At 71.1% G+C, this 230,686-nt stretch carries 198 protein-coding genes, 1 pseudogene and 2 riboswitches (1 of these 201 cut by a window edge); of the genes and pseudogenes, 102 read left to right on the top strand and 97 right to left on the bottom strand.

Going from position 1 to position 230,686, the window contains the following annotated elements; all coding sequences use genetic code 11:
- Positions 1-572, bottom strand: partial view of an MFS transporter gene (locus tag MT347_RS12175; protein WP_243501451.1) — the beginning only. The gene continues 799 nt to the left of window position 1, outside the view; only the first 572 of its 1,371 coding nucleotides appear in the window; the start codon lies at positions 570-572; the stop codon falls past the left edge of the window.
- Between the two features lie 128 nt (positions 573-700).
- On the opposite strand from MT347_RS12175, the gene MT347_RS12170 reads away from it, so the two are divergent.
- From MT347_RS12170 to MT347_RS12150, 5 genes are all read left to right on the top strand, one after another.
- Complete coding sequence (locus tag MT347_RS12170; RefSeq protein WP_243501450.1) at positions 701-2,476, top strand: DEAD/DEAH box helicase; 1,776 nt, start codon at positions 701-703, stop codon at positions 2,474-2,476.
- Between the two features lie 650 nt (positions 2,477-3,126).
- Positions 3,127-5,001, top strand: a complete 1,875-nt coding sequence (dnaK, locus tag MT347_RS12165; RefSeq protein WP_243501449.1) for a molecular chaperone DnaK — start codon at positions 3,127-3,129, stop codon at positions 4,999-5,001.
- Positions 5,002-5,010: 9 nt separating this feature from the next.
- Positions 5,011-5,625 carry a nucleotide exchange factor GrpE gene (locus MT347_RS12160; protein WP_243501448.1) on the top strand — a complete coding sequence of 205 codons (615 nt, stop codon included), beginning with the start codon at positions 5,011-5,013 and terminating at the stop codon, positions 5,623-5,625.
- 11 nt (positions 5,626-5,636) lie between these two features.
- Positions 5,637-6,623: a DnaJ C-terminal domain-containing protein gene (locus MT347_RS12155; RefSeq protein WP_243501447.1), complete on the top strand. Its 987-nt coding sequence runs from the start codon at positions 5,637-5,639 to the stop codon at positions 6,621-6,623.
- A gap of 78 nt (positions 6,624-6,701) precedes the next feature.
- Positions 6,702-7,139 carry a heat shock protein transcriptional repressor HspR gene (locus MT347_RS12150; protein ID WP_243501446.1) on the top strand — a complete coding sequence of 146 codons (438 nt, stop codon included), beginning with the start codon at positions 6,702-6,704 and terminating at the stop codon, positions 7,137-7,139.
- Positions 7,140-7,359: 220 nt separating this feature from the next.
- Here the strand turns inward: MT347_RS12150 and MT347_RS12145 are convergent, their stop codons facing one another.
- The gene (locus MT347_RS12145) at positions 7,360-7,953 is read right to left on the bottom strand and encodes a hypothetical protein (RefSeq protein ID WP_243501445.1); all 594 of its coding nucleotides are present in this window, start codon (positions 7,951-7,953) and stop codon (positions 7,360-7,362) included.
- Positions 7,954-8,113: 160 nt separating this feature from the next.
- On the opposite strand from MT347_RS12145, the gene MT347_RS12140 reads away from it, so the two are divergent.
- The 4 genes from MT347_RS12140 to MT347_RS12125 all read left to right on the top strand — a co-directional run bounded on the left by MT347_RS12140 (position 8,114) and on the right by MT347_RS12125 (position 14,962).
- The gene (locus tag MT347_RS12140; protein WP_243501444.1) at positions 8,114-9,841 is read left to right on the top strand and encodes an ABC transporter ATP-binding protein; all 1,728 of its coding nucleotides are present in this window, start codon (positions 8,114-8,116) and stop codon (positions 9,839-9,841) included.
- Entirely contained in the window at positions 9,838-12,015 is a 2,178-nt protein-coding gene (locus MT347_RS12135) for an ABC transporter ATP-binding protein (protein WP_243501443.1), read from the top strand. Before MT347_RS12140 ends, MT347_RS12135 begins: the two co-directional genes overlap by 4 nt.
- Before the next feature lie 471 nt (positions 12,016-12,486).
- Positions 12,487-13,743, top strand: coding sequence for a glycosyltransferase (locus tag MT347_RS12130; protein ID WP_374206530.1), 1,257 nt, complete (start codon positions 12,487-12,489; stop codon positions 13,741-13,743).
- A gap of 4 nt (positions 13,744-13,747) precedes the next feature.
- Positions 13,748-14,962, top strand: a complete 1,215-nt coding sequence (locus tag MT347_RS12125; protein WP_243501442.1) for a glycosyltransferase — start codon at positions 13,748-13,750, stop codon at positions 14,960-14,962.
- 185 nt (positions 14,963-15,147) lie between these two features.
- On the opposite strand, the gene MT347_RS12120 is transcribed toward MT347_RS12125, so the two are convergent.
- Complete coding sequence (locus MT347_RS12120; RefSeq protein WP_243501441.1) at positions 15,148-15,423, bottom strand: hypothetical protein; 276 nt, start codon at positions 15,421-15,423, stop codon at positions 15,148-15,150.
- 91 nt (positions 15,424-15,514) lie between these two features.
- Between MT347_RS12120 and MT347_RS12115 the strand changes: the two genes are divergently transcribed.
- Positions 15,515-16,519 carry a GlxA family transcriptional regulator gene (locus MT347_RS12115; protein ID WP_243501440.1) on the top strand — a complete coding sequence of 335 codons (1,005 nt, stop codon included), beginning with the start codon at positions 15,515-15,517 and terminating at the stop codon, positions 16,517-16,519.
- 74 nt (positions 16,520-16,593) lie between these two features.
- Here the strand turns inward: MT347_RS12115 and MT347_RS12110 are convergent, their stop codons facing one another.
- Positions 16,594-17,970 carry a DUF2252 domain-containing protein gene (locus MT347_RS12110; protein WP_243501439.1) on the bottom strand — a complete coding sequence of 459 codons (1,377 nt, stop codon included), beginning with the start codon at positions 17,968-17,970 and terminating at the stop codon, positions 16,594-16,596.
- Between the two features lie 135 nt (positions 17,971-18,105).
- On the opposite strand from MT347_RS12110, the gene MT347_RS12105 reads away from it, so the two are divergent.
- Positions 18,106-20,298 carry an ATP-dependent Clp protease ATP-binding subunit gene (locus MT347_RS12105; protein WP_243501438.1) on the top strand — a complete coding sequence of 731 codons (2,193 nt, stop codon included), beginning with the start codon at positions 18,106-18,108 and terminating at the stop codon, positions 20,296-20,298.
- A 356-nt stretch (positions 20,299-20,654) separates the two neighbouring features.
- On the opposite strand, the gene MT347_RS12100 is transcribed toward MT347_RS12105, so the two are convergent.
- Complete coding sequence (locus tag MT347_RS12100; RefSeq protein ID WP_243501437.1) at positions 20,655-21,239, bottom strand: nitroreductase family protein; 585 nt, start codon at positions 21,237-21,239, stop codon at positions 20,655-20,657.
- A gap of 291 nt (positions 21,240-21,530) precedes the next feature.
- Complete coding sequence (locus MT347_RS12095) at positions 21,531-22,892, bottom strand: glucose-6-phosphate dehydrogenase (protein WP_243501436.1); 1,362 nt, start codon at positions 22,890-22,892, stop codon at positions 21,531-21,533.
- A 113-nt stretch (positions 22,893-23,005) separates the two neighbouring features.
- Here MT347_RS12095 and MT347_RS12090 point away from each other — a divergent pair, with 113 nt between their 5' ends.
- The 3 genes from MT347_RS12090 to MT347_RS12080 are packed head-to-tail and all read left to right on the top strand — an operon-like array spanning position 23,006 to position 25,937.
- Positions 23,006-24,787 (top strand): glycoside hydrolase family 15 protein, encoded by a 1,782-nt coding sequence (locus MT347_RS12090; RefSeq protein ID WP_243501435.1) that lies wholly within the window; start codon positions 23,006-23,008, stop codon positions 24,785-24,787.
- Between the two features lie 20 nt (positions 24,788-24,807).
- Positions 24,808-25,542 (top strand): hypothetical protein, encoded by a 735-nt coding sequence (locus tag MT347_RS12085; protein WP_243501434.1) that lies wholly within the window; start codon positions 24,808-24,810, stop codon positions 25,540-25,542.
- A gap of 14 nt (positions 25,543-25,556) precedes the next feature.
- A complete protein-coding gene (locus MT347_RS12080) occupies positions 25,557-25,937 on the top strand; it encodes a VOC family protein (protein WP_243501433.1) in 381 nt (126 codons plus the stop codon).
- A gap of 175 nt (positions 25,938-26,112) precedes the next feature.
- Here the strand turns inward: MT347_RS12080 and MT347_RS12075 are convergent, their stop codons facing one another.
- From MT347_RS12075 to MT347_RS12060, 4 genes are all read right to left on the bottom strand, one after another.
- A complete protein-coding gene (locus MT347_RS12075) occupies positions 26,113-27,231 on the bottom strand; it encodes an ABC transporter permease (protein ID WP_243501432.1) in 1,119 nt (372 codons plus the stop codon).
- On the bottom strand, positions 27,228-28,112 hold the full coding sequence (locus MT347_RS12070; protein WP_243501467.1) for an ABC transporter ATP-binding protein: 885 nt from the start codon (positions 28,110-28,112) through the stop codon (positions 27,228-27,230). Before MT347_RS12070 ends, MT347_RS12075 begins: the two co-directional genes overlap by 4 nt.
- 375 nt (positions 28,113-28,487) lie before the next feature.
- Positions 28,488-29,153, bottom strand: coding sequence for a response regulator transcription factor (locus tag MT347_RS12065; protein WP_243501431.1), 666 nt, complete (start codon positions 29,151-29,153; stop codon positions 28,488-28,490).
- Positions 29,146-30,405 carry a sensor histidine kinase gene (locus tag MT347_RS12060; RefSeq protein WP_243501430.1) on the bottom strand — a complete coding sequence of 420 codons (1,260 nt, stop codon included), beginning with the start codon at positions 30,403-30,405 and terminating at the stop codon, positions 29,146-29,148. The genes MT347_RS12065 and MT347_RS12060 overlap by 8 nt, the downstream gene beginning before the upstream one ends.
- Positions 30,406-30,548: 143 nt before the next feature.
- On the opposite strand from MT347_RS12060, the gene MT347_RS12055 reads away from it, so the two are divergent.
- On the top strand, positions 30,549-31,121 hold the full coding sequence (locus MT347_RS12055) for an NADPH-dependent FMN reductase (RefSeq protein ID WP_243501429.1): 573 nt from the start codon (positions 30,549-30,551) through the stop codon (positions 31,119-31,121).
- 52 nt (positions 31,122-31,173) lie between these two features.
- On the opposite strand, the gene MT347_RS12050 is transcribed toward MT347_RS12055, so the two are convergent.
- From MT347_RS12050 to MT347_RS12040, 3 genes are all read right to left on the bottom strand, one after another.
- Positions 31,174-32,415 (bottom strand): RNA polymerase sigma factor, encoded by a 1,242-nt coding sequence (locus MT347_RS12050; RefSeq protein WP_243501428.1) that lies wholly within the window; start codon positions 32,413-32,415, stop codon positions 31,174-31,176.
- A gap of 11 nt (positions 32,416-32,426) precedes the next feature.
- Positions 32,427-32,852, bottom strand: a complete 426-nt coding sequence (locus MT347_RS12045) for a YciI family protein (RefSeq protein WP_243501427.1) — start codon at positions 32,850-32,852, stop codon at positions 32,427-32,429.
- Between the two features lie 431 nt (positions 32,853-33,283).
- The gene (locus MT347_RS12040) at positions 33,284-34,126 is read right to left on the bottom strand and encodes an exodeoxyribonuclease III (RefSeq protein WP_243501426.1); all 843 of its coding nucleotides are present in this window, start codon (positions 34,124-34,126) and stop codon (positions 33,284-33,286) included.
- A 190-nt stretch (positions 34,127-34,316) separates the two neighbouring features.
- Between MT347_RS12040 and pyrE the strand changes: the two genes are divergently transcribed.
- A complete protein-coding gene (pyrE, locus tag MT347_RS12035; RefSeq protein WP_243501425.1) occupies positions 34,317-34,895 on the top strand; it encodes an orotate phosphoribosyltransferase in 579 nt (192 codons plus the stop codon).
- 280 nt (positions 34,896-35,175) lie between these two features.
- Here pyrE and MT347_RS12030 read toward each other — a convergent pair whose 3' ends face one another.
- The 3 genes from MT347_RS12030 to MT347_RS12020 form a co-directional block, all read right to left on the bottom strand.
- Positions 35,176-35,325 (bottom strand): hypothetical protein, encoded by a 150-nt coding sequence (locus MT347_RS12030; RefSeq protein ID WP_243501424.1) that lies wholly within the window; start codon positions 35,323-35,325, stop codon positions 35,176-35,178.
- 82 nt (positions 35,326-35,407) lie between these two features.
- Positions 35,408-36,238 carry an HAD-IIA family hydrolase gene (locus MT347_RS12025; protein WP_243501423.1) on the bottom strand — a complete coding sequence of 277 codons (831 nt, stop codon included), beginning with the start codon at positions 36,236-36,238 and terminating at the stop codon, positions 35,408-35,410.
- Between the two features lie 139 nt (positions 36,239-36,377).
- Positions 36,378-36,548, bottom strand: coding sequence for a CsbD family protein (locus MT347_RS12020; protein ID WP_243501422.1), 171 nt, complete (start codon positions 36,546-36,548; stop codon positions 36,378-36,380).
- A 191-nt stretch (positions 36,549-36,739) separates the two neighbouring features.
- Here MT347_RS12020 and MT347_RS12015 point away from each other — a divergent pair, with 191 nt between their 5' ends.
- Together MT347_RS12015 and MT347_RS12010 are read left to right on the top strand one after the other, a co-directional pair.
- Positions 36,740-37,687 (top strand): SDR family NAD(P)-dependent oxidoreductase, encoded by a 948-nt coding sequence (locus MT347_RS12015; RefSeq protein WP_243501421.1) that lies wholly within the window; start codon positions 36,740-36,742, stop codon positions 37,685-37,687.
- 42 nt (positions 37,688-37,729) lie between these two features.
- Entirely contained in the window at positions 37,730-40,204 is a 2,475-nt protein-coding gene (locus MT347_RS12010) for an HAD-IC family P-type ATPase (RefSeq protein WP_243501420.1), read from the top strand.
- Here the strand turns inward: MT347_RS12010 and MT347_RS12005 are convergent.
- The 3 genes from MT347_RS12005 to MT347_RS11995 all read right to left on the bottom strand — a co-directional run bounded on the left by MT347_RS12005 (position 40,156) and on the right by MT347_RS11995 (position 42,774).
- The gene (locus MT347_RS12005) at positions 40,156-40,584 is read right to left on the bottom strand and encodes a hypothetical protein (protein WP_243501419.1); all 429 of its coding nucleotides are present in this window, start codon (positions 40,582-40,584) and stop codon (positions 40,156-40,158) included. The two genes, MT347_RS12010 and MT347_RS12005, sit on opposite strands and share 49 nt — an antisense overlap.
- 267 nt (positions 40,585-40,851) lie before the next feature.
- The gene (locus MT347_RS12000; RefSeq protein ID WP_243501418.1) at positions 40,852-41,487 is read right to left on the bottom strand and encodes a metal-dependent transcriptional regulator; all 636 of its coding nucleotides are present in this window, start codon (positions 41,485-41,487) and stop codon (positions 40,852-40,854) included.
- Positions 41,488-41,496: 9 nt separating this feature from the next.
- Positions 41,497-42,774 carry an Nramp family divalent metal transporter gene (locus MT347_RS11995; protein ID WP_243501417.1) on the bottom strand — a complete coding sequence of 426 codons (1,278 nt, stop codon included), beginning with the start codon at positions 42,772-42,774 and terminating at the stop codon, positions 41,497-41,499.
- A gap of 904 nt (positions 42,775-43,678) precedes the next feature.
- Here MT347_RS11995 and MT347_RS11990 point away from each other — a divergent pair.
- Positions 43,679-46,273: a sensor histidine kinase gene (locus tag MT347_RS11990; RefSeq protein ID WP_243501416.1), complete on the top strand. Its 2,595-nt coding sequence runs from the start codon at positions 43,679-43,681 to the stop codon at positions 46,271-46,273.
- A complete protein-coding gene (locus MT347_RS11985) occupies positions 46,273-48,090 on the top strand; it encodes a hypothetical protein (protein ID WP_243501415.1) in 1,818 nt (605 codons plus the stop codon). Before MT347_RS11990 ends, MT347_RS11985 begins: the two co-directional genes overlap by 1 nt.
- Here the strand turns inward: MT347_RS11985 and MT347_RS11980 are convergent.
- Positions 48,074-49,423 (bottom strand): hypothetical protein, encoded by a 1,350-nt coding sequence (locus MT347_RS11980; protein ID WP_243501414.1) that lies wholly within the window; start codon positions 49,421-49,423, stop codon positions 48,074-48,076. The genes MT347_RS11985 and MT347_RS11980 overlap by 17 nt on opposite strands.
- A gap of 619 nt (positions 49,424-50,042) precedes the next feature.
- Here MT347_RS11980 and MT347_RS11975 point away from each other — a divergent pair.
- The gene (locus MT347_RS11975; RefSeq protein ID WP_243501466.1) at positions 50,043-50,663 is read left to right on the top strand and encodes a TrmH family RNA methyltransferase; all 621 of its coding nucleotides are present in this window, start codon (positions 50,043-50,045) and stop codon (positions 50,661-50,663) included.
- A 201-nt stretch (positions 50,664-50,864) separates the two neighbouring features.
- On the opposite strand, the gene MT347_RS11970 is transcribed toward MT347_RS11975, so the two are convergent.
- Positions 50,865-52,193, bottom strand: a complete 1,329-nt coding sequence (locus tag MT347_RS11970; RefSeq protein WP_243501413.1) for an MATE family efflux transporter — start codon at positions 52,191-52,193, stop codon at positions 50,865-50,867.
- A 93-nt stretch (positions 52,194-52,286) separates the two neighbouring features.
- On the opposite strand from MT347_RS11970, the gene MT347_RS11965 reads away from it, so the two are divergent.
- The 12 genes from MT347_RS11965 to MT347_RS11910 all read left to right on the top strand — a co-directional run bounded on the left by MT347_RS11965 (position 52,287) and on the right by MT347_RS11910 (position 64,232).
- Positions 52,287-54,269, top strand: a complete 1,983-nt coding sequence (locus MT347_RS11965) for a M13 family metallopeptidase (RefSeq protein WP_243501412.1) — start codon at positions 52,287-52,289, stop codon at positions 54,267-54,269.
- A 48-nt stretch (positions 54,270-54,317) separates the two neighbouring features.
- Positions 54,318-55,280 carry a class A beta-lactamase-related serine hydrolase gene (locus tag MT347_RS11960; RefSeq protein ID WP_279391281.1) on the top strand — a complete coding sequence of 321 codons (963 nt, stop codon included), beginning with the start codon at positions 54,318-54,320 and terminating at the stop codon, positions 55,278-55,280.
- Positions 55,281-55,427: 147 nt separating this feature from the next.
- Positions 55,428-55,688 carry a hypothetical protein gene (locus MT347_RS11955; RefSeq protein WP_243501410.1) on the top strand — a complete coding sequence of 87 codons (261 nt, stop codon included), beginning with the start codon at positions 55,428-55,430 and terminating at the stop codon, positions 55,686-55,688.
- Positions 55,685-56,107, top strand: a complete 423-nt coding sequence (locus MT347_RS11950) for a monovalent cation/H(+) antiporter subunit G (RefSeq protein ID WP_243501409.1) — start codon at positions 55,685-55,687, stop codon at positions 56,105-56,107. Before MT347_RS11955 ends, MT347_RS11950 begins: the two co-directional genes overlap by 4 nt.
- Entirely contained in the window at positions 56,104-57,066 is a 963-nt protein-coding gene (locus tag MT347_RS18410) for a hydrogenase subunit MbhD domain-containing protein (protein ID WP_243501408.1), read from the top strand. The genes MT347_RS11950 and MT347_RS18410 overlap by 4 nt, the downstream gene beginning before the upstream one ends.
- A complete protein-coding gene (locus MT347_RS11940; RefSeq protein ID WP_243501407.1) occupies positions 57,063-57,377 on the top strand; it encodes an NADH-quinone oxidoreductase subunit K in 315 nt (104 codons plus the stop codon). Before MT347_RS18410 ends, MT347_RS11940 begins: the two co-directional genes overlap by 4 nt.
- A complete protein-coding gene (locus MT347_RS11935; protein WP_243501406.1) occupies positions 57,374-58,825 on the top strand; it encodes a proton-conducting transporter membrane subunit in 1,452 nt (483 codons plus the stop codon). The genes MT347_RS11940 and MT347_RS11935 overlap by 4 nt, the downstream gene beginning before the upstream one ends.
- On the top strand, positions 58,822-60,387 hold the full coding sequence (locus MT347_RS11930) for a proton-conducting transporter membrane subunit (RefSeq protein WP_243501405.1): 1,566 nt from the start codon (positions 58,822-58,824) through the stop codon (positions 60,385-60,387). The genes MT347_RS11935 and MT347_RS11930 overlap by 4 nt, the downstream gene beginning before the upstream one ends.
- Positions 60,384-62,150: a proton-conducting transporter membrane subunit gene (locus tag MT347_RS11925; RefSeq protein WP_243501404.1), complete on the top strand. Its 1,767-nt coding sequence runs from the start codon at positions 60,384-60,386 to the stop codon at positions 62,148-62,150. The genes MT347_RS11930 and MT347_RS11925 overlap by 4 nt, the downstream gene beginning before the upstream one ends.
- A complete protein-coding gene (locus MT347_RS11920; RefSeq protein WP_243501403.1) occupies positions 62,147-62,659 on the top strand; it encodes a Na+/H+ antiporter subunit E in 513 nt (170 codons plus the stop codon). The genes MT347_RS11925 and MT347_RS11920 overlap by 4 nt, the downstream gene beginning before the upstream one ends.
- 386 nt (positions 62,660-63,045) lie before the next feature.
- Complete coding sequence (locus tag MT347_RS11915; protein ID WP_243501402.1) at positions 63,046-63,324, top strand: hypothetical protein; 279 nt, start codon at positions 63,046-63,048, stop codon at positions 63,322-63,324.
- Between the two features lie 14 nt (positions 63,325-63,338).
- Complete coding sequence (locus MT347_RS11910; protein ID WP_243501401.1) at positions 63,339-64,232, top strand: FHA domain-containing protein; 894 nt, start codon at positions 63,339-63,341, stop codon at positions 64,230-64,232.
- A 641-nt stretch (positions 64,233-64,873) separates the two neighbouring features.
- On the opposite strand, the gene purU is transcribed toward MT347_RS11910, so the two are convergent.
- Positions 64,874-65,755 carry a formyltetrahydrofolate deformylase gene (gene purU / locus MT347_RS11905; RefSeq protein ID WP_243501400.1) on the bottom strand — a complete coding sequence of 294 codons (882 nt, stop codon included), beginning with the start codon at positions 65,753-65,755 and terminating at the stop codon, positions 64,874-64,876.
- A 316-nt stretch (positions 65,756-66,071) separates the two neighbouring features.
- Here purU and MT347_RS11900 point away from each other — a divergent pair, with 316 nt between their 5' ends.
- Positions 66,072-67,394: a nitrate/nitrite transporter gene (locus MT347_RS11900; RefSeq protein ID WP_243501399.1), complete on the top strand. Its 1,323-nt coding sequence runs from the start codon at positions 66,072-66,074 to the stop codon at positions 67,392-67,394.
- Between the two features lie 454 nt (positions 67,395-67,848).
- Here the strand turns inward: MT347_RS11900 and MT347_RS11895 are convergent, their stop codons facing one another.
- Complete coding sequence (locus tag MT347_RS11895) at positions 67,849-68,250, bottom strand: MFS transporter permease (RefSeq protein WP_243501398.1); 402 nt, start codon at positions 68,248-68,250, stop codon at positions 67,849-67,851.
- A 170-nt stretch (positions 68,251-68,420) separates the two neighbouring features.
- Between MT347_RS11895 and MT347_RS11890 the strand changes: the two genes are divergently transcribed.
- On the top strand, positions 68,421-69,143 hold the full coding sequence (locus MT347_RS11890) for a GNAT family N-acetyltransferase (RefSeq protein ID WP_243501397.1): 723 nt from the start codon (positions 68,421-68,423) through the stop codon (positions 69,141-69,143).
- Positions 69,144-69,185: 42 nt separating this feature from the next.
- Here MT347_RS11890 and MT347_RS11885 read toward each other — a convergent pair whose 3' ends face one another.
- Complete coding sequence (locus MT347_RS11885; RefSeq protein WP_243501396.1) at positions 69,186-69,395, bottom strand: multidrug transporter; 210 nt, start codon at positions 69,393-69,395, stop codon at positions 69,186-69,188.
- A 5-nt stretch (positions 69,396-69,400) separates the two neighbouring features.
- Positions 69,401-70,213: an SDR family oxidoreductase gene (locus tag MT347_RS11880; RefSeq protein WP_243501395.1), complete on the bottom strand. Its 813-nt coding sequence runs from the start codon at positions 70,211-70,213 to the stop codon at positions 69,401-69,403.
- Positions 70,214-70,405: 192 nt separating this feature from the next.
- Here MT347_RS11880 and menC point away from each other — a divergent pair, with 192 nt between their 5' ends.
- From menC to MT347_RS11860, 4 genes are all read left to right on the top strand, one after another.
- Entirely contained in the window at positions 70,406-71,539 is a 1,134-nt protein-coding gene (gene menC, locus MT347_RS11875; RefSeq protein ID WP_243501394.1) for an o-succinylbenzoate synthase, read from the top strand.
- Positions 71,536-72,252: a hypothetical protein gene (locus tag MT347_RS11870; RefSeq protein ID WP_243501393.1), complete on the top strand. Its 717-nt coding sequence runs from the start codon at positions 71,536-71,538 to the stop codon at positions 72,250-72,252. The genes menC and MT347_RS11870 overlap by 4 nt, the downstream gene beginning before the upstream one ends.
- A gap of 57 nt (positions 72,253-72,309) precedes the next feature.
- Complete coding sequence (locus MT347_RS11865; RefSeq protein WP_243501392.1) at positions 72,310-73,698, top strand: glycine--tRNA ligase; 1,389 nt, start codon at positions 72,310-72,312, stop codon at positions 73,696-73,698.
- A 142-nt stretch (positions 73,699-73,840) separates the two neighbouring features.
- A complete protein-coding gene (locus tag MT347_RS11860; protein WP_243501391.1) occupies positions 73,841-74,920 on the top strand; it encodes an alpha/beta hydrolase in 1,080 nt (359 codons plus the stop codon).
- 19 nt (positions 74,921-74,939) lie between these two features.
- Here MT347_RS11860 and MT347_RS11855 read toward each other — a convergent pair whose 3' ends face one another.
- The 18 genes from MT347_RS11855 to MT347_RS11770 all read right to left on the bottom strand — a co-directional run bounded on the left by MT347_RS11855 (position 74,940) and on the right by MT347_RS11770 (position 94,362).
- Positions 74,940-75,302: a hypothetical protein gene (locus MT347_RS11855; protein WP_243501390.1), complete on the bottom strand. Its 363-nt coding sequence runs from the start codon at positions 75,300-75,302 to the stop codon at positions 74,940-74,942.
- Positions 75,289-79,641: a type VII secretion protein EccCa gene (gene eccCa / locus MT347_RS11850; protein WP_243501389.1), complete on the bottom strand. Its 4,353-nt coding sequence runs from the start codon at positions 79,639-79,641 to the stop codon at positions 75,289-75,291. The genes MT347_RS11855 and eccCa overlap by 14 nt, the downstream gene beginning before the upstream one ends.
- Entirely contained in the window at positions 79,638-80,432 is a 795-nt protein-coding gene (locus MT347_RS11845) for a hypothetical protein (protein WP_243501388.1), read from the bottom strand. The genes eccCa and MT347_RS11845 overlap by 4 nt, the downstream gene beginning before the upstream one ends.
- Positions 80,429-81,778: an EsaB/YukD family protein gene (locus MT347_RS11840; protein WP_243501387.1), complete on the bottom strand. Its 1,350-nt coding sequence runs from the start codon at positions 81,776-81,778 to the stop codon at positions 80,429-80,431. Before MT347_RS11840 ends, MT347_RS11845 begins: the two co-directional genes overlap by 4 nt.
- Positions 81,775-82,032: a hypothetical protein gene (locus MT347_RS11835; RefSeq protein WP_243501386.1), complete on the bottom strand. Its 258-nt coding sequence runs from the start codon at positions 82,030-82,032 to the stop codon at positions 81,775-81,777. The genes MT347_RS11840 and MT347_RS11835 overlap by 4 nt, the downstream gene beginning before the upstream one ends.
- 135 nt (positions 82,033-82,167) lie before the next feature.
- Entirely contained in the window at positions 82,168-83,241 is a 1,074-nt protein-coding gene (locus MT347_RS11830) for a DUF6177 family protein (protein ID WP_243501385.1), read from the bottom strand.
- A complete protein-coding gene (locus MT347_RS11825) occupies positions 83,238-84,008 on the bottom strand; it encodes an FHA domain-containing protein (RefSeq protein WP_243501384.1) in 771 nt (256 codons plus the stop codon). Before MT347_RS11825 ends, MT347_RS11830 begins: the two co-directional genes overlap by 4 nt.
- 103 nt (positions 84,009-84,111) lie before the next feature.
- The gene (locus MT347_RS11820; RefSeq protein WP_243501383.1) at positions 84,112-84,585 is read right to left on the bottom strand and encodes a hypothetical protein; all 474 of its coding nucleotides are present in this window, start codon (positions 84,583-84,585) and stop codon (positions 84,112-84,114) included.
- A 196-nt stretch (positions 84,586-84,781) separates the two neighbouring features.
- On the bottom strand, positions 84,782-85,600 hold the full coding sequence (locus tag MT347_RS11815; protein ID WP_243501382.1) for a hypothetical protein: 819 nt from the start codon (positions 85,598-85,600) through the stop codon (positions 84,782-84,784).
- Between the two features lie 281 nt (positions 85,601-85,881).
- Complete coding sequence (locus MT347_RS11810) at positions 85,882-86,301, bottom strand: hypothetical protein (protein WP_243501381.1); 420 nt, start codon at positions 86,299-86,301, stop codon at positions 85,882-85,884.
- Between the two features lie 669 nt (positions 86,302-86,970).
- Positions 86,971-87,504, bottom strand: a complete 534-nt coding sequence (locus tag MT347_RS11805) for a hypothetical protein (protein ID WP_243501380.1) — start codon at positions 87,502-87,504, stop codon at positions 86,971-86,973.
- A gap of 53 nt (positions 87,505-87,557) precedes the next feature.
- On the bottom strand, positions 87,558-90,221 hold the full coding sequence (locus MT347_RS18190; protein WP_279391280.1) for an ADP-ribosyltransferase: 2,664 nt from the start codon (positions 90,219-90,221) through the stop codon (positions 87,558-87,560).
- The gene (locus tag MT347_RS11795) at positions 90,221-90,565 is read right to left on the bottom strand and encodes a DUF6507 family protein (RefSeq protein WP_243501378.1); all 345 of its coding nucleotides are present in this window, start codon (positions 90,563-90,565) and stop codon (positions 90,221-90,223) included. Before MT347_RS11795 ends, MT347_RS18190 begins: the two co-directional genes overlap by 1 nt.
- Before the next feature lie 103 nt (positions 90,566-90,668).
- Positions 90,669-90,980, bottom strand: a complete 312-nt coding sequence (locus MT347_RS11790; RefSeq protein ID WP_243501376.1) for a pore-forming ESAT-6 family protein — start codon at positions 90,978-90,980, stop codon at positions 90,669-90,671.
- A gap of 20 nt (positions 90,981-91,000) precedes the next feature.
- Positions 91,001-91,333: a hypothetical protein gene (locus tag MT347_RS11785; protein WP_055951834.1), complete on the bottom strand. Its 333-nt coding sequence runs from the start codon at positions 91,331-91,333 to the stop codon at positions 91,001-91,003.
- A 118-nt stretch (positions 91,334-91,451) separates the two neighbouring features.
- Entirely contained in the window at positions 91,452-92,024 is a 573-nt protein-coding gene (locus MT347_RS11780; RefSeq protein ID WP_243501374.1) for an HhH-GPD-type base excision DNA repair protein, read from the bottom strand.
- A gap of 218 nt (positions 92,025-92,242) precedes the next feature.
- Positions 92,243-92,524, bottom strand: coding sequence for a hypothetical protein (locus MT347_RS11775; RefSeq protein ID WP_243501372.1), 282 nt, complete (start codon positions 92,522-92,524; stop codon positions 92,243-92,245).
- A gap of 494 nt (positions 92,525-93,018) precedes the next feature.
- Positions 93,019-94,362 carry a glutamyl-tRNA reductase gene (locus MT347_RS11770; protein ID WP_243501370.1) on the bottom strand — a complete coding sequence of 448 codons (1,344 nt, stop codon included), beginning with the start codon at positions 94,360-94,362 and terminating at the stop codon, positions 93,019-93,021.
- A gap of 100 nt (positions 94,363-94,462) precedes the next feature.
- On the opposite strand from MT347_RS11770, the gene hemE reads away from it, so the two are divergent.
- From hemE to MT347_RS11745, 5 genes are all read left to right on the top strand, one after another.
- Entirely contained in the window at positions 94,463-95,524 is a 1,062-nt protein-coding gene (gene hemE, locus MT347_RS11765; RefSeq protein WP_243501369.1) for a uroporphyrinogen decarboxylase, read from the top strand.
- Entirely contained in the window at positions 95,521-97,020 is a 1,500-nt protein-coding gene (locus MT347_RS11760; RefSeq protein WP_243501368.1) for an NAD(P)/FAD-dependent oxidoreductase, read from the top strand. Before hemE ends, MT347_RS11760 begins: the two co-directional genes overlap by 4 nt.
- Before the next feature lie 112 nt (positions 97,021-97,132).
- Positions 97,133-97,534, top strand: coding sequence for a hypothetical protein (locus MT347_RS11755; protein ID WP_243501367.1), 402 nt, complete (start codon positions 97,133-97,135; stop codon positions 97,532-97,534).
- Positions 97,535-97,539: 5 nt separating this feature from the next.
- Positions 97,540-97,950: a phage holin family protein gene (locus tag MT347_RS11750; RefSeq protein WP_243501366.1), complete on the top strand. Its 411-nt coding sequence runs from the start codon at positions 97,540-97,542 to the stop codon at positions 97,948-97,950.
- Entirely contained in the window at positions 97,940-98,218 is a 279-nt protein-coding gene (locus MT347_RS11745; RefSeq protein ID WP_243501363.1) for a hypothetical protein, read from the top strand. Before MT347_RS11750 ends, MT347_RS11745 begins: the two co-directional genes overlap by 11 nt.
- A 253-nt stretch (positions 98,219-98,471) precedes the next feature.
- Here the strand turns inward: MT347_RS11745 and MT347_RS11740 are convergent, their stop codons facing one another.
- Both MT347_RS11740 and MT347_RS11735 read right to left on the bottom strand, forming a co-directional pair.
- Positions 98,472-101,279: a hypothetical protein gene (locus MT347_RS11740; RefSeq protein ID WP_243501361.1), complete on the bottom strand. Its 2,808-nt coding sequence runs from the start codon at positions 101,277-101,279 to the stop codon at positions 98,472-98,474.
- 150 nt (positions 101,280-101,429) lie between these two features.
- Positions 101,430-102,218 (bottom strand): DUF4239 domain-containing protein, encoded by a 789-nt coding sequence (locus MT347_RS11735; protein ID WP_243501359.1) that lies wholly within the window; start codon positions 102,216-102,218, stop codon positions 101,430-101,432.
- A 139-nt stretch (positions 102,219-102,357) separates the two neighbouring features.
- Here MT347_RS11735 and hemQ point away from each other — a divergent pair, with 139 nt between their 5' ends.
- From hemQ to cofD, 6 genes are all read left to right on the top strand, one after another.
- Positions 102,358-103,029 (top strand): hydrogen peroxide-dependent heme synthase, encoded by a 672-nt coding sequence (gene hemQ / locus MT347_RS11730; protein ID WP_243501357.1) that lies wholly within the window; start codon positions 102,358-102,360, stop codon positions 103,027-103,029.
- On the top strand, positions 103,026-104,024 hold the full coding sequence (gene hemC, locus MT347_RS11725; protein WP_243501355.1) for a hydroxymethylbilane synthase: 999 nt from the start codon (positions 103,026-103,028) through the stop codon (positions 104,022-104,024). Before hemQ ends, hemC begins: the two co-directional genes overlap by 4 nt.
- On the top strand, positions 104,021-104,833 hold the full coding sequence (locus MT347_RS11720; protein WP_243501342.1) for a uroporphyrinogen-III synthase: 813 nt from the start codon (positions 104,021-104,023) through the stop codon (positions 104,831-104,833). The genes hemC and MT347_RS11720 overlap by 4 nt, the downstream gene beginning before the upstream one ends.
- A complete protein-coding gene (gene hemB / locus MT347_RS11715; RefSeq protein ID WP_243501340.1) occupies positions 104,830-105,813 on the top strand; it encodes a porphobilinogen synthase in 984 nt (327 codons plus the stop codon). Before MT347_RS11720 ends, hemB begins: the two co-directional genes overlap by 4 nt.
- A 99-nt stretch (positions 105,814-105,912) precedes the next feature.
- Positions 105,913-107,253, top strand: coding sequence for a glutamate-1-semialdehyde 2,1-aminomutase (gene hemL, locus MT347_RS11710; protein ID WP_243501339.1), 1,341 nt, complete (start codon positions 105,913-105,915; stop codon positions 107,251-107,253).
- A gap of 53 nt (positions 107,254-107,306) precedes the next feature.
- The gene (gene cofD, locus MT347_RS11705; protein WP_243501336.1) at positions 107,307-108,272 is read left to right on the top strand and encodes a 2-phospho-L-lactate transferase; all 966 of its coding nucleotides are present in this window, start codon (positions 107,307-107,309) and stop codon (positions 108,270-108,272) included.
- 104 nt (positions 108,273-108,376) lie between these two features.
- Here cofD and cofC read toward each other — a convergent pair whose 3' ends face one another.
- From cofC to cofG, 4 genes are read right to left on the bottom strand one after another with little or no spacing between them, the layout of a single operon-like run.
- Positions 108,377-109,012 (bottom strand): 2-phospho-L-lactate guanylyltransferase, encoded by a 636-nt coding sequence (gene cofC, locus MT347_RS11700; RefSeq protein WP_243501334.1) that lies wholly within the window; start codon positions 109,010-109,012, stop codon positions 108,377-108,379.
- A 44-nt stretch (positions 109,013-109,056) separates the two neighbouring features.
- Positions 109,057-110,067: a glucose-6-phosphate dehydrogenase (coenzyme-F420) gene (gene fgd, locus MT347_RS11695; RefSeq protein WP_243501332.1), complete on the bottom strand. Its 1,011-nt coding sequence runs from the start codon at positions 110,065-110,067 to the stop codon at positions 109,057-109,059.
- Complete coding sequence (locus MT347_RS11690; protein WP_243501330.1) at positions 110,064-111,584, bottom strand: NAD(P)/FAD-dependent oxidoreductase; 1,521 nt, start codon at positions 111,582-111,584, stop codon at positions 110,064-110,066. The genes fgd and MT347_RS11690 overlap by 4 nt, the downstream gene beginning before the upstream one ends.
- Positions 111,581-114,184, bottom strand: a complete 2,604-nt coding sequence (cofG, locus tag MT347_RS11685) for a 7,8-didemethyl-8-hydroxy-5-deazariboflavin synthase CofG (protein ID WP_243501327.1) — start codon at positions 114,182-114,184, stop codon at positions 111,581-111,583. The genes MT347_RS11690 and cofG overlap by 4 nt, the downstream gene beginning before the upstream one ends.
- A 258-nt stretch (positions 114,185-114,442) precedes the next feature.
- On the opposite strand from cofG, the gene MT347_RS11680 reads away from it, so the two are divergent.
- Positions 114,443-114,841, top strand: coding sequence for a hypothetical protein (locus tag MT347_RS11680; protein WP_243501325.1), 399 nt, complete (start codon positions 114,443-114,445; stop codon positions 114,839-114,841).
- Between the two features lie 169 nt (positions 114,842-115,010).
- On the opposite strand, the gene MT347_RS11675 is transcribed toward MT347_RS11680, so the two are convergent.
- The 3 genes from MT347_RS11675 to MT347_RS11665 form a co-directional block, all read right to left on the bottom strand.
- Entirely contained in the window at positions 115,011-115,829 is an 819-nt protein-coding gene (locus MT347_RS11675) for a TSUP family transporter (RefSeq protein ID WP_243501323.1), read from the bottom strand.
- Positions 115,830-115,984: 155 nt separating this feature from the next.
- On the bottom strand, positions 115,985-116,803 hold the full coding sequence (locus MT347_RS11670) for an ABC transporter permease (protein ID WP_243501321.1): 819 nt from the start codon (positions 116,801-116,803) through the stop codon (positions 115,985-115,987).
- Positions 116,800-118,050 carry an ABC transporter ATP-binding protein gene (locus MT347_RS11665; protein WP_243501319.1) on the bottom strand — a complete coding sequence of 417 codons (1,251 nt, stop codon included), beginning with the start codon at positions 118,048-118,050 and terminating at the stop codon, positions 116,800-116,802. The genes MT347_RS11670 and MT347_RS11665 overlap by 4 nt, the downstream gene beginning before the upstream one ends.
- Before the next feature lie 109 nt (positions 118,051-118,159).
- Here MT347_RS11665 and MT347_RS11660 point away from each other — a divergent pair, with 109 nt between their 5' ends.
- The 5 genes from MT347_RS11660 (at position 118,160) to MT347_RS11640 (ending at position 121,888) form a co-directional block, all read left to right on the top strand.
- A complete protein-coding gene (locus MT347_RS11660) occupies positions 118,160-119,224 on the top strand; it encodes an enoyl-CoA hydratase/isomerase family protein (protein ID WP_243501318.1) in 1,065 nt (354 codons plus the stop codon).
- Between the two features lie 7 nt (positions 119,225-119,231).
- Positions 119,232-120,068: an LssY C-terminal domain-containing protein gene (locus MT347_RS11655; RefSeq protein WP_243501315.1), complete on the top strand. Its 837-nt coding sequence runs from the start codon at positions 119,232-119,234 to the stop codon at positions 120,066-120,068.
- Entirely contained in the window at positions 120,065-120,646 is a 582-nt protein-coding gene (locus MT347_RS11650; protein ID WP_243501314.1) for a hypothetical protein, read from the top strand. The genes MT347_RS11655 and MT347_RS11650 overlap by 4 nt, the downstream gene beginning before the upstream one ends.
- A gap of 93 nt (positions 120,647-120,739) precedes the next feature.
- Entirely contained in the window at positions 120,740-121,666 is a 927-nt protein-coding gene (locus MT347_RS11645) for a DnaJ domain-containing protein (protein WP_243501464.1), read from the top strand.
- A gap of 39 nt (positions 121,667-121,705) precedes the next feature.
- On the top strand, positions 121,706-121,888 hold the full coding sequence (locus tag MT347_RS11640; RefSeq protein ID WP_243501312.1) for a DUF5302 domain-containing protein: 183 nt from the start codon (positions 121,706-121,708) through the stop codon (positions 121,886-121,888).
- Between the two features lie 93 nt (positions 121,889-121,981).
- On the opposite strand, the gene thiD is transcribed toward MT347_RS11640, so the two are convergent.
- From thiD to MT347_RS11600, 8 genes are all read right to left on the bottom strand, one after another.
- On the bottom strand, positions 121,982-123,448 hold the full coding sequence (gene thiD / locus MT347_RS11635) for a bifunctional hydroxymethylpyrimidine kinase/phosphomethylpyrimidine kinase (RefSeq protein WP_243501310.1): 1,467 nt from the start codon (positions 123,446-123,448) through the stop codon (positions 121,982-121,984).
- Positions 123,445-124,089, bottom strand: coding sequence for a thiamine phosphate synthase (thiE, locus tag MT347_RS11630; protein WP_243501308.1), 645 nt, complete (start codon positions 124,087-124,089; stop codon positions 123,445-123,447). The genes thiD and thiE overlap by 4 nt, the downstream gene beginning before the upstream one ends.
- A 3-nt stretch (positions 124,090-124,092) precedes the next feature.
- Positions 124,093-124,938 carry a hydroxyethylthiazole kinase gene (gene thiM, locus MT347_RS11625; protein WP_243501306.1) on the bottom strand — a complete coding sequence of 282 codons (846 nt, stop codon included), beginning with the start codon at positions 124,936-124,938 and terminating at the stop codon, positions 124,093-124,095.
- Positions 124,930-125,021, bottom strand: a riboswitch (TPP riboswitch). Its footprint overlaps the gene before it by 9 nt.
- Before the next feature lie 267 nt (positions 125,022-125,288).
- Positions 125,289-125,954: an SDR family oxidoreductase gene (locus MT347_RS11620; RefSeq protein ID WP_243501304.1), complete on the bottom strand. Its 666-nt coding sequence runs from the start codon at positions 125,952-125,954 to the stop codon at positions 125,289-125,291.
- A 26-nt stretch (positions 125,955-125,980) separates the two neighbouring features.
- Positions 125,981-126,394 carry a GNAT family N-acetyltransferase gene (locus tag MT347_RS11615; protein WP_243501302.1) on the bottom strand — a complete coding sequence of 138 codons (414 nt, stop codon included), beginning with the start codon at positions 126,392-126,394 and terminating at the stop codon, positions 125,981-125,983.
- 110 nt (positions 126,395-126,504) lie between these two features.
- Positions 126,505-127,866 (bottom strand): HNH endonuclease signature motif containing protein, encoded by a 1,362-nt coding sequence (locus MT347_RS11610; protein WP_243501300.1) that lies wholly within the window; start codon positions 127,864-127,866, stop codon positions 126,505-126,507.
- Between the two features lie 387 nt (positions 127,867-128,253).
- Positions 128,254-128,610, bottom strand: a complete 357-nt coding sequence (locus tag MT347_RS11605; protein ID WP_243501298.1) for a GntR family transcriptional regulator — start codon at positions 128,608-128,610, stop codon at positions 128,254-128,256.
- A gap of 2 nt (positions 128,611-128,612) precedes the next feature.
- Complete coding sequence (locus MT347_RS11600; RefSeq protein ID WP_243501296.1) at positions 128,613-130,328, bottom strand: D-alanyl-D-alanine carboxypeptidase family protein; 1,716 nt, start codon at positions 130,326-130,328, stop codon at positions 128,613-128,615.
- Positions 130,329-130,364: 36 nt separating this feature from the next.
- Positions 130,365-130,474, top strand: a riboswitch (TPP riboswitch).
- Here MT347_RS11600 and MT347_RS11595 point away from each other — a divergent pair.
- From MT347_RS11595 to MT347_RS11585, 3 genes are all read left to right on the top strand, one after another.
- A complete protein-coding gene (locus tag MT347_RS11595; protein ID WP_243501294.1) occupies positions 130,468-131,100 on the top strand; it encodes an ECF transporter S component in 633 nt (210 codons plus the stop codon). It overlaps the preceding riboswitch by 7 nt.
- Positions 131,100-132,569, top strand: a complete 1,470-nt coding sequence (locus MT347_RS11590) for an ABC transporter ATP-binding protein (RefSeq protein WP_243501292.1) — start codon at positions 131,100-131,102, stop codon at positions 132,567-132,569. Before MT347_RS11595 ends, MT347_RS11590 begins: the two co-directional genes overlap by 1 nt.
- The gene (locus MT347_RS11585) at positions 132,566-133,351 is read left to right on the top strand and encodes an energy-coupling factor transporter transmembrane protein EcfT (protein ID WP_243501290.1); all 786 of its coding nucleotides are present in this window, start codon (positions 132,566-132,568) and stop codon (positions 133,349-133,351) included. The genes MT347_RS11590 and MT347_RS11585 overlap by 4 nt, the downstream gene beginning before the upstream one ends.
- Positions 133,352-133,520: 169 nt before the next feature.
- On the opposite strand, the gene MT347_RS11580 is transcribed toward MT347_RS11585, so the two are convergent.
- Both MT347_RS11580 and MT347_RS11575 read right to left on the bottom strand, forming a co-directional pair.
- Positions 133,521-134,255: an aminoglycoside 3'-phosphotransferase gene (locus tag MT347_RS11580; RefSeq protein ID WP_243501288.1), complete on the bottom strand. Its 735-nt coding sequence runs from the start codon at positions 134,253-134,255 to the stop codon at positions 133,521-133,523.
- 178 nt (positions 134,256-134,433) lie between these two features.
- A complete protein-coding gene (locus MT347_RS11575; protein WP_243501286.1) occupies positions 134,434-134,928 on the bottom strand; it encodes a GNAT family N-acetyltransferase in 495 nt (164 codons plus the stop codon).
- Between the two features lie 151 nt (positions 134,929-135,079).
- Here MT347_RS11575 and MT347_RS11570 point away from each other — a divergent pair, with 151 nt between their 5' ends.
- Genes MT347_RS11570 through MT347_RS11555 form a run of 4 tightly spaced genes read left to right on the top strand, consistent with a single transcriptional unit; the run spans position 135,080 to position 138,500 of the window.
- Positions 135,080-136,069, top strand: coding sequence for a hypothetical protein (locus MT347_RS11570; protein WP_243501284.1), 990 nt, complete (start codon positions 135,080-135,082; stop codon positions 136,067-136,069).
- A 45-nt stretch (positions 136,070-136,114) separates the two neighbouring features.
- A complete protein-coding gene (locus MT347_RS11565) occupies positions 136,115-136,876 on the top strand; it encodes an SDR family NAD(P)-dependent oxidoreductase (RefSeq protein WP_243501281.1) in 762 nt (253 codons plus the stop codon).
- Entirely contained in the window at positions 136,873-137,649 is a 777-nt protein-coding gene (locus MT347_RS11560) for an enoyl-CoA hydratase/isomerase family protein (protein WP_243501280.1), read from the top strand. The genes MT347_RS11565 and MT347_RS11560 overlap by 4 nt, the downstream gene beginning before the upstream one ends.
- On the top strand, positions 137,646-138,500 hold the full coding sequence (locus MT347_RS11555) for an NAD(P)-dependent oxidoreductase (protein ID WP_243501278.1): 855 nt from the start codon (positions 137,646-137,648) through the stop codon (positions 138,498-138,500). The genes MT347_RS11560 and MT347_RS11555 overlap by 4 nt, the downstream gene beginning before the upstream one ends.
- Positions 138,501-139,295: 795 nt before the next feature.
- Here the strand turns inward: MT347_RS11555 and MT347_RS11550 are convergent.
- From MT347_RS11550 to MT347_RS11525, 6 genes are read right to left on the bottom strand one after another with little or no spacing between them, the layout of a single operon-like run.
- On the bottom strand, positions 139,296-140,285 hold the full coding sequence (locus MT347_RS11550; protein WP_243501275.1) for an ornithine cyclodeaminase family protein: 990 nt from the start codon (positions 140,283-140,285) through the stop codon (positions 139,296-139,298).
- Positions 140,285-141,508, bottom strand: coding sequence for an amidohydrolase family protein (locus MT347_RS11545; RefSeq protein WP_243501273.1), 1,224 nt, complete (start codon positions 141,506-141,508; stop codon positions 140,285-140,287). Before MT347_RS11545 ends, MT347_RS11550 begins: the two co-directional genes overlap by 1 nt.
- The gene (locus MT347_RS11540) at positions 141,505-143,043 is read right to left on the bottom strand and encodes an ABC transporter substrate-binding protein (protein ID WP_243501271.1); all 1,539 of its coding nucleotides are present in this window, start codon (positions 143,041-143,043) and stop codon (positions 141,505-141,507) included. Before MT347_RS11540 ends, MT347_RS11545 begins: the two co-directional genes overlap by 4 nt.
- Entirely contained in the window at positions 143,040-144,728 is a 1,689-nt protein-coding gene (locus MT347_RS11535) for an ABC transporter ATP-binding protein (RefSeq protein ID WP_243501269.1), read from the bottom strand. Before MT347_RS11535 ends, MT347_RS11540 begins: the two co-directional genes overlap by 4 nt.
- Positions 144,725-145,624 (bottom strand): ABC transporter permease, encoded by a 900-nt coding sequence (locus MT347_RS11530; RefSeq protein ID WP_243501267.1) that lies wholly within the window; start codon positions 145,622-145,624, stop codon positions 144,725-144,727. The genes MT347_RS11535 and MT347_RS11530 overlap by 4 nt, the downstream gene beginning before the upstream one ends.
- Positions 145,621-146,538 (bottom strand): ABC transporter permease, encoded by a 918-nt coding sequence (locus MT347_RS11525; RefSeq protein WP_243501265.1) that lies wholly within the window; start codon positions 146,536-146,538, stop codon positions 145,621-145,623. The genes MT347_RS11530 and MT347_RS11525 overlap by 4 nt, the downstream gene beginning before the upstream one ends.
- Positions 146,539-146,725: 187 nt before the next feature.
- Between MT347_RS11525 and MT347_RS18405 the strand changes: the two genes are divergently transcribed.
- Complete coding sequence (locus MT347_RS18405; protein WP_243501263.1) at positions 146,726-147,427, top strand: GntR family transcriptional regulator; 702 nt, start codon at positions 146,726-146,728, stop codon at positions 147,425-147,427.
- A 175-nt stretch (positions 147,428-147,602) separates the two neighbouring features.
- On the opposite strand, the gene MT347_RS11515 is transcribed toward MT347_RS18405, so the two are convergent.
- The 4 genes from MT347_RS11515 to MT347_RS11500 form a co-directional block, all read right to left on the bottom strand.
- On the bottom strand, positions 147,603-148,448 hold the full coding sequence (locus MT347_RS11515; protein ID WP_243501261.1) for an HAD family hydrolase: 846 nt from the start codon (positions 148,446-148,448) through the stop codon (positions 147,603-147,605).
- A gap of 59 nt (positions 148,449-148,507) precedes the next feature.
- A complete protein-coding gene (locus tag MT347_RS11510) occupies positions 148,508-149,923 on the bottom strand; it encodes a glycoside hydrolase family 1 protein (protein WP_243501259.1) in 1,416 nt (471 codons plus the stop codon).
- A 19-nt stretch (positions 149,924-149,942) separates the two neighbouring features.
- Positions 149,943-151,802 carry a beta-glucoside-specific PTS transporter subunit IIABC gene (locus tag MT347_RS11505; RefSeq protein WP_243501257.1) on the bottom strand — a complete coding sequence of 620 codons (1,860 nt, stop codon included), beginning with the start codon at positions 151,800-151,802 and terminating at the stop codon, positions 149,943-149,945.
- Positions 151,803-151,993: 191 nt separating this feature from the next.
- Complete coding sequence (locus tag MT347_RS11500; RefSeq protein WP_243501255.1) at positions 151,994-152,902, bottom strand: PRD domain-containing protein; 909 nt, start codon at positions 152,900-152,902, stop codon at positions 151,994-151,996.
- A gap of 142 nt (positions 152,903-153,044) precedes the next feature.
- Here MT347_RS11500 and rlmN point away from each other — a divergent pair, with 142 nt between their 5' ends.
- From rlmN to MT347_RS11465, 7 genes are all read left to right on the top strand, one after another.
- Positions 153,045-154,400: a 23S rRNA (adenine(2503)-C(2))-methyltransferase RlmN gene (rlmN, locus tag MT347_RS11495; protein ID WP_243501252.1), complete on the top strand. Its 1,356-nt coding sequence runs from the start codon at positions 153,045-153,047 to the stop codon at positions 154,398-154,400.
- A 54-nt stretch (positions 154,401-154,454) separates the two neighbouring features.
- Entirely contained in the window at positions 154,455-155,588 is a 1,134-nt protein-coding gene (locus tag MT347_RS11490) for a DUF4232 domain-containing protein (protein WP_243501250.1), read from the top strand.
- 144 nt (positions 155,589-155,732) lie between these two features.
- Entirely contained in the window at positions 155,733-156,605 is an 873-nt protein-coding gene (locus MT347_RS11485) for an ABC transporter ATP-binding protein (RefSeq protein WP_243501248.1), read from the top strand.
- Positions 156,602-157,405 (top strand): ABC transporter permease, encoded by an 804-nt coding sequence (locus MT347_RS11480; RefSeq protein ID WP_243501246.1) that lies wholly within the window; start codon positions 156,602-156,604, stop codon positions 157,403-157,405. The genes MT347_RS11485 and MT347_RS11480 overlap by 4 nt, the downstream gene beginning before the upstream one ends.
- A gap of 476 nt (positions 157,406-157,881) precedes the next feature.
- The gene (locus MT347_RS11475; RefSeq protein ID WP_243501244.1) at positions 157,882-158,895 is read left to right on the top strand and encodes an aldo/keto reductase family protein; all 1,014 of its coding nucleotides are present in this window, start codon (positions 157,882-157,884) and stop codon (positions 158,893-158,895) included.
- A gap of 978 nt (positions 158,896-159,873) precedes the next feature.
- Complete coding sequence (locus MT347_RS11470; protein WP_243501242.1) at positions 159,874-161,646, top strand: DUF4407 domain-containing protein; 1,773 nt, start codon at positions 159,874-159,876, stop codon at positions 161,644-161,646.
- Complete coding sequence (locus MT347_RS11465; protein WP_243501240.1) at positions 161,646-162,125, top strand: NUDIX domain-containing protein; 480 nt, start codon at positions 161,646-161,648, stop codon at positions 162,123-162,125. Before MT347_RS11470 ends, MT347_RS11465 begins: the two co-directional genes overlap by 1 nt.
- Before the next feature lie 210 nt (positions 162,126-162,335).
- Here MT347_RS11465 and MT347_RS11460 read toward each other — a convergent pair whose 3' ends face one another.
- Positions 162,336-163,310, bottom strand: coding sequence for a zinc-binding dehydrogenase (locus MT347_RS11460; protein ID WP_243501238.1), 975 nt, complete (start codon positions 163,308-163,310; stop codon positions 162,336-162,338).
- A 329-nt stretch (positions 163,311-163,639) separates the two neighbouring features.
- On the opposite strand from MT347_RS11460, the gene MT347_RS11455 reads away from it, so the two are divergent.
- From MT347_RS11455 to MT347_RS11425, 7 genes are all read left to right on the top strand, one after another.
- Positions 163,640-164,224 carry a TetR/AcrR family transcriptional regulator gene (locus MT347_RS11455; RefSeq protein ID WP_243501237.1) on the top strand — a complete coding sequence of 195 codons (585 nt, stop codon included), beginning with the start codon at positions 163,640-163,642 and terminating at the stop codon, positions 164,222-164,224.
- A gap of 165 nt (positions 164,225-164,389) precedes the next feature.
- Positions 164,390-165,019, top strand: a complete 630-nt coding sequence (locus tag MT347_RS11450; protein ID WP_243501235.1) for a GntR family transcriptional regulator — start codon at positions 164,390-164,392, stop codon at positions 165,017-165,019.
- Positions 165,016-166,542 carry an MmgE/PrpD family protein gene (locus tag MT347_RS11445; protein ID WP_243501233.1) on the top strand — a complete coding sequence of 509 codons (1,527 nt, stop codon included), beginning with the start codon at positions 165,016-165,018 and terminating at the stop codon, positions 166,540-166,542. Before MT347_RS11450 ends, MT347_RS11445 begins: the two co-directional genes overlap by 4 nt.
- A 354-nt stretch (positions 166,543-166,896) precedes the next feature.
- Complete coding sequence (gene prpB / locus MT347_RS11440; RefSeq protein WP_191925394.1) at positions 166,897-167,796, top strand: methylisocitrate lyase; 900 nt, start codon at positions 166,897-166,899, stop codon at positions 167,794-167,796.
- Between the two features lie 146 nt (positions 167,797-167,942).
- Positions 167,943-169,127: a bifunctional 2-methylcitrate synthase/citrate synthase gene (locus tag MT347_RS11435; RefSeq protein WP_243501230.1), complete on the top strand. Its 1,185-nt coding sequence runs from the start codon at positions 167,943-167,945 to the stop codon at positions 169,125-169,127.
- A complete protein-coding gene (locus MT347_RS11430; protein ID WP_243501228.1) occupies positions 169,127-170,305 on the top strand; it encodes a thiolase family protein in 1,179 nt (392 codons plus the stop codon). Before MT347_RS11435 ends, MT347_RS11430 begins: the two co-directional genes overlap by 1 nt.
- A gap of 108 nt (positions 170,306-170,413) precedes the next feature.
- Complete coding sequence (locus MT347_RS11425; protein WP_243501226.1) at positions 170,414-171,130, top strand: Type 1 glutamine amidotransferase-like domain-containing protein; 717 nt, start codon at positions 170,414-170,416, stop codon at positions 171,128-171,130.
- 295 nt (positions 171,131-171,425) lie between these two features.
- Here MT347_RS11425 and MT347_RS11420 read toward each other — a convergent pair whose 3' ends face one another.
- Positions 171,426-174,923, bottom strand: a complete 3,498-nt coding sequence (locus tag MT347_RS11420; RefSeq protein WP_243501224.1) for a choice-of-anchor I family protein — start codon at positions 174,921-174,923, stop codon at positions 171,426-171,428.
- A gap of 360 nt (positions 174,924-175,283) precedes the next feature.
- On the opposite strand from MT347_RS11420, the gene MT347_RS11415 reads away from it, so the two are divergent.
- Complete coding sequence (locus tag MT347_RS11415) at positions 175,284-176,462, top strand: acyl-CoA dehydrogenase family protein (RefSeq protein ID WP_243501222.1); 1,179 nt, start codon at positions 175,284-175,286, stop codon at positions 176,460-176,462.
- 208 nt (positions 176,463-176,670) lie between these two features.
- Positions 176,671-177,459, top strand: coding sequence for an enoyl-CoA hydratase-related protein (locus tag MT347_RS11410; protein WP_243501220.1), 789 nt, complete (start codon positions 176,671-176,673; stop codon positions 177,457-177,459).
- A gap of 205 nt (positions 177,460-177,664) precedes the next feature.
- On the opposite strand, the gene MT347_RS11405 is transcribed toward MT347_RS11410, so the two are convergent.
- Complete coding sequence (locus tag MT347_RS11405) at positions 177,665-178,192, bottom strand: MarR family winged helix-turn-helix transcriptional regulator (protein ID WP_243501218.1); 528 nt, start codon at positions 178,190-178,192, stop codon at positions 177,665-177,667.
- Between the two features lie 305 nt (positions 178,193-178,497).
- On the opposite strand from MT347_RS11405, the gene MT347_RS11400 reads away from it, so the two are divergent.
- The 3 genes from MT347_RS11400 to MT347_RS11390 all read left to right on the top strand — a co-directional run bounded on the left by MT347_RS11400 (position 178,498) and on the right by MT347_RS11390 (position 182,429).
- Entirely contained in the window at positions 178,498-179,274 is a 777-nt protein-coding gene (locus tag MT347_RS11400; protein WP_243501216.1) for an electron transfer flavoprotein subunit beta/FixA family protein, read from the top strand.
- Positions 179,274-180,239, top strand: coding sequence for an electron transfer flavoprotein subunit alpha/FixB family protein (locus MT347_RS11395; protein WP_243501214.1), 966 nt, complete (start codon positions 179,274-179,276; stop codon positions 180,237-180,239). The genes MT347_RS11400 and MT347_RS11395 overlap by 1 nt, the downstream gene beginning before the upstream one ends.
- 225 nt (positions 180,240-180,464) lie before the next feature.
- Positions 180,465-182,429, top strand: a complete 1,965-nt coding sequence (locus MT347_RS11390; RefSeq protein ID WP_243501211.1) for a cytochrome b/b6 domain-containing protein — start codon at positions 180,465-180,467, stop codon at positions 182,427-182,429.
- A gap of 421 nt (positions 182,430-182,850) precedes the next feature.
- Here the strand turns inward: MT347_RS11390 and MT347_RS11385 are convergent, their stop codons facing one another.
- Positions 182,851-183,456 (bottom strand): TetR/AcrR family transcriptional regulator C-terminal domain-containing protein, encoded by a 606-nt coding sequence (locus MT347_RS11385; RefSeq protein ID WP_243501210.1) that lies wholly within the window; start codon positions 183,454-183,456, stop codon positions 182,851-182,853.
- A 53-nt stretch (positions 183,457-183,509) separates the two neighbouring features.
- On the opposite strand from MT347_RS11385, the gene MT347_RS11380 reads away from it, so the two are divergent.
- From MT347_RS11380 to MT347_RS11370, 3 genes are read left to right on the top strand one after another with little or no spacing between them, the layout of a single operon-like run.
- The gene (locus tag MT347_RS11380; protein ID WP_243501208.1) at positions 183,510-184,115 is read left to right on the top strand and encodes a biotin transporter BioY; all 606 of its coding nucleotides are present in this window, start codon (positions 183,510-183,512) and stop codon (positions 184,113-184,115) included.
- The gene (locus tag MT347_RS11375) at positions 184,112-184,792 is read left to right on the top strand and encodes an energy-coupling factor ABC transporter ATP-binding protein (protein ID WP_243501206.1); all 681 of its coding nucleotides are present in this window, start codon (positions 184,112-184,114) and stop codon (positions 184,790-184,792) included. Before MT347_RS11380 ends, MT347_RS11375 begins: the two co-directional genes overlap by 4 nt.
- Positions 184,786-185,394, top strand: coding sequence for a CbiQ family ECF transporter T component (locus MT347_RS11370; RefSeq protein WP_243501204.1), 609 nt, complete (start codon positions 184,786-184,788; stop codon positions 185,392-185,394). Before MT347_RS11375 ends, MT347_RS11370 begins: the two co-directional genes overlap by 7 nt.
- 175 nt (positions 185,395-185,569) lie before the next feature.
- On the opposite strand, the gene cofE is transcribed toward MT347_RS11370, so the two are convergent.
- Together cofE and MT347_RS11360 are read right to left on the bottom strand one after the other, a co-directional pair.
- The gene (gene cofE / locus MT347_RS11365; protein ID WP_243501202.1) at positions 185,570-186,322 is read right to left on the bottom strand and encodes a coenzyme F420-0:L-glutamate ligase; all 753 of its coding nucleotides are present in this window, start codon (positions 186,320-186,322) and stop codon (positions 185,570-185,572) included.
- A 1-nt stretch (position 186,323) separates the two neighbouring features.
- Positions 186,324-186,830 (bottom strand): GNAT family N-acetyltransferase, encoded by a 507-nt coding sequence (locus tag MT347_RS11360; RefSeq protein ID WP_243501200.1) that lies wholly within the window; start codon positions 186,828-186,830, stop codon positions 186,324-186,326.
- A 295-nt stretch (positions 186,831-187,125) separates the two neighbouring features.
- On the opposite strand from MT347_RS11360, the gene MT347_RS11355 reads away from it, so the two are divergent.
- Positions 187,126-187,686 (top strand): acyl-CoA thioesterase, encoded by a 561-nt coding sequence (locus MT347_RS11355; RefSeq protein WP_243501198.1) that lies wholly within the window; start codon positions 187,126-187,128, stop codon positions 187,684-187,686.
- Between the two features lie 76 nt (positions 187,687-187,762).
- Here the strand turns inward: MT347_RS11355 and MT347_RS11350 are convergent, their stop codons facing one another.
- The 5 genes from MT347_RS11350 to MT347_RS11330 all read right to left on the bottom strand — a co-directional run bounded on the left by MT347_RS11350 (position 187,763) and on the right by MT347_RS11330 (position 195,061).
- The gene (locus MT347_RS11350; protein WP_243501196.1) at positions 187,763-188,740 is read right to left on the bottom strand and encodes an acetylxylan esterase; all 978 of its coding nucleotides are present in this window, start codon (positions 188,738-188,740) and stop codon (positions 187,763-187,765) included.
- Between the two features lie 133 nt (positions 188,741-188,873).
- Positions 188,874-189,362: a deaminase gene (locus tag MT347_RS11345; protein ID WP_243501194.1), complete on the bottom strand. Its 489-nt coding sequence runs from the start codon at positions 189,360-189,362 to the stop codon at positions 188,874-188,876.
- A gap of 71 nt (positions 189,363-189,433) precedes the next feature.
- A complete protein-coding gene (locus tag MT347_RS11340) occupies positions 189,434-190,054 on the bottom strand; it encodes an FMN-dependent NADH-azoreductase (RefSeq protein WP_243501192.1) in 621 nt (206 codons plus the stop codon).
- 107 nt (positions 190,055-190,161) lie between these two features.
- Positions 190,162-193,647 carry a family 43 glycosylhydrolase gene (locus MT347_RS11335; protein WP_243501191.1) on the bottom strand — a complete coding sequence of 1,162 codons (3,486 nt, stop codon included), beginning with the start codon at positions 193,645-193,647 and terminating at the stop codon, positions 190,162-190,164.
- A 289-nt stretch (positions 193,648-193,936) separates the two neighbouring features.
- Entirely contained in the window at positions 193,937-195,061 is a 1,125-nt protein-coding gene (locus MT347_RS11330) for a S1 family peptidase (RefSeq protein WP_243501190.1), read from the bottom strand.
- Positions 195,062-195,283: 222 nt separating this feature from the next.
- On the opposite strand from MT347_RS11330, the gene MT347_RS11325 reads away from it, so the two are divergent.
- Positions 195,284-199,108, top strand: a complete 3,825-nt coding sequence (locus tag MT347_RS11325; protein ID WP_243501189.1) for a proline dehydrogenase family protein — start codon at positions 195,284-195,286, stop codon at positions 199,106-199,108.
- 240 nt (positions 199,109-199,348) lie between these two features.
- On the opposite strand, the gene MT347_RS11320 is transcribed toward MT347_RS11325, so the two are convergent.
- From MT347_RS11320 to MT347_RS11275, 10 genes are all read right to left on the bottom strand, one after another.
- The gene (locus MT347_RS11320; RefSeq protein WP_243501188.1) at positions 199,349-200,263 is read right to left on the bottom strand and encodes a hypothetical protein; all 915 of its coding nucleotides are present in this window, start codon (positions 200,261-200,263) and stop codon (positions 199,349-199,351) included.
- Positions 200,264-200,493: 230 nt separating this feature from the next.
- Positions 200,494-201,075, bottom strand: a complete 582-nt coding sequence (locus tag MT347_RS11315; protein WP_243501187.1) for an acireductone dioxygenase — start codon at positions 201,073-201,075, stop codon at positions 200,494-200,496.
- Between the two features lie 43 nt (positions 201,076-201,118).
- Complete coding sequence (gene mtnB / locus MT347_RS11310) at positions 201,119-201,751, bottom strand: methylthioribulose 1-phosphate dehydratase (RefSeq protein ID WP_243501186.1); 633 nt, start codon at positions 201,749-201,751, stop codon at positions 201,119-201,121.
- Positions 201,748-202,452 (bottom strand): acireductone synthase, encoded by a 705-nt coding sequence (mtnC, locus tag MT347_RS11305; protein ID WP_243501185.1) that lies wholly within the window; start codon positions 202,450-202,452, stop codon positions 201,748-201,750. Before mtnC ends, mtnB begins: the two co-directional genes overlap by 4 nt.
- A complete protein-coding gene (locus MT347_RS11300) occupies positions 202,449-203,417 on the bottom strand; it encodes an NAD(P)-dependent oxidoreductase (RefSeq protein WP_243501184.1) in 969 nt (322 codons plus the stop codon). The genes mtnC and MT347_RS11300 overlap by 4 nt, the downstream gene beginning before the upstream one ends.
- Positions 203,414-205,114 (bottom strand): FGGY-family carbohydrate kinase, encoded by a 1,701-nt coding sequence (locus tag MT347_RS18400; protein WP_243501183.1) that lies wholly within the window; start codon positions 205,112-205,114, stop codon positions 203,414-203,416. Before MT347_RS18400 ends, MT347_RS11300 begins: the two co-directional genes overlap by 4 nt.
- Positions 205,111-206,151, bottom strand: coding sequence for an ABC transporter permease (locus tag MT347_RS11290; RefSeq protein WP_243501182.1), 1,041 nt, complete (start codon positions 206,149-206,151; stop codon positions 205,111-205,113). Before MT347_RS11290 ends, MT347_RS18400 begins: the two co-directional genes overlap by 4 nt.
- A complete protein-coding gene (locus MT347_RS11285; protein ID WP_243501181.1) occupies positions 206,148-207,149 on the bottom strand; it encodes an ABC transporter permease in 1,002 nt (333 codons plus the stop codon). The genes MT347_RS11290 and MT347_RS11285 overlap by 4 nt, the downstream gene beginning before the upstream one ends.
- On the bottom strand, positions 207,146-208,675 hold the full coding sequence (locus MT347_RS11280) for a sugar ABC transporter ATP-binding protein (protein ID WP_243501180.1): 1,530 nt from the start codon (positions 208,673-208,675) through the stop codon (positions 207,146-207,148). The genes MT347_RS11285 and MT347_RS11280 overlap by 4 nt, the downstream gene beginning before the upstream one ends.
- 38 nt (positions 208,676-208,713) lie before the next feature.
- The gene (locus tag MT347_RS11275; protein ID WP_243501179.1) at positions 208,714-209,727 is read right to left on the bottom strand and encodes a sugar ABC transporter substrate-binding protein; all 1,014 of its coding nucleotides are present in this window, start codon (positions 209,725-209,727) and stop codon (positions 208,714-208,716) included.
- Between the two features lie 202 nt (positions 209,728-209,929).
- On the opposite strand from MT347_RS11275, the gene MT347_RS11270 reads away from it, so the two are divergent.
- The 3 genes from MT347_RS11270 (at position 209,930) to rocD (ending at position 213,337) form a co-directional block, all read left to right on the top strand.
- On the top strand, positions 209,930-210,889 hold the full coding sequence (locus MT347_RS11270; protein WP_243501178.1) for a carbohydrate kinase family protein: 960 nt from the start codon (positions 209,930-209,932) through the stop codon (positions 210,887-210,889).
- Between the two features lie 349 nt (positions 210,890-211,238).
- Positions 211,239-212,123: a dimethylargininase gene (gene ddaH / locus MT347_RS11265; protein WP_243501177.1), complete on the top strand. Its 885-nt coding sequence runs from the start codon at positions 211,239-211,241 to the stop codon at positions 212,121-212,123.
- Positions 212,120-213,337, top strand: a complete 1,218-nt coding sequence (gene rocD, locus MT347_RS11260) for an ornithine--oxo-acid transaminase (RefSeq protein ID WP_243501176.1) — start codon at positions 212,120-212,122, stop codon at positions 213,335-213,337. Before ddaH ends, rocD begins: the two co-directional genes overlap by 4 nt.
- A gap of 80 nt (positions 213,338-213,417) precedes the next feature.
- On the opposite strand, the gene MT347_RS11255 is transcribed toward rocD, so the two are convergent.
- Positions 213,418-214,959, bottom strand: a complete 1,542-nt coding sequence (locus MT347_RS11255; protein ID WP_243501175.1) for a molybdopterin-dependent oxidoreductase — start codon at positions 214,957-214,959, stop codon at positions 213,418-213,420.
- A 194-nt stretch (positions 214,960-215,153) separates the two neighbouring features.
- On the opposite strand from MT347_RS11255, the gene MT347_RS11250 reads away from it, so the two are divergent.
- From MT347_RS11250 to MT347_RS11230, 5 genes are all read left to right on the top strand, one after another.
- Complete coding sequence (locus MT347_RS11250) at positions 215,154-216,320, top strand: alpha/beta fold hydrolase (RefSeq protein ID WP_243501173.1); 1,167 nt, start codon at positions 215,154-215,156, stop codon at positions 216,318-216,320.
- 131 nt (positions 216,321-216,451) lie between these two features.
- Positions 216,452-217,498: an acyl-CoA dehydrogenase gene (locus MT347_RS11245; protein ID WP_243501171.1), complete on the top strand. Its 1,047-nt coding sequence runs from the start codon at positions 216,452-216,454 to the stop codon at positions 217,496-217,498.
- Positions 217,492-218,874: a bifunctional PIG-L family deacetylase/class I SAM-dependent methyltransferase gene (locus tag MT347_RS11240; protein WP_243501168.1), complete on the top strand. Its 1,383-nt coding sequence runs from the start codon at positions 217,492-217,494 to the stop codon at positions 218,872-218,874. Before MT347_RS11245 ends, MT347_RS11240 begins: the two co-directional genes overlap by 7 nt.
- Before the next feature lie 5 nt (positions 218,875-218,879).
- Complete coding sequence (locus MT347_RS11235) at positions 218,880-219,590, top strand: glycosyltransferase family 2 protein (protein WP_243501166.1); 711 nt, start codon at positions 218,880-218,882, stop codon at positions 219,588-219,590.
- Positions 219,591-219,675: 85 nt separating this feature from the next.
- On the top strand, positions 219,676-220,857 hold the full coding sequence (locus MT347_RS11230; RefSeq protein ID WP_243501164.1) for a zinc-dependent alcohol dehydrogenase: 1,182 nt from the start codon (positions 219,676-219,678) through the stop codon (positions 220,855-220,857).
- Positions 220,858-221,078: 221 nt separating this feature from the next.
- Here MT347_RS11230 and MT347_RS11225 read toward each other — a convergent pair whose 3' ends face one another.
- On the bottom strand, positions 221,079-222,302 hold the full coding sequence (locus MT347_RS11225) for a carbamoyl-phosphate synthase large subunit (protein ID WP_243501162.1): 1,224 nt from the start codon (positions 222,300-222,302) through the stop codon (positions 221,079-221,081).
- Positions 222,303-222,408: 106 nt separating this feature from the next.
- Between MT347_RS11225 and MT347_RS11220 the strand changes: the two genes are divergently transcribed.
- The 3 genes from MT347_RS11220 (at position 222,409) to MT347_RS11210 (ending at position 226,097) form a co-directional block, all read left to right on the top strand.
- Positions 222,409-224,187 (top strand): circularly permuted type 2 ATP-grasp protein, encoded by a 1,779-nt coding sequence (locus MT347_RS11220; RefSeq protein ID WP_243501160.1) that lies wholly within the window; start codon positions 222,409-222,411, stop codon positions 224,185-224,187.
- A 67-nt stretch (positions 224,188-224,254) separates the two neighbouring features.
- The gene (locus tag MT347_RS11215) at positions 224,255-225,187 is read left to right on the top strand and encodes an alpha-E domain-containing protein (protein WP_243501158.1); all 933 of its coding nucleotides are present in this window, start codon (positions 224,255-224,257) and stop codon (positions 225,185-225,187) included.
- 64 nt (positions 225,188-225,251) lie between these two features.
- A complete protein-coding gene (locus MT347_RS11210; RefSeq protein ID WP_243501156.1) occupies positions 225,252-226,097 on the top strand; it encodes a transglutaminase family protein in 846 nt (281 codons plus the stop codon).
- A gap of 28 nt (positions 226,098-226,125) precedes the next feature.
- Here the strand turns inward: MT347_RS11210 and MT347_RS11205 are convergent, their stop codons facing one another.
- Positions 226,126-226,743 carry a TetR/AcrR family transcriptional regulator gene (locus tag MT347_RS11205; protein WP_243501154.1) on the bottom strand — a complete coding sequence of 206 codons (618 nt, stop codon included), beginning with the start codon at positions 226,741-226,743 and terminating at the stop codon, positions 226,126-226,128.
- A 72-nt stretch (positions 226,744-226,815) separates the two neighbouring features.
- Between MT347_RS11205 and MT347_RS11200 the strand changes: the two genes are divergently transcribed.
- Positions 226,816-228,288: an MDR family MFS transporter gene (locus MT347_RS11200; RefSeq protein WP_243501152.1), complete on the top strand. Its 1,473-nt coding sequence runs from the start codon at positions 226,816-226,818 to the stop codon at positions 228,286-228,288.
- A gap of 366 nt (positions 228,289-228,654) precedes the next feature.
- Here MT347_RS11200 and MT347_RS11195 read toward each other — a convergent pair whose 3' ends face one another.
- Positions 228,655-229,653: a LacI family DNA-binding transcriptional regulator gene (locus tag MT347_RS11195; protein ID WP_243501150.1), complete on the bottom strand. Its 999-nt coding sequence runs from the start codon at positions 229,651-229,653 to the stop codon at positions 228,655-228,657.
- A gap of 192 nt (positions 229,654-229,845) precedes the next feature.
- Between MT347_RS11195 and MT347_RS11190 the strand changes: the two genes are divergently transcribed.
- On the top strand, positions 229,846-230,208 hold the full coding sequence (locus tag MT347_RS11190; RefSeq protein WP_243501148.1) for an L-rhamnose mutarotase: 363 nt from the start codon (positions 229,846-229,848) through the stop codon (positions 230,206-230,208).
- Positions 230,205-230,686 (top strand): annotated as a pseudogene (locus tag MT347_RS11185) (rhamnose isomerase); the annotation flags it as partial. The gene MT347_RS11190 and the pseudogene MT347_RS11185, both read left to right, overlap by 4 nt.

The raw sequence follows: 230,686 nt of genomic DNA, 5'->3' as shown, positions 1-230,686 counted from the left end.
ACCAGCAGCAGGAGCAGCAGCACGATGCCGCCGACGTATCCCATGCCCCAACCGAAGCCCGAGACGCGGCCGATGTTCTCGCGCGTGGAGACCTGCGTGAGCATGGCGTAGTAGGTGACGCTGGCGAACTCGAAGAACACGTTGCCCACCGCGAGGAGCGTCGCGCCGAGCACGAGGTACTCCGGCGTGCCCTCGACGAACACCATCGCCGCCATCGCGAGGACGACCACCGCGGTGTTCACTCCCAGCCAGAGCTTTCGGCGACCGGTGCCGTCCGAGCGCTGCCCGAGCACCGGGGCGACGAGGGCGACGACGATGCCGGCGACCATCAAAGCCACGCCGACGGCGCTGGCGTTGTCGGCGAGGGCGCGCACGAGTGCGGGGTCGTCGTCGTTGCCGTTCGCGGCCGCCACGACGGCCGGATCCACGAAGAGCGAGCTCGCCAGGTAGGTGCTGAAGACGAAGGTCGTCACGACCGCGTTGAACGCGGCGGAACCCCAGTCCCACAGGGCCCAGGCGACGACCGGTCGGCGAGCGGGTTCGGGGGGCGAAGCGGGCCTGGGGGACGGCATGTCGGTCACGCTAAGACCCTTCGATGAACGCCCGGTGGTGCCCGGGATCTCGCGGCGCCGACATCGGCGGGCGGGTTCAGGTTATCCCCACGCCCGCGCGCAGGCGTGGAGCCGACTACCGTGGAGTCATGGCATCCGAATCCCCCGTCGACTCCGCTGAGGCGGAGACCGCTCCCGCGCAGCTCACCTTCTCCGATCTGGGTCTGGATGCCAACGTGCTCAAGGCCCTCAAGGACGTCGGTTACGAGACCCCCTCGGCCATCCAGGCCGCCACCATCCCCGTGCTGCTGCAGGGTCGCGACGTCGTCGGCCTCGCCCAGACCGGAACCGGCAAGACCGCCGCCTTCGCGCTCCCGGTGCTGTCGCAGATGGAGACCGGCCACAAGAACCCGCAGGCCCTCGTGCTCGCCCCCACGCGCGAGCTCGCCCTGCAGGTGTGCGAGGCGTTCGAGAAGTACGCCGCCCACATCAAGGGCGTCTCGGTGCTGCCCGTCTACGGCGGGCAGGGCTACGGCCAGCAGCTGTCGGCGCTGCGCCGCGGCGTCGACATCGTGGTGGGCACTCCCGGCCGCATCATGGACCACCTCGACAAGGGCACCCTCGACCTGAGCGAGCTCAAGTACCTCGTGCTCGACGAGGCCGACGAGATGCTCAAGATGGGCTTCGCCGAAGACGTCGAGACGATCCTCGCCGACACCCCCAAGACGAAGCAGGTCGCCCTGTTCTCGGCGACCATGCCCGCGCAGATCCGCCGGATCTCCGCTCAGTACCTCAACGATCCCGAAGAGATCACGGTCAAGACCAAGACCGCGACCTCGACGAACATCACCCAGCGCTACCTGATCGTGTCGTACCAGCAGAAGATCGACGCCCTCACGCGCATCCTCGAGGTCGAGAACTTCGAGGGCATGATCGTCTTCACCCGCACCAAGAACGAGACCGAGACGGTCGCCGAGAAGCTCCGTGCCCGCGGTTACACCGCCGCCGCGATCAACGGCGACGTCGCCCAGGTGCAGCGCGAGCGCACGGTCAACCAGCTGAAATCCGGCAAGCTCGACATCCTCGTCGCCACCGACGTCGCGGCCCGTGGTCTCGACGTGGATCGCATCAGCCACGTCGTCAACTACGACCTGCCGATCGACACCGAATCGTACGTGCACCGCATCGGCCGCACGGGTCGCGCCGGCCGCACCGGCGACGCGATCAGCTTCGTCACCCCGCGCGAGCGCCGCATGCTCACCGCGATCGAGAAGGCCACGCGTCAGCCGCTGACCGAGATGTCGCTGCCGAGCGTCGACGACGTCAACGCCACGCGCCTGACCCGCTTCGACGACGCGATCACCGCCGCCCTCGAAGACACCGCCGCGATCGCGACCTTCCGCGACGTGGTGGCGCACTACGTCGAGCACCACGACGTGCCCGAGGGCGACGTGGCCGCGGCCCTCGCCGTGGTCGCCCAGGGCGACACCCCGCTGCTGCTCGAGGCCGAAGCCTTCCGCCAGCAGCGCTTCGACAGCGAGCGTCCCGCGCGCGACGGCGGTTCTCGCGACGGCGGTTCCCGTGACGGAGGTTCGCGCGAAGGGGGCCCGCGTCGAGACAGCTCGGGACGCTTCTCGACCTACCGGATCGCCGTCGGTCGTCGGCAGCGCGTGGAGCCCCGTCAGATCGTCGGCGCCCTCGCCAACGAGGGGGGCTTGCGCCGCAACGACTTCGGTGCGATCCAGATCCGTCAGGACTTCTCTCTCGTCGAGCTTCCCGCCGACCTGTCGAGCGACACGATCGGCCGACTCGCCGACACCCGCATCTCGGGCCAGTTGATCGACCTGCGCCTCGACGGCGGCGGACGCTCCGCCAAGCGCAGCGACCGTCCCCAGCGTCGCGAAAGCGATCGCGACCGCGACTGAGCCGCCTCCCGGCCGTCGCGCCGGGTCCGTGGGATCCATCGACGCCCCCGCCGCCCTTCGGGTCGCGGGGGCGTCGTGCGTTAGGGGGGATCGACGTCGTCTCCGTCGGGATAGGGCGGACTCTGGACGCTGCGCACTCCGCGGACTCCGAGCCTCCGCGCCGAGCGTGAGGCGTGCGGAGGTGTGCGCGTCCGGGTGGGTTCCTCGGGTTTGGGGCGGATTCGGCCGTTCGGGGCGGGTGAATCGCGCCCCGAACGGCCGATCGCGCCCCGAGCCGTGGCATCCGGATGCCGCGACTCGTCGAGTCCGCCCTCCGCCCGAGCGTGAGGCGTGCGGTGCTGCGCGTCCGGGCGGGTTCTTCAGGTTCGGGGCAGGTTCTGTCGTTTGGGGCGGGCGAATCGCGCCCCAAGCGGCGGATCGCGCCCCGACGGGCGGATCGCGCCCCGAGCCGTGGGATCCGGACGCCGGCGGAACCGCACGACGCCGGCTCGCCGACCTGGCACCTCGAAGTTGAGCCAATTCATATCAAGTCGCCTTGACCTCTTCGAGGGGCCGCGATAACCTTGAGTCATCGCGGCTCAACCCGCGCACAGACTTCGCACCAACCCCGAGTCGTGGCATCCGCCCGGCTCACAAGCAAGGAGACACATATGCCCCGTGCAGTGGGAATCGACCTCGGTACGACCAACTCCGTCGTGAGCGTGCTCGAGGGTGGTGAGCCCAAGGTCATCGCCAACGCCGAGGGTTTCCGCACGACCCCCTCGGTCGTCGCGTACACCAAAGACGGCGAGGTGCTCGTCGGCGAGACCGCCAAGCGCCAGGCCGTCACCAACGTCGACCGCACCATCTCCAGCGTCAAGCGCCACATGGGCACGACCTGGTCGTTCGATGTCGACGGCAAGAAGTGGACGCCGCAGGAGATCTCGGCCCGCATCCTGCAGAAGCTCAAGCGCGACGCCGAGGAGTACCTCGGCGACAGCGTGACGGATGCCGTCATCACGGTTCCCGCGTACTTCAACGACGCCGAGCGCCAGGCCACCAAGGAAGCCGGCGAGATCTCCGGTCTGAACGTCCTCCGCATCATCAACGAGCCCACCGCCGCGGCCCTCGCGTACGGCCTCGACAAGGGCAAGGAAGACGAGCTGATCCTGGTCTTCGACCTCGGTGGCGGAACGTTCGACGTCTCGCTGCTCGAAGTGGGTAAGGACGACGACTTCTCCACCATCCAGGTGCGCTCCACCTCGGGTGACAACCGCCTCGGTGGCGACGACTGGGACCAGCGGGTCGTCGATTACCTGATCAAGCAGTTCAAGGACACGACCGGTGTCGACGTCTCGGGCGACAAGATCGCGCTGCAGCGTCTGAAGGAAGCGTCCGAGCAGGCCAAGAAGGAGCTGTCGAGCTCGACCTCGACCTCCATCAACCTTCCCTACCTGTCGCTCACCGACTCGGGCCCCGTGTCGCTCAGCGAGACCCTCACGCGCGCCAAGTTCGAGGACCTCACCAAAGACCTCCTCGACCGCACCCGCAAGCCCTTCTCCGACGTCATCCGCGAGGCCGGCGTCAAGGTCGAGGACATCGCACACGTGGTGCTCGTCGGTGGCTCGACCCGCATGCCCGCGGTCGCCGAGCTCGTCAAGAAAGAGACGGGCAAGGATGCCAACAAGGGCGTGAACCCCGACGAGGTCGTGGCCGTGGGCGCAGCCCTCCAGGCCGGTGTCCTCAAGGGCGAGCGCAAGGACGTCCTGCTCATCGACGTCACCCCCCTGAGCCTCGGTATCGAGACCAAGGGCGGCATCATGACCAAGCTCATCGAGCGCAACACGGCCATCCCGACCAAGCGCAGCGAGACCTTCACCACCGCCGACGACAACCAGCCGTCGGTCGCGATCCAGGTCTTCCAGGGCGAGCGCGAGTTCACCCGCGACAACAAGCCCCTCGGCACCTTCGAGCTCACCGGCATCGCCCCGGCCCCCCGTGGCATCCCGCAGGTGGAGGTCACCTTCGACATCGACGCGAACGGCATCGTCCACGTCTCGGCGAAGGACAAGGGCACCGGCAAGGAGCAGTCGATGACCATCACCGGCGGCTCGTCGCTGCCCAAGGAAGACATCGAGCGCATGGTGCGCGAGGCCGAGGAGAACGCGGCGGACGACAAGAAGCGCCGCGAATCCGCCGAGACCCGCAACCAGGCCGAGACCCTGTCGTACTCGATCGAGAAGCTGATCAAAGAGAACGACGACAAGCTCCCCGCCGAGGTCAAGACCGAGGTGCAGGGCGATGTCGACGCGCTCAAGACGGCGCTCGCCGGCGACGACGACGACGCGGTCAAGACCGCGTTCGACAAGCTCAACGCCAGCCAGGGCAAGCTCGGAGAGGCGATCTACGCCTCCTCGCAGGCCGCGGGCGAGCCCGCCGACCCCAACGTGGGCCAGCCGGGCAACGGCGAGACGCCGAACCCCGAGGAAGACGTGATCGACGCCGAGGTCGTCGACGACGAGCCGACCGACGAGAACAAGAAGTAAGCAGACACCATGGCACACAAGGACGACGAACAGCCCACGGGCTCGGGCGCCGGTCCTGACGAGACGGGGCCGGAGGAGAACACCTCCGGCCCCGCGCCGTCGGGCGAGCAGTCCGAGACGGCCGATGCGGATGCCGACGGTCTGACCATCGACGACATCCTCGGCGCCGAGCAGACGCCCGAGGCCGCGGCAGAGGGGGCATCCTCCGACAAGGAGGCCTCGCTGCTGATCGACCTCAAGCGACTGCAGGCCGAGTACGCCAACTACCGTCGGCGTACCGAAGACCAGCGCGAGCGCGAGATCGAGCGCGCCAAGGGCGAAGCCGTGAAGGGCCTGCTGCCCGTCATGGACGACCTCGACCGTGCCGTCAAGCACGGCGATCTCGTCGAGGGAACGCCCTTCGCCGCGATCGGCGACAAGGTCCGAGCGGTGGCCGAGCGCCTCGGTGTGGTGTCCTACGGCGAGGTCGGCGACGTCTTCGACCCGCAGCAGCACGAGGCGATCTTCCAGGCACCCACCCCGGGCGTGACCGAGACGACGATCCTCGAGGTCGTCGAGGTCGGCTACCGCCTCGGCTCGGTCGAACTGCGACCGGCGAAGGTCGTCGTCGCCGTGCCGGCCTAAGAGGAGGACGAATGGCGAGTCAGGACTGGTTCGACAAGGACTTCTACAAGGTCCTCGGCGTCGACAAGAGCGTCAGCGCGGCCGATCTGAAGAAGACCTACCGCAAGCTCGCGCGGCAGTACCATCCCGACTCGAACCCGGGAGACGCGAAGGCCGAGGCGACCTTCAAGGAGATCAGCGAGGCCTATTCGGTGCTGAACGACCCCGAGCAGCGCGAGGAGTACGACCAGATCCGGGCCATGGGCTCGGGGGCGCGCTTCTCGGCTCCGGGAACGGGGGGCGGCGGCGGCTTCGACGATGTCTTCAGTCGGTTCGGTCAGCAGCGCGGTGGCGGGCAGCCGCAGCCCGGCTTCGAGGACATCTTCTCGATGTTCGACCAGCAGGGTGGCGGCTTCGGCTCGGGCCGCTTCGGTCAGACGACCGGGGGGTTCCGCGGTTTCGGCGGGCCGCAGCGCGGGTCCGATGTCACCGCACGGACGACGATCGACTTCGTGACCGCGGCCAAGGGCGAGACCATCACCCTGCAGGGCGAGGACAACGTGCCCTTCAAGGTGAGGATCCCGGCCGGCGTCTCCGACGGCCAAAAGATCCGCCTGCGTGGCCGGGGCCGGAAGTCGCCGGACGGCGGCGAGAACGGCGACATCGTCGTGACCGTCGCAGTCCGCCCGCATCCGGTCTTCTCGCGCGACGGTCAGAACCTGCGCGTGACGGTCCCCGTGACCTTCACCGAGGCCGCCCTCGGTGCGACGATCGAGGTGCCCACCCTCGGCGGTGATCCGGTGCGGCTGCGCGTCGCCCCCGGCACCCCGTCGGGCCGCGTGCTGCGCGTCAAGGGCCGAGGCATCGAGTCGACCAAGGGGGCGGGCGACCTGCTCGCCGAGGTTCAGGTCGCCGTCCCCGCGCACCTGGATGACGCCGCGCGCGAGGCGCTCGAGCGGTTCCAGGCGCTCCAGCCGAAAGAGAACCCCCGCGCCGACCTCATGGCCAAAGCGCGATAGAACAGCAGCAGTCGGGTTCCCGGCATCCGCACGCGAGGATGCCGGGAACCCACCGCCGACACGACGAAGGGAGAGACCGTGCCCGAGAGGGAGATCGACGAAGATGCACCGATCTTCGCCATCGCCGCCGCGGCGGAGTTGTCGAACATGCACCCGCAGACGCTGCGACAGTACGACCGGCTCGGTCTCGTCGTGCCCGCGCGCACCCAGGGCGGGTCGCGTCGGTACTCGAGCCGTCACGTGCGCCAGTTGCGCGAGGTGGCACGGCTGTCGGGTGAGGGGATGAGCCTGCCCGCCATCGCACGCCTGCTCACCCTCGAGCAGCAGGTGCACGATCTCGCCCGTCGAGTGAACGATCTCGAACGTCAGCTCACGATCGAACGCCAGTCGCGTCCCGGAGCCCGCGTCTTCGCGGCCGGGGCCACCGGGTCGGTCGTGACCCTCCGCCACGGCGCCCGCGTGCGCCGCGCCACCGACATCGTGCTGTGGCGTCCACGCGACATGCACGGCGACTGATCCGTCTCCGGATGCCGGATGCCGGGGTTCCGGTGGCGTCGACAGGTTCAGCACCCTGGGGCGCGGACATCCGCGGCCGCCGCCTCGCCCGGCGCACACGGACAGGTCCCTGAGCTCGTCGAAGGGACCGGATGCCCGTGCGGTCGCCGGCTACGACAGTCTCAGCCACCGCGGGCGGGGAGGTCCCGGGACCGGTCGAAGAGACCGCCCGCCGCCGGGGTCAGGCCGGATCGAGCCGCAGGACCGTCGGCGATTCTCCGACCTGCAGATCGTCGACGACGCGAACCGTCCGCGCCACGGCATCCACGGCCCCGATGATCGTGCCGAAGCGCTCCCGGTCGGAGCAGACCGCCGTCACCGTGACGAAGTGCGAGCCCGTGTCCCACGTGTACGTCGCGAACGGCGGCGTGCGCGGGTCGCTGGGCAGGGGCATCGCCAGCTTCTCGCCGACTCCGAGGAAGGGGTTGGGGAACGACTCCGTGTCGTCGTACTCCATCGGCATCATGGCCCGGGCGGTGCGCGCCTGCGGCGTGGCCTCCTGAAGCTGAGCCATCACGACCAGCAGTTCCGGGTCGCCCTTCCACACCCACACGAGCACGCGGCCCGCGGCACGGCGCATCAGCAGAGGAGCGGCCTGGCTCAGAATCCAGGCGAACGCCCCACCGCCGGGCCGAGCGGCCGCCCCGGTGGCTTGATTCGCCTGGCTCAGCAGCATGCCGATCGCCGCCTTGCGGTGGCGGCGACCTCGGAAACCGAGCGATCCGGTCACGGGCACCCAGCGGTCGGCGGGGGCGTCGGCCTGCAGTCGGGACATGCTCCCAGCCTACGATCCCGGTCCCTGCGGGGCGGATACCGGGGCGGCGTTCGCGACCAGAGAACGCTCCCAGGGCGCAGGGGGTCGCCGGTGTCGGAGGTTGGTGACAGTCTGTAATCCGCGGCCACCGCGACCGCGATCGATCCGTTCTGGAGGCGCCGTGCTCGGCAAGATCCTCATCCGCTACCTCTCCCGGTATCGGTGGCTGCTCCTCGCGCTCCTGGTCTTCCAGTTCGTGGCGGCCATGGCCTCGCTGTACCTCCCTCGCTTGAACGCCGACATCATCGACCAGGGTGTCGCGCGCGGTGACACGGCTTTCATCTGGTCCCAGGGATCGATGATGCTGGGCATCTCGCTCGGCCAGATCGCGGCATCCGTCATAGCGACGTACTTCGCGGCCCGTGCGGCGATGGCTGCCGGTCGCGACATCCGTCGAGACATCTTCGAGAAGGTCAGCGATTTCTCCGAACGCGAGCTGTCGCAGTTCGGGGCCGGATCGCTCATCACCCGCAACACCAACGACGTGCAGCAGGTGCAGATGCTCGCGATGATGGGTGCGACCATGCTCGTCAGTGCTCCGCTGCTGGCGATCGGCGGCATCTTCATGGCCCTGCAGCAAGACGTCGGTCTCAGCTGGCTGATCGCCGTCTCGGTGCCCGCGCTCCTGATCGCCGCGGGCCTCATCATCGCGCGCATGGTGCCTCTCTTCCGCAGCTACCAGTCCAAGCTCGACGGCGTGAACCGCATCATGCGCGAGCAGTTGACGGGTGTCCGCGTGGTGCGCGCGTTCGTCCGCGAGCGCATCGAAGAAGAACGATTCCGCGGCGCCAACACCGACATCATGATCGTCGGGCGCAAGGTCGGCTCGCTCTTCGTGCTGCTCTTCCCCCTCGCGATGCTCGTGCTCAACGTCACCGTCGTCGGCGTGATCTGGTTCGGTGGCATCCAGGTGGATCAGGGCGGCGTGCAGATCGGCACGCTCTTCGCCTTCATGCAGTACGTCGCGCAGATCCTCATGGGTGTGCTCATGGCCAGCTTCATGACGGTGATGATCCCCCGTGCCGCCGTGTCGGCCGAGCGCATCGGCGAGGTGCTCGACAGTCACTCCACCCTCGAACGCCCTGCCAACCCGGTGAGCGTGTTCCCCCAGCGTGGGGCCATCGAGTTCGACGACGTCGCCTTCGCCTACCCGGGCGCCGAGTCGGCCGTGGTGTCGGGCATCAGCTTCGCCGCGCGACCCGGCGAGACCGTCGCGATCGTCGGTTCCACCGGCGCGGGCAAGACCACGCTCATCTCGCTCCTGCCGCGACTCTTCGACGTCACCGCGGGCGCCGTCCGCGTCGGCGGGGTCGACGTGCGCGAAGCCGATCTCGACGCGCTGTGGAAGAGCATCGGGCTCGTCCCGCAGCGGCCCTTCCTCTTCAGCGGCACGGTGGCATCCAACCTCCGCTTCGGGCGGGAGGACGCCACCGACGACGAGCTCTGGCACGCCCTCGAGATCGCGCAGGGCCGTGACTTCGTCGAGGCGATGGAGGGAGGTCTCGGCGCGCGCATCGCCCAGGGCGGCACGAACGTGTCCGGGGGACAGCGTCAGCGCCTCGCCATTGCGCGGGCGATCGTGCATCGACCGGCCGTCCTCGTGTTCGACGACTCCTTCTCCGCGCTCGATCTCAGCACCGACGCGCGGCTCCGACAGGCGCTCTGGCAGGAGTTGCCCGAGGTGACCAAGATCGTCGTCGCGCAGCGCGTATCCACCATCACGGGGGCCGACCGCATCGTCGTCCTCGAAGAAGGACGCCTCGCCGGTGTCGGTACCCATGAAGAGTTGCTCCAGTCCAGCAACACGTATCGCGAGATCGTCGAGTCGCAGTTGGGGGTGGAGGCATGAGCACCACGGACGCACTCACCGAAGAAGAGCGGGCAGAACTCGAGCTCGCCGAGCAGGCCCGGCTGAACTCCGGCGACTGGGACAGCGTGGCGCCCGGCAAGGCCTCGAACTTCGGGCCGAGCTTCCGACGGCTGATCGGGCTGTTGCGGCCATACGCCGCGGCGTTCTCATTCGTCTCGCTTCTCGGTGCGATCGGAGTCGTGCTCGCCGTCCTCGCGCCGCGCGTGCTCGGCGACGCCACCAACATCATCTTCGAGGGCGTGGTCTCGAAAGGATTGGCCGAGCAGTTCCCCGCGGGCACCTCGCAGGCGGACGTCGTCGAAGCTCTCCGTGCGGCCGGCCAGGGAGACATCGCGAACATCGTCGGCGCGATGAACAACTTCTCCGTCGGCGCGGGAGTCGATTTCGACGCCCTGCGCACGGTGGTCGTGGCGGTCCTCGCGATCTACGTCGGGTCCTCTTTCCTGTCGTGGATCCAGGGCTACGTCATCAACGTCATCATGGTGCGCACGATGTGGCGCCTGCGAGAAGACGTCGAGGCGAAGATCAACCGCCTGCCGCTGTCGTACTTCGACAAGGTGCAGCGAGGCGAGCTGATCTCCCGCGTCACGAACGACATCGACAACATCACGCAGACCATGCAGCAGTCGCTCTCGAGCGCGCTGACCTCGGTTCTGACCGTCATCGGTGTGCTCATCATGATGTTCACGATCTCGTGGCAGCTCGCGCTCGTGGCCCTCGTCTCCCTGCCGCTGATGGCTGTGATCTTCGGCGTCATCGGGCCCAAGTCGCAGAAGGCGTTCGGCGAGCAGTGGAAGAAGGTCGGTCGGCTCAACGCCCGCGTCGAGGAGTCGTTCTCGGGTCACGCCCTCGTTAAGGTGTACGGCCGCGAGAAAGACGCCCGCGAACAGTTCGAGGTCGAGAACGAAGAACTCTTCCAGGCCAGCTTCCGGGCCCAGTTCCTCTCCGGCATGATCATGCCCGGCATGATGTTCGTCGGTAACCTCACCTACGTCGGGATCGCCGTGCTCGGCGGACTCATGGTGGCCGGCGGTCAACTGCGGCTCGGCGATGTGCAGGCCTTCATCCAGTACTCGCAGCAGTTCACCCAGCCGCTGTCGCAGCTGGGCGGCATGGCCGCCGTGGTGCAGTCGGGTACCGCCTCGGCCGAACGCGTCTTCGCCCTGCTCGACGCCGACGAGCAGGACCCGGATGCGGCCGATGCTCCCGCCCACGTCGACGGTCGTGGTGTGATCGAGTTCGAGAGCGTCCGTTTCGCCTACACGCCCGAACGTCCGCTCATCACCGACCTGTCGTTCCGCGTCGAGCCCGGCCAGACCGTCGCCATCGTCGGCCCCACCGGTGCGGGAAAGACCACGCTGGTCAACCTGATCATGCGGTTCTACGAGCTCGACGGAGGCCGCATCCTGCTCGACGGGCAGGACATCGCCGACCTCCGCCGCGACGACGTGCGCTCTCGCACGGGCATGGTGCTGCAAGACCCCTGGCTGTTCGCGGGTACGATCCGCGACAACATCCGCTACGGCCGCGAGAGCGCAACCGACGACGAGATCGTCGAGGCCGCCGTCGCCACCCGCGTCGACCAGTTCGTGCACTCGCTCCCCGACGGCTACGACACCGTGCTCGACGAAGACGCTGCCAACGTCTCCGCGGGGGAGAAGCAGCTGATCACCATCGCCCGCGCGTTCGTTGCCCGGCCGTCGGTGCTCATCCTCGACGAGGCGACCTCGTCGGTCGACACGCGGACCGAGCTGCTGCTGCAGCAGGCGATGGCAGCCCTCCGAGAGGGGCGGACGTCGTTCGTCATCGCGCACCGTCTGTCGACGATTCGCGACGCCGACCTCATCCTGGTGATGGAGCACGGCGACATCGTCGAAAAGGGCACGCACGACGAGCTCATCTCCGCCGGTGGCGCGTACTACCGCCTCTACCGTTCGCAGTTCGAGCAGGCGGCGTCCGACCTCGATGCCGTCGAGACAGAGGCCGAGCGTTCGGTCGATCCGCGGCACGCGTCGGCCGCTGACGACTCCGTGGTCGTCTCGGCGATGGCGGCCGCGGCATCCGAGGTCCACGCCCCCGCGGGCACCGACGGTCCGCCGCGGCCCGCCCACGGCTCGCCCCTACCCGACAGCCGGATCGACGGCGAGGGCTAACGCATGCACGGCCGCATCCACTGACGAGCCCGTCCGGCCGTGCGCCGGGCGGGCTTCGTCGCGTCTGGAACAGGTAGGTCCGTCGCGGGGCCGTCGCCGTCGCCGGCGCCTGCACAGGGTCGTCGCCGGAGGGGGGGGGGGGGGGGTCACTGGCGCGGGCGTCGTCGCCGAGGGGGACCTCGTCGCGGCGGGGTGGGCAGTGCTCCGGTTTGGGGCGCCATCCGCTGTTCGGGGCGGAAAGCTCTCGCCCCAGAGAGCGAGACGCGCCCCAAACCAGGGCCCACCACCCCGCCCGTCCCCGCCGGGCGCGCATCTCGCGGCGCCGCACCGTCTCGCCGCTCCGGTGCCGCGCCCGGCGATCCCCTCACCCTGGGGACGCTCGCCGAGGCCGCAAAACCCGCTCGGGTACAGTGGACGGCGCATCACCCGCACCGCGCGACCCGACCGCCGCATAGATAGGCCTCACCCCTCGTGACCACTCCTGCGACGCCCGCCGACCAGTCTGCGCCGGCCGCGTCGACCGAGACCTCCGGCGACTCCGAGGCGGCGAAAGCTCCCGACCGTCCGCTCCGCATTCTCATCGGCGCAGACACCTTCCTGCCGCATGTCAACGGCGCCGCGCGCTTCGCCGAGCGCCTGGCTGCCGGACTCGTCGCCCGCGGCCACGACGTGCACGTCGCGGCTCCGGCCGTCGATCGCCGAGGCGCGGTGTCGGCGGTCGAGACGATCGAGGGGCAGCCGCTCTCGATGCACCGGCTTCCGGCGTACCGCTTCCTGCCGCACGACTGGCTCACCTTCGTGCTGCCGTGGCGGTCGAAGCATTACGCTCGCCTGCTGCTCGACGAGATCAAGCCGGACGTCGTGCACATCCAGTCGCACATCATCATCGGACGTGGACTCGCGCGCGAGGCGCGCAAGCGCGGCATTCCCGTCGTCGCGACCAACCACGTCATGGCCGAGAACATCCTCGACTTCACGACCCTCCCCGATTTCCTCGACCGCATCTTCGTCAAGCTCGCCTGGGCCGATGCCGAGCGCACGTTCAAGATGACGCGCGCAGTCACCACGCCCACCCGCAAGGCGGCCGATTTCCTCGAGTCGACCATCGACATCTCGGGCGTCATCCCGATCTCGTGCGGCATCGATCGCTCGAACTACCGCCCCGACCTCAGCCCTCGGGACGCGCACCGCATCCTCTTCGTCGGCCGGCTCACCACCGAGAAGCACATCGACGTCGTGCTCGCAGCCCTGTCGCAGCTGGACCCCGGCCTCGACGTCACCTTCGACGTCGTCGGCGGCGGCGACCAGCGCGCCAAGCTCGAGGCTCTCGCGCAGCAGTTGGGGGTCGCCTCCCGCGTGACCTTCCACGGACACGCCTCGGAAGACGACCTTCGCACGCTCTACTCGCGCGCCAGCGTGTTCGCCATCGCGTCGATCGCCGAACTGCAGTCGATCGCGACGATGGAGGCCATGGCCTCCGGGCTGCCGATCGTTGCCGCCGACGCCGTCGCCCTGCCGCACCTCGTGCACCACGGCGAGAACGGCTACCTTTTCACGCCCGGCGATGCCGATGAGCTCGCTGCACGGCTGACCGACGTGCTCACCGCCTCGCCAGACGACCGGGCGCGCATGCAACAGGCGTCTTTGGATGCCGTCGCGGTGCACGACATCACCCGTACCCTCGACACCTTCGAGGCGTTGTACCGCGGCCGCCCGCTGCCGGAGTAGACGCGTGCACGTGGTGATGTTCGCCGACCAGCACCTCGAGTCGCTCGGCGGGGCGCAGGTGTCGATGCGTCTGCAGAAGAGATTCCTCGAGCGCGCCGGCCACGTCGTCACCGTCGTGGCTCCGCGCCTGCACCGGCCCGCCGCCCACGACGCCTCGTATCTGGACCTGCCTTCCCTCCCGATCACGGTCGACCGCGAGTACTCGCTCACCTGGCCGGGCGCCCGCACCGATCGATTCCTGGATGCCGAGATGGGGGCGCGTCTGCCCGTCGACGTGGTGCACGTGCAGGCCGATTTCTGGGGCGCGTTCGTCGGTCACCGCTACGCGGAACGCCACCGTCTACCCGTCGTGCACACCATGCACAATCGCGTCGACGTGGGCATCGAAGCCACCGCACCGTTCCCGGGCCTGGTGCTGCGCGCGCTCAATGCCTGGGCGCGGCGCGCGCTGCCGCGCGGGCGCACGGCTTCGGCGGTGGGGAGCGGCACCGCCCCGACCGGCGACGGCTGGGCCTTCCTCCGCCGGCTCGCCGGTCTGTCGCGCGCCGTGACCGCGCCTTCGGGCCACTTCGCCCGGCGTCTCGAAGAGCACGGGGTGGCGCCCTCGGTCGATGTGATCTGGAACGGCATCGACGACGACGCGCTCGATGCCGCCCTCGCGGCCGGGCCCACCAACCGTCGCCCGGGCCGTCCGCGCTTCGTCTGGCTCGGTCGCATGAGCCCCGAGAAGCGTCTGCTGCCCTTCCTCGACGCGGTCGCCGAGTCGGCGATCGACGCCGAGGTCGAGATCATCGGGGGCGGCGGCCAGCTTCGTGCCGCGCAGCGACTCGTCGAGCGCCGGGCGCCCGTGGCATCCGTTACCTTCTCCGGGCGGCTGTCCTACGCCGAGACACTCCGCCGGCTCGCCGACGCCGATGCCGTGGTGCAGACGTCGATCGGTTTCGAGACGCAGGGCATGACGGTGTTCGAGGCCGCCTCGCTCGGCACCCCCGCCGTCATCAGCGACCCCGACATCGGCGCCGAGCTCGGTGCGGGCACCTGGACGGTTCCGGATGCCACGGTCGCGGCGCTCGCGCAGACCCTCCGCCTCGCCGCCGACGACATCACCGCCGGGTCGCCGGTGACGCCCGATGCGAGCGTCGGGGAGCGATTCCGCCAGTCGTCGCGCACGGCGGCGATGGTCGCCGTGTACGAGCGGGCGGTCGCCGCGGGTCGGTGACCCGGTGGGTTTCGCGGCGGCTGGGCCTTGGTCGAGCGGGCGGTCGCCGCGGGTCGGTGACCCGGTGGGTTTCGCGGCGGTCGGGCCTTGGTCGAGCGAGCAGTCGCCGTGGGTCGATGACCCGATGGGTCTCACGCCCGCTCAGCCGGGGTTAGCGGGTGCGCAGCCCGTGGCGTGATGACGAGTCACTCCGTCCCCACGATCCGCAGCGGGGCGGTCGCCGACGAGGCCGACGGCAGGGCGACGTGCAGGGTCGGGCGGGCCGCTTCGACGCCGGGAGCGGCGTGCACAGCCCTCTCGCGCGAGCGGGTCGAGCGGGTCGAGCGGGTCGTGTGGGGCGACGACGACGCGACGCGCGACGGGTCGGTCGGGACGCGCCCGTATCCGTCGGTACGGACGAGCCACACGGTGCCGACGACGCCGGCGAGGGACAGGATGCCGAGAGCGATGAAGTAAGCCATGGCAGAAAAACTATGTCTAGAGGAATCATGCCCGCGAGTGGCATGATGGACGGTGTTCGTCAGATTTCTGCCACACACCGGAGGTACGCTCATGCGCTCTGTCGCCGTCGTCATCCAGCCCGGGTTCGCCCCCTTCGAGTTCGGCCTCGCGTGCGAGGCTTTCGGACTCGATCGCAGCGACGACGGCATCCCCAACTTCGACTTCCGCATCGTCGCCCCCGACCCGGGCGTCGTTCCCTCGAACATCGGCTTCTCGGTCAACGTCGAGTTCGGCCTCGAGGCGGCGGCTGATGTCGACATCCTCGTGCTCGCGCCGATCCCCCGCGCGCAGTGGGGCGCCGTCGACCCGCGCGTGATCGAGTCGGTCCGCGCCGCGCATGCCCGCGGTGCGTGGTTGCTCAGCGTGTGCAGCGGGTCGTTCGTCATCGCGGCATCCGGGGTCCTCGACGGAAAACGCGCAACGACGCACTGGCGGTACGCCGATGTCATGGCGCGCATGTACCCCGCCATCGAGGTCGACCCCGACGTGCTCTACGTGCAGTCCGGCAACATCATCACCAGCGCCGGCACGGCCGCGGGCCTCGACGCCTGCCTGCATCTGCTCCGGCAGGAGCTCGGCTCCGAGCTGGCCAACCGCATCGCGCGGCGCATGGTCGTCGCGCCGCAGCGGGACGGCGGTCAGGCGCAGTTCATCGCCTCACCCATCCCGATCGACGCGTCGCTCTCTCTCGCCCCGGTGACCGAATGGATGCTGCAGAACCTGGATGCCGAGCTGTCGATCGACCGCCTCGCCGCGCGCGCTCACATGTCGCCGCGCACGTTCGCCCGCCGCTTCAAGGCCGACCTGGGAGCGACGCCGGCGGCCTGGCTCGCGCGTCAGCGGCTGCTGCACGCCCAGCGCCTGCTCGAGGAGACCGACCTCGGTCTGGACCGGATCGCCGCCGAGTGCGGGTTCGGCTCAGCCGCGGTGCTGCGCCAGAATTTCGCGCGGACGATGGGACTCACCCCCACCGCGTACCGCGCGCGGTTCTCGTGCGCGGGCTCGGGCGGGATCGCCGAGGCCGATGTCGCGGCAGCGGAGGCCGTCCCGGCCTGAGTGCTGCGAGGGAGGGCTCGTTCCCCGGGCGGGACGAGCCCTCAGCGACGCTCCCGGCGGATAGCGCCCCGACGTCAGGAGTGCGCGGCGACGAAGGCGGCGTGATCGGCGCGGGCGAGGTCGGCGTAGGCGAAGGCCCAGTCGACGAGCGCCTCCGTCAGAACGCGACCCGACCCGACGTATCCCGCGATGTCGGCGGCATCCGGAGACTGCGCGTGGGCGCGGGCCAGGGTGACGGCGCACGCCTGCGCGTAGCGACGGAACGGCTTGTTCGACAGCTCGACCATCTCGATGCCTCCATTCATGTCGTGGAACTGCCGCACGTAGAAGTCGGCGTCGGTGCCGCGCACGTGGCCGAGGAAGGGGTCCGAGACGCCCTGCAGAACGCGCTGCAGGGAGACCACGCGCGCGCCCTCCCCGTCGGCCGTGACGAGGGCGACGAGCGAATCGGGCTGGCGGATGCCGCCGAACTGCTGCAGGACGCTGGGCCCTGCCTGCTTGCCCTGGAGCAGAAGTGCGTGTCCGTCTCCGTCCTGCAGAAGAAGCAGATAGCAGCGGGTGCCGACGCTGCCGACGCCGACGACGCGCCGGGCGATGTCGCTGAGGTCGTACTGTTCCAGCGTCAGGCGCACGTCCACGTTCGCCGAGGTGCGGTAGGCGCCGTCGACCGCGAGGACGCGGGCGGCGACCTCGGCGTCGACCGGCGTCATGGTCGGGGGCCTGTGGGTGAAGACGAGGCGGCCGGAGCCCGCATCGGCGGTCAGTCGTCGAACGGCGCGCGCGCCGGTGCGGCGTTCGGCATCCGCCATCGCACGCTGGAGGACCACGCGCGAGGCCCGGTCGAACGAGTCGATCACCTCGTGCGGGCCGAAGTGTTGGAAGTAGCGCTCGACGGGGTCCTGCTCGACGCGGGATCCGATCGCGCGAACGTACGCGCGCACCGTGGACGCGGCGGCATCCCGGACGACGGCGAGGTCGCGATCGGTCTCCGCCCCGGCGAGGACCACGCTGGTGACGAGGCGCTTGAGGTCCCACTCCCAGGGCGCCCACGCGGCCTCGTCGAAGTCGTTGAGATCGAACACGAGCGTGCGTTGGGGGGAGGCGTAGAAGCCGAAGTTCGCCACGTGCGCATCCCCGCAGGAGGCGACGTGGATGGGGGTCGAGGGGCTGCGGGCCAGGTCGGCCGCTTGAACGGCCGCGGAGCCCCGGTAGAAGGCGAAGGGGGTGGCCGACATCCGTTCGATGCGCAACGGAACGAGTTCGGGGATGCGTGCGGCGTTCTGCGCATCGAGGATGCCGAGCGGGTCGCGGCCCTCAACGGTGAGCAGGCCCAGATCGCTTCGCGGGGTGCGCTTCCGCGCCTCTCGGCCACGGGCGCGGCGTTCAGCGGTGGAAGGCGGCGGGTTCCACGGGATGTCCGGACGCGGCGCGGCGGTCTCAGGGGTGCTCACGCGCTCACCATAGACCTGCCGTTCCTCGGCCGTCGCGAGCTCGCGGCATCCATTGCCCGGCGGTCGCGCGAATGCTAAACTTGAGTCAACGCCGCTCAAGTTTGAGCGAGAGCGAACCCACTTTCAGGAGAACACATGAACGCCACTCAACAGCCGGGGCAGGAGGACGCGCGCAGCGCCCTCGAGCAGTTCGGCATCAACCTCACCGATCGGGCACGCCAGGGCAAGCTCGACCCCGTGATCGGGCGCGACGGAGAGATCCGCCGCGTCAGCCAGGTGCTCACCCGGCGCACCAAGAACAATCCTGTGCTCATCGGCGAACCCGGCGTCGGCAAGACCGCCGTCGTCGAAGGCCTCGCCCAGCGAATCGTCGCGGGCGACGTCGCCGAGAGCCTGAAGAACAAAGAGCTGGTCTCGCTCGACATCTCGGCGCTCGTCGCCGGCGCCATGTACCGCGGTCAGTTCGAGGAGCGCCTCAAGAGCGTCCTCAAAGAGATCACCGAGTCCGACGGCCGGGTCATCACGTTCATCGATGAGCTGCACGTTCTCATGGGCGCGGGCGGAGGCGAGGGTTCGGTCGCAGCCTCCAACATGCTCAAGCCGATGCTCGCCCGCGGCGAGCTGCGTCTCATCGGCGCGACCACGCTCGACGAGTACCGCGAGTTCATCGAGAAGGACGCCGCCCTCGAGCGGCGCTTCCAGCAGGTCTACGTCGGAGAACCCTCGGTGGAGGACACCGTGGCGATCCTCCGCGGCCTGAAGGAGCGGTACGAGGCGCACCACAAGGTCGCGATCGCCGACGCGGCGCTGGTGGCCGCGGCATCCCTCTCCAACCGCTACATCCCCGCGCGTCAGCTGCCCGACAAGGCCATCGACCTGATCGACGAGGCGGCGTCGCGCCTGCGCATGGAGATCGACTCGGCGCCGCTGGAGATCGACGAACTGCGCCGGCACGTTGACCGGCTCAAGCTCGAAGAGCTCGCGCTGAAGAAAGAGAAGGATGTCGCGTCGAAGGAACGGCTGGCGACCCTCCGCGAGACCCTCGCGGCCGAGCAGGCCAAACTCGACGACCTGCAGGCCCGCTGGGAGCGCGAGCGCGCCTCGCTCAACCGCGTCGGCGACCTCAAGACCCGCCTGGATGCCGCACGCGTCGACGCTGAGCGCGCCCAGCGCGAGGGCAACCTGGAGCGCGCATCTCGGCTGCTGTACGCCGAGATCCCGGCGCTCGAGCGCGAGCTCATGGCCGCCGAGCGCGAGGAGCCCGCGGGTGATCGCATGGTCAATGACCAGGTCACCGACGAGGACATCGCCGCGGTCATCGCCGCATGGACGGGCATCCCGGTGGGGCGTCTGCTGCAGGGCGAGACCGAGAAGCTGCTGCACCTCGAGCGCGAGCTCGGCAGGCGCCTGATCGGACAGCGGGATGCCGTGAAGGCGGTGTCCGACGCCGTCCGCCGCTCGCGCGCGGGCATCAGCGATCCGCACCGCCCGGTCGGCTCGTTCCTGTTCCTCGGACCCACGGGTGTCGGCAAGACCGAACTGGCGAAGTCGCTCGCCGACTTCCTCTTCGACGACGAGCACGCCATGGTGCGCATCGACATGTCGGAGTACGGGGAGAAGCACTCCGTCTCGCGCCTCGTCGGTGCCCCTCCCGGCTACATCGGCTACGAGCAGGGCGGTCAGCTCACCGAGGCCGTGCGTCGGCGCCCCTACAGCGTCGTGCTGCTGGATGAGGTCGAGAAGGCGCACCCCGAAGTGTTCGACGTGCTGCTGCAGGTCATGGACGACGGCCGCTTGACCGACGGCCAGGGCCGCACGGTCGACTTCACCAACGTCATCCTGATCCTGACCTCCAACCTCGGCTCGCCGATCCTGATCGATCCGACGATGTCGATGGATGCCAAGCGCGAGCAGGTGCAGGCGCTGGTGCGCCAGGCCTTCAAACCGGAGTTCGTGAACCGTCTCGATGACATCGTGATCTTCCAGGCGCTCAGCCAGGACGACCTCGCCCAGATCGTCGAGCTCTCCGTCGACGCCCTGCACAAGCGCCTTCGCGAGCGCCGGCTGACCCTCGCGGTCACCCCCGACGCCCGCTCGTGGCTGGCCGAGCGGGGCTACGACCCGGTGTACGGGGCGCGGCCCTTGCGGCGACTGATCCAGACCGAGATCCAGAACCGCCTGGCGATGGCCATCCTCGCCGGAACGGTGCGCGACGGTGACGTGGTGCGCGTCGACGTGGCCAGCGATGGCGACTCGCTCATGCTAGAGAGCGCGGGGCCAGCGGCTTCCGGTGACGACGACATCGCCGAGGCGGAGATCGTCGAGTAGCCACGACGAGGAAGGGGGATGCCGCGCGAGGGCGTGGCATCCCCCTCTCCGTGCGCGGTCGACCGCACAGCGCGCGGTGCCGGCCTCTGCGCCCCGAGACCACCCGCTCATAAACGCTCTTCGTACGCAGAAACGCGTTGGCAGAGCGTTTCTGCGCACGAATTGCGTTTATGAGCGGGGCGTCGCCGCGATCGAGCGGCGGGCCGGGCGTTGGCCGAGCGGCGGAGGCGTTGGCCGAGCGGCGGTCCGGGCGCGGGTCGAGCGGATCGGCAGAGCGCCGACACCACGACGAACGCCCGCCGCGCCGGCACCCTGCTGACGGGCCGCGGCGCGACGGGCGTCGTCGCGAACGCGGCTCAGTCGTCGACGAGAAGCGACTCCGCGGCCGTGCGACGTTCGCGGGGAGCGAGCTCGCGCTGACGCAGACCTTCTTCGGCGGCGTCGATGTCGCCGAGCGCGCCGACGGCGATGACCGTGACGGGGGTGAAGCGGGCGTCGATGTCGAAGGCCGCGCGCAGGTCATCGGCGACGAAGCCGCCCATCTGGTGCGTCGCGAGGCCCTCGGCGTGCGCCTGCACGGTGAAGTGGGCGGCGGCCTGACCGCTGTCGTAGAGCGCCCAGGTGCGCGCCTCGCCGTCCTCGGTCTCGGTCTCGGCGAGCACGACGATGAGGGCACCGGCCGCGGGAGCCCAGGCCTGGTTGAAGCCCATGAGGGCGTTGACGACGCCGTCGTGCGTGGCGGTGCCACGGCGGGCGACGATGAAGCGCCACGGCTGGAAGTTCATGCCCGACGGCGCCCAGCGGGCGGCCTCGAGGGCGGAGCGCAGGGCGTCCTCGTCGATGGGTGTTCCGGCGTCGAAGAGGCGGGTGCTCCAGCGCTCGGCGAGCACGTCGAGGATGGGGGCGTCGGTGGGGGCGGTGCGGTCGAGAACGAGAGACATGGGTCCTCCTGAGAACGAAAAGTGAACCGGGACGCCGTTGACCCGACCCATTGAACGCGGGTCGCCCGCAAGATGTTCCCCGTGTGACGCCGTAGGTCGTCCGGCGTGAGGGCGGGGAGTTCGTCCGCCTATCGCCGTCTCGGTGCACAACGGCGGGTGGGTGGGGGGACACGCCGGTGGGGGATGCCGGTGGCTCGACGTGTCGTGTCGCAGGTCCGCCGGTGTGGGTGTGCGCGGCGCGGCTGTCCCCGGTGTCAGCCGGGGGCGCGGGTCAGCGCCGTGGAATCCGCTTCACGCGTTCCAGGATGCCGGTCCGGCCGTGCCCGCCGCGTACTCGTCGAGCGGGACCTCGTTCGTGCGCCACGCGTCGACGACCGGCTGCACGATGCGCCAGCACTGCTCGGCGGCGTCGCCACGGACGGCGAGCATGGCATCGCCGTCGAGGATGCCGGAGAGCACTTCGCCATAGGCCTTCAGCGCGCCCTCGCCGAGGTCGGCGGACAGCGTCACCCGTTCGAGCTCGAGGGGGTCGTCGGCGCCGTTGACGTTGAGGCCGAGGCTCATCGTGTCGGGGCCGAGCGAGAAGACGAGCACCGACGGTTCGCTCTCGCCGACGAAGCCGCCGGGGAGGTGGCGGACCGGCTTGAACGTGACGGTCACGGCGCGGTCAGGGGAACTCAGGGCTTTGCCCGAGCGCAGCGTGATGGGCACTCCCTGCCAGCGTGCGTTGCGCACCTCCACCGTCATCTCGGCGAGCGTCTCGGTGCCGCGCGACGCGTCGACCCCCGGCTCGTCGACGTACGAGGAGAAGTGGCGGTCGCCGACATCGCCCGCGGTGTACCGGGCGCGGCGCGAGTTGCGCACGGGATCGTCGCCGAGCACATGGGTGGCGCGCAGCACCGCTGAGGTGGCGTCGCGCAGATCGAGCTGATTGAGGGATGCCGGCGGCTCCATCGTGACGAACGCCATGACCTGCAGCAGGTGGCTCTGGATCATGTCGACGAGCGCCCCTGCGCCGTCGTAATAGCCGGCGCGGCCCTCGAGGCCGAGCGGTTCGGGGTAGTCGATGAGCACCGAGTCGATGTCGTCGCCCGACCAGACGCTTTCGAGCAGGCGGTTGGCGAAGCGGGCTCCGAGCAGGTTGAGCACGGTCGACCGCCCGAGGAAGTGGTCGATGCGGAACACCTGATCCTCCGGCACCAGCTTCGCCAACTGCTGGTTGAGGCGGTGGGCGCTGGCCTCGTCGGTGCCGAACGGCTTCTCGAGGGCGAGGACTGTGCCCTCGGGGATCGTGACGTCGCTCAGGGCGAGACAGGACTTCTCGGTCACGGCCGGGGGCACGGCGAAGTAGAGCGCCGGTCGGCCCTCGGCGTCGTCGAGGAGCGTCTGCAGATCGGCGGGCTTCGTGATGTCGGCCTGCGAATAGGTGGTCTCGGACACCGCGGTGAAGGCGTCTTCGGCATCCATCGTCTGGAACGCCTTGTGCACCACCTCGCCCCACTGCTCGTCGGTCCAGTCCTCCATGCCGGCACCGTGCAGTCGCACCGAGCGGCCGGGTTCGCGCGTCAACAGCTGGCCGAGGGCCGGCAGGAGCAGTCGAGAGGTGAGGTCGCCTGAAGCGCCCAGGATGATCAGGGTGGTGTCCGCGGCCATGCGGCCACCGTAGCGCTCTCTCCCGACATCGGTGTGACGCTTGCAGCGCGCACACCGGCGCCACTATCGCGATGCTCGGCCACGATGTCGGCGGCCTCTGCCATGATCCGAGGGTGACGACTCCGATCGAGGATTTTGCCGTCCTCAGCAACTGCCGCTCCGCCGCCCTGGTCTCCCGCGACGGCCGCGTCGATTGGCTGTGCTTGCCGCGTTACGACAGCGGGTCGATGTTCGCCGCGCTCCTCGGCGACGAGTCGCATGGCGCATGGTCGCTTCGCCCCGCCGACGGCGAGGCGCGGGCGACCCGGCGCTATGACGGCGACACCTTCGTGCTCGTCACGCGATGGGAGACGGCGACCGGGATCGCCGACGTGTACGACGCGATGCCGATCGACGAGGGCGTCGACGCTGTCGTGCGACGCGTGGTCGGGGTGTCGGGCGAGGTGGACTTCGTCAGCGAGGTGCGCCTGCGCTTCGACTACGCCCGCGCGGTGCCCTGGGTGCGGCAGGTCGGTCACGGCGGCGAGCACGTCATCCTCGCCGTCGCCGGTCCCGATGCCGTGACGATCCGCGGCCCGCGTCTGATCGCGGTCGACACCGCCCACCGCGGCCGGTGGACCACCGTGGCCGGTGAGAGCGTCGATTCGGTGCTGTCGTGGGGTCCGTCGTGGAAGGACGCTCCGGCGGCGTTCGACGTCGAGGCCGCCCTGGAACGCACGCGCGAATGGTGGGCCGCCTGGGCCGACCGCGTGCAGTCGGCCGGCACGCACGCGGCACTGGTCACGCGCTCGCTCATGGTGCTCCGCGCGCTCACGCACTCCGAGACCGGCGGCATCGTGGCGGCGGCGACGACGTCGCTGCCCGAGGCCTTCGGAGGTTCGCGCAACTGGGATTATCGCTACGTGTGGCTCCGTGACGCCGCGCTCACGCTGAGCGCCTACATCGATCACGGCTACCTCGATGCCGCACAGCACTGGCGCACGTGGCTGTTGCGCGCGATCGCCGGCGACCCGGCCGACGTGCAGATCATGTACGGCATCGCGGGCGAACGCGACCTGCCCGAACGTGAGCTCGGCAGCCTGCCGGGATACGGGGGAGCGGCGCCCGTACGCATCGGCAACGGCGCCGTCGATCAGTACCAGGCCGACGTGATCGGCGAGGTGATGGTGGCCCTGGAGGCCGCGCGCAATGCCGGGGTCGAAGAGACGATCTTCTCCTGGTCGCTGCAGCGGGCCCTGCTCGACCAGCTCGCGCACGAGGTCGACAAGCCCGACCTGGGCATCTGGGAGATGCGCGGCGACCCGCACTTCTTCACCCACTCGCGGGCGATGGTGTGGGCGGCGTTCGACCGCGGCATCCGGGCCGTCGAGACCGGCGGGCGCGACGGCGAGGTCGACGCCTGGCGCACGCTGCGCGATCGCGTGCGCGCCGACATCGACGCGCGCGGCGTACACGAGGGCGGGTGGTTCACGCAGCACTTCGACACCGACGAGGTCGACGCGTCGCTGCTCGTGCTGCCCCAGGTGGGTTTCTGCGCCTACGACGATCCGCGCATGCTGGCCACCGTCGCCCGCATGGAAGAAACCCTCATGCCCGACGGCTGGCTGCTGCGCTACCGCACGACCGGGGTCGACGGCCTGACGGGCGACGAGCATCCGTTCCTCGCGTGCTCCTTCTGGCTCGTCGGGCAGTACGCGCACAGCGGTCGACGCAACGAGGCCGTCACCCTGATGAAGAAGCTCACTGCCGTGGCGAACGACCTGGGGCTGCTGTCGGAGGAGTACGACCCCACGGCGGCACGCCAGGCGGGCAACACCCCGCAGGCGCTTTCGCACCTGGCGCTGGTGGCCGCCGCTGATGCCCTGGATGCCACGGCCCCGCGCCACGACGGCTGACCCCGGCCTAGAGTCATCGCATGGACGACGACGTCGAGTTGCGACGCCTGCGCGAACGCGTGTACGGCGCCGGGGGTGCGCCTGCGACGCCCGCGATGCTCGAGCGGCTCGCCGAGCTGGAGGACCGCTCCCGGCCGGCCACGGGCGTCATCGACCGGCTCCCACCCGCCGACCCGACGAAGGCGCCCCGCGAGCCGGACGGCGTCGACGGGCCGGACTCCATCGACGAGCCGGAACGCGTCCACGACCCTGCGGATGCCGCCGCACCCGCCACGCGACCCGTCCTCCGCGGGGTGCTCACCGCGGTCGGAGCGGTCGCCCTCCTCGGCGTGGGATTCGCCGTCGGCTCGGCCGCGACCTCGTCGATGCCCGGCGAACCCGCCGCCACGGCGGATCCCGCGGCGGCGATCTATCCAGAACTCACTTTCCCTCAGACGATCGAGGACGCGATCTCGGCCGACGTCCTCCGCGACAGCGCGATCGACTCCGGCAGCACCCGCTATATCGCCACGGTCAACGACTTCGACATCTACTTCGCCCAGCCCGCCGAGGGCGTCGGCCGCTGCATCGTCACGTTCACCGCGAGCGACGACCGGCCGTGGTCGGCGGGGTGCGCGATCGGCGCGCAGGAGGGAGCGGCGGTCTTCGGCATCGACGACCGACTCACCGTCGCGATCGGCGACCCCCGCGATTCCGAGGTCGACGGCATCCCCATCCGCTTGTCCGAGAGCGTCACGGCCTACGTGGCGCGATGACGAAGGAGAGAATCATGTTCCACCCCGACGGCGCGTACTCCGGTTTCGCGGTCGACGACCTCGACGCCGCCCATCGCTTCTACGCCGAGACCCTGGGGCTCGACGTCGAGGTGCTCGAGGGCTCGGGCTTCCTGACCCTTCACCTCGGCTCGGGTGCCCGCGTGCTCGTCTACGGCAAGCCGCACCATGAGCCCGCGTCCTTCACGGTGCTGAACTTCCCGGTCGCCGACATGGAGGCCGCCGTCGACGACCTCCGCTCCCGCGGCGTGGAGACGAAGATCTACGACGATGACTCCCTGCCCACGGACTCCCGGGGAATCATGCGCGAGGGCGGCCCGCTCATCGCGTGGTTCCGCGATCCGGCCGGCAACGTGCTGGCCGTTCTCGAGGAGTGACGACGGAGGGGATGGATGCCTGTGTGCCCGGCATCCATCCCCTTCAGCACTGAGGTCCCTGAACTTGTCGAGGGGACCGGGCCCCGCGTGTGGAGCGGGTGGCTTCGACGGGCTCAGCCACCGTGGTCGATGGTGCCTGAGCTTGTCGAAGGGACCTGGCCGCTGCGGCTGCGGCTCAGCCCTTCAGCGCCTCCACGAGCTTCACCCGTGCGCCCATGCGCAGCAGGGAGTTGCGGTAGATGCGCGCCGCGAGACCGATCGCGAGCACGCACGACGCCAGCAGAATCAGCAGTGACAGCACCGGCTCCCACCACTGGGCGTCACCGAGGTACATGCGCAGCGGCATCCCGACCGGAGCCGAGAACGGCACGTACGACATGATCGTCAGCACGACGGGGTTGTCGTTGAAGAAGATCACGAGGAAGTACGGCGCCATGATCAGCATCGTGATGGGGGTCGTGGTCGCCCCGATGTCCTCCTGACGTGACACCATGGCTGCGGCCGCGGCGAAGAGCGCCGCCAGCAGGATGAAGCCGAACAGGAAGAAGATCGCGAACCAGGCGATGGGGGCGCCCAGAGCATCGAGCACGCCAGCCTGACCCGTCACCGCCAGGCCGATCACGGCGACGGCCGCGAGCAGCACGATCTGCGCCATCGCGAGGATCGTGTTGCCGAGCACCTTCCCCGCCAGCAGCGCCCGCACCGGGATCGCCGAGATCAGGATCTCGACCACGCGGGTCTGCTTCTCCTCCACCACGCTCTGGGCGATCGTTCCGCCGAAGGTCGACGCGGCGATCAGGAACACCAGGCCGAAGCCGAGGGCGATCAGGTAGCGCAGGGCATCCGCCGCCCCGGCGCCGGGGTCGAGCATCTGCACCGGTGGGGTGTCGCTCAGCATCTGCAGCAGCGTCGAGGGGACGCTGTCCTTCACCACGACGGTGTAGTCGAACGCGGCATCCGAGGATCCCGAGACCAGGGCGGCATCCGCCGTGCCGTCCTCGACGAGGGCGCGGGCGGCGTCGTCGCTATCGGCCACGGTCACCTCGAGTCCGTCGAGACCCGACACGGCGCTCTGCGTCTGCGAGGTGACGGCGACCGGGATGCCGCTGCCCGAGGCGTTGTTCGCGGCGAATCCGCCCCACACCACCGACGCGAGGGCCGCGACGATGAGGATCGCGGTGGAGATGACGAACGCTTTGCTGCGCAGCTTCGAACCGATCTCGCGTTCGGCTACGAGCCAGATGCCCTGCAGTTCGCTGGGCGCGCGGCGGACGGTCGGGGTGACGGTGCTCATTGGATGACCTCCTTGAAGATCTCGGCGAGGGTGGGTCGCTGCGGGGCGAAGCTGGCGACGTCTCCGCGCTCGACCGCACCGCGCAGCACCCGCTGGGCGATGGTGTCGTCGGCGGCGTCGAAGAGGGCGTAGCCGCCGTCGAAGTCGAGCACGGTCACGCCCGGTTCGTCACGCACCCACCCGGCGTCACCGCCCGAGACCAGCTCGTAACGGCGGGTCGCGTGCTGGGCCCGGAGCGCGTCACGGCTGCCGGCGGCGCGGATCGTGCCCCCGGCGATGATGACGAGGTCGTCGCAGAGCCGTTCGACCACGTCGAGCTGATGCGACGAGAAGAGCACGGCCGCGCCGGCCGCCGCCTTCTCCTGCAGAACGCCGGCCACGACGTCGACGGCGAGCGGGTCGAGGCCCGAGAACGGCTCGTCGAGGATCAGCACGTCCGGTTCGTGGACGAGGGATGCCGCGATCTGCGCCCTCTGCTGGTTGCCGAGCGACAGGGTCTCGACGAGGTCGCCGAGGCGCTCGCCGAGTCCGAGCCGCTCGAGCAGAGCGGTGGCCTTGCTGGTCGCCTCGGCCTTGCCGAAGCCGTGGAGACGCGCGAGGTAGGCGATGTGCTCGGCGACCTTCATCTTCGGATAGAGCCCGCGCTCCTCCGGCATGTATCCGAAGCGTCGGCGATCGGCGGTGGTGACGGGCGCGCCGCTCAGCGCGACCGTCCCCGCGTCTTTGCCGAGCACGCCCAGCGCGATGCGCATGGTGGTGGTCTTGCCGGCGCCGTTGCCGCCGACGAAGCCCGTCAGCCGCCCGGGGGCGACGGTGAAGCTCACGTCGTCGAGCACGCGGCGTCCGCCGTAGCTCTTGGTGATGCCGTTCAGATCGAGCACGATGCATCCCTTCTTCTCGATGTCTCCCACGCTAGGGATCCCGATGCCGTGACGCCTCCGCCCGGAGGGGGGTCGTGGCGTCCGCCGAGAGGGGGAGGCCGGGACACGTCGCAGGAGATGTTTCGCTCACTCGGCTGGCTTCGGCTGCCGACCGGTGCCCGGAGTCGGTTTTCCTGCACTGTGTCCGTGGCGGACCGGGACCGCAGCGGCTATCCGCGGAGAGGGACCCGGGCAGGACCTCTGGCGACCCGTCGGGCACACCGCAGGACATCCGCGTGCGGCAGGAGCCCTGCGGCCGACACCGCGCGGGTTCGGCAACGGATCTCCTGCGTTGTGTCCGCACGGGGTCTCGCCGGGTGGGGCGATCGGTCGGCGTCAGGCCAGCCCGTGCCGGTGAGCGAGGACGACGGCCTGCACGCGGTCACGGGCGCCGAGTTTCTGCAGCACGTTCGACACGTGCGTCTTGACGGTCGCCTCGCCGATGAACAGCCGCGCGGCGATCTCGGCATTACTCATCGCCTCGGCCACGAGCGTCAGCACCTCCGACTCGCGCTCGGTGAGCGGCTCCGTCAGAACCAGGGGCGGGGGAGCGGATGCCGGCATCCCGCCATCCTGTGACGCGAAGCGTGCGATCACCCGGCGCGTGACCTCGGGGGCGAGCAGTGCATCGCCCGCGCCGACGATGCGCACGGCCGAGACCAGCTCTTCGGGCCCGGCGTTCTTCAGCAGGAACCCGCTCGCCCCGGCGGCGAGCGCGGCGAACAGGTAGTCGTCGCGGTCGAAGGTCGTCACGATGAGCACGGCGGCATCCGAGGCGGGATCGGCGGTCAGCAGGCGGGTGGCCTCCAGCCCGTCCATACCGGGCATCTGCACGTCCATGCAGATCACGTCGGGGCGCAGCTCGGCCGCGGCGGCGATCGCGTCGATGCCCGAGGCGGCCTCGCCGACGACGTCGATGTCGTCTTCGAGCGACAGGATCGTGCGGAAGCCCGCTCGCATCATCGCGTGGTCGTCGACGATCAGCACGCGCAGCTCAGACATGGGCCACCGCCGCCCGGGTGACGGGCACGCGCACGCGCACGAGGAATCCTCCACGCGCGCGGGGTCCCATCTCGATCGTCCCGCCCGAGACGGCGGCGCGCTCGCGCATGCCGAGCTGCCCCAGCCCCGGGGTCGACGACCCTCGGCGCCCGGTGTTGGACACCTCGAGTTCGACGGCATCCGGATCGAATCTCAGGCGGACGTCGGCGGTCGCATCCGGCCCTGCATGACGGCGGACATTCGTCAGGGCCTCTTGGGCGATGCGGTAGAGATTGACCTGCACGAGGGGCGCCGGATCGTGGGCCGGGATGCCGATGACGTTGAACGTGGTCGGAAGCCCGGCAGCGGAGGCTTCGTCGACCAGGACGCGGATCGAGGCGAGCCCGTGCGTCGTGGGTGCGGTGTCGGGCGCGCTGTCGGAGCCGGGGGTCCGCAGCGTCTCGAGCAGATGCCGGAGTTCGTGCAGCGACGTGCGCGCCGATCCTTCGATGCCGGTGAGCACCTCACGGGCCGATTCGAGGTCGCGGTCGAGCAGCGACCGGGCCACCCCTGCCTGCACGCCCATGAGCGACACGTGATGCGCGACGACGTCGTGCAGCTCGCGCGCGATGCGCACGCGGTCGAGGGCGACGGCCTGGGCCGCGGTCACCTCGCGCTCGGCCTCGAGCTCGGCGGTGCGCTCCTCGAGAGCCGAACGCTCGCGCATCTGCTGGTGCGAGCGGTCGCCGAAGTAGTACGCGCCGCCGAAGAACAACGCGTTCACCCCGATCATCAGCAATTGGTACGCCACGAACGGCGAGAAGGCGCCGGCGCGCGAGAACGCGCCCTCGACCGCGGCGTCGACGGGCTGCGTGGCGTCTTGGAACATCACCACGAACAGCCACGCGAACATTCCCACGATGATCGCGATGCGCACGATCGTGGCGCGCCGCCGGTTCTCTTCCCAGGCGCCGACCGTGTAGAGCGCGATGAACATCGCGATGTTGCCCGCGTACAGCTCGGGGATGCGGAACGTCACCGCGAAGAAGTACGCCACTGACACGATCACCGCCGTCACCGACGGCCAGCGGCGACGGAACGCGAGGGGCACGGCCAGGATCGCGACGTACCCCAGCGCGACGGCGAGGGAGCCCTGTTCGTCGCCGTAGATGCCGGAGACCGACGACAGCACGGCGCTCAGCAGGCCGCCGAGGAACAGCACGAGCGCGAGCACGGCGTCGCCCCGTCTCTGGGTGCGGGTGAGGCGTGGCATCCCCCCACGCTAGAGCGGACGTCCGACACCTGCATCCCCCGTGGGGCGGAGTCAAGAGGGCGGGGAATACAGGTTCGATCGAGATGCTTGCACGTGAATGAACCCGGGCGCCCTCCGCCCCCGTCATCCCAGAGAGGATCACCGTGACCGACTACACGATCGGCTACATCGTCGGCAGCATCTCCAGCACCTCGATCAACCGCCGTCTCGCCAAGGCGCTCGAGAAGGTCGCGCCCGAGGGCGTCACCCTGAAGGAGATCCCGATCAAGGACCTCCCCTTCTACTCGCCCGACTACGACGGGAACTTCCCCGCGGTCGCGACGGAGTTCAAGACGGCGATCGAGGATGCCGACGGCGTCATCATCGTCACCCCCGAGTACAGCCGCTCGATCCCCGGCGTGCTGAAGAACGCGCTCGACTGGTCGGCCCGTCCCTACGGCGAGGCGTCGTTCAACGACAAGCCCACCGCCGTGGTCGGCACCTCGCAGGGTGGCATCGCCACCGCCGCCGGCCAGCAGCACCTCCGCTCGGTTCTCCTGCACTACAACGCCCTGGTCCTCGGTCAGCCCGAGGGCTACATCCAGTCGACCCCCGGCCTCTTCGGGGAGGACGGCACCGTGACCGACGAGGGCACGGCCGATTTCCTCCGCTCGATCATCGAGGCGCTCGTGACGCTGGTCGCGCGCACCGCTCCGGCCGAGGTTCCCGCGGCCTGACGCACCACACGGCGGGGTCGGAGTTCGCTCCGGCCCCGCCGTCGGTCGTCCGTCACCCGCCGGGGGCGTCAGCCTTCCGCCGCAGCAGCGCCGCCTCGCGCTCATTCCGTGTCAGGTCCGCCGCTCGCAACAGCTCCGACCGGGCCTCGCGCGTGCGCCCCAGCCGGCTCAGCAACTCCCCGCGGACGGAGGGGATGAGGTGCGAGCCCTTGAGCGTCCCGGCCGCTGACAGTGCATCGACGAGGGCGAGCCCCTCGAGAGGACCGGATGCCATCGACACGGCGACCGCGCGGTTGAGTTCGACGACGGGACTCGGCGCGACACGTCCGAGTGTCTCGTACAGCAGCACGATGCGTTCCCAGTCCGTCGCCTCGACGCTCGTCGCCTCGGCGTGACACAGCGCGATGGCCGCCTGCAACTGGTAGGGGCCCCGACCCCGCCCGAGGGCATCGGCTCGGTCGAGCAGCGCCGCACCGCGGGCGATCGCCGAGCGGTCCCATCGGCGACGATCCTGGTCGGCGAGGAGCACGGCATCCCCGCCCGCGTCCACGCGCGCGGCGAACCGCGAGGCCTGCAGCTCCATGAGCGCCGAGAGGCCGAGCGCCTCGGTTTCGCGCGGCAGCAGACGGTTCAGCACTCGGCCCAGGCGCACCGCTTCGTGCGCGAGCTCCGTGCGCAAGACGGCATCCCCGGCGCTGGCGGCGTATCCCTCGGTGAAGACGAGGTAGATCACGCTGAGCACCGCGCCGAGGCGTGCCGGCCACTCCGCCGGATCGGGCACCGCGAAGGGCACGTGCGCCGCGGACAGCGCTTTCTTCGCGCGCACGATTCGCTGCTGCATCGTCGGCACGGGCACGAGGAACAACCGGGCGATCGCGTCGGTGTCGAGACCCGCGACCACCTTCAGCGTCAGCGCCACCTGTGCCTCGCGGGCGAGGACCGGATGACACGCTGCGAACACCAGTCGCAGCACGTCGTCGTCGATCGGCTGCCACTCGGCATCCGAGATCTCGTCGAGATCGGCGCCGATCAGCCGGTACTTCTCGCCGAGGTTCTGCCCGCGGCGCCAGCCGTCGATCGCCCGCCGCTTCGCGACCGCCGTCAGCCAGGCGCCGGGGTTGCGGGGCACACCGTCGCGCGGCCACTGCACGAGCGCCTCGGCGACGGCGTCCTGCGCCAGATCCTCGGCGGTTGCGACATCGCCGACCACGCGCGCGAGCGTCGCGACGATACGGGCTCCTTCGATGCGCCAGATCGCCGCGACGCGGCGCGACAGGTCGGGGTCGGTGCTCACCCGCTCGCGGGTCAGCGGGAGGACTGCTCCTCGCGCCAGCCCTCCTCCTTCTGGATGTAATCGTTGTCGGCGAACGCCGCGAAGTCGGTCTCGTCGGTGACGCGACGCACCTCCAACTTGTTGCCGGCGATGAGGGGTGCCCGCCGCGCCCATTCGACGGCCTCGTCGCGCGAAGACACCTCGATGATCCAGAAGCCGTTGAACAACTCGTGCGTCTCGCCGTAGGGGCCGTCGGTGACCACCGGCTCCTCCCCGCCGAACTCGACGACGAAGTTCTTGCTCATGTCTTCGGCCAGACCGTCGCCGGCGACGAGCACTCCGGCGGTGATCATCGATTCGTTGTACGCGCCCATCTCGTTGATGACCTGCTCGAACGGGATCTCCTTGTATGCCGCGTACGCCTCGTCGGTGCCGCGCATGATCAGCATGAACTTCATCGTGAACTCTTCTCGTGGGTGCTCGGTCGAGCGATCGGAGGGGAGCGAATGCCTTCCCCTACTATCGCGTCGAACGGCGCCCGACGGAATCGACAGGGTGCGGGAAAAACTTCCGGATGCCGGGATGTAGAGGCTGCACGTGATGCACGTTCCTCGCAGAATCGCGGGTTTCTCGCAAGATCGGGCGGTGCACCTGCGAGGATCGTGCGCGATTGCGACAATCGCGCCGCGCGGTGGGCGGACAGCATCGGCTGGGTGTGGCGGGTGCGCAGTGCGTGTTCCTCGCAGAATCGCCGGTTTGTCGAAAAATTCGGCGTTGTCTTTGCGAGGATCGCGCGATTGCGGGGCTCGCGCCGGGCGTCGGCTCGACAGCGGCGGCGCAGCGTCACGGATGCCAGGAGCCCGGCATCCGGATGCCACCCACCCGGCGCTCAGCCGAAGATCATCGGCATGTCATCGTCGTCCGCGCCCGGGAGGTCGAGGTCGGCGACGACGGGGACGTGGTCGCTGGGAACCTCGCCCTTGCGTTCGTTGCGGTGGATCTCCGCACCGTGCACGGCATCGGCGAAGGCGGGGGAGCCGAGGATGAAGTCGATGCGCAGGCCCTCGTTGCGGGGGAACCGCAGCTGCTTGTAGTCCCAGTAGGTGTAGCCCGTCGGGATGAGCGGGCGCACGACGTCGGTCAGCCCGGCCGTCTCGAACGCCGCGAAGGCCGCCCGCTCAGGCGGTGAGACGTGGGTCGTGGCGCCCTCGACGACCGTGGGGTCGCCGTTGTCGGCATCCGTCGGGGCGATGTTGAAGTCGCCGGTGAGCGCGAGAGGCAGGTCGGAGTCCTTCGCGAGGCTGTCGACGGCGTACTGGCGGAGCTTGTCGAGCCAGTCGAGCTTGTAGACGTAGTGCGGGTCGTCGAGGCCGCGACCGTTGGGCACGTAGAGGCTCCAGACGCGCACGCCGTTGACGGTCGCCCCGATGGCGCGGGCCTCCTGCGGCAGGTCGGGACCCTCTTTGCCCTTCTCGAACCCGGGCATGCCGGGGAAGCCGATCTCGACGTCCTCGAGCGGCTCGCGGCTGGCGATCGCGACGCCGTTCCACTGGTTCAGGCCGTGCGCGGCGACGTGATAGCCGGCCTCTTCGAAAGCGGCGTACGGGAACTGCTCCGTCTTGCACTTGATCTCCTGCATCGCCAGCACGTCGATGTGCTCGCGCACGCAGAACTCGACGGTGCGGGTGACGCGGGCGCGGATGGAGTTGACGTTCCAGGTGGCCAGGCGCATGGCATCCAGCCTACTTTCGTGTGCCGACATCGCCGCCCGCCGGGGCCGTCCACCGGATGCCGTGCGCACAGCGGCGGATGTCCGGCTCAACACGCCGCACCCCGGTGCCCCGGACGCGGCCGGTCGTCGATCCCCCCGCCGTTGTGCGCGCGGCCGGTGCGGACGTGGGTCGCGCAATAGACTCGACGCCGTGACCGCCGCCGCAACACCCGAGCTCGAAGCCGACCGCCAGGCCCTCATCCGCCTCATCGCCGACGAGGCGGTGTTCCATGGCGACTTCACGCTCTCGAGCGGCAAGAAGGCGACGTACTACGTCGACATGCGCAAGCTCACCCTCGACCACCGCGCCGCGCCCGCCATCGGCCGTCTCGTGCTCGACCTCGTGAAGGACCTCGACGGCGTCGTCGCCGTCGGAGGTCTGACGCTGGGCGCCGACCCGATCGCGAACGCCGTCATGCACGAATCGGTGCACGCCGGGCACCCGCTCGACGCGTTCGTCGTGCGCAAAGAGCCCAAGGATCACGGCCGCGGACGCCAGGTCGAGGGCGCCGATGTCGCGGGCAAGCGCGTCGTCGTCGTCGAAGACACCTCGACCACCGGTCAGTCGGCGCTGAAGGCCGTCGAGGCGCTGCGCCGCGAGGGCGCCGAGGTGGTGGCCGTCGCCGTCATCGTCGACCGCAAGACCGGCGCGCAGGCCGCGATCGAGGCCGAGGGCCTGACGTGGCTGGCATCCATCGACCTCGACGACCTGGGTCTCGCTCCGCAGTAAGAGGTGACGGCACCGCGGGTTCTCTCGGGACCACGCGAATCCGCGTTGTGCGCGGGGCGGAATGTTGGCCGGGGTCCCCGCGAGAACAGGACATTCGTCGGGAGCAGGCCCCTTCGGGGCTGAGCGGTCCTGTTCTGGCGCGATCCCCTGTTCTCGGGTGGCGCACAGCGGGTGGGATGCCGGCCGACGCCACCACCCGCGTCCGGGCGCCGGCGGCACCCGCGTCAGCGATGGCGGCGCGATATCGGAAGCCGCGTGCCGCTCGCGCCGGGTCGAGGACTCAGCGCTCGTCGTCTCCCGGCCCCGGCCCGTCGAACGGGTCGCGGCCCCCGCCGCCGCGCCGGGAACGGCGCCACTGCACGATGAAGGCCACGAGCGTGCCCGCGGTGATGAAGAAGGCCGTGATCAGCCAGAGCGTGCGGTCGTCCATGCCTTCATCCTTGCCGGTGGCGGTCGACGTTCGTCAACCCCGCGCGGGTCGCCGGACGCGGCGTCGTAACGGGAGCGGGGGCTCAGAGGCCCGCTTCGAGGCCCTCCTCGCCGTCGGCGAGTTCGGACTCGACAGGTTCGTCGCGCACGAGTTCGGCGACCGAGCCGAGGATCTCGTCGGGGCGGAAGGGGTAGCGCTCGATCTCGCGCTGATCGCTGATCCCCGTCAGCACGAGCACGGTGTGAAGGCCCGCCTCGATGCCGGCGACGATGTCGGTGTCCATGCGGTCGCCGATCATGCCGGTGTTCTCGCTGTGAGCGCCGATGCGGTTGAGCGCCGAGCGGAACATCATCGGGTTGGGCTTGCCGACGATGTAGGGCTCCTTGCCCGTCGCCTTGGTGATGAGGGCGGCGATCGCGCCGGTGGCGGGAAGCACCCCCTCGGTCGAGGGGCCCGTGGCATCCGGGTTGGTGGCGATGAAACGGGCGCCGCCGCTGATGAAACGGATGGCCTTGGTGATCGCCTCGAAGGAGTAGTTGCGCGTCTCGCCGACGACCACGTAGTCAGGTGTCGTCTCGGTCATGATGAAGCCGGCCTCGTGCAGCGCCGTCGTGAGTCCCGCCTCGCCGATCACGAATGCGGAGCCGCCCGGCATCTGCGACTTCAAGAAGTCGGCCGTGGCCAGAGCGGAGGTCCAGATCGACGACTCCGGAACGACGAGGCCGGAGGCGCGCAACCGCGCACTGAGATCGCGCGGCGTGAAGATCGAATTGTTCGTCAACACGAGGAACGGTGTCCCCTCGGCCCGCCATTGCGCCAGCAGTTCGGATGCCCCCGCGATGGGCGTGTTCTCGTGGACGAGAACGCCGTCCATGTCGGTGAGCCAGCACTCGATGTCGCCACGCGTCCGCATGCGGACAGCCTAGACCCGGGCCCCGACACGACCCGGGAGGATTGTCTTCCCGGCGATAGCGGATCCCTCGCCGCCCGGGAACGAACGAGGGCGGGCCTCGACCCGTGGTCGTGGCCCGCCCGTCCGCTGCGGCGACGTCTTACTTGAAGGTGTCCTTGACGTCCTCGCCGGCCTTCTTGGCATCCGCCTTCGCCTGCTCGGCCTTGCCCTCGGCGACGAGCTTGTCGTTGTCGGTGGCGTTACCGATGGTCTCCTTCGCCTTACCGACGATGTCCTGAGCGGCGTTCTTGATCTTGTCGTCCAGACCCATGATGTGACTCCTTCTCGCGTATCGGCGTCGGCGGCGACTTGATCTCGTCGCGACGGAGCGTGTGCTCGTGAAAGAGACGCGGCGAGGAGCGGATTCGTCACGCAATCGCTCAAGAAAGTTTTCGCCGGGCCGATATGCCGGAACGGGAATGGACCCGTGACGGCGGAGCGCGATCTCGTTAGGGTCGAAGGGTGGCGCGTACCGAGTGGGATCCCCGGAACCTCCCCGATCTGTCGGGACGGTCGTATCTCGTCACCGGAGCGACCCGCGGTCTCGGCTATTTCGCCTGCGAGCAGCTGGCCGCCGCCGGAGCGCACGTCCTGCTCACCGGACGCAATCCGAACCGTCTCGCCGCCGCGAAGGCGGCCGTGAAGCGGTCGTCTCCGGATGCCGCCATCGAGACCCTCCTGCTCGACACCAGCAACCTGGGCTCGGTGCGGGCGGCCGCGGCCACCGCTCGGGCGCGCGGCCGCCTCGACGGCCTGCTGCTCAACGCGGGGGTCGTGCATCCGCCGAAGCAGCGCGAGACGGTCGGCGGTCACGAGTTGGTCTTCGCCACCAACGTGCTCGGCCACTTCGCGCTCGCGGGCGAGTTGCTGAAGCCCCTCGCTGCAACGGGCGGCCGCATGGTGTGGGTGGGCAGCATGTCGACGTCGCTCTGGGCGCACGTGCCGACCGATCCCGAACTGGTCGAGGGCTACACGCCTTGGCGGGCGTACGTGCAGTCGAAGGCGGCGACGACCGCACTCGCCCTCGAGGCCGACAAACGGCTGCGTGCGCACGGCGTGCGGGTCGAGAGTCTCGTCGCGCATCCCGGCTACTCGACGAGCGGCCGCACCCGAGGGGTCCGCGGCGTCAACGAGCCGAGCCGGCTCACGCGGTTCCTCGACAATCTGCAGGCGCCGATCACGCAGTCGAAGGAGCAGGGCGCCTGGCCGCTGGTCCGAGCTCTCCTCGACCCGCACGCCGAGGGCGGCTCGATGTACGGCCCGGCCCTCGTCGCCCGCGGGAACCCCCGCGTCGCGACTCCCGCGCGCCGCACCCGCGGCACCGAGCTGGGAGCGGATCTGTGGCGCGCGTGCGAGACGGCGACCCACGTGCGGTGGCCTTTCGACCGGGCCCGACGCGCGGCATCCTGATCCGCCTCCCACGATGTCGGCGGGCCGCCCTACAGTGATCGCATGGAGCAGGCGACCGCTGAGGATCTCGACGCCGTCCGCGGCCTGAGCGCGGCGGAGGTCGCCGAGCGCGTCGCGGCGGGGCAGACCAACGTCTTCGCCGCCGACACCAGCCGGAGCGCGTGGAACATCGTGCGCGCAAATGTCTTCACCCTGTTCAACGCGATCGTCGGCGCCTGCTTCATCGTGCTGCTGCTGCTCGGGCGGTGGCAGGACGCCCTGTTCGGCGTAGCGGCCCTGTCGAATGCCGTGATCGGCTGCGTCCAGGAGTTCCGGGCGAAAGCCGCCCTCGATCGTCTGGCCCTGCTGAACGCTCCGCGGGCACGGGTGCGCCGCGAGGGCGCTGACGTCGAGATCGCGCCGCCCGACGTCGTGCGCGACGACGTCCTCGTGCTGCGCGCCGGCGACCAGGTACCCGCCGACGCGGTGGTCATCGCGTCGCAGGCGCTGCAGATCGACGAGTCGATGCTGACGGGCGAGTCGGATGCCGTCGACAAGCGGCCCGACGATGAGGCGCTGTCGGGCTCGATCGTGGTCGCCGGAGAAGGCACCGCCCGGGTGGTGCGGGTCGGCGCCGAGTCGTACGCCAACACCTTCGCCGCCGAGGCCAAGCGGTTCCAGCTGGTCTCGAGCGAACTGCGCACCTCGATCGACCGGGTGCTGCGGTGGGTCGGGTGGGGCATTGGGCCGGTCGGTCTTCTCGTCTTGAACGCGCAGATGATGGTCGCGGGCGGGTGGGTGCAGGCGTGGGAGCAGGGCACGTGGTCGCAGGCGGTGGTGAACACCATCGCGTCGCTCACGGCGATGATCCCGCTGGGGCTCGTGCTCATGACCTCGATCGCCTTCGCGGTCGGTGCGGCGCGTCTGGCGGGCAAGAAGGTGCTGGTCAACGAACTCCCCGCGGTCGAGGGTCTCGCGCGCGTCGACGTCATCTGCCTCGACAAGACGGGCACGCTCACCGCCGGTGAGATCCGTTTTGACGCCGCCCTGCCCCTCGAGGAGCGGTCGGGCTGGCAGAAGTCGCTGGCCTGGTACGGAGCAGCACCGGACGCGAATGCGACCGCTCAGTGCCTGCGAGAGCCGTTCCCTGTCGACGAGCCCCTTCTCGCCGCCCGACGTATCCCGTTCTCGTCCGCGCGCAAATGGAGCGCCGTGTCGTTCGCGGCGGGCGCCGACGGCACCTGGGTGCTCGGCGCACCCGAGATGGTCTTCGGCGATGCGGCGGGCGATTCCGAGACCCCGCTCGGTGCCGCCGTGACGCGCCTCGCCTCCTCGGGTCGCCGCACGCTCGTGCTCGCGCACACTCGTACCGCTCTCTCGGACGAGGACGTGGATGCCGAACGGTTCCCGTCCGACGCCGTCGCGGTGGCCGTGCTGACCTTCGTCGAGGCGGTGCGTCCGGACGCCGCCGAGGCGCTGGCGTACTTCCGGGAGCAGGGCGTGGGCGTGCGCGTGATCTCGGGCGACAACCCCCGCACCGTCGCCGCGATCGCCCGTGAGGTCGGACTCGAGGTCGATGAGGGCTACGACGCCCGGCGCCTTCCCGAGGACGACGTCGAGCTCGGGGTGATCCTCGAGGAGCACACCGTCTTCGGTCGCGTCACCCCCGACCAGAAGCGCCGCATGGTCACCGCGCTGCAGGCTCGCGGCCACGTGGTCGCGATGACCGGCGACGGGGTCAACGACGCGCTCGCCATCAAGACGGCCGACATCGGCATCGCCATGAACTCCGGCGCCGCCGCCACGAAGGCGGTAGCCCGACTCGTCCTGCTCGATGGACGTTTCTCGCACCTGCCGTCAGTGGTCGCCGAGGGGAGGCAGGTGATCGCCAACATCGAGCGGGTCTCGATGCTGTTCCTGACCAAGACCGTCTACGCCACGGGCCTGGCGCTGCTGTTCGGCATCTTCGTCATGGAGTTCCCGTTCTTGCCGCGGCAGTTGTCGATCACCGACGGACTGACCATCGGCATCCCCGCCTTCTTCCTCGCGCTGCTGCCGAACACGCAGCGCTATGTGCCGGGCTTCCTGAAGCGCTCGCTGAGTTTCGCGATCCCCGCGGGCATCGTCATCGCGGTCTCGCTCACGCTGTATACGCGCACCGCGATGGACATCGGTCTCGTCACTGCCCAGGTGCGCACGGGGGCCACGATCATCCTCGCCATCGTCGCCATCTGGGTGCTGACGGTGCTGTCCCGGCCGGTGACGCGGGTGAAGGTGCTCGTCATCGGGGCGATGTTCATCGCGCTGACGGCGATCTTCACCGTTCCCGCGCTCGGTCAGTTCTTCCAGCTGCAGGATCCGGGTGCGGACGGCGCCGCGCTCGTCACCTTCGTCGTGGTGCTCGCCGTCGCGGCCATCGAGGTCGTGCGCTTCGCCCACCGGCGTTTCGTGCGGCGATCGCTCGCGGCGGGTCCCCGTCCCCGGACGGCTCAGACGACGGGTGCAGGCGCCGCGGCCGGAACCTCGCGCCGGAAGTAGCGTCGCGCCGACGGCGGGACCCACACGGCGACGATCACGGCGACGGCCGCGACGACTCCGACCACGAGTACCGGGTCGAGTTCGGTGAGCGCGAGCGCGAGGCCCTGCAACGCGGCGATCGTCACGAGATACCCCGTGAGCAGGGCACGAGCGAGACCGCTCCCGCGGGCCAGCGACGAGCCGCCGGCGACCGTGAGCAGACCCAGCAGTATCGTGGCCGCGCCCACCAACGACACGGGGAGCACCAGATCGTCGGTGACGCCGTACCGCGAGAGCAGCACGAGGATGCCGAGGGCGGTGTTGGCGAAGCCCCCGATGTAGACGAGGACGACGGCCGCCGTCACGACGGCGGGGCGGCGGGTCTCGACGGTGGTGGTCATCGCGGTCTCCCCTCGCACCCGGCGGGTGCCGCCGGTGGGGTCAGCGTAGCGGTGCGGCCGCCGCCGCGTTCGCTCGCCGCCGGGAGCTCCTTCCTCCGCGGCGACTCACCTTGCCGCGCCGTGCCCCGGTCGCACGTGCCGGCGTGCGCCGGTCGCACTCACCGGCGTGCGCCGGTCGCACTCGCCGCGGCGTGCGCCGGTCGCACTCGCCGCGCCGTGCCCCGATCGCACTCGCCGCGCCGCGCTCCCGCTGGCGCGAAACCCGCCTCAGCGCGTCAGCCAGACCGAACTGCCCGCCCCGGGGGGCAGTGTCACCTCGACGCCGTCGGCGCGCACGACCTCGTCGGACACCACCTCGAGCTCGTGTCCCACGTCGATCCGGCGCTCGAGCAGGGCGCGCAGCAGTTCGGGATCGCGGTCGCTCACGCGCAGCACGCGTCCGCCGTGGCCGGCCGGCGCCCCGGCGAGCAGCACGAAGGGCTCGCGATGCACGGTGCCGTCGGCATCCGGGATCGCATCGCCGTGGGGATCGAACCGGGGCCGTCCCAGGCGCTCGTCGATGCCCTCGAGCAGACGGTCGCTCAACGCGTGCTCGAGCACCTCGGCCTCGTCGTGCACCTCGTCCCAGGCGTAGTCGAACTCGCGCACGAGCCACGTCTCGATCAGTCGGTGGCGGCGGATGACGCCCGCGGCGCGGCGACCGCCCGCGGCGGTCAGCGAGACGGGCCCGTACGGACGGTGCGTCACGAGCCCCTGCGCCGCGAGCTTCTTGACCATCTCGGTCACGCTCGAGGGGGCGAGGCCCAGCACGCCGGCGAGCTGCGAGGGCGTGATCGGGGTGTCCTGCCACTCGGTGTGGTGGTAGATCGCCTTGAGATAGTCGTCGGACACGGGCGATTCCACGCTGCCAGCCTATCCGCCGGTCAACACCAGCCACAGGAGCACGACGTTGAGCGTGATGAGGAAGACGGATGCCACGACACCGGCGACGGTGGTCGCGACGCGGTTGCGGTAGGCGCCGAGCACCGTGGACCGTGCGGTGAGCACGACGAGGGGGACGAGCGCGAAGGGGATGCCGAACGACAGCACAACCTGACTGAGCACCAGCGCGAGGGTGGGATCCACCCCGAGGGCCAGGATGACGAGCGCCGGCACGAGCGTGACGAGGCGGCGCACCACCAGGGGGACGCGCGCGTGGAGCAGACCGTGCATGATCTCGGCGCCGGCGTAGGCGCCCACCGAGGTCGAGGCCAGCCCGCTCGCGAGCAGCCCGACGGCGAACAGCGTCGCCACGAGGGGGCCCAGTCCGTCGCGCAGGGCTGCGTAGGCGCCCTCGAGGCTGTCGGTGCCGTCGACCCCGGCGAGGTTGGCGGCGGCGAGCAGCAGGATCGCGAGGTTGACGGTGCCGGCGACGGCGAGGGCGATCGTGACGTCCCAGCGCGTGGCGCGCAGCAGGCGCGGGGTCGAGATGCCGCGCGCCCGTTCGAGGCCCTCGGCCGCGGTGGGGGAGGGCGGAGCGAAGCGGTCGCGCGCGAGCGCCGAGTGCGCGTAGATCGCGTGCGGCATGATCGTCGCGCCCAGGATGGACGCCGCCAGCAGCACCGATTCCGTGCCCTCGAAGCGCGGGACGAGGCCACCGACGACGCCGTCGGGGGAGGGCGGAGCGAAGAAGAGGCCGAACGAGAAGCCCACCGCGATGATGACGAGGAGGCCGATGAGGACGGTCTCGAACGCCCGCGCCCCGCGCCGCGTCTGCACGAGGAGCAGGCCCATCGACACGACTCCGGTGATCGCCCCGCCCCACAGGAGCGGGATACCGAAGAGCAGGTGCAGCGCGACGGCGCCGCCGATGACCTCCGCGACGTCGGTGGCCATCGCGACGAGCTCGGCCTGCAGCCAGTACGCGCGCCGCGCCCACGGTCGACGGATGCGGCGGCCCAGCACCTGCGGGAGGCTCTCGCCCGTGACGATGCCGAGTTTGGCCGAGAGGTACTGGATCAGCCAGGCCATGACGTTGCCGAGCACGACGACCCACACCAGCAGGTATCCGAACGCGGCGCCGGCGGTCATGTTGCTCGCGACGTTGCCGGGGTCGAGATACGCGACGCCCGCGACCATCGCCGGGCCGAGGAGCCACATCGCGCGGCCCGGGGCGTGACGGCGGTCCGCGGCATCCGCTGTTTTCGGCATACCGAAAAGCTAGCAAGATTTCGGCGCACCGAAAAGTTTTAATGTGCGTCATCCCGGGGTTCGGGACGGGAGGAGGCTCGGGGAGCGTCGTTCGTCCCACAAGTTGCACCATCTGACCCTTGAATATGACCCAAGGCGAGGGATCTGCAACGTCTGAATTTACCTGAGCCACGTAAATTCGGGGCGGGTAGCCCTTCCGTCAGCGCAAGTCCGATGACCCCTCAGTCGATGGCGGCAACTCGAGTCGAGCATCTTGGAAGAGCCCGGCGTCACGTCCACTCACTCTTCAGATGCAGGTCATACTTATGTCGATGCCCGGGCACCTCGTCGCGATCTTGCACAGCCTTCCCGCCGGTGACGGTTCCCCTTCACGGGCCCGGGTCGACAGCGCACGGCGGGCGCTGGGCTGCGGGTCCAGTTCGATCGTGAACTTGTACCCCAAGGTGCTGGCTGGCGCGAACTTGCTGAACCAGAACGTTGGCGACCCCGGCGTGTGGGCGTCAGGTCGCTCCGCGATCCGCTCTGCCATACTGGCGCCGGGAGCGAGCGATGTCCTGCTGGGTTACGGCTTGCAGCTGCCCAGCGGTGCAGGGCGGCAGCCGTTCCGCGAGCAACTGAGGTGGTTGAGCAGCGAACTCTCTCCGCTTCAGCTGCGACTATGGACTTTCGGCGGACGACCCGCGCACCCGTCGCGATGGCAGAGAGTCAGCCACCGTCACCGACCTGGGGCCACCATAGACGAGGTCGCGCAGACCCTGCTCGTGCAAGCTGTAGCGTCCGACATCGACACGTGGCTCACCTATCGGTCGGCGGTGCCTGGGGCCGGGGCGAGTCGGAGCAGGAACCGCGGTCGTGATAGGAATCACGTGAGGACCTCAGAGCCAGACTGACAGGAGCAGCCACGGTGTCGAACGACTCGCAAACGGCCAGCACGAGCGCTGAACGACAGGCCGTTATGCACTTCGATGTGCACCCGTCGGTACTCTTTAAGTTGGGCGAAGACCTCATCAGTGACGACGCCCAGGCGCTCTCGGAGCTAATAAAGAACTCGTACGATGCCGATGCCCGTGTCGTGCGGGTGACGGTCGACACCGAGAACTGGTACTCCCGCGACACCGGGGAGCTCCTCGAGGATGGCGACGAACCGGGCGCAGTCCTCGGCATGGTGCGGGTCACCGACAACGGCACGGGGATGAATCTGAATGCGATCCGTAGGGGGTGGCTGACGGTGAGCTACAGCGAGAAGCGCATCCTGAAAGCCCGGGGCGGCAAGACCCGCGGCGCCCGCGTTCCTCTCGGCGACAAGGGCTTGGGGCGTCTCGGCGTGCAGCGGTTGGGGCGGGCGGTACTGCTTGAAACGGTACCGGTCGCGCGGTTTGAGGGAGAGCCGGGAGCTTCGACGAAGTTCGGTGAGGCCTTTGGCGACCAGCGTCATCGCGTCATCATCGACTGGACGCGCTTCGACGTCGCAGACAGCCTCGGCTCGGTCAGCCTTCGCGTCGACAGCGAAGTTATTCCCGAGCGGCCAGCGGGCACCACCGTCACAGTCCTCGGCCTGAGCAACCGCGGGTACTGGACGTCGCGAGCAGATCTGGACCTGCAACAGGAGCTGACGAGCATCATCTCGCCCTACGACAGGGCCTCCGATCTGACGGTGTCCGTCACGCTCAACACGCGCAGCCTCGACCTTCGTCAGCAGGCGAAGAAGTTGCTGGACAGCGCGCCGTGGCACATGTCGTTCAACTACGCCGACGGCGTACTGACGGTTGAGAGCGAGCTCAACCACGCCCTGCTCTCAGGGCGCAACCCTAAGGAGAAGCGCGCCTACAAGGAGCTCATTCCACCGGATGGCGGCTACGCGTTCGCTCAATCCATCTTCGACTCCAAGCCCAAGCGAGCGGCTGAGCGAGGGATGGAGATGGGGGATGACCGCTATTTCCTTCGATTCAGACGCGCCATCGCGCTCACTGAGGTCGGCGATGCCTCCGCGGTAGACCCCGGATCCTTCTCGGGGGAAATCAGCACATACTCGTTCGATCTCGCTCGGTCGGTCGAGGACGACGTTGATCCGGCGGAGCTTGATACCCGCCGCTTCGCCAAGGCTCTCAGCGGTATTCGGGTCTTTCGGGACGGGTTTGGCATCCGCCTGGCGAAGGACTGGTTGGATTTGGCGGGACAGCAGACGACGGCTACGTCGTATTACGGCCTGCGCCCGGACAACACCGCCGGGTACGTCAACTTGACCGTTGAGCACAACACGGGACTGGAGGAAACCTCCAGTCGTGAAGCGTTCCGAGACACGCTCGCTTGGCGAAGCTTCTACGCGTTGATGAGGATCGTCGTCTCTGAAGCGCGGCTCTGCATTGAACTGGTCCGCCGCGAATGGAATGACTATCGCCGTGAGGCTCTGGAGGCAACATTCCTTCCCGAGACTGCGACTCCCGCTGAGATCGTCGGGCACATCGATGAACAGCTGCAGCAGGCCCGCCAGACTCGAAACGCAGCCACAGCGGCACGCGAGGGCATGGGCCAGCTGTCGCGAACCGTAGAGCGACTCGTCGCTTCGAGCATGGAGGCCACCAACACAGTCTGGTCGGACCCGGCCCTGCGCAACTCTGTGAATGCTGCGACCAGCGAACTGCAGGCGGCGCAGCAGAAGCTGGAACTGTCGCTTACCGAATCCAATCGAGTGTGGTTGATCCTGCAAGAACTCTCCGGTTCCGCGGCCCTGCTCGAGGACAAGCTCGCCGTCGCCGAACGCCGCATCGCCGACGCGTGGGAATCGGTAGCGCTCGGGCTGAGCGCGGAGCTGCTGGCACATGAGGTGGACAACATCGGCGAGCGGCTCCGCGGTCGCAGCTACCAGATCCTGGACTACCTACGCGCGCAGGAGCCTCGCGATACGCGCACGCTTGGCTTTGCCGACCAGGTCAGAACATCCTCGAACGAGCTGTTGCGACAGTCCGCTCGGCTGAATCCCTCCTTGCGCTTCCGACGCGAACGCAAGACCGTGGGCGCACTCTCGTTGATGCTCGGCCCGGTTCTGGAGTATCACCGCAGTCGCCTCAAGCCGGCAGGGATCGACCTCGACTTGAACGTGGTCAACGACTTCCGGGTCAAGTTCAACGACGGCAAGCTCACCCAGATTGTGGACAACCTTGTGCTGAACGCCGAGTACTGGGTTCGCCGTTCTCTCCAACAGGAGAACATCACCCGCGGACAGATTGCCCTCACTATCGACTCGCCCTGGCTGCTGATCACCGACAACGGTCCCGGCGTGAATCCTTCGGTGCAGGACTCGCTATTCGACGCGTTCGTCACGACCAAGCCCGAACTGGAAGGGCGTGGACTCGGGCTCTTCGTCGTGCGGCAGCTCGTCGAGTCCGAAGGCGGCAGCATCACGTTACGTCGCGACGCTGACGGTCAGCGACCGCGGACTTTCGAACTCGACTTGAGAACAAGCATCACCAGCGGAACTTTGGGGGAAGTGGTCGACTGATGGATGAGGACTCGAAAGCTGCTGCGCAGCGAACGATGCGCGAGCTGCTTGCGGCACTGAAGATCGAGCGAGTCATCAGCATCGACGACTACAACGACGCTCCGCTGTTCTCCGATCCCGTGACCGTGACTACCCAGCTGATGGCTGTAGACGCGCTGCGGGTACCTCTCGTGGATATCTTGCAGAACGTGGATGCGGCATTGGGATTTGAGACCGTCGATGGGGAGAACGCGTTCGCGGTCGCTGACTTCATCACGGACAATTGGTCGTCATTCACGGAGCGAAACAAGTTCGCCCTCACACAGGCCGCCATCACCCAACGCGATGATCTCGACGCCGATGTTCGCGAGGAGGAGACCGCGGATGACGTGCAGGCTCCGGAGCTGCTGCGCGAATTTCTCCGCGATGCAGCCGATCTGAAGCAGTACTCGCTGGCTCAGTGGCGAGCAGGCGCCAATAACGACCTCATCGACCCGACCCCCGTACTGGTGCTCATCGATAAGAACTTCACCCGAGAGGCGGATGCTGGTGGTGGGAAGGATACCGGGGAGCAGCTCCTTGCCGAGGTGTTGCAAACCAGCGGGTCTCATGTCCACGCCGGGTTGCTGACGCGTGAAGCCCTCGATGACGACGGTGAACGGGCCGCGACAGAGCGGCTCCGAAACCTCTACCTGGCGAACGCCAACCGGGTGCTCGCGATTGGTAAGTTCAGATTGAAAGACCCCACCCAGTTCCCCGCCGCAGTTAGAACGCTTCTGCTGGTAAGTGAGATCAGCGAGTACCGCAAGCTCGCGAAGGACGCTCTGACCGCCGCGCATGCGCAAGTCCTCGAGCACTTCGACACCCTCGAGGATCATTCGCTAGTCGGTGCGATAGCGATGGCGCAGAAGGAGGGCGCATTCGAGCTCGAGCACCCGCTCCGCCTCGCCCAACGTCGCTACCACCAACTCATAACTGAGGCCGTCCGATCCCCTGTCGCAGCGGCGCTACTGCCAAAGCTGCGTGAGGGAACTGTCGCCAATTACATCACCGCCGGGAAACCGGGGAAACAGATTCGACAGCTCCAGCACGCCGACACCTTCGAACCGTCCAACCTTTTCAACGATCTCGGGCTTCCCCTCGAGGTGGGAGACATATTCGAGCGGACATGGCTTCCCCAAGGCGTCACTTCCGGTGCTACCACGAAGTCGTCTCTGTTCATCCTTCTCGCCCAGGCCTGCGATCTCTCGCTCCGGCGTAACGGATCGCGGGGATCGGTGGTAGAACTCGTCCTTCACCCCTTCGAACCGCTCGACGAGGCAGACTTCGCGAAGTATCCAAGCAAGAAGAACCTCTACCACGATCTCGGATACCTCAACCAAGATGACGTGCGGTGGGGTGCGAAGTTCACGAACAGCATCGTCGTCCCTGCGCAGGCGCTGGATGCGACGGTTTTCCGAGCGGACGGGACCGCGATCCTGACCCCGGCAACGCCAGATCTTCGTCCCATGGCAGAGGGCTGGGTTACAAGGCAGGCGGTGCTGCTGAAGTGGGCGGACAAAGCCATCAACCAGTTCGCCACGGCTGAAAAGCATCTCGCAGGGGTGTCGAACTCGGAGGAGCATCTCTGCCGGCTGGCGGCTTCCTACGCGCTGGGAAGCATGGAGAAGTCGCGTGGCGTCTCCGTGCGAATTGATTCGACCGCGAGAACGCTGGAGTACGGGTTGAAGCGGGTGGCTCGCGTGCGGTCCGACGTCGCGGTCAACGTTGCGTCTCTGACGATGAGCTACGCGGCTCGGCCCGCGTTCGAAGCCGCAAGCGTCACTGATTCCCCTTAGCCATCACCAGGACATGCTCGGTCGCCATCGTCGCGCCGATGTTGTTGCGCATCGCCATCCGCTTCCGCCCCCGCGGTAGCTGACGGATGATGGTTGTCACCTCGCTGTGGCCCAGCGCCATCAGGAACTCCGCCGTGATCCGCACCAGCGGGAGTTCGAGGCCGCCGACGCGGCGCTGCCCGAGCGTCCAGAAGCTGAAGCCGCCCTCCCGCAGCGGGCGGGTGCTGCGGCGCAGAGCGAGCTCGTAATCGCGGCTGAAGGACAGAACCTTCTTCAGAAGCGCGGGGGTCGCTTCGAGTGTGGCATTGAAGTCCCGGAGCGCCGGTGACGCTGTCTCCAACCGGGCGCGATCCGCAGGGTTGAGCGCGTTCACGAGGGAGCCGCCCAGGCTGACCGTGTCCAGCCGCCCCGTCGAACGGATGAGGTCGGCATCGAAGTCCGCGCCCAGGTCTGCATGGTCGATCCACTGCAGCGGGAGGTAACTGTGCTGGCCGTAGGGAACAGTGGTGTCGTTGTCCCCGTAGGGCGGCGAGGTCATAATGGCGTCCACCCGAACCGGCACATTGACGTCGTCGAGGACGGAGCCGCGGACGATCGAGATCGCTCCAGCCTTGCGGTCTTCTGGTAACGAGTGGATGCGGCGCCAGTGCTCGCCGGCGCGAGCCGCGTTGGAGGCGCCAATCGAGGTAAAGGTTTCGATGGCGTGGGGCTTTCGGGCGGCGAGGTCCTTGGCCGCGTAGACGTGAAGCTTGAACGTCGATGTCCGTGAGTTCGAGACCATGCGGATCGTTTCCGCCAAACAGACCCACAGGAATCGGCGCAGTCGCGCTTCGTTCTCTTTGCAGATCGAAGCGCGTAGGCGGGTCAGCTCCAGAGCGACGTCGGAGTTGAACCACTTGTCCCGGTTCGTGAACTCGTGTAGTTCCTCGTCGCCCGCTGCGCTGGCGCGTGTCACCACCCGGGTGACCGCAGCAGCTGCTTCCTCCTCCGACGGCGGATCCGCCTTCACGCGGCTGAGGAGAGTCGCCATCGGGTTGATGTCCGTGCCGAAGAAAGCGAGACCGCGATAGGCCGACTCAAGCAGGACCGTGCCCGAACCCAGAAACGGGTCGTAGATGCAGGTCGTGTCAGGCGCAACCGCCAACAAGTCATCCAGCAGAGTGCCCTGCAGCTCCGGCACCATCATCGCCGGGTACTGGAAGAAGGCATGACCGCCCTGGCGTCGATTGGTGGCGAAATCCCAGAACCCCGGGTCATCGCGCTCATGGCGTGCGAGGGCGAGTGCGAGCTCCTTGGGCCGTGAGTCCCCGACCTCAGCGGCTGAAGTGTGCACTGATCCTCCTGTCTTCGCTGAATTCTATTGGTTGCGCGGGGTCCGTCTCGGCTTCGACATCCCCGCCGGCGCATCATCCCGGTGCTCTATGCGCGCCCTTCCGTGCCCTGGAGGTCGCGCGGGCGTCGCTAGTCTGGGTCGCGCTGCGGTGACCGACGGGCCCAGCCGCTGCGTATCTCTCGGTTGTACCCCACGGTTCCGAGGCTGGCTATAGGACCGGCACACGCATCCAGAAACTGCCAGAACACCGGTCCCGCACCTGTGAGCCAAGTCAGCAAGATGGCTGTCAGCATCCGTCTTCCCCTCCCGTAATCACCCCCGACCCGTGGGGACTCCCGCCTCCCCGCTCGGCACGCGGCCGGACGGGGCCCGCGAGTCCGGCTCGAGCCCCGGATCGGGGGCGGGCGCCGCCGCGTCCCGGCTCCTGGGTCCAGCTCAGGCCCCCGGTTCGACGGCCCGCGGTCCCCGCCGGCCCGTGAGGGCGTCCCGCCCGCGCGGGTAGCCTGGGGCGGTGACGGATGCCGACAAGACCACGCCGGCGTCCGGCGCCGCGGGCGATGCCGACCCGACGGATGCCGCGAACGAGTCGCCGCGGGCCGCGCGGACGTCGGCGGATCCCGTGGCGGGCGACGAACCACCCGTCGGCGTGACGTACGGGGTCGGGCCGTGGGCGGGTGACGCGCCGGACGACCCGCGCTTCGACCCTGAGCTGCTGGCCAACGGCGACACCCGCAACGTCGTCGACGCCTATCGGTACTGGACGATGGAGGCGATCGTCGCCGACCTCGATGCGAGGCGGCATCCGTTCCACGTCGCCATCGAGAACTGGCAGCACGACCTCAACATCGGCTCGATCGTGCGCAGCGCCAACGCGTTCCTCGCGGCCGAGGTGCACATCGTGGGCAAACGCCGGTGGAACCGCCGCGGCGCGATGGTGACCGACCGCTACCAGCACGTGCGCCACCACGAAGACGTCGCGGCCTTCGCCGCGTGGGCGCGCGAGGCGGGACTGCCCGTGATCGCGGTCGACAACGTCGACGGTTCCGTTCCCGTCGACCGGGCGGAGCTGCCCGAGAGCTGCGTGCTGCTGTTCGGGCAGGAAGGCCCGGGCCTGTCTCCCGAGGCGATCGCCGCCGCGACCGGCGTGATCGAGATCACGCAGTACGGATCGACCCGCTCGATCAACGCCGCCTCGGCGGCGGCCGTCATCATGTACGAGTGGTGCCGCCGCTGGGCGTGAGCCGCGCCGGGTGGCAGGGGCCGGTCCCTTCGACGGGCTCAGGGACCTCGGGCGTGCGCGGGCTCGGGCGGCGGGGGCGCGTAGACGAGGCGACGTCGGGCGCGCGCGGGCTCGGCGACCTCGGGCGTGCGCAGGCTCGGCGACCTCGGGCCTGCGCGGGGTGGGGGCCTCGGGCGTGCGCGGGCTCGGGCGTGCGTGGGTTCAGCCGCCCGCCGTCATCCACGCCTTCCCGCGTACGCGCAGACCGAGCGTGAGCGCCCGCGCGAGCATGTAGACGCCGAAGAACGCCGCGGCCACCCACGCGAGTCCCGCCGCGCCGCCCCCGGCGAAGACCCCGACGAGAACGAGCGCGGGCACGTACGGCACGAGGTTCAGCACGCCCGCGATGGCGAGGTAGCGCGCATCGCCCGCGCCGATCAGCACACCGTCGAGCACGAAGACGAACGCGGCGAGCGGCTGCGCCACAGCGAGCACCAGGAGGGCGGGCTGGATGAGCGCCGCGATCTCGGCATCCCCCGTGAAGACGAGGCCGAGCACCCCCGACGACGCCGCGACGAGACCCCCGACGGCCACGCCGAACCACACCCCCCACGCGCTGGTGCGAGCGAGCACCCGCCCGACCGTGTCGGTGTCGTCGGCGCCGAGCGCGCGTCCGATCAGTGCCTGTGCGGCGATCGCCAGCGCGTCGAGGGCGAAGGCCGCGGTGGAGAAGATGGTGAAGGCGATCTGCCACCCGGCGAGCTCGGCCGATCCGAGCCCGGTGGCGACCGCGACCGTGGCGAGGAAGGCCGCGCGCAGGCTCACGGTGCGCAGGAACAGCCAGCCGCCCGATCGGACGGTGCCGCCGAGTCCCTCGCGCTGCGGGCGGACGGATGCCGAGTGTCGGCGCGCCAAGCGGCGCACGACGAGCACGTACGCGGCGACCATGCCCCACTGCGCGACGACCGTGCCGATGGCGGAGCCCGCGATCCCCCACCCGAACCCGTAGATGAACAGCGCGTTCAGCAGGGCGTTGGCGCCGAAGCCGAGGCCGGCGATCCACAGGGGGGTCACCGTGTTCTGCATGCCCCGCAGCAGGCCGGTCGCCGCGAAGACGACCAGCATCGCGGGGAGACCCCACATCGAGATCGTGAGGTAGGTGCGGGCGTTCTCGGCGACGCCGGGCGCGGCGCCGAAGACATCGATCACCTGGGGCGCGACGATGGATCCGACCGCGGCGAGCACGGCCCCGAGCGCGAGCGCCAGCCACATGCCGTCGATGCCGACCGACACGGCGCGCCCGTGGTCGCCCGCACCGAAGCGACGGGCGACGGCCGGCGTGGTGGCGTACGCCAGGAACACCATCAGCCCGACGATCGTGTGCAGCACCGCCCCGGCGATGCCCAGACCCGCCAAGGGCTCGACGCCGAGGTGCCCGACCATCGCCGCGTCGACGATGAGGAACAGTGGCTCGGCGATGAGCGCCCCGAGCGCGGGAACGGCGAGCCGCAAGATGGAGCGGTTCAGCGTCTCGGGCGGCGGACTCGTCACTCTTCGAGCCTAGGACGCACCCCCGACACCGAGCCGGCCTCACCCGCTGCTCGTTCGGAGCCGGCACAGAGAACGGGCCTTTATCCTGTCTGCATGACCGACATCCCCCGCTCCTCCGGTCTCGCGCTCGACGAGCTCAGCGACGAGATCCGCCCGCAGGACGACCTGTTCCGCCACGTGAACGGCAGCTGGCTGGAGCGCACCGAGATCCCCGACGACAAGGCCCGCTGGGGCTCGTTCCACCTCATCGCCGAACAGGCCGAGGCCGACGTGCGCACGATCGTCCAGGAGTCGCAGAACGCCGAGCCCGGCAGCGAAGCCCGCAAGATCGGCGACCTGTTCGCCAGCTTCATGGATGCCGAGCGCATCGAGGCGCTGGGCCGCGAGCCGCTCGCGGCGCAACTCGACCGCGTCGACGGCGTCGGCGGCATCCCCTCTTTCCTCCGGCTCGTCGGCGAGCTCGAGCGCGACGGGATCAGCGGCCTGCTCACCCTCTTCGTCGAGCCCGATCCGGGCGACCCGACGCGGTACGTGCCCATGATCTACCAGGGCGGCATCTCGCTTCCCGACGAGAGCTACTACCGCCTCGACAACTTCGCCGAGACGCGTGAGGCGTACCGCGGGCACATCGCGCGCATCCTCGAACTCGCCGGCGTCGCCGACACCGCGGCATCCGCCGATCGCGTGTTCGCGCTCGAGACCGAGATCGCCTCGGCGCACTGGTCGCGTGAAAACAGCCGCGACTCGGTCAAGACCTACAACCTGAAGTCGTGGGACGACACCGTCGCGCTCGCCGGCGTCGACCTCGAGCCCTGGCGGGCCGGCGTGGCGCCGGGACACGAGGGCGCGTTCGCCGAGGTCGTCGTGTATCAGCCGAGCTTCGTCGAGTCGCTCGGCGGGCTGCTCGTGCAGGAGCGTCTCGATGACTGGAAGGCATGGCTGCGCTTCAAGATCGTGCACGCGGCAGCGGCTTTCCTCTCCGACGAGTTCGTGGCCGAGAACTTCGCGTTCTACGGCACGCAGCTCACCGGCGTGCCCGTCAACCGGGAGCGGTGGAAGCGCGGCGTGAGCCTGGTGGAGGCGGCCCTGGGCGAGGCGATCGGCAAGGTCTACGTGGAACGCCACTTCAAGCCGACCGCCAAGGATGCCATGGACGGTCTGGTGGCCCACCTGATCGAGGCGTACCGCCATTCGATCCAGAACCTCGAGTGGATGACGGGGGAGACGCGCGAGCGCGCACTCGCCAAGCTCGACACGTTCGTGCCGAAGATCGGCTATCCGGTGCGGTGGAAGGACTACTCCGCCGTCGAGGTCGACGCGACCGATCTCGTCGGCAACGTCCGCCGTGCGCACGTGTGGGAGCACGATCGCCAGCTCGCGAAGGTGGGCCAGCCGATCGACCGCGACGAGTGGTACATGACCCCGCAGACGGTCAACGCGTACTACAACCCGCTCATGAACGAGATCGTGTTCCCTGCGGCGATCCTGCAGTACCCCTTCTTCGACGCCGACCGCGACGCCGCCGCCAATTACGGCGGGATCGGCGCGGTCATCGGTCACGAGATCGGGCACGGGTTCGACGACCAGGGCAGCCGCTTCGATGCCGACGGGTCGCTGCGCGACTGGTGGACGGATGCCGACCGCGCGGCGTTCGAGGAGCGTACGAAGGCCCTCATCGCCCAGTACGAGGAGCTCGTCCCCCGGGGACTCGGTGAGGAACATCACGTCAACGGAGCGCTCACCATCGGTGAGAACATCGGCGACCTGGGCGGCCTCGGCATCGCGATCGCCGCGTACCGGCTGTTCCTCGCCGAGCAGGGTGAAACCGAGGGCGATGGGCCCGTGGTCGACGGGTACACCGGCATCCAGCGGCTGCTGCTCAGCTGGGCGCAGATCTGGCAGCAGAAGGGCCGGGATGCCGAGACCATCCGCCTTCTCACCATCGATCCGCACTCGCCGAACGAGTTCCGGTGCAACCAGATCGTGCGTAACATCGACGCGTTCTACGCGGCCTTCGACGTGACCGAGGGCGATGCCCTCTGGCTCGACGCCGACCAGCGCGTCACCATTTGGTGAGGTCGCGTTTGTTGTCTTCCTGACCCGGAAGGAGCCACGCTCGTGGGCATGCCCCCGGTTCCCGAACCCTCCCTGCCCGATCCCGCGGGCGGGCCGGTGGCGTCGTCGCGACGCGACGCCCCGGCCCTTCGGAGTGCCGGCCGCAAGGGTCCCGCACGCCTGCCGCGCCGCGCGGCTGCGGGCAGGCGCTCGTTCACGGCGACGCTGCGCGCCCTCGACGAGCTCGCCGCGTCGGGGGCCCAGGTCTCGGTGCGCATCGACGACCTCGACGGGGGGTCGCAGGTGCTGGCGGGCGACGACTTCGTCACCCTGCCGGTCGGCGGGGTGGGGGTCGTGCCGCTGCTGATCGAGGTGGCCGCGGCCTTCGAGGAGGGGCGGATCGACCCGCTCGAGATCGTCGACCGCACCACGGTGCAGGGAGCGGCGCACGGCGGCGTGTGGCAGCACCTGAAGGCGCCGGCTCTGCCGCTGATCGACGTCGCGATGCTGGCGGCGTCGTCGGGCGACGCCCTCGCCGTCAACGCGCTGCTGCACCGGGTGGGACTCCACGCCGTGCGGGCGCGGATCGAGCTGCTGGGGCTGCGGCGCACGGCTCTGCTCGACCGCTACCGCGATGACCGGGGACCCGACGACGCCCCGCACCTGGCACTCTCGACCGCGCGCGAGATGGCGCACGTGTTCGCGGGGCTCGTGAACTCGACGGTCGTGTCGCCCGGCGTGAGCGCCCAGGTCGCGGAGTGGCTGAGCCTGAACCACGACCTCTCGCTCGTGGCATCCGCCACCGGCCTCGATCCCTTCGCGCACGAGAACGACCAGCATGGATTGCTGTTCGTGAACAAGACCGGTCGCGCAGCCGGTGTGCGCGCCGAGGCGGGAGTGCTCGGCGGCCCCCGGTCGGGGGTGGCCTACGCGCTGATCGTCAACTTCGACGACCTCACTGTCGCGCACCGTCTCCGCGCGCACGACGCGTTCCGCGTGCTCGGGGTCGAACTCATGGAGTACGTGTACTGACGTCGCGGTCGTCCGGCGGGTGTCCTTCGGGGACGTGGTCGAGCGTTCATACCGTACGGTCGCGACTGCACGCCAGCCGCGGCGGCGATGTCGTACCCCTTCGGTACAGTCCTCGAAACGCAGTCGGCGAGCCGGGGAGGAGCACCGATGGGCGCGATCGACCTCGCTCTCGTCGCGGTGGCGGCGGTCCTCGTGGCCTGCATCGTGGCGGGTCTCTGGCGCGGCGTGCGAGGGCCGACCGCCGAAGACCGCCTCACCGCCTTCGTGCTGCTCGGAACGAGCGGTGCCGCGCTCTTCATCGTGCTGGCGTCGGCACTCGACGTCCCGGCCCTTCGCGACGTCGCCATCACGGTCGTCGCGCTCGCCACGGTCGCGGTGGTCGTCTACACCAGGCGGCAGCCGCGATGATCGACGTGATCGTGTTCGCCCTTCTCGCCGTCGGCACCTTCTTCGTCGTCGTGGGCACGGTCGGGCTTGTCCGCTTCCCCGATCTGCCGACGCGTCTGCACGCGGTGGCGAAGGCCGACAACCTCGGCCTGGGATTCATCGTCGCCGCTCTCATCGTCGACGTGTCCACGCGGCCGGACGACGGCTCGCCCCTCGGCGTCGCCCTCAAACTCGTGCTCATCTGGCTGCTGGCGCTGCTCGGCACAGCCGCCAACTCGCACCTGCTCGCCGGTCACGCGCGGGCGAGGGAGCTCTCGGGAGCGAAGACCCCGCGGGCCCCGAGTCCGACGGTCGCCGACTCGGCGGATGAGGGCCCGGATGCCGGGAGCCCGAGGGCGCGCCCGGAGCGCCGTCGGCACGGGGCCGAGGTCGACGAGTGAGCGGTCTCGACATCCTCGACGTGGTCACCGTCGGGGCGGTGGTGGTGACCGCCCTCGTCGCCGTGCTCGCACCGAAGCGGGCCGCGGGGACCACCGCGTTCCTCGTCTTCGGCATCCTGCTGGCGGTGCTGTGGGGCCGTGTCGACGCACCCGACGTCGCGATCGCCGAAGCGGCACTGGGCGGTGGCATCGCCGGGGCGCTCCTCGTCGACGCCCTCGAGCGCCGCACCCCCGCTCCAGCGGGGAGCGGCGACGGCAGGCGCGCCCTGCTGGGGGTCGCGCTGGGCGGGGCGTCCGCCGTGGCGCTCGTCATCGTCGTGCGACAACTTCCGCGTGTGCCCGCTCCGCTCGCCGCGGACGCGTTCGCGCAGCTCGATCGCACCGGGGTGAGCAACCCGGTCACGGCGGTGCTCTTGAACTACCGCAGCCTCGACACCCTGCTCGAGATCGCCGTGCTGGTCACCGCCGTCATCGCGGTGGGCGCGGTGGCCCGCGAGCGCGTGCGTCCCGTGCGCGAGGCGGAGCCCGTGCGCCGAGCCCTGGCGCTGGTGCTCGTACCGGTGCTGCTCGTCCTGGCGCTGTGGATCCTCGTCGCCGGCTCCCGTCAGCCCGGCGGGGCCTTCCAGGCCGGCGCCCTGGGGGCGGCGGCCCTGGTGATCGCCCACCTCTGCGGCATCCCGTACTCCACCCCGCGGGGGCGCGGGGCTCTGGCCGTCGCGGGCGGGGGCGTACTCGCCTTCGTGCTGCTCGGTGCGTTCGGGCTCGCGGCGACCGGCACGTGGCTCGGTCTCGACCCGTCCTGGGCGGGCGCGGCGATCCTCGCGATCGAGGCCGTGCTCTCGGTGTCGATCGCCGTCGCGCTGGCCGGGATCTTCCTCGCGGCCGGTGCGGTCGACGTCGAGCGCGGCGAGGTGTCGGCGACGCGGGTCGCCTCTGCACGCGAGGGAGCACCCCGATGACCACCCTCCAGCTCTTCCTCGCGGCGGGGGTCGCGATCTTCGCCGTCGGAATCTCCGTCCACCTCCTGGTCCGCGACCTCATACGGCGCATCGTCACGCTGAACGTCGCGTCCGGCGGTGTCATGCTCGTCTTCCTGGCGCTGGCCGACCGTCGCCCCGACGGCGTCGCCCCCGACCCCGTGCCCCAAGCCCTCGTGCTCACCGGGATCGTCGTCATGGCCGCCATCACCGGTCTCGCCCTGGCGTTGGCCCGTCGCATCGAGAAGACGGATGCCGAGAACGAGACGCCCGCGGGGGAGGGAAGCTCGTGAGTGCTCTTCTTCCCCTCGTCGTCCTCGTGCCGTTGGTCGGGGCGATGATCGCGGCCGTCGTCCCCGCTCGCGTCCGTCCGACGCTCATCATCGTCGCCACCGCGGCCGTCGGCGCGGTGATCGTGGCGATCGGTGAGGAGGTGGCATCCACGGGATCGGTGCGCACCGAACTCGCCGGCTGGGCGCCGCCGCTCGGGATCGCGCTGGTGGCCGACGGGCCGTCGGTGGCGATGCTCGCCCTCGGGACGCTCGTCGTGCTCGCGGTCACGATCGTCGGCGCGCTGGATGACCGCCTGATCGGCTCGCCCGCTTTCTGGCCCCTCGTCGGCATCGCTCTCACGGCGGTCAACGGCGTGTTCGTGGCGGGCGACCTGTTCAGCATCTACGTGCTGCTCGAACTGCTCACCCTCGCGGCCGTCGGGCTGGTCGCCCTCGGCGGCCGGAAGGCGACCGCCCCGGCGCTGCGCTACCTCTTCGTCGCGGTGACCGGATCGCTCTTCTACCTGCTCGCGGTCGCCCTCGTGTACGGCCAGACCGGAGCGCTCGACCTCGCAACGGTCGCCCAGCGCATGCCCGACGGGGCCACGGCCGGCGCTGTCATCGCCCTCGTCGCCGTCGGCATGGCCGCCAAGACGGCCCTGTTCCCGCTGCATTCCTGGCTCCCCGTGGCGCACCCCGCCGCACCCGCCGCGGTGAGCGCGCTGCTGTCGGCCCTGGTCATCAAGGCCTCGCTGTTCGTGCTCTGGCGGGTGTTCTCGCAGCTCGGGCCCGCCACGGGTCTCACCCCGGTCCTGGCGACCGCGCTCGCGGCGGCCGGAGCGGCGGCCGTGGTGTGGGGCGGCATCCTGGCGTTGCGACGCGACCGTCTCAAGACCGTCATCGCGTACTCGACCGTCGCGCAGGTCGGCTACCTGGTGCTCATGCTCCCCCTGCTCGGCTCGACCGTCGGGGCCGACGCGGCCTGGAGCGGGGGCATCGTGCTCGCGGTCGCGCACGGGCTCGCCAAAGCGGCGATGTTCCTCGCGGCGGGTTCGCTCGTCATCGCCTACGGCGACGACCGACTCGACGGCCTGCACGGCGCGCTGTCGCGCATGCCGCTGACCGTCGCCACGATCGGGGTCGCGGGCGTGAGCCTGGCCGGCCTCCCCCCGGCGCTCGGCTTCGTGGGCAAGTGGCAGGTGCTGCAGGGCGCGCTCGCCGAGGGCGCCTGGTGGTGGGTCGCCGTGCTCCTGGTGGGGGGCCTGCTCACCTTCGCCTACACCGGGCGCATGATCGCCGCGATGTTCAACATGCCCGGCGAGGACCCGCCGCCGCCGCACGAGACGCCCCGGCGTGGGCTGGCGGCTGTGCCCTTCGCGCTGGCCGCGGTCTCGCTGGTCCTCGGGCTGTTCCCCGGGCCCCTCGTCGACCTGCTGGTCGACACGCTGCCGGCGGGGGGAGGGTCGTGACCGTCATCCCCAGCGCCATCCCCGTGGTCCTCATCCTCACCTCGCTCGTCCCCGCCCTGCTGACCTTCGCGGTACCCGAAGACAAGAGGTGGATCCGCACCACCCTCAACCTCGGCGGGGCGATCGCCAAGGTCGTCCTGGTGGCCGTGCTCATCCCGTTCGTGCTGCAGGGCGAGCAGCTGCGCGCGGAGTTCGCCTGGATTCCCGGCCTACCGATCGTCTTCGTCACCGACGCGTTCTCGTTGTTCTTCGTCGCCCTGTCGGCGGGTCTGTGGCTCGCGACGACCGTCTACGCGATCGGCTACCTCGAGGGCGCACCCAACCGCAGCCGCTTCTTCGGGTTCTTCAGCCTGTGCGTGACCGCGACGACCGGGATCGCCCTCGCCGAGAACCTCGTCACCTTCCTCATCTTCTTCGAACTGCTGACCCTGGTGACCTACCCGCTCGTGGCCCACCGCGGCACGGCCGAGGCTCTGCGCGGTGCGCGCACCTATCTCGGCTACACGCTCGTGGGCGGCGTCGTCCTGCTTCTCGGCGTTGCGTGGCTGACCCTCGAGGTGGGTCCGGTCGAGTTCCAGCCCGGTGGCATCCCGGACGTCGTCGAGTTCGCGCAACGCGACCCGGTCGCCGCCACGATCATCGGAGCACTGCTGCTCACCGGCGTCGGGGTGAAGGCCGCGCTGTTCCCCCTGCACGGGTGGCTGCCGGTGGCGATGGTCGCGCCGGCCCCGGTCAGTGCCCTCCTCCACGCCGTCGCCGTGGTCAAGGCCGGAGCGTTCGGCATCATCCGCATCGTCGAGGACACCTTCGGCCTGCAGACCGCCGCCGACCTGGGCCTGCTCACGGTGCTGGCAGCCGTGGCATCCGTCACCATCGTCTACGGATCGGTGCGCGCACTCGCGCAGGACGACCTGAAGAAACGTCTCGCCTACTCGACCGTGTCGCAGGTGGCCTACATCGCGCTCGGCGCAGCGCTGCTCGCCCCGCTCGCCACCGCCGGCGCCATCGCGCACATGGTCAACCAGGGCTTCATGAAGATCACGCTGTTCTTCTGCGCGGGTCTGTACGCCGAAGAACTGGGGTTGTCGAAGATCAGCCAGCTGGCCGGCGTCGGGCGACGGATGCCGCTGACCACTGCCGCCTTCACCGTCGCCGCGCTCGGCATGATCGGGCTCCCCCCTCTCGCCGGGTTCGTGTCGAAGTGGGCGCTGGGGGTCGGCGGCCTCGAGGCCGACCAGCCGTGGGTGGTCGCCGTGCTGCTGACGAGCACGATGCTGAACGCGGCGTACTTCCTGCCAGTGATCATCGCGATGTGGACCAAGGCCCCCGTGAAGGAGGCGGCAGAGGGTGCGGCGCCCGACATCACCGAGCCGGTCGACGAAGACGAGCTGAGCGGAGAAGGCGCCGGAGGAGAGCGGGTCCGTCGACTCGAGGCGCCCGCCGCACTGCTCCTACCCGCCCTGGCGACCGCGGTGGTCGTGGTGGGGCTCGGGGTCGCGGCCGGGTGGGAGTACTCGCCCTGGTCGATCGCCAAGATCATCGCGGACGGAGCGTGGCCGTGATCTGGATCCCCGCATTCCTCCTCCCGCTCGCCGTGGCCGTGGTGATCGGTGCACTCAGCCGCCTCGGCGGGCTGCGCTCCCACCGGGCACGCGCGTGGGTCGTGCGCCTGTCGTGGCTCGCGGTCGTTCCCGCCGGTGTCGCCGCGCTCGTGGATCCGGGCGGTGTGCACACGGTCGGGTGGATGCTGCTGGGAACGACGATCTCCGTCGACGGCATCGCCCGCCCGCTCGTCATGATGGCCGTGGCGCTGTACGGGCTGGCTCTGTCGTTCGTCGTGCGCGGCAAGAGCGACCGCACGCACGTGCTGACGGCGTTCCTGCTGTTGTGCTTCACCGGCAATGTCGCCGTGTTCATCGCCGCCGACCTGGTGACGTTCTACCTCGCGTTCGCGGCCATGAGCTTCCTCGGCTGGGCGATCGTCGTGCACGACCGCTCCGACGGCGCGCGGCGGGCCGGGGCGATCTACCTCGTGCTCACCGTGCTCGGAGAGTGCGCGGTGCTCGCGGCGTTGATGATCCTCGCGTCCGAGGGGGTGATGAAGGTGGCCGAGGCCCCCGCCGCGGTCGCCGCCTCGCCGTGGCGCGACGCGTTGATCGCCCTGCTGCTCCTCGGTTTCGGCGTGAAGGCGGGCACGGTGCCGCTGCACGTCTGGCTTCCCCTCGCCCACCCCGCGGCCCCCAGCCCCGCGAGCGCCGTGCTGTCGGGTGCGATGCTCAAGGCCGGCATCGTGGGGTGGCTGCGCTTCCTTCCGCTCGGCGAGGGCTCCGAGCCGGCGTGGGGCGGGGTCTTCCTCGCACTCGGACTGGTCGGCGGCCTGCTCGCGGTACCCGTCGGTGTGCTGCACGACAATCCCAAGGTCGTACTCGCCTACAGCAGCATCAGTCAGATGGGATTCCTCACCGCGGTGATCGGGGCCGCCCTTCTCGCTCCGGATCTCGCACCGGCGTGCGTCGCCGCGGTGGTCGTCTACAGCGTGTCGCACGGTCTCGTGAAGGGCGCGCTCTTCCTCGGGGTGCAAGCGTGGGATGCCGAGCGCCTGCCGCGCGTGATCGTGCTGGCCGCGCTCGCCGTGGCATCCCTCGCGCTCGTCGGCGTGCCGTTCACGAGCGGGTTCGTTGCGAAGTACGCCGCGAAGGAGGCGGTGGGCGACGTGCTCGTGCCCGCCCTGCCGGTCGCCGTCGCCGACGTGCTGCCGTGGTTCGGGGTGGGATCGACCCTGCTCCTCGTGCGCTTCTTCGTCGTCCTGCTGCGTCGTCCGCGGCACGTCCACCGCACGGCCGTGACGCGCGATGTGGCCTGGGTGGCCGTGTCGGTGGCGGCGGTGGTACCGGTGGCCCTTCTCGCCCGGGCGTGGGCGCCTCCCGTCTCGATGCCCGACTGGCTCTCGCCCTCGACGATGTGGGGCCAGACCTGGCCGCTGCTGCTCGGCCTCGTGATCGCCGGGGCGGCCGCGGTGATCGCTCGCAGGGCCCCCGGTTCGCGCGTGCTGCACCCGCGCGGCGACGTCGTCCCTCCCGGCGACATCGTGGTGGTCGAGGAGCGTGCGGCGCGCGCGCTCGGTCGCGGCTTGGCGTGGGCGTCAGGTTCCCTCGGCCGCACGCGCGACGCGCTGCTGGCGGCCGCGGGTCGGAGCCCGACCCCTTGGCCCGCCCTGGAACGCGTGCAGGCTTCCGTGGGTACCTGGGTGGGCTCGGGGCTGGTGCTGGTCGTCCTGCTCGCCGCGGCGCTGTGGCTCACCGTCGGTATCGGAGGTGCTCCGTGATCGCCTCGCTGCTCGTACGCCTGTGTGCGGTCGCTCTGCTGTGGCTGGCGGCGACCGAGGCCGCCGCCTCCGCCCTGGTGTACGGCCTGGCGACCGTACCCGTCGTGGTGGCGGTCACCTACGTGCTCCTCCCGAGGCGGCGGACCGCACGCCGCGGGGATCACCGGGGTCTGGCGGGGCGGCGGGTACGCGGCATCCTGATCATCCTGGGGATCGCCGGGTGGGTGCTCTGGCGCTCGGTGGTCGGGGGCGTCGACGTCGCGCGTCGCGCGCTGCACCTCCCGCGCGCCGACATCGATCCGCGCTGGAGCGAGTACGAGACGCGTCTGCGGTCGGGGCCGGCCCGCGTCGCCCTCGCCCTCGTGATGAACCTCATGCCGGGCAGCCTCTCGGCACGCCTGGACGGCGCCCGGCTCGAGGTTCACGTGATCGATCCCTCGCTCGACGTGCACTCCTCGATCGCCGCGCTCGAGGAGCGGCTCGCCCGTGTGGAGGAGGCGTTCGCCTGAGGCGGTCGTTCCGTCCCCGCGCACTCCGTGATCGCCGCGCTCGAGGAGCGACTGGCCCGTGCGGTGATCGCCGCGCTCGAGGAGCGGTTGGCCCGCACCGTGATCGCCGCGCTCGAGGAGCGACTGGCCCGCGTCGTGATCGCCGCGCTCGAGGAGCGGCTCGCCCGTGCGAAGGAGGGGTCGCCGCGCCGGTGGCGAGCACGGTGCGCCGCGGCGAGGCGTTCGTGGAGGCGGGACATCCCGCCATCGTGGCGCGCGGCAGGGGAACCGCCGCACGGGTTTTCGGGGCGGTGGAATGGTGCCCCAACCGGGTCGAGAACGCAATCCCTCGTCAGGGCACCGCCGCACTGGGACGCTGGCAGCCTCGACACGAAAGGTGCGACGCCATGTCCGATTCCTCTTCCCCCACCAGCGACCCGTTCGCGAACGCCGACGGCCCCGAGGGTCACTCGATCACCGACTGGACCGACCTTGGCCGCGAGATGTGGTCGTACCTGACCGGTCGCGGCGCCGCCGTGAACTATTCCTTCGTCGACATGACCGTCGAGGTGCCGCGCGACATCGGCCCCGACGCCCCGCGCGCGACGTGGAAACTGAACGGCACCCTGCGCGTGACCACGAGCGACGACACCGCGGCCGGGTCCGACCCGCACCGCGGCAACTGAGGGACGGCGCCATCATGGTGCGCCTCGACATCGACCTCGCTTTCTCGGAGCACGAGGAGGGGGCGGATGCCGACACCCCGCCCTTCGAGGGCACGATCACGGCCGCAGGATCCGAGGTGCGCATCGTCGTCAGCGACCCCGCCCGGTTGCCGGGCAATGGCCGGCGCACGCTCACCGAGCTGTCCACGGTCGCTGACGCCCTGGCATCCCGAGGCATCTCCGTGAGACTGGAGGGTCCCGATGGGCCGATCCTCCACCTCGGTGACGTGAAGAAGAGCGTTCTGCAGCGGGCGATCACGGGTTCGCGCCATATCCGGCTGGGGTCGGTCGGGGCTGTCGCGCCGCTGTTGACGCGACGCAACAGGGGGCAGGCGCTGACCTTCCCCATCCCGCCGGAGACACCGTTCCCGCTGGTGCCGACGGTCAATCGCACCGTGCGTCGACGCATCACCACCACGCATTACACCCCGGGCTCGGGGCGTCCACGACTCATCTTCGCCGTGGGGGACGCGACCTGGGACGGAGCGCGCCCCCGCGAGTTCGACCTGCTGCCGACCAAGACGGTCATCGGATCCGGCGAAGAAGCCGACCTGAAGCTCCCGGGCCTCGCGCCCGTGCACGCCGAGATCCGGCACGAGGGCGATGACGAGTACGTGCTGTACGGCTTCGACGTGGTCGGCGGCGGTGGGGCACGCGAGCAGGGTCCGGGCCGGGGAGGCGGCGGTCGGATCCTCCGCACCGGCGCCCGTATCGAGCTCGGCGACTGGCGTCTGGCGTTCTTCCGTGCCGAGTTCGCCGATCACGGTCGTCCGTACGGTGGCCGCATCGGCGGCGAGCTCTCACGTCAGCGCCGGCAGCCGCCGCGCGGCGGCGGCGGTCCCCTCAGTCGCGCGAGCGACCCCGACTGACGCGGCGCCGGGCGGGTCGGGTGCGTGGCGCTCGGTCGGCCCGGCGGCCTGCGGTCGGGGTTCTCCGTGGCCGTGGCCGCGACCGTGCGCGTCGTGTGCGCGTTCGTCCGAGATCGCGCGCGTTCGCCGAGACCGCCTCTCGGCGCGTCGCCGCGTGAGACGCGACCATGGACGCCGAGCATCCGTTCGCCGAGGACGCACTCGTTCGCGGTCGATCGCCTGCGGTTTCGGCAAACGCCTGCGGTTTCGGTGCCGGGTGCCGGGCGACGGGTGCCGTTCGCGCCCCTCGGCGCGTCGCCGCGTGAGACGCGACCCTGGGCGCTGAGACCGCATCCGTTCGCCGAGGACGCACTCCTTCGCGGTCGAATGCCTGCGGTTTCGGCAAACGACTGCGGTTTCGGTGCCGGGTGCCGGGTGCCGGGCGACGGGTGCCGTTCGCGCCCCTCGGCGCGTCGCCGCGTGAGACGCGACCCTGGGCGCTGAGACCGCATCCATTCGCCGAAGACGCACTCCTTCGCGGTCGAACGCCTGCGGTTTCGGCAAACGCGTGCGGTTTCGACGCCGGATGCCGGATGCCGGATGCCGGAGGCTGGAGGCCGGACGCCGGCCCAGCGCGCCAGCCGGCCGGGGCGAGGCCGGGGTCAGAAGACGATCGTGTGGTTCCCGTCGCGCAGCACGCGGTCTTCGGCGTGCCACAGCACGGCGCGCGCGAGCACCTGGCGCTCGACGTCGGCGCCGCGGCGGGCGAGCTCGGCGGCCGAGTCGGCGTGGGTCACGCGCACGGTGTCCTGCTCGATGATGGGGCCCTCGTCGAGGTCGCTCGTCACGTAGTGCGAGGTCGCCCCGATGAGCTTCACGCCGCGCTCCTTCGCCTTCTTGTACGGCTCGGCGCCGATGAAGGCCGGCAGGAACGAGTGGTGGATGTTGATGACCGGAACACCGATCTTGTCGAGGAAGTCGGGCGAGAGGATCTGCATGTATCGCGCCAGCACGATGAAGTCGACGTTGCCCACGAGCAGCTCGAGGATGCGGGCCTCGGATGCCGACTTGTCGGGCCCGGGCGTCGACGGCACGTGGAAGAACGGAACGCCGAACGATCGCACGTCGTCGGCCGAAGTGGTGTGGTTCGACACGACCATCGAGATGCTGACGGGCAGATCGCCGCGACGGTGGCGCCACAGCAGGTCGAGGAGGCAGTGGTCCTGCTTCGACGAGAGGATCGCCATGCGCTTCGGCGTCGACAGGTCGGTGAGGTTCCATTCGAGTTCGAAGCCGTCGCCGAGGGTCTTGGCGAGGTCGGCCTCGATCTCGGGGAAGGCGGCCGCCAGGTCGGGACGGTGGAACACCACGCGCTGGAAGTACGCGCCCCCGCGCAGCTGGTCGGAGTACTGGTCGAAGGCGACGACGTTGCCGCCCTGGCGCGCGATCAGGGCCGAGACTGCGGCGATGATGCCGGGGGTGTCCTTGCCATGCACGATGAGGCAGGCGTGATCGGGCTGCAGGTGGGGGCTCGCGGAGACCATCGGACCATTCTGCCGTGCCCGGATGACGCCGCCGACCACGCACCTCACGCGGTGGCCTCCCGCGGCGCGCGGGCGGCGCGAGGGCGCCGCAAGCGTGCAGTGAGGTGCGGGATCGTGGGACTCGCGGCCGTGCGCTCGGTGGGGCGACCTGCGGGGCGCGAAATGTGCACCGGGGCGGTCGGCGCGCGCCCCGCTGCACATTTCCGGCCCCGGCGCCCGACCTCGGCGCCCGACCCCGGCGCCTGCGACTCGTCCGCCGGCGCCGGCGACTCCGCCCCGAGGCCGCTATGTCGGTGGTCCCGTTAGCCTGGAACACGTGACCAGCACCCTCCGCCTCGACCGGCCGGGCTGGCGCACCTGGACGCTGTGGATCGTCGGCGTGCTCGCGTACGTCGTGTCCATCATCAACCGCACGTCGCTCTCGGCCGTCGGTGTGGATGCCGCGGTGCGCTTCGACGCCGACGCCTCGGCCCTGTCGATGTTCGCCGTCATCCAGCTCTTCGTCTACGGCGCGATGCAGATCCCGGTGGGGCTCCTGCTCGACCGGTTCGGGGCGCGGCCGATGATCGCGATCGGCATGCTGCTGATGGCGGCGGGGCAGCTCGTCATGGCCTCCGCGGATGCCGTGGGGATCGGCATCCTGGCCCGTGTGCTGATCGGCGCGGGCGACGCCGCGATCTTCCCCAGCGTGCTGCGCGTGATCGCGACGTGGTTCCCCGCGCAGCGGGCGCCGCTGCTCGTGCAGATGACGGGCATCATCGGCCAGTTCGGTCAGATCATCGCGGTGGTGCCGCTGGCGGCCCTCCTGCACGCGACGAGCTGGAGCGTCGCCTTCGGCAGCGTCGCGGGCCTCGGCGTGCTCTTCGCGGTGCTCACCTACGTCATCATCCGCAACCGTCCGCCCGAGCGCCGCGCCGACCCGGTCGACACGTCGGTCGACACGCAGACCGGCGCGATCCGTGTCGTGCGGTCGGCGCCCGATCTGCGCCAGGGCTTCCGTGAGTCGTGGGCGCACCCGGGCACGCGCCTGGGCTTCTGGTCGCACTTCGCGACGCCCTTCGCGGGGACGGCTTTCATGCTGCTGTGGGGCTTCCCCTTCCTCACCGCGGGTGAGGGGCTGGAGCCGGCGACCGCGTCGCTCGTGATGACCTCGCTCGTGCTGTTCAGCATCCTGAGCGGTCCGGTCATCGGGGCGCTGTCGAGCCGGCATCCGACGCGCCGTTCACGCTGGCTGGTGCTGCCGACGGTCGTCTTCCAGGCGGTCGTCTGGATCGTCGTCATCGCGTGGCCGGGGCCGGCACCGGTGTGGCTGCTGGTCGTGCTGATGTTCGCGTTGTCGACCGGCGGTCCGGCGTCCATGATCGCGTTCGATCACGCCCGCACCTTCACCCCCAGTCATCGCCTCAGCACGGCGACCGGCATCGTCAACGGCGGAGGCTTCCTCGCCGCACTCCTGGCCATCCTCTTCATCGGTATCGCCATGGACGTCCAGGGGGCGGGCATGCCCGACACCTACACGCTGGATGCGTTCCGCCTCGCGTTCCTCACGCAGGTTCCCCTGTGGGTCGTCGGCGGGATCGCCATCGTCATCGAGCGCGGCCGCACCATCCGGCACGTGGGTGGCGCGCTTCCCCGCTGACCTCCGGCGCTGTATCGACCCGGTCGAGGGTGTGCGCGGGTCGGTTCGACAGACCTCCTGCGCCGTTCTGCCGTCGCCGCCCGGCCGTCGGGGCGGGTATCCGGCTTAGCCTCCGAGATTTGCATGAGGTCAGCCGGATGCATGGCTTTCGGGCTTACTTCGTGCGAATCGCTGAGCGTACGGCACGGGATGCCGGATGCGGGATGCCGGATGCCAGACTCCGGCCCCGGACTTCACCTCAGCGATCTGCATGAGGTCAGCCAGTTGACCGGCTTCCGGGCTGACCTCGTGCGAATCGCTGAGCGCGCGGCGCCACACCCCGGACCCCGGCCCCGGCATCCCCGGCCCCCACCTCCGCCGTCTGCACGACGTCGGCGGGCTCGCGCGCCCCTGGGTCAATCGTGCGCGCACAGCCGGGGATGCGGAGTCCGGCACCGGGGGATCGCGCGCGCGGTCAGCCGCCGGTCACCCGCTGCCAGAGGTCCACGACCAGCGGAACGACGTCGGACGCGCGGTCGGCGGAGCCGACGGCCACGGCGATCAGCGGGAACACCGTCACCGCCAAGGCGACGAGGACTGCGATGACCGCGAGTGTCCATGAGATCCACGGGCGTCGGCGCGTGACGGCCAGCAGCAGGGCGCCGGCGACGACCAGCAGGCCGAGGAGGGTCACACCGGTGACGCTGCCGAGGGGGAAGGGGACGAGCCCCGCCGTGCTCGCGGTCGTCGCGGCGAGGAAACTCACGAGCGGCAGATAGAGCGCCAGCGCGATGAGGGCCGCGAGAGCGGCGCCGACGCCGGTAGCGACGTACACGCCACGGGGTCGGCGCGCACGCGAGAAGGACACGCGCCTCACGAGAGCACCCCGGACAACGTCCCGCGGCGGTCGATGAGCCTGGGTGCCATGTCGTCGTCCTCTCCTCGGTGACGCGGTCGTTCGCCTGCACCAGTGAGACGCGCCACGGCGGCGAAACGTCACGGGCGAGAGGCACCTGCAGGAGAAGCCGGCGGTGCGAGACTCGACGCATGAACGCGATCGGCATCCGCACCCTGGACGACGTCGACGGCATCCACCAAGCCGCTCGCGTCCTCGACGAGGTGTGGGGCGAGCGCGGCACGATGCCGGCGAACATCCTGCGGGCCCTCGAGCACGCGGGCAACTACGTCGTCGGCCTCTTCGACGACGAACGGATGATCGGCGCGTCCGCGGCGTTCTTCGGCCCGCCCGCCGAGCGCTCGATGCATTCGCACATCACCGGCATCCTTCCCGGCCACCAGGGTCGCGGTCTCGGCCGTCAGCTGAAGGAGCATCAGCGCGCCTGGGCGCTCGAACGGGGCGTGGGGCACATCACCTGGACGTTCGACCCGCTGGTCGCCCGCAACGCCCACTTCAACCTCGCGGTGCTCGGCGCCCGCGCGACGGAGTACCTCGCGGACCACTACGGTGCGATGGCGGATGCGGTGAACCGCGGTGACGAGTCCGACCGGCTGATGGTGTCGTGGGCGCTCGCGCAGCCGCCCGCACCGAAGCCGACGGATGCCGAGATCATCGCCGTCGTGACCGTGCCGGATGACATCGAGGCTCTCCGCCGCAGCGATCCGACGGCCGCCGCCGACTGGCGCCGGCGCCTGCGCGACGATCTGGGCGGGCACCTGGCATCCGGACACCGCATCGGCGGGTTCGATCGCCGTGACTACGTGATCGTCGAGGCGGCTACGACGGATTCGGCAGCGGCGTCGGCGACGTGAGCCTGATGTACGAGGGCGCCGCATCGGCTCGCCCCTCCGCGGTCACTGCTCGCTGATCGGCACGTCTTTCTCCGCCGCCGGGTCTCCCGGGCCGGGTCCCGGACGCACCGCGGCGTCGTCGCGCACGTCGATGCGCGTGACGCCGTCGTGCTCACTCACGTCGAAGCGCGGGGCCGCGTCTTCTTCGGTCGCCTTCGGGGCACTCGTCAGCTGGTCGTGACGGTTCTCTTCGAAGCTCTTGTCGTCGGTCATCGCGATCACTCCTCGCCGGCCGAACGCCAGGCGTCCGACTCCATGTGCGAGCCCGCCTGCGGGCCCATGTGCAGCATCCCGCCGTCGACGACCCAGCTCGCTCCGGTCACGTACGAGCCCGAGGGCGATGCGAGGAAGCGGATGACGGCGGCGATCTCCTCCGGCTTGCCGGGACGGCCGAGGGGGATGCCGGGGCGATGGATGCGATCGGCATCCTCGGCCGACATGTCGTTGATGGGGGTCGCGATCTCGCCGGGGGCGACCGCGTTCGCGGTGATCCCGTACTGGCCGAGCTCGAGGGCCATGGTCTTGATGAGCCCGCCGACGCCGTGCTTGGCGGCGACGTACGGTGCGGATCCGACGCGCGGCTGGTGCTCGTGCACGCTCGACACGACGATGAGCCGTCCGCCGTTGCCGGCCTTCACCATGCGGCGGGCCGCGGTGTGCAGGGCGAGGAACGCGCCGTCCAGGTTGAGCGAGATGTCGGTGCGCCAGGTGTCGAAGTCGAGGTCGAGGAACGATCCGCCGATACCGCCGCCGGCGTTGTTGACGAACACGTCGAGGCCGCCGAGCTCGTCGGCCATGGCGTTGACGGCATCCGGGACCGCGTCGAAATCGGTCGCGTCGAACTGCGCGACGGTCGCGCGCGACCCGCGGGCGCGCACCTCTTCGGCGACCTTCTCGGCGCCGTCCTTGTCGGAGTGGTAGGTGATCGCGACGTCGAGACCGGCGTCGGCGAGGGCGAGGGCGGTGGCCGCGCCGATCCCTGAGTCGGAGCCGGTGACGATCGCGTGGCGGGGGGTGAAGACGTCGCTCATTGTGCCGACGGTACGCGCGCGGCTTCCCGCCGCCCGCGGCCTTGCCACGGCCCGGCACGGACGTTACGGTCGCGGACCAGACCGGCACAACGCAGGAAAGTCGCCGTCATCCTCGCGACTCGGGCTGCGACCCGGGGTCGAAAGCGCGAAAGTTCCTGCGTTGTGCACGCTCCGCCCCACTACCCTGCCCCCATGCCCCTCACCCGCCCCGCCTCGCCCGTGACCCTGGATGCCGTGGAGCTCCGCGTCCTGCAGATACCCCTCGTGTCGCCTTTCACGACGTCGTTCGGCACAGAGACCGTGCGGGAGGTCATCGTCGTCACGGCGGAGACGTCCGACGGCCGTGGCTGGGGAGAAGTGGTCACGCAGGCGGAGCCGTCGTACTCGAGCGAGTACACGCAGGGCGCGTGGGACGTGCTCACGCGGTTCCTCGCCCCGGCCCTGCTTGATCGCCGCACCGTCGCGCCCGAGGAGGTCAGCGGCATCCTGGACCGGGTCGTCGGGCACCGCATGGCCAAGGCGGGTCTCGAACTCGCGGTCATCGACGCCGCCCTCCGCGCCGACGGCCGAAGCTTCGGGTCCTACCTCGGCGCCGAGAGAACCCGCGTGCCCTCGGGCGTCTCGGTCGGCATCCAGCGCGATCCCGCTGCCCTCGTCGACGCCGTCGGCGGCTACCTCGACGAGGGCTACGTGCGCATCAAGATCAAGATCAAGCCCGGTCGCGACATCGACGACACCGCCGCCGTGCGGGCGGCCTTCGGTGGCATTCCGCTGCAGGTCGACGCGAATTCGGCCTACACGCTCCAGGATGCCGACCTGCTCGCCGAGCTGGATCGCTTCGACCTGCTGCTGATCGAGCAACCCCTGCAGGAAGACGACCTGGTCGATCACGCGACCCTCGCGAAACGCCTGACCACCCCGGTGTGCCTCGACGAGTCGATCGTGTCCGACAAGGCCGCGGCGGATGCCCTGGCATTGGGGTCGGCGGCGATCCTCAACATCAAGGCGGGACGCGTCGGCGGATACCTCGAGGCCGTCGCGATCCACGACCGCGCGGTGGCCGCCGGCATCCCCGTGTGGTGCGGGGGCATGCTCGAGACGGGGATCGGACGCGCCGCCAACGCCGCCCTGGCCGCCCTCCCGGGCTTCACGCTGCCGGGCGACATCTCGGCATCCGCCCGCTTCTACGACCGCGACATCGTCACCGAACCCGCCGTGCTGGAGGACGGACACGTGCGCGTGCCCACCGGTGCGGGGCTGGGCGTCGAGATCGACGAGGCGGCGCTGGAGGCCTTCACCGTGCGCCGCGAGCGGATCACGCGGTGAGACGGACCGGGCGCGACGCCGGCGGACGACACGGCCTCGGCGAGACCGATCGCGACGACGTGCCGTGGGGTCGGCCGGCCGTGGACGGCATCCCGATCCCGCCGTTCGCGGATGGTGCGGCCCACCGCACCTACCTGCGGTCGCTGCAGACGTTCGTGCTGCTGCTCGACGCGGGCGACCCGCAGGCTGCGACCATCGCTCTCGCCGCCGCCCTCGAGGCCGAGCTTCCGCCGGCGGCGACCGAGGCTCCGCGGTTGTCGCCGCTGGCGGTCGGGGTGAGCCTGTCGACGTTCTTTCCGGCGCCCTGGACGCCCGGCGCGCTCGCGCTCGCCCTCGACGGGTCGGGCTATGGCACGCCCGTCCGCAGCCGGGGCGGCTGGTCGTGGGGCAGCGATCCCGACTACACGGCGACGCACCTGCGGCCGGGATGGCGGATCGAGCGCCGGGAGCGCGGGTCGCGCACGCACGCGACGCTGCCGGACGACGGCGACCTGGTGCTGCTGTGGATGGACATGTTCCGAGGCCGCTTCCCGTACCCGATCGCGCACCTGCCCGCCGGCTCCGTGCCCCCACCCGAGGCGCTCGCCGCGGCCGCCCGGGCGACCCTCGCCGCCCACTCCGTCAACGTCTCGATGCCCTACCTGCAGAACTGGCGGAAGGAACGCGACCGGGCGGGAGGGAACGGGCCGGGCGAGGCCGGGCCGCTTCGATAAACTGGATGCCGCGCACTCGCGCACGATCCCCACATCTTTGCGACCATTGGAGCCACCGTGGCCGAACAGTCCCGCCTCGATAAGGTCATCGCCCTCGCCCGCCATCGCGGGTTCGTGTTCCAGGCCGGTGAGATCTACGGCGGTTCGCGCTCGGCGTGGGACTACGGCCCCCTCGGCACGGAGCTGAAAGAGAACATCCGCCGCCAGTGGTGGCAGACGTTCGTGCGCGGTCGCGGCGACATGGTGGGCCTGGACTCCAGCATCATCCTGCCCAAGCGCGTGTGGGAGGCATCGGGCCACGTCGCCACCTTCACCGACCCGCTGGTGGAGTGCCTCAGCTGCCACAAGCGCTTCCGCGCCGACAACCTCATCGAAGACTTCGAGGCCCGCAAGAACCGCAAGGCCGAGAACGGTCTCGCCGACGTGCCGTGCCCCAACTGCGGCACCAAGGGCCAGTACACCGAGCCCAAGTCGTTCTCGGGCCTGGTCAAGACCTACCTCGGCGTCGTCGACGACGAGTCGGGCCTGCACTTCCTGCGCCCCGAGACCGCGCAGGGCATCTTCGTGAACTTCTCGAACGTGCTCACGGCATCCCGTCGCAAGCCCCCGTTCGGCGTCGGCCAGGTCGGCAAGGCGTTCCGCAACGAGATCACGCCCGGAAACTTCATCTTCCGCACGCGCGAGTTCGAGCAGATGGAGATCGAGTACTTCACCCCGCCCGCCGAGGCGAACGAGTGGTTCGAGCACTGGGTCGAGGCGTGCTGGAACTGGTTCATCGAGCTGGGCATCGACGCCGACAACATGAAGCGTTTCGATGTGCCCGAAGACGACCGCGCGCACTACTCCGCCGGCACGATCGACGTCGAGTACCGCTTCGGCTTCCCGGGCAAGGAGTGGGGCGAGCTCATGGGCGTCGCCAACCGCACCGACTACGACCTCAAGAGCCACTCCGAGGCGTCGGGTCAGTCGCTCACGTTCTTCGATCAGGCTTCGGGCGAGAAGTACACGCCCTACGTCATCGAGCCCTCGTTCGGACTGACCCGCGCGATGATGGCGTTCCTCGTCGACGCGTACCGCGAAGAAGAGGTGCCCAACGCCAAGGGCGGCACTGACACCCGCACGGTGCTCAAGCTGGACCCGCGCCTCGCGCCCGTCAAGGTCGCCGTGCTGCCGCTCTCGCGCAACGAGCGGCTGTCACCGCTGGCCCGCGAGGTCGCCGACACCCTGCGCGCGGCCGGCTGGAACATCGACTTCGACGACGCCGGCGCCATCGGCCGTCGCTACCGTCGCCAGGACGAGATCGGCACCCCGTTCTGCGTCACGGTCGACTTCGACTCCCTCGACGACAACGCCGTGACGGTCCGCGACCGCGACACGATGGGCCAGGAGCGCATCGGTCTCGACGCCCTGCACGCCTACCTCGCCGAGCGCCTGCGCGGAGCCTGACGCCCACGCACACGCGACCGGATGCCACGACCTCGGGGTCATGGCATCCGGTCGCCGTCGTTTCCGGCACCGCGCCGAGGACGGGCGGGCGCCGGTGCGTCGCCCGGTCGCGTCCCCTGCCACACTGATGCCGGGGGGAGCCATGAGAGCACGAACGACACCGCAGCCGGCCGCGCAGGATCCGGATGCCGAAGGACCGCCGCCTCGTCGCCGGCGACGCCGCCTGACGTGGGCCCTCGCCCTCGCCGCGGCCGTCGCCCTCGTCGTCGTCGCAGTGTTCTCGTTCACCCCGTGGCCCGCCGCGATGATCGTGCGCGCGGTCTTCGAGAAGAACGGCGCCGAGACGGTCGCCGAGATGCAGCGGCACGTGCCCGACACCCCGGTGCGCGCCGAGCTCGGCGTGCCCTACGGCTCGGGCGGCGACGACACGACCCTCGACCTGTTCACCACGGCCGCCGCGGGGGAGAGTCGCCCCGTCGTCGTCTGGATCCACGGCGGCGCCTGGGTGTCGGGGTCGTCGGCCAACGTCGATCCCTACTTGCGCATCCTCGCCGACAGCGGGTACACCGCGATCGGGTTGAACTACAGTCTCGGCCCCGAGCAGGTCTACCCCACCGCCGTGCGGCAGCTCAACGACGCGCTGGGCTACATCGACGCGAACGCCGACGATCTGGCGGCCGATGCGGACCGCATCGTTCTGGCCGGCGATTCGGCGGGGGCGCAGCTCGCCAGTCAGCTCGCCGCGCTCACCACCAACGCCGACTACGCCGAACTGCTCGACATCACCCCGGCGTTGAGGGCATCGCAGCTGGCCGGGGTGGTGTTGAACTGCGGTATCTACGACGTGCGGTCGATGGACGACCTGAACGGTCTCATCGGGTGGGGCTTCGGGTCATCGCTGTGGGCCTACACGGGGACGAAGGACTGGTCGGTCGAGAGCGCGGGCGCCACCATGTCGACGATCGACTTCGTGGCATCCGGATTTCCCCCGACCTTCATCAGCGGGGGCAACGGCGACGGTCTGACCTGGCTCCAGGGCATCCCGATGGCGCAAAGACTGCGGCAGCTCGACGTCGACGTGACCACGCTGTTCTGGCCCGCCGACCATAAGCCGGCGCTCCCGCACGAGTACCAGTTCCACCTCGACCGGCCCGAGGCGCAGCAGGCCCTGGCCGAGACGTTGACGTTCCTGGCGAAGGTCGCACCGCTGCCGGCGGAGTGAGGTCGGTCGGCGTGCCGATTCAGCCCAGGTGCACCGCGGTGCCGCCGCGGGCGGTGGCGGCCGCGTCGACCAGGCGGAGGCCGATGACGCCCTCGGGCTCCCAGGTGGTGAAGCAGTCGGTCGACCACCGGGCGTCGGCCGGCACCTCGGCGGCGCCGTAGACGCGGGTGAGCTCCGCGGGCGCGGGGACGAGACGCGGGCGCAGCACGGTCAGGACGACCCGGTCGATCATCACGACCTGGGCCGCAGCGCCGTCATCGAGCGGGCGGATCTCCACCGGGGTCGCCGCGAGTTCTTCGGGCGTGAGCACGGCGGAGACGGCCTCGGCCAGCGCCTCGATGTCGATCGGCTCGCGGGTGAACGCGACGCTACTGCGGGGCACGGTTCCTCCTCCGTCGGGTCAGGGGCGGTTCTTCGGCGTCGGGCGTCGCGGGCGGGGTGGCGTTGCCGGGCGCGGTGGCGTCGGGCGGGGTGGCGTTGCCGGGCACGGTGGCGCCGGGCGCGGTGGCGTTGCCGGGCGCGGTGGCGTCGGGCGGGGTGGCGTTGCCGGGCGCGGTGGCGTCGCCGCGCGGGGGCGCGGTGGTCGGCGCGGCGGGGAGCGTGACGTCCTCGACCTCGGGAACGACGGTGCCGGATGCGGCACCCGCCTCGGCGCCCTCTGCGGACCGAGCCGCGGCATCTCCGCCGGCCCCGGCGCCCGTCGTGGTCCCCGCGTCGACCGAGACGCCGGCATCGGTCGCTCCCAGGCCGGTGTCCGCCACAGCGACGGCGGTCGTGGCATCCATCGACGCGATGTCCCGGTCGGCCGGCTGGTCGTCGTGCGCCTCTTCGGCGACGAAGTTCGCCACCTGCACGAGGGTCGGACGGTCGCCGCGGCGGGCGAGTCGGCCGCGGCCGGCGATCATCGGTTCGGCGTAGAGCTTCGGCAGCAGCGCGCCCTCGGAGCGGTCGCCCGACATGATCAGCGCGGTGCCGCCGGTGTCGCGCACCCCCTGTAGCGCGAGGTCGAACATGGCGCGGGACGCGCCGGCAACCGGACGGCTCACCACCACGTTCAGCCGCAGGTCGCGCGCCGGCGCGAGGTACGGCAGCAGCGGGCGCAACGGCTCGGTGCCGCCGGCGGCCAGGATGTCGAAGTCGTCGGCGACGACGAGGATCCGCGGACCCGCGTCACGATCGCTCTGCCGCTTCTCGAGCTCGACGGCGATGGACTCCGCGAGCAGCCGTGCCTGCCGGCCCGACGAGGCGTGCCCGCCGAGATACGCGTCGGGGATCTCGGATGCCAGGTCTCCGCGGGCGTCCATCAGCGCGACGACGAGTTCCTCGGGGGAGTGCCGATCGATCGCGCCCTGCACGATCCCGCGCAGCACCGTCGTCTTGCCGCAGCGGCTGTCACCCAGCACGAGCAGATGCGGGTCGCGCGTGGCGAGGTCGAGGGCGACCGGCTGCATCGTGTCCTGGCGCAGGCCCAGGGGCACGGCATCCGGTTCATCGATCGCGTCGGGGAGGTCGGCGGGGTCCAGCACCTCGGGCAGCAGCCGGATGGGCGCCGCGCCCTGGCCGCCCCAGCGGGCCGCGCTCTCGCGCGCGAGCTGTTCGAGGGCTTCGCCGGTGTCCCCGTCGTCGACCTCTTCGAGCAGCGGCAGCGCGATCTGCGCGAAGAGCTTGGCATCCGTCAGCACGCGGCCCGGCTCGTCGGCGCGCAGGGTGGTCGACAGCTTCCGCGCGATCTGCGAATCGGCGGGGTCGTTGAGCTTGAGCTCGAGGCGCGTGCCGATGAGGCCCTGCAGGTTCATGCGCAGTTCGTTCCAGCGCGACAGGGCGACGACGACGTGGATGCCGAAACTCCCGCCGCGTTCGAGCAGCTGGCCGAGCGGCGCCTCGAGGTCTTCGAAATCCTGGCGAAGGGCCCCGAGACCATCGACGAGCAGCACGACGTCGGCGCTCGGCAGGTCGGGGAGGCGCCCGGCGGCGTGCTGGCGGCGCATGTCGGCGAGAGAGTCGAGACTCCGATCGCGGAACACGCGCTCGCGCGCGGCGAGCATGCCGGTCAGTTCTTCCAGCAGGCGTGTGAGCCGTTCACGGTTGCCGCGGGTGGCGACCCCGCCGACGTGCGGGAAGGGCTCGATGCGCGCGAGACCGCCGCCGGTGAGATCCATGCCGTAGATGCTGACCTGGCGCGGCGAGTGCGTGAACGCCAGCGACGCGGCGAGGGTGCGCAGGAACATGGAGCGGCCCGACTGGGGTGCGCCGGTGATCGAGACGTGTCCGCCCGAGCGCGTGAGATCCAGCATCCACGGCCCCTGCGTCTGCGTCGACGGATCGTCGAGCAGTCCCATCGGCGCACGGAGCGTGCCGGCGCCGTCGGCCTGCGGCAGCACGCCGCCCAGGGTCAGCACGGGGGGCAGCGGCGGGAGCCACACCGGCCGGGTGCGCGCGATACCGCGGGCGAGCTGCGACGTCGCGGCCTGGACGAGCGTGCGGCCGGTCGTCGGGGTCTCGGGCTCGGCGCTGTCGAGCTCCTCCTCGTCGGGCGTCTCGTCGGGTAGGTCGTAAGCGGGCAGAGCCAGGACGGGCGGGGCGTCGTCGTGGCGGGGACCCGAATCGACGGGGTCGGGAACGGCGCCTGAGACGTACCCGGCGCGGAAGCGCGTGTACACCGAGGTGTCGACCTTGAGGTAGCCGAAGCCCGGGATCGCCGGCAGGTGGAACGCGTCGGGGGTGTCGAGCACCACGGCCGACTCCGACTCCGAGAAGGTGCGGAGCCCGATGCGGTACGACAGGTAGGTGTCGAGGCCGCGCAGGCGACCGGCCTCGATGCGCTGGCTGGACAGCAGCAGGTGCACCCCGATCGAGCGGCCGATGCGCCCGATGGTCAGCAGCAGCTCCACGAAGTCGGGCTCGGCGGTGAGCAGCTCGCCGAACTCGTCGATGACGAGGAACAGGTGCGGCAGGGCGGGGAGTTCCGGGCGGTCGCGGCGCATCTGCCGGTAGTGACCGATGGATGCCGCGTTCCCGGCATCCTTCAACAGGCGCTGCCGACGCACGACCTCGCCCTGGATGCTGGCGCGGGCGCGCTCGGTGAGCTGGGGGTCGTCGGCGAGGTTGTCGATGATGCCGGCGACGTGCGGGAGCCGCGCGAACGGGGCGAAGGCCGCACCGCCCTTGTAGTCGACGAGGATCATGCTGAGGTCGTCGGGCGCGTGCGTCAGCGCGAGACCGAGGATGAGCGTACGCAGCAGCTCGCTCTTACCGGAGCCGGTGGCGCCGATGCAGATCCCGTGCGGGCCCATGCCGAGCTGCGCCGATTCCTTCAGGTCGAGCAGCACCGGCGCCCCGCGGTCGTCGACGCCGATCGGCACGCGCAGGAACTCCGCCGCGCTGCGGGTGCGCCAGACGGCCGTGGTGTCGATGGCGTCCACGTCGGAGACGCCGAGGAGTTGCGTCACGTCGGGGGCGAGGGCGGTTCCGGTGTCTTCGGCCGAGGTGCGACGCAGGCGCAGCCCCGCCAGGGGCCGAGCGACGATCTCGAGGGCTGCGGGAGTGAACGCGTCGATCCGGATGCCACCGACGGCGGCTTCGCCCGACCCCGGTGTCTCGATGGTGGCGACGCCGCCCTCGACGGTGACGCGGACGGCGACCGTCGTCGGTTCCTTGAGCCGGTCGTCGACGAGGTGCACGACCGTCACCCCGAGAGCCGCGAGGTCGAGCGCGGCATCGAGGCGGGGAACGGGGGATGCCGCGCGGTCGGCCTCATCGACGAAGATCACCAGGCGGCCGGGCTTCGTGCGCCGACCCGCGCGGCGCGACGCGGCGGCGGTGGCGACGCGGTCGCGCACCTCGTCGCGCAGCAGCGACAGCAGGTCGGGAAGGCTCGGCGCGATGCGGCGCGCGGTGACGGCACCGGTCGGCGGGCTGTCGCCCACGACGTGCGGGAGCAGGTCGAACCCGTGCCAGTCGCCCCGCTCGGCGGACGCGATCGCGGCGGCGACGTGCACGTCGTCGGGGGAGTGGAATGCGGCGATCTGCGCCGCGAGGGCACGGGCGACGCGCAGGGTGTCGCTGCGCGCGCCGACGAGAGAGACCTGTCCGCCGCGCTCGAGGTCGACCGTCGCCGGCATGCCCTGTGAGACCCCGGCCAGGCGCACCATGCGCTCGGCCGACTCGCGCATCACGGGGTCGAAGGGCTGCACGGGGTTCTGCTCGGGCGGCAGTGCGACGTCGACGGCCCGCAGGTCGCCGGTGCCGATGCGTGCGCGCAAGAAGTCGGCATCCCCTGGGCGTCGCTCCCAGCGGCGGGCCGGGTCGGCCGCGATCTCGACGAGCGTGCCGGGAGCGGGATGCAGCGCGAGCGCCCTGCTGCGTTGAGTGTCGGCCGTGCGGCGCACGTCATCGCGCGTCTCCTCGAGGTAGTCGAGGTAGCGCTCGCGCTGCACGCGGCGCTGGCGGGCGGCGTTGCCGCGCTGGGTGAGGGCCATACCGAGACCGCCGACGAGCGCGACCACGAGGATGACGGCGCCGACCACGACCATGATCGGGTTGTTGCGCAGCAGCACGATCATCGTGATCGACGAAAGGCTGCCGACGATCGGCAGCAGCGACTGCAGCGGGAATCCGGTGTTGCCCTCGCCGATCGGCGGCGGCGGAGCGAGGATCACATCGGGAGCGGGCTCGACCGCGTCGCTGATGCGGGCCGGACGGTGAACGATGCGGACGGTCATTCCGACCTCCCCGTCGCTCCCACCACGGCGGCGGCGAGTCGCACGACCGCGAGGTGGGTGGCCGATCGTCGCGCGCGCCCGCCCGCCGCGAGTCCCGCGTCGAACGGGATCGGCACCACCGTGTGATCGGCGCCGGTGGCGAAGGCGCGGGCCACCCCGTCGCCCTCCCGACCGTGGTCGACGAGAGCGAGCACGACCGACGGCGATTCCGGGAGTCCGCGCACCGCCCCGACGACCGAGCGGGCGTGTTCCGCCGCGGCGCGACGGGCGTCGCTCACGAGGCAGACGATGTCGCACAGCGCCGCGCACGCGGCCAGGTCGACGAGCGGATGCCGCGGACCGAAGTCGGTGATCGCGACGTCGAAGAAGCGGGCGATGGGAGCCGCTTCGCCGAGCCACGCGCCCACCGCGTCGTCGGCGTCGCGGGGCCGCAGCGCCACCACACCGTCCTGCTCGGACAGCCCGCTGAGGGCCTCGGCGGTCGTCCGGGCCGCGGCTCGGGTCTCATCGGGCGGTACGGGGGCTGCGGCGAGACGAGCGGCGAGTCCGGTGGCGCCGGTCGACACGTCCACGGCGAGCACCGGCTCGCTGCGCCGCCCTGCGATCGCCCGCGTGAGCTGATGCGCGACGGTGCTGGCGCCGGCGCCCGGGGTCAGCGACACCACGCCGACGCGGCGCGTCGTCGACAGACCGCCGCGGATCGCGGCATCCCACCCCGTCAACCGGATGCGTCCGTTCGCGCCGCTGCCGAACACCGCGGTCGACACCGCGCGCAGATCGAGCACGGTCACGACCCGCCGCCGAACATGCCGAGGAGGTCGGCATAGACGCCCAACGCTCCCACGAGCAGCGGAACCAATGACACCACGGCAAGCGTCTCGACGATGTTGCCGAGCCCCCGCAGCCGTGCCCGAACATGGGGGCGGGGGCGCACCAGCACCATCGTCGCGATGAGGGCCGCCGCGACGACCGCGGCACCGGCGCCGAGCCATCCGAGGCCGCCCGCCAACAGCACCGTCAGACCCGCTGCGGCGATCGCGCCCGCGGCCGCCCACAGCAGCCACCCCTGCCAGCGCAGGGGGAATGCGCGCGTGCGGAGCGCTGCGACGAGGAAGAACGCCGCCGCGAGCAGTTCGGACCAGATCGTGCCGGAGAACGCGAGGACGACGCCGGTGACCCCGAGAACGGATGCCACGGCCCCCACGCTCCACGTGAGCGCGGCGTACGTCTCGTCGATCGCGGCCAAGGCGCGGGGGCGAGCGGGCGGGGCGCCATCGGCGGCGCGTTGGTCGAGATCGGTGAGCCCGGCGACCGACAGCGCGACCCAGGGCAGAGGGCCGGTCGCGAACGCGGCGACGACACCGGCGATGGCCGCGGCGGCCACGGCATCCATCCCGCCGAGGAGCAGTCCCAGCAGCAGCGACGACAGAACGGCGCCCAGGGCTCCGCCGGCGGCGGCGCCGCGACGGCGGTGCGCGACGCCGGCGCCGAGGGTCGCCACGGTGGATGCGGTCGCGACGGCGGCGGCGATGCCCCCGATCGTGGCGGCGTCCGCCGCCAGGCCGTGGGATGCGAGGGCGGCCGCGGTCGCACTGCCAATGGGGAGCGACAGCCCCGCGGCGGCGGCGGAGACGCACGTCGACAGGCGGCGCAGCCCCCCGATGCCCAGGCCCGTGGCGACGGCCGCGAGCACGAGGGTCACCGCGAGCAGCGCGAACGCCGCGAGGGTCAGCGACGACCAGGGTGAGAGCCATCCCGCGACGGCGAAGGCTGCGGCGATCCCGATTCCCCCCGCGACGGCCCGAGCCCGGTCATCCCACCGGTCGGGACGGGCATCGTGCGCATCAGCGGCGGCGTCGGTCACATCGATGACCACGGGCGGAGGCGGTGCGGCGTCCAGGCGTACGAGGCGCACGAGGGTGCCGTCGACGAGATCCAGTTGGTGCGGCGTCAGCGCGATGTCGATCTGCTCGCCGTCGGGCGCGATGACGGCCAGTGGCCGCTCGACGGTACCGGCGGTCTCGCCGAGCAGGTCGAGAAGCCGGGGCAGGGCGGCGCCGACCGGCTCGCCGCTGGGGACGACGACCTCGGCCCGGCGCTCCGAGCCCGCGACGGTCAGACGGGTGTAGATGCTCACGGGGTGACGGCTCCGGTCGGGGTCTGGATCGAGGTGCTCGCTTGCGCGCGCTCGGTGAGCAGCTGAGAGACGAACGACACCCCTACGCACGCGGCGCAGGCGATCGCGGCGACCACGATCGAGCCCATCAGCCGCTTCATGTGGTCGTTGACGGTGCGCCGCTCCCCGATGTGGCCGTAGACGAGGGCGGCGCCCAGGCGCATGCGCTGGATCTTGGCCTGCTCGATGAGGACCGTGTCGCGCTGGTCGGGCATCAGCGGATTCCTTCCTGCGGGAGCAGCTGCGGGCGCACGCGAGGGACGACGTCGAGCATCTCGGGCATCAGCGGATTCCTTCCTGCGGGAGCAGCTGCGAGCGCACGCGAGGGACGACGTCGAGCATCTCGGGCATCAGCGAACTCCTCCGGGCGAGTCGAGCTGCGCGCGCACATGCGGGGCGACGGCGAGCAGATCGGCGAGACGCGCCGGGTCCAGCGTCGCCAGCACGTCGTTCAGCCGGGTCCATCCGCCGCCGTCGACCGAGCCGAGCGGAAGCAGCACGCCGGGAAGCCGGGGGCTGCCCACGATCGTGCCGCCGGCCTCCTCGATCCAGCGCTTCGCGTCGATGCCCAGGGCACGCACGCCCGGCGGGCCGATCAGCAGGGCGAGGGGCTCGGGATGCGGTGCCGCGGTCGCTCGTCGCGCGAGGTCGGGTGCGCCGATCGCGGCGAAAGCGACGCCGATGAGCGGAAGCCCCACCGTCGCCGCGCGCGCGAGCAGTTCGCGCGCCTCGGCGGTCGCCGCCGTTCCCGCCTCGCGCCCGACGCCCGGCACCGCGGCCCACACGCGCGTGGTCTCTTCGAGCCCCTCGCTGGTGCGCGCGGCGTGGATCGTCGCGATGACGGCGCGTTCGCCGCCGCCGACGGCGATCCAGTGGCTGTCGAGCGGGATGCGACGCCGCGACCGCTCGGTGAGGTCATCGCGATCCCAGGGCGCGAGCAGAGGTTCGACGCCGCCCCACGCGGCGGGCTCGGCGTCGGTGAACAGCGCGACCGCCGCCTCGGCGACCCCGCCCAGGCGCAGCGGCCGGGTCACGCGGTGACGCGTCGACACCGTCGCCACCACCTGCAGAGTGGATGCCACCTGCGCACGCAAGAAGAAGGGGTGCACGGTCTCGGGCGTCGGGGCTCCGACGGTGAGCGCGTCGGCGGGAGCATCGAGGCGCACGCCCGTGCGGGCGTCGTAGAAGCCGTCGTCGCGGGTTCGGACGGCCCAATGCCCCTGCACCGCCGACAGCACCTGGGCCAGCGGTTGCGTCATGCGCGAGTGTTCGCCGGAGACGACAAGGGGACGAAGCCCCTGGGTCGCCGTCGTGTGCAGCCAGTCGCTCATCGCGGTGGTCAGGGCGATGATCGGCGCGCGCGTCTCGGTGCCGGCCCAGCCGGGGCCGGCGGCGTCGAGGAGGGGATGGTCGACGGTGGTCATGCGGCATCTCGAACGGTCAGGGTGCGATCGCCGATCTCGAGGACGACACCGGTGGGCACGGGGGTGCGCTGGTGGGGGAGGAGGGGAGTGGAGGAGCCGTCGCCGCGCACGAAGGTGCCGTTGGTCGACCCGAGGTCGGTCACCCATACCTGCCGGCCGTCCCATTCGAGGCGCACGTGCGACTTCGACAGCGTGCGCGACATGTCGGCCCAGCGGTACACCTCGGCGGGCGCGTCGGCCGGGGCGGAGGGGGCGCGCCCCAGGATGAGGGCGGTTTCGAGGGGCAGGCGCTCTCCCGAGTCGAGCATGAGTGTCGGAACCATCCCCCGCCGGGCCCGGCCGGGGGCTGCGGGCGCTGCCTCCGGGAACTCGAACGGCGCGATCGCCGGGGCGAACGGGTCGCGCCCGCGGCGCAGGTCGAACATGGCGAGCTTGCCGGATGCCAGGGCCCACAGCGCCGAGCCGCCCGCGGCGGCGCCGGTCGTGCGACGGACGATGCGGGCGTCGACCGTGGCCGAGCCGAGGGTGCGGCCCGCGCGCCCGAGCAGCCAGACGCTCACGGCGAGCAGGCCGACCGCGACGATGATGAGAAGCCATCCGACGGCAGGCGGGCCCGTCACGACGACGACGACTCCGGCGGCGATGAGGGCGGCCGGCATGACGATGTCGAGCGCCACGGCGCCGGCGATCTTGCCGGCGCGAGCGTGCTCGCTGTTGACGAAGGGGTCGACGTCGGCCAGGTGTGGTGTCTCCTGCATGCTCGTCATCGGTGCCTCCTCGACCTTCCACCCTATGCGGGTCGCTGCGGCGCTGCCGAGACGATGCACCCGTTGCGTGGATAACTCGTCGCGCGGCGGAATCGCGCGATCATCAGCGCGCCTCCTGCTCATCGTCGGCGGAGGCGGGGATGAGCGTTGTCGCGGTCTGACGGTAGCCGTCGAGGGCGTCGAGCGCGACGACGAACGAGACCCCGCCATTGCCGCCGCGGTCGTCGTGCACCTCCGCGCCGGGGAGCGTGATGAGCGTGTTCCACTCCGGGCTGCTGTAGGTGTACAGCACGGCGAGGTATCCGCCGTCGGAACGGGGGAGGGGAGCGTAGGCGCGGACCATGTCGTGGGTCCAGGTCGAGACGAGCGGGATCCAGTGGCCCTCGTAGACCGCCTCGGAGTCAACCTGTTCGGCGCGCAGAATGGCGTCGGATGGCACCTTGCGGTGTCCTACGCCCTCGTGGTCGTAGAGAAACACCTCGGACGGCAATTCGCCCACCTCGATTCGCCGAGTCGGCGCGAACCACCCGGCGGGCGTCAGCACCCACGTCCCGGTGCTGCGGATCATGTCATGCATGTCACTCATCCTGATCTCCGAGCAGGCGGTCGATCTACGCGTCCACATCCACGCGCCGCGCCCCCGTAGACCGCGAGGATCTCTTGCTGACCGTCGTCGACGATTCGCCAGAGTTCGGCGCCGGGATAGTAGCGGGTGATCGACATGTTCCACACTGGGACGACCTCGTAGTCGTGGGGGAAAGGGGCCACTTCGCTCAACGAGGCGCTGCGGTCGACGTGAAGGGAACGTATTCTCGTGCGCGCACCATCTCCTCGAACTCTGCCGCCTCAGCGGCTGTGACCTCTTCGAGGTCGGATTCGAGTGAGAACGCGAAAGAGTTGTGGATCTGCCGCCGAGCGTCGGCTCGCCATTCGCCCACATCCTTGAGGACCTCGTCGACGATCACTCCGTCGATCGTGCGCCGTCTGTAGAGTGCGATCGGGATGGGAGAGGCGCCCTCGCCGCCGTACCGCACGAAGTAGCGGGGGGCGTCCTGGCCAGACTCAATCCCCAACCACCGGAGGCGGAAGAACCAGCGGGAGGCGAGAGCGTCGATCGCAGCGGACGACAGGGTTGGTCGTGAGGCCGCCAGCCGACTCTTGTAAGCGGTGGCCCCTCCGTCGGAGCGGGTGCTGAGATCCGAGATGGTCAGATCGTCGGACGCCGTGATCGCATCGTAGACACGGGCGAGCAGCGGGGTCGCGTCAACCGAATGCCCGGCACCCGCGACAGCCCCGGCCCCGGCCGCGCCGCGTTCCGCGGCCCTCGCTTCGCGATTGTTCGCGTGCCAGGCGGCCACGCTGTTGAGCGAGCGCAGTCGGGAGAGGAGGTTCTCCAGGGCGGGCTCTTCCGACGAGAACTCGCGGCGTCCGACGGGAGTTGCGCGCTCGTCCGTCGCGAAGACGACCCACCCGTCGGGGGTTCGCTGGACTGCGACGACGTCGGTCTCGTTCGTCGCGTTCTCGAAGCAGCGGAATCCGCTCAGCCCCTCGCTCCGGATGGCAGTGAGGATTTCTTCGCGTGTCAGCGTCACTGACGGACGTCCTTGATCCACCCGAGCCCCTCCATCATGTCGGTGCTCTCGTCTGTGCGCCGACGCGCACCTGGGACCACTCCGTGGACGGCTGCTGGACATACGAGGTGAGTTCCACCTGGTCGCCGCGGACATCCGCGGCGAACTCGGTCCCGCCGTGGACCACGCGTGCCGAAGAAACGACTGGACTGGTGCCATTCCTTGACCGGCGACCTGCGAGTAGCCGCGTTCACGGACGAGCTGAGACATTTCGGGGTGCAGGCGCTTCTGCCGAACGGCCTTCATGGGCTCCCCATTGCGTGTCGTGTCGATTCGACGTGCACGTCGTCCACTTCACTCGGTTGCACCAACGTCGACCACCCGTCGTTCTGGTTGCCGTCGAGTCCCGCGGCGAGAGCCTCGTCCGGCGTGGTGCCGGCGTACCAGACCCTGACCATTCCGCGGCGGAGGCCTCTCTTGATTCGCTCGCCCACCGTGACGGGCACACCGTGCCAGGTGCCGGTGACCTCCTGCGTGTAGCGAGCGGAGATCACCCGCCACGGGAGTTCCACCCACTGATCCTGGGGGTCGTCGTTCATCTCGATCGCGTCGGGGAAAGCCTCGCGGGTGGGCGCGTCGTCCGTGAGGAGGCGGACGTCCTCGTCACCACCGGAATGCCGCGAGTAGCGCTTCCCGCGGTACTCGAACTGCGTCTCGCTCACGGGAATTGTCGACGACATCCGTCACCCCACCGGTATTTACGCGCCGGCGCGAAGCACCGCGAAGAGTCGTTCAGTGCCATCATCCAGGATTTCCCCCATCGACCGCCTGCACCCACGTTCCGATGCTGCGGATCATGCGCGCACGTCGCTCATGCTGAGCCACGCGGTTGCGCGGGGACGGCGAGGGCGTGTCCGTCGATCTGGCGAGCATCGGGCGGCGGAGTCATGAGCTGGGCGGTCGCCACCCGAAACGCGCCGCACGATCCAACGCGACGGGACCGAGCGCCCGCGCATGTGCGACAACGTCCAGCAGGACCTCGTCACGGGGGACCGTTTGTTCGGACGCGGGGATCGACTCGCCCAAGACCTGCAGGCTCAGACCCGACACGCTGCGGCGAGGGCCCAGGGGGATGAGGGTGGTCCCTGGAAGGAATGCGACTTCCCCGTCAGCCGGAGCGGCGGACAGAGGTGCCACGTCCCGGCCCGTGGCGCTGAAGATGACGATGGCGCCGCCGGCGAAGTTTCCCGTCGCCAAGCGGATATCCCGGGTGGTGGGGAGGACCGCGTCCAGGGGGATCGGGTCAGTGATCTCTCGCCCGAAACCCCTCCAGCACAGTCCCCTGTACAAGGGGAGCGCCGCGAGGGCCTCAGCCAGTCCCGAAGGAGCGCTCATTGTTCGATCACCATGTTCCTCGACATGCTACTCACGGCATCCTTGACGCTGTCGTCGCCGAGGTCCTCAGCTTGTCCGCCTCGGCGCGCCAGGGATTCTGACGAGGCCGCAAGATGGGGGCCGGGTCGGGAGAGGCTCTGGGCGATGTAACGCAGCCCGGTGAAGAACTCGCCCTCCTCGACGTGCACGATTCGGCGGGGCGCCACAGCCGAGTCCAAGGCTGAAGTCCACGCGCCACCCCACGTTCGGTGTGCCCATTCGCTGAGGACGACGGCGGCTGCGGGGCGCCACAGAATGGTGGAGAGTTGGCCCGCGTCGCTCTGCACCCGCACTTCGGCGATGTCGAGGGTCACATCGATCCCGGTGGCGCCGCCTACGCGGAAGTGAAGGTCCGCGACGGTGCTCACGTCCGTCACGGAGGCGACGAACTGAAGGAACGCGGACGCGGTGCGGGCCCAGCGATCCTTGGCATCGTGGGAGTGGCCGCCCAGCATCTTCTCGATGCCTACGGAGCCACGCGTCCTCGCCACGTGCCGCTCGAGTCGTGCCCACAGTTCCGCTTGATCAGGAACGACAAAACCGTTCACTCTCTTACCTCCCTGAGGTGGATGCGCCAGACGCCGTTCGCGTCTTCGAACTTGCTGAGGACGTCGAAGGTGGTGCTGCGTTGGTAGAGCAGTTCAGCCTCGGTCGCATAACGCGAGAGGGGCGACACCGACGACGGCGTCACGCCGTCGATCGTGAAGACACCCGGCGTCTTGCCCTCGCTCAGAGCCTGGAACGCGAAATCACGCGCAACGAGTGGATCGGTCGTCGTACTCATGAATGACAGATCGCTCCACTGCTGCCCGGTGTGGAACTGGTCGAGGAACTGCGGCGTCATGGTGACGCCGCGGAAGAAGTAGTGCCCAGGGGTCGCCTCGGCCGGGAGGTTCGCGATGCCCTGCGTCAGGTCAGAGATCCTGCTCTCGAGGATGTCCACGTCCGCGGGAGCATCCCCGTAAGCGCGTAAGTAGGGGTTGATCGCGTCGTACCCCTCATCCGTCGTGTACCAGTAGATCGCCTTCGCCTGGTCGGGCGTGAGCGCCGGGTAGGCATCCGAAACAGCGGCCGCCCATTCGTCCATCCGTGAAGGATCGACGGCTCCGGATGACATGCGGAACTCGTCGTTGATGGCTTCGAGCCGGTCGAGGGGGAGTGCGGGAGCATCCGCGCCCGTGTGTGGCGGTGGCGCGTCGAGACCGGTATGCGGCGGTACGCGCTCGCCGACTCGTGCTTCGTCGCCGCCCGGGCCTTCTCCGTGGTCGCCGTGGCCCGCGTCAGTGCCATCGTCTACGCGCCCGACGCCCAGGAGCCCGTCGTCGTCGCGACCCCCGCCCCCGCTTACGCCGCCGGTGTCGGAATGGCCGTATCCTCCACCGGCGCCGGATCCGCTCGCACCACCGTCGCCTGCGTGGCCGCTGCCCGCGCCACTGTCCGTGGACGGCTCGCGCACGACCGTCGACTCGCCCGATCCGCTCGTCTCCGTCCGGACGGGGGCATCCTCGACGATCGAGTTCACCGGACCGGGCACCGCCTCCCCGCGCACCCCGCCGGCCGCGACGAGCTCGGGCTCGCGTACGGGCGCCGTAACACCGGCATCCACTCCGCCGTCGGTGCGCACGGGCGCGTCCGTACGCACGGGCACATCGCCGCCGCGCACGCCGTCGAAAGCGCCGGCGGGCATCTCGATGCGGCCGGAGGGGATCTCAGCGGTCGGCGGGAACTCGTACACGGGCACGCCGTCGTCGATGCGGGCCGTGACGGTCCCCAGATCCACGCCCGCACCGTCGAGTGCGTTGAGCGACGACGTCGCGTCATCGGCGACGAAGGGCATGTCGGGGGTGTTGAGGTGGAAGCCGTCGGTGGCGTTCGACCCGAGGCGTCCGATGAGGCCGTCGAGGCTGTGAAGACCCGCGCCTCCCAGACGCACAGCCCCGTTCATCGCGAGCGCCGCCGGGTCGACGAAGTCGACGACCTTCGCCATCTTCGACACGACGGAGGCCGCGGTCGATGCGGTCTTGACGCCCGCGACCGCGGCGCCGCCGACGGGGATGAGGGCAGTGCCGACGTTGAAAACCGACTCGCCGAGGGCGGTGCCGGGGTCGTCCTGCCATTTGTCCCAGGCGATGAGCGCCTTGCCGGTGTTGATCGCTGCCTCATCGGCCTGCGCCTTGAAATCGCGCACTTCTTGAGGGAGGAATCCGTCCATGCCCATCGACTGCATCAGGGAGTCCGACTGGAAGATGGGCGCGAGGATGCCGGTGTTCGCGGCGCCTGCGAAGAGGAGCATTCCGAGATTGCCCCAGGCCGCCCCGTAGGCGTCGCCGGAGAAGAAATCCCCCGTTTCGGGGTTGTAGCCGAGCACGAGCGTGCCGAGCCCGGTGATCGTGCCCCAGACGCCCCCGACCGCGATGCCCTCCCACAGGAAGTCCTTGAACACGAAGTTCACGGTCGCCTCGCCGCAGCCTTCGGTGCGTTCGACCTCGGCGCCCCAGGGCATCTCGGTGCCCTCGGGGATCTCGGCGATGCCGTAGCCGAGGGAATCGTCCTCGGACTGGGCGGCGCGAAGCGGAGCCGCTCCGTACAGCGCGCGGATGCGGTTCGCGCAGGCGCGCTCGGCCTCCCACAGCTTGACCTGCTGCGCGTTCACAGCCGCCAGCAACTCGTTGTTGCGGTCGACGTGCTCCTGGGACTCGTGCCACTCCTTGGTGACCGTGCGGTACTTGTCGGGCGTGGTGGCCGCTGTCGACGTCGTCGTCGACGATCCCCACGACCCCTGGTAGGTCGGCGCCGCGGTCGCTCCGCCGTAGGGCGACTGTGCCGCCGACCACGCGGGGTTGATCTCGCGCACCTGCACGCCACCCTGGATCGAGTCGACGAAGGCTTTCGCCTCGACGCGCAGCGCGTCGAGTTTGGCCTTGATCGGGCGGACGTCGTTCGCGAACGCGATGAGCGCGGCCGACACCTCGGCGAGGTTGTCACCGGCCTGGGTGGCCTGCGAGCTCACCGGGGCCATGAGCCCGAGCAGGGTGGGAGATTCCGGTGCCTCGTAGACACCGGCCATGCCCTGCCATTTCAGGTTGACGTTCGAGCCGTGCTCCGTCACCTGGCCGGAGAGGGTCCCGATCGTGCGGGCGTTCTCTTCGATGGCGTCCGGCTGGATGTCGCCGCCCGGGATCTTCTCGTAGTCGATGGGACTCGGCATCACATCATCCCGTTCGCAAGAGCGGGCGGATAGACGGTCGCGACGGCGGCCGATTGCGCGGTGGCCGCCATCTCCATGTCGCCGGCGACGTACGCCTCGGTGGCGGAGACGACGCCTTGGGCGGCGGCGCCGATCCGGGTGCTCATGCCCTGGATGCGCGGTCCCTCTTCCTGCTCGAAGTACGCCTGCACCGCCTCGGAGATCGCACCCGACTGCGTGGCCGTCACCGCTCCCTCGAGAGCGGGCGTCAGCGCGTTCAACGCCGTGCCGAGCGCCTCGGCGTCGACATTGACCTCTTGCAGCACGGATACGACACCCGACGGCTGGATACGCCACCCTGTCATCGCCCGATCCCCTTCACTTCTCTGATGTGCGGACGCCCCTCACCCCGGACGTCGCGCTGACGACGCCGGGCGCGCGGACGGCGCCCGGCGTCGTGCGGCTGTGTCAGCCGATCGATTCCACCGCCGCGCGAGCCTTGCCCAGCGCGGTCTGGGCCGATTCGTCGTTGCGCTCGAGTGAGGAACGCAGCGTCTGGATGATGCCGCGCACCTCGGCGGCGGCGTTCTTCCAGCGCAGTTCCTTGGCGCGGTAGTCCTCCGACACCCCGTCGGCGGAGTAGTCGGCCATGGCCGCCTGCACGTCGCGATCGCGCTGATCGATGAGCGACTCCAGCAGGGCGGCGACGCGGTTGAAGTTGTCTTGTGCGTTCTGCGAGGCCGCGATCGAGTAGTCGCGACGGTCTCCTTGGTTCACCATGATTCAGTCCTTTCCGGCGATCAGCGGGCGCCGAAGCGGGCGGCGTCGAACGACGACCCTGCTTCCAGGCCGGTGGTCTGGTCGACCATGGACGACTCGCCCTCCTGGAAGGAGCGATCCATGCTCGAGATGCCGCCGAGCACGCCATCGAGGGCGAGCTTCAGCTCGGACGAGATCGCGTCGGTGCGCGACTTGAACCGGTCGAACGCGGCGCGACCCGCGCCCTGGAACTGCCCTTCGAGCGGCTCGGCCGCCTCGAACAGTTGGCGCACCAGCAGGGACAGCTCATCACTCGACCCCGAGGTTGCCTTCGTCAGCACACCCAGAGTGTCGGAACCCATTGCGAACTTCACGAGCCCACCCTTCGATCGTGAACAACTTGCAGCGAACTCGACGACTCTAACCAGCGCTGCGAGGCGACGAAGCGAATATGAGAGAACTCTCCTTTTTCCCCGCCCTGGGGAGGAGGGCTCAGTCGCCCGCCTTCGCGGCGGCCTTCGCGGCACGCTTGTGTTCGCGCACCTTGGTCAGCGATTCCGGGCTGACGATGTCGGCGACCGAGCGGAACGACCTCTCCTCGCCGTAGGGGGCCGACGCCTCCCGCCAGCCGGCGCCGTCGTAACCGCGCTGCTTGCCGAGCAGGGCCAGGAAGATCTTCGCCTTCTGCTCGCCAAAGCCGGGCAACGCCTTCAGACGCTTCAACACGGTCGCACCGTCGGGGTCGTCACGGGTCCAGATGTTCGCGGCATCCCCGTCCCAATCCTGCTCGACCGCGGCGCACAGGGATTGGACGCGCTTGGCCATGGATCCCGGGAAGCGATGTACCGCGGGTGACTGCGAGAACGCGGCGGCGAAGTCGTCGGGGTCGTCGTGGGCGATGGTGGCGGCATCCATCGATCCGGTGCGCTCCTGGATCTTCAGGGGACCCGCGAACGCCGTCTCCATCGCGACCTGCTGGTCGAGCAGCATCCCGATCAGCAGCGCGAGCGGATTGCTCGACAACAGGTCGTCGGCGGCGGGGTCGTCGGTGATGCGCAGGCTCATGCCCCCATTCTCCCGCCGGGGAGGAGGGCGCGGAAGGCAGTGTCGTGCGCGGGGGTTCTGCAGCGTCAAGACGGCGTCCCGCTGACAGATCGATTGCAGCCTGCGCGCGAGATGTCAGCGGGATGCCGTCTCGACCGCACGCGCGACCGCCGCGGACGCGCAACCGCCGCAGCCGCGGGCGGCGCCTCGCGGGCGTTCCGTCCGGCGCACCCGGGCCGTCAGTCTCGCTGGGCGATCCACTTCTCGGCGAAGGGCACGGCATCCATCGTGGAGAGATCGCGGGTGATCTCGTTGAGCTGGTCGGTGAAGGCGTCGACGTCTCCCGACGGCAGGCGCCTCACCTTCGACCCGTCGATGCGACGGATCACGACCTCGCTCACCGATGGCGCGTTGCTGCCGGCGTCGAGGAGACCGAGCACGAACGTCGCGGCCCAGCGCAGCCCGTTGCGGGCGCGGTCTTCGCCCGCGACGGTGTAGACCTCGGATGCCGGCGTGCTCATGGCATCCATCCTGCCCGAGCTGTGGCCCGGCGCGACTGGTCGATCCCCGATGCTTCGCGGCGAGAAGAGGTGGTGGGGCGGGGTAAGGTCCGCCGCTGGTCACCGGGCCGGCGGCGGTGAGGTGGGGAGGAGATCCGGGGACGGGAGGATGGATGCCGGGGGTGCGGTCCTCCGCTCCCGGGATCTCCTCCGCTCGGCGCGGCGACGGCTGCTCGTCCGCGTGCGCGGTGCACGCGCGACGGGCGGAGATTCGGCAGGGGGAGGATGGATGCCGGGGGTGCGGTCCTCCGCTCCCGGGATCTCCTCCGCTCGGCGCGGCGACGGCTGCTCGTCCGCGTTCGCGGAGCACGCGCGACAGGCGGAGACTCGGCAGGGGGAGGATGAATGCCGGGGGTGCGGTCCTCCGTTCCCGGGATCTTCTCCGCTCGGCGCGGGTGTGAGGCTCCGCCGGATACGCACCCGACGGTGGCGGCCAACCGACGGCCGCTGCGCGGTCAGCCCGCGTCGGCGATGCCGCCCTCGACGCGAGCGCCGGGGGCGAGGGAGGGGTCGGTGACCTCAATGCCGAACAGCGCCGACAGTGCGTCGACGTAGTCGTCGGCGCGGCCGGCCTCGGCGAGCACGTGCGCCCGCGTCGTGGGGGTGTGCAGCAGCACGCCGACGAGGTGGCGGAGGGCCTGCTCGGTCTGTCCGCCCTCGTCGCCGCGGGCACGCACGCGCGCGACCTCGGCGTCGAGCACGCCGAAGACGTGGGCGCGGAGCGCGACGACCGCGGGGGTGATGTTCTTGCGCTCGCCGACCGAGGTGAAGCGGCGGGCGGCGTCGCGCACGAGGTCGCGCGCGGTATCCGTCGCCTGCAGTTCTTCGAGCGGGGCGTGCAGGCGGATGGTCTCGAGGTCGAGCAGGTCGACGCCCCTGACGGTGGCGACGTCGGGGTCGACGTTGCGGGGCAGGCCCAGATCGATCACGAGTCGGCGCGCGGTGTGGTCGACGGGGCAGGTGCCGGTGGAGGTGTCGACGGCCGTCTCGTACGCGCCACGACCGGCGGCGAACGTCGCCGCGCTCAACACGTGGTGCTCGGCGGTGGTGCAGGTGATGACGAGATCGGCGTGCGCGACCGCGGTGGGGAACGTCTCGGCCGACACGGCGCGCAGGCCGTGCTTGAGGGCGAACTTGGTCGCCCGGCCCGACGGGGAGTGCACCGAGATGTCTTCGGCGCCCTGGTCGCGGAGCGCGGCGACCGTGGCGGCGGCGTACGCGCCGGTTCCCACGAGCAGCACGCGCTGCGTCGACCAATCGGCGATGCGGCTGTCGGCGAGTTCGAGGCCGAGGCGCACGAGCGAGCGGCCGGCGCGGCCGATGGCGGTGGAGTTCTTCACTCCGCGCTGCGCCTCGGACGCCCGCTGGAACAGCCGCTCCAGCTCGGCCGAGGTGGTTCCGAGATTGCGCGACTCGGTGAGCGCGCGGCGCACCTGGCCGGCGATCTCGCCCTCGCCGACGACGACGGATTCGAGGCCGGATGCCACCGAGAACAGGTGTTCGGCCACCTCGTTGCCGCCGAGCACGGTGTAGCCGCCCTCGAGCTCGCTGGCGGGGACGCCGGTGGCGGCCTCGATCGCGGCGAGCGTGGCTTCGATGCCGAGGGCGACGGCGGCGGTGACCGGCTCGTCCATGTCGACGTACGCCTCGAAACGGTTGCAGGTCGCGACGACCACCGCGCCCTGCACGCACTCGTCGTGGGCGGCGATCAGCGGGGCGACGGGTGTGCGGGGTGCGCTGAGCCGCTCGAGGAGCTCGAAGGACGCGGTCTTGTGACTCGCGCTGACGCACAACAACACGCCATCATTCTACGCCCGGGTCCGGCGGGGTATTCCTGGCGGCCTCTCGACGTCAAGGCATCCCCTTCGCGTCCCGGGGGTGAATGGGAGGATGGATGCCATGGCCTCCCTCGATGCACCCCTCCTCCGCGCCCTCCGTGGCGACCGCCCCGAGCGGCAGCCGGTGTGGTTCATGCGGCAGGCCGGGCGCTCGTTGCCGGAGTACCGCGAGCTCCGTGTGGGCACGCGCATGCTCGACGCGTGCCTCACCCCCGACCTCGCAGCCGAGATCACTCTGCAGCCGATCCGCCGTCACGACGTGGACGCCGCCATCTTCTTCAGTGACATCGTCGTGCCGCTGCGTCTCGCGGGCGTCGACGTGGTCATCGAGCCCGGACGCGGCCCGGTGTTCGCCGATCCGGTGCGCACCGTCGCCGATGTCGAGCGGATCACGGCGATCGACCCCGCGGATGTGGCCGCGGCGGCCGAGCCGGTGCGCGAGGCGGCCCGGCGGGTGGTCGCGGAGTTGAGCGATTCGGTGCCCCTCATCGGCTTCGCCGGAGCGCCCTTCACCCTGGCCGCGTACCTCGTCGAGGGCGGTCCGTCGAAGGAGCACCTGCGCGCCCGGGGCATGATGCACGCCGATCCCGCGTCGTGGCACCGTCTGGCCGGCTGGCTTGCGAAGGTGTCGCGCGCCTTCCTCGACGCCCAGATCGACGGCGGTGCCCAGGCCGTGCAGCTCTTCGATTCGTGGGCGGGGTCGCTCTCGCCCGCCACGTTCCGTGAGTTCATCGCTCCGCACTCGCACGAGGCGCTCGAGGGTATCGAAGTCCCTCGCATCCACTTCGGCGTCGGAACCGGCGCCTTCCTCGACGACATGCGCCTCAGTGGCCTTGCCGACGCGGTCGGTGTCGACTGGCGGATGCCGCTCGATGAGGCGGCATCCCTCGTGGGGCCCGATGTGACCCTGCAGGGCAACATCGACCCGGCGCTCCTCGGTGCGCCGTGGCCGGTGCTCGAAGCCCATGTCGACGACGTGCTGGCGCGCGGCCGCGCGGCGCGCGCGCACGTGCTGAACCTCGGCCACGGCGTGCCGCCCGACACCGATCCCGAGGTGCTCACGCGCATCGTCGCGCACGCGCACGGGGGGACCCGCGCAGACTCGCACGGAGAAGACGCGTGAACGACGCCCTCGACCGCTTGGTCCAGCACGCGCACGAGACGCGAGTGATCGTGATCGGCGGCGGTGTCTCGGGCCTCGTCGCCGCGCGCGAGTGCGCCAAGGTGGGGCTGCAGGTCACCGTGCTCGAGGCATCCGGCGGGTTCGGCGGCGTTCTTCGCTCGGCCGAGGTGGGCGGGGTGACCCTCGACGTCGGGGCCGAGAGCTACGCGACCCGCGGCGGCGTCGTGCGCGATCTGCTCATCGAGCTCGATCTCGGCGATCAGATCGTGTCGCCGAACCCGGCGGGGGCATGGGTGGCGGGGGTCCCGGGCGTCGGGGCCGCGCCGCTGCCGAAGGGTGGGGTGCTCGGCATCCCCGACAATCCCTTCGCCCCCGACGTGCGGCGCATCATCGGCTGGGCGGGCGCGTGGCGCGCCTACGTCGATCGGGTGCGCCCGCCGCTGACCATCGGGCACGCGCACAGCCTCGGCAGGCTCGTGCGCTCACGCCTGGGCTCTCGGGTGCTCGACCGTCTGGTCGCCCCCGTCACCAGCGGCGTCTACTCCGCGCGCCCCGACGACATCGACGTGGACCTGGCCGCTCCGGGTCTGAACGCCGCACTCACCCGCACCGGTTCGCTGACGGGCGCCGTCGCCGAGCTGCGCGCGCGTCGGTCGGGAGCACGAGCCGCCGACGCGCCGGCCTCCGACGTGCCGGTGCCGGCGGGGAAGGGCCCGGCCCCCGGCGGAGCGGTCGAGGGCATCGCGGGCGGGATGTCGCGCCTCGTCGACGCGCTCGTCGCCGACCTCCGTGAGAACTTCGTCGATCTGCGCACCGGCGTCTCCGCCGAAAGCCTCTCCCACACCGATGGCGTGTGGTCGGTGACGACCTCGGTCGACGACGAGCCGCTCGCCGCGCGAGCCGTCATCGTGGCCCTGCCCGAGGGGCCCGCGCGAGCGCTGCTGGCCCCCGTGGTCCCCGGTCTCGAGATCGCCGACCCGATCGCCCCGATCGTGGAGGTGGTGACCCTGGTGGTGAATGCCCCGGCGCTCGATCTCGCTCCCCGCGGGACCGGGGTGCTCACGGTCCCCGGCAGTCACACCGCCAAGGCCCTCACCCACTCGAGCGCGAAGTGGGACTGGGTGCGGGATGCCACCGAGCCCGGCGTCCACGTGGTGCGGGTGTCTTTCGGTGCGCAGGGCGAAGAGCCGGCCACCGCGGCGCTCGACGACGATGCCGCGGCACGCCTCGCGCTGTCGGAGGCGGCGGCTCTGCTCGGCGTCGAGCTGTCGGCATCCGCTCTCATCGCCGCGCACCGTTCGCGCTACGTGCAGTCGCAGCCCGCCGCGGCGATCGGCCGCGCCGCCGTCACCGCGGCAGCGCGCGGGGCGATCCGAGCCGTCTCGGGTCTCGGCGCCATGGGAGCCTGGATCTCGGGCACCGGGCTGGCGCAGGTGATCCCCGACGCGCGCGACGAAGCGGATCGCGTTCGCAGCGCCGCGCTCTGGCAGAGCTGACGGTCGGCGTGACTCGTCGATGTGGGACGTGCTGTCAAGGGCGGATGCCGGAGACGGCATACATGACTACTGTGAGACTCGACCAGCACTCGATCGAGCGTGAGGAGACCCCATGAGGGGCAAAGCAGCACTCGTCGTCGGACTCGTGGCGGGCTACGTGCTCGGAGCACGCGCCGGCCGCCAGCGTTACGAGCAGATCAAGGAGCAGGCCGAGAAGGTCTGGGAGCAGCCCGCCGTACAGGGACAGGTCGAGAAAGTGAAGGCGCTCGGCGTCTCCGCTCTCAAGTCCGTTCCGGGTGTGGTGTGGAAGGGAGCGAAGTCGGTCACCGGCGCCGCCAGCCAGTCCGGCACCGTCCAGGAGCGCGCCGAGCGCGCGGCCCGCGCCGCGAAGCGGTCGGCATCCGAGGTCGCCGACGTGGTCGAAGATTCCGTCGACGACGCCAAGCAGGCCGAGAAGACGGCCACCGCGCGAGCGAAGGCGGCCAAGAGCGGCTCCGACGCGTCGGGAAGCTGACCCGCATGACCACTCCTCGCGGATTCCGCGACCGCTCGGACGACAGCCTCTTCACGCTGCTCGGCGACATCCCCGAATTGGTGCGCAACCTCGTCATCGCCGAGATCAACGGAGCGAAAGCGTGGGCGCAGCGCACGGCGAAGGATGCCGGGATCGGCGCCGGCTGGTTCGTCGGCGCCCTGATCGTGCTGTTCTGGGCCGTTCCGGTCTTCTTCGCCTTCGTCATCGCGGGGCTGTCTTCGTGGTGGCCCGTCTGGCTGTCCGCCCTCGTCGTCTTCGGTGTGATGGTCGTCATCACCGCGATCCTCGCGCTGCTGGGCTACCTGCGGTTCAAGAAGCTCGCGAACCGGGAGAACCCGGGCAAGGCCATCGCCGAGGACGTCCGCATCGTCAAGGAGGCCCGTGATGAGTATTGATCGTCCCGTTCCCGTGCCCCGCACCGCGGTGCCGCTGGGCATCGCCGACCCGGTCGAGTCAGCCCGCGCCGAATTGAAGGCCGCGCTGGCGGCGATCGAAGTCAAGGCGAACGTGCCGCGTCGCGCGAGTGATGCGGTCGACCGCACGGTCAGCGAAGTGCGCGCCAAGGCTCAGCAGAACCCGTCCGTGGCCGCCGCGGCGGTGGCGGGTGTCGCCGCGCTCGTCGGCCTCGCTGTGTGGGGGATCGTCCGCGCCTACACGCGGTAGGCACCCGCCCACGCGCCAGAAGAGCTTCCCGCGGGGAGGACGCCCTCGCGGGGGCGTCCTCCCCGTTTCTGTGGCGAGGCCCGTCGGATGCCAAGCGGGCGGGGGACTGACCCGGCTCGCGGACGCGGCGGGCCCGAGCCGGCTGGCGGAGGGTCTGACCCGTCTTGCGGCGGATCCGACCCGGCTTGCGGCGGGGCGGGCGCGGGGTGTGCGCGATCCGGCGCAAGTCCGGCCGCCGGTCGTGCGCGGAGGGTTATGCGCTCCGTCTCGACCGTCGAGTCCGGACGAAGACGATCAGAATCGCGCCGAGGGCGAGTAGGGCGATGGTGACTCCGACTCCTCGCCAGGGGTCCACGCCGATCCCGGAGTTCGCCAGGGCCGTCCGATCCGACGCACCGGTCGACCGTGTCGCCGTGTCGTGCGCGGAGGGGCCCGACGCGGACGACCATATGGTGCCGACCGGTCCCGCGCCGACCGGTCCCGCGCCGACCGGTCCCGCGCCGGACGGGTCCGGGACGGCGCCCGGACCGGGGGTGGCTCCCGAACCGCCCGGCGTTCCCACGCCGACGCTGGGGAAGTCGAAGCGATCGTCCACGCGGACGGCGGCGACGGTCGCGCTGCGCACCTCCGTCTCGTTCGCCACCTCGGCAGTGCGGGCGGTGAAGGAGCAGCGGAAGGTGATCCGCCCCGACTCGCCGGCGGTGCCGCCCGTGTTCCATCCCGCCTCCGTCACGAGGGCGAGCAGATCGAGATGCGTACCGAACGGGACCACCTTGGTGAAGGGCTTCCCGGTGCGCGACCACGCTGTCCATGCCACATCGCTGTACTGCATCGCCGAGGACGTGCTCCAGGCGGGGGCGACGCATACAGCGGTTCCACCGGCCGCCCGGTCGACGGTGACGTCGGTAGTGGCGACGGGACCGCTCAGGCTCGGGTTGGGGACGTGCGACGTGATCCACGCTTCCAGGGCGGGCCCGCACCGGGTCTTCGCGCCCCAGGTGGTGAGGGCGCAGTCCGGGACGGGAGCGCTCGGCCAGAGTGTCCGGGTGACGGCGGGGTCCCCTTCGTAATGCTCCCCGTTGGCCGCGTCGATCGCGGCGAGCCAGGAGGGAGCCCCCTGGCTGAACGATTCGCCGCGAGTGGCGTACATCAGGTCGATGATGGTCGCGCATTCCTCGTCGATGTTCGGCTGGCCGCGGCACTCGCGTTTCCTGTCGACCATCACCATGCTGTCGATGTCGGGGTTCACGGGCGTGACGCGGTACGCGTTCTGCACGGACATGGCCCCCTCGATCGAGAGCCGGTTCACCCACCACGACCCCACCGACTCGTGACATACGGCGCCGTCCTGTGTCGCGACGAAGCACTTGACGCTCATCTTCGCGTCGTCCAGCACGCGCGGCGCGAAGTCGACATTCATCCACAGTCGCGAGTGCGGGAACGACAGGCCCGTGCCCCGGGACCACTCCGGTATCGGACTCCGCCACATCGGGAAGTCGTGACTGGCCGCCTCGTTCGGCATCCAGACGGTCGCATCCGACTTCACCGTGAAGGCGTGCGAGGCATCGGTGCCCGCGGGCGCCGGAGCCACGGCATCCTTCATGGTCGTGAGAATGTCCAGCGGGGCGAAGGGGGCCACACCGGAGTTCTGCCATCCGCTCCCCGACCGCCAGCGCATGGCCTCTTCCCGTGTCGTGGTCTGCACTGTCGGGTGCGTCGCGCGGTAGCCGTTGCTCAGGTCGGACCACTGCTGTGATCCCGCGGGGACGAATCCGTCGATCCCGTAGGCCGAGACGGCGCCGGCGGTCGTCGACCAGGTCCCGGTCGTCCACGCCGCCGGGAAGGTCGAGGGATCCCTCGCCCACACCCGGGATGCCACCCCCACCGGCGTTCCGGCCGAGGGGAGGGGATCGTCGGCTGAGGTCCCGGCTGCCCGGGGTGCGGTGGATTGGTAGGACAGGCCGGTCACATCCGTGCCCATGCTCATCACGACGTTCGCGTCGCTGATCGGCACCCCCACCTCGCGCCACTCGGCCGCGAACCCGTTGTAGATGGTCTTCGCCAGCGTCAGGCCGCCGTCGCACGTGGCTCTCGCCATCGCCGGGCCGTTCGTCTTCGCCAGGGCGCACACCCTCGCGGAATCCTCGACGCTGAGGGGGCCGTGGGCGGTGACGTAGTCCCTGCTGACCCGCATAAGGGATGCCTGCTGGTGGAGGTAGGTGCCCTGCGCGACGGCGGTCTGCCAGAACGAGACGAGCTTCTGCAGAGGGTCGTAGTAGTCGCGATCGTCGAGCCACGCGCCGTGAGCGGTCGCCGGCATCCCGCTCAGTGCCGCTGCGGAGGTGTTCCCGATCTTCCAGTCGTTGAGATAAGCCCGTCCGCAGCTCTGGATGATGCCCGCGACGCCGCCGGTCGTACCCATGTCCGAATGCACGCTGCGGAGGGATTCCGCGAAGGCGCTGTGGTCCGGAAGGATGGCCTCGCTCTCGCCCGTCGTGTACGCGATGAAGGAGTTGATCGCGACCTTCAGGTCGTCCTCGCCGGCCGTGCCTAGGCGCACCTCGTCGATCTTGTCGACGACATTCGCGTAGGCGTCGTTCGCGGCAGCCAGCTTGGTCAGGTAGTCGCGCGGTCGGCTGGCCTGCACGGCGCAGGTGCCGGTGAGGACGTCCTGGCCGACCGTGGCGATCTCCGCCTCGATCGTCACGAGCGAATTCTGCACCTGATCGATCTTGTGCTCGATGTCGTCGAGCTGCTTCAGGCGTTCCAGCACGTCGCCGATCGACGGAGCGGACGATCCGCCGAAGATCGCCGAGATCAACGGGGAGGCGATCGAGAGAGCGGTGTTCCACGGTCCGGTCTTGAGGCCGAACAGTCCCTCGGCCCATCCGAGTCCGGTCTGCATGCTCGCGATCCAGCTCTGCGCGTCGTCCTCCCACGCGGCCTGCGCGGGCGCGGGGGCCGCTGCCACGTTCCCGGCGACGATGACCGCGCCCGCGAGGACGGCAGCCGGGTACTTCAGGAAGCGGCGGGATCGTCCGGGGGTGCGCGAGCGGAGCATGGGGCCTCGAATCATTTCGGGTCGTCGCGCGGGGGCGCAGTTCACTGTGGCAGGCGGGGGAGGTCGGCGCCACCGGAACCTGCGCGGGGAGCGACTCGACCGGCCCGGGCAGCCGCCGACACCTCGACACGCTCAGGAGTCCGCTGCGGGTCACGGTTCAGAGACGAACAGGCCCTGCAACAGGTCTTCGAAGTACTCCGGGGTCACGGCGATGGGGCCGGCGTACGCGTGATCGAAGCCGGCGATGGCGTACAGCAGCAGGGCGACGAAGAGCGCCAGCATGCCCGACATCAGCAGGTGCACGCGGAGGTTCCGCACCTCGATCAAGCCGATGAGGATGGCGTTCAACACCGCACCGACGGCCAGCACGATCCACAGCACACTGGGCAGTGCAAGGTGGGTCAGCGCGATGCGCTCCCGGCGGTTCTCCACCAGCATGTGGAACTGGTCGAGCGACTGCTGCACGTACAAGATTTCGGCGGGCGACGTGGGCTGCACGGCGGCGATCGCCTGCTGCATCGCCGTGATGTTGGCATCCGTCTCGGCGGGGATCTGCAGCTGCCGCTGCAACGGCCAGTCCAGATCGATGACGTCGCGCGTGTACAGGGTGATCTGCTGCTGCAGCTGCGTGGACTCCGGCTCCGGCAGGAGGGCTGCGGTGCGGTAGAGAGCGGCGAGCGTCGAGGACTCCTCGAGCACCACCCCGTCGACCTCGGTGAAGTTGCCGTAGGCGGCCGCGGCGATGAGCGCCAGGGTCACGCCGTAGAAGACGCCGTAGGCGCCGACCGCATAGCTGAGCACGCGATCCCATTCCTCGCCCTGCGGCGCGACCCGGAAGACCCACTTGCGCAGGATCAGCAGGATCGCGCACGAACCGCCGACCACGACCGCGATGAAGATCGGCAGGCCCACGGACAGCGGCAGGTCGTAGAGCCACATGGCGCACCCCTTTGCGATGGCATCCCCCGACGCCGTCGTCGCACAGTACCAATGGCCGGTGTCGCCCCGCACCTGTCAGTCGTCCACCGGTGAGTCAACCGGTTTGGCCCGCCGCCGTGGCGAGACGAAACTAGGAGGCATGTCCCACGACAGCTCTCCTTCCGTGTACACGCTGTGGGCGGTCTTCCGCCGCGACCCCGAGAACCCGGTCACCGCGAGCGAGGCGACCGAACTCGCCGACCTGGTCTCGCTCGTCGAGGCCGACGGCGTCACGGTCCGCGGCTTCTACGACGTCAGCGGCCTGCGCGCCGATGCCGACCTCATGGTCTGGCTGCACGGCGAAGACCCGCAGGCTCTCCAGCGCGACCTGCGGCGGCTGCGCCGTACCGAACTGCTGAAGAACCTCCTGCCCACCTGGAACGCCATGGGCGTCCACCGCGACGCGGAGTTCAACCGCTCGCACGTGCCGGGGTTCCTCCGCGGCATCGAGGCGCAGCAGTGGCTGTGCCTCTACCCGTTCGTGCGCAGCTACGAGTGGTACCTGCTGCCCGAGGAGGAGCGGCGCGAGATGCTCATCGAGCACGGCAAGAAGGGCTCGCAGTACCGCGGCGTCATCGCCAACACCGTGGCATCCTTCGCCCTCGGCGACTACGAGTGGCTGCTGCCCATGGAAGCCGACGTGCTCACCGACCTCGTCGACATGATGCGCGACCTGCGATACACCGAAGCCCGCCGGCACGTCCGCGAGGAGGTGCCGTTCTACACCGGCCGTCTCGTCACCCTCGACGAGATCCCCGAGATCCTGCAGTGAGCGCTCCCCTGCGGCTCGGCACGCGTCGGAGCGCCCTCGCGATGACGCAGTCGCAGACGGTCGCCGACGCCGTGGCTGCGGTGTCGGGGCGCGCGGTGGAGCTGGTCCCGATCGTGTCGGAGGGAGACGTCAATCGCGCCTCGCTGTCGCAACTGGGCGGACGCGGGGTGTTCGCGAACGGTCTGCGCGAGGCGCTCGCCGCCGACCGGTGCGACTTCCTGGTGCACTCGTTGAAAGACCTGCCGACCGTGCAGCCCGAGGGCCTGGTGATCGCGGCGACTCCCGCGCGGGAGGACGCCCGCGACGTCGTCGTCACGCGCGACGGCACGCCGCTCGGTTCGCTGGCCCCGGGAGCCCGCGTCGGAACGGGGTCGCCCCGCCGCGTCGCGCAGGCGCTGCGACACAACCCGCGGCTCGACATCCGTGACATCCGCGGCAACGTCGATTCGCGTCTCGCGCGGGTGCGCGACGGAGACCTGGATGCCGTGATCCTGGCCGCCGCGGGCATCTCGCGCCTCGGCGGCGACCTCGGCGGACTCTTCGCCGAAGAGCTGGGGCTGAGCGAGTGGCCGACCGCTCCGGGGCAGGGCTCGCTGGCCGTCGAGACCCGCACCGACATCGACCCCGAGGTGCGCGCCGCCCTCGCCCGGCTCGACGATGAGGACACCCGCGTCGCCGTCACGGCGGAGCGCACGGTGCTCTCGGCACTGGATGCCGGATGCAGCGCCCCGGTGGGCACGCACGCCGCGATCGCCGACGGTGACCTGCGGCTGCGCGCCATCGTTTACGCGCTCGACGGGTCGCACCGGATCGGTATCGATCGAACGGTGCGTCTCGGCACGGGGTATGCTCGGGAACCTGGCAGTGGCAATGGAGCGGATGCTGCCGACGACGGGGGACCCATCACGCGGGCAACGCGTATGGGCCGAGAAGCCGCGCGTCGGCTGCTCGAACGCGGGGCGGCCGACCTGGTACCACGAGAGTCGACCACATGAATGAAGGCCACCGGCATACGCCGAACCCCACGACGGGCAGCGTGCCCAAACCGCTCGCCGGCCGGCGCGTCCTCGTGCCGCGCGGCGGGCCCTGGGGCGACAGTGTCGCTGCGCGCCTGCGACAGGTCGGAGCTGTTCCGGTCATCGCGCCGCTGATCAACTTCGCCCCTACGAACGATCAGGCCACCCTCGATCAGGCCCTCGCAGATCTCGCCGCGGGTGCATTCGACTGGCTCACCCTCACCAGCGCCACCACCGTCGACGTGCTCTACGCCTACAAGGCGGTCATCCCCGCGCAGACGCGGGTCGCCGTCGTGGGTGAGACCACGGCCGCAGCGATGCAGACGGTCGGCTACCGCGTCGACCTCGTGCCCGAGCGCGACAACTCCGCTCAGGGCATGGCCGAGCAGATGATCGACCTCGAATCCGAGCCGCGCACGGTGCTCACCCTGCGCAGCGAGATCGCCAAGCCCGTCCTCACACGCCTGCTCATCGAGGCAGGCCACGATGTGCGCAGCGTGGTGGCGTACCGGACCGTCGGCGTGCCCGCGTCGGAGAAGATCGCGGGCGACGTGCACTCGGGCCGCATCAACGCCATCCTCGTCACCAGCGGCTCGGTCGCCGAACAGGTCGTCGAGCAGTTCCCCGACATCCCGGCCTCCACCGTCATCGCCGCCATCGGACCGCGCACCGCCAAAGACGCCAAGCGCGCCGGGCTCAGTGTCGACGTCGTCGCCGAGCGGCAGACCGTCGACGCGCTCATCGAGGCGGTCGCGCGGTTCCCCGTCCCCACCGAATCGACCCCGTGAGTTTTCCCGAGCACCGCCCGCGGCGTCTGCGTCGCACCCCGGCCGTCCGACGCCTGGCCCGCGAGACGCACCTCGTGCCCTCGCAGCTCGTGCTGCCGATGTTCGTGCGCGAAGGTATCGCCGAGCCGAGCCCCATCGGCTCGATGCCGGGGATCGTGCAGCATTCCCTCGACTCGCTCCGCCGCGCCGTCGCCGAGGCCGCCGAGGAGCGCGTCGGGGGGGTCATGCTGTTCGGTGTGCCCGAGACCCGCGACGCGGTGGGCTCCGGCGCCGACGACCCGAACGGCATCCTGAACCGCGCCACCGAGGCGGTCGTGGCCGAGGTCGGTGACGCGGTGGTCGTGCAGACCGATCTGTGCCTCGACGAGTTCACCGATCACGGGCACTGCGGCGTCCTGCGTGCCGACGGGGCGGTCGACAACGATGCGACCCTCGAGCGCTACACCGCGATGGGTCTCGCGCAGGCGCGCGCGGGCTCGGCAATGCTCGGTCTGTCGGGCATGATGGACGGCCAGGTCGGCGCCGTACGCGAGGCGCTGGATGCCGAGGGCATCACCGACACGCTGATCCTGGCGTATTCGGCGAAGTACGCCGGGGCGTTCTACGGCCCCTTCCGCGAGGCCGTCGACTCGCAGCTGAAGGGTGACCGTCGCTCGTACCAGCTCGATCCCGGCAATGGCCGCGAGGGCGTCCGCGAGGCGTTGCTCGATGTCGAAGAGGGCGCCGACGTGGTCATGGTCAAGCCGGCGTTGCCGTACCTCGACGTGCTCGCCGACGTGAAAGCCTCGGTCGACGTGCCCGTGTGGGCCTACCAGGTGTCGGGGGAGTACGCGATGGTCGAGGCCGCCGCCGCCCACGGCTGGATCGACCGCCGCGGCGCGATCCTCGAAAGCCTGCTCGGGATCCGTCGCGCCGGCGCCGACGCGATCCTGACCTACTGGGCTGTCGAGGCCGCCCGCTGGCTGCGCGCCGAGCTTTAGCCTCTCTCCTCGCGCGAGTCGCCAAGATGTGTCGCTTCGCTGTCCGCGGAAGCGACCGATCTTGGCGACTCGCGCGCGTGCAGTGGGGAAAATAGACATATGACAGACCTCAACGACCAGTGGTTCGCCCGTGCCAAGGACGTTATCCCGGGCGGGGTGAACTCGCCCGTGCGCGCGTACGGCTCCGTGGGCGGAACGCCGCGGTTCGTGCAGTCGGCGTCCGGCGCCCGGATCACGGATGCCGCGGGGCGGGAGTACGTCGACCTCGTCGCGTCATGGGGTCCGGCATTGCTCGGTCACGCGCATCCCGAGGTGGTCGAGGCGGTGCGGGCTGCGGCATCCCGGGGTCTGTCGTTCGGTGCGCCCACGGGGGCCGAGGTGGAGCTGGCCGACCTCATCGCGCATCGCGTGCAGGTGGGTGAGCTGAAGCCCATCGAGAAGGTGCGCCTGGTCTCGACCGGCACCGAGGCCACGATGACGGCCATCCGTCTGGCTCGCGGCGTCACGGGCCGCGACCTGCTCATCAAGTTCGCCGGGCACTACCACGGGCACTCCGACGGGCTGCTGGCCGCCGCCGGCTCCGGCGTCGCCACGCTCGCCCTCCCCGGCTCGGCGGGCGTTCCCGCCCCCATCGCCGCGCAGACGCTCGTGCTGCCCTACAACGACCTCGACGCGGTGCGCGAGGTGTTCGCGGTGCACGGCGAGAACATCGCCGCGATCATCGTAGAGGCGGCCTCGGCCAACATGGGCGTCGTACCGCCGCTGCCCGGCTTCAACGCCGCGCTCGCCGACATCGCGCACGGCCACGGCGCCCTGCTCATCATGGATGAGGTGCTCACCGGCTTCCGCGTGCACTCCGCCGGTTTCTGGGGTTTGCAGGCCTCGCGGGGCGAGACGTACCTGCCCGACATCCTCACCTACGGCAAGGTCGTCGGCGGGGGGATGCCGCTGGCGGCGCTCGCGGGCCGCGCCGAGATCATGGACCACCTCGCGCCGCTCGGCCCGGTGTACCAGGCGGGAACGCTGTCGGGGAACCCGCTGTCGGTCGCCGCGGGCCTGGCGACGCTGCGCTTGGCGACCCCCGAGGTCTACGCGGCCGTGGACGCCGCCGCCACCCGTGTCGCCGATGCGCTCGACGCCGCGCTGACGGCCGAGGGGGTCGTGCACGCCGTTCCGCGCGCGGGGTCGCTCTTCGGTGTCGCCTTCCTGCCCGAAGTACCGCTCGACTACGCCACGGCGCTCACGCAGCAGTCCTACCGCTACGCGTCGTTCTTCCATTCGATGCTGGATGCCGGTGTCTCGCTGCCCCCGAGCGTGTTCGAGGCGTGGTTCCTCACCGCCGCGCACGACGATGCCGCGCTCGAGCACGTTCTCGGCGCGCTGCCGGGCGCCGCCAAGGCCGCGGCGGAGGCGCTGGATCCGACGCTGCTCGCGCAGTAGCGCCGCGACGCGGGCGAAGGCGGGCGAGCCGGGCCGGGTGCGAGACTGGAGGGATGCGTCCTTCTCAGCCCCGTGTCGTCGTGCTCGCCGGTGGAGTCGGGGGAGCGAAGTTCACGCTCGGCGTGCGGGCGGCGCTCCGTCGGGTGGGCGTGCCCGAGGCCACCGTCGTGGTCAACACCGGCGACGATCTCTGGCTCTCGGGCGTGCGGCTGCAGCCCGACGTCGACTCGATCACCTACGCGCTGGCGGGGCAGAACGACACCGTGCGCGGATGGGGTCGCGCGGGCGACACCGAGCGCGTCAACGAGGAGCTACAGGCATGGGGCGCCGGCTGGCCCTGGTTCACCCTGGGCGACCTCGACCTCGGCACCCACCTGGCGCGCACCGGGTGGCTGCGCGAGGGTCTCACCCCCACCCAGGTGCTCGCCCGCATGGCGGACCGGTGGCCGCTCGGCATCCGTCTGTTGCCCATGACCGACACCGAGGTCGACACGCACGTGCTGCTCGAGGACGGGGGGCGCCTGCACTTCCAGGAGTGGTGGACGCGGCACCGCGCGAAGCTCGTCCCGCGCGCGTTCGAGAACCCCGGAATCGCGGATGCCGTGCCGGCTCCGGGAGTGACGGATGCCATCGCGACGGCCGACGTGGTGCTGCTCGCACCGTCGAACCCCGTCGTCTCGATCGGGCCGATTCTCGCGGTTCCCGGAATCCGCGAGGCGTTGCGGGCGACCTCGGCCCGGGTCGTCGGGGTCTCGCCGATCATCGGCGGGCGCGTCGTGCGGGGGATGGCCGATGTGTGCCTGACCGCGATCGGCGTGGAGACGACCGCCGCCGCGGTGGCGCAGCATTACGCGGCGCGGTCAACAGGCGGTGTGTTGGACGCGTGGCTGCTCGCGGAGGAGGACGCGGATGCCGCGCCCGAGGTGGAGGCTGCGGGGATCCGTGCCGTGGTCGCGCCGCTGTGGATGCGCGACGAGGAGACGTCGGCGGCGATCGCGGAGGCGGCGCTCGGCGCCTGAGCGCGCTCGGCCGCACATCCGCGGGATGCTCGCATCTGGGTGGCCGTGATCTGCGAGGAAGCGGCGATTCTGCGGGTATCGCGTGCGGCGGGGGAGCGTCCCGGTCAGGCCGCGGCGGCGGCGAGTACCGCGGACGTCCGCGGGCCGACGCCCAGGGCCACGGCCTCCGACAGCTGCGCGGCGGTATCGACGTCGCGGCGGAGCGTCGAGTCGCGCTCGACGGCGAGGACGGTGCAGCCGAGGAGGCGGTGGCGACCGGCGGAGTCCTCACCGAACGCTGAGACCCACACCGCCCCCGCACGGGCGGTGACGAGGGTCGAGCCGGAGGCCTCGGCATCCGGAACCAGACCCCGCTCGACGGATGCCGCGAGCTCCAGCGCGAGGTCGAGATCGGCGGCGCGCAGGGCGGGGAGGTCGCCGAGCAGCGCGGCGCGCGGAGTGTCCTGGCCGGCCGCAGCGGCGCCCAGTGCGATGGCGGCGTCGAGGCCGCGGGTGTCGCCCTCGGGGATCACGTCGATGTTGCGCGCGCGACGCAGCTCCGCCCGAACACCCGCGTCGTCGGTGACGACGATGACCCGGGCGACAAGGGCGGCCGCGGCGGCCGCGGCGATGGTGTCGAGGGCGATGGCGCGCGCGAGGGCCTCGCGATCGGTCCCGACATCGCTCAAGCGCGACTTGCCCACGGCGGCAGGTTTGACCGGGATGATGATCGTCCATCCGGCAGCGTCAGGGGTGTTCATCGCTTCCATTGTGCGCCGAACCCGCGACATCGCCGGGTGGGCGCTCAGGCGAAGCGCGCGCGCAGGCGGGGCAGGATCTCTTCGCCGTACATGCGGAGGAACTCCTCCTGGTCGTGTCCGGGGTCGTGGAACACGAGGTGGCGGAAGCCCAGATCTACGTAGCGGGCGATGCGCTCGACGTGCTCGTCAGGGTCGGTCGAGACGATGAACCGCGATGCCACCCGCTCGATGGGAAGTTCGGCGGCGAGGCGCTGCATCTCGAGGGGGTCGTGCACGCTCATCTTCTCGTCGGCGCTGAGAGCGAGCGGTGCCCAGAAGCGGGTGTTCTCGAGAGCGGTGTCATGGTCGGGGTGGTACGACACCTTCACCTCCATGAGCGTGTCGACGTCGTCGCGCGTGCGCCCGGCCTTCGACAGGCCGTCGTCGAGCGCGGGGAGGAGCGTGTCGGTATAGAGGGAGGGATCCTTGCCGCTCGTGGTGATGTACCCCTCGGCGATGCGTCCGGCCAAGCGTGTGGCGGCGGGGCCGGAGGCTCCGATGTAGATCGGCACCTTCTGCGCGGGGCGGTCGTAGATGGTGGCATCCTTCACCGAGTAATAGGTGCCCTCGTAGGTGACCCGCTCGCCCGACCACAGCTCGTTGATGATCGTGATCGCCTCTTTGAGACGCTGGAAGCGCTCGGGCGGCTCGGGCCACTCGAGGCCGAGGGTGACCTCGTTGAGGGCCTCGCCGGTGCCGACGCCGAGCACCACCCGACCCGGGTACATCACGCCGAGGGTCGCGAACACCTGCGCAATCACCCCGGGGTGGTACCGGAACGTGGGGGTCAGCACGCTCGTGCCGATGATCACGCGCTCGGTCCGGGCGCCCAGGGCACCGAGCCAGGGGAGGGCGTTGGGGGCGTGCCCGCCGTCGTGCATCCAGGGCTGCAGGTGGTCGGAGAGGAAGACGGAGTCGAAGCCCATCTTTTCTGCCAGCACGCCGAAGTCGAGCAGCTCGTTCGGGCCGAACTGCTCGCTCGAGGCCTTGTATCCGAAACGCAAGGGAACGGTCATCGGTTTCTCCTAGGCATGGGGGTGGAGGGGTGGGGGGCTTCGACGGGCTCAGTCGCCACGGCGGTGGGTGCGGGCTCGAACTCCGACCCGTCCGCGCCCGCCAGTCGCTCGTGGAACGCCCGTACGGTGCCGGGCCACAGCAGGGTCAGTCGTCCTGAGCGGTCGTCGACGTACCAGTTGCGGCACCCGCCGGTCAGCCACGGGGTGGATGCCGCGGCCGCGGCGATCTCGTCGGTGTAGGCCGCCTCGGCCTCGGGCCGCACGCGCAGCACGGGTTCGGGGCGGCGGTCGCGCTCGCAGAGCGCGCGCACGACGTACGCGGACTGCTCCTCGGCCATGAGGACGGCGGAGTTGTGGCCGAGGCTCGCGTTCGGGCCGTTCAGGACGAACAGATTGGGGAAGCCGGCCACCACCGTCGAGCCGAACGACGTCATGCCCCGCGACCAGTGCGCGGCGAGCGTCGCGTCCTCACCGCGGACGAGGTCGGCGTAGGGCTGCTGCGTCGAGGCGAACCCGGTCGCAAGCACGAGGACGTCCGCGTCGTGGATGCGCCCGCTCGCGGCGGTCAGCGTCGAGCCGTCGATCGCGGCCAGAGCCGTGGGCTCGAGGGTCACGGCATCCGAGGCCACAGCCGGATAGAAGGCGTCCGACAGCAGCACGCGCTTGCAGCCGAAGGCGTAGTCGGGGGTGAGGGCTGCGCGCAGCTCCGGATCGGCGACCTGCGCGTGCAGGTGTTCGAGGGCCACGGCTCGAGCGGCGGCGGATGCCGCGGCGTCACCCGAGCGTGAGGCGAAACGCTGCTCGCCCTCGGCGTAGAGGTCGGCGCGCAGTCGGGCGAGTGCGCCCGGGTTCGCGGCGAGGTGCTCTCGGTCGGCGTCGGCGATGTCGCCGCCCCCACGGGGGACGATCCACGCGGGCGTGCGCTGGAACAGCGTCACGTGGGCGCCGCGACGGGCGAGCTCGGGCACGAGCTGCACGGCGCTGGCTCCGGTGCCGACGACCGCGACGCGCTGGCCGGTGAGATCGACGTCGTGGTCCCAGCGCGCGGTGTGGAAGATCGGGCCGTCGAAGGATTCCAGGCCCGGGACGCCGGGGACATGCGGCTCGGTGAGGCGTCCGCACGCCAGCACGAGCGAGCGGGCGACGACGGGCGCAGCCCCCGTGTCGATGCGCCAGACCGCGTCGTCGGCATCCCATTCGGCTCCGAGGAGGGGCGTTCGCAGCCGCAGCCGATCGCCGAGGCCCTCGCGGGCGGCGACGCCGCGGAGGTATGACTGGATCTCGCTGCCCGATGCGAAGGTGCGCGACCAGCCGGCGTTCGGGTGGGCCGCCAGGCTGTACAGGTGCGCGGGCACGTCGCACGCGACGCCCGGGTAGGTGTTGTCGCGCCAGGTGCCCCCGACGTCGTCGGCGCGTTCGAGAACGACGATGTCGTCGCGTCCGGCCCGGCGCAAGGCGCCGGACATGGCGAGTCCGGCGAAGCCGGCACCGACGATCGCAACGTCGATGATCCTCATGCCCGGGGCCCGCCGGCGGACGGGGGGAACCGGGTTCCCCCGCTGGTCACGACGTACGGGGTGGTGACCCGGTAGTCGGTGGTGCGCAGCCGGAACGGTCGCATCAGGCTGCGCGCGATGCGCTCGGCCGCGGCGACCGGAAGCTCCAGGCCCTGCTCGATGCCCGCGTCGGGAAGGACCCGCCCGTCGTACAGGGTGCCGCCGAGGTCGTCGCCGCCCGAGCGCAGCAGCACGCCGGCAGTCTCGCGTCCGACGCGCGTCCACGGGATCTGCACGTGCGAGATGCTGCCCGAGAGCATGAGCCGCGACACGGCGACCATTGCGCGGTGCTCGTCGATCGGCGCCCGACCCGCCACGAGGGGCACGTCGCCGCCGGGGAGGGGGATGGGCACGAACTCGGCGAAGCCGCGGGTGTCGGCCTGGATGTCGCGCAGGCGCCGCACGTGCGCGACGCGCTCCTCGGCGGTCTCGACGTGACCGTAGAACAGCACCGAGGTCGAGCGGAAGCCGGCGCGGTGGGCCGCCGTGATGGCCTCGACCCACCGGTCGACCTCGAGGTCGCCCGGGGCGACGAGGGCGCGCACACGCTCGCTGAGGACCTTCACACCCGTCCCCGGCACGGTGTCGACGCCCGCCTCGCGCATCGCCGCGAGAGCTCCGCCGAGCCCGAGGCCCCCGCGCTCGGCGAGATCGCGGACGTCGAGGGGGCGGTAGGCGTGCACGTGGATGCCGGGAGCCCCGCGCTTCACGGCCCGCACGAGGTCGAGATACCCGACGGGGTCTTCGTCACCGCGGAGCGCACCCTGGATGCAGATCTCGGTGGCGCCGAGCGCTGCGGCATCCGCGGCGATGGCGGTGGCGTCGTCGAGGTCGAACTCGCCCGGGGCGGTGCGGCCTGCGCGGCGGAATCCCGTCGAGGTGAGGTTGCGGTTCTGCACGAGCGTGATCGGCTCGCCGACGGTGTAGCGGCGCGCGTTGTCGGCGACGGCGGTGAGGTCGTCGAGCTCGGAGCCGGTGGCCCGCAGCAGGCGCACCCAGTCGGCGTCGTCGAGGGCGAGGGGGGCGGATGCCGCCTGTTCGGCGAGGCGCCGGACGCCGGGATCGGCGCCGGGTGCCGGGTCCGCTCCTGCGGAGGGGGGTCTCGCGGCGGTGCGCGCCGCGCGGTGAGCGGAGGAGTTTCCGGGAGCGGAGGATGCGGTGGGGGCGTGGGGTCCTCCCGTCGCGGGATCTCCTCCCGCCGCCGGGCTTGCTGCCGCGCCGGAACCCGTTCGCGGGGTGAGAGCTCCTCCGCCCGCGGGGTCTGCTCCCGCGCCGGCCCTCGCGGCAGGTTCTGCGCCCGCCGCGGGACCGCCGGCACCGATCGGTGTCACGTCGGCCGCGAGACCATCGGCATCCGCCAGGGCCCGCAGGGCGGTGTGCAGGGCCGGGTCGATCCACTGGTCGGCATCCCGGACGAACTCGGGATGCGCGGTCAGCCGCTCGCGCAGCACGAACCCGCTGGCGGCCGTGTGGACGGCGAGGTCGTCGATCTGCGGCCAGGGACGCTCCGGATTGACGTGGTCGGCGGTGAGGGGAGACACCCCGCCCCAGTCGTCGGCGCCGGCCTCGATCAGCAGGCTCAGCTCGCGCGGGTCGGACAGATTGGGCGGCACCTGGATACGCATGTCGGGGCCGAACACCAACCGCGCGACGGCGACCGCGGCGAGATAGTCGCGCATGTCGGCATCCGGTACGCCCTGCATGGCAGTGCGGGGCTTCGCGCGGAAGTTCTGCACGATCACCTCCTGCACGTGCCCGTGGCGGTCATCGAGGTCGCGAAGGGCGACGAGCGACTCGGCGCGGTCGCGCACCGTCTCACCGATGCCGACGAGGATGCCGGTGGTGAACGGGATGCCGGCGGCCCCGGCGTCGTCGATCACCTTCAGCCGCAGCGCGGGGTCTTTGTCGGGCGAGCCGAAGTGGACCTGGCCGGGCTCTTCGTACAGTCGCCTCGACGTCGTCTCGAGCATCATTCCCATCGACGGCGAGACCGGGCGGAGCGCGGCGAGCTCGTCGGGGTGCATCACCCCGGGGTTGGCATGTACGAGCATGCCCGTCTCGGCGGTGATGAGCCAGGCGATGAAGGCGACGTACTCGATGGTGGAGGCCCAGCCGTGCGCGTCGAGCCAGGCGCGCGCCTCGGGCCAGCGCTCCTCGGGGCGGTCGCCGAGGGTGAGCAGCGCCTCTTTGCAGCCGAGCGCCTGCCCCTGTCGGACGACGGCGAGCACCTGCTCGGGGTTCATGTACGCGGGCTTGCGCAGCAGGTCGAGCTGGCCGGGGGTGTCGACGAAGACGCAGTAGTGGCAGCGGTCGCGGCACAGGGTCGTGAGCGGCACGAACACCTTGCGCGAGTAGGTGATGACGCGCGGACGATCGGCGCGGGCGAGCCCGTCGTCGCGCAGGGAGGATGCCGCGGGAAGAAGCAGCTCAAGAGGAGCGAGGAGCAGCTCTTCGGTCTCATCGACGTCAGGTCGGTGGCCCGCCGCGACGCGCGACAAGAGGTCGTCGATCAAGGTGCCCCGGGCCGGTGCGACTCGCGGCGCAGCGCTGCCCGTACTCATCGCTCCAGGCTATCCCCCGCCCCCGACATCGGGGCCGGTGTCGGATCGTCCGGGTGTGGCGGCTCAGCCGAGAGCGTCGCGAGACCAGTCGATGTGACGAGCACGGGGCGCTTCGCGGAGATTCTCGCGTTCTCGGGGCGGCCCCTGTTCTCGCGCTTCGCCGTCCGCGGGGGTCGCCGGTGCCTCGCCCACCGTCGCAGACGATCGTTGCGCTCTCGTGAGGTGCGACGCCGGTGAGCACCCGCGCGCGCTGGCAGGATGGATGCCATGGTGACCCTGCTGCTCGATTCGACGCAGCTCGAGGTCGTGCTCTCGCCGACCGAGCGGGCGATGTCCTTCCGGAGATCGAACATCGTCGTCCCGCGTGAGCACATCGAGCGCGTGCAGCTCACCGACGACGCGTGGACGTGGTTGCGCGGCGTCCCCAACCCCGGGATCAACCTGCCCGTCGCCGTCGGCATGGGCACGTGGAAGTCGGCGGGCGGCAACGACTTCGTCGTCATCCGTGGGCGCAAGCCCAGCGTGGTGGTCGACCTCGCCGGGCACGACGAGTTCGAGCGACTCGTGCTCACCACCAAGCACGGCGTTGCGCTGCTCAAGGCGCTGCGGCTCGACGTGGCATCCGAACCCGAGAACGTCGCCGACATCGTCGCCTGACGCGCGCAGGCGGGCGACGGTTGACGCTCCCTGTGTTTCGGGCGGCGGTTTCTCCGTCATTCGCACGGGGTCAGCTCGGATGCCGGGGTGTCGGCTGAGGTGGTGCGAATCGCGGAGGTTGCGACGACGCCCCACCCCGCGGGTCGGCATGCGGTGAGGAGGCCCGCGCTCAGCTCGTGAACTGCACCACGGTGTCCCACGCGAGCTTCACGATCAGGATCGACAGCGTCACGAGGAACACGATCCGCACGAACCCGCTGCCCCGGCGCGTGGCCATGTGCGCTCCGATGAAGCCGCCGGTGATGTTCATCACGGCCATCGCCAGTCCCAGCACCAGCAGGATCTCGCCGTGCACGCCGTACACCGCGAGGGCGGCGAGGTTCGTGGTGAGGTTGGCGATCTTGGCGTTCGCGCTGGCCTGCAGGAAGCCGTAGCCGAGCACGCCGACGATGAGGATCACGAAGAACGACCCCGTGCCCGGACCCAGGATGCCGTCGTAGAACCCGACGAGCAGCCCGATCGCCGCCGCACGCCAGGCGATGGCGGACGTGCGGTCGTGGCGCGGGGTGTGCTCGAGGCCCATTGTGGGCTTGAACAGCGTGTAGAGCGCGACGGCGATCACCGCGACCAGCACGATCGGGGTGAGCACCTCGCGGGGAACGTAGCGCGAGAGGGCCGCGCCGACGGTCGACCCCGCGTAAGCCCCGGCGACGAGGGGGATCAGCAGCACGAGCTGCACGCGGACCCGGCGCAGATAGACCCAGCTGGCCGACAGCGTGCCGAAGAACGACGACAGCTTGTTCGTGCCGAGGATGAACGGCGTCGCCACGTCTTTCGGCACGGCGATGACGAGCGCGGGCAGTTGGATGAGCCCGCCGCCGCCGACGACCGCGTCGACCCAGCCAGCGACCCCCGCGGCCAGGAGCAGCAGGACCAGGGATGCCACCGACACCGGCAGCCACTCCGCGATCACCGGTCCATCGAGCACGGTTGATTCTCACCGCTGGGCGGTGAGCGACCAAATGACGGCCGGCGGGGCGGTCGCGCGCGGCGTGCGGGGGCCCGGACCCTTCGACACGCTCAGGGTCCTCGGCGTGCAGGGGGCCGAGCCTGTCGAAGCCGCCGGTGGGTGGGGCGGGTGGCTCAGTCGATGTCGCGACGCCAGGTCGTCAGCAGCCCGATGACGACGAGCACCACGGCGTACGCGAGCAGGACGAGCCCGCCCGCCCACCACTCCAGGGCGTCACCCCCGGCGCTGCCCATGGCGCCGAAGATCGTCTGTCCGACGAGGGCGTCGCTCGCGGCGCTCGGGAACCACTTCACGACGCCGGCGAAGCCCTCGACCAGGCCTCCGGCGGTGCGCACGATCGGCTCGATGAAGAGCGTGACGGCGAGCACGATCACGATCGCGGCGACCTGGTTGCGCACGACGGTGCCGACGCCGATGCCGACGAGGGCCCAGAGCGCGAAGGCGAGCAGCATCCGTCCGACCAGTTCCCACGTGTCGGCGGAGCCGAGTTCTGTGTCGATGCCGAAGATGCTCAGCACCCCGGCCCCGGCGGCGAGGGAGGCGGCCGACCCCAGGATGCCGTACAGCAGTCCCACCACGATGCCGACGACGAACTTGCCCACGAGTACCACTCCGCGGCGCGGGGTGGCGAGGAACGTCGGCGTCAGCGTCTTGTGGCGGAACTCCGTGGTGACCATCAGCGTGCCCACGAGGAGGGGGAAGACGTAGCCGACGGCCGTCGCCGAGCTGTAGACCAGAGCCGGGATGCCGTCGGTGGAGATCGCCGGACCGGTGGATCCCGTCAGCCGGCCGGAGGCCACCCCGCCGAACACCAGGGCGAGGACGCCGGAAGTGAAGGCGACGTAGGCGATGAGGACGATGCCGAGCACCCACCACCCGGCGGTGGTGAACTGCTTGGTGTACTCGGACCGGGTCGCGGCGACGAGGCTCATCGCGGTGCCTCCGTCTCGTCGGGGGCGGCTGAGGGCACGATGTCGATGACCCCCGTCGAGGCGACGGAGTACGAGGGGCGAAGGCCGTCCTCGGCCGCGGATCCGGCGGGGCGTGCCGACCGGGGCGGGGGTATCACCGCGACCAGGGCCGCGGAGGGACGAGCGTCGTCGCCGAGATCCTTGGATGCCGTCGACTCGGGCCCGACGATCGGCGCGGGTGCGAGAGCCTCGGCATCCGGAACCCGCCCGGCATCCGGAACGGGATCGTGAAGCGCGGCCGGTGCCGCCGCGGGGAGCCCCTCGGGCGTCGCGTCGGACACGGGAGCGGGCACCGCCCCGGCGCTCGCGTGCACGCGCACGCCGCTGACGAGTTCGAGGAAGATGTCCTCCAGGCTCGCGCCGCGGCTCTGCAGGTTCGACAGCGCGATGCCCGCTCCGGCGGCGAGGGCGCCGATCTCGACCGGTTCGTGGTGGCGGATCGTGAAGCCGTTGCGCAGCAGCTGATGGTCGATGCCGCGATCCTCCAGCAGGCGCGAGAGCGCGGCGCGGTCGGGGGAGTCCACGACGGTGGCGTACTCATCGGGATCGGCGAGGTCTTCGATGCCGCCCTGGAACACCAGGCGCCCGCGCGAGATGACCAGCAGCGCGTCGACGGTCTGCTGCACCTCGGCGAGCAGGTGCGAGGAGATGAGCACCGTGCGGCCCTCTTCGGCGAGGTGACGCAGGAGCGAGCGCATCCACCGGATGCCCTCGGGGTCGAGTCCGTTGGACGGCTCGTCGAGGACGAGGACGCCCGGGTCGCCCAGGAGAGCGGTCGCGAGTCCCAGGCGTTGACGCATGCCCAGGGAGAAACCGCCGACGCGCCGTCCCGCGGCGTCGGCGAGGCCCACCAGTCCCAGCACCTCGTCGATGCGGGTGGTCGGCAGCGACGCAGCGCGCGCGTACACCTTGAGGTGGTTCGCGGCCGAGCGACCGGGGTGGAAGCTGGATGCCTCGAGGGCGGCGCCCACTGTCTGCAGCGGCGACGCGAGGTCCGCGTAGCGCTTTCCGCCGATCGTCGCGGTGCCGGAGGTGGGGCGGACGAGCCCGAGCAGCATCCGCAGCGAGGTGGTCTTGCCCGCGCCGTTCGGGCCGAGGAAGCCCGTGACCTGCCCGGGTTCTATGCGGGCGGTCAGGCCGTCGACGGCAGAGATCGCCCCGAATCGCTTGGTGAGGCCGGCCAGTTCAAGCACCTGTCCGTCGGGCATGGGGCCCCTTTCCTTCGGCAGACGTTCCGCCCATCTTCCCCGATCCGGGGCGGAAAACGTATCCGCCCGAAGGCGGAGACGCGCCGGAGGGCGTGTGTAACGTGGCACCGTGCACGCAGAGCGAACCGAGAACGACAGCGTCCTGGTCGGCGGCCGCGGTGGCCTCGGCCACCTGACGCTCAACCGTCCGTCGGCGATCAACGCGCTCGACATCGACATGATCCGCACGTTGCACGTCACCCTCGACCGCTGGGAACGCGATACCGACGTCGACGTCATCCTGCTCGACGGGGCGGGCGATCGTGGATTCTGCGCGGGCGGCGACGTGCGGGCGCTGCACGGGATGGTCGTCGACGGTCGGACCGACGAGATCCACGCCTTCTTCCGCGAGGAGTACGCCCTCGACCACCGCATTGCGACGTCGAAGAAGCCGGTCGTCGCCATCGCCGACGGCGTGTGCATGGGCGGGGGCATCGGCCTGGCGGGTCACGCGGCGATCCGCATCGTGACCGAGCGCTCGCGTCTGGCCATGCCCGAGACGCGCATCGGCTTCACCCCGGACGTGGGCGGATCGTGGCTGCTGGGCCGTGCTCCCGGCCGACTCGGCGAGTACCTCGCCCTGACGGGCGGGACGATGGATGCCGCCGACGCGCTGTACGCCGGCTTCGCCGACCACATGGTTCCGACCGCGCACCTCGAGGCGCTGTACGAGGCGCTGGAGAATCGTGCCGACCCGTCGAGCCCCACCGAGCTGGTGCTGCTGTTCGACGAGACGCCGGAGCCCTCGCGCTTCGAGGACGCCCGGGAATGGATCGACGACGCATTCTCGGCCGTCGACGTTCCCGGCATCCTGGATCGTCTGCGCTCGCGCCCCGAGCCCGAAGCGCAGGAGGCGGCCGAGGTCCTGGCGATTTCGGCACCGACCGCGCTGGCCGTGACGCTCGAAGCGGTCCGGCGGGCGCGCGAGCTGCCGTCGCTCCGGGCCGCGCTCGCGCAGGAGTACGGTCTCGTGCTGTGGTTCGCGTCGACGCAGCCGGACCTCGTCGAGGGCATCCGCGCTCAGGTCGTCGACAAGGACCGCTCGCCCTCCTGGTCGCCGGCGCGCCTGGAGGATCTGCCCGCCGATCGGGTCGCCCAGGCATTCGCCTACGAGCCCACCCCCGCGTTGTGGTGACGAGCACATGACTTCGTCGCGGCGCCGCTGGTCGATCGGTCGAGCCCTCGACGGGTTCTTCTTCGTCTTCGCCGGTGTCGCCGCGATCTGGCTGGCTTACCTCAGCTTCACCCAGTCGTTCTCGCTCGGCTGGGGCGGTGTGCTCATGGCGGTCGCATTCTGGGCGCTGCTGGCCTATCTCGCGCTGCCGCGCCTGCACCGCATCCTCACGGCGATCTACGTTCCCGACTACTTCATGGGACGCACCCGCACCTCCGACGGCCTGCTCGGCGACCCGGTCAATCTCGCGCTGCAGGGTCCTCGCGAGAACATCGAGGCCGTGATGGCGGCGTCGGGGTGGATTCCTGCCGATCCGGTGAGCCTTCGTTCGTCGTGGCGCATCATCGTGTCGACCCTCCGCCGCCGCAGCTACCCGCGCGCCCCCGTGAGCCCGCTGTACCTCTTCGGACGGATGCAGGATCTCGCCTACCAACAGGAGGTGGCAGGTTCTCCCGCCCAGCGTCACCACGTGCGACTGTGGAAGTGTCCCGACGGCTGGCTGCTGCCCGGGGGACGCCGGGTCGATTGGCTCGCCGCGGGCACGTTCGACCGGGCGGTGGGGCTGTCGCTGTTCACCCTCCAGGTAACGCACCGCATCGACGCCGACACCGACATCGAACGCGACCACATCGTCGCCAGCGTCCGGGCGGTGTCCGGCGTCGAGGTCGACGTCATCCGCGACTTCGCCACGGGCTACCACTCGCGAAACGGCGGGGGCGACAGCATCAGCACGGACGGCGACCTGCCGATCATCGACGTGAGCGCGGTGCGTCTTCCCGCACGCACGGGGGTGTCAGCGTCGTGAGCGGAGAGCGGCTTCCCGAGAAGCGCGCGGCGTTCGAGCCGCCCTTGGACCCGACGGCGGCGGATCCGGCGATGCGTCGGCCGGTCTCCATCGTCACCGGAAGCGTGCTCGTGCTGCTGCGCGCGGCGGCGGGGGCGTTGTGGGCGGCAGGTGTGGCGTTCTCCCTCCCGCCGTGGCTGCGCGAGATCGCGGGCGCGGCGAGCGGGAACGCGGACGAGCCGCTCGATCTGAGCGTGTCCGACCTGGGCGTGGGTACGGCGGCCTTTCTCGGCGTGGTCGCCGTCATCTGCGCGGTGCAGGTGGTGTTCGGCATCCGGATCTTCTTCGGGGGCAATCTCGCGCGGGTGCTGGTGATGGTGATCTCGGTGGCGTCGATCAGCGCCAGTTTCGTGGGGTGGTGGGAGTACGGGCAGGTGATCACCGTGCGGACGACCCTGATCACGCTGAGCCTGGACATCCTCGTGCTGCTCGCCCTGTCGAGCCGGGATTCGGCAGCGTACGCCCGGCGGAGGGAAGGGCGGAGGGGGCGCGGGAGACGTCGGCGGAGTCGTCGAGGGGATGCCGCGGGAGCGGCGTGAGAGCACGCGCGCCCGCATGGTCGGGCCGCGCACAGCCGCGGCGGGTTAGCCTGAGAGGCGCCGCGCGCCCGGGCGGCAGAACGGATGACGCACGTGTTCGACAGCCCCATGTCGTCTTCGGCATACGAGGTGCTCCGCGTCGCGGCCGACGTCGACGACGAGGGTCTGCGCCGCGCCTACCGCGTGCGCCTGCGCGAGACGCACCCCGACACCGGCGGCGACGCCGCCCTGTTCGTGCAGGTGCAGCGCGCGTGGGAGCTCGTCGGGACGCCCGATGCCCGCAGCGCCTACGACCGGGGTCGCGGAACGACCACCGGTGAATGGGGCGGCGCGTCACCGGCATCCGCCCCCTCTCGTCCCGCCGACACCCGTCCGCGCGCGCGGGCGTACGGTCAGCCCGGCGGGTGGCGTCGCGAGCGCTACCTCGGGCTGATCCGCGAGTGGGTCGGGCGCGGCGTCGACATCGCCGACCCGTACGATCCCGCGCTGGTGCGCTCGGCGCCGCCGGAGATCCGGCACATCCTCGCCGACGCGCTCGCCGAGGAGGAGACCGCGCGACTCGTGTCCGAGCTCGGCATGGGCTACACGGTGTGGCACGACGTGTTCGCCGACCGCGACGGACGCGACCCCGAGCAGAAGCTGGACCACCTCGTGCTCGGCCCCAGTGGGCTCTACGCCCTGCTCAGCGAGGACTTCGGCGGCCCGGTCGGGGTGCGTCGAGGTGAGATCACGGGACCGAACGTCATCGGCTCGCCCGTGACCGAGCTGGTGTCGCGCGCTCGCGTGATCGCCCGTGCCGCGGGTGTGCGCTTCAGCGGGGCGATGGTCGTGCTGCCCGACGACGACGTGCTCGACGCCGTCACCGAGCTCGGCAAGGTGCGCGGTACCCCCGTCGCGCTGGTCACCCGCAGCGCGCTGACCACGCTGCTGCGTCGCGGCATCCCGGGGGCGCGCGAGGTCGGCGGAACCGAGCTGTTCGACATCCGCACGCGACTGCAGCAGCGGGTGCGGCACGTCTGACGGTTCCCGCGCCGAGGCATCGGTGCTTATGGTGGGGCTATGAGTACCGACGAGACCCCGGATGCCTCGGCATCCGACGACATGAAGCGCAAGTTCAAGGAAGCGCTCGAGAAGAAGAACGGACAGCATCGGTCGGGTCAAGCGCACCTCGACGGAAACTCCGCGGTGCAGGGCACGCACGGAGCCGTCACCAAGCGCGAGTTCCGTCGCAAGAGCGGCTAACCCCCTCCCCCCCTCCCCGCCCCCCGCGTGAGTCGCCAAGATGTGTCGCTACGCCGCGTTCGAAGCGACGAATCGTGGCGACTCGCGCGGGGGTCACGCTCGGCGCAGCGGGGCCTCGAAGAAAGCCAGCTCCAGGGCCATCGAGCGGGTGTAGGCCGCGGCCATCGCGGCGCGGGTGGTGGGGGATGCCGTGACCGCCGCGGCATCCACGATCTTCGACGCCTCGGCCGATGACGCCGCGAACGCCTCATCGCCGTACGCGGTGAGCCAGTCGGCGTACGGATGGTCGGCGGCGAACGTGCCGCGCCACCGGGCCCCGATGTCGGTGTAGAGCACGAAGCAGGGGAGGATCGCGGCCAGCAGCACCGCGTACGAGCCGGTCGTCGATGCCGCGTGCAGATGGTCGGTGTAGGCGAGCGTGGAGCTCGCCGGCGCAAGGCCCGCCGGATCCACGTGCGACTGGTGCAGCGCCGCTTCCTCCTCGAGGCACGACACCGACGCCGCGGCCCAGAAACGCTGTTCGTCGACGGTGGGCGCGAGCGCCGCGGCGCGCGCGAGCACGCGGGCGTACTCGCGCAGGTACAGCAGGTCCTGACCGAGGTACCAGTCGAAGGCGTCCCGGTCGAGATCCCCGGATGCCAGCCCCCGCACGAATGCGCAGGCGTCGACGTCGGCACGGGTCGGTGCGGCGGCGTCCCAGTGCGCGGCGCTCCAGGAGCGGCCCAGCTCGATGTGCGGGCGGAGCTCGTGCAGGTGGTCGATGGGGCCGTTGCCGAGGCCGACGTGCAGGGCCTCGGCGTTCTCGAGCGCGCCGGTGAGCCAGCGCTTCGCGCGGGTCAGCGCTTCGGGCCACGACAGACCGTGCGCGGCGAGGGTCGCCATCGCCGACGAGAGCGAGCAGCCGGTTCCGTGGGTGTGGCGCGTGGCGACGCGGCGGCCGGGCACCGGGTGTACGTCGGCGGCGTCGACGATGGCATCCGGGCTCTGGTCGCCGTCGAGGTGCCCGCCTTTGAGCAGCACGGCGGTGCCGGCGCGCGTGGCGAGGGTGCGGGCCTGCGCGACGGCGTCGTCCCACGTGGTCGCCACGGGTCCGCCCACCAGCACCGCGAGCTCGGGCAGGTTCGGGGTGACCAGGTCGGCGCGGAGGCAGAGGGCGCGCACGGCCTCTTCGGCGTCGGCGTCGAGGAGGCGGTCGCCGCTGGTCGCGATCATCACCGGATCGAGCACGACGATCGCGGGGCGCACCTCGGCGAGCCAGGCATCGACGGTGGTGACGACCTCGGCCGAGCCGAGCATGCCGATCTTCACCGCGTCGATGTCGACGTCGTCGCTGACCGCGCGCAGTTGCGCGTCGAGGAACGCCGTCGGTGGCACGTGCACTTCACGGACGCCGAGGGTGTTCTGCGCCACGAGCGCGGTCACCGCCGCCATGCCGTAGCCGCCGAAGGCCGCGATCGACTTCAGGTCGGCCTGGATTCCCGCGCCGCCGGTGGGGTCGGTGCCGGCGATGCTCAAGACGCGGGGGCTCGCGGGACGACCGTCGACCGTTGCGGCGCTCACGCGACGTCTCCCCACGCGGCGCGCAGGTCTCGGACGACCGGGGCCGGATCGTCGGCGGCACACACCGCCGAGACGACGGCGACGCCCGCCGCGCCCGCCGCCCGCAGACCCGCGACGTCGGTGACGTCGATCCCGCCGATCGCCACGCACGGCAGATCCGTGGATGCCGCGAGCTCCGCGAACCCGTCGATACCGAGCGGGCGCGGATGGTCGGGCTTCGTGGCGGTGGCGCGGATGACGCCCACGCCGAGGTAATCGAGGGTACCCTCCGGCAGAGCCGTGGCTGCCGCGAAGTGGGCCGGGGTGTTCGCGGTCCATCCCACGACGGCGTCGGCGCCGAGCAGGGTCCGCGCGGCGTCGACGGGCAGGTCGCTCTGGCCGAGGTGGATGCCGTCGACCCGGGCGCCGCGGTCGCGTGCCGCGAGCACGATGTCGAGGCGGTCGTCGACGATGAATGCGCATCGCCCCGCGACCACGTCGGCGAGGTCGAGGGTGCGGGCGAAGAGTTCGGCGCCGGTCGCGAGCTTGTCGCGCAGTTGCACGACGGTGACGCCCGCGGCGACGGCCCGATCGACGATGTCGCGCAGGCGATCGAAGGGGACCCGGTGGTCGGTGACGAGGTGGAGGGAGAGGTCGGTCATCGCTTACGCCCCGGCCTCTGCGCCGGACGCGGTCTGCACGTGCACCCGGCCTTCGAGGTCTTCTGGGCGGATGACGGAGAGCTCGTCGAGGAAGGCGACGGCGAATGACCCCGGACCGGCTGATCCGGATGCCGCCCGCTCCGACGCCACGGCCCACACCGCGCTCGCCGCGATCGCCGCCTCGAACGGCTCGGCCACGGCGGCGAAGGCCGCCATCGCGGCGCCGAGTGCGCAGCCGCCGCCGGTGACCTTGGTCAGCAGCGCGCTTCCCCCGGGCACGCGGACCGTGCGCTCGGCATCCACGATGAGGTCCACCTCGCCCGAGACGGCGACGGTGCCGCCGGTGCGCACGGCTAGGGAGCGGGCGGCGTCGAGGGCGTCGTCGGCCGCGTCGGTCGCGTCGACGCCGCGTCCGCCGGCGCCGGCTCCGGCCAGGGCGAGGATCTCCGACGCGTTGCCGCGGATGATCGCCGGGCGCGCCTTGAGGAGCTCGTGGGCCAAGGCCGTGCGTATCGGAAGAGCACCCACGGCCACGGGGTCGAGCACCCAGGGCGTGCCGACGGAGACGGCCTCGCGGGCGGCGTCCCGCTGTTCGGCGGTCGGCGTTCCGAGGTTGACGAGCACGCCGCCGGCGATTCCGGCGAACATTCCCGCCTCGCCCGGGATGTCGCACATCGCCGGGGCGGCGCCGAGGGCGAGAAGCGCGTTCGCGGTGAAGTTGGTCACCACCGCGTTGGTGATGCACTGCGTGAGGGGAGCGGTTTCGCGCAGGCGCGCGAGCGCCGTGGCGGGGTCGGCTTCCCACGCCGGTGCGGGGGTGGACGGAGACGACGACGTGCGAACGACCATTCGCGACATCCCTTCGCTAGTACGAGCTAGATCAGGTTCAACGGGTGTTCTCTCAGCCCTCGTGGGCACCCCGTGTCACTGCGGGTGACGCTAGCACGACCGGCGCGGGCGTCGCGGCGCGTGCGGCGCGGGGAGCGGGCGGCGCGGGGACGGGCGGCAGGGGACGGGCGGCAGGGGACGGGCGGCAGGGGAGCGGGCGGCATGGGGGCGGGCGGCGCGCGCTGTGACTGGTGGTGCGGGGATGCGCAGCGCGCCGGCGGGCGGCGAGAGGGGGCGCGAGCGTCGCGGTGCGTGACACAACGCTGGAGCAATGAGTCGCGGCACCGGGCCGCGCGCGGTTCGGTCGTGCGTCAGAACCGCGCGGAGAAGCCGCCGTCGGTGTGGAGGAGCTGGCCGCTGATCCAGCGGCCCTCGTCGGAGAGCAGGAACGCGGTGATGCCGGCGATGTCGCGGGGTGTGCCGAACCGGCCGAGGGGGTGGTATCCGGCGAGGGCGTCGCGGGTCTCGGCATCCATCCACCCGGTGTCGATCGGGCCGGGATTGACGACGTTCGCCGAGATTCTCCGGGGCCCGAGTTCGCGTGCCGCCGAGATCACGATGCGATCGAGCGCCGCCTTCGACGCACCATATGGGAGGTTCCCGGTGGTGTGGTCGCTCGTGAAGGCGACGATCGCCCCTCCGGTTTTGTCGACCTGCCGGGCGAACGCGGCGATCGTCAGCAGGGTCGATCGGGCGTTGACCGCGACGTGGCGGTCGAAGCTCTCGGCGGTGGTGTCGAGGATGCCGGACTCGACACCGTGGGCGTGGCTGAGCACGAGGGCCTGAAGGGGGCCACGTTCGCTCGATACACGTTCGATGAGCTCTGTCGGCGCCGTGGGGCTGGCGAGGTCGCACGGGTAGTCGCCGGAGTCGAGTTCGCTGGTTACGACGTCCCAGCCGTCTTGTTCGAGGCGGGGGACGATGCCGGCGGCGATGCTGTTCGCGCGTGCGGCGCCGGTGACCAGGACGAGAGGCATGCAACGAGGGTACGGGTGTGTGCGGTTCAGGGGCGGCTGAGGTGCATGAGTCCCTCCGGGTTCGGGAGGATCTCGAATCCGACCTTCTCGTACAGGCCATGCGTATCGACGGTCGACAGGAGCACTCGTTTGAGGTTCAGAGGGCGCAGTACGGCGACGACCGATTCGGTGAGAAGCAGTCCGATCCCGCGGCCGCGTGCGGCGGGGGTGACGTACACGTCGCACACCCACGCGAACGTCGCGTGGTCGGTGACGACACGGGCGTATCCGACGAGCGTTCCGTCGGCATCCACCGCCCCGAAGTTGAGCGACGCGCGGGCGGCCTGATCGACGGTCTCGCGGCTCCGCCCGATCGCCCAGAACGCGTCCTCCGACAGCCATCGGTGCACGACGTCGAAGTCGATCTCGGCGGGGTCCGTGGTCACACGCGGGGATGCCATGTGCTCACCGTAGCGAGCCGTGTGCGGACGACCGATGAGCGCCTCAGCGACGCGGAGCGCGGGCATGGCGTGGCGCGGGCGAGATTGGTGAGGGAATGCGCGGGAAAGAGTCAGAAGGGTGCGGTGCCTTCGTCGGGGTCGGGTGGGGGTGGGTCGTCGGGGAGGAAGCGGGCGGCGGGGGAGTAGGGGAGGGGTTCGTCGGTGTAGGTGCGGCCGGTGGGGCTGGTCCAGTGGAGGACGCCTGCGGGGAGTTGTTTCACTTTCCAGCGGGTGAATTGTTTCTGGGTGTGGTGGCGTTGGCAGAGGTGGGCGAGGTTGGTGACGGTGGTTGTGCCGCCGAGGGCGTGGTCGTGGGTGTGGTCGACTTCGCAGCGGGTGGCGGGGGTGGTGCAGCCAGGCCACCGGCAGTGGCGGTCGCGGGCGCGGAGGAACCGGTCGATCGCGGTGGTGCGGTGGTAGGTGTCGGTGTGCAGGACCGCTCCGGTGACGGGGTGGGTGATGACCCGGTCCCAGGGGAGGGTGGTCGTCTCGGTGAGGGTGCGGGCGGTGTCGGCGTCGAGGGGGCCGTGGCCGACGAGTTCGGCGGGGTCGGTGTTTTCGTTCTCCGGAGCGAGCATGGTCAGCGCGGGGACGATGACCTGGATGCGGGCGCGGATGGTGCCGAGGGTGCCGGGGCCGTCGTCGGTGCGGGTGGGGTCCGCGGTGGGGGCGGCGGTGAGGAGCAGGTCGGTGAGGATGTCGGCGCGGAGGTGGGCGGTGGTGCGTTCGTCGGTGGCCGATTCTGGTGAGGAGCCGCGGGCGTCGATGATCGCTCGACTCTGTTGGGTGAGGCGGTCGTAGATGCCGACGGCGAGGACGGTGGGGAGGGTCGCCACGAGGTCGGACATGCCGTCGACGCCGGGGACGATGCGTACGCAGCGGGTGTCGCGGCCGCGGTGGTGGCGTTCGGTGAGAGTGGTGGGGTGGAGGCGTTCGGCGAGCATCGCCAGGCGGGAGCGTAACCGGCCGGGGCTGAGGCCGTCGGCGGTGGTCACGGCGAGCAGGTCGAACTCCGCGCGCGCCTCGACCGGCAGCGGGGCCCCGATGTCGAGGATCGCCTGCACGTGGGTGCGGGTGATCGCTGCCGCCTCCCATGCGGCGAGGGTGTGGGGGTAGTCGTCGACGAGGGTCATCGCCCGCCCTATCTGGGTCTGCGCGGTGCGGTCGGAGAGGTTCTCGGCGGCGGCGAGTTCGGAGGCGACCTCCCGTAGCGCCAGCTCCGATGCCCGGGCGGTGGTGCGCTGGTCTGCCATCACGTCGAGGGCGAGATGCCCGGCTTCCGCCAGGGCACGGGTGCGCGCGACCTCGGCGGCAGCGAGCGCTGCACCCGCGGAGAGCACGTCCTCGAGCACCGCGGTGAGGGGTCGCGACGGGCGGGGTGGGGCAGGTGGGGGAGGGTCCGGCGGGGGCGCCGGGACCATGTCGATGTGCATGTGTGCATGCTAGCGACGACCTCCGACATCGGACGGGGCGGAGGGGACGTCCGGGGGATGAGTTCACGGCTGCGTCGGCTGGGGAGAAGGGGCGCCCCGCGCGGTGTGAACGGCGAGCGCGATCGAGATGGCATCGGCTCTCGTCAGGCGTTCCGAACTGCGGGCGCCTGTCCGTCGGGCGGCGTTCCGAGGGTCCAGCGCCCTAGGCGAGTTCAGTCGCTGCGCTGTGACGCGTGGCGGCCACGACAACAGGCGACGGTGCCTCGTCGGCGGGATTCGGTGACTCCTGTAGGAGCGGCCGCCTCTGTGTCGGGTGGGCATGGTGGCGTCGACAAGCTCAGCCACCTCGTGCTCGACAGTCCGAGGCGTGCTGCCGCCGATGCGGGCTCAGCCCCCACCCAGCGCGGCCCGCACGAGCGCGACCGCGTCGGCGGGGGTGACGCCCAGCTGTCGGACCGTGTCCGCATACGCCTGAGCCGCCTGCGCCGCGCGCGACGAGGCCGCGTCGCCACCCCGGACGATAGTGCCGGCGCGACCGCGGGTCTCGACGTACCCGGCCTCCTCGAGCTCCTTGTAGGCCCGGGCGACGGTGTTCGCGGCGAGTCCGAGATCGGTCGCCAACGCGCGCACGGGCGGAAGGCGCGTCCCGGCGACGAGCGAGCCGTCATCGATGGCGGCGATGACCTGCGCCCGCACCTGCTCGAACGGCGGCGTGGCCGACGCGGCATCCAGCGAGAAGTCCATGGTCAGTCGTTCAGGCCGAAGAGGTCGAGCGGGTGCGTGAGACGCCACCAGGGGCTGGGCGGTTCGATCTCACCGGCCAGACGCGCGTCGACCGTGTCGGCATCAACCGGACCCGTCGTGGTGAAGGTGCCCACCGTCGAGCCCGGCTCCGTCGCCTCGCCGAGGTCGAAGCTGGCCGAGGTCTTCGCGGCACCGCCGTTCCAGAGCACCACCGTGGCGTCGGCGGCGGTGACGATGTCGATGTCGTCGCTCCACAGTGTCTCGACCTTGCCGATGACGGTGCCCGCGGTCACCGAGGGGGTCGGTTGCAACTCCTGCTCGAGACGTGCGAACAGGTCGCGCGTGGCTTGGTTCCGCGTGTCGGGCCCGGGCTGGCCGAGCACCGCGGCGTACGCGCGGATCGTGGCGTCTCCGACGGTGATGTCTTTGGCGGTCAGCAGGTTCCACGCGTCGAGGGTGCCGGTCTTGATCCCGACGATTCCCGGATCGGCGAGCAGCGCGTTGCCGTTCCTGAACGTGCCCGCGCCGGGCAGCGTCAACTCGGGCGTGCGCACGATCTCAGCGATCACGGGGTTGGCGAGGGCCCGCTCGGCGAGCGCGATCAGAGCGGCCGGAGTGGCGGTGTTGCCCTCCTCGATCCCGGTGGGATTGACGATCGTGATGCCCTGGATGCCCCGCTCGACGAGGTACTGATTGGCGGCGGTCGAGAACTCGGCATCCGTGCCGAAGAGATCGGATGCCAGGCGCTGGGCGTAGTTGTTCGCGGAGGCGATCAGCATGCCCTGGAGCATCTGCAGCTCGGTGAGGCTGCCGTCGACGGGCACGTCGAGCGAGGACTCTCCGCGGGCGCGGTACTGCCAGTAGTCGGCGCTGTCGGCCTGGATGAACGCGTACGACGGTCCCTGCTCGCCGGGCGCGAGGGGCAGCCGGTCGAGCACCACGAGGGCCGTGACGACCTTGGTGATGCTCGCGATCGACTCGGGCGCCGTCGCCGTCGTCGACAGCGTCTCGGCGACGCCGTCTATCGCGATGGCCGCTTCACCCTCGGCCGGCCAGGCGGGCGCTGCGGCGGGGGCCGCGGCGGGCTGGACACCGACCGCGCGGGTGTTCGGCTCGACCGCGTTGAGCGGCCACAGTAGCGTCGCCGCCGCGTACACGCCGAGGATCAGCACGATGAGCACGGGCGGGATCACCGTCGCCGGGCGGAAGATGCGGCGCCGGCGCCCGGCGAGCAGATCCGCGGGGCGCGAGGCGGCGCCCGAGCCGGCAGCGGGAGCGAGACGCCGATCGCCGGCGTCTTCCGGATCGAGCCACGTCAGCGCGCCGATCAAGACGGGAGCGCCGGATGCCACAGGAGCAGGGGATGCCGCGGGGGCACCGGACGCGGCGGGGGCGGCGGATGCCGCGGCAGCAGGGGACGCCGCGCGGACTGCAGATGCCGCGGGGGCGTCGGATGCCGCGGGGTCACCGGATGCCGCGGGGGCTGCGGACGCCGCGATGGCTTGCGGTGCCGTGAGAGCAGGGGATGTCGCGGGAGCAGGGGGCGTCGCGCCTGTGGCGGGAGTCTCGGTCATCGCGCCTGTGGGGGCGGGAGCTGCGGCATCCCTCGTCGACACCGTCGGATCCGATTCATCGGCGCCCGATGCGGCGAAACCGGGGGTCTCCGCGTCTCCGCGGCGGCGCTGGTCGCGTCGCGTCGCCGGGGTCTGCTCGTGCACCCGCCCACGCTACCCCGCGCATCCCCCTATACTCGTCACGTCAACCACGGGAGTCCGGTGAGCCGGGCTGAGAGGAAGCGATCCACGCTTCGACCGTCGAACCTGATCCGGATCATGCCGGCGCAGGGAGGAGCACCTCATGCACACGTCCACGTCTGCGCGCACGGCCCCGGCCGTCGCATCCGCGAGCCGCTTCCAGTGGCGGGTCGTCGACATCGTCGTCGCCGCCGTCCTCGGCGTCGCGATCGGCCTGGTCTTCTGGGGCTGGAACACCGTCGGCGGCCTGTGGTTCGTCGCGATGGACGGTCTGACCCCCGGCCTCGGCGGCCTCGCGGTCGGCATCTGGCTGATCGGCGGCGTCATCGGCGGGCTCGTCATCCGCAAGCCCGGTGCGGCGCTGCTGGTCGAGCTGATCGCGGCCGTCGTCTCCGCTCTGATCGGCAACGTGTGGGGTGTCACCACGATCTTCTCGGGCCTCGCTCAAGGCCTCGGCGCCGAGTTGATCTTCCTCGCCTTCCTCTACCTGCGGTTCACGCTGCCCGTTGCGATGCTCGCGGGCGCCGGCGCCGGTATCGGCGCGTGGGTGCTCGAACTCTTCCTGTCGGCGAACATCGCCAAGACCGTCGAGTTCAACCTCATCTACCTCGGCTCGCTCATCGTGTCGGGTGCCCTGCTCGCGGGCCTCGTCGGCTGGCTGCTGGTGCGCGCCCTCGCCGCGACCGGGGCGCTCAGCCGCTTCGCCGTGGGTCGGGACGCACGCCGCGACGTCTGATGACGGGCCCCGCGCTCGTCGACGTCGAGGGCTGGGGCTGGCGCTACGCCGGCCGCAAGCTCCCCGCCACGCGTGACGTCGACCTGTCGATCGCGCCCGGCGAGCGCGTCCTCCTCCTCGGCGCCTCCGGTGCGGGCAAATCGACCCTGCTCGCGGGCCTCGCCGGGCTCCTCGGGGGCAGCGACGAAGGCGAGCGAACCGGCCGCATCCTGGTGGACGGCCAGGCGCCCGAAGCCCAGCGGGGGCGGATCGGTCTCGTCCTGCAGGACCCCGAGTCGGGGATCGTGCTGTCGAAGGTCGGCGACGATGTCGCCTTCGGCTGCGAGAACCTCGGCGTGCCCGCGGCCGAGATCCCCGCGCGCGTGGCGGAGGCCGTGGCATCCGTGGGTCTGACCGTGCCCCTCGATCGCCCCACGAAGGCGCTGTCGGGCGGCCAGAAGCAGCGTCTCGCCCTCGCCGGCGTGCTCGCGATGCGACCGGGGCTCCTGCTGCTCGACGAACCCACCGCCAACCTCGACCCCGAGGGCGTCGCCGAGGTGCGCGCGGCCGTCGAGCACGTCGTCCGCACCGACGGCACGACCCTCGTGCTGATCGAACACCGCACCGATGTGTGGGTCGATCTCATGACCCGCGTCGTGGTGCTCGCACCGGGAGGCGGCGTACTGGCCGACGGACCGCCCGCGCGCGTGTTCGCCGAGCACGGTGAGACGCTCGCCGCCGCGGGCGTGTGGGTGCCGGGGCGCCCCGTCGACCTGCCGGTTCTCGCTCCCGTCGACACGATGGATGCCGTGCTGTCGGCGCGGGAGTTGTCGATCGGGCGCGAGAAGCGCGCGGTCGTGGCATCCGGGCTCGAGGTCGCCATCCCCCGCGCCGCCGGAACCGTGGTGTCGGGACCCAACGGCGCCGGAAAGTCGACGCTCGCGCTCACTCTGGCGGGACTGCTGCCGGAGCTGGCGGGTGAGGTCGTCGCGGCGTCCGGCCTCGCCGCCCGCGGCATCCGTCGCCCCGCGCGCTGGCGCTCGACGGAGCTGCTGACGCGCATCGGCACGGTGTTCCAGGAGCCCGAGCACCAGTTCCTCGCCCCGACCCTGCGCGACGAGCTCGCCGTGGGTCCGCGGGCTCTCCGGATGCCGGCGGCCCAGGTCGACGCGATCGTCGACGAGCTGCTCCACCGGTTGGATCTGGCATCCCTCGCCCTCGCCAACCCCTTCACCCTGTCGGGCGGGCAGAAGCGGCGGCTGTCGGTGGCGACGGTCCTCGCCGCCTCGCCGGAGGTGATCGTGCTCGACGAACCCACGTTCGGGCAGGACCGCCGCGGGTGGAGCGAGCTCGTCGGCCTGCTGCAGCGTGAGATCGCGCGCGGACGCACGGTCGTCGCCGTCACGCACGACGCCGACGTGGTGCGGCACCTGGGACAGCATCGGATCGAGCTCGGGTCTCCGGCCGTCGCCGGCGGAGGTGCGGCGTGAGCGGCTCGACGTCTGTCCACGCCCGGCCGGTCTGGCTCGACGCGGTGAACCCCGTCGCCAAGGTCGCGGTGGTCATCGTGCTCGCGGTACCGCTGCTGGTGTCGATCGACGCGGTGAGCGCGGCCACGGCCATCGTGCTCGAGCTGCTGTGCGTGCCGCTCACGGGCGTCGCCTTCGGTGTGGTGCTGAAGCGCCTGCTGCCCGTGCTGATCTTCGCGCCCGTCGCCGGGATCAGCATGCTGCTGTACGCCCGCCCGGGCGGGACCGTCTACGGCAGCTTCCTCTTCGCCACGATCAGCGACAACTCGATCTCGCTGTCGGTCGCGGTGCTGCTGCGCGTGGTCGCCCTGGCACTGCCGATTATCCTGCTGTTCGCGCGCACCGACCCCACCGAACTCGCCGACGCGCTCGCGCAGGTGGCGAAGCTGCCGAGCCGCTTCGTGCTCGGCGTGCTGGCCGGCGCCCGCACCGTCGGACTCTTCGTCGACGACTGGCGCACGATGACCCTCGCGCGCCGCGCGCGCGGCCTCGGCGACCGGGGGGCCGTGCGTCGCTTCTTCTCGATGGCGTTCGTGCTGCTGGTGTTCGCCGTGCGCCGTGGCACGAAGCTCGCCACCGCCATGGAAGCCCGCGGTTTCGGCTCGGGCATTCAGCGCACGTGGGCGCGCCCGTCGATGCTGTCGGCTCGGGATGCCGTGGCCGTGGGCGGCGCGGTGCTGCTCATGGCCGTGGCGCTGGGGGCGGCGGTGGTGACGGGGGCGTTCCGCGTGGTCGGGTCGTGAGGCGGGTCGGTTTCGCTGCCGCTCTCGGTTGGGTGTCCAGAAGACCCGGGCGATCTATCGAGACGTTCGGGTGTTCTGGACACTCAGGCACGCTGACGCCCCCACCCGCGCCGCGCGGCAACGAGCGCGCCGCCGCGAGGTCCCGGCATCCGGGCGCGGAGGGCGGCGGCTATGTCGCGTTCCACAGCTCCCGGTAGAAGGCCAGGCGGGTGGCATCCGGGGCCACGCCGTAGGCGTCGACCAGGGCGTCGTGCCATCCGGGGCCGTAGTTCCACTCGGTCGACATCGCCGCGACCGCGATGTCGGCCCACCGATCGGCGACGCCGAGAGCGCCGAGGTCGACGTGCGCGGTCCACTCGCCGTCGTCGCCGATGAGGGTGTTGGGGGCGCAGGCGTCGCCGTGGCACACGACGAGCCGGTCGATCGGCGGTGCGTGGCGACGATCATCGGGAACGCGGATGCCGCGGACGGCGGCGTTCGCGACGCGGTCGGCCACGCTCCACGAGAACGGGCACCGCTCGACCGGCAGCGCGTCGTGCAGGGCGCGCAGGCCGCGTCCGAGCGCGCGCACCGCCCGCGCCGGTTCAGTGACCCAGCGGGGATCGACGGCTGACAGGCCCGCGACGCCGGAGCTCAGGAGCCACTCGTGCGTGGCATCCCGACCCTCGTCGAGCACATCCGGCACCGGTGTGAAGGGCGCAGCCCACCGCAGGCGCTCGGCCTCGGCGCGCATCGACGTCTCGCCGTTTCGCGGCCCCCACTTCACGTACCGGATGCCGTCGGCGTCCGTCGCGCGGAACGTCAGGCCACCGAGGTCGTTCCGCCAGACCGGCTCGAGCGTCGCGCCGCCCGCGAGCGTGCGCACGCGGTCGGGGACGGGCTCGCTCGCGGCGGGAATGCTCACGGTCCGATCATCGCGCACGCGCGACGCGGGGTCACGGGGCACGTTTCAGCGATCATCGATCCGGTCGAGAGTCCAGGACAGCCGGACGAGTGCCCGGGGCTTCCTGGTGTCGTGGGCACTCAAGCGACGCATCCGGCCAGGCGGTCGTGCAGTGGGATCCCCCGCGGACGCCCGCGCCTCAGAACACGTACTCGAAGCACAGCGAGCGCGGCATCGTCTCGATGTACGGCTCGTACACCGGGATCGGGGTGAAGCCGGCGGTGGCGTACAGGTGCAGGGATTCGGGCTGCATCCGACCGCTCTGCAGGATGACACGGGACGCGCCGCCACGGCGTGCGAGGTCGACGACCTCGGCGGTGAGCGCACGGCCGACGCCCCGCCGGCGCGCGGCGGCGAGGACGACGAGACGCTTGAGCTCCCACTCGTCGCCGAGGCGGCGGACGATCACGTGCCCGAGCGGGGTGTCGTCGGCATCCACCGCCAACAGCGTCGCGGCCACCTGCTCGGCGTGCACGGCAAGAGCTGCTTCGCGCTTCGCGGCGACACCGGGGGCGTCGTCGCCATCGGTGTCGCGATAACGCTCGTCGAGATCGGCGTCGAGGATGCCGCGCAGGGCGACCGCGCGCGGATCATCGACCTGCACCCGCTCGATGCGGAACTCCTGCTCGCTCACTCGACGAGCCTACGTGCGGCAGTGATCCACCCGGCGGCGGGTCGAGCGGCCCGCGCCGTGACCGCCCGCCGCGAGAGCCTCCCGTCTCAGGTGCGCCCTCACGTGGTGAGCGCCCCCGGCGGACACGGGGCACAATTGCACGGGGGGTGTCATGGGGCTGTCGCTCGTTCTGTTGGCGATCAGCGTCGCGGTCGCGACGACGGTGCTCTTCGTCGCGCTGCCACGCGTGGGTACCCCCGGATCGATGCTCCTCTTTCTGCGATTCGCCGCGGTGTCGGGCGTGTGCGCCGTCGGTTCGAGCGCGATGTACGTCATTTACGGCGCGGGTGGCGGCCCGCTGAGTCTGGTCATGGGCGACGTGGCGATGGTCCTCTCCCCGGCTCTGATGTTCGTGGCCCTCAGCGTGCTCGACGGTCGAGGGGTCGCGCGGTCGTCGTTCACGGCCGGGGGACTGGCCGCGGCTGTGGCCGTGGTCTCGGCGACGGTGCCGCTCCCGGGGTCGCTCGCCGTCAAGGCGCTCGCCCTGGCGATCGCGTGCGGGGCGACCGCGTGGACGGCCTTCCGCTCGAGCGGGCCGGCTCGCGGCCCGCTTCGCCTCATCGCCTGGACCAACGCGGTGTTCGCGGTCTACTGCGTCGCGCGTGTGGTGACGGGAGCCGTCGCGGGCTGGGAGTCCGCGGTGTACCTCGCCGCCTTCTCGATCGCCCCGGCGACGATGCTCGGGGCGCTGTCCGTGCTCCTCACCGGGGCCGCCGTCCTGCTGACCGGGGCCGCCGTCGTGCGCTTGCGTTTCGGTCGGCGCCGAACCGAGCGTCCGGAACGCCGTCCGGCGGGCACGGCCGTCGTCATCGGCGACTGGGACCTGGCATCCACGGCCTACGGCCCCGAGGGCGTGCGTGCCCTCGTCGCGGAGCTTCGCGCTGCCGCGGCTGACGTCGATCCGGGCGCCGCCGAGGTTCCGCGCGGGGCCGCGCTCTCGGTGCCGAACGCGGAGTCCGTGGTCGGGAATCGGCTCGCGGCGGCCTACGCGTGGCAGCCGGAACAGGTCGCCCTGCTGGTCGACGGCGCCGCCACCGGGCCCGTGCGCACTCATCCCGATCGTCGACGGGGACGACGCCGTCGACCCTCCGCGCGACCCTGAGTCTCGACTAGGGTGGGACTCGGTTTCAGCTTCGAAGGAGAACGCATGGATATCTCGGGAGCCTCCGCCCTCGTGACGGGAGGGGCGTCGGGCCTCGGTCTCGCCTCCGCCCGCCGGCTCGCCGCGGCCGGAGCGCACGTCACCATCGTCGACCTCCCCTCCTCGTCGGGCGCGGTGATCGCCGCGGAGTTCGGCGGCTCGTTCGAGGCCGCCGACGTGACCGATGCCGACCAGATCGCGGCCGCCGCCGCCCGGGCCGCTGAGGCGGGTCCCCTGCGGGTGGTCGTGAACTGCGCCGGCATCGCCCCGCCCGCGAAGGTGCTCGACCGCGACGGTACGCCCTCATCTCTGCAGGATTTCGAGCGGGTGGTGCGTGTCAACCTCATCGGCACGTACAACGTGATCGCGCAGACCTCCGCGGTCATGGCCCAGACCGATCCGACCGAGGGCGGTGATCGCGGCGTCATCGTCAACACCGCCAGCGTCGCGGCCTTCGACGGGCAGATCGGCCAGCCCGCGTACGCGGCGAGCAAAGGCGGCGTGCACGCGATGACGCTGCCGATCGCACGCGAGCTGGCGCGCCACGGCATCCGGGTCGTCACCATCGCCCCCGGCATCATGGAGACGCCGATGCTGAAGGGCCTGCCGCAGGCGGCGCAGGACTCGCTCGGCCAGCAGGTTCCCTATCCCTCTCGCCTCGGCGCTCCCGACGAGTACGCGCGCCTCGTGCTCGCGATCGTCGACAACGGCTACCTCAACGGCGAGACCATACGCCTCGACGGTGCGATCCGGATGGCCCCGAAATGACCGACGGCATCCTGCTCCGCGTGGAGAACGGGCTCGCGCGCGTCACGTTCGACCGCCCCGCCTCGCTCAACGCGATGGACTTCCCGATGGCCGCGCGCTGGCGCTCCCTCGCCCACCAGGTGACCTCGGACTCGTCGGTGGGTGCGGTGATCCTGGATGCCAACGGCCCCGCGTTCTGCGCGGGCGGTGACGTGGTCGCGATGTCGACGGCCGGCTCGTCGGGCCGCGAGGTCACCGAGACGGCTGAGGCGATCCACGATGGCATCCGCACCTTCGCCGAGGCTCCGCTGCCCATGGTCGCCGCCGTCCAGGGTGCGGTCGCGGGTGGAGGGCTCGGCTTGATGCTCACCGCCGACTACATCGTCGCCAGCGACAACGCCCGCTTCGTCAGCCGCTACGCCAACATCGGCCTCACCCCCGACCTCGGCGTCTCCACGCTGCTGCCCGCGGCGATCGGCCAGCGGCGGGCTCTGCAGCTGCTGCTGCAGGATCGGATGCTGTCGGCCGCTGAGGCGCGGGACTGGGGTCTGGTCGCCGAGGTCGTGGCATCCGGGGATCTGTCGGCCCGGGTGGAGGAAATCGCGCGGTTCTGGCTCGACGGGGCCACGGCGGCCTTCGGGCAGGCGACGCGGCTCGTGCGGGTCGGTGCCGGGCGCACGTTCGCCGAGAATCTCGCGGACGAGGCCGCCACGATCGGCGCCGCCTTCGACACCCCCGAGGCGCGGGCGCGGGTCGCCGCGTTCGCCGCCGCCTCCGCGAAAGGACGCTCATGAGCACGTCACCTTCGTCTCGCGCTTCGCTGGCTGGAAAGACCATCCTCATGTCGGGCGGAAGCCGCGGCATCGGCCTCGCGATCGCGCTCCGCGCGGCCCGCGACGGCGCCAACATCGCGATGCTCGCCAAGACCGACACCCCGCATCCGAAGCTCGAGGGCACGGTGCACACCGCCGCCGAGGCGATCCGCGCGGTGGGTGGTCGAGCCCTGCCCATCGTCGGCGACGTGCGCGACGAGGCATCGATCACCGAGGCCGTGTTGCGGACGGTGGGAGAGTTCGGCGGCATCGACATCGTCGTCAACAACGCCAGTGTGATCGATCTGTCGGGCTCGCTGGAGCTCGCGTCGAAGAAGTACGACCTCATGCAGGACGTCAACGTGCGGGGCACCTTCCTGCTCTCCCGGGCGGCCGTGCCGCAGCTTCGCGACGCGGCGAACCCGCACATCCTGTCGCTGTCGCCGCCGCTGAACGTCACGCCTCGTTGGCTCGGCGCGCACACGGGGTACAGCCTCGCGAAGTTCGGCATGACGATGGCTACCCTGGGCCTGGCCGAGGAGTTCGCCTCGGACGGCATCGCGGCGAACACCCTCTGGCCGCGGACGACGATCGCGACTGCGGCGGTGCAGAACGTCATCGGCGGAGACCGGCTCATGCGCGTGTCGCGGACGCCCGAGATCTACGCGGATGCGGCGTACGAGGTGTTGTGCGCTCCCTCGCGCGAGCTGAGCGGACAGACGCTGATCGTCGAGGACGTGCTGCTCGCCGCCGGGGTGACGGACTTCGCGGGCTACGCCGCCGTGCCGGGCACGCCGGATGAGGCGATGTACCCCGACATCTTCCTGGACTGACGCGGCGTTCCGGCCCGTTCGGCGGGCGGCGGGGACCTGCGGTGGGCGTGGGGTCGCGGCGTTCGGCGGTGGGGCGGGGCTGCGGCGTTCGGCGGTGGTGCGGGGGTGGGGCTGAGGCGTCCTGTGCTGGGTCCGGGGTTGTGGCGTCCTGCGTCGGCGCGGGGGCCCGCGGTCGGCATCCGTAAACGCGATTCGTGCGCGTAAACGCTACGTCAGCGCGTTTATCGACACGGATCGCGTCTATCGGCGGAGGGGGCCGCCCGAACGACCAGCCCACGGGCGAGTCCGACGCGCGAGGTGCGCGGTGCCGGTGCCGCGGTGGCAGGTGCCGGCGATGGTTGCACGGCCCTCGGCGGGCGAGGGGTTGCGGGGGCCCGCCGCGTCCATAAACGTGATTCGTGCGCATAAACGCTCCGTCACCGTGTTTCTGCGCACGAATCGCGTCTATCGGCGGAGGGGGCCGCCCGAACGACCAGCCCACGGGCGAGTCCGACGCGCGAGGTGCGCGGTGCCGGTGCCGCGGTGGCAGGTGCCGGCGATGGTTGCACGGCCCTCGGCGGGCGAGGGGTTGCGGGGGCCCGGCGCGTCCATAAACGCGATTCGTGCGCGTAAACGCTCCTTGACCGTGTTTCTGCGCACGAATCGCGTTTATCGAGGAGCGGATGCCGAGCGGGCGGCGCCGCGCAGAGGTGGCGTGCCGGGTCTGGGCGCCGGGGCCGACGACGCCGGAGCCGGGGCCCGACGGTGCCCACGCCGGGGCCCGACGTGGCGCGCGCCGCCGGGCCGACGGGTCGCTCAGGCGCTCAGGTCCACCGTCGTGCCGAGCCCCTGCGCGCGGGCGGCGCGGATGAAGACATCGGCGACGGCGACATCTTGCGCGCCGATCCCGACCGAGTCGAACAGCGTGATCTCCTCCGCGGCCCGCCGGCCGCGTGCACGACCGGCGACGACCTCACCGATCGTGCCGACGATGTCCGCTTCGGAGATCGCCCCCTCGGCGATGGCGCGCAACAGGTCGCCCGACTTCGTGCGCGCCGTCGCCCGATCGTCGACCCAGATCGATGCGCGGGCCATGGCCGCGCCGTCGACTTCCCGCTCGTCGGCGCGCGGACGTGCTCCGACGACGTTGAGGTGCTGCCCCGGCTGCAGCCACGCGCCCTCGATGATGGCCTCCACCGACGGGGTCAGCGTGCACACCACGTCGGCCTCCTCCACCACCTCTCGAGGGGATGCCGCAACGTCGATCGCGGTGGGCCACCCCTCGCGGCGCAGGTCGGCGACGAGCCCCTCGGCGCGCTCGCGAGTGCGTGACCACACCTTGACGCGGTCGAAGGGGCGCACGTCGCGCAGCGCCAGGGCGTGCTCACGGGCCAGTGCGCCGGCGCCGATCAGACCCAGGGTCCGGCTGTCGGGACGGGCCAGCGTTCGGGTAGCCACGGCGCTGGCGGCGGCGGTGCGTACCCGGGTCGGCACCGCGCCGTGCAGCAGCGCGACCGGCGACCCGTCGACGCGATCGACGACGAGGATCATCGAGCGCTGGGTCGGCAGCCGGCGCCCCGCATTGTCGGGCACGTCGGCCAGGAGCTTGACCCCCGCGAGGTCGGACGCCTCGGACACCGCCGACATCAGGATGAAGCGGGTGGAGTCCGCGGGCGTCGACATCGAGGTCGGGCCGGGCTGGTCGGCGCGGCCCTCGGCGATCTCGGCGAACCCCCGGGAGACAGCGTCGGCGATGGCCCCGCGGTCGACGAGACCCTCCAACTGGGGTGTGCTGAGCAGCAGCATCAGGCGCGACTCCCGTCCGTCAGCTCGAGGGCGTCGGCGACGACGGCACCGCGGAAGAGCACGGTGCGGTCGCTCAGGCGGTCCATGACGGCCGCCGTCACGGTGTCGCCGGCGACCAGCACGAGGTCGGCGGGGTCGCCGACTCCGACGCCGGGGCGTTCGGCACCATGAGCCGGCATGGCCGCCCTGCCCATCACCGCGCGACCTCCCACCGTGGCGATCGCCACGCAGTGCTCGATGTCGTCATCACGGCGGAAACCGTTGGTGAACGCCAGCTGCCAGGTGCGGTCGAGCATGTCGGTGTTGCCGTAGGGCGACCAGTAGTCTCGCTGGCCGTCCTGCCCGAGACCCAGTGCGATGCCGTACTCGTCGAGCAGACGCGTGGGCAGCGGCGTCTGCGGCGCCACGGTAGCCATCGAGATGCCGAGGTCGAGGAACTGCTCCAGCAGCGCCCGCAGCTCCGCCTCGGGGAGGCGCCCCAGGCCGTACCCGTGCGAGATCGTGACGCGACCGCGCATGTCGAGGGCGCGGGTGCGCTCGACGATCAACTCGGCGGAGAACTTCGCGAGCTGATCCGGTTCGTGCAGGTGGATGTCGACGGGGGCGCCGTAACGCTCAGCGATGTCGAAGACGGCGTCGAGGTGCCGCACCGGGTCGCGGTCCAGGGCGCACGGGTCGATTCCCCCGACCACATCGGCACCGCGGGCCATCGCCCGATCGAGCACCTCGATCGATCCCGCCTCGCGCAGCAGACCCGCCTGCGGGAACGCGATGATCTCGACCTCGCACCGGTCGAGGTTGGCTTCGCGCGCCGCGAGCACGGCATCTAATCTCTCGAGATCCGCGTCGACGTCGACCTGGGCGTAGGTGCGCACCTGGGTCGTACCGCGCGCGATCGCGCTCTCGAGCGTCGTCGCCACGCGGTGCTCCATGCTCCGCTCGGCGTGGCGCCAGTTGTCGCGATCGTTCAGCATCATCCCCCACACCCCCGGCACACCCGTGTGCGGCCGGAAGGGCAGACCGATGCGCGTCGAGTCGAGGTGCACGTGCACGTCGGCGAACGACGGCAGCAGGATGCGACCCCGGCCCGACACCGTCTCGGCTGACGCGTCGATCGGTTCCGTGCCCGCCGGATGGAAGCCGGTGATCAGGCCGTCCGCGAGGGAGACGTCGGAGAGGGGGCCGCCCCAGGGGCGGACGTCGGTGAGGACGGTGGAGGTCATTCGAAGCTCGTTCCGGTGAAGTCGTACAGTCCGTCGGCGCGCGGGGTCCAGCGCAGTCCGCTGACCGCCGCGAAGTTGTTGAACGGCACGTACAGCGGCACGAAGTATCCCTGCGTGTTGCTGTAGTCCAGCAGCTTCGCGAACACCTCCTGACGCGCGTCGCCCTCGACACCGCGCTGCTCGGCGGCCCAGGCGGCGGTGGCGGGGTCCTGCGCGTAGTTGTTGTTGCCGGCCGTCTCGTAGAAGTCGGTGAGGGGCAGGTCGCCGTCGAGCGTGGAGGGGGCCCAGGTGTTGAGGTAGACGCCCTGCATCTCGCGGCCGCGCACCTTCAGCGTGTGGCTCTGCTGGTCGGCGCCGCGCATGTCGACGGCGATCCCGACGGCCTGCAGGTAGCCCTGGATGCTCTGGGCCACCTCGCTCGAGAGCGGGATGCGACCGTCGGTGGCGTAGTCGAAGGGGATCGGCGTGCCGTCGTAGGCGGCCTCGGCCAGCAGGGCTCGCGCGCCGTCGGGGTCGTAGGCGATGGGCTCGACGGAGTCGGAGAACCCCTCCACCGCGGGCGCGATCATGGCCTTCGCGGGCTCGGCGAGTCCCGACAGCAGCGAGTCGACGATCGCCTGGGTGTCGACGGCCTTGGCGACCGCCTCGCGCACCCGCACGTCCTGCAGGGGACCGGCGGTGGAGTTGACGCCGAGGAAGACGACCCCGTTCGAGGCGGCCGAGAAGGTCTGGGCCGACGGCGCGGCCTGCACCGACGACACCTGCGTCGGGCCGATCTGGGCGACGTCGAGGCTGCCCGAGAGCACGCCGTTCGCGCGCGATTCGGTGGATGACACCGGCTGCAGTGAGATCTCCTCGATGGCCGGGGCCGGACCCCAGTAGTCGTCGTTGCGCTTCAGGTCGTACGACACGCCCGTGGTGATGCTGTCGAAGACGTAGGGCCCCGATCCGATCGGCTCACGGGCGTAGGCGTCGGCCCCCATCTCCTGGTAGGTGTCGGCGGGCACGATCGAGATGAGCGAGGTGTTGCGGGGGAAGGCCGAGAAGGGCTGCTTGAGCGTGAAGCGCACGGTCGCGGCATCCACCGCCTCGACGCTGTCGAGGGAGGAAAGGTAGGCGTAGTTCTCGCCGCTCGGGTCACCGAGGATCGTCTCGTACGTGAAGACCACGTCGTCGGCGTCGATGGCCTCGCCGTTGCTCGCGGTCACCTCGGGGGTGAGCGTGAACTCCCACTGGGTGAGGTCGTCGTTCGCCTTCCAGTCCGTCGCGAGCTTCGGCTCGAGGGTGCCGTCGGCGGCGATCTTCACCAGCTGATCGTGGGTGTGGAAGAAGACCGACAGCACCACCAGCGCTCCGGATCGGATCGGGTCCATGGAGCTCGGGTCGGTGGGGAGGGCCGCGGTCAGGCTCGTGCGGGCGGTGTCACCGGAGCCAGCGGGGGAGTCGAATCCGCCGGCGCATCCGGCGAGGATCACGCTGCCGAGGGTGAGGGCTGCGGCGCCTGCGAGGGCGCGGCGGGCTGTCGAGCGGGTCATGAGAGGGCCTTTCGGGTGGGCGAGTCGGAGAGCGTGGTCGAGGTGGGGAGGGTGGGCGAGAGGGCGGGATCGGGGGAGGCGGAACGGGTGGGCGGGTCGGAGAGGAGGTGCGGGATGGCGTTGAGCAGGGTGCGGGTATACGGATGCCGGGGCTCGGCGAACACGCGCTCGGTCGGGCCCTCCTCGACGATGCGTCCGGACTGCATCACGACGACGCGGTCCGCGATGCCGCGGACGACACCGAGGTCGTGCGAGACGAAGAGGTAGGCGAGCCGTTGCTCGCGCTGCAGCCCGCCCAGCAGATCGAGCACCTGCGCCTGGATCGAGACGTCGAGTGCCGAGACGGGCTCGTCGAGCAGCACGATCGCGGGATCGAGGGCGAGCGCGCGGGCGATACCGACCCGCTGGCGCTGACCGCCAGACAGGCGGGTGGGGAGACGGTCGTCGAACGAGCTGTCGAGGCCGACACCGTCGAGCAGCGTCCGCACGCGCGCCGAGGTGAATGCCCGGCGGATCTTCAGCGGTTCGCCCACGGAGCGGGCGACGCTCATGCGCGGGTCCAGCGCCGACGACGGGTCTTGGAACACCACCTGGGCGCGCGAGCGCAGCTCGGCACTGCGCCCGGCGATGTCGGGCGAGGCGGTGCGCCCCTCGAAGCGGATGGTGCCCGCGCTCGCCGGGGTGAGGCCCAAGATCGCGCGCAGCAGCGACGACTTGCCGCATCCGGACTCTCCGACGACGGCGACCGTCTCGCCGGCGCGGATGCGCAGCGACACGCCGTCGACCGCCCGGGTGCGGCGGCCACGCCGACCGGGGTACTCCACGACGAGGTCGGTCACGTCGAGGGCGGGCTCCTCGGCGGTCTCGACGAGCACCGGGCGATCCGCCCCGGTCCTGGTCGACGGCGCCGCCGCGAGGAGTCGACGCGTGTACTCGTGTGCGGGGGCCGACAGCACCGCGCGGGTCTCGCCGCTCTCGACGACCCGTCCCGACCGCATCACGACGAGGTCGTCGGTGTGCTGGGCCACGAGGCCCAGGTCGTGGCTGATGAGGGCCAACGCCGACCCGGTGCGCTCGCGCACCTCGTCCAGCAGCGCCATGACCTGCGCCTGGACCGTCACGTCCAGAGCGGTCGTGGGCTCGTCGGCGATGAGCAGCAGCGGGTCGTTGGCGATGGCCATGGCGATGACCGCGCGCTGGCGCATGCCGCCCGACCACTGGTGAGGCCGCGACGCCGCGCGTTCGGCGGCGTCTCGCACCCCGACCGACCGCAACAGCTCGACCGCGCGCCGACGGGCGGCGGTGCGCGAGGTGGCGGGGGAGTGGGCCCTGACCGCGGCGGCGACCTGTGCCCCCACGGAACGCAACGGGTTCAGCGCCGACATCGGGTCTTGGAACACCATCCCGGTGACCCGCCCGCGCATGCTGCGCAGGTCGCGCTCGCCCATCGAGGTGACATCGCGGCCGTCGATGCGGACGCTCCCGGAGGCGACTCGCACGCCCGGAGGCAGCAGGCCGAGGGCGGCGAGCATCGTCAGGCTCTTGCCGGAACCGGACTCCCCGACGACCCCGAGGGCTGCTGAGGGGGCGACCTCGAACGAGACGTCGTGCACGACGGTGCGGGGAGCGTCGTCGGTCGTGGCATCCAGACGCAGGTTCTCCACGGACAGGACGGGACGGGTCATCGGCGGACTCCCTTGCGCAGGAAGGCGCCACGCGCCTCGGCGGTGAACTGCTGGCTCAGGAACTGCACCCCGCCCACGGCGAGGAACATCGCGGCGCCGGGGAGGATCACCAGCCAGGGGTCGGTGGCCAGATACTTCTGACCGTCGAAGATCATCGCGCCCCAGCTGGGCGTGGGCGGCTGCACACCGAGACCGAGGTATTCCAGGGACGCCTCGATGAGCACGATGGTGGCGACGTCGGTCGCCGCGATGATGAGGGTGTGCGGCCAGACGTTCGGCAGCACATGTCGGGTGAGCGACCAGAACCGATCGGCGCCCTGCGTGCGCGGTGCGACCACGAAGTCCTGCGCCCGAAGGGCCGCGGCGACGTTGCGCGTCACCCGGGCGTAGCCCACCCACCAGGTGCAGCCGACGACGAGGATCGTGAGCCCTGCGCTGGGCGGTACGACGGCGCAGACGGCGATGAGCAGCAGCACGACGGGCATCGCCAGCACGGTGTTCGACAGCACTGACAGGGCGGACTCGATCCGCCCTCCGAAGAAGCCGGCCAGGATGCCGACGGTCGTGCCGATCACCGCGTTGAGGCACACGATGGCCACCGTGATGCCGAGGGTGACGGCGGAGGCGAGGGCGATCCTGCTGAACAGGTCGCGACCGAGCGGGTCGGTGCCGAGCGGGTGCGCCGGGTCGACGAAGGGCGGGAGCAGGGCGCGCGACAGATCCTGCCCGAACGGGTCGAAGCCGGGCAGAACGGGACGCAGCGCGGTCGCGCCGATCACGACGGCGAGCATCGCGACGCCGACGACGGCCGAGGGGCGCAGGCGCCGACGACGGGGGCGAGGGGGCGGGGCCGAGGTCGCGGCCTCGGGGAGCGGGGGCAGGGCGACGGTAGTCATGAGGTGGCCGTTCGGGGGTCGATGCGGGCGACGAGCAGGTCGACGAGGGTGTTGACGACGACGAAGGCGACGGCGACGAAGAGGAGCCCCGCCTGGACGATCGGGAAGTCGCGCTGACTCACGGCGGCGGTCAGCAGGCTTCCGAGCCCGGGCCAGGCGAACACCACCTCGACCACGACGGTTCCGCCGAGCAGACCGCCGAGGTTGAGACCCGCCATGCCGAGGACCGGCGGCAGGGCATTGGGGAGCATCTGGGTGAAGAGGATCTTCGGTCGCGACTGGCCGATGGCGAAGGCCGTGCGGACGTAGTCCTGCTCGGCCTGATCGCTCAGCGCGGCGTCGAGCAGGCGGAGATACATCACGAACTGGCCGGTGGCGAGGGTCACGACCGGGAGCACGAGGCTCGCGGGACTCGTGCGGCCCAGCGACGGCAGCAGGCCGAGCGAGACGGAGAAGATCAGCACGAGCAGCAGGGCGAAGAAGAAGTCGGGGACGGCCTGTCGCGTGGCGCCGAGCCAGCCGACGATCGCGCGGAGGATCCGACTGCCGCTGAGGTGGATGACGACGGCGGCCACGAGGGCGAGGGCGAAGCCCGCCAGGAACGCCCAGAAGGCGAGTTCGACCGTGGCGGGGAGGCGCTCCCAGACGAGTCCGAGGGCGGACTCGTGCAGGCGGTACGAGTCGCCGAGGTCGCCGACGACCACCCCGCGGAGGAAGTCGAGGTACTGCACGAGCACCGGGCGGTCGAAGCCGAGGCTGGCGTTGAGCGCGTCGACGTCGGCGCTGCTGGCGTTGTCGGGGAGCAGGAGTGCGCCGGGGGCGCCGGTGAGGCGACCGAGGACGAAGCCGATCGTGACCACGAGGAAGACCGTGGCGCCGGCCAGGGCGAGGCGGCGGAGGAGGAAGGCGAGCACGGAGGCGACGCTACGGCGCGCAACGGGTATACCAAGTCGATGTAACGAACACGCAATGTGATTCTTACGTCGGCGTCATTTTGGAGTACCAGGAGTGCGCGAAAGAGCCCTCGAAGGGCTGGAAATGCGCGCATGGAATACCAAACAGCGGTTTCCGCCCACGTCCGGCCCCTGACAGGATGGAGGCGTGGACGACGACATCGACGCGACCGGCCGGCGCATCGCGCACATCCTGCGCGAACGCATCATCACCGGCGAGATCGACATGGGGCACCGGCTCGGCGAGCGCGACATCGCCGAGGAGCTCGGCGTCTCGCGGGTCCCCGTCAGGGAGGCGCTGCACGTGCTCGAGGCCGAGGGGTTCGTGTCGTCAGCGCATCGCCGTGCCGCCGTCGTGCACCGTTTCACCGTCGACGACGCCAAGGAGCTCTTCGACATGCGCATGCACCTCGAGCCGTACGCTGCGGCGCTCGCCGCGGAGCGCGCCGCGGCCGGCGCCGACACCGCGGCGCTCCGGGCCGCGCTCGACGTGGCGCACGTCGCCTCGGTCGCTGCGGCGTCGGCATCGTCGCGCAACTCCGACCTTCACGACGAGATCTTCGCCCTCGCCGGTCACGCGCTGCTCTCGCGCATGAGCGGTCTGCTCACGGGCCGCACCCGGTGGCTCTTCCGCCTCACGCCCGAACGCGACACCGTCGGTCGGTGGGACGAGCACGCCGAGATGGTGGAGGCGATCGTGGGTGGGCACGTGTCGCTGGCTCAGACGCTCGCCGCCGCGCACGTCGAGAGGGCCCGGGTGGAGTCGATGCCCGGCTTGGCCGAGCGCCTTCCGCCCGTCGAGCGGCCCCCGCGTCGCCGCCGAGCGCGCAGCGTCGCCGCCGAGGCGTGACCGTGCCGCGCGTCGATAAACGCGATTCCTGCGCATAAACGCTGCCTCACCGTGTTTCTGCGCAGGAATCGCGTTTATGCATGGGGGTCACCGCGCCGCGACCGCCCCCACACGAGGCCCGAGCGCCGGCGCCGCGCCCGCCGCATCGCCGCGAACGCGTGACCCCGCCGGGACGTCAGATCAGGCCCAGCTCCGCGAACGCATTGTGCACGCCGTCCTCCAGGACCGCGGTCGTCACACGGCCGGCGAGGCGCTGCAGCTCCGGCTCGGCGTTGCCCATCGCGACGGGCGTGCCGACGACCTCGAACATCTCGACGTCGTTCCAGCTGTCGCCGATGCCGATGGCATCCGTCGCCGACAGTCCCAGCATCTCGAGCACCTCGGTGATGGCGGAGCCCTTGGTCACACCGGCCTGACCGATCTCGCCGTTCGACCCGCCGGGCAGGGGCATCGACCCCGGGATGACGTGGAACTCCGCGCCGAGCTCGGCAGCGGCATGGGCGACCGTGTCGGGGGAGGGGCTGACGAACACGGCCTTCGCGACGCGGTCGTGGTCGACGTCGGCCACGGCGCGCAGGTCGCGCCGCCGGTGGTCGATGTCGGACGGCAGACCGAGGGCCTCGAGCTCGGCGGCCCGGTGCGCGTGGCGCTCGCGCAGGAACGCCTCCATCGTCTCGGCCATTCCGGGCGAGGCGTGCACGGCGTCGTGCGTCTGCAGGAAGTAGTGGATGCCGTGGGCGCGGAAGTACCGTTCGAGGGCCTCGACGTCGGCACGCGGCAGGGGACGCTCGATGAGGGTCTCGCCCCTGCGGGTGGCGTAGGCGCCGCCGTTCGAGATCGCCCCGTCGAAGCCGATGGCCACGACGTCGGGATGGATGTCGGCCTCGGCCCGGCCCGTGCACAGCCACACGAGGTGGCCGTTGGCGCGGGCCTGTCGGATGGCGTCGACCGTGGACGGCGCGATCACCGAGCCGTGCTCGAGGATCGTGCCGTCGACGTCGAGGAAGGCGATACGGGTCATGTGCACTCCAAAGGGTCGGCCCCGGGCCCCGAAGGACCCGGGGCCGACCCGGACGGGGATCAGCGGGTGAGGGACGCGCCGTTGGATCGGATGACGTCGGCGTACCAGCCGAACGACTTCTTCCGGTAGCGATCGAGCGTTCCGGAGCCGTCGTCGTTTCTGTCGACGTAGATGAAACCGTATCGCTTGCTCAGCTGGGCGGTGCTGGCGCTGACGATGTCGATGCAGCCCCACGAGGTGTAACCGAGCACCTCGACGCCGTCATCCAGTGCCTCGCCGACCTGCACGAGGTGGTCGTTGAGATAGGCGATGCGGTAGTCGTCGACCACGGTCTTCTCGCCGTCGACCTCGACGAGCTGGTCGCGCGCGCCCAGGCCGTTCTCGACGATGAACAGCGGCTTCTGCCACCGGTCCCAGAACTGGTTCAGCACCAGTCGCAGTCCCACGGGGTCGATCTGCCAGCCCCACTCGCTCGCTTCGAGCGTGGGGTTGGCGATGCCGCCCATGATGTTGCCCTCGCCCTCGGCGCGCTTCGCGGGGTCGGCGGTCTCGGCGATCGACATGTAGTAGCTGAACGAGACGAAGTCGACCGTGTTGGTCAGGTCGTCGCGGTCGGCGTCGGTGATCTCGAGCTCGATGCCCTTTTCGCGCAGCGTCCGCAGGAAGTACCCGGGGTAGGCGCCGCGCGTGTGCACGTCGCCGTAGACGAGGTTGCCGTGGTCGGCATCCATCACTGCGCGCGCGTCGTCGGGCGACGGGGTCAGCGGGTAGATCGGCATCGACAGCACCATGCAACCGACCTTGGCCTCGGGGGCGACCTCACGGGCGATCCGGGTGGCGCGGGCGGATGCCACGAGCTCGTGGTGCATCGCCTGGTAGAGCTGCTGCTCGGGCACGCCGCCCTCGGGGATCGGGATGCCGCCGCTCATGAACGGCGCGTGCAGCAGGGAGTTGATCTCGTTGAATGTCAGCCAGTACCTCACCCGGGAGCCGTACCGCTCGAAGAGCGTGCGGGCGTAGCGCTCGTAGAAGCCGATCAGCTCGCGGTTCGTCCAGCCGCCGTACGCCTCCGCAAGGTGCAGCGGGGTCTCGTAGTGCGAGATCGTCACGAGCGGCTCGATGCCGTGCTTCTCGAGCTCGTCGAGCACGCGGTCGTAGAACGCCAGGCCCTCCTCGTTCGGCTCCGCGTCGTCGCCGTTCGGGAAGATGCGGCTCCACGCGATCGAGAAGCGGTAGACGCCGAAGCCCATCTCGGCGAACAGGGCGATGTCCTCCGCGTAGCGGTTGTAGTGGTCGATGCCGACGAGCTTGAGGTTGTCGGGCGTGGGGCGGTCGCTGCGGGGACCCGAGATGCCTCGGGGCATCACGTCCTGGACCGACAGGCCCTTGCCGCCCTGGTCGTACGCGCCCTCGATCTGATTCGCGGCGGTCGCGCCGCCCCAGAGGAAGCCGTCGGGGAAAGGGGTGTTCGTCATTGTTCGTGTCTCCGGGGGATCAGCGGGCGGTGGTGAGGGAGTCGACCGAGACGGCGCGGAACAGCGTCTCGCCGTGCGAGAGGGGTCCGGATGCCACGTCGGCGATGTCGGGGTACAGGTCGCCGTTGGTGACGATGACCGGGGTGATCAGGTCGTATCCGGCCTTCTCGATGGCGGCGCCGTCGAACTCCACGAGGAGGTCGCCCGCTTTGACCTCGGTGCCGGACTGCACCTTCAGCGTGAAGTGGCTGCCGCCGAGCTTGACGGTGTCCAGGCCCACGTGGATGAGCAGTTCGACGCCGTCCGTGCCCCGCAGTCCGATCGCGTGACCGGTGGGGAAGGCGGCGACGACCGTGCCGTCGAAGGGGGCGTAGACCGCGCCCGACGTGGGCCGGATGGCGACGCCCTTGCCGAGGGAACCGTCGGCGAAGGCGGCATCCGGAACCTCGCTGAGGGCGACGACGGTGCCGTCGACGGGGTTTCGCACCACGGTGTCGGTGGCGACGGCCGTCGTCGCTGTGGCGGTGGCATCCACGGGGTCCTTGAAGCCGATGAGGACCACCAGCAGGAACGGCACGATGATCGCGACCGCGAGACCGATGCCGAGCATGACCATGTTGCCGTTGCCGAGCAGCGCCGGCAGAGCGAGACCGGAGGGGACGACGAACGCCTTCGAGAAGACCCCGCCCATCGCGATGAGCGCGCCACCCAGGGCGCCGCCGACGATGCCGAAGGCGAAGGGGCGCTTCAGGGGCAGGTTGATGCCGTAGATCGCGGGCTCGGTGATGCCGGCGAGGAAGCCGGACAGGGTGGCGGGTGCGGCGAGCGAGCGCAGGTTCTTGTTGCGGGTGCGCACGAGGACCCCCGCGACGGCGGCCGACTGAGCCAGCACGGCGGCGAAGACCGGACCGAGGAGGAAGATCATGCCGGTGGTCTGGTACTCGAGCTGGAACAGCGGCACGAGGCCCCAGTGCAGGCCGAAGATCACGAAGACCTGCCAGAGGCCGCCCATGATGGCGCCGCCCAGCCAGGGGAGGGTCTGGAAGACCCAGCCGATGCCCGCGGCGAGACCTCCGCCGATGAGGCTGGAGAGGGGACCGATCGCGAGGAACACCAGCGGCACGGCCACCAGCACGACGATCATCGGGGTGAGGAAGCGGCGAACGGCGCCCGGCAGCACCTTCAGCAGGAAGCGCTCGGCGTGGCTCTGCAGCCACACGATGATGATCACCGGGATGACGCTGGAGACGTAGCTGACCATCGTCACCGGGATGCCGAAGAACGTGATGTCGGGCTGACCGTTGAGCGCGACGATCGAGGGGTAGACCAGGGCCGCGGCGATGGCGAACGAGGTGAACTCCGACGCCTTGAAGTACCGCGCCGCGGTGATCGACAGCGCGATCGGCAGGAAGTTGATCAGCGCGTCGGAGAGGGCGTTGAGGATCGTGTAGGTGGTGGTCGTGGCATCCAGCCAGCCGAAGGTGACGGCCGCGGCGAGGAACGCCTTCAGCAGACCCGTGCCGGCCAGCGCCCAAAGGATCGGCGTGAAGATCGACGAGATCATCTTGATGAAGCGGTTGAAGAGAGTGCCCTTGGGGCCGTCGTCTGCGCCGTCGGTGCCCGCGCCTCCGAGCTTCGTCTGCGCCTGGATCGCGGCGTAGACGTCGGGAACGTCGTTGCCGATCACGACCTGGTACTGCCCGCCCGCCTGCGCGGTGGTGATGACGCCGGGTGTCGCGCGGAGCGCTGTGGCATCCGCCTTGCTCTCGTCCTTCAGGACGAATCGGAGCCTCGTGGCACAGTGCACCATCGAGGCGATGTTGCTTTCTCCGCCGACGCCGGTCAGTACCGCCGTCGCCGTCTTCGCGTGATCCACCATCGGAATCCGCCTGCCTTTCGCCGCTTCGGTGCGGCCTGTTCGAATGTTCTGTGGCGACGACCCCGGGTGTTTTCGGGCAATAAAAAAGACCCGAATCCGTTCATCGCTCGTCAGCGATGTGGATTCAGGTCTTGCCCGCTCGCGCGGTAACAATCCGGAAATCGTCGGCAGGAGTGAACCTGCGTCGGCGACTATAGCACCGGTGCGTCGGGTCCGCCAGAGGTGTCTGCGCGACCCAGGCTCGTCGCGAGGCGCTCGACGTGCACCGTGAGGTACAGCACCTCCTCGTCGGTCAGGGTCGACCCGGTCGCCGCGAGCACGTAGGCCTTCACGGCCTCGGCGATACCGAACGCACGGGGGTAGCGGTGCTTCGCGAACTCGAAGAACGACGAGTCTCCGCTGGTGAGCATCGCGCGGTTCACGAGACGTTGCAGAAGAAAACGCACGTGCAGGATGAACCGCGCGTAGTCGGGGCTGTCGGTGTCGAGCGTGACGCCGAGGCCGGTCTCGACCGTGCGGGCGACGTGCTGCACCCGGCGGAAGAGCAGCGCCGCCGTGCCGTTGGGCTCGTCGCGGGTGGCGTTGAGCAGGTGCATCGTGAGGAACACGCCCTCCTCGGGTGGGAGTTCTCGATCGAGGGATGCCGCGATCGACGACGCCATCCGCTCGGCGACGCGGGACTCGTCGGGGTGCAGGATGCGCAGCTCCGGCATCGAGGTGCCGGGGATGCGGATGCCCTGGTCGAGGCGCTCGATGACGTAGTTCACGTGGTCGATCACGGCCAGCGGAAGGCGGCGCCCGAGGTCGCGCCCGAGATCGCGCTCGGCCTCGTCGACCGCGCGGAGCACCGCCTGCACGAGCGTGTACGGCGCGTCGGTCAGGAGCTTGCGGGCGTGCGCGGTGTCGGTCGCCTGGTCGAGCACGAACGTCTTCTCGATCTTCGCGGTGTCGACGCGGCCCTCGTGCTTGAGCTGGAAGCCGATGCCCCGGCCCATCAGCACGCGCTCGCGGCCGTCGGCGTCGATCGCCACGACGACGTTGTTGTTCAGCAGCTTCTGCACGCCGCCGGGCGGGAGGGAGGCGTCACCGGCACCGGGCATGGATGCAGTGTAGGGCGGGGGCGTGGCGCGTGAGTCGCCAGAATTCGTCGCTCGACCCCGCCCTGGGGCGACAATTCTTGGCGACTCACGCGGTGGCGCAGCGCCCAGGCGCGGCGCAGACGCGCCGGGTACCCTGGAAAACATGACTGACCAGCCCCCCGTGCGCTCCACCACGCCCCGGCAGGCGCGCCCCGAGGGGGCCCCGGCCGACACCGCCGTCCGCGAGACGCGGCCGAAAGACACCGGCATCCGTCAGGTGCGGCCGAAGACGGCGCCCGCGGCCTCCGCCGCACGTCAGGTGCGGCCGGCAACAGAGGGCTGGCAGCAGGCCAAGGACGAGACCGGTCGTCCGCTGCTGCAGTTCGCCAGCCCCAAGCGCGGCAAGCCCCCCGTGCACCTCGCCGACCTCACGCCCGTCGAACGCGTGGCGAAGGCGAAGGAGCTCGGTCTTCCCGGCTTCCGCGCCAAGCAGCTCGAGAAGCACTACTTCACGCACTACACCTCCGACCCGGCCGACATGACCGACCTGCCGGCATCCGGTCGCGACGAGCTCGTCGCGGGAATGCTGCCGCCGCTGCTCACCGAGGTGCGCCGGCTCGAGACCGATCGCGGCGACACCATCAAGTTCCTCTGGAAGCTGCACGACGGTGCGCTCGTGGAGTCGGTGCTCATGCGCTACCCCGGCCGCATCACGCTGTGCGTGTCGAGCCAGGCCGGGTGCGGCATGAACTGCCCCTTCTGCGCGACGGGTCAGGCGGGCCTGACCCGCAACATGTCGGCGGCCGAGATCATCGAGCAGATCGTGCGGGCCAACGCCCTCATCGCCGCAGGCGGGCTGGGCGGCAAGAAGAGCACCGACCACTCGCTCGATCGCGTGTCGAACATCGTCTTCATGGGCATGGGTGAGCCGCTGGCCAACTACAACCGCGTCATGCAAGCGGTGCGCGTCATGGTCGACAAGGACCACGGGCTCGGCATGAGCGCCCGCGGCATCACGGTGTCGACCGTGGGGCTCGTCCCCGCGATCAAGAAGCTCGCCGACGAAGACATCCCGGTGACCTTCGCCCTGTCGCTGCACGCGCCGGACGACCACCTGCGAGACGAGCTCATCCCGGTGAACTCGAAGTGGAAGGTCGACGAGGCCCTGGATGCCGCGCGCTCCTACTTCGACAAGACCGGGCGCCGCGTCTCGATCGAATACGCCCTGATCAAAGACATGAACGACCACGCGTGGCGCGCCGACCTGCTGGCCGAGAAGCTCAACGCCCGCGGTCGCGGCTGGGTGCACGTGAACCCCATCCCGCTGAACCCGACTCCGGGCTCGATCTGGACGGCATCCGAGGTTCCCGTGCAGAACGAGTTCGTGCGGCGCCTCAACGACGCCGGCATCCCGACGACCCTGCGCGACACCCGCGGCAAGGAGATCGACGGGGCGTGCGGCCAGCTCGTGGCGACCGAAGACGACGAGGTCGCCGCCGCCGCGACGCCCGTCGGCTGACTTTCGCGGCGGGTTCGCCGGTTCTCGCACGGCGCGTGCGACAGGATGGGCGCGATGCGCACCCTCCTCACACCTCGCCTGTTGCTGTCGGCCGCCGTCGCAGCGGTCCTCTGGATCGTCACCGCCGGTGTCCGCGACGCCCTCCTGCAGATCCCGAGCGGGATCGCCCAATTGGCGAGCGTCCTGCCGCAGCTCGTGCCGACGACGCTGACCGCCTATCAAGCCGGGGGCGGAGGGATCGTCGCAACGGCCGTGGGCGGTGTCGTGCTGGGCGTGGTCTTCATCGGCCTCGCCGTGGTGCTGCGACGCCGGGACGCGGGCGTCGTCGTCCCGTGGTTCGCGTTGGTTGCAGCCGGCGCCCTGGTGGGGCTGGCGTTCGACCTCGGCGCCGGGTGGTCGTGGATCGTCTCGTTCGGGCCGCGAGGACTGCTCACGAGCGGATTCGGTGTCGCGACCGCGGCGGGTGCGCTGTGGGGCCTCGCGGCGGGTTGGATTCCCGCGCTCATCGCCCGCGTTCCGTCCGCCGAGTCGGCGCCGTCGCGCACGCCCGTCTGGCCGCTGCCCGTCGCCGCCGCCGCTCTCGTGGGCGTCGTCGTCGCGGGCGCGGTGACGGATGCCGGTCGCAACGCGTCGATCGAGGCCGAGGTCGCCGCACAGCAGGAGATCGACGCCGCCTCCTCCTTCGGGGCGCTCCCCGATCCGGATGCGCCGGGCGTCGCCGTACCCGAGACGGCCGAGGCTGTGCTCCCCGACGACCCGCAGTGGTGCACCGAGGAAAGGGCCACCGTTCTGAAAGGGGAGCCCGATGCCGCGACGGGGCACCGGGGCCTGCCCATCCAGCTCCTGAACTTCTCCGAAGAGCCCTGCGTGATCGAGGGATACCCGGACATCGCCTTCGGCGATCAGAACGGACACCTCCTCGACGTCACCATCGAGCACGGCGGATCGTTCATGGCACAGGATCCCGGCCCTCAGCGCATCGAGGTCCCCGCGGGCGGGTATGCCGTGACGATCCTCGGCTGGGATGCGGCCTCTCCGCACGGTGCCCTGGTGACCAACACGGTCTGGGCCGCGCAGACGGCGGGCATGGTGCGCGGCTCGTGGCCGATCGAACTCGACATCGTCGAGGGATCGACCGTCGCGGTCACCGCGTGGACGGTGGACGTCGACCCGACCAGCCCGGGCTGAGCGGTTCCAACTCCCGCGGGCTCTCCGTCCGGGCCGCTCGCCGCCTCGCGACGGCGGGAGGCGGCGACCGTTCACCGAGGGGCGGATGCCGCCGTCGCCGACTCGTCGTTCCTGTTCCGGCCGCGCGCCCCCCAGACTGAGCACATGAGGGAAACCGTCGTGCGGGTCGACGACCTGCGCAAGACCTACCGCGGGGGCCTCGAGGCTCTGCGCGGGGTGAGCTTCGACATCCACCGCGGCGAGACGTTCGCGCTGCTCGGACCCAACGGCGCCGGCAAGAGCACCGTCATCGAGATCCTCGAGGGCTATCGCGATCGCACGAGCGGCGACGTGAGCGTGCTCGGCGTCGACCCGCACCGCGGTGGCCTCGACTGGAAGGCGCGCCTCGGCATCGTGCTGCAGAACACCGGCGAGGTGCCGACGGCGAGCGTGCGAGAGCTGCTCGCGCACTTCGCGTCGTTCTACCCGCGGCCGCGCGACGTCGACGAGGTGATCGAAGCCGTGGGCCTGAGCGAGAAGGCCAAGGTCTCCGTCCGCAAGCTCTCGGGCGGCCAGCGTCGCCGCGTCGACGTCGCGCTCGGCATCATCGGGCGCCCCGAGCTGCTGTTCCTCGACGAGCCGACCACCGGCTTCGACCCCGAGGTGCGGAGGCAGTTCTGGGATCTCATCCGCGACCTGCAGAGCGAGGGCACCACGATCCTGCTCACCACCCACTATCTCGACGAGGCCGCCGAGCTCGCGGAGCGCGCAGCGATCATCGTCGGCGGGCAGATGGCATCCGTCGGTCGTATCGACGAGCTCGGTGGGCCCGATGCCCGTGTGCCGCTCGTGCGGTGGCGCGAGGGTGGGGTGACGCGCGAGGAGCGCACCGACGACCCGGGAGCATTGGTTTCCGCCCTGTACGCCCGAGGCGGCGAACCCGAGCGGCTCGAGGTCGTGCGCCCGAGCCTCGAGGACGTGTACCTCTCGTTCCTCGGCGACGAAGCGCGGCGGTCCACGGCCGGAGACCTCGCGTGAGCCGGGTGCTGCGGCTGGGCGCCGCGCGCGTCGCGTTCGAGGTGCGCGCGTACTTCCGGCAGGGCGACTCGGTCTTCTTCACGTTCCTCTTCCCGGTCATGATTCTGCTGATCTTCGCCGTCGCCTTCGACGCGCAGACCTTCGGTCCCCCCGGCGACGAGGTGGATGCCGCGCAGTTCTACCTCCCCGCCATGCTCGCCGCGGGTGTGCTGCTGTCGGGGCTGCAGAACATGTCGATCGACATCGCGATGGAGCGCAGCGACGGCACGCTCAAGCGCCTCGGTGGAACCCCGCTGAGTCCGGTGTCGTACTTCATCGGCAAGCTCGGCCAGGTGCTGGTGACGGGCTTCCTGCAGTCGGTGCTGCTGATCGTGGTCGCGGCGGTGTTCTTCGGCGTTCCGTTGCCGACCGAGCCGGAACGGTGGCTGACATTCGCGTGGGTGTTCCTGTTGGGCGTCACCACGTGTGCGATCCTCGGCATCGGGCTGTCGGCGCTTCCGCGCACCGGCCGCAGCGCCACGGGCGTCGTCATCCCGATCGTGCTGCTGCTGCAGTTCATCTCGGGCGTCTACATCAACTTCGCCGCCCTGCCGGAGTGGCTGCAGAACGTCGCGAGCGTCTTCCCGCTGAAGTGGCTCGCGCAGGGCTTCCGGTCGGTGTTTTTGCCCGAGAGTTTCGCAGCGGCTGAGCCGTCGGGCTCGTGGGACCACCCGCTCATCCTGCTGGTGACCCTGCTCTGGCTGGTGGTCGGGCTCGCCCTGGTGCGGGTGACGTTCCGGTGGATCCGTAAGGACGCCTGACGCGTCGCGCCGCGCATACGTGCCCAGCGCGTCCGCGTGTCCAGTGCATCCGGGTGCCTAGTGCATCCGGGTGCCTAGTGCATCCGCGTGCCTCGTACGTCCGCGCGCTTAGTGCATCCGGGTGCCTAGTGCGTCCGCGCGCTTAGTGCATCCGGGTGCCTAGTGCGTCCGCGTGCCTAGTGCGTCCGCGTGCGAGGCGGCTGCGTGCGGGCGGCCCCGCACGATTCCCCACGCATAAACGCATTCGGTGCCCATAAACACGCTCTCCTCGCGTTCATGTGCGCGGATCGTGTCTATGCGTGAGGGCGGGGGGATGCCGCGACGTTCACGCGGGGTGAGCGCTAGCGGTTCGCGAGGAACGCGATTCGCTGGCAGAAACGCGTTCTCTCGGCGTTTGTGCGCACGAATCGCGTTTCTCGATGGAGGGGGAGGGATGCCGCGGCCCCGGTGTCGGAGGGCGGGGATAGCGTGGAGGGATGGTTGGTTATCGCTACCTCGGAAACAGTGGATTCAAGATCTCGGAGATCACCCTCGGCAACTGGGTGACCCACGGGTCGCAGGTCGGTGACGACGCCGCGATCAAGACCGTGCATGCCGCCCTCGACGCGGGCATCACCACGTTCGACACCGCCGACACGTACGCCAACACGGCGGCCGAGACGGTGCTCGGCACGGCCCTCGAGGGTCAGCGGCGCGAGTCGCTCGAGATCTTCACGAAGGTGTACTTCCCCACCGGTCCCATGGGGCCCAACGACACCGGGCTCAGTCGCAAGCACATCATGGACTCCATCAACGGGTCGCTGAAGCGCCTGGGCACCGACTACGTCGACCTCTACCAGGCACATCGATTCGACTACGAGACGCCGCTGGAGGAGACCTTCCAGGCGTTCGCCGACGTCGTGCGCCAGGGCAAGGCGCTCTACATCGGCGTGTCCGAGTGGACCGCCGAACAGCTGCGCGAGGGGCATGCGCTCGCGAAGCAGCTCGGCATCCAGCTCATCTCGAACCAGCCGCAGTACTCCATGCTGTGGCGCGTGATCGAGGGCAAGGTCGTGCCGACCAGCGAAGAGCTGGGCATCTCGCAGATCGTCTGGTCGCCGATGGCTCAGGGCGTGCTGAGCGGCAAATATCTTCCCGGTCAGCCGGTGCCCGAGGGTTCGCGCGCCACCGACGAGAAGAGCGGCGCCACGTTCATCAAGCGGTTCCTGCGCGACGAGACGCTCGAGGCCGTGCAGCGGCTCAAGCCCATCGCCGACGAGGCCGGACTCGGCATGCCGCAGCTCGCGATCGCGTGGGTGCTGCAGAACCCCAACATCGCGGCCGCCCTCGTCGGGGCCTCGCGCCCGGAGCAGCTCGCCGACACCGTGAAGGCGTCGGGAGTGACCCTGGATGCCGACACCCTCGCCGCGATCGACGCGGCCCTGGGCGACGAGGTGTTCTCCGACGCCGAGAACACGTACGAGGTCTCGCCGAAGCAGCGTCTGGTCTGACACACGGGAGGCGGCGGGTCGGGCGTTCGCGTCCGGCCCGCCGCCGCGTGTGGGCGCGGCTGCCGGGTGCGGGGTGCGGAGTGCCGGGTGCGGCGTGCCGGGTGTGCCGGGTGCGGCGTGCCGGGTTTGCCGGTGCCGGGTGCCGGGTGTGCCGGGTGCCGGGTGCGGCGTGCCGGGTTTGCCGGGTGTGCGGGGTGCCGGGTGTGCGGGGGAGACGGGCGGGTGCGCGGCGCGCCGGGTGTGCCGGGTGCCGGGTGCGGGGTGCCGGGCGGGTGCGCGGCGAGCTAGCCCGCGCGGGGGCGGTATGCGCCGCGGCGACCGGGGGTGGGTGGGTCTTGCGGGCGTGTGCGGGTCAGGCTCTGCGCGGCGAGATGACCCGAGTTTGGCGAGGTCACGCGGCTTTCGTCGCGATCGCGGGTCATCTCGTGAAAGGAGCGTGATCTCGGGGGAGGAACCGGGCCGCGGGTGGGGACGTGGCCGCGGGCCGCGGGCGGCGCGCCGGGGGCGGTGGCCGTGGGCCGGGCGCCGTCGTCGCGGGCCGCGGGCCGCGTCCCGCGGGCGGTGGCCGTGGGCCGTGGCCGCGTGCTGTGAGCGTCGCCGTGGGCCGTGGGCCGTGGGCCGTGGTCGTAGCCGTGGCGGTAGCCGCGGGCCGCGCGCCGTGGGCGGTGGCCGTGGGCCGTGGCCGCGTGCCTCGACTCCCGGTGCCGCGGACAACGAGACCGCATCGGATTGTCGAGACCGCATGCGATTGTCCTCAAACGGATGCGGCCTCGGCGAACGACTGCGGTTTCGACGGCGCAAACGTCCGGCCGGGCCGCGCGCCCGACGATGACGTCCGGCCGGGCCGCGCGCCCGGCGCTGACGTGCGGCCGGGCCGTGCGCCCGGCGCTGATGTCCGGCCGGGCCGTGCGCCCGGCGCTGGGCGGCGCCTCAGGCGGCGCTCAGGAGAGAGCAGGAATCGCGTCGTACCCTGTGCGAATGTCCTTTTCCGCTCACCGGCCGGGCCGCTTCGGCTCCGATGGCCGCATCGAGTTCACGACGGACGAGGAACGCGAGCAGTATCTCGACGACATCCTCGCCGCGCAGAACTCCGCCGCGCCGCATTCGGCCGATCCTGCCACCGCCCGGCAGGAGCACGCCTCCGAGCCGTGGGACGCACCGCCCGCCGACGACGAGCCGCGCGATCCGTTCGCCGACGACGAGACCCTTCGCCTCGACCGCGAGCCGGCCGGGTCTCCCACCGACAGCGATCCGTTCGTCGACGACGAGACCCGTCGTCTCGATCGCGAGCTGACCGCGCCGCCCGCCGACAGCGACCCAACCGCCGACGACGAGACCCTTCGCCTCGATCGCGACCTGACCGAGCCGCCCGCTGCCGACGAAACCCGCGAGCACGCATTCGACCCTTCCGTGCGCGATGACGACCCGTCCGACGACGCGGTCCCGCGGCCTCGCCCGCTGGTCGCGCCCGCGGCATCCGAGCCCCGCCAGCCGCGTCTGCGCCGCCACGATCCGCGTCGGCCGCGCCTCTCGCTGATCCGGCGGATGGCAGTGCTCGGGGGAGCGGACAACGACGTGCTCGACGAGGTGCCCGAAGAGGTGCCGCGCTTCGTGCAAATGTTCCTCGTGCTCGGGGGCACGGCCCTCGTCTCGGCGCTGTCGATGATGTTCGCGCTGATGACCGGCGTGCGCGTCAGCATCCTGCTGGCGATCCCGCTCGCCATCGTGTGGGGCCTCATCATCTTCAACCTCGACCGCTTCCTGACCTCGACGATGCGCTCGACCAAGAACGTCTTCCGTCTGCTCGGCCTCGCCCTCCCGCGGGTGATCATGGCTGCGCTCATCGGCATCGTGGTGGCCGAGCCCCTCGTGCTGCAGGTGTTCCAGAACGACATCGTGCGCGAGGTCAACTCCACGAACGTCACCCAGGCTCTGACGGACCAGGATGCCGTGACCAGCGGTCCCGAGAAGCAGGCACTCGACGCCGCGAGCGCGCAGGTGTCGGCGCTCGAGAATCAGGCCGCCACCGGCGCGGTGACGGGCACCTCCTCGACCTCGGCGGAGTCGGCAGCCGCGCAGCAGACGGTCGACCAGCTCACCCAGCAGCTGGCGGCGCAGCAGACCGTGATCGACCAAGCGCGTGCGGTGTACCAGTGCGAACTGACCGGCCAGGGCGCCGGGACCGTCCCCGGGTGCACCGGTGTCGCCGGAGACGGCGCGAGCTCGGATGCCGCACAGGCGCAGCTCGCCCAGGCGCAGGCGGCGTACGACTCGCTGTCGACGCAGCTGCAGCAGGCGCAGTCCACGCTCGCGGCCGCCAACACCGCGGGCACCGAGGCTGCGGCATCCTCCGCAGAGTCCAACAAGCAGCAGGCGCAGGATCAGCTTCCCGCCGCCCGGGCCCAGTACGAAGCGGCGCTCGCGGCGTACAACGCGCGCGCCGAGTCGGTCGCTGACGGCAACGCGGGGGCGGTCGGCCTGCTGAGCCAGATCACGGCGCTCGAACGCCTGTCGGACCGTGAGCCGGTGCTGCGCTGGGCGCACTACCTCATCGCGGCGCTGTTCTTCATGATCGAACTGCTCCCGGTGATCGTGAAGGTGCTGACCAGTTTCGGCGGTCCGTCGTTGTACGAGAAGGCCGAGAAGATGCGCGGCCAGATCGCCCTCGACCGGGTGTCCGCCCGCACCTACCGCAAGCGCGCCGACATCATCGCCGACGAAGCCAACCGTGTACCGGCGGCGGTGACGTGATGGTCGCCTGGAGCGCGGGACTGCTGCTGTACCGGATCGCCCCCGCGCCCCAGGTGCTCATCGCGCACATGGGCGGCCCGTTCTGGGCCAAGAAGGACGCGGCGGCCTGGTCGATCCCCAAGGGGGAGTTCGACCCCGACGCGGAGGGTGCTCTGGATGCCGCCCGGCGCGAGTTCCGGGAGGAGCTCGGGGTGGAACCGCCCACCGTGGAGTGGGCCGAGCTCGGTACTTTCGCGTACTCGAGCGGCAAGAAGGTCGTGGTGTTCGTCGGCGACGGCGCCGGATTCTCGGCATCCGGGTTCACGTACGGCACCTTCGAGCTGGAGTGGCCGCCCCGTTCCGGCAAGACGGCGTCGTTCCCCGAGGTCGACCGCGCCGAGTGGATGGGTCTGGATGCCGCCCGCGAGGCCCTCGTGAAGGGTCAGCGCCCGGCGATCGACGCGCTGGAGGAGGCGCTGCGGGAGCTGCCCCGCGACTGACTGCCGCGCCCTGTTCCGTGGTTCGGCGGTTCCGCGTGGTTCGGTGTCCAGTACATCCGGATGTTCCGGGATCTCGTCCGGGTGTCGTGGACACCGACGGGCTTCGCGCCGATGCACGGGCCCCGAGTGCGAGGCCCCGGGTCCGGCGGCGCGGGGCGCCCGACGCCGGAGCACCGCGGGACCCCATAAGGCTCCCGCGGCGCCACGTGCTCACGGGCGCAGCAGCACCTTGCCGACGCGGGTCGAGTCGCTCGCGGTGACCGCGTCGACGATGTCGTCGAGGCCGAAGGTGGCGGCGACGGGGAGGGTCACGGTGCCGTCGGCGAGGTAGCGCGACAGTTCGCCGAAGAGGGCGCCGCGGGTGTCGGCATCCATCGTCTTGCTGACGACGCTGCCCCAGAAGCCCTTCACGGTCGCCTGGCGGAAGATGATGTCGCCGGCCGAGAGCTCGAGCTTTCCCGCTCCCATAGAGCCGAAGATCACGAGGGTACCGTTCTCGGACAGCAACGAGAGCACGTCGTTGCTGGCCGAACCGCCGACCGAGTCGACGCCCGCCACGATGCGGGCACCGTCGGCGAGGGCGAGGGCCTTGTCACGCCAGTCGTCGGCGTCCGTCGACACGACGTTGTCGATGCCCTGCTCGGCGAGCTCGGCGACGGCGCTGTGGCGGCGCACGAGACCGATGACGTGGATGCCGCGGGCCTTGGCGATCTGCGCGACCATGCGGCCGACGGCGCCGTTGGCGGTGTTCTGCACGATCCAGTCGCCGGACTTGAGGTCGAGCGAGTGCAGCAGGCTGATGGCGCTGAAGGGCATCGACACCAGCTGCGAGGCCACCTCGTCGGACAGACCCTCAGCCACGGGGATCAGGCCCGCGGCCTTGGCGACGACCTGCTCGGCCCAGACGCCGAAGGTGCCGCCGGTCGCGACGCGCTGACCGACGGTCAGACCCTCGACGCCCTGGCCGAGCTCCTCGATGATGCCCACGGCCTCGGTGCCGGCGCGGGCGGGCAGCTCGGGTGTGAAGCCATAGGTGCCGCGGATGGTCCACAGATCGTGGTTGTGGATGGGCGAGAGGATGACGCGCAGGCGCACCTCACCGGGGCCGGGCGTCGGGTTCTCGACCTCTTCGGCGCCGAGGACGTCGGCCGGTTCGCCGAACTCGTGGTGGATGACTGCGCGCATGGAACGCCTCCTGTGGTTATTTTGTAACGACTGGTCTAATATAGACCCGGGGTCGGCGATCGTAACCGTGAGGACCCTGAGCCCGTCGAAGGGCCTGGTGGCTTCGACAGGCTCAGCCACCTCGGTTCTGCCACGGAGGACGGTGGCTTCGACAGGCTCAGCGACCTCGGTTCTGCCAAGGAGGACGGTGGCTTAGACAGGCTCAGCCACCTCGGTTCTGCCGCGGAGGACGGTGGCGCCGATAGGTTCAGCCACCTCGGTCTGCCACGAAGGACCCTGAGCTCGTCGAAAGGTCCGGGCGCTACGCGAGACCACGAGAGGAAGAGATCATGGGCAGGACGCCGAGCTTCGAGCGCTCCGCCGTCGTCGACGCCGCGCGCGACGTCTTCTGGCAGCGCGGATACGCCGAGGCGGGCATCGCCGAGCTCGAGGAGGCGACGGGGCTCACCCGCTCCAGCCTCTACAACGCCTTCGGCAGCAAGCGCGGACTGTTCGACGCGGTGCTGGCCGCCTACCTCGACGACGTCGTGCGCACGCGCCTGCGGCCGCTCGGCGGGGGAGACCCCGGCGCCCTCGAGGCGTACGTCGACGACATGCGCGCAGCGATCGAGGCCGACGCCCCGCGCGCCCGGCTCGGGTGCCTGCTGCTGAACGCCGGTTCGTCCCCGCTGGCGTCCGACGACGCCGAGGTCCGCGCCCTCGTCTCGGGCTATGCGGCCGAGATGCGCGCGGCCATCCGCTCCGCCGTCGCCGACCGCCGACCCGATCTGAGCTCGGATGCCGTGGGCGCGCTCGCCGCGGTCTGCGCCTCGCTGGTGGTGGCCGGTCTCACCCTCGCGCGCGCCGATCGTGACGCTTCGCTGGCGACGTTGGCATCCATCCCGACGACGCTGGAGTCGTGGGGGCGAGCCTGATGCACGCACGTGAGGCGCCGGTTTCGGCCGTCTGGTAGGCCTCCGAAGCGGCGGATCCGGTCACCTCACACTCGTTTTGTATACGAAGGCCGTCACCAGGATGCGGAAGATGCCCATTCGTGTCAGTGAATGCATACACTGGTGGGGTGATGGCGAGGGAGCGGCGTGCGAGCCGGTGAGCGCGCGTACGCGACCCTCCTCGATGAGATTCAGACGGGCGCGCTGCCCCCGGGAACCGTCCTCGGCGAGGTCGAGCAGTCGACGCGCCTCGGCGTCAGCCGCACCCCCCTGCGCGAGGCACTTCGCCGCCTGGCATCCGATGGGCTCGTCGTCCAGGCCTCACCGCGCGCCACCGTGGTCGCGGGCATCGACGCCGACGACATCCGCGACCTGTTCGAACTGCGCCAGGCCCTCGAGACGCAAGCCGCGCGCGGCGCCGCGCAGCGCGGCGATCGGCGGGCGTTCGAGGAGCTGGCCGAGCAGTTCGCCGCGGTCGATCTCGCGGATGCCGACGCGTACTACGCCCTCATCTCGCGCTTCGACGCGGCGCTCGACACCGCCGTCGACAACGCCTACCTCTCTTCGGCCCTGCGCGGCGTGCGCACCCACCTCGTGCGGGTGCGGCGCATGGCCCGCTTCAACCCCCTTCGCCTCTCGGCCTCCGCCGGGGAGCATGGATTGATCGCGCGAGCGATCGGCGCCGGCGACCCCGAACTCGCCGCCCACGCCACCCACGTGCATCTGCACAACGCCCTGACCACCATCCTCGAAGCCCTCACGGAGGACCCCTCATGACGATCACCCACCACGTGCGCGTGCACCGCAGCGACGAGAACCTCGCCCGCGAGGGACAGCTCGCCTGGGCCCTCGCCCGGGTCGCGGTCGACCCGGTGAGCGTCGACGACGATGTGGTCGACATGATCGTCAACCGCCTCATCGACAACGCCGCCGTCGCCGCGGCATCCCTCACCCGTCAGCCCGTGAGCGCGGCTCGCCAGCAGGCGCTCGATCACGCCGTCTCGATCGGCGGACCCGGTGCGACCGTGTTCGGCTGCCTGCTCGAGCGGCGCACGAGCCCCGAGTGGGCGGCCTGGGCGAACGGCGTGGCCGTGCGCGAGCTCGACTACCATGACACTTTCCTCGCGGCGGACTACTCGCACCCGGGCGACAACATCCCGCCCGTGCTCGCGGTGGCCCAGCACACCGGCCGCGACGGTGCAGCGCTCGTGCGCGCGCTCGCGACGGCCTACGAGATCCAGATCGACCTCGTGCGCGCCATCTCGCTGCACACGCACAAGATCGACCACGTCGCCCACCTGGGCCCCGCGGCGGCGGCGGGTATCGGCACCCTGCTCGACCTCGACCAGGAGACCATCTACCAGGCCATCGGCCAGGCGCTTCACACCACCACCGCGACGCGGCAGTCGCGCAAGGGCGAGATCTCCACGTGGAAGGCTCACGCCCCCGCCTTCGCGGGGAAGATGGCGATCGAGGCCGTCGACCGCGCGATGCGCGGCGAGACCAGCCCCTCGCCGATCTACGAGGGCGAGGACGGTGTCATCGCCTGGATGCTCGACGGCCCCGACGCCTCGTACGATGTGCCGCTGCCCGCAGACGGCGAGAGCAAGCGCGGCATCCTCGACTCGTACACGAAGGAGCACTCGGCCGAATACCAGGCGCAGGCGTGGATCGACCTCGCCCGTCGCCTGGGCACGGAGCGCCCGGACCTCCGCGACCCCGCGAACGTGGCATCCATCGTCCTGCACACCAGCCACCACACGCACTACGTGATCGGTTCGGGCGCGAACGACCCGCAGAAGTACGACCCCACCGCCTCGCGCGAGACGCTCGACCACTCGATCCCCTTCATCTTCGCGGTCGCGCTGCAGGATGGCGCGTGGCACCACGTCGACTCCTACGCACCCGAGCGGGCCGGCCGCGCCGACACCGTCGCCCTGTGGCACAAGGTCACCACGGCCGAGGATGCCGAGTGGACGCGTCGCTACCACTCCGAGGACCCGAACGAGAAGGCCTTCGGCGGACGCGTCGTGATCACGCTGACCGACGGGTCGACGGTGGAGGACGAGATCGCCGTCGCCGATGCCCACCCGCTCGGCGCCCGCCCGTTCGCCCGCGAGGACTACGTGCGCAAGTTCCGCATCCTGGCCGAGCCCGTGCTGCTGCCCGAGGAGATCGAGCGCTTCCTCGAGCTCGTGCAGCGCCTGCCCGAGCTGTCGGCCGCCGAGGTCATGCAGCTCTCGATCGTGGCCAAGCCCGGCGTGCTGGCCCTGGCGCCCGCGCCGAAGGGGTTGTTCTGATGCGCGGGGGCGGGTGCGCCCCCGTCCGGCCCGAGCCGCCGGTGCGGGAGCTGTCCCCGGCGAACACAACGCAGGAGATCCGGGGGGCTTTCGCCCGAATGTCGGACACTGCCCCGGCCTCGCTCGCCTTCTTCCTGCGTTGTGTCACGCAGGGAGTGTGGGCCTGATGCCGCTGCCTCGGATGCGCCCGTCGCCCGGTGACAGCCGTGACGGGAGCACAACGCAGGAGTTTTCGACGACCCGAGGCTCGACTCTCGCGGAATCTCGGCTCCCCGTAGCGGCCGTGACCGGAAAACTCCTGCGTTATGCCGCGGCACGGCGAGGCGCGGCCACGGCAGAGAGAGGAACGAACTGATGCTGTACGCCCAGACCACACCGCAGCAGAAGCGCCGCGCGCTGCGCGAGAAGCTGGCATCCGGAGAACTCGTGCGGATGCCGGGAGCCTTCAACCCGCTGTCGGCCCGGCTCATCGAGCGGAAGGGCTTCGACGGCGTCTACATCTCGGGCGCGGTCATCTCGGCCGATCTCGGCCTGCCCGACATCGGCCTGACGACGTTGACCGAGGTCGCCGGGCGGGGCCAGCAGATCGCGCGCATGACGGAGCTGCCGGCGATCATCGACGCCGACACCGGCTTCGGCGAGCCGATGAACGTCGCCCGCACGATCCAGACGCTGGAAGACGCGGGCCTCGCCGGCACGCACATCGAGGACCAGGTCAACCCGAAGCGCTGCGGCCACCTCGACGGCAAGAGCGTCGTGGATGCCGACACCGCGATCAAGCGCATCCGCGCGGCCGTCGATGCCCGCCGCGACCCCGACTTCCTCATCATGGCGCGCACCGACGTGCGCGCGGTGGAGGGACTGGATGCCGCGATCGACCGCGCCAAAGCCCTGGTCGACGCCGGCGCCGACGCGATCTTCCCCGAGGCGATGCGCGATCTCGGCGAGTTCGAGGCGATGCGCACCGCGCTGGATGTGCCGATCCTGGCGAACATGACCGAGTTCGGCAAGAGCGAGCTGTTCTCCACCGCCCAGCTACAGGATGCCGGGGTCAACCTCGTCATCTGGCCGGTGTCGCTGCTGCGACTCGCGATGGGAGCCGCCGGCCGGGGCCTCGACGCCTTGGCATCCGAGGGCCACCTCCGCGAGCAGCTCGGCGAGATGCAGCACCGCGCCGACCTCTACGACCTGATCGACTACGAGGGCTACACCCGCTTCGACGCCGACGTGTTCGACTTCACCGTCGAGCGCTGAGCCCCCCATGTCCCACTTCTCGCGGACCTCGTCCCACTTTTCGCCGGTTGGAGGGCTTCTGACCGGCGAGAAGTGGGACATGTTCCGCCGCGCTGCAGCTCTGAATCCGGCAGCATGAACACCGAGCACGACTCGAGGGAGAGACGATGACCGACATCAAGAAGGGCCTCGCCGGCGTCACGGTCGACGAGACCGCCGTCAGCAAGGTGAACCCCGAAACCAACAGCCTGCTCTACCGCGGATACCCCGTGCAGGAGCTCGCCGCCACCCAGCCGTTCGAGGCGGTGGCATACCTGCTGTGGAAGGGCGAGCTTCCGGATGCCGCACAGCTCGCCGCCCTGCGCCGCACCGAGCGCGAGCACCGCGGGCTGGCCGACGACGTCCGCGCTGCGATCGACCTGCTGCCGACCTCGGCCCACCCGATGGACGAGGTGCGCACGGCCGTGAGCGTCATCGGCGCGCGCGAGAGCGCGGGCATCGCGAACGTGATGGATGCCGTGGGCACCCCCGAACAGAACCTGGAGCGCTCCGTCCGCCTGTGGGCGCAGCTGCCCGCCGTCGTCGCCTACGGCCAGCGCCGCCGTCGGGGCCAGGAACTGATCGACCCCCGCGACGACCTGGACTACGCGGCGAACTTCCTCTGGATGACGTTCGGTGAAGAGGCCGACCCGGTGGTCGTCGACGCGTTCAATCGCTCCATGACCCTGTACGCGGAGCACTCCTTCAACGCCTCCACCTTCACCGCCCGCGTGATCGCCTCGACGCTCAGCGACCTCTACTCGGCGGTGGTGGGCGCGATCGGCGCCCTGAAGGGGCCTCTCCACGGCGGGGCGAACGAGGCCGTGCTGCACGTGTTCACCGAGATCGGTTCGGCCGAGAACGTCGGCCCGTGGCTCGACGCCGCCCTCGCCGAGAAGCGCAAGATCATGGGCTTCGGCCACCGCGTGTACAAGCGCGGCGACTCGCGCGTGCCTACGATGAAGGCCGCTCTCGACACCCTGGTGGAGCACTACGACCGCCCCGATGTCGCCGCCCTCTACGACGCGCTCGAGGCGCAGTTCGTCGAGCGCAAGGGCATTTACCCGAACCTCGACTACCCCTCGGGTCCGGCCTACGACCTGATGGGCTTCGACACCCTCACCTTCACCCCGCTCTTCGTCGCCGCGCGCGTCACGGGCTGGACGGCGCACATCCGCGAGCAGCAGGCGTCGAACGCCCTGATCCGTCCGCTGTCGGAGTACGTCGGTCCCGACGAGCGGCACGTCGAGGGGTACGTTCCAGATGCCGCCGACGTCGAGGCCCAGGAGCGCCCCGAGGAGGCGGCGGGCTGATGTCGACGCCCAGGATCGTCCTCGTCTCGGGGGCGCGCACGCCCATCGGATCATTCGGTGGTGCCCTCTCGGGCGTCGACGCCCACGAACTCGGGGCGGTCGCGGTCACCGAGGCGCTGCGCCGCGCCGGCGTCCCCGCCGCAGACGTCGACGAGGTCGTCATGGGCTGCATCGCCCAGAACGGTCCCGACGCCTACAACGCCCGGCGCGTCGCGCTCGCCGCCGGGCTCCCCACCCGCGTCCCCGCCTACACGGTGAACCGCCTCTGCGGCTCGGGTCTGCAGGCCATCTGGTCGGCCGCCCAGGAGCTGCGCTGGGGCGGCATCGACGTCGCTGTCGCGGGCGGCGACGAGAGCATGTCGCGCACGCCCTTCCTCGACTACGGCGCCCGCGGTAACAGCCGACTCGGCGACCGGACGCTCCTCGACGGCACGCTGGCGATCCTCACCGACCCGTTCAGCGGCCGGCACATGGGGACGACGGCCGAGGTCGTGGCATCCAGATACGGGGTGTCTCGCGAGCAGCAGGATGCCTTCGCCGTCGAGAGCCAGCGTCGGGCCGCGACGGATGCCGCGCGCGCGGCCTTCGCGGAGGAGATCGTGCCCGTGATCACCGGCGGGAAGCGCCCGGTCGAGGTGTCTGTCGACGAGCACCCGCGCCCGGGAACGACGATGGAGGCCCTCGCGGGTCTGCGCCCGGCGTTCGAGAAGGACGGCTCGGTCACCGCCGGAAACTCCTCGGGCATCAACGACGGCGCCGCCGCAACCGTGCTGATGCGCGAGGACGACGTGCGCGAGCGCGGCCTCACCGGCCTGGTGACCCTGGAGGCCGTGACCACCGCCGGTGTCGACCCCGAGATCATGGGCTACGCGCCGGTCCTCGCTCTGCAGCGACTCTGGGACCAGACGGGTCTGAGCCCCGCCGACATCGACGTGATCGAGCTGAACGAGGCGTTCGCCGCGCAGGCGGTGGCGGTCATCCGCGACACGGGGCTCGATCCCGAGAAGGTCAACCCGTACGGTGGCGCGATCGCCCTCGGCCATCCTGTCGGCGCAACGGGGGCGATCCTGACCGTGCGCGCCTCTCTCGACCTGCAGCGCCGCGACCTCGAGTACGCGGTCGTGACGATGTGCATCGGCGGCGGCCAGGCGCTCGCCGCGCTGCTGCGGCGGTACTGACGTCGCGTGAGGGGTCATTTTCTGTCGCTTGCGCTCGCTCCAGGTGACGAAAAATGACCCCTCACGCGACGAGGGTTCGATGCCCGCCGGGGCCGCGATACTGGGCGCATGAGCATTCATCTCCTCGGCGGCGGGCGCGACACCTCGCGCTGCGGTGACCTGTTGCGTCCGTTCGTCCGCGAAGCCCGCGCGCGTGCGGGTGGCCGCGCTCCCCTGATCGCGCTGCTGCTCGTGCTCGAGTCCTACGATGTCCCGACCCTCGAACGCTTCGTCGACGTGCTCTGTGCGGCGGGGGCGGACGCGGAGGAGATCCGCATCGAGGCGGTCATCGAGGGAGAGTTCTTCGACGACTCGGTGGTCGAGGTCGATGCGATGTTCGTCAGCGGGGGCCTCACCCCCGCGTACCTGAACGCCTTCGCGAACATTCGGGATGCCGTTCGCTCGCGCGTGGCGGAGGGGATGCCGTACGCCGGCTTCTCGGCCGGTTCGGCGGTCGCGGCGGGATCAGCGCTCGTCGGCGGGTATCGAGTGGGCGGTATCGAGGTCGTGTCAGAGGACGCGGGGGAGGAGCTCGGCGAGGTCGCCGTGCGCGACGGCCTCGGACTCGTGCCGTTCGCCGTCGACGTGCACGCCGCGCAGTGGGGGACCCTGTCGCGTCTCGTCGCCGCGATCGACGCGGGACTCGTGACCGAGGGCGTCGCGATCGACGAGCACACCGCGCTGATTGTGGATGCCGAGGGCGCAGAGACCGTGCACGGCACCGGTCAGGTGTGGAAGGCGGAGGCGGCGGCATCCGGGGTGCTGGTCCGCGTGCGGCGGGCCTGACGTCCGCGGGACTTCGACAGGCTCAGCTGTCGGAGGCGTGACGCGTCGCCCATCCGGCGAGGCCCCTGCCCGGTGAAGGGGCCTCGCCCCCTGGTCACCACCTGTGGGAGGTCCCTGAGCTTGTCGAAGGGCCGCGCCTCGCGGTCCCCATCTGTGGGAGGTCCCTGAGCTTGTCGAAGGGCCCGCGCCTCGCAGTCCTCACCCTGCGGACGGCCCTGAGCCCGTCGAGTGAACCGCCCCCGCGCGAACGGCAACGGCCCACACCCGAAGGTGAGGGCCGTTCCGGTGAGAGGCGTCAGACGCGGCGGCGACGAAGCGCGGCGGCGAGACCGCCCGCGACCACGAGGAACCCGCCCGCGAGGGCGATGCCCCACGGCAGCTCGGCGCCGGTCTTCGCCAGCGCGCCCTTGCCGTCCGCCGCGCTCGGGCTGGCCGACGGCGAAGCGCTCGGCGTGCCCGTCGGCGTCGCCGTCGGGGTGGGCGTGGCCGTCGGGGTCGGGGTGGGCGTCGGCGTCACCGTGCCCTCGTCGACCGGGCTCGAGCCGAGCAGGTACGCGCGGCCGAGCGGTGACGGAGCGACCGTCCCCTTCTCGGTGAAGTAGTCCACGGTCGCCTGCAGGTCGATCTGCCCCGAATCGGCTCTGCCCGTGCCCTGCGCGAAGGTGGTGAAGTTGTCACCGCCCGCGGCGAGGAACGAGTTGGTCACCACGCGGTACGACGCGGCAGGGTCGACCGCGACGCCGTTCAGGGCGATCGACGAGATGCGCGATCCCGTGGCGGCGTTGGGGTCGTACGCGAAGGTGAAGCCCTTCGAGACGCCCAGCGCGAGCACCGGTCGCGAGGCGGTCGCGGGCTGCCACTGCTGCTCCAGCACGCTCTTCAGTTGCGCTCCGGTGAGCGAGACCGTCACGAGCGTGTTGCCGAAGGGCTGCACGTTCGCGGCCTCGCGGTAGGAGACCGAGCCGTTGTCGGTGCCGTAGAGCAGATCGGCGCGAAGGCCGCCGGGGTTCATGAACGCGATCTGCGCGTCCTGCCCGTTGAACGAGGGGTTCTCGCTCGTGGCCCACAGGTAGACGTCGGCGACGGTGTTGCCGAGCGTGGAGTACGAACCGCGGTCTTCGCCGCCCGAGGCGTTCTTGGCACGGGTGATGTCGGTCGTGATCTTGCCGACCTCGACCTGGCCCTTCACATCGGCGGTGGCTTTCGCCTTCGCCACGATCTCGGCCGTCGCCGCCTGCGGGTAGGCGATGTACTGGCCCACCGTGCTGTCGTACAGCGAGCGCACCCCGGGCGTGATCGAGACGAGGTCGCCGGCGGCATCCAGGTCGACGTCGAGCGTGCCGAGGTTGGTGCCGTACTGCCCGGCCTGGATGACCGGGCGACCGCCGATGGTGCACGCGTACTTCTGGTGCGTGTGCGCCGAGACGATCGCGTCGACGTCGCCCGACACACCCCGGACGAGGTCGCCGTAGTCTCCGGACTCGACCGCGATCTTCGTGCAGTCGGTGCCCTCCGAGCCCTCGTGGGCGAGCAGAACGACGATGTCGGCGCCGGCGGCGCGGGCGTTCTTCGCCTCGCGGTTGGCCGCTTCGACCTGGTCGCCGAACTCGATCTCGGTGATCTTCGACGGGTCGACCATGCCGGCCGTCTGGCGTGTGACCGTACCGACGAAGGCGACCTTGGTGCCGTTGACGTCCTTGATCGTGTAGGGCTTGAGGGCGGGGGTCTTGGTGCCCTTCTCGTACACGTTCGCTCCGAGCGCGAAGTCGCTGAAGGCGTCGGCCTTCGGGTCGTTCTCGTAGCCGGGGATCACTCGCGTGGTGAGGTCGGCGAAGCCGCGGTCGAACTCGTGGTTGCCCACGGCGCTGACGTCGAGGGTCGCGGCGCGCAGCGCGTCGATGGTGGGGTTGTCCTCGTCGATGAACGACTCGAACGCGCTCGCGCCGATGTTGTCACCGGCCGAGACGAAGAGCGTGTCCGGATTCTGCTGGCGGTACTTCTCCGCCGCTCCCGCGACCACCGCCGCGCCCGCGACGCCGCCGGTCTCCTGCAACAGGCGGCCGTGGAAGTCGTTGATGGTGAGGATCTGCAGATCGGGCGTCTTCGGCTGCGTCGGGCGCACCTCGAAGACCGTGGTGGTGCCCGAGACCTCATTGCCCGTGATCAGCAGCGGCACGCCGGTGGGCGAGCGCAGCGACGAGACGAAAGTGATGCCCTCGGGTCCGAGGTCGCCGGCCGCAGCGGTCTTCACATCGGCCGACGCGTCGCGGTTGTTCACGTACGTGACGTAGGCGGGCTTCTTCGGGTCGGTGATGTCGTAGACCATCACACCGCCCGCGCGCTCGAGGCCGATGAAGGCGTAGGGACGCCCGTCGACCACGCCGACGGTGACGTTCTCGGGCTCCGGGCCTTTGTCGTCGCTGCGGTCGTCGACGGTGTTGTTGTCGTTCGAGACGTTGAACAGCTGAGGAGCGACCTCCTTCAGCTTCTGCTCGAACTGGTCGCCCGAGTCGAAGACGAGGGTTCCCTTGGTGTCCCAGATCGAGAACGAGCGCGCGCCGTAGGCGTAGAGCTCGCTGTAGCAGCCGTCGGCGGTGAGGCCGAGGTCGGTCACGACCTTCAGGCGGCCGAGATCGGTGTCGGCGGCGCGGCCGGCGAGAGGCGAGGTCGCGCAGACGGGCGCGAGTCCGTCGGCGCCGAGGTCCTTCACGCGGGCCTCATCGGTGAAGGTCCCCCATTCGCGTCCGTCGCCCTCGTTGGCGGTGACGAGGTAGGTGGCGGCCTTGCCGTCGACGCTCGCCGAGTACGAGGCGACGCCGTCGGGCATGTACAGGCCCTTCAGACCCGGCACGGTGCGGATGTTCGCGCCGTCCTTGTCGCTGGGGTCGAGTCCGACGGCGCCCCAGTCCTTGTAGCCCAGGGGCAGGATGCCGGTGACCTCCGCCTTCGCGAGGTCCACCGTCGCGAGGGCGTTCGCCTCCTGCAGGGTGACATAGGCCACGGTCCCGTCGACCGTGATGTACTCCGGCTCGAGGTTGCGCGAGACGCGGTTGCTCGAGAGGGTGGTCGGGTCTTGACCTGGGGCTGCGACGTCGGGCCCGAAGACGCGGACCTTCGCGTCGAGGGTCTTGGTGCCGCCCGCCTCGAACGCGCCGAAGCCGGCGGTCTTGACCGCGCTCTGCGCGGGTGCCGCGACGCTCGTGCTCAGGGCGACCACGCTGACCGAGCCCTCGGGGTCGACGACGAAGTCTTTGTCCGGTTCGCCTTCGTTGGCGACGACGGCGTAGGCGCCGTCTTTCGAGAACGTCACCATGTCGGGAAGGGCGCCCACGGTGACCTCGCCGAGCGCGGCGCTCGCGGCATCCGTCTTGCCGGCGTCGAAGAACACGAGGTGGCCGGGGTCGGTCTTGGTCTGCGCCTCGAAGGCGATGACGCCGAGACCGTCGTCGCGCACGGCGACGGAGTTGGCGACACCGGTCGAGGCGATGTCGAAGAGCGGGACGGGCTTCGTGGGGTCGCTGTTGTCGAGCACCGAGACGGTGCCGGCCTCGGCGTTGACGACGAAGAGGCGGTCGCGCCAGGCCTGCACGATCTCGGCGGCCGATTTCTTGTAGACGCCGGTGTCGTACGAGCCCACGGGCGTGACGGCGAGGGCCGCGCCCGGGGCGCTGTTCGAGACGGGCTGGGGGACGATCGCGGCGGATGCCGCGGTGGCGCTGGACAGGGCGAGCGCGCACACCGCCGCGGTCGTCGCGGTGAACGCGGCGGCGCGGCGCAGGAAGGTCGAAGGCATGGCTGTGTCCTCGGATTCGGGTGGGGATGCGATCGGCGCGGGGTGGCGCGATCCTGTGGATCCTGCCTGGACGGCGTGACACGCGGGTGAACGGGGGGGGAACGGGGCGCCGGCTCGCCCCGTTCCCCGGTCGTTGCGAGGGGTCGCGGTCCCGGCGCGGCATCCGCGTCGTCCCGGGCTCCGGTCGCTCGAGAAACCCTTTCGCGTGGAAGAGGCGCCTCGTCGCAGCGTTCCCCGCACGGCAGGGCGTTTTCGGTGCTCGCGTCGCGTGAGGTGTGTTCGCTACCCCTATCAATTACTAGGACGTCCAGGTAATCTGGAGTTCGCGACGACGCCGTCGCCCTCACGAAGGAGAGCCGCATGGACGCCACCCCTGCCCCCGCGCTCGACGCCCCGTCCGCCGCGACCCTGTCGGCCGACGAGCGCGCCGCCATCCTCGACGCCGTGCGCGACTTCGCCGCGACCGAGCTCGCCCCGCACACCCTCGAATGGGATGCCGAGAAGCACTTCCCCCGCGACGTCCTCCGTCGCGCGGGCGAACTGGGTCTCGGCGGCGTCTACGTCAACGACGACGTCGGCGGCGCCGGGCTGACGCGGGCCGACGCGGTCGCCGTCTTCGAGGAGCTCGCCTACGGTGACCCCACCGTGGCCGCGTACATCACGATCCACAACATGGTGGCGTGGATGATCGACGCTTACGGCACCGAGGCGCAGCGCCGGACGTGGCTCCCGGGACTCGTCGCCATGGACGACCTCGGCGCGTACTGCCTGACCGAGCCCGGCGCGGGGTCGGATGCCGCGGCCATCACCACGTCGGCGATCCGCCACGGCGACACGTACGTGCTCACGGGCGTGAAGCAGTTCATCTCGGGTGCCGGCGAGGCATCCGTCTACGTCGTCATGGCCCGCACGGGCGAGCCGGGGGCGCGCGGGATCAGCGCGTTCCTCGTCCCCTCCGACGCCGAGGGACTGTCGTTCGGACCCCTCGAGAAGAAGATGGGCTGGAACGCGCAGCCGACCCGGGCGGTCGTGCTCGACGAGGTGCGGGTGCCGGCCGAGAACCTGCTCGGTGGCGAGGGACGCGGCTTCTCGATCGCCATGACCGCCCTCAACGGCGGGCGGCTCAACATCGCCACGTGCTCGCTCGGGGGAGCCCGCTGGGCTCTCGAGCGCGCCGTCGCGTACGTGCACGAACGCTTCACCTTCGGCGAGGCGCTCGCCGAGAAGCAGTCCGTCGTCTTCGCCGTGGCGGACATGGCCACCGAGCTCGAGGCCGCGCGGCTGCTCGTGCGGGACGCGGCTCTGGCCCTCGACGTCGGGGCTCCCGACACCGCGACCCGCTGCGCGATGGCCAAGCGCTTCGCGACCGACGTCGGCTTCCGCGTCGCGAACGAGTCGCTGCAGCTGCACGGCGGGTACGGCTACCTGCAGGATTACGGCATCGAGAAGGTCGTGCGCGATCTGCGGGTGCACCAGATCCTCGAGGGCACGAACGAGATCATGCGACTGATCGTCGGTCGGAGTGTTCTGGCGGCGTGAGCGGGTTCGGGGCGGGTTTCGCGCTTCGGGGCGGACGCTTTCCGCCCCGAACGGCCGATAGCGCCCCGAACCGGCCGGGTCCGCGATCAGTGCGGGGGCCGCGGCGGGACCGGTGGGAACCCCCTCGATCGATGTCGGGGGTGCGTGCGAGCATGCGGGGGCGGGAATGTCCGCACCGACGACCACATCCGAGACGACGGGAGTCACCATGACCGACCAGGATGCCGAGTATCAGACCATCCGCGTCGACCGGCGCGGCCGCGTCGGGTGGATCACGCTCGACCGGCCCGAGGCGCTGAACGCGCTCGACACGCAGACCATGCGCGAGGTGGTCGCGGCAGCCGAGACCTTCGACGCCGACCGGGGTGTCGGTGCCATCGTCGTCACGGGCAGTGAGAAGGCGTTCGCCGCCGGCGCCGACATCAAAGAGATGGAGCAGATGTCGGGTCTCGACATGACGTTGACCGACCATTTCGGCCCCTGGGTGCGCTTCGCCGCGGTGCGTACTCCGGTGATCGCGGCCGTCTCCGGGTACGCGCTCGGGGGTGGATGCGAGCTGGCGCTCATGTGCGACGTGATCCTCGCGTCCGACCGCGCGAAATTCGGGCAGCCCGAGGTGCAGCTGGGCGTCATCCCCGGCATGGGGGGCACGCAGCGCCTCGTTCGCGCGCTCGGGTACTACAAGGCCGCGGAGCTCGTGCTGACCGGTCGCATGATCGACGCCACCGAGGCCGAACGTGCCGGGCTCGTGTCGCGCGTGGTCCCGGCCGCCGAGCTGCTCGAGGAGGCCGAGTCCGTCGCGCGCACGATCGCCGAGAAGCCCTTGCCGGCCCTGTACGCGGCGAAGGCCGCGCTCGACGTGGCGCTGGAGTCGACCCTCGCCGAGGGCGTGCGTTTCGAACGGCAGGCTTTCTCTTCTCTCTTCGACACCGCCGACCAGAAAGAGGGGATGGCGGCGTTCCGCGAGAAGCGGGCACCGTCGTTCACGCACCGATGAGCGGCGCCGTGCGGTGGCATCTCGTGGCGGGCGGCGACGCCCGACGCGTGACGCTGCCGTGCGGGTGGGGCCGCGCTCCCGGCAGCGCTCGGCGGGCGGCACGGCTGAGCGGGTCTCCCCGCGCCCCCGGCGGCGGCAGCGCTCGACGGGCGGCGCGGCTGAGCGGGTCGAGCCGCGTGTCGGCGGGTGGAAGGGCTCGGCGGGGTCAGAGCGGGTCGGGCACGGGCGCGGGATCGGCGAAGTCGCCCGCTCCCTTGCGGAACCGCGCGATGATCCGCACGAGCGCCGTCGCGTCGACGTCATCCAGCCCCAGGTCGGCGAACACCGTGTTCAGCGCGTCGGTGGCCTCGTCGACGCGTCGCCGCCCGGAGTCGCTCAGCACGAGCAACGCAGCCCGGCCGTCGGTGGGGTGCGGTTCGCGAGAGATCAGGCCATCACGGGTCAGGCGGTCGACGGTGTTCGTGACGCTCGTCGGATGCACCTGCAGCCGCGCGATGGCGCTGGCCATCGGCATCCGGCCCTCGCGGGTGAACGCCAGCAACCGAAGCATCTCGAAGCGCGAGAACGTCAGGTCGAAGGGGCGCAACGCCCGGTCGATGGATGCCATGAGCAGCTGGTGCGCCCGGATCACCGACGTCACGACGGTCATGCCGTCGGCGGCGGAGTCCCACCCGTGCGCCAGCCACTGTCGTTTGGCCTCGGCGATCGGGTCGACCGGCAGTCGTCGCGTCATCGTTCCCCCTCCCGTTTCACGGTACCGCTCGCGCGCGTCCCGCGCGGGGTGGTGGCGCGCGCTGCGCGAGGACCCCGTCCGGCCGTCGACAGGCCCGTCGATCGAGCGGTCCCGGCCGCCGCGGACCCGGAAGCGGTGGCGGCGTTCACGCGAGCCGCTGCACCTGCCGAACCAACGGCGCCGCACCGACGCGGTACGAGACGCCCACCCCTCTCGTCGCGGCGGCGGGGCCGTGGCATCCCCATTCCTCTCCGCGCCGCGGCGGCGGCGCCCCGGCATCCTCCCCCGAAGAAGGTGACGCGTCGATGAAGATCGTGGTCCTGATCAAAGAAGTGCCCGACACGTGGGGTGAGCGCCGTCTCGACCTCGAGACCGGGCTGTCCGACCGCTCCGGCGCGTCACCGGTGCTCGACGAGATCGACGAACGCGCCGTCGAGGCTGCCCTCGCCTACGCCGACGCGCACCCCGGCACCGAGGTCGAGGTCGTGGCGATGGCGCCCGCGTCGTCGACGGCGACGATCCGCAAAGCGCTCGCGATGGGCGCGACCTCGGCCCTCCACATCGTCGACGACGCCCTGCGCGGGGCCGACCTGCTGCTGACGGCCGAGGTCCTGGCGGCTGCGGTCAAGCGTGCGGGATTCGACGTCGTCATCGCGGGCAACCTCTCCACCGACGGCGGCGGGGGAGTGATCCCGGCGATGGTGGCCGAGGTGCTCGGCATCCCGCAGCTCACCGGACTGTCCGCTCTCGAACTGTCCGACAGCGCGGTGTCCGGTGACCGCGTGAGCGACGCGGGCACGATGCGGGTGACCGGCGACCTTCCCGCCGTCGTCTCGATCTCCGAGGCGCTGCCCGAGGGGCGGTTCACGACGTTCAAGGGGATCATGGCGGCGAAGAAGAAGCCGTACGAGACCATGGATGCCGCTGCCCTGGGCATCGAGCCCGACGATCCCACTGTCGCCCGCTACATCATGCTGTCGGTCGCCGAACGGCCCCCACGGGCGGCGGGCACGAAGATCGTCGACGAGGGCGACGCCGGCGAGAAGCTCGCCGCGTTCCTCCTGGCCGAGGGGGTGCTCTGATGGGCGTCGCGCTCGTCCTGATCGAGGTGCTGCCGAGCGGCGCGCTCGCGGCGACGGCCCCGGGCCTGTTGGCCGCCGCGGCGCGCGTGGGCGAACCGGTCGCGGTGATCGTCGGCCCCGCCGACGCGCTTTCCGGGGCCGCCGCCGAGGCAGCGGGTCTCGGCGCCGTCCGAGTGTTGACGACCGAGACGGTGCCCGATGCCCTGACGATCCCCGTCGTCGATGCGCTCGCCGCGGCCGTCGACCGGGAGCGTCCCGACCTGGTGCTCGCCTCGAACGCCGTCGAATCGCGCGACGCGCTCGCCCGTCTGGCCGCGCGCCGTCGGCTGCCGCTCGCCACCGACGTCGTGGGGGTCGACCGCGACGAGCTCGGCGTGGTGGCGCACCACTCCGTCCTCGGCGGGGCGTTCACCGTCGACGGCGCTCCCACCTTCGGCACCCTCCTGGCCACCCTGCGTCCGGGAGCGGTCGATGCGCGTCTGGAGTCACGGCCCCTGGTCGTCGACAGCCTCGAGGTCGTGGCATCCGAGGTCCGGGCTGCGCGCATCGACGGCTTCTCCGAAACCGTCGCGCCCTCGTCGCGTCCCGAACTGCGGGGCGCAGCCGCGGTCGTCGCGGGTGGGCGGGGCGTCGGCTCGCGCGAGGACTTCGCCCTCGTCGAGCAGCTCGCCGATGTGCTGGGCGCTGCGGTGGGAGCGTCTCGTGCGGCGGTCGACGCCGGGTACGTGCCGGCCGCCGCGCAGGTGGGGCAGACCGGGGTGTCGGTGTCGCCGCGCCTGTACGTCGCGCTCGGCATATCGGGGGCGATCCAGCACCGCGCGGGCATGCAGACGGCGGGCATCATCGTCGCAATCGACAAGAATCCCGACGCGCCGATATTCGACATCGCCGATTTCGGTATCGTCGGAGATCTGTTCACCGTTGTCCCGCAACTCATCAGCGCGCTCGAGGCCCACAAGAACTAGATGGCGTCCACACCCCGCACCCCGCGTCGCGGGCTGCCGCGCGTCCCCGGCGGGGAGCCCTGGCCGCCCGCGGCCTCCGACGCGCCCGGGGCCTCCGACGTGCCCGGGGCCTCTGACGCGCCCGGGGCTTCTGGCGTGGCCGGGGCTGCCGACGCGCCCGGGGCCTCTGACGTGCCCGGGGTTGTCGAGGTGCCCGGGGCCTCCGACGTGCCCGGGGCTTCTCGCGTGCCCGGGGTTGTCGACCGGTCCGGGGTTGTCGACGCGGACGCGTTCGACGGCCCGTCGGTGGCTGCTGGAACGCCCCTCAGCGCGGGCTCCGACGCGAGTGGCCGCGAGGCGGCGCCGAGCTCGGCACGGTCTTCGCAGAATGGCGCGGATCTCGCAGATATCGCGCGGGATGCTGCGAGCATCGGGCCCTTCTCCGAGGATGCGCCGGGGGATGCCACGGACTCGACCCCGCTGCTCGGCGCCGCGCCGCATCCGGTCGACGGTTCGCACCCGGGTCCCGCCCCCCATCTGGTCGCCGCGCGCGGCACCGACGCCGCTCCCACGGTGACGTCGGTGCGCCGTGGTCTGCCGCGCGAGCCGGGCGGTGAGCCGTGGCCGCCGGCGCCCTCGGCCGTCGCGGCTCCGGTCTCCGGTGTGCAGGCGCGGGCTGCCGCGTCCTCGGCCGTCGCGGATTCAGACGACGGCGACCGGACGGAGGGATCCGCTGATTCTGTTGCGGTGACGGCCGCGCGCGGTGACGCGGATGCTCCGGCGCCCGGCCCCGTTGCCGCGGAGGGCCCCGGCCACCCGGACGTCGACCACCCCCGCCGCGGCCTCCCACGCGAGGTCGGCGGTGAGCCCTGGCCGCCTGCGCCCGAGTCCAGAGCCGTTTCCCCCCGCCCGGCCGCGGCCGTCGATGCTCCGGCGCTCGGGGGTGCGGCCGCCGCCGCTTCGGCGCTCGGGGGTGCGGCATCCGGTTCGTCTCGCGCCGTCGGCGCTCCGGCGCCCGGGGGTGCGGCATCCGGTTCGTCTGGTGTCGTCGATGCTTCGGCGCCTGGGGGTGCGGCATCCGGCTCCGAACCGACCTCGGCTGATCCTCTGGCCGGGGCATCCACTTCCCTGGGGGAGGCGTCTCCGACCGCGCCGATCGAGGCGGCACGGTCCGAACCCGCGTCTGAGCACGTTTCCACCGCCCCGCGCGCGCCGCTGACGGTGCGGCGGACCGTGTGGCCGGGGGCCGCGGCCTCCGCCGCGCGTCCCGCGAGGACGGACCCGAAGCGCATCGGCCCCTACACCCCGCTGCAGTGGCTCGGCTCCACCGCGGTGCTCGGCGTCTTCGCCCTCGCTCTCGCGGGCATCACGGTGCTGGTGGCGCGGTTCCTTCTCGCGCTCGGCCCGGGTCAGGAGTTCCTCGCCGCCTACCCGGGCGAGTACCACCTGCCCGATTCCGCGCCGGTCGGCATCCCCGCGTGGCTCAATTGGTCGCACTTCCTCAACAGTTTCTTCCTGCTGTTCATCATCCGCACGGGGTGGCAGGTGCGGACCGAGAAGCGTCCCGCGGCCTTCTGGTCGCCGCGCAAGAACAAGCGTCGACGTATCAGCCTGACCCTGTGGTTCCACCAGGCGATCGACATCCTCTGGATCGCCAACGGCGTGATCTTCGTCGTGCTGCTGTTTGTCACGGGGCAGTGGATGCGGATCGTGCCGACCTCCTGGGAGGTCTTCCCCAACGCGCTGTCGGCGGCGCTGCAGTACGTCTCGCTCGACTGGCCCACCGAGAACGGGTGGGTGAACTACAACAGCCTGCAGCAACTGTCGTACTTCGCCATCACCTTCCTGGCCGCCCCCCTCGCCATCGTGAGCGGCGTGCGACTGTCGGGCGTGTGGCCCAAGGATGCCGAGAGGCTCAACCGGCTGTACCCGGTCGAGTGGGCGCGGAAGGTGCACTTCCCGGTCATGCTGTTCTTCGTCGCGTTCATCGTCGTGCACGTCGCGCTCGTGCTCGCGACCGGCGCCCTGCGCAACCTGAACCACATGTACGCCGCCCGCGGCTCGGTCGACCCCGCCGCCTTCACCAGCGACCCGACCGGTCTGCTGATCTTCGCGGCATCCCTGCTGGTGATGGCCGTCGGCTGGGCGGCCGCGCGTCCCCGCGTGCTCGTGCCGATCGCCCGCCTCTTCGGCGACGTCAAGCAGCGCTGACCCGCCCGCCGGCCCGCGTCCGGCTCGGCCCGGCTCACGGGGTGGGTGCCGAGACCGTACGCGATCGCCGAGGACGCACGTGTTTGTCGACGAACGGGTGCGTCTTCGGCGATTGGCTGCGGTTTCGCCGGGGCCGGCCCGCGCCCCGCGCCGCCCGCCGCCGCCGGCCGCGCTCGGGCACTGCGCGGGTGGGGGTGCCGAGACCGCACGCGATCGCCGAGGACGCACGTGTTTGTCGACGAACGGGTGCGTCTTCGACGATCGACTGCGGTCTCGCCATGGCCGCCCCTCGCCCGTCCCCGCTGTCGCCCCGGTCCGCGCCGCCCGCCGCTCGCCGCCGCCGCGAGGTACCGCCGACCAGCGCCCGCGCCCGCGCCTGCCGTCGGCCCGCGCCCGCCGCCTGCCGCCGCGCGGTCGGCCCTCAGACGCGGCGACGTGCCTGCAGGCCGGCGGTGATCAGCTCGAGGCCGAAGGCGAAGTCGTCGCTCGCAAGCCCCGCCGCGCCGATGTCGGCGACGCCGTCTTCGCCCGCATCGTGGAGCGCCGCCCCCGCACTCTCTTCGCGCACTCCGACGCTGTCGTAGTGCAGGCGCTGCTGCTCGTGCCAGACGAAGCCGAGCACGTAGTGCAGCACCGTCGTCGCGCTGCGGCGCGCGGTGTCGGCGTCGAATCCGTCCGCCGCGACCGCGGCTGTCAGCCGGTCGTGCGCGAGAGAGGAGCCGAGGCCGAGAGCGAGGGTGCTCGACACCACTTCGGCGCTGTCGCGGTACGTCAGGAGCGCCTCGCGCAGCGCGCCGGCCTCGGTCCGAAGGTCCACCGCGGTACCGGATGCCATGCGCGAGACGATCCGGTCCGACAGCTCAGCGAGCAGCGTCTGCTTGTTGGGGAAGTGCCAGTACAGCGCGCTGGGCTGCACCTCGAGGGCCGTCGCGAGGCGTCGCATCGTGAGGTCGGGGAGGCCGTGATCGTCGAGGATCCGCAGGGCGGTGCGGGCGACGTCGTCGGCGGAGTGTCCACGAGGAGCCATGGTGTGAGTATAGTGAACGGCGTTCAGGTGAACAGTGTTCAGGAAGGACCGTCATGCGCACAGCCGACGCCACCGATCTCGCCCGCATCGCCGTCTTCGCCGCGCTCATCGCGGTCCTCGGGCTCCCCGGCAGTTTCCCCGTGTTCGGCGGAGTGCCGATCACGGCGCAGACCCTCGGCGTCATGCTGGCCGGAGCGGTCCTCGGCCCCTGGTTCGGTGCGCTGTCGGTCACCGTGCTGCTCGCGCTGGCGGCGGTGGGACTGCCGGTCCTCGCCGGCGGCCGAGGGGGGATCGGCGTCTTCCTCGGACCCACCGCGGGTTACGCCCTGGGCTGGATTCTCGGGGCTGTCGTGATCGGGCTCATCGTGCACGCGGGCGGACGTCGTCCCGTCGTCTGGCGCACCGCGCTGGCGATGCTGGCCGGCGGGATCGGTGCGATCTACGCTCTCGGCATCCCGGTCCAGAGTCTCGTCACGCGTCTGCCGCTCGCCGAGACGGCTCTCACCAGCCTCGTCTTCGTGCCCGGTGATCTGCTGAAGGCGGCGGTCGCCACGCTCGTCGTGACGACCCTCGTCAGGGCGTATCCGCGCGGTTTTCGTCGTGAGTGGCGCGCACCCGCCACGGGGCGGCGGTTGGCCGAGGTCGCGGTCGACGCGTGATCCGGTGTGCGGGCGTCGGTGCACGCCTGGGGCAGCGCGAGGTGCTCCGGGGCGTCACCCTCGACCTGGACGCGCGCACGATCGCGGTCATCGGCGACAACGGCTCGGGCAAGTCGACCTTCGCTCGACTGGTGGCCGGCCTCGTCCGCCCGTCGTCCGGCGACCTGCGGGTGCTCGGACTCGACCCGCAGCGGGATGCCGCTGAGCTCCGCCGCCGCGTGGCGCTCGTGCTGAGCAACCCCGACGCTCAGATCGTCATGCCGACCGTCGCCGACGACGTCGCCCTGTCGCTGAGAGCGGAGCGTCTGCCGCGCGAGGTGCGCGATCGCCGCGTCGCCGCCGCGCTCGGACGCCTCGGGCTCGGGGAACTCGCCGACCGTCCCTCGCACGATCTCTCGGGCGGGCAGAAGCAGCTCCTCGCGCTGTGCGGCGCCTTCGTCCGCGCGCCGCACCTGGTGGTCGCCGACGAACCCACCGCGTACCTCGATGCGCGCAACGCCCGCCTCGTCGCCGACCACCTCCTCGCCGACACCGGACACGCGCTGCTCGTCGTCACCCACGACCTCGCTCTGGCGCGGCGCTGCGAGGGGGCCGTGCTCTTCGCCGAGGGGCGGGTCGCGGCATCCGGAGCCTCCGACGAGGTCGTCGATGCCTATGCGGAGGCCGTGGCGTGTTGAGCCTGTACCGCCCCGGCGGCGGGTGGATGTACCGGATGCCGGCGGGCCCGAAGCTCGCGTGCCTGGCCCTCGTGGCGCTGGTCCTCGCGGCGCTGCCGTCGACGTGGGCGACAGTGCCCGTCGCGGTGGGCGCGTCGATCGTTCTGTACGCGGGGAGCAGTATGGGCGTGCTCGCCGGGGTCCGACACTACGGATGCCACGCCTGGGCGCTCCGCTGGGTCATCGTCGTCACGGCGGTCGGGCAGCTGCTGTTCCTCGGTGCGGAGGCCGCCGCCGCCAACACGGCGAGGGTCGCCGCCGCTCTGCTCGTGGCGGCACTCGTTCCGCTGACGACCCCCGTCGCGGCGATGCTCGACGCCCTCGAGCGCGGTCTGCAGCCGTTGCGTCGGGTCGGTGCCGATCCGGAGCGCATCGCGCTGCTGTGGACGATCGCCCTGACCACGATCCCGGTGCTGTCGAAGCTGGCCGCCGATGTTCGCGATGCCCAGCGCGCGCGGGGCCTGCGGCCCTCCCTCGCGCGCGGCGCGCTGCCGTTCCTGGTGGTGACCCTGCGTCACGCCGACGACCTCGGCGACGCCCTCGACGCCCGCGGCATCCGCTGATTCGATCGGTCGCGGGGCTTGCGGGGCCGAAGGGGCGGGACGTCGAGAACCGGTAGGGCGCGAATCATGAACGTGTCGAAGTGCGGCACGGCGAACGCGGCATAACCGTGCTCGGGTTATCCGCTTGAGGACGCTTCATCCGAAATGGATGAAACGACGTAAAGCAGATAACGCGTCAGCCGCGCGCCGCACGCCCCGCCGCGAAACCGTCCGCGTACGCCTCGTCGGCCCCCTGGCGGAACATGTCCCGCTCGGGGTCGCGCACGATGGATCGGGCCCCGGGCAGGTCGAGGTCGCCGACCAGGTCTCCGCGGCCGCGCACGATCGCGACGGGGCGGCACGACGCCTTGCCCTTGACGAGGTCGGTCGCGGCGGCGAGCTCGTCGGCCACGCACGGCAGGGTCACCACGAGGGGTCGGCCCTCGGCATCCGTCGTTCCGCGGAGATCCTCGAAGACGTGGATGCCGGCCGCCCCGATCGCGTGGTCGGTCTGGCCCTCGCGCCACGCGCGCCCGAGCGTGTCGGTGATGAGCACGCCGACGCGGGCGACGGCGCGCAGCCCCTCGGCGAGACGCCGCGCCGACGCGTCGGGGTCGACGGGCAGCAACAGGACGGTGCCTTCGGGGGTGTTGCTCGCGTCCACACCGGCCGCGGCCGAAACGATGCCGAGCGGGTTCTCGACGATGCGCGTGACGTGCCCGGTGGGGGAGGTGCGCGATGCCACCAGGCGCACGGTCTCGCGCGTGATGGCATCCTCACGGTCGGACGCCCGGATGATGCGGCCCTCGGCCTTCGAGACGATCTTGCTGGTGACGACGACGATGTCGCCGTCCCGCAGGGGATCGGTCGACGCGTCGAGGATCACCCCGACCAGGTCGTCCCCCGGGGTGATCTCACGGATGCCGTCGACGGCCCAGACCTGCAGCACGTCAGCGGACGAATCGGACCTCGGTGAGCTCTTCGCCGAGGAAGGGCTCCGTGTGCGAGGCGCCATCGAGCGCGAAACCGTTGCGCACGTAGAAGCGGTGGGCGCGCGGGTTGTCGTCGGCGACCCAGAGGTACAGGCCCTCCCCGTCTTCAACCGCGGCGTCGAACAGCTGCTGGCCGATGCCGGTGCCGTGGTGCGCGTCGAGCAGGTAGATGAAGTACAGCTCGCGCTCGCGCGGAGCGTCGTCGTCGCGGGCGGGGCCCGAGCCGACGAAGCCGACGATCTCGCCGTCGACGAGCGCGGCGTGCATGCGGTAGTCGTCGCCCTGGGAGGCCCAGTGGGTCCACAGCTCGGCCATGCGTCGGGGGGAGACGGCCTCGAGGGCCGCCTTGCTGATCAGGTGGTCGTACGTCTCGTGCCAGCAGGTGGCGTGCACGCGGCCCAGGGCCTCGGCATCCACGTCGCGCACCGGACGGACGACGATGTCGGTTCGGATTTCCGCAGTCATGGCGCGACTCTACGCGCGGGATCCGTTCGGGTGAAATCCGTCGCGGGGTCCCCGGCGATGCGCTAGTGGCGGCGTCGGGAGGTGTCGACTCCGGATGCCGAGACGCGCCGCGCCCACCGGAACCGCCGGGTGTCCGGAACGCGTCGTCGAGGGCCGCCACCGGCGGCGTTTTCCGGACATCCGACACCCGTGCGCGCGCCCACCGACGCGTTTCACGGCACCCGCGATCCGGGGAGTTGTCGATCGGAGACAACGCAATGGCCGATCCGTGGTCGGATCGCTACGCTCGCCCCTCGTGAACGTCCTCTGGCGCACCCTCCTCGTGCTCTTCCGTGCCCGCCGCCGCCTGCGCCGCGAGGGGCCGATCGCCCCTGACACGGTCGCCCGTCTGCGTCTGCGGGTGCTGCCCACCGACATCGACGTGCTCCGTCATCTCAACAACGGCCGGTACCTCTCGCTGTTCGACCTCGGGCGGTGGGACCTGCTGACGCGCTCGGGACTCGTCTCGGCGATGACGAAGAAGGGCTGGTACGCCGTCGTCGCGGCCGAGACCATCACCTTCCGTCGTTCCCTCGAGCTGTGGCAGCGGTTCGAGCTCGAGACGCGCCTCATCGGCCACGACGACCGCGCGGTGTATCTCGAGCACCGCGCACTCGTGGGCGACGAGATCTACGCCCGCGCGATCATCCGCGCGCGGATCCTGCGCCGCGCCGGCGGGACGGTGCCCCATGACGAGCTGTTCGCCGCGGTGGGGCGCCCCGAGGGGCTGCCCGACATCGAGCCGTGGGTGCACGAGTGGGCGGCGGGGTCGGCCCTGCCCTCGACGAGGCGCCCGGCCCCCAGCGTCTGGGAGTGACCGGGCGCGGGTGCCCGGACGCCCGCCGCCGGTCGCCTCGTGCGAGGGCCCGCGACGACACGCGCGCCGGCCGCGGTCAGACCCCGAAGCGCGCGTCGAGCCACGCCACCTGCCGCATCCAGTGGCGGTGTCCGCCGCCCTCGTGCCCGTTGTAGGGGTACTCCTCGATCGCGGCATCGTCGGATGCCACCGCGTGGAACGCCGCGAACACCCCCGACGGCAGCACGATGTCATCCATCAGCGCGACCGAGAAGTAGGCCGGCACCCGGATGCGGCGCGCGAGGACCGCGCCGTCGACGTGCGACAGCGTGTGCAGCACCCGGTCGGCCTCGTCGCGATGCACCGAGAGGAAGCGCGTGATCTCGGTGAACGGCGCCGAGGGTGTGCGCACGATGGCGTTCGGGAAGTCGCAGAGGAACGGGACGTCGGGCATGACCGCCGCGACGGCATCGCCCGACAGGGCGGCGGTGGCGATCGCGAGGCCCCCACCCTGGCTCACGCCGGTTACGGCGACCCGATCGGCATCCACGCCCGGCATGGCCCGCACCTCGTCGACCAGGCGGACGGCGTCGGTGTAGAGCCGGCGGTAGTAGTACTCGCGGGGATCCAGGATGCCGCGCGTCATGACGCCGGGGTAGGCGGCGGCCGAGCCGTGGTGGTCGGGCGTGGCGCCCAGGCTCCACGCCGATCCCTGGCCGCGCGTATCCATCACGACGTGCACGTATCCGGCGGCGGCCCAGTTCAGACGCTCGCCGGGGAGCCCCCGTCCCCCGCCGTAGCCGACGTACTCGATGACGGCGGGGAGCACCTCGTCGCCGTGGGGACGCGTCACCCACCCGCGGATCTCGTCACCGCCGAAGCCGGTGAAGGTGAGGTCGGACACGCTCAGCGATCGCACGGGCGCCGCGACCGGCGCGAGTCGGGTCGGACCCGCCGCGTCGCGCGCTGCGGTGAGCGTGTCCGTCCAGAACGCGTCGAGTCCGGCGGGCTCGGCGAGATCGGGGCGGTACGCGCGCAGCAGGTCGGGGGGCATGTCGGTGAAGGTCACGGCCATGGACACCGACAGTAGTGGGCGAGCGGGAGGCGATGTCCGGCGGCGCGCGGCCGACCGGGACGCCGCGCCGTCGTGGCTCAGTCGACCGGACGTGCCGACTCGTCCGACGAGCGGGCGGGCGGGAACGAGGGCGTCACCGGCCCCGCTCGTCGGAGTCGCGTCGCGCGACCTCGCCGTGGAGCCCCTCGAGCTCCGCGGTGAACTCCTCGAAGGGGCCGCGCGCGACGATTCCCGGAGCGACGTCGTGCAGCGCGAGGGGGCGGACCGGCGACGGGGCCGCACCCCACGACGACCGCCACCGGGTCAGCTGCGCGGTCGAGCCGGCGAAGACGATGGGCCCGAGTCCCGCCCACGCGTGAGCGGCGGCGCACATCGCGCAGTGCTCGCCGGAGGTGTAGACCGTCATCGACGCCCGTTCGACCGCGGAGTACCGCGCGACCGCCCAGTGCACGAGGGCGATCTCCGGGTGCGCGGTGGGGTCCCCGCTCCCGACCCGGTTGCGATCCTCCCGGAGAACGCGTCCGTCCCCGTCGACGAGCAGGGATCCGAAGGCCTCGTCGCCGGCATCGACCGCCTCCCTCGCCAGCTCCAGGCAGCGGGTGAGCGCCTCGACATCGTTCATGGTCTCCTCTTCTCCGCCGTCTCCGGCTGGTCGCGTTCCCCTCGTCACCGCGCGGGGAAGTCGCCGTCGCGTCAGTCGGACGCCGCGAGGTCGCGGGCACGGGCGACGCCGTCGGCGATCGCCTCCGCCGCCGCCGGGTCCCACGTGCGGTCGACGACGAGCGAGCGCACGTCGCGGACGCCGATGGTGCGCAGGAAGAACTCCACGAACGCGATCTGGTGGTCGAAGACGGACCCGGGAGTGGGGCCGTCCTCGCCGTAGTACTGGCCGCGCACGAACACGACGTCGGCCCGGGCCACGTCGACCGCGGGTCCGAAGTGCACGCCGTCGTAGGTGAAGAGCAGGTTGCGCTGGGCGGCGAGGTCGATGAGCTGCTTCAGCTTGTACGGAATCGACCAGTTCCACATCGGCACGCCGAGCACGATGCGGTCGGCCTCGCGGAAGCGGCGCGCGAGCGACTCGATCGACGTCCACGCCCGGGCCTCCGCGGCATCCAGTTCCTCGCCGTCGACCCACTTGTACTTCGCCTCGATGACGCGCCCGTCGAACTCCGGGAGATCCTCGTTCCACACGTCGAGCGTGTCGACCTCGAGATCCGGATGCCGTTCGCGCAACGCCTGGATCAGCGCGGAGGTCACGGTGACCGACGCCCCGTCGTGCCGGGGGGAGGAGATGATGTGAAGAACACGCATGTGGTCAGTCTCGCGGGGCCGCAGCGCCGATCAGCTGCTCTTGACGCCGGCGCCCGCAGCACGAAGCCGCGCCGGACGGTCGTCCGGACGCGGCTTCGTGGGGGCGATCACCCGCAGCGGGCTGCGGTGTAGGGCAGCGAGACCGTGTCGGTCCCAGCATTTCCGTTCACGGTGGCCGTGGCATCCACGGTCACCGTGCCCTCGGGGATGGACGCCTGACGGGTGCTGAAGGTCGCCGACGACGTCTTGCCCGCCGCGATCGCCCCGAAGGCCTTCGAGCCGTACGGGCCCTTCGCCGTGACCGTCACCGGGAAGCCCTCGGCGTTTCGCACCGTGACCACCTGGGTCACTTTGCCCGCGATGCAGCGGGAGCTGACGGTGCCGGTGACCTCGAGACCGGTCGGTGCCGTGACGACGACGGTGGTCGTGACGCGACGGTTGTCGGGCGCGACTTCTTCGGCGCTCTCCATGTCGAAGATCGGCAAGCCGTCCGCGGCGAAGTGCACCCGGCGCACGAACATGTCGCGGCCGCTGAGGTTGTTGTTGTCGGTGCGGGCGTGGAAGACGTACAGCAGGTTGTCGTCCTCGTCCTGCGACCACATGCCGTGGCCCGTACCCAGCTGCCACGAGCCGTTGAAGACGCCCGACTTCTGGATGGGGTAGTTCAGCTTGGTCCACGCGCTCGGCGAGGTCAGGTCGACGCTCTTGCCGGCGGTGGCCAGGGCGAGCCCGGTCGTGTAGGTATCGCCGACCGTCGAGCCGGAGTAGATCATGTACAGCTTGCCGTCGCGCGCGTAGACGTTCGGTCCCTCGGCGATGACGTTGTCCCAGGCGTACTCGGGCGAGAGGATGCGCACCGGCTCCGAGGTCAGACGGGTCGGGTTGGCCGGGTCCATCTTGGCGATGAACAGGGCGCCGAGCTGCTGCCACACGTAGTACGACTGCCCCGAGTCCTCGACGTACGTCATGTCGAGCGAGATCGTCTGGACGGGGTTGAGGATGCCGCCGCCGGCGCGGAGCACCTTCTGCGCCTTGGTCCAGTTGGCCGGCACCGCCGGGTCGAGGTCGCGACCCTGCGCGTCCTTCTTGAGCTGGATGATGCTGGCCTGGCCGGTGAACATGTCGGGGCGACCGTTCGCGCCGTCGTAGCAGGGCATGAACAGGATCGACAGCTTGCCGCCGATGACGTGGTACTCCGGAGCCCAGAAGCATCCGGTCATCGCCCGGCCCTCGGCGTCGGTGTCACCGCGACGCAGGAGGTCGACCTCGACGTTGCGTCCGGCGCGGATCGCCTCGTCGGACAGATCCTCGATGGAGTTCGCCACGCGGATCGGCATGTGGGCGCCGCCCTGCGGGTCGATGTTGCCGCCGTAGATGTCCTCGGTCGCGATCATGAGGAACTTCTGCTGACCGTTCCAGTCGTAGCGGAACACCGAGGGATCGGCGCGCTCGTCGGCGAACGGCGTCGCATACTCCGGCTGCTTGACCGTGCCGCTCACCTCGTAGGTGCCGGGCTTCGAGGTGTCGACCGCGGCGAGGGATGCCGCATCCCACGTCACCGGGCGGGTGGCCGTCGAGCCGTCCGAGTACGACAGTTCGACGCGCTTGGCCAGCGCGGCGGCGTCGAGCGTCGCGCCCTGGGCGATCTCGACTCGGGCGGGAGCCGTGACGCCGGTGTTGGCGACGCGTCCGAAGCGCACCTCGAGCGCCGCGAGGGTGTCGGCGTCGACCGGAACGGTGTTGCCCGAGTCGAAGTTCGCCACCTCGGCCTCGTCGACGCCGGCGGTCGCCGTGATCTCGCCGCGGCGCACCTCGCCGCGGGTGGAGGCGTCGCCCAGATCGGCGAAGGAGGTGTACATCGCGGCTCCGGCGTCGGAGGTCCACGAGAGCACGTACCGATCCGCGGCGGAGTCGTAGACGGCCGCCGGGTCATTCACTCCGGAGGTGACACCGAGGTTGAGCATGCCCACCTCGTCGTAGCTGCGCAGGTCGGCGCTGCGGGCGAAGAGCACGCTCGAGGTCTGCGTGCCGTCGGCACCGCCGCCCCGCGCGGTGCGGGTGGCCACGACGCCGTATCCGCCGTCCTCCAGGGTGAACAGGTGCGGGTCGCGGAGGCTCCGGATGTCGCCATCGCGCGGACCGTTCGCCGGCACGGGAACGGCGGTCTTGGGGAAGAAGATGCCGTAGTTCTCGTTGAGCGGTCGCCACGCGTCGTCGTCGCTGACGGCGAGGTGCATGCTGAGCGCGACGTCGGCGTTGTTCGCCTCGGTGACCGCCGTGGGAACCCGGTTGTAGGCGAGCAGCTGCTCGGTCGAGTCGGTCGGGAGCACCGTGACGGCGAAGGTGCGATCGGCGGTCGCGCCGGTTGCGGTGTCGGTCACGCGCACGGTGATCGATCCGTCGGCGCCCGTGACGACGCCGCCGGTGACGACGACCCCGCCGTCGGTCGAGGTGACGGCGACGGTGGTGCCCTCGGGGGCGGCGGGAAGCGTCGTCCCCGACTCGAGCACGCCGGGGATGACGAAACGACCGGCGAGACGGGCCGCGCGCTGGGCGGCGGTCTCGGTCGACGCGTTCACGGTCACGGTGATGGTCCGGGTCGCGGTGACGCCGCGGACGGCCGCGGTCGCCGTCAGCTGCGCGCTGCCGCCCGGTTGACCGGCGACGGGAGCGCTCACCGTCCCATCGGACGCCACGAGGGCGGGGTTGCTCGAGGTCCAGGTCACACGACCGCCCGCCGTGGGCAGGTCGATGTCGGTCGAGGTGGAGATGTCCTTCAGCGCGAGACCGTCCAGGATCGCCTGGGCACGCGCCCGCAGCTCGGTCGCGTGGGTGTCGGCGTCGGCCTGGGAGACGGCCGCGACCTCCGGTGCCGAGAGCACGCGGTCGTAGACGCGGAAGGCCGAGATCGCTCCCTGGAAGAGCGGGTCGGGCCAGGGGGCGCGGCCGATGGTGTTCAGCGACTGGTCGCGCACGTCGGCGGGGGTGCGATCGATCGCGGCGTCCGCGACGCGGACCCCGTCGAGGTAGAGCGATGCCCGCCCGGCCGCACCGTCGACGACGGAGGCGACGTTGACCCACTGGTCGGCGGTGACACCGCAGGACTGCGCGCCGACGAGGCGTTCGACGCCGGCGGACTTCACGCCGACGAGCGGTGTCCGGTTCGAGCCGCAGTTCAGCGAGGCGAAGAAATACTCGGTCGCGGCCGACTCGTTGCCGACGTTCCAGAGGAAGTGGAACGTGTTCAGCATCGACGCGGACGCCTTGACCTCGGCGACGACCGTGGCCGACCGATCGCCCGCGAGGATGTCGTCGGGCAGCTCGACCCAGTTCCCCGTCGAGGTCTTCGCTCCGCCGCGCATGGTCAGCCCGCCGGCGGTCCAGTCGGAGCTCTGCACGTTGCGGACGGTCGCGGGGCCGAACAACGATCCCGCCGCGGAGTTGGGGACGGTGGCGCCGGACGGCTGGCGGAAATCGTACGCGGCGACGAGACCGTCGTCGGGGACGGCGGCGAGTGCGGGCTGTGCAGTGATGAAGGTCGCTGCCCCCACCGCCAATGCGGTGAGGAAGGCGAGACGTCGTCGGGTTCTCACGGGTACCGGCTCCTTTGCTCGGGGTGATCGCGCACCCCGCCGAGCCGTGCGCTCGTCGACGCCGATGCTGCAGGCGGAGGGGGTGGGGTGCCCGCGGCTGATGTTAGCGGACACATTCGGAGGCTGTCCATCGTCTCGGCCCGCTTACGCAATCGCGGGTGCGCCGCGCACGATCACGCGCTCGGCGACGACGGCGGCCCCGGACGGACTCGGTCCGGCGCCGGCCTCCGATGCCCACGACGAAGCCCCGACCGCTTCGCGCGGCCGGGGCTCCCGGGTACCGAGGGGCTCAGCTGGTGAGCAGTCGCAGGTTATATGTCTGCAGGATCTCGTTCACGGGCTGGAAGTACGTCGTGCCTCCCACGGTGCAGTCGCCCGAGCCGCCCGAGGTCACACCCTGCGCCTGGTTGCCGGCGAGCAGCGAGCCGCCCGAGTCACCGGGCTCGGCGCAGACGCTCGTGCGGATGAGGCCCGAGACCGAGCCCTCCGCGTACCGCACGGTGGAGTTGAAGCCCTGGATCTGCCCGCAGTACCAGCCGGTGGTGGAGCCCGAACGGCACACGGTCGCGCCCACGGCGGCCTGCGTCGAGCCCTTCACCGCGACGGCGCCGCCGGAGTAGTCCATGACCTGCCCGACCGGGGTGTGGTTGGGCGTGGCCACCCAGGCGTAGTCGTTACCGGGGAACGACGAACCGCGGAACGTGCCGTAGTTCGTGCTGTCGCCCGTGACGCCGCAGTGGCCGGCGGTGACGAAGCCGCCCTGCACGGCGAAGCCGACGGAGCATCGGCCGGCGTTGTTGATGAGGTACGACATGCCGCCACGGATCGTGGCGAACGTCTCGGGCGCCTCGACGCCGGTCTGCAGGCGCACGGCGTCGGCCGGCGCGCCGAGCGAGGCGACGAAGTCGGTCGCGGACTGCTCGCCTCCGGCCACGACGTCGACGACGACGTCGTTCGCCTCGACGTCGATCCACCACGAGGGGATCGCATCGGGGACCGGGCTCGCCGCGATCTGCGCGGTGATCGCCTCGAGCTCGGTGAGAGAGTACTCAGCGGCGACGGGCACGGCGCCGGCGTCGACGGCGGAGTCGAGAGCGGCGTCGGTGGTCGCCGCGGCGTACACCGTGCGCGTCGACTCGTCGAGCCACGTGCCGGCGAAGGCATCACCGGTGGCCGCGGCGATGTCGTCGGTGGTCCCGGCGGCGTCGGCCTGGAAACGCAGGACGTCCTGCGCGCCCGAGACGTCGGTGCCGAGATCGGCCGCCATCGCCTCGAGCAACTGCGCGTCGACACCGTCGACGGCCGCGTCGGGGGATGACGTGGGGGTCTGCGCCAGCGCGGGGGCGGTGGCGGCGGTGGTCAGGAACAGGCCGAGGGCAGCAGCGCCGACGACCGTCTTCGAGAAACGGTTCACGTGGAGTGACCTTCCATCCAGGGGGGATAAATGGTGGGGTACCCGGGTCTATGCAAACACGGCGGAGCCGAAAAGCGAAGAAGTTCCGGCAAATTGATGGTCACCGTCCAAAAATTGTCGGCCATTCGGGGGACAACGCCCGTCGCCTCCCGTCGAACCCGATCCCCGGGTTGCGCGGCGGGCCGCCGGGACGGCACGCGCGCGGTGCTTAGGCTGACGGGCATGAGCACGAATGACCCGCCCGCCACCGGTCCAGCGCTCTCTCTCGACCTCGCGTCGCGCGCCGCCGCCGCGGCTCGCACCTTCCGTCCCCGGACGGAGGCCCCCTCGTCCCCGCGGCGTGGCATCCTTCCCACCGATCCGGATGCCGCGACTTTCATCGCCCGGGTGAGTGACGGCGTCGTCCGCCCCGAGAGCGTGACCGCGGCGGCTGCGGCGCTGCACCGCCTGGGGGCGGACATCCCCTCGACGCTGCCGTGGTTCGTGCGCGGGGCCCTGCAGATCGGCGCTGCCGTCGCGCCGGTCCTGCCGACGCCGGCCGTGCCGATTGCGCGACGCACGCTGCGCGACCTGCTCGGTCAGCTCGCCCTCGACGCCCGTCCTGATCGGCTCGCCGCCGAGCTCACCGCCGCAGCCGAGAGCGGCACCGACGTCGACGTGCGACTGATCGGTCCCGCGGTGCTCGGCGAGACGGGCGCCCGTCGCCGCCTCGACGACATCCGGGCCCTCGTCTCGCGAGACGACGTGGCTCGTGTCTCGTTCGCCCTCTCCGACGTCATCGCGCGGCGGAACCGGTGGGCGTTCGCCGCCGACGTGGAGCACGCCGCCGAGCGGGTGCTCCCGGTGTTCCTGGCCGCCGAGGCGGCGGGGACGCACGTGACGCTCGTCGCCTCCGGTCGCGATGACCTGGACGCCACCGTCGCGGTGCTCACCCGCGTGCTGGAGGAGCCTCGATTGGGCGCCGCCCGCGCCGGTATCGCCCTGCCGATCGGTGTGGCCGAGACGCTCGAGACCGTCCGCGAGCTGGCCGCGTGGGCCAGGGTGCGGGTCGCGCAGGACGGTTCGCGCGTCACTCTCCGCCTCAGCGACGAGGTGATCGACACCGCAGACGTGGTGGACGCCGCTCATCACGGGTGGGCTCCTCCCGCGGTCACGGCCCGCGACGAGGTCGACGCGGCGCTCGTGCGGACCGTCCGCGAGGCCGTCACGTCGCGTGGGGCCGAGGGGCTGAGCCTCGAGGTCGCCACCGCCGACCCCCAGCGAGCCGCGCTCGCCCTGGCGCTCGCCGAAGAGGCGGATGCCGCCCTGCTCCTGGTGCTTCCGAGGGCGACGCCCTGGGCTCCCGACGCCGAGTACGTCGTCGCTACGGCCGCTGTGCACCCCGATGACCTGGATGGCGTCGCCGGGCGTCTCGCGGCGGAGTACGCCTCCGCGGTCGCAGCGGCTCCCGCCCTCCCCCTCGCGAAGCCCGCCCTTCCCCTCGCGACGCCCGACCGGGTCGCCGCGGCGGAAGACGACGGGGGATCAGCCGACGTCGACGTCGACGTCGACGCCGACGCGGACATCGACGCGGACGCCGTCGTCGATGCTGACGACGACCTCGACGAGCACGCCGACGCCGACGACCGGAAGCCTCCCGAGACCCTGGCCGTGTCGGCGCGGGTGCGTCTCGCCCTCGCCGCCGCCGACGCGTCGACCCCGGCCGTCCGCGGGTCGCAGCGTGGCGGCGCCGACGAACCGTCGATCCTGCGCGAACGCACGACCGACGACGCGGCCGAGCCCGGCCTCACGCAGGCGGTGCTCGGCATCGCGCGCGAGGCCGCGGCATCCGGTGACACGTCGTCGCTGGGCCCCGACGTGCAGCAGATGCTGTTCGGCGGCCAGGCCTTCGTCGACACCGCGGTGTTCGCGGCCCGCGAGAGCGCCGAGGTCGCGGGGGGAGCGCCGGGTTTCCGCAACGTCGCCGACACCGACCCCACGGTCGCGGACGACCGCGCGTGGGCGGCCGACGTGCTGACGCGGGTGGCGGCGTCGACGGCCGGCGTCGCGACGGCGGCAGCGGGGCGCATCGACGACGAGGCGGGGCTCGATGCCGCGGTGCAGCGTGTGCGCGCCGCCGCCGAACCCTGGGGCGCGTTGGCGGCGGCCGACCGCGCAGCCGTCCTGCAGAGCGCGGCGCGGACTCTCGCTGCGCGGCGCGCCGAGCTCATCGAGGTGCTCGCGGCGGAGGGTGGGGCGCTGCTCTCCGAGGCCGACGCGGAGGTGAGCCAGGCGGTGGATGCCGCCGCGTACTACGCCGCCACCGCGAGGGAGCTCGACCGGGTGCCGGGGGCCGTCTTCGTCCCCGACCGGGTGAGCGTCGTCGCACCGCGCTGGAACGCCCCGGTGGGCCTGTGCGCTGCCGAGACCCTCGCGGCCCTCGCCGCGGGCTCCGGCGTGCTGCTGACACCGTCTCCCCGCGCACGGCGCGCCGGAGCCGTCGTCGCCGAGGCGCTGTGGGCGGCGGGTGTCCCGCGCGATCTGCTCGCCTTCGTGGACCTGAACGAGGAGGCCTCAGGACGCGCGCTCGTCGTGCACCCCGGCGTCGACCGCGTGCTGCTCGCGGGGGCCCGGGCCACCGCTGAACGCTTCGCCGCGTGGCAGCCGGCGCGGAAGATGCAGGCGCTGACCGCCGGCCGCAACGCCGCGATCGTGGCACCCTCGGCCGACCTCGACGCGGCCGTCGCCGACATCGTTGCCGGCGCTTTCGCACGGGCCGGGCAGGCCGCCACGGCGGTCTCGCTCGTCATCCTCGTGGGCGCGGTCGGCCGGTCGACGGCGTTCCTCGACCAGCTCGCCGACGCCGTCGCGTCGCTGCGCGTCGGACCCGCCGACGACCCGCTGTCGGACATCGGTCCCCTCGTGGAAGAACCCGCGGGGGAGGTGCGCCGTGCCCTCACCGTGCTCGGCGAGGGGGAGCGCTGGCTCATCGAGCCCCGCGAACTCGATCTGGGCGCCGACACCGCCGGGCGGTTCTGGTCGCCGGGCGTGCGCACGGGGGTCACCGCCGGCTCGCACCTCACCCGGGCCGCGGTCGCGGCGCCCGTACTCGGCATCCTGCACGCGCCCACCCTCACCCGGGCCATCGAGCTGCAGAACGCCGTCGGCTCCGGCTTCGTGGCGGGGCTGCACACCCGCGACGTCGACGACCTCGACCTGTGGCTCGACACGGCCGACGCCGCCGTGCTGCGCGTCAACCGGCCGTCGACGGGCGGAGTCGTGCAGCGCGAGCCGCTCGGCGGCTGGGGCGAGGCGTCGGTCGGCGCCGGCGCGATGTCGGGTGGCCCGAACCGCCTCGTCACCCTCGGATCGTGGCGGCCCTCGTCGGGTGGGGCGTCGTCGTCGACGCTGCACCTCCGCGGCCTCGACAGCCGCATCACGGCGCTCATCGAGGCGGCTCAGCCGACCCTGTCGTATGAGGCGTTCGACTGGCTGCGCCGGGGCGCGCTCTCGGACGCGGTCGCGTGGGACCGCGAGTTCGGTCGGGTCACCGACGTGTCGCACCTCGGTGTGGAGCGCAACCTGCGGCGGTACCGCCCGGCCGACGTCGCGGTGCGGGCGACCGGAGACGCCGCCTGGCAGGCGGTGCTGCGCGTGCTCGTCGCGGCCGTGCGCTCGGGTTCGACATTCACGCTCAGCACCCCGGTGGGACTCCCGGCCGCGGTGCGTCATCTGCTCGGCGAGACGAGCATCGCCGTCTCGGTCGAGACCGACGCCGAGTGGCTGGAGCGCCTCGCGGGCGGCATCCCGGATGCCGTCGACGGCGACGCCGTGGTCACCCCCGCGCGTCCGCGGCGCGTGCGTCTGGTGGGTCCGGCCGAGACGCTCTCGACGCTGCGCGCCGCGGTCTCCGAGACCGTGGGCGCGGAGGTGACGACGACGGTGTGGGCCGACGAGGTCACCACGGCCGGTCGCCTCGAGCTCCTGCCCTTCCTGCGCGAGCAGGCGGTGTCGATCTCCGCCCACCGCCAGGGTCGTCCCGACCCCTGGTCCGCCGCCGTCATCTGACGCGGGTCCGCCCGGGGATGGGCGGCCGGTGGCGCCGGTTCCGCGACCCGGCGCGAGGCGCCCGGTGACGCCGGTTCCGCGACCCGGCGCGAGGCGCCCGGTGACGCCGGTTCCGCGGACACCGCGCCGCGCCGATGCGGACGCTGCTCGTTGCCGTTGCCGTTGCCGTTGCCGTTGCCGTTGCCGTTGCCGTTGCCGACGCCGACGCCGACGCTGCTCGTCGCCGACGCCGCGCCTCGGTCAGTGCGCGACGGCTTTCTGCGAGAGCGCGGCGATCTCCTCCTCGGTCCACCCGTGGTCGATACGCAGGGTGTCCTTCAGGGCCGCCCCCACCTCGGCGCGCGAGAGTCCCGCCCCCGCCATGACGGCGACCGCGCCGGTGTCGACCGCGGCGGCGGCTTCGCGGACGTCATCGACCAGTTCGCGGAACCGCGGGAGCCGCCCACCGTCGGCGGGGCGCCGGTCGGGGACGAGCACCAGCACGGCGGACGAGCTCGCGGCGCTGCTGAGGGCCTCGCGACGGAGGGTGATCCAGAACGCCGAGACGGCGCCGGTGACCACGAGCACGACGACCACGCCCACCGCCACGGCGCCCGCCTCGGTGAAGATCCCGGTCGGCGCGGCGGACTCTCCCTCCGCGGCGATCAGTGCCGTCGCGCGCGCCGCGCAATACAGGGCGAAGACGGCCAGGGCTGCGGAGAGCACGCGGATCGGCGTCCGGCGTGCCTCGGGTGAGCTCGCCGCCGCCACGGCCCCGCACGCACCGATCACCGCGAAGGCCGACTGTCGCACGAGGACGGTCGCGTCGACCGGCAGGAGGAAGGATGCCGCGGCCACGCCGACGACGCACAGCGCGGCGACGATCGCGCACCACCGGTTCACCGTGCTTGGCGCGAGGGCGCGGAAGGCGAACGGGAGCATCGTGGGCCCGAGAACCATCAGGACGTTCGCGGCGGCGAACGCCGAGGGGCCGCCGCCGTTGACCCACACGAGGAACATCGCCGAAGCGCTGACCTCGACGACCCCGGCGATGGCGGCGTACTCCAACGACGAGCCGGCGGGCCCCTCACGGCCGACCAGCAGGAGGCCGACCAAGAGCAGCGTGCCCGTCGCGACGAGACACACCACGGACAGCGCCATCACGGGTATCACCACGCGTCGTTCCTCCTCCACCGTGCCCGCCCGCCCTCGACGGTATTGCGGGGGACGTCTGCGGGCAAGCGCGGCGAGCCCTGACCGGTTGCACGCCCCGCCCCTGGCATCCGGACTCGGACCCCGCGGGAGGCCCGGCTCCCCGGCATCCGGACTCGACGCGACACGCGCAACGCCCGCCCCGCGGCATCCGGTCGGATCCGGCGGGACGGGCGTTCGGGAGGCCGTGCGTGTCAGGCGAGCTGCGCGCGCCGCTCGGCGAGCTGGTCGAACGTCGCGAACGACTCCGCGATGGGGCTACCGGTGAAGTGGCCCACCCAGCCGTCGTCGTCGTGGAAGAAGCGCACGCTGACGTAGTGGGGCGTGGTGCCCATGTCGAACCAGTGCGTCGTGTTGGCCGGCACCGAGATGAGGTCGCCCGCCTCGCAGTACACCGCGTGCACCTTCTCGTTCGCGTGCAGGTAGAACACGCCCGCGCCCTTGGCGAAGTAGCGGTCCTCGTCGTCGTCGTGCGCGTGCTCCGACAGGAACTTCTCACGGAACGGCGTCTTGACGTCGTCGTAGTCGGACTGGGCGGGGTCGAGGGCGACGACGTCGACGAGCGTGTAGCCCTCGCGGTCCTTCACCTCGCCGATCTCGTCGGCGTACAGCGCGAGCACCTCGTCCTGCGAGGCGCCGGCGGCGACGTCCTTGACCTCCCAGCGCGAGAAGCGGGCGCCGAGCTCGGCGAGAGCTTCGCGGATCTCGCTCTCCTCGGTGGTCTCGAGCACGGGCGTGCTCGGGTCGGTCGCTTTCCAGACGGTCAGCAGGGTCATGGCCGCTCCTTTCGTTGGGGGTGGGGAAGAAGGATGCCGCAGCTCAGCGCGTCGCGACGGCGAAGCGCAAGAGCCACTCGGTGATCTCGAGGTGGCGACGGGCCGCGGCCACATCGGCACCCCAGGCGTACATGCCGTGGTTCGCGACGATCAGGGCGGGGACCTCGGGCACGTCGGCGGTGGCGGGGCGGTAAACCTCGTCGAACCAGCCGGCTTCGACCGTCATGTCCTGGTGGTTGCGGATCACGGGGATCGTCACGGTCTCGTCGTCGGCGAGGTGGCCAATGCCCTTGAGCATCTCCATGTCGCGGATCTCGACGCCGCCCGGCCACCGGTGCCCCGCGACGACGGCGTCGAAGGCGTGCACATGGAACACGGCGTTCGCGCCGGTGCGGGCGGCGATGTGGGCGTGCAGCCCCGACTCGGCCGACGGGGGACGGGGGTCGTCGGCGTCGATGGCGTGGCCGGCGGCGTCGATGAGCACGACGTCGGCGTCGGTGAGCAGGGACTTCTCGAGTCCCGAGGCGGTGACGGCGAGCACGAGCGGGTCGCGGTCGACGACGACCGAGAGGTTGCCCGAGGTGCCGCGCATCCAGCCGTAGCCCGAGAAGCGCGAGGCCTCGGCCGCCAGGGCCGCCCCGGCGGCCTGCACGCGGACGGCGGCGGGGAGCGTCATCGGGAGACCTCGATCTCGTCGAAGGATGCCACGGCGTCGGCGGCGAAGTCGGCTCCGGCCCAGGGTTCGCCCGCGCGGTCGAGGGCGACGACCTGCCAGCCCGCGGCGAGGGCGGCGGTGACCTCGTCGGGGTGGTCGGTGAGGAACACGGCGCGCCCGGGCGCGACGTCGAGGGCGGCGGCGATCCTGTCGAACGACGCGCTCTCCTTCTTCGGGCCGGCCTTGACGGTGTCGAAGAAGTCCTCGACGAGCGGGGTGAGATCGCCCTGCGGGGCGTGGCGGAACCACGGCACCTGCGAGGCCACCGACCCCGAGGAGTACACCGCGAGACGGATGCCGTCCTGGTGCCACGTGCGCAGGCGCGGGGGGACGTCGTCGAAGAACTGCGAGTGGATCTCGCCGGCCGCGAAGCCCTCGGCCCAGATGATGCCCTGCAGGGTCTTCAGCGGCGTCGACTTCACGTCGGCGGCCATGAGGCCGCGGAGCGCTTCGGCGATCTCGGCGTCCGAGGCGTCGGCATCCAGTCCCGTCTCGGCGAGGGCGTCGGCGCGGGCTGCGCGCACGGTGTCGTCGTCGCGCCCGAGTACCTCGTCGAGGCGGGGACGTGCGTAGTCGTAGAGGTCGCCGAGGATGAAACCGGCGGCCGAGGTGGTGCCCTCGATGTCGAGCACGACGACGTCGGCGGTGGCGGAGACGGTCATGAGTTCACTTTCGTGTCGAAGAAGGATGCCACGGCGGCGGCCGCGAGACGCGAGTGCTCGACGACGACGTCGTCCGACGCCCCGGCGATGTGCGGGGTGAGGGTGACGTTCGGCAGACGCAGCAGCTCGTCGTCGCTCGCGAGGGGCTCGTGATCGAACACGTCGAAGCCGGCGCCCGCGATGCGCTGCTCGCGGAGCACGTCGAGCAACGCGTCGTGGTCGACGAGCGCGGCGCGCCCGGCGTTGACGAGGTACGCGTCGGGGCGCAGCAGCGCGAGCTCTCGTGCCCCGATGAGCCCGGTGGTCTCGGGGGTGAGCGGCACGTGCAGGGTCACGATGTCGCTCGAGGCGAGCAGTTCGTCGAGCCCGAGGTGCTCGACGTCGTCGCCGAGCGCGCCGGGGGGGAGGAAGGGGTCGTAGACGGCGATGCGCATGCCGAAGCCCTGCGCCCGCCGCACGACGCGTCGGCCGACGGCGCCGCCACCGACGACGCCCAGCCGCCGGCCCGACAGGCCGATGCCGCGGAAGCGCGCATAGGGCTCGAACACGTCGTCGCCGCTCCAGTGACCTTCGCGCAGCCACGCGGAGGCCGCGGGCACGTGACGCACCGTCGCGAGAAGCAGCGCGAGGGTGAAGTCGGCGGTGACGTCGGCGTTGCGGCCCGGGGTGGTGCGCACCTCGACACCGCGGGCGGCGCACGCGGCGAGGTCCACGTTGGCGGGGTTCGCTCGACACGCGACCACCAGGGTGAGACGCGGAGCGGCCGCCAGCGCGGCGTCGTCGATGCGGTCGAGCTCGGCGATCACGACGTCGGCCTCGGCGAGGACTGCGGCGAACCCGGGGTCGGCGGCGGCGCGGGCCCCGAGCGACTGTCCGGTCTCGGCCTCGGATGCCGTGACGACCTCGCCCGGGAGGTCGGCGGCGATGCGCGGGTCGAAGGGGGCGGTGATGACGGTGCGGGTCACGCGGAAGTCCTCTCGGGGGCGGGGGCGTCGGGGGCGGGGTCATCGAGGTGCGCCGCGGCCGCGCCGGCGCCGGCGCGTTCGAGGCCGGCGCGGTCGGCGTCCGCGTCCGCGTCGCCCGGAGCCGCGCCGCCCGGAGCGACGTCGACCCGCGCCGCGTCGACCGGAGCCGCGGCGGGGTGAGACCCGTCGACATCCGTCGTCAGGCGACCGAGCGCGCGCAGCGCGGGCCACTCCGGTCGCAGCGCCGCCCGCACGCGGGCGAACACCCCGCGCGCCGCAACGAGCGCGGGCGAGGGGCGCGGCGCGAACTCGACGCTGTCGGCCGGGAACACCCGCACCGCAGCCTCGAGATCGACCGCGAGACCGGCGGCGACGAGGGCGACGGTCGCCGCTCCCCGCGCGCCGACCTCGGGATCGGCCGTGCGCACGATCGTGCGTCCCGACACGTCGGCCAGCAGCTGGCACAGCAGGTCGCTACGCGCGCCACCGCCGCACACGGGCACGCGCTCTCCGGCGTCGAGCAGGTCGAGGCACTCGGCGACCGAGAACGCCAGACCCTCGAACACGCTGCGCAGCAGCTGAGCCGGGGTGGTGGTCACGTTCATGCCGACCCAGGATGCCGAGGCCGCGGCATCCACGAAGGGGGCGCGCTCGCCGCTGGGCGAGCCGTACGGCAGGTAGACCACGCCGCCGCTGCCGTCGGGCGCGGTGCGCGCGAGGCGCTCGAGGTCGTTCCAGCCGCGGTCGGACAGACCCAGGGTGTCGCGCACCCAGTCGAGGTTCGGCGTACCCACCATCGACGACAGGGCCTCGAGCACCTGGCTGCCCCGGCCGGTGGGGATGAGGATGCCGATCCCGCTGTCGGCCGCGGCGCGGTCGACGCGGTTGACGGCCACGGTGGCGGTCGTGCCGAGCACGACCCAGCCGTCCTGGTCGGCGAGGGCCCCCAGGCCCACGGGGCAGGCGGCGGAGTCGACGAGCCCGACGGCGACGGGCACACCGGCGCGCAGCCCCAGCTCGGTGGCGGCGGCGTCGGTGAGGACGCCCGCGCGGTCGTGCGGAGCGCGTACGGGCGGGAGCAGGTGCGCGAAGCGGCGGTGACCGAGCGCGTCGATCATGTCGTCGGAGTAGGCGAGGGTCGACGGGTCCAGGTAGGTGCGCGAGGCCTCGGAGGGGTCGGTCGCGATCTCGCCGGTGAGGCGGTGGCGCACCACGTCCTTGCAGTTGAGGTGGTGCGCGGCGCGGGCGAGGACGTCGGGCTCGGTCTCGGCGAAGCCGTCGAGCAGCACCGGAAGCGTCCCCGGGAAGCTCGCCGAGCCGGTGGCGGCGATCACCGCGGCATCCCGCCCGTCGCGCTGCCAGGCGGTCACCCGGTCGGCGCCGCGCCCGTCGAGCCACAGGGCGGCGGGGCGCACGGGGCGTCCGGCCGCGTCGACGAGCCACGCGCCGTCGCCCTGGCCGGTCACACCGATCGCCACGACGTCGGGCTGCGCGCTGCGCGCCTGCGACAGGGCCTGACGCACGGCGCCGACGACGGCCTCCCACACGAGGTCGATCTCGCTCTCGGCGCCGCCGTCGGGCGTGCGCACGACCGTCACCGCGCGGTGCCCGGCGGCGAGCGTCTCGCCCTCGAGCGAGTAGAGCACGGCCTTGACCGCGGTGGTGCCGGCGTCGATACCGAGGACGGCCGAGATCACGACGTGCCCCCCGGAACGGGCTTCGGCGCGGGCCTGCGCTCCGCCGCCGCCCGCGCCCGCTGCGCGACCGTGTACGCCAGCACGAGCGCGACCAGCAGCACGACACCCTGCACCGCCGCCTTGACGTTGAAGTCGAGGCCGAGCAGGTCGAGGCCGTTCGCGAGCACGCCGAGGAACAGCACACCCACGACCGTACCGGGCACGTTGGGCCGCGAGCGCGGGTGCATCGAGGCGCCGATGAACACCGCCGCGATGGCGTCCAGCAGATAGCTGAACCCGGCGAGCGGGGTGTACAGGCGCAGGGACGCGCTCAACAGGATGCCGCCGGCCGCGCACAGCACCCCCGCGCCGATGTACACGAGCACGCGGATGCGGCGGGTGCGCAGCCCCGCGACCACGGCGGCACGGTCCTGCAGACCCATCGCCTGGATGCGGACGCCGGTCGGTGTGCGGTGCAGCAGGACGCCGATGCCCACGGCTGCGACGGCGGCGATGAGCACCGGGATGCCGATGCCGAGCACGTCACCCGAGCCGAGGAACGTGAAGCCCTCCGGAGCCGCACGGAAGCTGACGCTCGCGCCGCCGTTGGTGCCGATCTGCTGGGCGCTGCGCCCGATGAAGAAGGTGCCGAGGGTGGCGAGGAAGGGCGTGACGCCGAGGCCCACGATGAGGAAGGCGTTGAGTGCGCCGATGAGCGCGCCGCCGAGGAGCCCGAGCAGGACGGCCGCGGGCCACGGCATCCCGAACGACATCATCGACACGACCGCGAACCATGCGCCGAAGTCGACGGCGACCGCGGCCGAGAGATCGATGCCGCCCGACGACACCACCAGCGTGAGGGCGAGGGCCACCAGCACCAGGATCGCGACGCCGTCGAGCACGTTCAGCAGATTGCTCGGGCGGAGGAACGCCTCGCTGGCGAACGAGAAGAACACGATGAGCAGGACGAACGCGGCGACGAAGCCGTACCGGGTGACGGTCGCGGCGGCGGAACCCGCGACGCCCGACCAGCGGGTGCGGGGGGCGGTGGTCGTCACGCGCGGGCCTCCTCGTTCGTGCGGGCGGCCGCGGCGGCGACCACGAGCAGGATGAGCACGCCCTTGAAGCCGTCGACCCACGCGTTGGCGACGCGCGAGAGGATCAGGCCGTTCGACAGCAGGGCGACGAAGAGCGCGCCCAGCACCGAGCCGAAGACGGTGACCGTGCCGCGACGGGTGAAGGCCGCGCCGAGGAACGTCGCCAGCACCATGTCGACCATGAGGCGTTCGTCGATCCCCGGGCTGCTGCCCGAACCGCGGGCGATGAGCAGCAGGGCGCTGAGGCCCGCGACCACGCCGGCGATGACGAACGTCGACATGATGTAGCGCCGGGTCGGGATGCCGGCGAAAGTCGCGGCATCCCGGTTCCCGCCGACGGCCTGCAGGCGCCGGCCGTACGGGGTGCGCGCCATGACGAATACCAGCACCCCCGCGACGACGAGCATGAGCACGGCGGCGAGGGGGATGCCGGCGATGCGGGTGTCGCGCACCGCCACGATGAGCGGGTCGGTGACGTCGATGCGGCGGTTGCCGCTGACCACGCGCGTGATGCCGACGACGGCGACGTACACGGCAAGGGTGGCGAGGATCGACGACAGCCCCACCCAGCCCACGAGCACCGCGTTGAGCAGCCCGAAGACGGTGGTGACGAGGATGCCGAGGGCGAACGCGACCGCGAAGGGGGTGCCGTAGGTCGTGAGCTGATCGCTGACGATCGCGGTGGCCAGAGCCGCGGTGGCGGGGATCGACAGGTCGATTCCGCCGACCACGACGTCGTCGCCACCGCCGATGACGACGATGGCGAGGCCCATCGCCACGAGGGCGACGGGCGCGGCCTGCGTGAGGCTCGCGGTCACGTTGGCGACGCCGAGGAACCCCTTCGCCGTCACCGCCAGGTACACGGTCATCGCGAGTACGACGAGTAGGGGGCCGCGTCGGGCCAGCAGGCTGCGCACGCGGGGGGCGAGAGCTGCGCGCTCCGCGGTGAGGGTGCTCACGCGGCATCCCCTTCGATCGGTTCGGGGGCTGTTCCGTCGGCGGGGGAGCCGGCGGCGCTCCCGGTGACGAGGGCGCTGAGGTGTTCCAGGGTCAGGCCGTCGGTCGACACCTCGTGCGCGACCCGGCCGCGCTCGAGCACGACGATGCGGCCCGTGAGCCCGAGCACCTCGGCGGGGTCGGTCGAGACGACGACGACCGCGGTACCGGATGCCGCGAGCTCGTCGAGCAGTCGGTAGATCTCCTGCTTCGCACCGATGTCGACGCCGACGGTGGGCTCGTCGAGGACGACGACCCGGGCGCCGGCCGCGAGGCTCCGGCCCAGCACGACCTTCTGCTGGTTGCCGCCGCTGAGCAGGCGCGTCTGCACGCTCGTGTCGCGAGGGCGGATGTCGAGGCGTGCCGACAGGTCCCCGGCTCGGGCGCGGGATGCCGCCTGGTCGAGCAGCCCCGCACGGGTGCTCTGGGCCAGCGTCGACAGGGTCAGATTGCGCTGGGTGGAGAAGTCGAGCACGACACCGTCGTGTCGGCGGTCGCGCGGGACGAGGACGACGCCGGCCTCGAGGGCGGCGGCCGGGCTCGACGGCCGGAACCGGCGGCCCGCGAGCGACAGCTCTCCCGCGTGGCGGTGCAGGCCCACGAGGGCCTCGGCGAGCTCGGACGCGCCCGAGCCCAGCAGGCCCGTCACGCCGAGGATCTCACCGGGACGCACGTCGAGGTCGATGCCGTGCACGATCGTGCCGACGCGCAGGCCGCGGGCGCTGAGCACCGGTTCGGCCGTCGCGGCGGCACGGCGGGCGGGGTAGAGGTCGTCGATCTCGCGCCCGATCATCAGGCGGATCATCTCGCGGCCGCTGTCGGCGTCGACCGCGTCGAGGCGGCCCACGTCGAGTCCGCCGCGCAGCACCGTCACGCGGTCGCAGATCCGCGTGACCTCACCGAGGTAGTGCGAGATGTAGAGGCTCGAAATGCCGCGATCGCGGAGCCGCGCGATGATCCCGAGCAACTGCTCGGCCTCGGCGCTGGCGAGCGGAGCGGTCGGCTCGTCGAAGACGATGAGGCGCGCGTTGTCGTCGACCAGCGCGCGGGCCACCTGCACGAGCTTGCGCTCGGCGGGACCGAGGTCGCGCACGAGACGGGCGGGTGAGAGGCGGATGCCGAGCACCTCGTGCAACACCTCGGCCACACGCGCCTTCATCGCGCGCCCGCGCAGCACGCCGCCCGCGCTCTGCTCGTTGCCGAGCCAGACGTTCTCGGCGACCGTCATGTCGGGCACGAGCTGCAGTTCCTGGTGCACGAAGCGGATGCCGGCCGCGTGGGCATCGGCGGGAGTCAGCCGCCCGGCATCCGTCTCTCCGATGACGACAGAGCCGCCGTCGCGCTCGTAGATGCCGGCGAGGATCTTGATGAGCGTGGACTTGCCCGCGCCGTTCTCGCCCACGAGGCCGTGCACCTCGCCCGCGCGCACATCGATCGAGGCGCCCCGGAGAGCCGGGACGCCCGCGAACGCCTTCGTGACGCCGGTCATGCGGAGCACCGGCGTCACGAAGGGGGAGGAACTTTGTGTCACTGGGTGTAACCCAGCTCCTTCGCGACCTTCGTCGCCTCTTCGGGACCGGCGACCGGGATGGTGTCGACGTAGCTGACCTTCTCGACCTCTTCGCCCAGGAAGTACTTGCCCACGTTGCCGGCCGAGATGGTGGCGATCTTGCGGGGGAGCTGGGCGATGTTGCCGACGAACGGGCTGTTCGGCTCGCTCATGATCTCGAGGGTGTCGGGGCCGGCGTCGAACGCCGTGACCTTCACGTCGGTGCGTCCGGAGTCCTCGATGGCCTGCACCACGCCGATGGCCGGCTGGTCCCAGCACGCCACGTGGATGCCCTGGATGGTTCCGGCCGGGTACTTCTCGAGCAGCGCGAGCGTCTGCTGACGCGCGTCGTCGGGGGCGTTGGCGAACTGCTCGGCGAGCTCGGGCTCGATGAGCTTGACGCCCGGGTAGTCGGTGGAGAGCTCGTTCTTCCACGCGTCGTAGCGCTCGCCGCAGAACGACAGGCTCGCCCCGAACGCGTTGAACACGGCGACGTTGCCCTGGCCGCCGAGGGCGTCGCCGGTGATCTTGCCGAGGGCGGTGCCGCCCACCTCGTTGTCGGACTGCGCGTTGTTGACGGCCCACTCCGAGGCGTGGTCCACACCGAAGACGGGGATGCCGGCGTCGTGCAGCTGCTGCAGCTTGGGGTCAACCGAGGCGTCACCGAGGATCGTGATGACGGCGTCGACGTTCTGCGCGAGGAAGATGTCGTGGTTCTGGGCGTGCAGGGTGTTGTCGCGGTTGCCGTCGGTGGTGAGCACGGTGCCGCCGAGCTTCTCGACCTCGTCGACCGCACCCTGGAAGGCCTCGCGGTCCCAGAAGTGCTGGGTGCCGACGACGGCGATGCCGATGGTCTTGCCGGCGAGCGGCTGGCTGGCGTCGACGCCGTCGCCGTTCGGGGCCGAGGCGTCGGACGAGACGGTGCTGCAGCCGGCGAGGGCGAGGCCCGCTGCGACGACGATCGCCGGGAGGGCGAAGAGGGACTTTCTCACGGTGGGCTCCTGTGGGGCCGGTGGGCGCGCGCGTCGGGGCGGGCGTCGCCGCGGATGCTGTGTGGGTACCGCCGGGCGGCGGTGGTTTCAGAGTAGGGAGTGCCTGAGACAACGTTCGACCCGGTCGTCACACGATGACATGAAAGTGATTCGCCCCGGCCGCTCAGTAGGATTCGCCCGTTCCCCCGACCCGAGGAGACCCATGCCCGCACTCACCCGTCGCGTCGTCACCGCCGGACTCCACGTCGCCGACGTGCTCGGCCGTCACGTGGAGGCCATCCCGCCCGGTCAGGGCCTGGCGCTGCTCGAGGAGATCCGCCTGACCGTGGCCGGCACCGCCGCGGCCACCGCCGTCGACCTCGCCCGTCTGGGCGTGCGGGTGGCGACGGTGGGCGCGGTCGGCGAGGACGCGCTGGGCGTGTTCCTGCGCTCGACCATGGCGGGAGAGGGCGTCGACGTCATGGGGCTGGCCGTGCGGACCGAGCGCCCCACCTCGGCGACCATGCTGCCGATCCGCCGTGACGGGAGTCGACCGGCCCTGCACGTCATCGGGTCGAACGCCGCGATCCGGGCCGACGACCTGGCATCCATCGATCTCAGCGACGTCGCGGTGCTCCACCTGGGCGGAACGTGTCTGCTGCCGGGCATCGACGGAGCGCCGAGCGTCGAGCTGCTGCGCCGCGCGCGAGACGCCGGCGTCGTGACGACGATGGACTTCATCCCGACCGGGTCACCGGCCGACCGCGACGCGGTGCTCCCGTGCTTGCCGTTCGTCGACTACCTCTTCCCGAGCGAGGAGGATGCGCTGTCGTTCGCCGGCGCGTCCACCCTCGACGAGGCCATCGCCTTCTACCTGGATGCCGGCGTCTCGACGCTCGTCATCACCCGCGGCGCGGCGGGCGTGAGCATCAGCACCCGCGCCTCGCGCGATATGCGGCTGCCGGCATATGCCGTCGACGTCGTCGACACGACGGGCTGCGGCGACGCCTTCAGTGCGGGCTTCATCTGGGGGCTGATGGATGGCGCGGACGCGAGCGAGGCCGCCGAGCGGGGCCTCGCCTGCGGCAGCCTCGTCGCCACGGGCCTCGGCTCCGACGCGGGCCTGAACTCCGCGGCCGACGTGGCCCGCCTGCGGGCGGAGGGCGTGCGCGGCGCCGTGTGAACCGGCATCCGGGGTTCGTGCCCGTGTGGGTGGCGGCCGCGAGGCGGCGTGCGGGTCAGCGCCGTGCGCAAAGTCGGCGATCTGCGCAACGTCAGTCCGCCGGGGCCGGATGCCGCTGAGCTCGCGCGGATCGCGGAGGCTGCGCGCGCAGGGACCCGCCGAGCCGAGGGGCATCGCGGAGGTTGTGCACACGCGGGGCCGCTGTTGGCGCGCCCTCGCACGCGCGTGCGAGAATGGCCACGGCGTGCTCGGACCGACCTTTCCCCGCACGGCGCCTCGGCGCCGACGGGTTCGAAGGGCCACCGGGCCCCAGGACAGCGTCCGCCGCACCTTTCCCCGAGGAGCACAGATGTCCGCTACCCCTATCGCCACCGCCGCCGACGCCACCTCCACCGAGCGCGTGCAGCAGCACCGCCGGTACCTGATGTGCCGGCCCGAGCACTTCACGGTGAGCTACAGCATCAACCCGTGGATGGAGCCCTCGCGCCCCACCGATACGAGCCTCGCCCTGCAGCAGTGGCAGTCGCTCTACGACACGTATAAGGAGCTCGGCCACGAGATCGAGCTCATCGAGCACGTCGAGGGTTTGCCCGATATGGTCTACACGGCCAACGGCGGGTTCGTCATCGACGGCGTCGCCTACGGCCCCAAGTTCCGCTTCCGTGAGCGCGCCGCGGAGGCGCCCGCGTTCATCGACTGGTTCGCCGCCAACGGCTTCGAGGTCGCCGAGCCGGTCGAGGTCAACGAGGGCGAGGGCGACTTCCTGCTCGTGGGCAACACGATCCTCGCCGGCACGGGCTTCCGCTCCACCGGAGACAGTCACCGCGAGGTGGGCGAGGTCTTCTCGCGCGAGGTTGTGTCGCTGACGCTGACCGACCCGCGGTTCTACCACCTCGACACCGCGATCGCCGTGCTCGATCCCGTCGAAGGCCCCGGCGGCGTCGACAAGGCGAACATCGCCTACCTGCCGAACGCGTTCGACGAGCGGAGCCAGGCGATCCTGCGCGAGCGGTACCCGGATGCCATCCGCGTGTCCGACAGCGACGGCGCCGTCTTCGGGCTCAACTCGGCCAGCGACGGCAAGAACGTCATCATCTCCCCGCGGGCTGTGGGCTTCGAGGCGCAGCTGCGCGAGCGCGGCTACACCCCGGTCATGGTCGACCTGTCGGAACTGCTCCTCGGCGGCGGCGGCATCAAGTGCTGCACGCTGGAGCTGCGAGGCGGTGCCCGATGAGCACGACTCTCGACGACCTCGGTGCGCGTCTCATCGCCGACGAGGGCGCACACCTCGCCCATAACTACCACCCGCTCCCCGTCGTCGTCTCGCGGGCCGAGGGCGTGTGGGTCACCGACGTCGAGGGCAAGCGCTACCTCGACCTGCTGTCGGCGTACTCGGCGCTGAACTTCGGTCACGGCCACCCCGCGATCCTGGCGGCCGCGCGCGAGCAGCTCGAGCGTCTCACCCTCACGAGCCGCGCGTACCACAACGACCGTCTCGGCCCCTTCGCCACCGCGCTCGCGCAGCTGTGCGGCAAAGACCTCGTGCTCCCGATGAACACCGGCGCCGAGGCCGTCGAGACCGGCATCAAGGTCGCCCGCGCCTGGGGGTACCGAAGGAAGGGCATCGCCCCGGATGCCGCGACGATCATCGTGGCGAACGGCAACTTCCACGGCCGCACCACCACGATCGTCGGATTCAGCGACGACCCGGTCGCCCACGACGACTTCGGTCCCTACGCGCCCGGCTTCGTGCACGTGCCCTACGGCGACGCGGATGCCATCGCCGCGGCGATCGACGAGAACACCGCCGCGGTGCTCATCGAACCCATCCAGGGCGAGGCCGGCGTCGTGCTGCCGCCGGAGGGGTTCCTCCGCCGCGTCCGCGAGATCTGCACCGACCGCAACGTGCTGTTCATCGCCGACGAGATCCAGTCCGGTCTCGGTCGCGTAGGCGAGACGTTCGCGTGCGATCGCGAGGGCGTCGTTCCCGACGTGTACCTCCTCGGCAAGGCGTTGGGCGGCGGCATCCTCCCCCTGTCGGCGGTCGTCGCGAACGAGGACGTGCTCGGCGTCATCCGCGCCGGTGAGCACGGTTCGACGTTCGGTGGCAACCCGCTGGCCGCGGCGGTGGGCCTGCGCGTCGTCGAGATGCTGGCATCCGGTGAATTCCAGACGCGCGCGAAAGCGCTCGGCGGGCACCTCGAGCCGGCCCTCCGGGCCCTGATCGGTCAGGGCGTGACCGGTGTGCGCATCGCGGGTCTGTGGGCGGGCGTCGACATCGACCCCGCCTACGGCACCGGCCGCGAGGTCGCCGAGAAGCTGCTCACCCGCGGAGTGCTCGTGAAGGACACGCACGGGCAGACGATCCGCATCGCGCCGCCCCTGACGATCCGCGCCACCGAGCTCGACTGGGCGGTGGAGCAGCTCCGGCACGTGCTCTCGCTCTGACCCGCCGCCACACGCGTGAGGCGCCAAGAATTGTCGCTTCGGAGTCCGTTCGAGCGACAAATCCTGGCGCCTCACGCGCGTTAGGCGACCGTCACCGTGAGCTCGTCCCAGCCGGTCGCGCCGTCGGGGGCGGGCGGCGCCGGCACGTCGGTCTGCGTCTGTCCGTCGGTCGAGATCGCGCGGGAGCGCACGGTGTGCGATCCGCTCGTCGCGTCCCAGGGCAGGCTCCACTGCACCCATGTGTCGGTCGAGATGGCGGCCGCGAGGGTCGCGGGCTGCCACGCGCCGTCGTCGATCTGCACGTCGACCCCGGACACCCCGACGTGGGTCTGCCAGGCGACGCCCGCGATCACCGCGGTGCCGGCCTCGACGCGGGCCCCGGCCCGGGGCACGTCGATGCGCGACTGCAGCTTCACGGGGCCGCGTTCCGACCAGCCGCGCGAGGTCCAGTACCCCTCGGCCCGGTCGTAGCGGGTGACCTCGAGTTCGGTGACCCACTTGGTGGCCGAGACGTAGCCGTACAGGCCGGGCACGACCATCCGCACCGGGAACCCGTGCTCGATCGGCAGGGGCTCGCCGTTCATGCCGATGGCCAAGAGGGCATCGCGGTCGTCGGTGAGTGCTTCGAGGGGGGCGGATGCTGTGAACCCGTCGATCGAGCGCGAGAGCACCATGTCGGCTTCGGCGGTGGGCTTCGCGCGTGCGAGGACGTCGCGCAGGGGCACGCCGAGCCAGCGGGCCGTGCCGATGAGCGAGCCGCCCACCTCGTTGGACACGCACACGAGGGTGGCGACCGTCTCTTTCGGAGCGAGGTCGATCAGGTCGTCCCAGCGCAGCACGACCTCCTGTTCGACGAGTCCGTGCACGCGCAGGGTCCACGTCGCCGGGTCGACCTGGGGCACGATGAGGGCGGTGTCGATGCGGTAGAAGTCGGCAGACGGCGTGATGACGGGGCTGAGTCCGTCGATGCCGAGCTCCGCGGCGGCCGGCACCTCCGTCGTGCTCGACGGGGCGGGCAGGCGCAGCGCCGCGCGCACGGCGCTCACCGCGCGGGCGCCGGAGTTCAGCGCGAACGAGCCGGCGGCGGCCAGCGCCCCGGCTGCGATCGCGATGCCCGACAGGGCGAGCACGCCGCGGCGGGTCAGGCCCTCGTCGGCCGCGAGACCGGAGCGCGGCCCTCGACGCAGGCGCCCGATGAGCCATGCCGTGACCCCCGAGGCCGCGCCGGCCGCGACGATCGAGGGGACGGGCGACAGCATGCCCGCGTCGGAGCGGGTCAGCGCCACGACCGCCCCCACGACACCCAGCGCGCCGAGGACGACGCGGCCCCACGGGGGCCGGTGCCACTCGAGCACTCCGGCAGCCCCCGCCACCGCGAGCAGCAGCACAGCGATACCGACCAGCAGCGCGGCCTTGTCGCCGGTGCCGAAGAGGCTGATGGCGAGGTTCTTCGCCCACGCGGGGGCGATGTCGATCATTCCACCGCCGATCACCGCGAAAGGGCTCGCGGAGGGCGCGACGATCGCGGCGGCGAGCTCGCCGAGCCCGGCGCCGAGGACGGTGGCCCCGACGGCGGCGACGGCGGCCGGGAGGTCGCGAGCGAGGGAGATCGAGCGGGTCACGAACGGAGCCTAAGGACGCCGGAGCCCGCCGGAGTCGTCCCCGTCGGAACTCACAGCCAACCGGCATCCCCGCACCCGGACGAGGCGCGTCCCGAGGCGCGGATCATGACGGTCGTCCCGCCTCATCGGCGGCGCGGAACCTCTCCACAGCGGCATCCGGTTCGCATCGCATCGCACGCGAGTAGCGTGCAGTCATGCGCGAGACCCTTCGGTCCCTCCGCCGGCCCGCGGTGGGCGGGGCGCCGGCGTTCGATCTGACGTACGTGCGATCCGGGCCTCGCGGGGCGACGCCGGTGGTCGTCATCCCGGGCGGCCCGGGCCTCGCCTCGGTCCTGCCCTACCGGGGCCTGCGGCGGTGGGCGGCGCGGGGCGGGCTCGACCTGGTGATGGTCGAGCACCGCGGCATCGGTCGATCGCGGAAGGACCTCGACGGCCGCCCCCTCCCACCCGACGCCATGCGGATCAGCGCCGTCCTCGACGACCTCGTCGCGGTGCTCGACGCGGAGGGCATCGACCGTGCGGTCGTGGTCGGGTCGTCGTACGGCAGCTACCTGGCCATGGCGTTCGGGGCGCGGCATCCGGAGCGCGTGGCATCCATGCTGCTCGACTCGGCTCTGCAGTCCACCCGTGACGTCGGTCTCGAACGGCAGCGCCTGCGAGAGCTGTTCTGGGATGCCGACGACGACATGGCCCGTGGCGTGAAGCGCCTGATGGTCGCCGGTGTCGCCCCGCGCGTCGTGCTCGACATCGTGCGCGCCGCGTACGAGCTGGGCGGAGCCGACCTGGTGCTGCCTCTTCTGCGCCACCGGCCGGGCCTCGCGTGGAAGGCTCTGGGGGCGTACGCCACCCGCGACGGCGGTCTGCCGCGGATCCCCGGCATCTACGAGTTCGACCTCGTCGGCACCATCGCTTTCCGCGAACTGGGGTACGCCGGCCTCCCTGACGGTCGCCCCCTCGATCCCGCGCTGACCTACCTCCCGCTCGCGCCGCTGTTCCCGCCGTTCGATCGCGAGCCGTACGACCTCGTGGAGGCGGTGCACGCGTTCGGCTTTCCGCTCGTGGTGCTCTCGGGCGACCGCGACCTGCGCACCCCGCCCGCGATCGCCGAGCGCGTGGCGTCATCGGCTCCGGATGCCACCCTCGTCCGCATCCGCAACGGTCACAGCGCCCTCGACACTCACCCGATGGCACTGCTGAACGCGACGCGACGACTGGTGCGGGGGCAGCAGACGCTGCTGTCAGGCGACGAGGCGGCCCTCGACCGTCTGCCGCGGAAGGGACTGTCCGCGGCGTTCCCCGCACTGCTTCTTCGCGTCGCCCATCTCGACGCCCTGCTGCGGCGCCGCGTGCTCCCGCGCTGAGAGCGCCGCGTGCTCCCGCGCTGAGAGCGCCGCGTGCTCCCGCGCTGAGACGGAGGGAATCGGCGCTGTCGCGGACGGACGGCGGTGTCAAGGATCTGCACGAAACACCCACGCGCGCGGATGCTAGCGAAGTGACTGACGGCGACCATCCCGCGTTCCCCCTGCTCGTGCCCGACCGAACCCCCGGCCTCGGCGACGTCCGCGACGCCCTGGGGAAGGCGGATGCCGTGGACGGTTTCGGCACCGATGTCGCCGCCACGCTCGACTGGGCCGCCGGCGTCAGCCGCCCGGGTTCGGTCGCGGCGACGTGGGAACTCCTCGCCTCGGTGGCCGCCCGCGATGTCGCCGCCGCCCGGGTGCTCGAGCCGCACCTCGACGCGCTGGCCATCCTCGACGAGGCCGCGACCGCGGGGTTCGTCGTTGATCTCGACACGAACGGAACGTGGGGCGTCTTCGCCGCCGAAGGACCCGGAACGCGGCTCGAGGCGCGACAGGATGCCGGCACCTGGACGCTCCGGGGCACCAAGCCGTGGTGCTCGCTCGCCGCCGACCTCGATCACGCGCTCGTCACGGCCTGGGTCGACGATGAACGACGCCAGCTCTTCGCAATCGATCTGGGCGACCCGGCGGTGACCGCGCGGTCGGGACCGTGGCGCTCCCGAGGGCTCGAACGGATCGTGAGCGCCCCGATCGATGTCGACGACGCCCGCGCCGTCCCGGTGGGGGATGCCGGGTGGTACCTGCGCCGACCCGGCTTCGCCCACGGCGGGGTGGGGGTCGCGGCGTGCTGGTGGGGCGGGGCGGTCCCGCTGCACGCGGCCCTGCGCGACGCCGCTCGAGCGGACCGTGCCGACCAGCTCGCGCGGACCCATCTCGGTCGTGCCGATACGGCGCTCTGGGCCGCTCGGGCCGCCCTCGTCGAGACCGCGACGATCTTCGACGCCGGGGGTTCGGCATCCGAGGGGCTGCGGGCCGCCCGCGCGCGGGCCTTCGTGGCCGAGGCGGTCGAGACGACGATCGCCGAGGCCGCGCGCGCTCTCGGACCGCTTCCCCTCGTGGCGGACGAGGCGCACGCGCGACGCGTGGCCGACCTCCAGGTGTACGTGCGGCAGCATCACGCCGAACGCGATCTCGCGAAGATCGGCGGCGACGTCGCACGGGGGGACGGCGCATGGTGAGCTTCGACCACCGCGAGCCCGGTACCGACGAGGGCGTGTGGTCGGATGCGCTCCGGCGCGACCTCCCGCCGCTCGACCTCGACGTCGATCGGCTGATCGTGGTCGCCGCGCACCCGGACGACGAGAGCCTGGGCGCGGCAGGACTGCTCGCCACGGCCGCCGCCCGCGGCATCGCGATCGATCTCCTCGTGGTGACCGACGGCGAGGGCTCGCACCCCGAGTCGGCCACCCACACCCCCGCGACCCTCGGGCTGCTGCGCCGTCGTGAGCTGCTCGTGGCCGCGGCCATCCTGGGCCTCACCGTCGATCCGGTCTTCCTCGGCCTTCCCGACGGCGGCACCGATGAGTATCGGGATGCCATCGCGGCGGCGCTCGGCGAGGCCCTCGACCGCGCGGGTTCCGACCGCGTCCTCGTGCTGTCGCCCTGGCGCGGTGACGGGCACCGCGACCATCGCGTGGTCGGCGAGATCGTCGAGGAGGTGTGCGCGGCCCGCGGCGTGCGCTCGCGCGCGTTCCCGATCTGGCTGTGGCACTGGGGCGGTCCCGCCGACGTGCCCTGGGATCGAGTGGAGCGTGTGGAGCTCGACCCCGCAGTGCGTGAGGCCAAGACCCGGGCTCTCGACGCGCACGCGAGTCAGATCCTGTCCTTGTCGCTCGCGCCGGGCGACGAGCCGGTGGTGCACGCCCGCATGCGCGCGCATTTCGAGCGGGATGCCGAGCTGTTCCTGGCGCCGGAGCGCGCCGCCGCGGCGACCGACACCGCACCGCGTCCCTCCGTCGACCAGGCGTACTTCGACGACATGTACGCCCGTCACGACGACCCGTGGGGCTTCGACTCGCGCTGGTACGAGGAGCGCAAGCGCGCTGCCCTCTTGGCCGCCCTGCCCCGCCGTCGCTACCGGTCGACGTTCGAGGCGGGGTGCTCGACGGGGGCGCTCACCGTCCATCTGGCCGACCGGAGCGATCGGGTGCTCGCCGTCGACCTCGCCGCCGCCGCCCTCGAGCGCGCCCGTCGACGCCTCGAGGATCGCGCCGCCGTCGAGCTGCGTCGTGGAACCCTCCCGGGCGACTGGCCAGACGGCGAGTTCGACCTCGTCGTGTTGTCGGAGGTCGCGTACTACTGGGCCGGTGCCGACCTGGATCGCGGCCTCACCGCAGCCGTCGCCTCGCTGAGCGCCGACGGCCACCTGGTCGCCTGCCACTGGCGGCATCCGGTCGCCGAGTACCCGCGCAGCGGCGACGACGTCCACGAGGCGCTCGCCGCCCGCCCGGACCTGATCCGTCTCGTGCGGCACGAGGAGCAGGACTTCGTGCTCGAGGTGTTCGCGCGTCCGGGAGCGCGGTCGGTGGCGGCCGAGGCCGGTCTCGTCCCGTGAGGGCGGTGGCCGTGGTCATCCCGGCGCACGACGAAGAGGTTCTGATCGAGCGGTGCCTGTCCGCGGTGGTGCGGGCGGTGGCGCACGCGCGGGAACGCGACCCCGATCTCGTCGCGACGGTCGTCGTCGTCCTCGACGCGTGCACCGACGGCACCGCTGCACGGGTGCGACGGTGGCCCGTCGAGGCTGTCGAGATCAGCGTGCGCCGTGTCGGTGCGGCCCGACGGGTCGGCGTCGCGCACGCCCTGTCCGCGCTTGTGACGAGCTCGCACGACACCTGGATCGCGATGACGGATGCCGACACGGTCGTGCCCCTCGAATGGATCACCCATCAGCTCGACCTCGCGGAGGCCGGTGCCGACCTCGTCCTCGGAACCGTCCGCCCCGATTTCGCCGACCTCAGCGCGCGTCACGCCGATTACTGGCGAGCGACGCACCACCGCGGTCGACCGCCCGGCAACGTCCACGGCGCGAACCTCGGGGTGCGCGCGAGCACGTACACCGAGGCCGGCGGCATCCCGGATATCCCCGAGCACGAGGACGTCGCCCTCGTCCGCGCCGTCCGGGCCATCGGGGCGCGAGAGCGCGTGAGCGACGAGCACGAGGTCGAGACCTCGGGACGACTCGTCGGTCGGACGCCCGCCGGATACGCGGGATTCCTCGCGCGCGTGCACGCGTGGATCGACGCCCCGCCCCTGGCCGCACCGGGGGCATGACGCACGGACCGGGGGTTCGTCAACCACCTCGATCAGGCGGCACGTCGGGCGGACACTGGTCGCCCCCGGAGCGAGAGGTACGACCATGAAGGCACTGACCTGGCAGGGCAAGCGCAACGTGAGCGTCGAGGAGGTCCCCGACCCCGAGATCCTGGAACCGACTGACGCGATCGTCAAGATCACCTCGACCGCGATCTGCGGCTCCGACCTGCATCTGTACGAGTTGTTCGGCCCGTTCATCGACAAGGGCGACGTGCTCGGGCACGAGCCGATGGGTGTCGTCGTCGAGGTGGGCTCAGCCGTGGCGAACCTCGCGGTGGGCGATCGCATCGTCGTGCCGTTCAACATCTCGTGCGGGCACTGCTTCATGTGTCGCCGCGGCCTGCAGTCGCAGTGCGAGACCACCCAGGTGCGGGAGTACGGCAGCGGGGCTGCGCTGTTCGGCTACACCAAGCTCTACGGGCAGGTGCCCGGCGGACAGGCCGAGTATCTGCGGGTCCCGCTGGCCGACTACAACCACATCCGCGTCGGTGAGGATCTTCCCGACGACCGCTACCTCTTCCTCAGCGACATCGTCCCCACGGCCTGGCAGGGCGTGAAGTACGCGAACGTGCCCGAGGGCGGCACCCTCGCGGTGATGGGCCTCGGCCCCGTGGGACAGTTCGCCGCCCGCATCGGCGTGCATCTCGGCTACCGCGTGCTCGCGATCGAGCCCGAGGCCGATCGCCGCGCGATGGCCGAACGCCACGGCGTGCTGACCTACGACCTCACCGACACGGTGGTCGACGAACTCCTCGACCTCACCGAGGGCCGCGGGGCCGACTCCGTGGTGGATGCCGTGGGCATGGAGGCCCATGGCAACGGCGGCGTCAAGCTGGCGCAGAATGCGATCGGGCTGCTCCCCGACGCCCTCGCGCAGAAGCTCATGGACAAGGCCGGCCTCGACCGCCTCGCCGCCGTCTACTCCTCGATCGACCTCGTGCGCCGCGGGGGCACCGTCTCGCTCAGCGGCGTGTACGCCGGCGAAGCCGACGTGCTGCCGATGAAGACGATGTTCGACAAGCAGATCGCCTTCCGCATGGGCCAGTGCAACGTCAAGCGCTGGGTCGATGACCTGCTCCCGCTCGTCGAAGACCCCGCCGACCCCCTGGGCGTGATGGATCTGGTGACCCACCACGCCCCGCTCGACGACGCCCCCGGCCTCTACGAGACGTTCCAGAAGAAGGAGGACGGCTGCATCAAGGTGGTGCTGCGCCCCGGCACCTGACCCCACCCCGCGCGCGCGGGGTGCGCGTGAGGGGTCATTTTCTGTCGCCTAACGTGCGTCCCGGCGACAGTTTCTGGCGACTCACGCTTCCCGCCCCCGGCTCGCCCCGCGCCGGGTACGAGCGCGTGAGGAGCCAGATTTTGTCGCCGTGGGAGTGCCCCAGGCGACAGATATTGGCGACTCGCGCGCGGGGACGGCGAGGAGAGGGGGGATGCCGTGCGTCAGGCGCGACCGGCGTGCACGGCCTCGAGGGCGGCGGCATCCGCGTCGCTCATGCCCTCGATGGGTTCGCCGTTCCACACGATGTCGTCGCCGAGGGCCGCGAGCACTTCCTTGCGGTCCCCGTGCGAGATCTTCGCGCCGTGCACGATCGTGGCCGGGCTCCACAGCATCGCGGCGTCGTCCCACCACCCCGCGCCGACGTCGCGCACGTGCAGCAGGTCGTGCAGGGTCTTCGGCAGGTGCGCCAGCGGTTCGGTGAACGCGTCCGCGATGACGGCGAGCGTGATCTGCCGCTGGGTGCCGGGGATGGCGACGACGGGCTCGGCGAGCTCACCGCCGATCGCCTTCGACACGTCGTCGGCCTCGAGCAGGATGATGCCGTTGGTGGGGCGCGGGTTGCACTCGATGATCTTGTAGTCGGGTGCGGCTTCGCTGCCGTGGTCGACGAAGTCGAAGGAGATCTGCCCCGTGAAGCCGGGATCGAGCGCGTCGACGAGCTGCTGCGTGTAGCGCAGGGTGTCGGTGCTGTCGACCGCCACGAAGGCGATCGCGGTGGAGTGGGCCCACTGCTCGGCGGCCTTGTAGGTCGTGTGCGCCTGCACCGTGCCGTCGACGACGACGCTGTACGTGCACACCATCGGTCCGTCGACGAACGGCTGCACGAGCCACGGCTGCTCCGCGGTCGGGACGCAGTCCTCCACCGGCACCTTGCCCGCGAGCGGGCCGGTGTTCGTCAACAGCCCCACGCCGCCGCGCGAGAACGCCGCGCGGGCGAAGTACCGGGGGAACGACTCGATCGCGGCGCGCAGTTCGTCGGGGGAGGTCACCACGACCGTCTCGGGGATGGGCACCCCCGCGTCCTGCGCGAGACGCTGGAAGCTCGCCTTGTCGTGCAGACGCGCGAGGTCGCCGAAGCTGCCGGCGTACAGGCGGACACCCTCGGGGAGGTCGGCCGCGCGGGCGGCGAGGTAGAACACCTCCTCGAACGTGGGGATGACGACGTCGATCTCGTGCTGCTCGACGTAGGCGTTCACCGCGGCGATGAAGGCGTCGGTCTCGAAGCGCGGCGACGGCGTCGTCAGGTGTCCGGCGAGGAAACGGGAGTGGTTGCCGACCGCTCCGTCGTACGTGTCGCTGGCGAAGACGGTGTGCCCGACGCTGCCGAGCTTGCGGATCAGATCGAGAGCGAACGTGTTGCGGGAACTGGTGACGAGCACGCGCATGAAGGCACCCTTGGTCGTGGCGGCGGACGTTGGCGTCACTCTATCCACACCCGGGATCGCCGCCCGGGAAACGTGTCGGCAACACGGTGCTGAGTAGAGTCTTGGCATGGGTGACCTGTTCGACGGTTACGGCTCCACGCTGGCGCCGCGCAAGACCGCATCCGGCGTCCCGGCGTACGACGAGATGTTCGGTGCCCCGGCCACGGCCGGCGACTCCGCTCCGTCTCGTGAGGCGTACCGGGAGCTGTACCAAGCGCTGGCGCAGATGACCCAGGAGGAGCTGCGCGGCCGCACCGAGTCCCTGGCGAGTTCGTATCTGGCGCAGGGCGTCACGTTCGACTTCGCGGGCGAGGAGCGACCCTTCCCGCTGGATGCCGTGCCCCGGGTCATCGCGTACGACGAGTGGTCGCGGATCGAAGCGGGCGTGAAGCAGCGCGTCCGCGCGCTGGAGGCATTCCTCGACGACGCCTACGGCAACCAGCACTGCGTGCGCGACGGCATCCTGCCCGCCGGTCTCATCTCGTCGTCGCAGTACTTCTACCGTCAAGCGGCCGGCATCCGCAGTGCCAACGGCGTGCGCATCCAGGTGTCGGGCATCGACCTCATCCGCGACGAGCACGGCGAGATGCGCGTGCTCGAAGACAACGTGCGCGTGCCCTCGGGCGTCTCGTACGTCATCTCCAACCGCAGGGTCATGGCGCAGACCCTGCCCGAGCTGTTCGTGTCGATGCGGGTGCGCCCCGTGGGCGATTACCCCAACAAGCTCCTCGCCGCGCTCCGCGCGTCGGCCCCGCCCGGGATCGACGACCCGAACATCGTCGTGCTCACCCCGGGCGTCTACAACTCGGCGTACTTCGAGCACACCTTGCTCGCGCGCCTCATGGGCGTCGAGCTCGTCGAGGGCCGTGACCTGCTGAGCATCGGCGGCAAGGTGTTCATGCGCACCACCCGCGGCCCGCAGCGCGTCGACGTCATCTACCGCCGCGTCGACGACGACTTCCTCGACCCGCTGCAGTTCCGCGCCGACTCGATGCTGGGCGCCCCGGGCCTCATGCTGGCCGCGCGGCTCGGCAACGTCACGATCGCCAACGCCGTCGGCAACGGCGTGGCCGACGACAAGCTGCTCTACACCTACGTGCCCGAGCTGATCCGGTACTACCTCGCCGAGGAGCCGATCCTGAAGAACGTCGACACCTGGCGGCTCGAAGACCCGGGCGCTCTCGAGGAGGTGCTCGACCGCCTGCCGGAACTGGTGGTGAAGCCCGTCGACGGCTCCGGCGGGAAGGGACTCGTCGTGGGCCCCGATGCCTCGCCCGCCGAGCTCGACGCGCTGCGCAAGCGGCTGAAGGCCGATCCGCGCGGCTGGATCGCCCAGCCGGTGGTGATGCTCTCGACCATCCCGACGTTGGTGGAGGACGGGATGCGACCGCGTCACGCGGACCTGCGTCCGTTCGCCGTGAACGACGGCGACGACATCTGGGTGCTGCCCGGCGGCCTCACCCGCGTCGCCCTCCCCGAGGGGCAGCTCGTGGTGAACTCCAGCCAGGGTGGCGGGTCGAAGGACACGTGGGTCGTCGGCGGTTCCGCTCCCTCGCACGTCGAGTACGGCCAGGGCAACGGCGTATCGGGACTGGTGGCCGATCAGGCGGCGGTGACCGAGGCGATCCCGATCATCTACGACGGTCAGCCCGCGCCGGCGACCTCGCCCCGCGACCAGAGGCCCGGCCGCGACCAGCAGGAGCAGCAGCAGCAGGACGCCGGTGTGCAGCACGGCCCGCAGGCGGAGCAGCAGCAGCAGGCGCGGGAGCTGGTTCGTGACCCGTCGACAGACTCGGGGTCCTCGGTCGCACCCGCGGGTGACGAACGGGAGCAGGCGCCATGCTGAGCCGCATCGCAGACTATTCGACAAGCTCAGGGCCCTTCGGCAAGCTCAGGGACCGAGAGGCGTTCTCATGCTGAGCCGCATTGCAGAGAGCCTGTTCTGGATCGGGCGCTACATCGAGCGCAGCGACGGGACGGCGCGCATCCTCGACGTGCACCTCCAACTGCTGCTCGAAGACCCCTGGATCGACGAGGACACCGCGTGTCGTTCGCTGCTGAGCGTGATGGGCTCGCCCTGGCCGGAGAACATCGACACCGTGCGCCGCGACGACGTGCTCGCCCGTCTCGCCGTCGACCGGATGAACCCGTCGAGCATCGCGTACTCGCTCACCGCGGCGCGCGAGAATGCCCGCCGCGCACGCGAGATCGTCTCCACCGAGCTCTGGGAGACCCTCAACACCACGAATTCCCGGATGCCGCGACGGTTGCAGACCGAGAAGGTGCACGAGTTCTTCCAGTGGACGCGCGAGCGTGCGGCCCTGGCCATCGGCATCGTCGACTCGTCCACCAACCGCGACGAGGCGTGGCAGTTCTTCACTCTCGGTCGCAGCATCGAGCGCACCGACATGACGGCGCGCCTTCTCGCCACCCGGTCGCTGACCGAGGTGTCGGGTCCGTCGTGGACGACGATCCTGCGCTCGTGCGGGGCGTACGAGGCGTACCTCCGCACGTACCGGGGGATGCCGAGCGCCCGCAACGCCGCCGAGTTCCTGCTGCTCGACCGCCTGTTCCCCCGCTCGATCATCTTCTCGATCCAGCGGGCCGAGGACTGCATGAGCGCCATCGATCCGCGCGCCGACCGCGTGGGGCACTCCAACACCGTGCTGCGCGCGCTCGGGCAGATCCGCAACGACCTCGAGTACCGCCCGGTGAGCGAGATCCTCTCCGAGCTGCCCGAGCACATGCAGCGCGTGCAGACAGTCACGCGAGAGGCGTCGGAGGCCATCCGCTCGCGGTTCTTCCCGACGCAGGCCGAGCCGAGCTGGATCGGGGAGATCTCGTGACCCGCAGGCAACCTCCGCGATCGTCGGCGCCGATGGCCCCGCGTCGGACGAAAGGGATGACGCGATGAAACGACTGCGCATCGAGCACCAGACCGGCTTCGTGTACCCGGGCGACGTCTCGGCGTCGTACAACGAGGCGCGCATGCTGCCGCACTCGACCGAGAGCCAGTTCGTGCTGAGCTCGTCGCTCGACATCGAGCCGTCGACCTCGGTCAATCAGTACGTCGATTATTTCGGAACGCGCGTCGCGGCCTTCGACGTGCTGTCGCCGCACTCGTCGCTGATGATCACGGCGCGCTCCCTCATCGAGGTGCGCCCGCGTCCGATCGAGCACACCGACATCACGTGGGAGCAGCTGGCCGCGGAGGCCGGGCGCTCGATCTCGACCGTGGAGCAGCTCACGCAGACACGACGTACGACGCCGCATCCCGAGGTCGCCGAGCTGGCACGGTCGATCGCCGCTCAGCACGATCGTCCGGGCCCGGCCGCGCACGCCATCGCCGAGGCCGTCGGTGACGCCATCGACTACATGCAGGGCGTCACGGGGGTGACCTCGACGGCGGTCGATGCGTGGGAGGCGCGCAAGGGCGTTTGTCAGGACATCGCCCACATCGCGATCGGGGCGCTCCGCGAGGTCGGTATCCCGGCCCGCTACGTCTCTGGCTACCTGCACCCGAAGCCCTCCGCCGAGGTCGGCGAAGCGGTGACGGGGGAGTCCCACGCGTGGGTGGAATGGTTCGCGGGCGACTGGCAGGGTTTCGACCCCACGAACAACATCGAGATCGGCGACCGTCACGTGCTCGTGGGCCGCGGACGCGACTACAACGACGTGCCGCCGCTGCGCGGCGTGTACGCGGGCCCCGGGCGCAGCAACCTCAAGGTCAAGGTCACGATCACGCGCGAGACGTGACCTCCCCGCATCCCGGGGCGTGGCGAGCTCAGGCGCTCGCCGCGCGACCCATCTGCCGCTGCACGTCGCGGTGCAGATCGACGAGGCTGCTCGAAGCGCCACGCTCGTGGCGGCGGGCCCACTCGTCGAGGGTCGTCCGCATCTCGAGGCCGGCGAGACCGAGCGCGGCACGGACGTCGAGCTCGGAGCAGCCGAGGCGATCGGCGATCTCGGGGATGAACCGGTCGGACGACGTCGCTTCGCGGCGGATCGCGGCGCCCAGGAGAGCGGGTTCGTGCGCGATGAGCCGGCGCACGCGCAGGAAGCGTTCGCGGGCCTGAGGGTCGGCATCCAATTTCTCGAGCTCCCGGCCGAAGACCGCGCGCAGCGCCGTCGTCAGGGCGGCGATGTCGTCGCCGGGTTCGCCGACGCCGGCGAGGGCCTCGATGAATCGGGTGTCGTCGACGAAGACGGCGTCTTCTTTCGTGCGGGCGAGACGGAAGAAGGTGCGCGGCGAGACCCCGGCGCGAGCGGCGATCTCGTCCACCGTCGTGCCGCTGACTCCCTTCTGCTCGAAGAGGTCGAGGGCGGCGGCGCAGATCTCGACCGAGGTCTCTCGGCGGCGGCGGTCGCGCAGGCCCTCGACGGGGGCTACGGGAGTGCTCATATCGGATACAGTAGTCCATGTCTTATTGGCAGTAACTGCCAACTTGTCTTTCACTGCTCAGATTGGACCGCCATGGTCGCCACCGGAACCGTCCCCACCGCCGCTCCGCCCGGAAAAGCCGCCGTCCGCCCCGGGGCGGTCATCGCCCTGCTCGTGGTCGCCGCGTTCGTCGTCATCCTGAACGAGACGATCATGGGCGTCGCCCTCCCCGAGCTCATGCGCGAGCTCGACATCACCGCCGCCACCGCCCAGTGGCTCACCACGGCATTCCTGCTGACGATGGCCGTCGTCATCCCCGCAACCGGCTTCCTCATCCAGCGCTTCCCGCTGCGGACGCTGTTCTTCACCGCGATGGGGTTGTTCACCCTCGGCACCGTGATCGCGGCGATCGCCCCCGGGTTCGGCGTGCTGCTGCTCGGTCGCATCGTGCAGGCCTCGGGCACCGCCATTATGATTCCGCTGCTGTTCACCACCGTGCTGAACGTCGTGCCCGCCCACCGCCGCGGTCGCATGATGGGCCTCATCTCGATCGTGATCTCCGTCGCTCCCGCGGTCGGTCCCACGGTGTCGGGCCTGATCCTGTCGGTGTTCCCCTGGCGCGCCATGTTTATCGTCATGGTGCCGATCGCGTTGGTCGCGATCGCCCTCGGTGCGCGGTGGGTGCAGAACCTCACCGACACGCGTCGGGTGACTCTCGACGTCCTCTCGGTCGTGCTCTCGGCGCTGGCCTTCGGCGGCATCATCTTCGGCCTGTCGAGCATCGGCGAGGCCGCCGGCGGTCACGAGATCGTGCCCGTGTGGATTCCGCTGGTCGTGGGGGCCGTCGCGCTCGCCGCGTTCGTCGTGCGCCAGCTGCGCTTGGGGTCGACCGATCGGGTGCTGCTGAACCTCGCCGTCTTCCGCCACTCGGCCTTCACCATCGCGGTGATCCTCGTCGTGGTGGCCATGACGACCCTGTTCGGCGTGCTGATCCTGCTGCCGCTGTACCTGCAGAACGTCCTCGGCCTCGGCACCCTGCCGACGGGCTTGATGCTGCTGCCCGGTGGGCTGCTCATGGGCCTCATGGCGCCGATCGTCGGCAACCTGTTCGATCGCTTCGGCGCGCGCCCGCTCGTGCTGCCTGGCGCGATCGTCGCGAGCATCGCGCTGTGGGGCTTCTCGACGCTGTCGGTCACCACGCCCATCGGGTTCGTCATCGCGGTGCACTGCGTCCTGAGCCTCGGACTGGCGTTCATGTTCACCCCGCTGATGACCTCGGCGCTCGGTTCGCTCCCGCGCGAGCTCTACCCGCACGGCTCGGCGATCGTCTCGACCGTGCAGCAGCTGGCCGGGGCGGCGGGCACCGCGGTGTTCGTCACGCTGATGACGGTGGGATCGGCGGCGGCCGTCGCCGATCAGGGCGCGTCGGTGGTGGATGCCACGGCCACCGGCATCCACTCCGCCTTCTTCGTCGCGGCGTGCCTCTCGCTCGCGGTGATCGTGCTCGCGGCGTTCGTGCGGACGCCGAAGCAGGTCGAGGGCGCCGAGGCGATGCCGGCGCACTGAGCGGCTGCCGGTTCGGTCGGAAGACGCCTCTCCCTCGGGCGGTGGGGCCCGGGGTCGCCGTCGGTTCCGCCCTGCGGCGGGAGGGGCGTCGCCGTCGGCTCCGCCCTGCGGTGGGCGGGTGGGTTGCCGCCGGTTCCGCCCTGCCGCGGGAGGGGCGTCGCCGCCGGTTCCGCCTTGCGGCGGGCGGATGGGTTGCCGCCGGTCCCGCCCCGCGGCGGGAGGGTGGTTCGCTGCCGATCCCGCCCCGCGGCGGGAGGAGATTCGGCCACCGGAGGACGCCAGAGGGGCCAGGAGTCCTCCCGCCCCGGAATATCCTCCCTTCGCGGCAGGTGGTGTCGACCCCGCGTGCCGAGGAGAGCCCCGCTGCTATCCGCTCGACTCCCGCACCACGAGTTCGGGTCGGAAACGCACCTGCCGCTGCGCCGGGTCGAGCGCGCCGTCGAGCTGTCGCAGCAGCAGATCCACCGCGGTCGAACCCAGCGCCTCGGCCGGTTGGCGCACCGAGGTCAGCGGGACGACGGCGGCGGCAGCGAAGTCGATGTCGTCGTAGCCGACGAGAGCGATGTCCTCGGGGACGCGGACGTCGCCCCGCATCGTCAGGGCCTGCAGCACCCCGACGGCCAGCAGGTCGTTCGCGGCGAACACGGCATCCGGCCGGTCGTGCCGCGAGCGCACGCGCTCGCCGGCCGCGCGGCCGGCGAGAACCGTCATGGCGTCCGTCTCGACGATCTCGAGACCGGCGCCGTCGGCTTCGGCGACCGCCCGGCGTGCGCCGGTGAGACGGTCGGCGACCTGACGCGTCGTCAGCGGACCGCCGACGAACGCGATGCGACGGCGGCCTGCCGTGAGCAGGTGCGCGACGGCGAGGTATCCGCCCTCGACGTCGTCGACCGAGACCGCGGACACCTCCGCCGCGGCGGCTCGCTCATCGACGAGGACCACCGGGATGCCGGCGGCCGCCAGGCGTTCGACCACGTCGCCGTCGGCGTCGGCGGGGGTCAACAGCACCCCGGCGACCCGCTGCTCACGGAACTGGTCGAGGTAGAGCCGCTCCCGCTCGCCGTCGGCACCGCTGGACCCGAGCAGCACGACGTACCCGTCCTCGGCGGCCCGGGCCTCGGCACCACGTGCGACGGCCGCGAAGAAGGGATTGCCGACGTCGAGGACGATCAACGCGATGCTGCGACTGCGGCCGGCGCGCAGCTGGCGGGCGGCATCGTTGCGCACGTATCCGAGAGTCGCGATGGCCGCCCGCACGCGTTCGACGGCGGCCTCGGACACCGTCTCGCGGCCGTTGAGCACGTTGGAGACGGTTCCCACCGAGACCCCCGCGTGAGCCGCGACGTCTTTGATCTTCACCACCATCGACGACCGTGCCTCTCCCCGGGGATGCGATGACGATATCGCAGGTAGTCGGGGGATCCGGGTCCCGCCGGCGTGCTGCGCGCGAGGCGCTGCGCGCGGGGGTTCGCCGATCCTGATCGTCCTGTTGCGTGTCGACAGGCGCGGCCGTAGCATGAGATGAAACGATTCATTCTCGAAGGAGAGACCCCGACCATGTCCGCACAGACGACCCGTGTCTGCTTCGAGCTGCGCATCCGGCCCGAGCGGGTGGACGACTACATCGCGAGCCACTCACCGGTGCGCGCCGAGATGCTCGACGAGATCGCCGCCGCCGGGCGACGCAACTACTCGCTGTTCCTCGGCGAGGGTGGCCGCTTGGTCGGCTACTACGAGACGGACGACGACGCAGCCGCCGGGGCGTACCTCGCCGCTTCACCGATCGCGGCCGCCTGGGAGGCCGAGATGGCGCCCTACTTCCTCGGTCTCGACGGCCGACCCGACCAGGCCGCCACCGCCCTCACCGAGGTCTTCCACCTCGCCGACCAGCTCGCGAACGCGGGAAGGACCCCCTCATGACCGCCCTCCGCCCCGAGATCCTTTCGACCCTCGAGGGTCAGGCGATCGAGCTGCCCTCCTGGGCGTTCGGCAACTCCGGCACGCGCTTCCGCGTGTTCGCCACCGCCGGTACGCCGCGCGACCCGTTCGAGAAGATCGCGGATGCCGCGGAGGTCAACCGTCTCACCGCGCTCGCTCCGGCGGTCGCGCTGCACATCCCGTGGGACCTCGTCGACGACTTCGGTGCCCTGCGCCGCCACGCCGAAGACCTGGGCGTGAGCCTCGGCACGATCAACTCCAACACCTTCCAGGACGAGGACTACAAGTTCGGCGCCCTGACCCACCACGACGACGCCATCCGTCGCAAGGCCATCGACCACCACCTCGCCTGCATCGACGTGATGGATGCCACGGGCTCCCGCGACCTGAAGATCTGGCTCGCTGAGGGGTCGAACTACCCCGGACAGAACGACATGCGCGGCCGTCAGGACCGCCTGCA

It is taken from the genome of Microbacterium sp. VKM Ac-2923, assembly GCF_022815605.1.
Taxonomy (GTDB): Bacteria; Actinomycetota; Actinomycetes; order Actinomycetales; family Microbacteriaceae; genus Microbacterium.
The sequence above is the reverse complement of the archived record's forward strand: the minus strand, read 5'-3'. Positions and strand labels throughout refer to the sequence as shown.

What these genes read in the sequence shown, in the direction of transcription:
- MT347_RS12170 (WP_243501450.1), top strand. Translation starts at nt 701, where the DNA reads ATGGCATCCGAATCCCCCGTCGACTCCGCTGAGGCGGAGACCGCTCCC.
- dnaK (WP_243501449.1), top strand. Translation starts at nt 3,127, where the DNA reads ATGCCCCGTGCAGTGGGAATCGACCTCGGTACGACCAACTCCGTCGTG.
- MT347_RS12160 (WP_243501448.1), top strand. Translation starts at nt 5,011, where the DNA reads ATGGCACACAAGGACGACGAACAGCCCACGGGCTCGGGCGCCGGTCCT.
- MT347_RS12155 (WP_243501447.1), top strand. Translation starts at nt 5,637, where the DNA reads ATGGCGAGTCAGGACTGGTTCGACAAGGACTTCTACAAGGTCCTCGGC.
- MT347_RS12145 (WP_243501445.1), bottom strand. Translation starts at nt 7,953, where the DNA reads ATGTCCCGACTGCAGGCCGACGCCCCCGCCGACCGCTGGGTGCCCGTG.
- MT347_RS12135 (WP_243501443.1), top strand. Translation starts at nt 9,838, where the DNA reads ATGAGCACCACGGACGCACTCACCGAAGAAGAGCGGGCAGAACTCGAG.
- MT347_RS12120 (WP_243501441.1), bottom strand. Translation starts at nt 15,423, where the DNA reads ATGGCTTACTTCATCGCTCTCGGCATCCTGTCCCTCGCCGGCGTCGTC.
- MT347_RS12115 (WP_243501440.1), top strand. Translation starts at nt 15,515, where the DNA reads ATGCGCTCTGTCGCCGTCGTCATCCAGCCCGGGTTCGCCCCCTTCGAG.
- MT347_RS12105 (WP_243501438.1), top strand. Translation starts at nt 18,106, where the DNA reads ATGAACGCCACTCAACAGCCGGGGCAGGAGGACGCGCGCAGCGCCCTC.
- MT347_RS12100 (WP_243501437.1), bottom strand. Translation starts at nt 21,239, where the DNA reads ATGTCTCTCGTTCTCGACCGCACCGCCCCCACCGACGCCCCCATCCTC.
- MT347_RS12095 (WP_243501436.1), bottom strand. Translation starts at nt 22,892, where the DNA reads ATGGCCGCGGACACCACCCTGATCATCCTGGGCGCTTCAGGCGACCTC.
- MT347_RS12085 (WP_243501434.1), top strand. Translation starts at nt 24,808, where the DNA reads ATGGACGACGACGTCGAGTTGCGACGCCTGCGCGAACGCGTGTACGGC.
- MT347_RS12080 (WP_243501433.1), top strand. Translation starts at nt 25,557, where the DNA reads ATGTTCCACCCCGACGGCGCGTACTCCGGTTTCGCGGTCGACGACCTC.
- MT347_RS12075 (WP_243501432.1), bottom strand. Translation starts at nt 27,231, where the DNA reads ATGAGCACCGTCACCCCGACCGTCCGCCGCGCGCCCAGCGAACTGCAG.
- MT347_RS12065 (WP_243501431.1), bottom strand. Translation starts at nt 29,153, where the DNA reads ATGTCTGAGCTGCGCGTGCTGATCGTCGACGACCACGCGATGATGCGA.
- MT347_RS12060 (WP_243501430.1), bottom strand. Translation starts at nt 30,405, where the DNA reads ATGCCACGCCTCACCCGCACCCAGAGACGGGGCGACGCCGTGCTCGCG.
- MT347_RS12045 (WP_243501427.1), bottom strand. Translation starts at nt 32,852, where the DNA reads ATGAAGTTCATGCTGATCATGCGCGGCACCGACGAGGCGTACGCGGCA.
- MT347_RS12040 (WP_243501426.1), bottom strand. Translation starts at nt 34,126, where the DNA reads ATGCGCCTGGCCACCTGGAACGTCAACTCCATCCGCGCCCGCGTCACC.
- MT347_RS12030 (WP_243501424.1), bottom strand. Translation starts at nt 35,325, where the DNA reads ATGGACGACCGCACGCTCTGGCTGATCACGGCCTTCTTCATCACCGCG.
- MT347_RS12025 (WP_243501423.1), bottom strand. Translation starts at nt 36,238, where the DNA reads ATGCGGACGCGTGGCGACATCGAGTGCTGGCTCACCGACATGGACGGC.
- MT347_RS12020 (WP_243501422.1), bottom strand. Translation starts at nt 36,548, where the DNA reads ATGGGTCTGGACGACAAGATCAAGAACGCCGCTCAGGACATCGTCGGT.
- MT347_RS12010 (WP_243501420.1), top strand. Translation starts at nt 37,730, where the DNA reads ATGGAGCAGGCGACCGCTGAGGATCTCGACGCCGTCCGCGGCCTGAGC.
- MT347_RS12005 (WP_243501419.1), bottom strand. Translation starts at nt 40,584, where the DNA reads ATGACCACCACCGTCGAGACCCGCCGCCCCGCCGTCGTGACGGCGGCC.
- MT347_RS11995 (WP_243501417.1), bottom strand. Translation starts at nt 42,774, where the DNA reads ATGCCGAAAACAGCGGATGCCGCGGACCGCCGTCACGCCCCGGGCCGC.
- MT347_RS11985 (WP_243501415.1), top strand. Translation starts at nt 46,273, where the DNA reads ATGGATGAGGACTCGAAAGCTGCTGCGCAGCGAACGATGCGCGAGCTG.
- MT347_RS11965 (WP_243501412.1), top strand. Translation starts at nt 52,287, where the DNA reads ATGACCGACATCCCCCGCTCCTCCGGTCTCGCGCTCGACGAGCTCAGC.
- MT347_RS11960 (WP_279391281.1), top strand. Translation starts at nt 54,318, where the DNA reads ATGCCCCCGGTTCCCGAACCCTCCCTGCCCGATCCCGCGGGCGGGCCG.
- MT347_RS11955 (WP_243501410.1), top strand. Translation starts at nt 55,428, where the DNA reads ATGGGCGCGATCGACCTCGCTCTCGTCGCGGTGGCGGCGGTCCTCGTG.
- MT347_RS11950 (WP_243501409.1), top strand. Translation starts at nt 55,685, where the DNA reads ATGATCGACGTGATCGTGTTCGCCCTTCTCGCCGTCGGCACCTTCTTC.
- MT347_RS11940 (WP_243501407.1), top strand. Translation starts at nt 57,063, where the DNA reads ATGACCACCCTCCAGCTCTTCCTCGCGGCGGGGGTCGCGATCTTCGCC.
- MT347_RS11915 (WP_243501402.1), top strand. Translation starts at nt 63,046, where the DNA reads ATGTCCGATTCCTCTTCCCCCACCAGCGACCCGTTCGCGAACGCCGAC.
- MT347_RS11910 (WP_243501401.1), top strand. Translation starts at nt 63,339, where the DNA reads ATGGTGCGCCTCGACATCGACCTCGCTTTCTCGGAGCACGAGGAGGGG.
- purU (WP_243501400.1), bottom strand. Translation starts at nt 65,755, where the DNA reads ATGGTCTCCGCGAGCCCCCACCTGCAGCCCGATCACGCCTGCCTCATC.
- MT347_RS11890 (WP_243501397.1), top strand. Translation starts at nt 68,421, where the DNA reads ATGAACGCGATCGGCATCCGCACCCTGGACGACGTCGACGGCATCCAC.
- MT347_RS11885 (WP_243501396.1), bottom strand. Translation starts at nt 69,395, where the DNA reads ATGACCGACGACAAGAGCTTCGAAGAGAACCGTCACGACCAGCTGACG.
- MT347_RS11880 (WP_243501395.1), bottom strand. Translation starts at nt 70,213, where the DNA reads ATGAGCGACGTCTTCACCCCCCGCCACGCGATCGTCACCGGCTCCGAC.
- menC (WP_243501394.1), top strand. Translation starts at nt 70,406, where the DNA reads ATGCCCCTCACCCGCCCCGCCTCGCCCGTGACCCTGGATGCCGTGGAG.
- MT347_RS11860 (WP_243501391.1), top strand. Translation starts at nt 73,841, where the DNA reads ATGAGAGCACGAACGACACCGCAGCCGGCCGCGCAGGATCCGGATGCC.
- eccCa (WP_243501389.1), bottom strand. Translation starts at nt 79,641, where the DNA reads ATGACCGTCCGCATCGTTCACCGTCCGGCCCGCATCAGCGACGCGGTC.
- MT347_RS11835 (WP_243501386.1), bottom strand. Translation starts at nt 82,032, where the DNA reads ATGCCCGACCAGCGCGACACGGTCCTCATCGAGCAGGCCAAGATCCAG.
- MT347_RS11830 (WP_243501385.1), bottom strand. Translation starts at nt 83,241, where the DNA reads ATGACCACCGTCGACCATCCCCTCCTCGACGCCGCCGGCCCCGGCTGG.
- MT347_RS11825 (WP_243501384.1), bottom strand. Translation starts at nt 84,008, where the DNA reads ATGACGAGCATGCAGGAGACACCACACCTGGCCGACGTCGACCCCTTC.
- MT347_RS11820 (WP_243501383.1), bottom strand. Translation starts at nt 84,585, where the DNA reads ATGCATGACATGATCCGCAGCACCGGGACGTGGGTGCTGACGCCCGCC.
- MT347_RS18190 (WP_279391280.1), bottom strand. Translation starts at nt 90,221, where the DNA reads ATGCCGAGTCCCATCGACTACGAGAAGATCCCGGGCGGCGACATCCAG.
- MT347_RS11795 (WP_243501378.1), bottom strand. Translation starts at nt 90,565, where the DNA reads ATGACAGGGTGGCGTATCCAGCCGTCGGGTGTCGTATCCGTGCTGCAA.
- MT347_RS11790 (WP_243501376.1), bottom strand. Translation starts at nt 90,980, where the DNA reads ATGGTGAACCAAGGAGACCGTCGCGACTACTCGATCGCGGCCTCGCAG.
- MT347_RS11780 (WP_243501374.1), bottom strand. Translation starts at nt 92,024, where the DNA reads ATGAGCCTGCGCATCACCGACGACCCCGCCGCCGACGACCTGTTGTCG.
- MT347_RS11775 (WP_243501372.1), bottom strand. Translation starts at nt 92,524, where the DNA reads ATGAGCACGCCGGCATCCGAGGTCTACACCGTCGCGGGCGAAGACCGC.
- hemE (WP_243501369.1), top strand. Translation starts at nt 94,463, where the DNA reads ATGGCCTCCCTCGATGCACCCCTCCTCCGCGCCCTCCGTGGCGACCGC.
- MT347_RS11755 (WP_243501367.1), top strand. Translation starts at nt 97,133, where the DNA reads ATGAGGGGCAAAGCAGCACTCGTCGTCGGACTCGTGGCGGGCTACGTG.
- MT347_RS11750 (WP_243501366.1), top strand. Translation starts at nt 97,540, where the DNA reads ATGACCACTCCTCGCGGATTCCGCGACCGCTCGGACGACAGCCTCTTC.
- MT347_RS11745 (WP_243501363.1), top strand. Translation starts at nt 97,940, where the DNA reads ATGAGTATTGATCGTCCCGTTCCCGTGCCCCGCACCGCGGTGCCGCTG.
- MT347_RS11740 (WP_243501361.1), bottom strand. Translation starts at nt 101,279, where the DNA reads ATGCTCCGCTCGCGCACCCCCGGACGATCCCGCCGCTTCCTGAAGTAC.
- MT347_RS11735 (WP_243501359.1), bottom strand. Translation starts at nt 102,218, where the DNA reads ATGTGGCTCTACGACCTGCCGCTGTCCGTGGGCCTGCCGATCTTCATC.
- hemQ (WP_243501357.1), top strand. Translation starts at nt 102,358, where the DNA reads ATGTCCCACGACAGCTCTCCTTCCGTGTACACGCTGTGGGCGGTCTTC.
- MT347_RS11720 (WP_243501342.1), top strand. Translation starts at nt 104,021, where the DNA reads ATGAATGAAGGCCACCGGCATACGCCGAACCCCACGACGGGCAGCGTG.
- hemL (WP_243501339.1), top strand. Translation starts at nt 105,913, where the DNA reads ATGACAGACCTCAACGACCAGTGGTTCGCCCGTGCCAAGGACGTTATC.
- cofD (WP_243501336.1), top strand. Translation starts at nt 107,307, where the DNA reads ATGCGTCCTTCTCAGCCCCGTGTCGTCGTGCTCGCCGGTGGAGTCGGG.
- cofC (WP_243501334.1), bottom strand. Translation starts at nt 109,012, where the DNA reads ATGAACACCCCTGACGCTGCCGGATGGACGATCATCATCCCGGTCAAA.
- fgd (WP_243501332.1), bottom strand. Translation starts at nt 110,067, where the DNA reads ATGACCGTTCCCTTGCGTTTCGGATACAAGGCCTCGAGCGAGCAGTTC.
- MT347_RS11690 (WP_243501330.1), bottom strand. Translation starts at nt 111,584, where the DNA reads ATGAGGATCATCGACGTTGCGATCGTCGGTGCCGGCTTCGCCGGACTC.
- cofG (WP_243501327.1), bottom strand. Translation starts at nt 114,184, where the DNA reads ATGAGTACGGGCAGCGCTGCGCCGCGAGTCGCACCGGCCCGGGGCACC.
- MT347_RS11680 (WP_243501325.1), top strand. Translation starts at nt 114,443, where the DNA reads ATGGATGCCATGGTGACCCTGCTGCTCGATTCGACGCAGCTCGAGGTC.
- MT347_RS11670 (WP_243501321.1), bottom strand. Translation starts at nt 116,803, where the DNA reads ATGAGCCTCGTCGCCGCGACCCGGTCCGAGTACACCAAGCAGTTCACC.
- MT347_RS11665 (WP_243501319.1), bottom strand. Translation starts at nt 118,050, where the DNA reads ATGCCCGACGGACAGGTGCTTGAACTGGCCGGCCTCACCAAGCGATTC.
- MT347_RS11655 (WP_243501315.1), top strand. Translation starts at nt 119,232, where the DNA reads ATGACTTCGTCGCGGCGCCGCTGGTCGATCGGTCGAGCCCTCGACGGG.
- MT347_RS11640 (WP_243501312.1), top strand. Translation starts at nt 121,706, where the DNA reads ATGAGTACCGACGAGACCCCGGATGCCTCGGCATCCGACGACATGAAG.
- thiE (WP_243501308.1), bottom strand. Translation starts at nt 124,089, where the DNA reads ATGACCGACCTCTCCCTCCACCTCGTCACCGACCACCGGGTCCCCTTC.
- thiM (WP_243501306.1), bottom strand. Translation starts at nt 124,938, where the DNA reads ATGGTCGTTCGCACGTCGTCGTCTCCGTCCACCCCCGCACCGGCGTGG.
- MT347_RS11620 (WP_243501304.1), bottom strand. Translation starts at nt 125,954, where the DNA reads ATGCCTCTCGTCCTGGTCACCGGCGCCGCACGCGCGAACAGCATCGCC.
- MT347_RS11615 (WP_243501302.1), bottom strand. Translation starts at nt 126,394, where the DNA reads ATGGCATCCCCGCGTGTGACCACGGACCCCGCCGAGATCGACTTCGAC.
- MT347_RS11610 (WP_243501300.1), bottom strand. Translation starts at nt 127,866, where the DNA reads ATGCACATCGACATGGTCCCGGCGCCCCCGCCGGACCCTCCCCCACCT.
- MT347_RS11605 (WP_243501298.1), bottom strand. Translation starts at nt 128,610, where the DNA reads ATGGACTTCTCGCTGGATGCCGCGTCGGCCACGCCGCCGTTCGAGCAG.
- MT347_RS11595 (WP_243501294.1), top strand. Translation starts at nt 130,468, where the DNA reads ATGCACACGTCCACGTCTGCGCGCACGGCCCCGGCCGTCGCATCCGCG.
- MT347_RS11590 (WP_243501292.1), top strand. Translation starts at nt 131,100, where the DNA reads ATGACGGGCCCCGCGCTCGTCGACGTCGAGGGCTGGGGCTGGCGCTAC.
- MT347_RS11570 (WP_243501284.1), top strand. Translation starts at nt 135,080, where the DNA reads ATGGGGCTGTCGCTCGTTCTGTTGGCGATCAGCGTCGCGGTCGCGACG.
- MT347_RS11565 (WP_243501281.1), top strand. Translation starts at nt 136,115, where the DNA reads ATGGATATCTCGGGAGCCTCCGCCCTCGTGACGGGAGGGGCGTCGGGC.
- MT347_RS11560 (WP_243501280.1), top strand. Translation starts at nt 136,873, where the DNA reads ATGACCGACGGCATCCTGCTCCGCGTGGAGAACGGGCTCGCGCGCGTC.
- MT347_RS11555 (WP_243501278.1), top strand. Translation starts at nt 137,646, where the DNA reads ATGAGCACGTCACCTTCGTCTCGCGCTTCGCTGGCTGGAAAGACCATC.
- MT347_RS11550 (WP_243501275.1), bottom strand. Translation starts at nt 140,285, where the DNA reads ATGCTGCTGCTCAGCACACCCCAGTTGGAGGGTCTCGTCGACCGCGGG.
- MT347_RS11545 (WP_243501273.1), bottom strand. Translation starts at nt 141,508, where the DNA reads ATGACCTCCACCGTCCTCACCGACGTCCGCCCCTGGGGCGGCCCCCTC.
- MT347_RS11540 (WP_243501271.1), bottom strand. Translation starts at nt 143,043, where the DNA reads ATGACCCGCTCGACAGCCCGCCGCGCCCTCGCAGGCGCCGCAGCCCTC.
- MT347_RS11535 (WP_243501269.1), bottom strand. Translation starts at nt 144,728, where the DNA reads ATGACCCGTCCCGTCCTGTCCGTGGAGAACCTGCGTCTGGATGCCACG.
- MT347_RS11530 (WP_243501267.1), bottom strand. Translation starts at nt 145,624, where the DNA reads ATGACTACCGTCGCCCTGCCCCCGCTCCCCGAGGCCGCGACCTCGGCC.
- MT347_RS11515 (WP_243501261.1), bottom strand. Translation starts at nt 148,448, where the DNA reads ATGACCCGTATCGCCTTCCTCGACGTCGACGGCACGATCCTCGAGCAC.
- MT347_RS11510 (WP_243501259.1), bottom strand. Translation starts at nt 149,923, where the DNA reads ATGACGAACACCCCTTTCCCCGACGGCTTCCTCTGGGGCGGCGCGACC.
- MT347_RS11505 (WP_243501257.1), bottom strand. Translation starts at nt 151,802, where the DNA reads ATGGTGGATCACGCGAAGACGGCGACGGCGGTACTGACCGGCGTCGGC.
- MT347_RS11500 (WP_243501255.1), bottom strand. Translation starts at nt 152,902, where the DNA reads ATGCCCGGTGCCGGTGACGCCTCCCTCCCGCCCGGCGGCGTGCAGAAG.
- rlmN (WP_243501252.1), top strand. Translation starts at nt 153,045, where the DNA reads ATGACTGACCAGCCCCCCGTGCGCTCCACCACGCCCCGGCAGGCGCGC.
- MT347_RS11490 (WP_243501250.1), top strand. Translation starts at nt 154,455, where the DNA reads ATGCGCACCCTCCTCACACCTCGCCTGTTGCTGTCGGCCGCCGTCGCA.
- MT347_RS11485 (WP_243501248.1), top strand. Translation starts at nt 155,733, where the DNA reads ATGAGGGAAACCGTCGTGCGGGTCGACGACCTGCGCAAGACCTACCGC.
- MT347_RS11475 (WP_243501244.1), top strand. Translation starts at nt 157,882, where the DNA reads ATGGTTGGTTATCGCTACCTCGGAAACAGTGGATTCAAGATCTCGGAG.
- MT347_RS11470 (WP_243501242.1), top strand. Translation starts at nt 159,874, where the DNA reads ATGTCCTTTTCCGCTCACCGGCCGGGCCGCTTCGGCTCCGATGGCCGC.
- MT347_RS11465 (WP_243501240.1), top strand. Translation starts at nt 161,646, where the DNA reads ATGGTCGCCTGGAGCGCGGGACTGCTGCTGTACCGGATCGCCCCCGCG.
- MT347_RS11460 (WP_243501238.1), bottom strand. Translation starts at nt 163,310, where the DNA reads ATGCGCGCAGTCATCCACCACGAGTTCGGCGAACCGGCCGACGTCCTC.
- MT347_RS11455 (WP_243501237.1), top strand. Translation starts at nt 163,640, where the DNA reads ATGGGCAGGACGCCGAGCTTCGAGCGCTCCGCCGTCGTCGACGCCGCG.
- MT347_RS11445 (WP_243501233.1), top strand. Translation starts at nt 165,016, where the DNA reads ATGACGATCACCCACCACGTGCGCGTGCACCGCAGCGACGAGAACCTC.
- prpB (WP_191925394.1), top strand. Translation starts at nt 166,897, where the DNA reads ATGCTGTACGCCCAGACCACACCGCAGCAGAAGCGCCGCGCGCTGCGC.
- MT347_RS11435 (WP_243501230.1), top strand. Translation starts at nt 167,943, where the DNA reads ATGACCGACATCAAGAAGGGCCTCGCCGGCGTCACGGTCGACGAGACC.
- MT347_RS11430 (WP_243501228.1), top strand. Translation starts at nt 169,127, where the DNA reads ATGTCGACGCCCAGGATCGTCCTCGTCTCGGGGGCGCGCACGCCCATC.
- MT347_RS11425 (WP_243501226.1), top strand. Translation starts at nt 170,414, where the DNA reads ATGAGCATTCATCTCCTCGGCGGCGGGCGCGACACCTCGCGCTGCGGT.
- MT347_RS11420 (WP_243501224.1), bottom strand. Translation starts at nt 174,923, where the DNA reads ATGCCTTCGACCTTCCTGCGCCGCGCCGCCGCGTTCACCGCGACGACC.
- MT347_RS11415 (WP_243501222.1), top strand. Translation starts at nt 175,284, where the DNA reads ATGGACGCCACCCCTGCCCCCGCGCTCGACGCCCCGTCCGCCGCGACC.
- MT347_RS11410 (WP_243501220.1), top strand. Translation starts at nt 176,671, where the DNA reads ATGACCGACCAGGATGCCGAGTATCAGACCATCCGCGTCGACCGGCGC.
- MT347_RS11405 (WP_243501218.1), bottom strand. Translation starts at nt 178,192, where the DNA reads ATGACGCGACGACTGCCGGTCGACCCGATCGCCGAGGCCAAACGACAG.
- MT347_RS11400 (WP_243501216.1), top strand. Translation starts at nt 178,498, where the DNA reads ATGAAGATCGTGGTCCTGATCAAAGAAGTGCCCGACACGTGGGGTGAG.
- MT347_RS11395 (WP_243501214.1), top strand. Translation starts at nt 179,274, where the DNA reads ATGGGCGTCGCGCTCGTCCTGATCGAGGTGCTGCCGAGCGGCGCGCTC.
- MT347_RS11385 (WP_243501210.1), bottom strand. Translation starts at nt 183,456, where the DNA reads ATGGCTCCTCGTGGACACTCCGCCGACGACGTCGCCCGCACCGCCCTG.
- MT347_RS11380 (WP_243501208.1), top strand. Translation starts at nt 183,510, where the DNA reads ATGCGCACAGCCGACGCCACCGATCTCGCCCGCATCGCCGTCTTCGCC.
- MT347_RS11360 (WP_243501200.1), bottom strand. Translation starts at nt 186,830, where the DNA reads ATGACTGCGGAAATCCGAACCGACATCGTCGTCCGTCCGGTGCGCGAC.
- MT347_RS11350 (WP_243501196.1), bottom strand. Translation starts at nt 188,740, where the DNA reads ATGGCCGTGACCTTCACCGACATGCCCCCCGACCTGCTGCGCGCGTAC.
- MT347_RS11345 (WP_243501194.1), bottom strand. Translation starts at nt 189,362, where the DNA reads ATGAACGATGTCGAGGCGCTCACCCGCTGCCTGGAGCTGGCGAGGGAG.
- MT347_RS11340 (WP_243501192.1), bottom strand. Translation starts at nt 190,054, where the DNA reads ATGCGTGTTCTTCACATCATCTCCTCCCCCCGGCACGACGGGGCGTCG.
- MT347_RS11325 (WP_243501189.1), top strand. Translation starts at nt 195,284, where the DNA reads ATGAGCACGAATGACCCGCCCGCCACCGGTCCAGCGCTCTCTCTCGAC.
- MT347_RS11315 (WP_243501187.1), bottom strand. Translation starts at nt 201,075, where the DNA reads ATGACCCTGCTGACCGTCTGGAAAGCGACCGACCCGAGCACGCCCGTG.
- mtnB (WP_243501186.1), bottom strand. Translation starts at nt 201,751, where the DNA reads ATGACGCTCCCCGCCGCCGTCCGCGTGCAGGCCGCCGGGGCGGCCCTG.
- mtnC (WP_243501185.1), bottom strand. Translation starts at nt 202,452, where the DNA reads ATGACCGTCTCCGCCACCGCCGACGTCGTCGTGCTCGACATCGAGGGC.
- MT347_RS11280 (WP_243501180.1), bottom strand. Translation starts at nt 208,675, where the DNA reads ATGACCGGCGTCACGAAGGCGTTCGCGGGCGTCCCGGCTCTCCGGGGC.
- MT347_RS11270 (WP_243501178.1), top strand. Translation starts at nt 209,930, where the DNA reads ATGCCCGCACTCACCCGTCGCGTCGTCACCGCCGGACTCCACGTCGCC.
- ddaH (WP_243501177.1), top strand. Translation starts at nt 211,239, where the DNA reads ATGTCCGCTACCCCTATCGCCACCGCCGCCGACGCCACCTCCACCGAG.
- rocD (WP_243501176.1), top strand. Translation starts at nt 212,120, where the DNA reads ATGAGCACGACTCTCGACGACCTCGGTGCGCGTCTCATCGCCGACGAG.
- MT347_RS11250 (WP_243501173.1), top strand. Translation starts at nt 215,154, where the DNA reads ATGCGCGAGACCCTTCGGTCCCTCCGCCGGCCCGCGGTGGGCGGGGCG.
- MT347_RS11240 (WP_243501168.1), top strand. Translation starts at nt 217,492, where the DNA reads ATGGTGAGCTTCGACCACCGCGAGCCCGGTACCGACGAGGGCGTGTGG.
- MT347_RS11230 (WP_243501164.1), top strand. Translation starts at nt 219,676, where the DNA reads ATGAAGGCACTGACCTGGCAGGGCAAGCGCAACGTGAGCGTCGAGGAG.
- MT347_RS11225 (WP_243501162.1), bottom strand. Translation starts at nt 222,302, where the DNA reads ATGCGCGTGCTCGTCACCAGTTCCCGCAACACGTTCGCTCTCGATCTG.
- MT347_RS11220 (WP_243501160.1), top strand. Translation starts at nt 222,409, where the DNA reads ATGGGTGACCTGTTCGACGGTTACGGCTCCACGCTGGCGCCGCGCAAG.
- MT347_RS11215 (WP_243501158.1), top strand. Translation starts at nt 224,255, where the DNA reads ATGCTGAGCCGCATTGCAGAGAGCCTGTTCTGGATCGGGCGCTACATC.
- MT347_RS11210 (WP_243501156.1), top strand. Translation starts at nt 225,252, where the DNA reads ATGAAACGACTGCGCATCGAGCACCAGACCGGCTTCGTGTACCCGGGC.
- MT347_RS11205 (WP_243501154.1), bottom strand. Translation starts at nt 226,743, where the DNA reads ATGAGCACTCCCGTAGCCCCCGTCGAGGGCCTGCGCGACCGCCGCCGC.
- MT347_RS11200 (WP_243501152.1), top strand. Translation starts at nt 226,816, where the DNA reads ATGGTCGCCACCGGAACCGTCCCCACCGCCGCTCCGCCCGGAAAAGCC.
- MT347_RS11195 (WP_243501150.1), bottom strand. Translation starts at nt 229,653, where the DNA reads ATGGTGGTGAAGATCAAAGACGTCGCGGCTCACGCGGGGGTCTCGGTG.
- MT347_RS11190 (WP_243501148.1), top strand. Translation starts at nt 229,846, where the DNA reads ATGTCCGCACAGACGACCCGTGTCTGCTTCGAGCTGCGCATCCGGCCC.